Annotated in this window: 208 protein-coding genes, 4 tRNA genes and 2 pseudogenes (2 of these 214 cut by a window edge); 60 read left to right on the forward strand and 154 right to left on the reverse strand. The window is 72.8% G+C overall.

Annotated elements, in window-relative coordinates; translation table 11 throughout:
* Positions 1-1,212: the 3' portion of a DUF58 domain-containing protein gene (locus ACYVDA_RS09595; protein ID WP_460817672.1), read on the forward strand. 75 nt of this gene lie to the left of the window's left edge; 1,212 of the gene's 1,287 nt are visible here — the last part of the coding sequence; its start codon lies beyond the left edge, outside the window; its stop codon occupies positions 1,210-1,212.
* Between the two features lie 22 nt (positions 1,213-1,234).
* Here ACYVDA_RS09595 and ACYVDA_RS09600 read toward each other — a convergent pair whose 3' ends face one another.
* Positions 1,235-2,230: a stage II sporulation protein M gene (locus ACYVDA_RS09600; RefSeq protein ID WP_460817674.1), complete on the reverse strand. Its 996-nt coding sequence runs from the start codon at positions 2,228-2,230 to the stop codon at positions 1,235-1,237.
* 60 nt (positions 2,231-2,290) lie between these two features.
* On the opposite strand from ACYVDA_RS09600, the gene ACYVDA_RS09605 reads away from it, so the two are divergent.
* Complete coding sequence (locus ACYVDA_RS09605; RefSeq protein ID WP_460817676.1) at positions 2,291-3,118, forward strand: RDD family protein; 828 nt, start codon at positions 2,291-2,293, stop codon at positions 3,116-3,118.
* Positions 3,119-3,136: 18 nt separating this feature from the next.
* Here ACYVDA_RS09605 and ACYVDA_RS09610 read toward each other — a convergent pair whose 3' ends face one another.
* A complete protein-coding gene (locus tag ACYVDA_RS09610; RefSeq protein WP_460817679.1) occupies positions 3,137-4,456 on the reverse strand; it encodes an MFS transporter in 1,320 nt (439 codons plus the stop codon).
* Positions 4,457-4,592: 136 nt separating this feature from the next.
* Here ACYVDA_RS09610 and ACYVDA_RS09615 point away from each other — a divergent pair, with 136 nt between their 5' ends.
* Positions 4,593-5,018, forward strand: a complete 426-nt coding sequence (locus ACYVDA_RS09615) for a hypothetical protein (RefSeq protein ID WP_460817682.1) — start codon at positions 4,593-4,595, stop codon at positions 5,016-5,018.
* 21 nt (positions 5,019-5,039) lie between these two features.
* Here ACYVDA_RS09615 and trmB read toward each other — a convergent pair whose 3' ends face one another.
* From trmB to rpsL, 6 genes are all read right to left on the reverse strand, one after another.
* Positions 5,040-5,762: a tRNA (guanosine(46)-N7)-methyltransferase TrmB gene (gene trmB, locus ACYVDA_RS09620; RefSeq protein ID WP_460817684.1), complete on the reverse strand. Its 723-nt coding sequence runs from the start codon at positions 5,760-5,762 to the stop codon at positions 5,040-5,042.
* Positions 5,763-5,783: 21 nt separating this feature from the next.
* On the reverse strand, positions 5,784-8,609 hold the full coding sequence (locus tag ACYVDA_RS09625; protein WP_460817685.1) for a choice-of-anchor U domain-containing protein: 2,826 nt from the start codon (positions 8,607-8,609) through the stop codon (positions 5,784-5,786).
* Between the two features lie 194 nt (positions 8,610-8,803).
* The gene (gene tuf, locus ACYVDA_RS09630) at positions 8,804-9,997 is read right to left on the reverse strand and encodes an elongation factor Tu (RefSeq protein ID WP_460817687.1); all 1,194 of its coding nucleotides are present in this window, start codon (positions 9,995-9,997) and stop codon (positions 8,804-8,806) included.
* A 71-nt stretch (positions 9,998-10,068) separates the two neighbouring features.
* Positions 10,069-12,129: an elongation factor G gene (fusA, locus tag ACYVDA_RS09635; protein ID WP_460818152.1), complete on the reverse strand. Its 2,061-nt coding sequence runs from the start codon at positions 12,127-12,129 to the stop codon at positions 10,069-10,071.
* Positions 12,130-12,259: 130 nt separating this feature from the next.
* Positions 12,260-12,730: a 30S ribosomal protein S7 gene (gene rpsG, locus ACYVDA_RS09640; RefSeq protein WP_460817690.1), complete on the reverse strand. Its 471-nt coding sequence runs from the start codon at positions 12,728-12,730 to the stop codon at positions 12,260-12,262.
* The gene (gene rpsL, locus ACYVDA_RS09645) at positions 12,730-13,104 is read right to left on the reverse strand and encodes a 30S ribosomal protein S12 (protein ID WP_027860526.1); all 375 of its coding nucleotides are present in this window, start codon (positions 13,102-13,104) and stop codon (positions 12,730-12,732) included. The genes rpsG and rpsL overlap by 1 nt, the downstream gene beginning before the upstream one ends.
* Positions 13,105-13,338: 234 nt before the next feature.
* Here rpsL and ACYVDA_RS09650 point away from each other — a divergent pair, with 234 nt between their 5' ends.
* Positions 13,339-14,610: a uracil-xanthine permease family protein gene (locus tag ACYVDA_RS09650; protein ID WP_460817692.1), complete on the forward strand. Its 1,272-nt coding sequence runs from the start codon at positions 13,339-13,341 to the stop codon at positions 14,608-14,610.
* A gap of 204 nt (positions 14,611-14,814) precedes the next feature.
* Here ACYVDA_RS09650 and ACYVDA_RS09655 read toward each other — a convergent pair whose 3' ends face one another.
* From ACYVDA_RS09655 to ACYVDA_RS09670, 4 genes are all read right to left on the reverse strand, one after another.
* Positions 14,815-15,309 (reverse strand): NUDIX hydrolase, encoded by a 495-nt coding sequence (locus ACYVDA_RS09655; RefSeq protein ID WP_460817694.1) that lies wholly within the window; start codon positions 15,307-15,309, stop codon positions 14,815-14,817.
* Entirely contained in the window at positions 15,306-18,077 is a 2,772-nt protein-coding gene (locus tag ACYVDA_RS09660) for an FAD-binding and (Fe-S)-binding domain-containing protein (RefSeq protein ID WP_460817695.1), read from the reverse strand. Before ACYVDA_RS09660 ends, ACYVDA_RS09655 begins: the two co-directional genes overlap by 4 nt.
* A 128-nt stretch (positions 18,078-18,205) precedes the next feature.
* Complete coding sequence (locus tag ACYVDA_RS09665) at positions 18,206-19,471, reverse strand: hydroxyacid-oxoacid transhydrogenase (RefSeq protein WP_460817697.1); 1,266 nt, start codon at positions 19,469-19,471, stop codon at positions 18,206-18,208.
* 9 nt (positions 19,472-19,480) lie between these two features.
* Positions 19,481-20,431, reverse strand: a complete 951-nt coding sequence (locus ACYVDA_RS09670) for an NUDIX hydrolase (RefSeq protein ID WP_460817699.1) — start codon at positions 20,429-20,431, stop codon at positions 19,481-19,483.
* Positions 20,432-20,476: 45 nt separating this feature from the next.
* On the opposite strand from ACYVDA_RS09670, the gene ACYVDA_RS09675 reads away from it, so the two are divergent.
* Entirely contained in the window at positions 20,477-21,550 is a 1,074-nt protein-coding gene (locus tag ACYVDA_RS09675; RefSeq protein ID WP_460817702.1) for an acyltransferase family protein, read from the forward strand.
* Here the strand turns inward: ACYVDA_RS09675 and ACYVDA_RS09680 are convergent.
* From ACYVDA_RS09680 to ACYVDA_RS09800, 25 genes are all read right to left on the reverse strand, one after another.
* Positions 21,492-22,553: a lysophospholipid acyltransferase family protein gene (locus ACYVDA_RS09680; RefSeq protein ID WP_460817705.1), complete on the reverse strand. Its 1,062-nt coding sequence runs from the start codon at positions 22,551-22,553 to the stop codon at positions 21,492-21,494. The two genes, ACYVDA_RS09675 and ACYVDA_RS09680, sit on opposite strands and share 59 nt — an antisense overlap.
* A gap of 4 nt (positions 22,554-22,557) precedes the next feature.
* Positions 22,558-23,802, reverse strand: coding sequence for a geranylgeranyl reductase family protein (locus ACYVDA_RS09685; protein ID WP_460817707.1), 1,245 nt, complete (start codon positions 23,800-23,802; stop codon positions 22,558-22,560).
* A gap of 49 nt (positions 23,803-23,851) precedes the next feature.
* The gene (locus tag ACYVDA_RS09690) at positions 23,852-24,334 is read right to left on the reverse strand and encodes a hypothetical protein (RefSeq protein WP_460817710.1); all 483 of its coding nucleotides are present in this window, start codon (positions 24,332-24,334) and stop codon (positions 23,852-23,854) included.
* Positions 24,335-24,374: 40 nt separating this feature from the next.
* A complete protein-coding gene (locus ACYVDA_RS09695) occupies positions 24,375-24,980 on the reverse strand; it encodes a GrpB family protein (RefSeq protein WP_460817713.1) in 606 nt (201 codons plus the stop codon).
* Positions 24,981-25,080: 100 nt separating this feature from the next.
* The gene (locus ACYVDA_RS09700; RefSeq protein WP_460817715.1) at positions 25,081-28,965 is read right to left on the reverse strand and encodes a DNA-directed RNA polymerase subunit beta'; all 3,885 of its coding nucleotides are present in this window, start codon (positions 28,963-28,965) and stop codon (positions 25,081-25,083) included.
* Positions 28,966-29,061: 96 nt separating this feature from the next.
* Positions 29,062-32,583: a DNA-directed RNA polymerase subunit beta gene (rpoB, locus tag ACYVDA_RS09705; RefSeq protein ID WP_460817717.1), complete on the reverse strand. Its 3,522-nt coding sequence runs from the start codon at positions 32,581-32,583 to the stop codon at positions 29,062-29,064.
* A 192-nt stretch (positions 32,584-32,775) separates the two neighbouring features.
* On the reverse strand, positions 32,776-33,693 hold the full coding sequence (locus ACYVDA_RS09710; RefSeq protein WP_460817719.1) for a J domain-containing protein: 918 nt from the start codon (positions 33,691-33,693) through the stop codon (positions 32,776-32,778).
* 15 nt (positions 33,694-33,708) lie between these two features.
* Positions 33,709-34,257 (reverse strand): hypothetical protein, encoded by a 549-nt coding sequence (locus ACYVDA_RS09715; RefSeq protein ID WP_460817720.1) that lies wholly within the window; start codon positions 34,255-34,257, stop codon positions 33,709-33,711.
* 2 nt (positions 34,258-34,259) lie between these two features.
* Positions 34,260-35,537 carry an MCE family protein gene (locus ACYVDA_RS09720; protein WP_460817724.1) on the reverse strand — a complete coding sequence of 426 codons (1,278 nt, stop codon included), beginning with the start codon at positions 35,535-35,537 and terminating at the stop codon, positions 34,260-34,262.
* A complete protein-coding gene (locus ACYVDA_RS09725; RefSeq protein ID WP_460817727.1) occupies positions 35,534-37,081 on the reverse strand; it encodes an MCE family protein in 1,548 nt (515 codons plus the stop codon). Before ACYVDA_RS09725 ends, ACYVDA_RS09720 begins: the two co-directional genes overlap by 4 nt.
* Positions 37,078-38,295 carry an MCE family protein gene (locus ACYVDA_RS09730; protein WP_460817728.1) on the reverse strand — a complete coding sequence of 406 codons (1,218 nt, stop codon included), beginning with the start codon at positions 38,293-38,295 and terminating at the stop codon, positions 37,078-37,080. The genes ACYVDA_RS09725 and ACYVDA_RS09730 overlap by 4 nt, the downstream gene beginning before the upstream one ends.
* Positions 38,295-39,308, reverse strand: a complete 1,014-nt coding sequence (locus ACYVDA_RS09735) for an MCE family protein (protein WP_460817730.1) — start codon at positions 39,306-39,308, stop codon at positions 38,295-38,297. The genes ACYVDA_RS09730 and ACYVDA_RS09735 overlap by 1 nt, the downstream gene beginning before the upstream one ends.
* Positions 39,305-40,351 carry an MCE family protein gene (locus ACYVDA_RS09740; RefSeq protein ID WP_460817734.1) on the reverse strand — a complete coding sequence of 349 codons (1,047 nt, stop codon included), beginning with the start codon at positions 40,349-40,351 and terminating at the stop codon, positions 39,305-39,307. Before ACYVDA_RS09740 ends, ACYVDA_RS09735 begins: the two co-directional genes overlap by 4 nt.
* The gene (locus ACYVDA_RS09745; RefSeq protein WP_460817737.1) at positions 40,348-41,664 is read right to left on the reverse strand and encodes an MCE family protein; all 1,317 of its coding nucleotides are present in this window, start codon (positions 41,662-41,664) and stop codon (positions 40,348-40,350) included. The genes ACYVDA_RS09740 and ACYVDA_RS09745 overlap by 4 nt, the downstream gene beginning before the upstream one ends.
* A complete protein-coding gene (locus ACYVDA_RS09750; protein ID WP_460817740.1) occupies positions 41,661-42,488 on the reverse strand; it encodes an MlaE family ABC transporter permease in 828 nt (275 codons plus the stop codon). The genes ACYVDA_RS09745 and ACYVDA_RS09750 overlap by 4 nt, the downstream gene beginning before the upstream one ends.
* A 5-nt stretch (positions 42,489-42,493) precedes the next feature.
* The gene (locus ACYVDA_RS09755) at positions 42,494-43,279 is read right to left on the reverse strand and encodes an MlaE family ABC transporter permease (protein WP_460817744.1); all 786 of its coding nucleotides are present in this window, start codon (positions 43,277-43,279) and stop codon (positions 42,494-42,496) included.
* Between the two features lie 7 nt (positions 43,280-43,286).
* A complete protein-coding gene (locus ACYVDA_RS09760) occupies positions 43,287-44,240 on the reverse strand; it encodes an ABC transporter ATP-binding protein (protein ID WP_460817746.1) in 954 nt (317 codons plus the stop codon).
* 303 nt (positions 44,241-44,543) lie between these two features.
* Complete coding sequence (gene rplL, locus ACYVDA_RS09765) at positions 44,544-44,930, reverse strand: 50S ribosomal protein L7/L12 (RefSeq protein ID WP_460817749.1); 387 nt, start codon at positions 44,928-44,930, stop codon at positions 44,544-44,546.
* A gap of 48 nt (positions 44,931-44,978) precedes the next feature.
* Positions 44,979-45,644, reverse strand: coding sequence for a 50S ribosomal protein L10 (rplJ, locus tag ACYVDA_RS09770; RefSeq protein WP_460817752.1), 666 nt, complete (start codon positions 45,642-45,644; stop codon positions 44,979-44,981).
* Positions 45,645-45,939: 295 nt separating this feature from the next.
* Complete coding sequence (locus ACYVDA_RS09775) at positions 45,940-46,794, reverse strand: LolA-like protein (RefSeq protein ID WP_460817755.1); 855 nt, start codon at positions 46,792-46,794, stop codon at positions 45,940-45,942.
* 94 nt (positions 46,795-46,888) lie between these two features.
* The gene (rplA, locus tag ACYVDA_RS09780) at positions 46,889-47,602 is read right to left on the reverse strand and encodes a 50S ribosomal protein L1 (RefSeq protein ID WP_460817759.1); all 714 of its coding nucleotides are present in this window, start codon (positions 47,600-47,602) and stop codon (positions 46,889-46,891) included.
* 88 nt (positions 47,603-47,690) lie between these two features.
* Positions 47,691-48,122: a 50S ribosomal protein L11 gene (gene rplK, locus ACYVDA_RS09785; RefSeq protein WP_460817761.1), complete on the reverse strand. Its 432-nt coding sequence runs from the start codon at positions 48,120-48,122 to the stop codon at positions 47,691-47,693.
* Between the two features lie 91 nt (positions 48,123-48,213).
* Positions 48,214-49,071 (reverse strand): transcription termination/antitermination protein NusG, encoded by an 858-nt coding sequence (gene nusG / locus ACYVDA_RS09790; RefSeq protein ID WP_460817765.1) that lies wholly within the window; start codon positions 49,069-49,071, stop codon positions 48,214-48,216.
* Positions 49,072-49,158: 87 nt separating this feature from the next.
* Positions 49,159-49,380, reverse strand: coding sequence for a preprotein translocase subunit SecE (gene secE / locus ACYVDA_RS09795; RefSeq protein ID WP_460817767.1), 222 nt, complete (start codon positions 49,378-49,380; stop codon positions 49,159-49,161).
* A gap of 57 nt (positions 49,381-49,437) precedes the next feature.
* Positions 49,438-49,510 (reverse strand) — tRNA-Trp (locus tag ACYVDA_RS09800).
* A 138-nt stretch (positions 49,511-49,648) separates the two neighbouring features.
* On the opposite strand from ACYVDA_RS09800, the gene ACYVDA_RS09805 reads away from it, so the two are divergent.
* The 3 genes from ACYVDA_RS09805 to ACYVDA_RS09815 all read left to right on the forward strand — a co-directional run bounded on the left by ACYVDA_RS09805 (position 49,649) and on the right by ACYVDA_RS09815 (position 52,766).
* Entirely contained in the window at positions 49,649-50,953 is a 1,305-nt protein-coding gene (locus ACYVDA_RS09805; RefSeq protein ID WP_460817769.1) for an aminotransferase class I/II-fold pyridoxal phosphate-dependent enzyme, read from the forward strand.
* A 74-nt stretch (positions 50,954-51,027) separates the two neighbouring features.
* On the forward strand, positions 51,028-52,044 hold the full coding sequence (locus ACYVDA_RS09810; RefSeq protein ID WP_460818155.1) for an adenosine deaminase: 1,017 nt from the start codon (positions 51,028-51,030) through the stop codon (positions 52,042-52,044).
* A 5-nt stretch (positions 52,045-52,049) separates the two neighbouring features.
* Positions 52,050-52,766, forward strand: coding sequence for a DUF4190 domain-containing protein (locus ACYVDA_RS09815; protein ID WP_460817771.1), 717 nt, complete (start codon positions 52,050-52,052; stop codon positions 52,764-52,766).
* Between the two features lie 26 nt (positions 52,767-52,792).
* On the opposite strand, the gene ACYVDA_RS09820 is transcribed toward ACYVDA_RS09815, so the two are convergent.
* The 4 genes from ACYVDA_RS09820 to ACYVDA_RS09835 all read right to left on the reverse strand — a co-directional run bounded on the left by ACYVDA_RS09820 (position 52,793) and on the right by ACYVDA_RS09835 (position 54,339).
* Positions 52,793-53,848, reverse strand: a complete 1,056-nt coding sequence (locus tag ACYVDA_RS09820; RefSeq protein WP_460817773.1) for a UDP-N-acetylmuramate dehydrogenase — start codon at positions 53,846-53,848, stop codon at positions 52,793-52,795.
* 70 nt (positions 53,849-53,918) lie between these two features.
* On the reverse strand, positions 53,919-54,089 hold the full coding sequence (gene rpmG / locus ACYVDA_RS09825; protein ID WP_056536155.1) for a 50S ribosomal protein L33: 171 nt from the start codon (positions 54,087-54,089) through the stop codon (positions 53,919-53,921).
* A gap of 68 nt (positions 54,090-54,157) precedes the next feature.
* Positions 54,158-54,231 (reverse strand) — tRNA-Met (locus ACYVDA_RS09830).
* A 35-nt stretch (positions 54,232-54,266) separates the two neighbouring features.
* A tRNA-Thr gene (locus ACYVDA_RS09835) sits at positions 54,267-54,339 on the reverse strand.
* A gap of 120 nt (positions 54,340-54,459) precedes the next feature.
* Between ACYVDA_RS09835 and ACYVDA_RS09840 the strand changes: the two genes are divergently transcribed.
* Positions 54,460-55,278: a thioesterase family protein gene (locus tag ACYVDA_RS09840; protein WP_460817776.1), complete on the forward strand. Its 819-nt coding sequence runs from the start codon at positions 54,460-54,462 to the stop codon at positions 55,276-55,278.
* 39 nt (positions 55,279-55,317) lie between these two features.
* On the opposite strand, the gene ACYVDA_RS09845 is transcribed toward ACYVDA_RS09840, so the two are convergent.
* Both ACYVDA_RS09845 and ACYVDA_RS09850 read right to left on the reverse strand, forming a co-directional pair.
* Positions 55,318-56,238 carry an alpha/beta hydrolase gene (locus tag ACYVDA_RS09845; protein WP_460817778.1) on the reverse strand — a complete coding sequence of 307 codons (921 nt, stop codon included), beginning with the start codon at positions 56,236-56,238 and terminating at the stop codon, positions 55,318-55,320.
* Between the two features lie 2 nt (positions 56,239-56,240).
* Positions 56,241-57,656, reverse strand: coding sequence for an amidase (locus tag ACYVDA_RS09850; protein ID WP_460817780.1), 1,416 nt, complete (start codon positions 57,654-57,656; stop codon positions 56,241-56,243).
* Between the two features lie 157 nt (positions 57,657-57,813).
* Between ACYVDA_RS09850 and ACYVDA_RS09855 the strand changes: the two genes are divergently transcribed.
* A complete protein-coding gene (locus ACYVDA_RS09855; protein ID WP_460817781.1) occupies positions 57,814-59,706 on the forward strand; it encodes an MDR family MFS transporter in 1,893 nt (630 codons plus the stop codon).
* 33 nt (positions 59,707-59,739) lie between these two features.
* On the opposite strand, the gene ACYVDA_RS09860 is transcribed toward ACYVDA_RS09855, so the two are convergent.
* From ACYVDA_RS09860 to ACYVDA_RS09870, 3 genes are all read right to left on the reverse strand, one after another.
* A complete protein-coding gene (locus ACYVDA_RS09860; protein ID WP_460818157.1) occupies positions 59,740-60,261 on the reverse strand; it encodes a DNA-3-methyladenine glycosylase I in 522 nt (173 codons plus the stop codon).
* 103 nt (positions 60,262-60,364) lie between these two features.
* Positions 60,365-61,264, reverse strand: coding sequence for a homocysteine S-methyltransferase family protein (locus tag ACYVDA_RS09865; RefSeq protein WP_460817783.1), 900 nt, complete (start codon positions 61,262-61,264; stop codon positions 60,365-60,367).
* Between the two features lie 38 nt (positions 61,265-61,302).
* Positions 61,303-62,229 (reverse strand): pirin family protein, encoded by a 927-nt coding sequence (locus ACYVDA_RS09870; protein WP_460817785.1) that lies wholly within the window; start codon positions 62,227-62,229, stop codon positions 61,303-61,305.
* A 62-nt stretch (positions 62,230-62,291) separates the two neighbouring features.
* On the opposite strand from ACYVDA_RS09870, the gene ACYVDA_RS09875 reads away from it, so the two are divergent.
* On the forward strand, positions 62,292-64,310 hold the full coding sequence (locus tag ACYVDA_RS09875) for an alpha/beta hydrolase family protein (protein WP_460817787.1): 2,019 nt from the start codon (positions 62,292-62,294) through the stop codon (positions 64,308-64,310).
* 213 nt (positions 64,311-64,523) lie between these two features.
* Positions 64,524-65,369: a type 1 glutamine amidotransferase family protein gene (locus ACYVDA_RS09880; RefSeq protein ID WP_460817789.1), complete on the forward strand. Its 846-nt coding sequence runs from the start codon at positions 64,524-64,526 to the stop codon at positions 65,367-65,369.
* A gap of 227 nt (positions 65,370-65,596) precedes the next feature.
* Here the strand turns inward: ACYVDA_RS09880 and ACYVDA_RS09885 are convergent, their stop codons facing one another.
* The 4 genes from ACYVDA_RS09885 to ACYVDA_RS09900 form a co-directional block, all read right to left on the reverse strand.
* Positions 65,597-67,045 (reverse strand): DEAD/DEAH box helicase, encoded by a 1,449-nt coding sequence (locus ACYVDA_RS09885; protein WP_460817791.1) that lies wholly within the window; start codon positions 67,043-67,045, stop codon positions 65,597-65,599.
* A gap of 207 nt (positions 67,046-67,252) precedes the next feature.
* Entirely contained in the window at positions 67,253-68,674 is a 1,422-nt protein-coding gene (locus ACYVDA_RS09890) for a carboxyl transferase domain-containing protein (RefSeq protein ID WP_460817793.1), read from the reverse strand.
* On the reverse strand, positions 68,671-69,891 hold the full coding sequence (locus tag ACYVDA_RS09895; protein WP_460817795.1) for a CaiB/BaiF CoA transferase family protein: 1,221 nt from the start codon (positions 69,889-69,891) through the stop codon (positions 68,671-68,673). Before ACYVDA_RS09895 ends, ACYVDA_RS09890 begins: the two co-directional genes overlap by 4 nt.
* A gap of 5 nt (positions 69,892-69,896) precedes the next feature.
* On the reverse strand, positions 69,897-71,234 hold the full coding sequence (locus tag ACYVDA_RS09900) for an SLC13 family permease (protein ID WP_460817797.1): 1,338 nt from the start codon (positions 71,232-71,234) through the stop codon (positions 69,897-69,899).
* 107 nt (positions 71,235-71,341) lie between these two features.
* Here ACYVDA_RS09900 and ACYVDA_RS09905 point away from each other — a divergent pair, with 107 nt between their 5' ends.
* From ACYVDA_RS09905 to ACYVDA_RS09915, 3 genes are all read left to right on the forward strand, one after another.
* Positions 71,342-72,061: a FadR/GntR family transcriptional regulator gene (locus ACYVDA_RS09905; protein WP_460817799.1), complete on the forward strand. Its 720-nt coding sequence runs from the start codon at positions 71,342-71,344 to the stop codon at positions 72,059-72,061.
* A 58-nt stretch (positions 72,062-72,119) separates the two neighbouring features.
* A complete protein-coding gene (locus tag ACYVDA_RS09910) occupies positions 72,120-72,461 on the forward strand; it encodes a hypothetical protein (protein ID WP_460817801.1) in 342 nt (113 codons plus the stop codon).
* Positions 72,462-72,621: 160 nt separating this feature from the next.
* Complete coding sequence (locus ACYVDA_RS09915) at positions 72,622-72,987, forward strand: UBP-type zinc finger domain-containing protein (protein ID WP_460817803.1); 366 nt, start codon at positions 72,622-72,624, stop codon at positions 72,985-72,987.
* Between the two features lie 273 nt (positions 72,988-73,260).
* On the opposite strand, the gene ACYVDA_RS09920 is transcribed toward ACYVDA_RS09915, so the two are convergent.
* From ACYVDA_RS09920 to ACYVDA_RS09940, 5 genes are all read right to left on the reverse strand, one after another.
* The gene (locus tag ACYVDA_RS09920; RefSeq protein WP_460817805.1) at positions 73,261-74,037 is read right to left on the reverse strand and encodes a hypothetical protein; all 777 of its coding nucleotides are present in this window, start codon (positions 74,035-74,037) and stop codon (positions 73,261-73,263) included.
* A complete protein-coding gene (locus ACYVDA_RS09925; RefSeq protein WP_460817807.1) occupies positions 74,034-74,657 on the reverse strand; it encodes a DedA family protein in 624 nt (207 codons plus the stop codon). Before ACYVDA_RS09925 ends, ACYVDA_RS09920 begins: the two co-directional genes overlap by 4 nt.
* 82 nt (positions 74,658-74,739) lie before the next feature.
* A complete protein-coding gene (locus ACYVDA_RS09930; RefSeq protein WP_460817809.1) occupies positions 74,740-75,621 on the reverse strand; it encodes an ABC transporter permease in 882 nt (293 codons plus the stop codon).
* On the reverse strand, positions 75,608-76,606 hold the full coding sequence (locus tag ACYVDA_RS09935; protein WP_460817811.1) for an ABC transporter ATP-binding protein: 999 nt from the start codon (positions 76,604-76,606) through the stop codon (positions 75,608-75,610). The genes ACYVDA_RS09930 and ACYVDA_RS09935 overlap by 14 nt, the downstream gene beginning before the upstream one ends.
* Positions 76,603-77,832 (reverse strand): LolA family protein, encoded by a 1,230-nt coding sequence (locus tag ACYVDA_RS09940; protein ID WP_460817813.1) that lies wholly within the window; start codon positions 77,830-77,832, stop codon positions 76,603-76,605. Before ACYVDA_RS09940 ends, ACYVDA_RS09935 begins: the two co-directional genes overlap by 4 nt.
* Positions 77,833-77,914: 82 nt before the next feature.
* Between ACYVDA_RS09940 and ACYVDA_RS09945 the strand changes: the two genes are divergently transcribed.
* Complete coding sequence (locus ACYVDA_RS09945) at positions 77,915-78,571, forward strand: response regulator transcription factor (protein WP_460817815.1); 657 nt, start codon at positions 77,915-77,917, stop codon at positions 78,569-78,571.
* A complete protein-coding gene (locus ACYVDA_RS09950; RefSeq protein ID WP_460817817.1) occupies positions 78,568-79,941 on the forward strand; it encodes a sensor histidine kinase in 1,374 nt (457 codons plus the stop codon). The genes ACYVDA_RS09945 and ACYVDA_RS09950 overlap by 4 nt, the downstream gene beginning before the upstream one ends.
* Positions 79,942-79,959: 18 nt before the next feature.
* Here ACYVDA_RS09950 and ACYVDA_RS09955 read toward each other — a convergent pair whose 3' ends face one another.
* The 3 genes from ACYVDA_RS09955 to ACYVDA_RS09965 all read right to left on the reverse strand — a co-directional run bounded on the left by ACYVDA_RS09955 (position 79,960) and on the right by ACYVDA_RS09965 (position 81,530).
* The gene (locus ACYVDA_RS09955) at positions 79,960-80,187 is read right to left on the reverse strand and encodes a hypothetical protein (RefSeq protein WP_460818159.1); all 228 of its coding nucleotides are present in this window, start codon (positions 80,185-80,187) and stop codon (positions 79,960-79,962) included.
* A 70-nt stretch (positions 80,188-80,257) separates the two neighbouring features.
* Positions 80,258-81,118, reverse strand: coding sequence for a sigma-70 family RNA polymerase sigma factor (locus ACYVDA_RS09960; protein ID WP_460817819.1), 861 nt, complete (start codon positions 81,116-81,118; stop codon positions 80,258-80,260).
* A gap of 70 nt (positions 81,119-81,188) precedes the next feature.
* Positions 81,189-81,530, reverse strand: a complete 342-nt coding sequence (locus ACYVDA_RS09965; RefSeq protein ID WP_460817821.1) for a DUF1801 domain-containing protein — start codon at positions 81,528-81,530, stop codon at positions 81,189-81,191.
* 50 nt (positions 81,531-81,580) lie between these two features.
* Here ACYVDA_RS09965 and ACYVDA_RS09970 point away from each other — a divergent pair, with 50 nt between their 5' ends.
* Positions 81,581-82,117 (forward strand): SRPBCC domain-containing protein, encoded by a 537-nt coding sequence (locus ACYVDA_RS09970; protein WP_460817823.1) that lies wholly within the window; start codon positions 81,581-81,583, stop codon positions 82,115-82,117.
* 37 nt (positions 82,118-82,154) lie between these two features.
* Here the strand turns inward: ACYVDA_RS09970 and ACYVDA_RS09975 are convergent, their stop codons facing one another.
* From ACYVDA_RS09975 to ACYVDA_RS10000, 6 genes are all read right to left on the reverse strand, one after another.
* Positions 82,155-82,652, reverse strand: a complete 498-nt coding sequence (locus tag ACYVDA_RS09975) for a hypothetical protein (protein WP_460817824.1) — start codon at positions 82,650-82,652, stop codon at positions 82,155-82,157.
* Between the two features lie 69 nt (positions 82,653-82,721).
* Complete coding sequence (locus ACYVDA_RS09980) at positions 82,722-83,468, reverse strand: alpha/beta fold hydrolase (RefSeq protein ID WP_460817827.1); 747 nt, start codon at positions 83,466-83,468, stop codon at positions 82,722-82,724.
* 60 nt (positions 83,469-83,528) lie between these two features.
* Positions 83,529-84,539: an NAD-dependent epimerase/dehydratase family protein gene (locus tag ACYVDA_RS09985; RefSeq protein WP_460817829.1), complete on the reverse strand. Its 1,011-nt coding sequence runs from the start codon at positions 84,537-84,539 to the stop codon at positions 83,529-83,531.
* A 61-nt stretch (positions 84,540-84,600) separates the two neighbouring features.
* Positions 84,601-85,329, reverse strand: coding sequence for an EamA family transporter (locus ACYVDA_RS09990; protein ID WP_460817831.1), 729 nt, complete (start codon positions 85,327-85,329; stop codon positions 84,601-84,603).
* 125 nt (positions 85,330-85,454) lie between these two features.
* On the reverse strand, positions 85,455-86,015 hold the full coding sequence (locus tag ACYVDA_RS09995) for a dihydrofolate reductase family protein (protein WP_460817833.1): 561 nt from the start codon (positions 86,013-86,015) through the stop codon (positions 85,455-85,457).
* A 144-nt stretch (positions 86,016-86,159) separates the two neighbouring features.
* Positions 86,160-86,870: a zinc-binding dehydrogenase gene (locus ACYVDA_RS10000; RefSeq protein ID WP_460818160.1), complete on the reverse strand. Its 711-nt coding sequence runs from the start codon at positions 86,868-86,870 to the stop codon at positions 86,160-86,162.
* Between ACYVDA_RS10000 and ACYVDA_RS10005 the strand changes: the two genes are divergently transcribed.
* The gene (locus ACYVDA_RS10005) at positions 86,814-86,954 is read left to right on the forward strand and encodes a hypothetical protein (protein WP_460818179.1); all 141 of its coding nucleotides are present in this window, start codon (positions 86,814-86,816) and stop codon (positions 86,952-86,954) included. The genes ACYVDA_RS10000 and ACYVDA_RS10005 overlap by 57 nt on opposite strands.
* On the opposite strand, the gene ACYVDA_RS10010 is transcribed toward ACYVDA_RS10005, so the two are convergent.
* The gene (locus tag ACYVDA_RS10010) at positions 86,924-87,337 is read right to left on the reverse strand and encodes a DUF3054 domain-containing protein (protein ID WP_460817835.1); all 414 of its coding nucleotides are present in this window, start codon (positions 87,335-87,337) and stop codon (positions 86,924-86,926) included. The genes ACYVDA_RS10005 and ACYVDA_RS10010 overlap by 31 nt on opposite strands.
* A gap of 79 nt (positions 87,338-87,416) precedes the next feature.
* Between ACYVDA_RS10010 and ACYVDA_RS10015 the strand changes: the two genes are divergently transcribed.
* Complete coding sequence (locus ACYVDA_RS10015; RefSeq protein WP_460817837.1) at positions 87,417-88,298, forward strand: GNAT family N-acetyltransferase; 882 nt, start codon at positions 87,417-87,419, stop codon at positions 88,296-88,298.
* A gap of 10 nt (positions 88,299-88,308) precedes the next feature.
* A complete protein-coding gene (locus tag ACYVDA_RS10020; RefSeq protein ID WP_460817839.1) occupies positions 88,309-89,961 on the forward strand; it encodes an ABC-F family ATP-binding cassette domain-containing protein in 1,653 nt (550 codons plus the stop codon).
* A gap of 67 nt (positions 89,962-90,028) precedes the next feature.
* Here the strand turns inward: ACYVDA_RS10020 and ACYVDA_RS10025 are convergent, their stop codons facing one another.
* Positions 90,029-90,637 carry a MerR family transcriptional regulator gene (locus ACYVDA_RS10025; RefSeq protein WP_460817841.1) on the reverse strand — a complete coding sequence of 203 codons (609 nt, stop codon included), beginning with the start codon at positions 90,635-90,637 and terminating at the stop codon, positions 90,029-90,031.
* Between the two features lie 79 nt (positions 90,638-90,716).
* On the opposite strand from ACYVDA_RS10025, the gene ACYVDA_RS10030 reads away from it, so the two are divergent.
* The 4 genes from ACYVDA_RS10030 to ACYVDA_RS10045 all read left to right on the forward strand — a co-directional run bounded on the left by ACYVDA_RS10030 (position 90,717) and on the right by ACYVDA_RS10045 (position 92,974).
* A complete protein-coding gene (locus ACYVDA_RS10030) occupies positions 90,717-91,199 on the forward strand; it encodes a DUF4188 domain-containing protein (RefSeq protein ID WP_460817843.1) in 483 nt (160 codons plus the stop codon).
* A gap of 32 nt (positions 91,200-91,231) precedes the next feature.
* Positions 91,232-91,696, forward strand: a complete 465-nt coding sequence (locus tag ACYVDA_RS10035; protein WP_460817845.1) for an SRPBCC domain-containing protein — start codon at positions 91,232-91,234, stop codon at positions 91,694-91,696.
* Positions 91,697-91,785: 89 nt separating this feature from the next.
* Positions 91,786-92,526 carry an AAA family ATPase gene (locus ACYVDA_RS10040; RefSeq protein ID WP_460817847.1) on the forward strand — a complete coding sequence of 247 codons (741 nt, stop codon included), beginning with the start codon at positions 91,786-91,788 and terminating at the stop codon, positions 92,524-92,526.
* A 91-nt stretch (positions 92,527-92,617) separates the two neighbouring features.
* On the forward strand, positions 92,618-92,974 hold the full coding sequence (locus ACYVDA_RS10045) for a hypothetical protein (protein WP_460817849.1): 357 nt from the start codon (positions 92,618-92,620) through the stop codon (positions 92,972-92,974).
* A 19-nt stretch (positions 92,975-92,993) separates the two neighbouring features.
* On the opposite strand, the gene ACYVDA_RS10050 is transcribed toward ACYVDA_RS10045, so the two are convergent.
* Positions 92,994-94,481 carry an MFS transporter gene (locus tag ACYVDA_RS10050; RefSeq protein ID WP_460817851.1) on the reverse strand — a complete coding sequence of 496 codons (1,488 nt, stop codon included), beginning with the start codon at positions 94,479-94,481 and terminating at the stop codon, positions 92,994-92,996.
* A 61-nt stretch (positions 94,482-94,542) separates the two neighbouring features.
* On the opposite strand from ACYVDA_RS10050, the gene ACYVDA_RS10055 reads away from it, so the two are divergent.
* Positions 94,543-94,980, forward strand: coding sequence for a MarR family winged helix-turn-helix transcriptional regulator (locus ACYVDA_RS10055; protein WP_460817854.1), 438 nt, complete (start codon positions 94,543-94,545; stop codon positions 94,978-94,980).
* 15 nt (positions 94,981-94,995) lie between these two features.
* On the opposite strand, the gene ACYVDA_RS10060 is transcribed toward ACYVDA_RS10055, so the two are convergent.
* Positions 94,996-95,574: a TetR/AcrR family transcriptional regulator gene (locus ACYVDA_RS10060; RefSeq protein WP_460817856.1), complete on the reverse strand. Its 579-nt coding sequence runs from the start codon at positions 95,572-95,574 to the stop codon at positions 94,996-94,998.
* Positions 95,575-95,658: 84 nt separating this feature from the next.
* On the opposite strand from ACYVDA_RS10060, the gene ACYVDA_RS10065 reads away from it, so the two are divergent.
* The gene (locus ACYVDA_RS10065) at positions 95,659-96,540 is read left to right on the forward strand and encodes an SDR family oxidoreductase (protein WP_460817859.1); all 882 of its coding nucleotides are present in this window, start codon (positions 95,659-95,661) and stop codon (positions 96,538-96,540) included.
* Positions 96,541-96,643: 103 nt separating this feature from the next.
* On the opposite strand, the gene ACYVDA_RS10070 is transcribed toward ACYVDA_RS10065, so the two are convergent.
* The 5 genes from ACYVDA_RS10070 to ACYVDA_RS10090 form a co-directional block, all read right to left on the reverse strand.
* Positions 96,644-97,099 (reverse strand): globin domain-containing protein, encoded by a 456-nt coding sequence (locus ACYVDA_RS10070; RefSeq protein WP_460817861.1) that lies wholly within the window; start codon positions 97,097-97,099, stop codon positions 96,644-96,646.
* Between the two features lie 377 nt (positions 97,100-97,476).
* Complete coding sequence (locus tag ACYVDA_RS10075) at positions 97,477-99,966, reverse strand: S8 family peptidase (protein WP_460817863.1); 2,490 nt, start codon at positions 99,964-99,966, stop codon at positions 97,477-97,479.
* A complete protein-coding gene (locus ACYVDA_RS10080; protein WP_460817866.1) occupies positions 99,959-100,936 on the reverse strand; it encodes an AAA family ATPase in 978 nt (325 codons plus the stop codon). Before ACYVDA_RS10080 ends, ACYVDA_RS10075 begins: the two co-directional genes overlap by 8 nt.
* Before the next feature lie 171 nt (positions 100,937-101,107).
* The gene (locus tag ACYVDA_RS10085) at positions 101,108-101,875 is read right to left on the reverse strand and encodes an alpha/beta fold hydrolase (RefSeq protein ID WP_460818162.1); all 768 of its coding nucleotides are present in this window, start codon (positions 101,873-101,875) and stop codon (positions 101,108-101,110) included.
* A gap of 236 nt (positions 101,876-102,111) precedes the next feature.
* Positions 102,112-102,996: a helix-turn-helix domain-containing protein gene (locus ACYVDA_RS10090; protein ID WP_460817869.1), complete on the reverse strand. Its 885-nt coding sequence runs from the start codon at positions 102,994-102,996 to the stop codon at positions 102,112-102,114.
* Between the two features lie 162 nt (positions 102,997-103,158).
* On the opposite strand from ACYVDA_RS10090, the gene ACYVDA_RS10095 reads away from it, so the two are divergent.
* Both ACYVDA_RS10095 and ACYVDA_RS10100 read left to right on the forward strand, forming a co-directional pair.
* A complete protein-coding gene (locus ACYVDA_RS10095) occupies positions 103,159-104,037 on the forward strand; it encodes an SDR family oxidoreductase (protein WP_460817870.1) in 879 nt (292 codons plus the stop codon).
* Between the two features lie 10 nt (positions 104,038-104,047).
* Positions 104,048-104,323, forward strand: a pseudogene (locus ACYVDA_RS10100) (NAD(P)-binding domain-containing protein); the annotation flags it as partial.
* A gap of 219 nt (positions 104,324-104,542) precedes the next feature.
* On the opposite strand, the gene ACYVDA_RS10105 reads toward ACYVDA_RS10100, so the two are convergent.
* Positions 104,543-104,625: transfer RNA gene (locus tag ACYVDA_RS10105), tRNA-Tyr, on the reverse strand.
* Between the two features lie 91 nt (positions 104,626-104,716).
* Between ACYVDA_RS10105 and ACYVDA_RS10110 the strand changes: the two genes are divergently transcribed.
* Together ACYVDA_RS10110 and ACYVDA_RS10115 are read left to right on the forward strand one after the other, a co-directional pair.
* Positions 104,717-105,208 (forward strand): YajQ family cyclic di-GMP-binding protein, encoded by a 492-nt coding sequence (locus ACYVDA_RS10110; protein ID WP_460817872.1) that lies wholly within the window; start codon positions 104,717-104,719, stop codon positions 105,206-105,208.
* A gap of 13 nt (positions 105,209-105,221) precedes the next feature.
* Positions 105,222-108,089, forward strand: coding sequence for a DEAD/DEAH box helicase family protein (locus ACYVDA_RS10115; RefSeq protein WP_460817874.1), 2,868 nt, complete (start codon positions 105,222-105,224; stop codon positions 108,087-108,089).
* A gap of 145 nt (positions 108,090-108,234) precedes the next feature.
* Here ACYVDA_RS10115 and ACYVDA_RS10120 read toward each other — a convergent pair whose 3' ends face one another.
* The 4 genes from ACYVDA_RS10120 to ACYVDA_RS10135 are packed head-to-tail and all read right to left on the reverse strand — an operon-like array spanning position 108,235 to position 112,022.
* Positions 108,235-109,239 carry a sulfate/molybdate ABC transporter ATP-binding protein gene (locus ACYVDA_RS10120; protein ID WP_460817876.1) on the reverse strand — a complete coding sequence of 335 codons (1,005 nt, stop codon included), beginning with the start codon at positions 109,237-109,239 and terminating at the stop codon, positions 108,235-108,237.
* Positions 109,236-110,120 carry a sulfate ABC transporter permease gene (locus ACYVDA_RS10125; protein WP_460817879.1) on the reverse strand — a complete coding sequence of 295 codons (885 nt, stop codon included), beginning with the start codon at positions 110,118-110,120 and terminating at the stop codon, positions 109,236-109,238. The genes ACYVDA_RS10120 and ACYVDA_RS10125 overlap by 4 nt, the downstream gene beginning before the upstream one ends.
* Positions 110,110-110,976 carry a sulfate ABC transporter permease subunit CysT gene (cysT, locus tag ACYVDA_RS10130; RefSeq protein WP_460817880.1) on the reverse strand — a complete coding sequence of 289 codons (867 nt, stop codon included), beginning with the start codon at positions 110,974-110,976 and terminating at the stop codon, positions 110,110-110,112. Before cysT ends, ACYVDA_RS10125 begins: the two co-directional genes overlap by 11 nt.
* On the reverse strand, positions 110,973-112,022 hold the full coding sequence (locus tag ACYVDA_RS10135) for a sulfate ABC transporter substrate-binding protein (RefSeq protein ID WP_460817882.1): 1,050 nt from the start codon (positions 112,020-112,022) through the stop codon (positions 110,973-110,975). Before ACYVDA_RS10135 ends, cysT begins: the two co-directional genes overlap by 4 nt.
* A gap of 232 nt (positions 112,023-112,254) precedes the next feature.
* Between ACYVDA_RS10135 and ACYVDA_RS10140 the strand changes: the two genes are divergently transcribed.
* Positions 112,255-114,129, forward strand: coding sequence for a 2-oxoacid:acceptor oxidoreductase subunit alpha (locus ACYVDA_RS10140; protein WP_460817884.1), 1,875 nt, complete (start codon positions 112,255-112,257; stop codon positions 114,127-114,129).
* Positions 114,129-115,220 (forward strand): 2-oxoacid:ferredoxin oxidoreductase subunit beta, encoded by a 1,092-nt coding sequence (locus ACYVDA_RS10145; RefSeq protein WP_460817886.1) that lies wholly within the window; start codon positions 114,129-114,131, stop codon positions 115,218-115,220. Before ACYVDA_RS10140 ends, ACYVDA_RS10145 begins: the two co-directional genes overlap by 1 nt.
* Before the next feature lie 72 nt (positions 115,221-115,292).
* Here the strand turns inward: ACYVDA_RS10145 and ACYVDA_RS10150 are convergent, their stop codons facing one another.
* Positions 115,293-116,675: an NAD-dependent succinate-semialdehyde dehydrogenase gene (locus tag ACYVDA_RS10150; RefSeq protein WP_460817889.1), complete on the reverse strand. Its 1,383-nt coding sequence runs from the start codon at positions 116,673-116,675 to the stop codon at positions 115,293-115,295.
* A gap of 482 nt (positions 116,676-117,157) precedes the next feature.
* A complete protein-coding gene (locus ACYVDA_RS10155) occupies positions 117,158-117,622 on the reverse strand; it encodes an SRPBCC family protein (RefSeq protein WP_460817890.1) in 465 nt (154 codons plus the stop codon).
* A 69-nt stretch (positions 117,623-117,691) separates the two neighbouring features.
* Here ACYVDA_RS10155 and rarD point away from each other — a divergent pair, with 69 nt between their 5' ends.
* Entirely contained in the window at positions 117,692-118,603 is a 912-nt protein-coding gene (gene rarD, locus ACYVDA_RS10160) for an EamA family transporter RarD (protein ID WP_460817893.1), read from the forward strand.
* Positions 118,604-118,618: 15 nt separating this feature from the next.
* Here rarD and ACYVDA_RS10165 read toward each other — a convergent pair whose 3' ends face one another.
* The gene (locus tag ACYVDA_RS10165) at positions 118,619-119,371 is read right to left on the reverse strand and encodes an IclR family transcriptional regulator (protein ID WP_460817895.1); all 753 of its coding nucleotides are present in this window, start codon (positions 119,369-119,371) and stop codon (positions 118,619-118,621) included.
* 180 nt (positions 119,372-119,551) lie between these two features.
* On the opposite strand from ACYVDA_RS10165, the gene ACYVDA_RS10170 reads away from it, so the two are divergent.
* Genes ACYVDA_RS10170 through ACYVDA_RS10205 form a run of 8 tightly spaced genes read left to right on the forward strand, consistent with a single transcriptional unit; the run spans position 119,552 to position 128,348 of the window.
* On the forward strand, positions 119,552-121,117 hold the full coding sequence (locus ACYVDA_RS10170; protein WP_460817897.1) for an ABC transporter substrate-binding protein: 1,566 nt from the start codon (positions 119,552-119,554) through the stop codon (positions 121,115-121,117).
* A gap of 3 nt (positions 121,118-121,120) precedes the next feature.
* Positions 121,121-122,155: an ABC transporter permease gene (locus ACYVDA_RS10175; protein ID WP_460817900.1), complete on the forward strand. Its 1,035-nt coding sequence runs from the start codon at positions 121,121-121,123 to the stop codon at positions 122,153-122,155.
* A complete protein-coding gene (locus tag ACYVDA_RS10180) occupies positions 122,152-123,024 on the forward strand; it encodes an ABC transporter permease (protein WP_460817902.1) in 873 nt (290 codons plus the stop codon). Before ACYVDA_RS10175 ends, ACYVDA_RS10180 begins: the two co-directional genes overlap by 4 nt.
* Positions 123,025-124,833, forward strand: a complete 1,809-nt coding sequence (locus ACYVDA_RS10185) for an ABC transporter ATP-binding protein (RefSeq protein WP_460817904.1) — start codon at positions 123,025-123,027, stop codon at positions 124,831-124,833.
* Entirely contained in the window at positions 124,833-126,038 is a 1,206-nt protein-coding gene (locus ACYVDA_RS10190) for a serine hydrolase domain-containing protein (protein ID WP_460817908.1), read from the forward strand. The genes ACYVDA_RS10185 and ACYVDA_RS10190 overlap by 1 nt, the downstream gene beginning before the upstream one ends.
* Positions 126,035-126,937, forward strand: coding sequence for a beta-keto acid cleavage family enzyme (locus ACYVDA_RS10195; protein ID WP_460817911.1), 903 nt, complete (start codon positions 126,035-126,037; stop codon positions 126,935-126,937). Before ACYVDA_RS10190 ends, ACYVDA_RS10195 begins: the two co-directional genes overlap by 4 nt.
* Positions 126,934-127,881 (forward strand): 3-hydroxyacyl-CoA dehydrogenase NAD-binding domain-containing protein, encoded by a 948-nt coding sequence (locus ACYVDA_RS10200; RefSeq protein WP_460817914.1) that lies wholly within the window; start codon positions 126,934-126,936, stop codon positions 127,879-127,881. Before ACYVDA_RS10195 ends, ACYVDA_RS10200 begins: the two co-directional genes overlap by 4 nt.
* Positions 127,878-128,348 (forward strand): thioesterase family protein, encoded by a 471-nt coding sequence (locus tag ACYVDA_RS10205; RefSeq protein ID WP_460817916.1) that lies wholly within the window; start codon positions 127,878-127,880, stop codon positions 128,346-128,348. The genes ACYVDA_RS10200 and ACYVDA_RS10205 overlap by 4 nt, the downstream gene beginning before the upstream one ends.
* Positions 128,349-128,532: 184 nt before the next feature.
* Here the strand turns inward: ACYVDA_RS10205 and ACYVDA_RS10210 are convergent, their stop codons facing one another.
* From ACYVDA_RS10210 to ACYVDA_RS10290, 17 genes are all read right to left on the reverse strand, one after another.
* Positions 128,533-128,814 (reverse strand): DUF4190 domain-containing protein, encoded by a 282-nt coding sequence (locus ACYVDA_RS10210; protein ID WP_460817919.1) that lies wholly within the window; start codon positions 128,812-128,814, stop codon positions 128,533-128,535.
* A gap of 258 nt (positions 128,815-129,072) precedes the next feature.
* Entirely contained in the window at positions 129,073-130,002 is a 930-nt protein-coding gene (locus ACYVDA_RS10215; RefSeq protein WP_460818164.1) for a polyprenyl synthetase family protein, read from the reverse strand.
* A gap of 59 nt (positions 130,003-130,061) precedes the next feature.
* Positions 130,062-131,654, reverse strand: coding sequence for an NADH-quinone oxidoreductase subunit NuoN (nuoN, locus tag ACYVDA_RS10220; protein ID WP_460817921.1), 1,593 nt, complete (start codon positions 131,652-131,654; stop codon positions 130,062-130,064).
* Positions 131,651-133,180 carry an NADH-quinone oxidoreductase subunit M gene (locus tag ACYVDA_RS10225; RefSeq protein ID WP_460817923.1) on the reverse strand — a complete coding sequence of 510 codons (1,530 nt, stop codon included), beginning with the start codon at positions 133,178-133,180 and terminating at the stop codon, positions 131,651-131,653. Before ACYVDA_RS10225 ends, nuoN begins: the two co-directional genes overlap by 4 nt.
* Positions 133,181-133,265: 85 nt before the next feature.
* Positions 133,266-135,164, reverse strand: a complete 1,899-nt coding sequence (gene nuoL, locus ACYVDA_RS10230; RefSeq protein WP_460818167.1) for an NADH-quinone oxidoreductase subunit L — start codon at positions 135,162-135,164, stop codon at positions 133,266-133,268.
* Positions 135,165-135,228: 64 nt separating this feature from the next.
* A complete protein-coding gene (gene nuoK / locus ACYVDA_RS10235) occupies positions 135,229-135,528 on the reverse strand; it encodes an NADH-quinone oxidoreductase subunit NuoK (protein WP_460817925.1) in 300 nt (99 codons plus the stop codon).
* On the reverse strand, positions 135,525-136,316 hold the full coding sequence (locus ACYVDA_RS10240) for an NADH-quinone oxidoreductase subunit J (RefSeq protein ID WP_460817927.1): 792 nt from the start codon (positions 136,314-136,316) through the stop codon (positions 135,525-135,527). The genes nuoK and ACYVDA_RS10240 overlap by 4 nt, the downstream gene beginning before the upstream one ends.
* Positions 136,313-136,876 carry an NADH-quinone oxidoreductase subunit NuoI gene (gene nuoI, locus ACYVDA_RS10245; protein ID WP_460817929.1) on the reverse strand — a complete coding sequence of 188 codons (564 nt, stop codon included), beginning with the start codon at positions 136,874-136,876 and terminating at the stop codon, positions 136,313-136,315. Before nuoI ends, ACYVDA_RS10240 begins: the two co-directional genes overlap by 4 nt.
* Positions 136,876-138,135, reverse strand: coding sequence for an NADH-quinone oxidoreductase subunit NuoH (gene nuoH, locus ACYVDA_RS10250; protein WP_460817931.1), 1,260 nt, complete (start codon positions 138,133-138,135; stop codon positions 136,876-136,878). Before nuoH ends, nuoI begins: the two co-directional genes overlap by 1 nt.
* Complete coding sequence (locus ACYVDA_RS10255; RefSeq protein ID WP_460817933.1) at positions 138,132-140,603, reverse strand: NADH-quinone oxidoreductase subunit G; 2,472 nt, start codon at positions 140,601-140,603, stop codon at positions 138,132-138,134. The genes nuoH and ACYVDA_RS10255 overlap by 4 nt, the downstream gene beginning before the upstream one ends.
* A gap of 67 nt (positions 140,604-140,670) precedes the next feature.
* Complete coding sequence (nuoF, locus tag ACYVDA_RS10260; RefSeq protein ID WP_460817935.1) at positions 140,671-141,990, reverse strand: NADH-quinone oxidoreductase subunit NuoF; 1,320 nt, start codon at positions 141,988-141,990, stop codon at positions 140,671-140,673.
* The gene (nuoE, locus tag ACYVDA_RS10265; RefSeq protein WP_460817937.1) at positions 141,987-142,904 is read right to left on the reverse strand and encodes an NADH-quinone oxidoreductase subunit NuoE; all 918 of its coding nucleotides are present in this window, start codon (positions 142,902-142,904) and stop codon (positions 141,987-141,989) included. The genes nuoF and nuoE overlap by 4 nt, the downstream gene beginning before the upstream one ends.
* 67 nt (positions 142,905-142,971) lie before the next feature.
* Positions 142,972-144,318, reverse strand: a complete 1,347-nt coding sequence (locus ACYVDA_RS10270; protein ID WP_460817940.1) for an NADH-quinone oxidoreductase subunit D — start codon at positions 144,316-144,318, stop codon at positions 142,972-142,974.
* Entirely contained in the window at positions 144,318-145,052 is a 735-nt protein-coding gene (locus ACYVDA_RS10275) for an NADH-quinone oxidoreductase subunit C (protein WP_460817942.1), read from the reverse strand. The genes ACYVDA_RS10270 and ACYVDA_RS10275 overlap by 1 nt, the downstream gene beginning before the upstream one ends.
* Complete coding sequence (locus ACYVDA_RS10280) at positions 145,049-145,603, reverse strand: NuoB/complex I 20 kDa subunit family protein (RefSeq protein ID WP_460817944.1); 555 nt, start codon at positions 145,601-145,603, stop codon at positions 145,049-145,051. Before ACYVDA_RS10280 ends, ACYVDA_RS10275 begins: the two co-directional genes overlap by 4 nt.
* A 100-nt stretch (positions 145,604-145,703) precedes the next feature.
* On the reverse strand, positions 145,704-146,063 hold the full coding sequence (locus tag ACYVDA_RS10285) for an NADH-quinone oxidoreductase subunit A (RefSeq protein ID WP_460817946.1): 360 nt from the start codon (positions 146,061-146,063) through the stop codon (positions 145,704-145,706).
* A gap of 187 nt (positions 146,064-146,250) precedes the next feature.
* On the reverse strand, positions 146,251-146,946 hold the full coding sequence (locus tag ACYVDA_RS10290) for a demethylmenaquinone methyltransferase (protein ID WP_460817950.1): 696 nt from the start codon (positions 146,944-146,946) through the stop codon (positions 146,251-146,253).
* Positions 146,947-147,094: 148 nt separating this feature from the next.
* Between ACYVDA_RS10290 and ACYVDA_RS10295 the strand changes: the two genes are divergently transcribed.
* Positions 147,095-148,402 carry an isochorismate synthase gene (locus ACYVDA_RS10295; RefSeq protein WP_460817952.1) on the forward strand — a complete coding sequence of 436 codons (1,308 nt, stop codon included), beginning with the start codon at positions 147,095-147,097 and terminating at the stop codon, positions 148,400-148,402.
* Here ACYVDA_RS10295 and ACYVDA_RS10300 read toward each other — a convergent pair.
* The 6 genes from ACYVDA_RS10300 to ACYVDA_RS10325 all read right to left on the reverse strand — a co-directional run bounded on the left by ACYVDA_RS10300 (position 148,392) and on the right by ACYVDA_RS10325 (position 155,377).
* Positions 148,392-148,997, reverse strand: coding sequence for a hypothetical protein (locus ACYVDA_RS10300; RefSeq protein WP_460817954.1), 606 nt, complete (start codon positions 148,995-148,997; stop codon positions 148,392-148,394). The genes ACYVDA_RS10295 and ACYVDA_RS10300 overlap by 11 nt on opposite strands.
* 3 nt (positions 148,998-149,000) lie before the next feature.
* On the reverse strand, positions 149,001-149,636 hold the full coding sequence (locus ACYVDA_RS10305) for an MBL fold metallo-hydrolase (protein ID WP_460817956.1): 636 nt from the start codon (positions 149,634-149,636) through the stop codon (positions 149,001-149,003).
* Between the two features lie 58 nt (positions 149,637-149,694).
* The gene (locus ACYVDA_RS10310; RefSeq protein ID WP_460817958.1) at positions 149,695-151,581 is read right to left on the reverse strand and encodes a cation:proton antiporter domain-containing protein; all 1,887 of its coding nucleotides are present in this window, start codon (positions 151,579-151,581) and stop codon (positions 149,695-149,697) included.
* Between the two features lie 64 nt (positions 151,582-151,645).
* Positions 151,646-153,316, reverse strand: coding sequence for a 2-succinyl-5-enolpyruvyl-6-hydroxy-3-cyclohexene-1-carboxylic-acid synthase (menD, locus tag ACYVDA_RS10315; protein WP_460817961.1), 1,671 nt, complete (start codon positions 153,314-153,316; stop codon positions 151,646-151,648).
* Positions 153,313-154,338 carry an o-succinylbenzoate synthase gene (locus tag ACYVDA_RS10320; RefSeq protein ID WP_460817963.1) on the reverse strand — a complete coding sequence of 342 codons (1,026 nt, stop codon included), beginning with the start codon at positions 154,336-154,338 and terminating at the stop codon, positions 153,313-153,315. Before ACYVDA_RS10320 ends, menD begins: the two co-directional genes overlap by 4 nt.
* Positions 154,331-155,377 (reverse strand): AMP-binding protein, encoded by a 1,047-nt coding sequence (locus ACYVDA_RS10325; RefSeq protein ID WP_460817965.1) that lies wholly within the window; start codon positions 155,375-155,377, stop codon positions 154,331-154,333. Before ACYVDA_RS10325 ends, ACYVDA_RS10320 begins: the two co-directional genes overlap by 8 nt.
* Positions 155,378-155,434: 57 nt before the next feature.
* Between ACYVDA_RS10325 and ACYVDA_RS10330 the strand changes: the two genes are divergently transcribed.
* Complete coding sequence (locus tag ACYVDA_RS10330) at positions 155,435-156,328, forward strand: 1,4-dihydroxy-2-naphthoate polyprenyltransferase (RefSeq protein WP_460817967.1); 894 nt, start codon at positions 155,435-155,437, stop codon at positions 156,326-156,328.
* A 51-nt stretch (positions 156,329-156,379) separates the two neighbouring features.
* The gene (locus tag ACYVDA_RS10335) at positions 156,380-156,514 is read left to right on the forward strand and encodes a hypothetical protein (protein ID WP_460817969.1); all 135 of its coding nucleotides are present in this window, start codon (positions 156,380-156,382) and stop codon (positions 156,512-156,514) included.
* 43 nt (positions 156,515-156,557) lie between these two features.
* On the opposite strand, the gene ACYVDA_RS10340 is transcribed toward ACYVDA_RS10335, so the two are convergent.
* Positions 156,558-156,821 (reverse strand): DUF4229 domain-containing protein, encoded by a 264-nt coding sequence (locus ACYVDA_RS10340; protein WP_460817971.1) that lies wholly within the window; start codon positions 156,819-156,821, stop codon positions 156,558-156,560.
* A gap of 61 nt (positions 156,822-156,882) precedes the next feature.
* Between ACYVDA_RS10340 and ACYVDA_RS10345 the strand changes: the two genes are divergently transcribed.
* Positions 156,883-157,113, forward strand: coding sequence for a hypothetical protein (locus ACYVDA_RS10345; RefSeq protein WP_460817972.1), 231 nt, complete (start codon positions 156,883-156,885; stop codon positions 157,111-157,113).
* Positions 157,114-157,595: 482 nt separating this feature from the next.
* Here the strand turns inward: ACYVDA_RS10345 and ccsB are convergent, their stop codons facing one another.
* The 6 genes from ccsB to hemL all read right to left on the reverse strand — a co-directional run bounded on the left by ccsB (position 157,596) and on the right by hemL (position 163,863).
* Positions 157,596-158,657: a c-type cytochrome biogenesis protein CcsB gene (ccsB, locus tag ACYVDA_RS10350; protein WP_460817973.1), complete on the reverse strand. Its 1,062-nt coding sequence runs from the start codon at positions 158,655-158,657 to the stop codon at positions 157,596-157,598.
* Positions 158,654-160,417 (reverse strand): cytochrome c biogenesis protein ResB, encoded by a 1,764-nt coding sequence (resB, locus tag ACYVDA_RS10355; RefSeq protein WP_460817974.1) that lies wholly within the window; start codon positions 160,415-160,417, stop codon positions 158,654-158,656. The genes ccsB and resB overlap by 4 nt, the downstream gene beginning before the upstream one ends.
* Positions 160,417-161,130, reverse strand: a complete 714-nt coding sequence (locus tag ACYVDA_RS10360) for a cytochrome c biogenesis CcdA family protein (RefSeq protein WP_460818170.1) — start codon at positions 161,128-161,130, stop codon at positions 160,417-160,419. Before ACYVDA_RS10360 ends, resB begins: the two co-directional genes overlap by 1 nt.
* A gap of 74 nt (positions 161,131-161,204) precedes the next feature.
* Positions 161,205-161,780 carry a TlpA disulfide reductase family protein gene (locus ACYVDA_RS10365; RefSeq protein ID WP_460817975.1) on the reverse strand — a complete coding sequence of 192 codons (576 nt, stop codon included), beginning with the start codon at positions 161,778-161,780 and terminating at the stop codon, positions 161,205-161,207.
* Positions 161,781-161,782: 2 nt separating this feature from the next.
* The gene (locus ACYVDA_RS10370) at positions 161,783-162,448 is read right to left on the reverse strand and encodes a histidine phosphatase family protein (protein WP_460817976.1); all 666 of its coding nucleotides are present in this window, start codon (positions 162,446-162,448) and stop codon (positions 161,783-161,785) included.
* Positions 162,445-163,863, reverse strand: coding sequence for a glutamate-1-semialdehyde 2,1-aminomutase (gene hemL, locus ACYVDA_RS10375; RefSeq protein WP_460817978.1), 1,419 nt, complete (start codon positions 163,861-163,863; stop codon positions 162,445-162,447). Before hemL ends, ACYVDA_RS10370 begins: the two co-directional genes overlap by 4 nt.
* A gap of 301 nt (positions 163,864-164,164) precedes the next feature.
* On the opposite strand from hemL, the gene ACYVDA_RS10380 reads away from it, so the two are divergent.
* A complete protein-coding gene (locus tag ACYVDA_RS10380; RefSeq protein ID WP_460817981.1) occupies positions 164,165-165,412 on the forward strand; it encodes a lytic transglycosylase domain-containing protein in 1,248 nt (415 codons plus the stop codon).
* 70 nt (positions 165,413-165,482) lie between these two features.
* Here the strand turns inward: ACYVDA_RS10380 and hemB are convergent, their stop codons facing one another.
* From hemB to ACYVDA_RS10415, 7 genes are all read right to left on the reverse strand, one after another.
* Complete coding sequence (gene hemB / locus ACYVDA_RS10385) at positions 165,483-166,475, reverse strand: porphobilinogen synthase (protein WP_460817983.1); 993 nt, start codon at positions 166,473-166,475, stop codon at positions 165,483-165,485.
* Positions 166,472-168,166 carry a bifunctional uroporphyrinogen-III C-methyltransferase/uroporphyrinogen-III synthase gene (locus ACYVDA_RS10390; RefSeq protein ID WP_460817985.1) on the reverse strand — a complete coding sequence of 565 codons (1,695 nt, stop codon included), beginning with the start codon at positions 168,164-168,166 and terminating at the stop codon, positions 166,472-166,474. The genes hemB and ACYVDA_RS10390 overlap by 4 nt, the downstream gene beginning before the upstream one ends.
* On the reverse strand, positions 168,163-169,239 hold the full coding sequence (gene hemC, locus ACYVDA_RS10395; protein WP_460817986.1) for a hydroxymethylbilane synthase: 1,077 nt from the start codon (positions 169,237-169,239) through the stop codon (positions 168,163-168,165). The genes ACYVDA_RS10390 and hemC overlap by 4 nt, the downstream gene beginning before the upstream one ends.
* Entirely contained in the window at positions 169,236-170,537 is a 1,302-nt protein-coding gene (locus ACYVDA_RS10400; RefSeq protein WP_460817987.1) for a glutamyl-tRNA reductase, read from the reverse strand. The genes hemC and ACYVDA_RS10400 overlap by 4 nt, the downstream gene beginning before the upstream one ends.
* Positions 170,534-171,313: a redox-sensing transcriptional repressor Rex gene (locus ACYVDA_RS10405; RefSeq protein ID WP_460817989.1), complete on the reverse strand. Its 780-nt coding sequence runs from the start codon at positions 171,311-171,313 to the stop codon at positions 170,534-170,536. The genes ACYVDA_RS10400 and ACYVDA_RS10405 overlap by 4 nt, the downstream gene beginning before the upstream one ends.
* A 137-nt stretch (positions 171,314-171,450) precedes the next feature.
* Positions 171,451-171,735, reverse strand: a complete 285-nt coding sequence (locus ACYVDA_RS10410) for a glutaredoxin family protein (protein ID WP_460817991.1) — start codon at positions 171,733-171,735, stop codon at positions 171,451-171,453.
* An 11-nt stretch (positions 171,736-171,746) separates the two neighbouring features.
* Positions 171,747-173,327 carry a class I adenylate-forming enzyme family protein gene (locus ACYVDA_RS10415; RefSeq protein WP_460817993.1) on the reverse strand — a complete coding sequence of 527 codons (1,581 nt, stop codon included), beginning with the start codon at positions 173,325-173,327 and terminating at the stop codon, positions 171,747-171,749.
* 183 nt (positions 173,328-173,510) lie between these two features.
* Between ACYVDA_RS10415 and ACYVDA_RS10420 the strand changes: the two genes are divergently transcribed.
* The 3 genes from ACYVDA_RS10420 (at position 173,511) to ACYVDA_RS10430 (ending at position 177,006) form a co-directional block, all read left to right on the forward strand.
* On the forward strand, positions 173,511-174,404 hold the full coding sequence (locus ACYVDA_RS10420; RefSeq protein ID WP_460817995.1) for an HAD family hydrolase: 894 nt from the start codon (positions 173,511-173,513) through the stop codon (positions 174,402-174,404).
* Positions 174,405-174,731: 327 nt separating this feature from the next.
* The gene (locus ACYVDA_RS10425; protein WP_460817997.1) at positions 174,732-175,589 is read left to right on the forward strand and encodes a sigma-70 family RNA polymerase sigma factor; all 858 of its coding nucleotides are present in this window, start codon (positions 174,732-174,734) and stop codon (positions 175,587-175,589) included.
* A gap of 163 nt (positions 175,590-175,752) precedes the next feature.
* Complete coding sequence (locus tag ACYVDA_RS10430) at positions 175,753-177,006, forward strand: DUF5667 domain-containing protein (protein WP_460817998.1); 1,254 nt, start codon at positions 175,753-175,755, stop codon at positions 177,004-177,006.
* Positions 177,007-177,092: 86 nt separating this feature from the next.
* On the opposite strand, the gene ACYVDA_RS10435 is transcribed toward ACYVDA_RS10430, so the two are convergent.
* The 7 genes from ACYVDA_RS10435 to ACYVDA_RS10465 all read right to left on the reverse strand — a co-directional run bounded on the left by ACYVDA_RS10435 (position 177,093) and on the right by ACYVDA_RS10465 (position 182,991).
* On the reverse strand, positions 177,093-178,361 hold the full coding sequence (locus tag ACYVDA_RS10435; RefSeq protein WP_460818000.1) for a lysophospholipid acyltransferase family protein: 1,269 nt from the start codon (positions 178,359-178,361) through the stop codon (positions 177,093-177,095).
* On the reverse strand, positions 178,354-179,385 hold the full coding sequence (locus ACYVDA_RS10440; protein ID WP_460818002.1) for an NAD-dependent epimerase/dehydratase family protein: 1,032 nt from the start codon (positions 179,383-179,385) through the stop codon (positions 178,354-178,356). Before ACYVDA_RS10440 ends, ACYVDA_RS10435 begins: the two co-directional genes overlap by 8 nt.
* 24 nt (positions 179,386-179,409) lie before the next feature.
* Positions 179,410-179,511 (reverse strand): 30S ribosomal protein bS22, encoded by a 102-nt coding sequence (locus ACYVDA_RS10445; protein WP_008356322.1) that lies wholly within the window; start codon positions 179,509-179,511, stop codon positions 179,410-179,412.
* 117 nt (positions 179,512-179,628) lie between these two features.
* A complete protein-coding gene (locus tag ACYVDA_RS10450) occupies positions 179,629-179,823 on the reverse strand; it encodes a helix-turn-helix domain-containing protein (protein ID WP_460818005.1) in 195 nt (64 codons plus the stop codon).
* A gap of 185 nt (positions 179,824-180,008) precedes the next feature.
* Positions 180,009-181,196: an acetoin utilization protein AcuC gene (locus tag ACYVDA_RS10455; protein ID WP_460818011.1), complete on the reverse strand. Its 1,188-nt coding sequence runs from the start codon at positions 181,194-181,196 to the stop codon at positions 180,009-180,011.
* Between the two features lie 19 nt (positions 181,197-181,215).
* A complete protein-coding gene (gene proC, locus ACYVDA_RS10460; RefSeq protein WP_460818015.1) occupies positions 181,216-182,019 on the reverse strand; it encodes a pyrroline-5-carboxylate reductase in 804 nt (267 codons plus the stop codon).
* A 42-nt stretch (positions 182,020-182,061) separates the two neighbouring features.
* Positions 182,062-182,991, reverse strand: a complete 930-nt coding sequence (locus ACYVDA_RS10465) for a proline dehydrogenase family protein (protein WP_460818017.1) — start codon at positions 182,989-182,991, stop codon at positions 182,062-182,064.
* 79 nt (positions 182,992-183,070) lie between these two features.
* On the opposite strand from ACYVDA_RS10465, the gene ACYVDA_RS10470 reads away from it, so the two are divergent.
* Positions 183,071-184,006 carry an aldo/keto reductase gene (locus ACYVDA_RS10470; protein WP_460818021.1) on the forward strand — a complete coding sequence of 312 codons (936 nt, stop codon included), beginning with the start codon at positions 183,071-183,073 and terminating at the stop codon, positions 184,004-184,006.
* Positions 184,007-184,142: 136 nt separating this feature from the next.
* On the opposite strand, the gene ACYVDA_RS10475 is transcribed toward ACYVDA_RS10470, so the two are convergent.
* The 5 genes from ACYVDA_RS10475 to ACYVDA_RS10495 are packed head-to-tail and all read right to left on the reverse strand — an operon-like array spanning position 184,143 to position 189,149.
* The gene (locus ACYVDA_RS10475) at positions 184,143-185,849 is read right to left on the reverse strand and encodes a dihydroxyacetone kinase family protein (RefSeq protein WP_460818024.1); all 1,707 of its coding nucleotides are present in this window, start codon (positions 185,847-185,849) and stop codon (positions 184,143-184,145) included.
* A 44-nt stretch (positions 185,850-185,893) separates the two neighbouring features.
* A complete protein-coding gene (locus ACYVDA_RS10480; protein ID WP_460818026.1) occupies positions 185,894-186,631 on the reverse strand; it encodes an ABC transporter permease in 738 nt (245 codons plus the stop codon).
* A complete protein-coding gene (ccmA, locus tag ACYVDA_RS10485; RefSeq protein WP_460818028.1) occupies positions 186,628-187,350 on the reverse strand; it encodes a heme ABC exporter ATP-binding protein CcmA in 723 nt (240 codons plus the stop codon). The genes ACYVDA_RS10480 and ccmA overlap by 4 nt, the downstream gene beginning before the upstream one ends.
* Positions 187,351-187,408: 58 nt before the next feature.
* Positions 187,409-188,206, reverse strand: coding sequence for a sugar phosphate isomerase/epimerase family protein (locus tag ACYVDA_RS10490; protein WP_460818029.1), 798 nt, complete (start codon positions 188,204-188,206; stop codon positions 187,409-187,411).
* Between the two features lie 7 nt (positions 188,207-188,213).
* Positions 188,214-189,149: a Ppx/GppA phosphatase family protein gene (locus ACYVDA_RS10495; RefSeq protein ID WP_460818030.1), complete on the reverse strand. Its 936-nt coding sequence runs from the start codon at positions 189,147-189,149 to the stop codon at positions 188,214-188,216.
* 40 nt (positions 189,150-189,189) lie between these two features.
* Between ACYVDA_RS10495 and ACYVDA_RS10500 the strand changes: the two genes are divergently transcribed.
* The 3 genes from ACYVDA_RS10500 (at position 189,190) to ACYVDA_RS10510 (ending at position 191,430) form a co-directional block, all read left to right on the forward strand.
* Complete coding sequence (locus ACYVDA_RS10500) at positions 189,190-189,960, forward strand: hypothetical protein (protein ID WP_460818034.1); 771 nt, start codon at positions 189,190-189,192, stop codon at positions 189,958-189,960.
* Positions 189,961-190,048: 88 nt separating this feature from the next.
* Complete coding sequence (locus tag ACYVDA_RS10505; RefSeq protein ID WP_460818035.1) at positions 190,049-190,687, forward strand: VOC family protein; 639 nt, start codon at positions 190,049-190,051, stop codon at positions 190,685-190,687.
* A 140-nt stretch (positions 190,688-190,827) separates the two neighbouring features.
* Complete coding sequence (locus tag ACYVDA_RS10510) at positions 190,828-191,430, forward strand: class I SAM-dependent methyltransferase (RefSeq protein ID WP_460818037.1); 603 nt, start codon at positions 190,828-190,830, stop codon at positions 191,428-191,430.
* A 164-nt stretch (positions 191,431-191,594) separates the two neighbouring features.
* On the opposite strand, the gene ACYVDA_RS10515 is transcribed toward ACYVDA_RS10510, so the two are convergent.
* Complete coding sequence (locus tag ACYVDA_RS10515) at positions 191,595-192,665, reverse strand: LacI family DNA-binding transcriptional regulator (RefSeq protein WP_460818039.1); 1,071 nt, start codon at positions 192,663-192,665, stop codon at positions 191,595-191,597.
* Positions 192,666-192,793: 128 nt separating this feature from the next.
* Here ACYVDA_RS10515 and radA point away from each other — a divergent pair, with 128 nt between their 5' ends.
* Positions 192,794-194,206, forward strand: a complete 1,413-nt coding sequence (gene radA / locus ACYVDA_RS10520; RefSeq protein ID WP_460818041.1) for a DNA repair protein RadA — start codon at positions 192,794-192,796, stop codon at positions 194,204-194,206.
* A gap of 13 nt (positions 194,207-194,219) precedes the next feature.
* Positions 194,220-195,305, forward strand: coding sequence for a DNA integrity scanning diadenylate cyclase DisA (gene disA / locus ACYVDA_RS10525; RefSeq protein ID WP_460818043.1), 1,086 nt, complete (start codon positions 194,220-194,222; stop codon positions 195,303-195,305).
* Between the two features lie 56 nt (positions 195,306-195,361).
* On the opposite strand, the gene ACYVDA_RS10530 is transcribed toward disA, so the two are convergent.
* A complete protein-coding gene (locus tag ACYVDA_RS10530; RefSeq protein ID WP_460818047.1) occupies positions 195,362-196,153 on the reverse strand; it encodes a hypothetical protein in 792 nt (263 codons plus the stop codon).
* A gap of 107 nt (positions 196,154-196,260) precedes the next feature.
* Here ACYVDA_RS10530 and ACYVDA_RS10535 point away from each other — a divergent pair, with 107 nt between their 5' ends.
* Complete coding sequence (locus tag ACYVDA_RS10535; RefSeq protein ID WP_460818052.1) at positions 196,261-197,121, forward strand: HhH-GPD family protein; 861 nt, start codon at positions 196,261-196,263, stop codon at positions 197,119-197,121.
* A gap of 71 nt (positions 197,122-197,192) precedes the next feature.
* On the opposite strand, the gene ACYVDA_RS10540 is transcribed toward ACYVDA_RS10535, so the two are convergent.
* From ACYVDA_RS10540 to ACYVDA_RS10585, 10 genes are all read right to left on the reverse strand, one after another.
* Positions 197,193-199,748, reverse strand: a complete 2,556-nt coding sequence (locus ACYVDA_RS10540) for an ATP-dependent Clp protease ATP-binding subunit (RefSeq protein ID WP_460818054.1) — start codon at positions 199,746-199,748, stop codon at positions 197,193-197,195.
* 166 nt (positions 199,749-199,914) lie between these two features.
* The gene (locus tag ACYVDA_RS10545; RefSeq protein WP_460818057.1) at positions 199,915-200,562 is read right to left on the reverse strand and encodes a response regulator; all 648 of its coding nucleotides are present in this window, start codon (positions 200,560-200,562) and stop codon (positions 199,915-199,917) included.
* The gene (locus ACYVDA_RS10550) at positions 200,559-201,959 is read right to left on the reverse strand and encodes a sensor histidine kinase (RefSeq protein ID WP_460818059.1); all 1,401 of its coding nucleotides are present in this window, start codon (positions 201,957-201,959) and stop codon (positions 200,559-200,561) included. Before ACYVDA_RS10550 ends, ACYVDA_RS10545 begins: the two co-directional genes overlap by 4 nt.
* 154 nt (positions 201,960-202,113) lie before the next feature.
* Positions 202,114-202,809 (reverse strand): YqjF family protein, encoded by a 696-nt coding sequence (locus ACYVDA_RS10555; protein WP_460818061.1) that lies wholly within the window; start codon positions 202,807-202,809, stop codon positions 202,114-202,116.
* Positions 202,810-202,904: 95 nt separating this feature from the next.
* Positions 202,905-203,546: a flavin reductase family protein gene (locus ACYVDA_RS10560; protein ID WP_460818064.1), complete on the reverse strand. Its 642-nt coding sequence runs from the start codon at positions 203,544-203,546 to the stop codon at positions 202,905-202,907.
* A gap of 78 nt (positions 203,547-203,624) precedes the next feature.
* Positions 203,625-203,972 carry a histone-like nucleoid-structuring protein Lsr2 gene (locus ACYVDA_RS10565; RefSeq protein WP_460818066.1) on the reverse strand — a complete coding sequence of 116 codons (348 nt, stop codon included), beginning with the start codon at positions 203,970-203,972 and terminating at the stop codon, positions 203,625-203,627.
* Between the two features lie 88 nt (positions 203,973-204,060).
* Positions 204,061-205,530, reverse strand: coding sequence for a lysine--tRNA ligase (lysS, locus tag ACYVDA_RS10570; protein WP_460818172.1), 1,470 nt, complete (start codon positions 205,528-205,530; stop codon positions 204,061-204,063).
* A 98-nt stretch (positions 205,531-205,628) separates the two neighbouring features.
* Positions 205,629-206,414: a type III pantothenate kinase gene (locus ACYVDA_RS10575; RefSeq protein ID WP_460818069.1), complete on the reverse strand. Its 786-nt coding sequence runs from the start codon at positions 206,412-206,414 to the stop codon at positions 205,629-205,631.
* Positions 206,415-206,418: 4 nt separating this feature from the next.
* Positions 206,419-207,270 (reverse strand): pantoate--beta-alanine ligase, encoded by an 852-nt coding sequence (panC, locus tag ACYVDA_RS10580; protein WP_460818072.1) that lies wholly within the window; start codon positions 207,268-207,270, stop codon positions 206,419-206,421.
* Complete coding sequence (locus tag ACYVDA_RS10585) at positions 207,267-208,205, reverse strand: Rossmann-like and DUF2520 domain-containing protein (RefSeq protein WP_460818075.1); 939 nt, start codon at positions 208,203-208,205, stop codon at positions 207,267-207,269. The genes panC and ACYVDA_RS10585 overlap by 4 nt, the downstream gene beginning before the upstream one ends.
* Before the next feature lie 369 nt (positions 208,206-208,574).
* On the opposite strand from ACYVDA_RS10585, the gene ACYVDA_RS10590 reads away from it, so the two are divergent.
* A complete protein-coding gene (locus tag ACYVDA_RS10590) occupies positions 208,575-211,046 on the forward strand; it encodes a CDP-glycerol glycerophosphotransferase family protein (protein WP_460818078.1) in 2,472 nt (823 codons plus the stop codon).
* 19 nt (positions 211,047-211,065) lie between these two features.
* On the opposite strand, the gene ACYVDA_RS10595 is transcribed toward ACYVDA_RS10590, so the two are convergent.
* Together ACYVDA_RS10595 and ACYVDA_RS10600 are read right to left on the reverse strand one after the other, a co-directional pair.
* Positions 211,066-213,918, reverse strand: coding sequence for a CDP-glycerol glycerophosphotransferase family protein (locus tag ACYVDA_RS10595; RefSeq protein ID WP_460818081.1), 2,853 nt, complete (start codon positions 213,916-213,918; stop codon positions 211,066-211,068).
* Between the two features lie 45 nt (positions 213,919-213,963).
* Positions 213,964-214,638, reverse strand: coding sequence for a methyltransferase domain-containing protein (locus ACYVDA_RS10600; RefSeq protein ID WP_460818085.1), 675 nt, complete (start codon positions 214,636-214,638; stop codon positions 213,964-213,966).
* Between the two features lie 288 nt (positions 214,639-214,926).
* Here ACYVDA_RS10600 and ACYVDA_RS10605 point away from each other — a divergent pair, with 288 nt between their 5' ends.
* Positions 214,927-216,561: an endonuclease/exonuclease/phosphatase family protein gene (locus ACYVDA_RS10605; RefSeq protein WP_460818087.1), complete on the forward strand. Its 1,635-nt coding sequence runs from the start codon at positions 214,927-214,929 to the stop codon at positions 216,559-216,561.
* 73 nt (positions 216,562-216,634) lie between these two features.
* On the opposite strand, the gene ACYVDA_RS10610 is transcribed toward ACYVDA_RS10605, so the two are convergent.
* The 5 genes and pseudogenes from ACYVDA_RS10610 to ACYVDA_RS10630 all read right to left on the reverse strand — a co-directional run.
* On the reverse strand, positions 216,635-219,061 hold the full coding sequence (locus ACYVDA_RS10610) for a glycosyltransferase (RefSeq protein ID WP_460818091.1): 2,427 nt from the start codon (positions 219,059-219,061) through the stop codon (positions 216,635-216,637).
* A gap of 81 nt (positions 219,062-219,142) precedes the next feature.
* A complete protein-coding gene (locus tag ACYVDA_RS10615; RefSeq protein WP_460818093.1) occupies positions 219,143-220,090 on the reverse strand; it encodes a glycine betaine ABC transporter substrate-binding protein in 948 nt (315 codons plus the stop codon).
* 152 nt (positions 220,091-220,242) lie between these two features.
* Entirely contained in the window at positions 220,243-221,052 is an 810-nt protein-coding gene (locus ACYVDA_RS10620; protein ID WP_460818095.1) for an ABC transporter permease, read from the reverse strand.
* Positions 221,049-221,735, reverse strand: coding sequence for an ABC transporter permease (locus ACYVDA_RS10625; RefSeq protein WP_460818098.1), 687 nt, complete (start codon positions 221,733-221,735; stop codon positions 221,049-221,051). The genes ACYVDA_RS10620 and ACYVDA_RS10625 overlap by 4 nt, the downstream gene beginning before the upstream one ends.
* 385 nt (positions 221,736-222,120) lie before the next feature.
* Positions 222,121-222,843, reverse strand: a pseudogene (locus ACYVDA_RS10630) (ABC transporter ATP-binding protein); the annotation flags it as partial.
* A 193-nt stretch (positions 222,844-223,036) separates the two neighbouring features.
* Here ACYVDA_RS10630 and ACYVDA_RS10635 point away from each other — a divergent pair.
* Positions 223,037-224,494, forward strand: coding sequence for an aromatic amino acid lyase (locus tag ACYVDA_RS10635; protein WP_460818100.1), 1,458 nt, complete (start codon positions 223,037-223,039; stop codon positions 224,492-224,494).
* 29 nt (positions 224,495-224,523) lie between these two features.
* Here the strand turns inward: ACYVDA_RS10635 and ACYVDA_RS10640 are convergent, their stop codons facing one another.
* The 5 genes from ACYVDA_RS10640 to folE all read right to left on the reverse strand — a co-directional run.
* Entirely contained in the window at positions 224,524-225,111 is a 588-nt protein-coding gene (locus ACYVDA_RS10640; RefSeq protein WP_460818103.1) for a DUF3180 domain-containing protein, read from the reverse strand.
* A 37-nt stretch (positions 225,112-225,148) separates the two neighbouring features.
* Positions 225,149-225,718, reverse strand: a complete 570-nt coding sequence (gene folK, locus ACYVDA_RS10645) for a 2-amino-4-hydroxy-6-hydroxymethyldihydropteridine diphosphokinase (RefSeq protein WP_460818106.1) — start codon at positions 225,716-225,718, stop codon at positions 225,149-225,151.
* Entirely contained in the window at positions 225,719-226,138 is a 420-nt protein-coding gene (gene folB / locus ACYVDA_RS10650; RefSeq protein ID WP_460818110.1) for a dihydroneopterin aldolase, read from the reverse strand. It lies immediately after the preceding gene.
* Positions 226,139-226,405: 267 nt separating this feature from the next.
* A complete protein-coding gene (gene folP, locus ACYVDA_RS10655; RefSeq protein ID WP_460818175.1) occupies positions 226,406-227,215 on the reverse strand; it encodes a dihydropteroate synthase in 810 nt (269 codons plus the stop codon).
* Between the two features lie 80 nt (positions 227,216-227,295).
* Positions 227,296-227,608 carry the 3' portion of a GTP cyclohydrolase I FolE gene (folE, locus tag ACYVDA_RS10660; protein ID WP_460818177.1) on the reverse strand. 260 nt of this gene lie beyond the right edge of the window, so only the last 313 of its 573 coding nucleotides appear in the window; its start codon lies beyond the right edge, outside the window; the stop codon is at positions 227,296-227,298.

Below are 227,608 nucleotides of genomic sequence, written 5' to 3' on the forward strand. Positions count from 1 at the left end.
ACCGTCCTGCTCTGGGTCCTCCTGGTGCTGGTGCTCGTCGGTCTCGACGTCCTGCTCGCCCCGCGTCGCTCGACCCTCGACGTCGTGCGCCGTCCGGTCGGCCGGGTCCGTCAGGGTGACCCGGGGTCGACCGTCCTGGAGGTGGGGGCGACCCGGCGGGTGCGCGGCAGCCTGCGCGACGCCTGGCAGCCCTCGGCGGGCGCGACCGGGGAGCGGCACCGGCTGCACCTCGACGCCGGGAGCCGGCAGGAGCTGGTCACCCACCTGCGCCCGACTCGTCGTGGCGACCTGCGGACCGACCGGGTCACCGTGCTGCTCCTGGGCCCGCTCGGTCTCGCGGGACGCCAGGGAGCGCTCCGGGTGCCGGGGACGGTGCGCGTGCTGCCGGCGTTCCCGTCGGTGCGCCACCTGCCGAGCCGCCTGGCCCGGCTGCGGGAGCTCGACGGCCGCGCGGCGGTGCGGGTGCGGGGCCAGGGCACGGAGTTCGACTCGTTGCGGGAGTACGTCGGCGGCGACGACGTGCGCAGCGTGGACTGGCGCGCGAGCGCCCGCAGCCGGTCGGTCGTGGTGCGCACCTGGCAGCCCGAGCGCGACCGGCGGGTGGTGATCGTGCTCGACACCGGCCGCACCTCGGCCGGCCGGGTGGACGACGTGCCGCGGCTGGACTCCGCGATGGACGCCGCCCTCCTGCTCGCCACCCTGGCGGCTCGCGCCGGCGACCGGGTCTCGTTCGTGGCCGGCGACCTCACGGTCCGCACGCGGCTGCAGGGCAGTCACCGGCGCGACGTGGTCGGGGCCGTCCAGGAGGCCATGGCGGGCCTCCAGCCGGTCCTGGCCGAGACCAGCTGGCGCCGGCTCGTGGGAGCGGTGGACTCGCTCGGGCGTCAGCGGGCGCTGGTCGTGCTGCTGACCGCGCTCGAGCCCTCGGCCGTCCAGGCCGGCCTGCTGCCCCTGGTCCCCCCGCTCACCTCGCGCCACCGGGTCGTCCTGGCCTCGGTGCGCGACCCCGAGATCGACCGCCTGGCCCGGAGCCGCGACGACGCCCGGGCGACGTACGACGCCGCAGCGGCGGAGCAGGCTGCCGGGCAGCGCGACGCGACCGCCCGCCTCCTCGGCGCGCTCGGGGTCGGCGTGCTCGACGCCGACGCCGAGGACCTGCCCGTGCGGCTGGCCGACCACTACTTGTCGCTGAAGGCGCGCGGCCTGCTCTGAGCCCGCGTGCCTCCCGGGCCGCTCAGGCGGCGGTCGCGACCCGGTCCTCCAGCAGCGAGGCGTCGACGTCACCGGTCCAGCCGGCGCGCACGGCACGACCACCCAGGACGAAGACGTAGGCCAGGAAGACCAGCTCGACCAGGATCCCGACGCCGATCCGGGCCCAGGTCGGCAAGCCCGAGGGCGTCACGAACGCCTCGATCAGTCCCGAGACCAGCAGCACGACCGCCAGCCCCATCGCCACCCCTCCGGCCGAGCGGCCCTCGGCCGCCAGCGACTGCGCCCGCGAACGGGGACCGGGGGCCACCCACGACCAGAACAGCCGCAGCCCGACCCCGGCGGCCACGAACACGGCGGTCAGCTCGAGCAGGCCGTGGGGCAGGATCAGCCCGAAGAACAGCTCCCCGCGGCCGTGCCGGACCATGATCGAGCCGACCAGGGCGAGGTTGACCATGTTCTGGGCCAGCACGTAGATCACCGGCAGGCCCAACGCCCCGAGCGCGATGCAGAGCGCGGCCACCCAGGCGTTGTTGGTCCAGACCTGGGCGGCGAAGTGCGAGGCCGCCGACGCGGAGTAGTAGTCCGCGAAGTCGTGGGAGACCAGCGCGGAGACCTGGCGCGGGTCCAGCAGCGACTGCTCGACCTGCGGGTGCTCCACCAGCCACCACAGCGCCACGGCCGTCAGGGCGTAGCTGCCCAGCATCGCGCTCAGCCACCAGCGCCGGGTCCGGTGCAGGGCGGCCGGGAAGCGGCGCACGAAGAAGTCGGCCACCCCGCTCCAGGCGGGCGTGCGGGTGCCCGAGGCGCGCGTGCGCGCCCGCGCCAGGAGCGCGCTGAGGTAGGCCACGACCGAGGGGTCGGAGGCCCCGGACCGGATCACGCTGAGGTGGGTCGCGACCTCCTGGTAGAGGTCGACCAGCTCGTCGGCCTCCCGCCCGGAGGCGGGCGGGCGCCGGCTCAGCCGGTCGAGCCGGTCCCAAGTCGCCCGGTGCGCGTGCACGTAGGCGTCGAGGTCCATGCCCAGCAGCGTAGGGCGAACCCCGGTGCGGGCGACCGGGAACGACCTAGGCTGCTCGCGATGTCCACGCCACCGGGTGACCCGCACGCCGCGGCGCCGCTGTGGGACGAGCACGACCAGCTCGTCACCGGCGAGGCGGTCGCGCTCGAGCTGCCGGCGGCCTCCCTGGGCCTTCGCCTGGTCTCGGGGCTGATCGACCTGGCGGTCTCGTTCGGCGTGCTGCTCGCCGGCATCGTGGTGGGCTCGCTGGTCGCCCCCGACGACGCGCTGGCCGCCGTCGCGGCCGTCGTGACCGCGGCCGGGGCCCTGGTCCTCGGCCCGGCCGTGCTCGAGACGCTGACCCGCGGCCGCACCCTGGGCAAGCTCGCCACCGGGCTGCGCACCGTGCGCGACGACGCCGGTCCGATCTCCTTCCACCACGCCTTCGTGCGGCACCTGGTCGGGGTGGTGGAGATCTGGGTGCTCAGCGGCGTGCCCGCCCTGGTCACGGCCGTGGTCAACAGCCGCGGGAAGCGGCTCGGCGACCTGGTCGCCGGCACGTACGTCGTGCGCGACCGGTTCCGGCTCGAGCTGCCCTGGCCGGTGCAGATGCCACCCCACCTGGCCGCGTGGGCCGCGCACGCCGACCTCGCGCCCCTGCCCGACCCCCTGGCCCTGGCGGTGCGGCAGGTGCTGGCCCGCTCCGGCACCCTGTCTCCGCAGGCGCACCACGTGCTGCTGGACCGGATCGTGGGCGAGGTGTCGCGCCACGTGGCACCACCCCCGCCCGCCGGCACCCCACCCGAGGACTTCCTCGCCGCCGTGGCCGCCGAGCGCCGCGCCCGCGACGAGCGGCGGCTGTGGCGCGAGGCCGACCAGCGGTGGCGGCTGACCCAGCGGCTGGGCTGAGCCACCCGTGGAACCGGCTCAGATCTGCGCCGACTCCTCGCCGACGCCGGTCAGCGCGTGCTCGCGCTCGGGGTCGACCTTGCGCGGGATCGACAGGCACATCACCGACGCCAGCAGGCACAGTCCGCCGGCGGTCATCCAGGCCACGAAGTAGTCGCCGAGGCCCTGCCGCACCCACCCGGCGTACGACGCAGCGATGCCGGCGCCGACCATGTGCGAGGCGAACACCCAGCCGAAGACCACCCCGGAGCGCTCCAGCCCGAAGTGGATCCGGCACAGCGCGACGGTCGGCGGCACGGTCGCCACCCAGTCGAGGCCGTAGAACACGATGAACAGGAACAGGCTCGGCTGCACGTCGGGGCCCAGCAGGTTGGGCACCACCAGCAGCGAGAGCCCGCGCAGCAGGTAGTAGGCGAACAGCAGGTGGCGCGAGTCGACCCGGTCGGTCAGCCAGCCCGACGCGATCGTGCCGACGATGTCGAAGACCCCGATCAGCGCGAGCAGGGAGGCCGAGGTCGTCGCCGGCATGCCGTGGTCGTGGGCAGCGGGGATGAAGTGCGTGCCGATCAGCCCGTTGGTCGACCAGCCGCAGATCCAGAAGGTGAGGAACAGCGCCCCGAACGTCCAGCGCCGGCTGACCTGCCGCAGCGTGGTGAGCGCGACCCGCGCCGGCCCGGGGCCGTCGTGCGCGACCACCGGCTCGACGTACGCCGCGGGGGCGCCGTAGGGCCGCTCCCCCACGTCGCTGGGGCGGTCGCGCAGCACGAGCAGCACCACCGGGACGAGCAGGAGGGCGAACGCCGAGACCAGCCCGGCGGCCCAGCGCCACCCGGGGCCCTGGGCCAGCTGGGCGATCGCGGGCAGGAAGATCAGCTGGCCGGTGGAGCTGGCGGCCGAGAACAGGCCGGTGACGATGCCGCGGTGCCGGACGAACCAGCGGTTGGCCACGATCGCCCCGAAGACCAGGGCCATGGCGCCCGTGCCGACCCCGACCGGCAGGCCCCACAGCAGCCACAGCTGCCACGACGACGTCATCACCAGGGTCAGCCCGGAGCCGATCGCGACCATCGTGAGGGCGGCCGCCACCACCCGGCGCACGCCGAGGCGCTCCATCAGCGCGGCGGCGAACGGGGCGGTCAGGCCGTAGACCACCAGGTTCAGGGTCACCGCTCCCGACGTCGTCGCGCGCGACCAGCCGAACTCCGACTCCAGCGGCTCCAGGAGCGCACCGGTCGAGGAGCGGAACCCGGCGGCGGCGACGAGCGCGGCCATCGTCGCCCCCGCCACCCACCAGGCGCGGGAGCGCGTGCGCACCTCGGGCTCGACGGTCGCGGTCACCCGCTGATCCTAGGGACCACCGGCGGTCCCGGGCCGCCCGGACGCCTGCCGGACGACCCCCGGACCGGGCCACGGTGGCGGGCCCCGGCGTGGGACCCCCCTTGTCCGGGGGCCCGACCCGACCTAGCGTCGTGGGATGGACGGGACGGTCCTCATCGGCTTCGCGAAGGTCATCGGCATCTCCCTGGTGCCCGTGGCGCTGTTCGGCGCCGTGATCCACGGCCACGTCGTGGTGGACCGGGGCCGGGCGCTCGCGCGGCGGCTGCACCTCCTCGCCCCGCAGGCGCCGGCCACCCACGGCCCCCCGCTGGAGCGGCTGGCGGCCGACCTGCGCCGGCTGCGACCGCTCGCGTGCAGCCCCCGCCCCGGGGTGCCGATGGCGCGCCACCGCGGCACGGTCGCTGCCTACGACCTGGTCCTGGCCGACACGGCGCGGGCGCTGGCGGTGCCGACGCGGCTGCCCGAGCTGCCCGCGCTGGGCATCGACCGCGAGGCCGAGCGGCTCCGGCTCGAGCACGCCCTGGAGCAGGCCGGCCTGAGCTGGGAGACCGGCGGTCCCTAGCGGTGCGGCCCGGCTCCGCGCTCAGACCCGGCGGTAGGCCAGGTCGGTGATCGGCCGGTCGGCCGCCCGCCCCTTGCGCTCGAACTTCGTCATCGGCCGGTCCGACCAGCGCTCCACGACCCCACCCGCAAGCCCCGGCTCCGCGTCGAGGACGGCCTGCATGCGACCGGCGTACTCCTCCCAGTCGGTGGCCAGCCGCCACACCCCGCCCGGCCGCAGCCGGGTCGCCACGAGGGCGGCGAACTCGGCGGTCACGAGCCGCCGCTTGTGGTGCCGCTTCTTGGGCCACGGGTCGGGGAAGAAGGTCCACAGCTCCTCGACGCCGCCGGGGTCGAAGAGGTGCTCCAGGCACCACACGGCGTCGACGGCGAGCAGGCGCACGTTGTCGGCGCCGGCCTCGGCGACCAGGCCCAGCGTGTGCGCGATGCCGGGGCGCCAGACCTCCAGCGCCGCCACGTCGTACGCCGGGCGGGCCGCGGCCAGCGCGGCGGTGGCCTCCCCCACGCCCGAGCCGATCTCGACGATGATCGGCGCCTCGCGGCCGAAGAGCGCGGGCCAGCTGAAACCGGGCCGGTCCACCGCCTCCTCGGGCACCACCCAGGCCTCGTGGTGGGCGTCCCAGCTCTCCTGCTGCGACGGGGTGAACCGGGCGCTGCGGCGCGAGTAGGTCAGCACCTCCCGCATCCGCTGACCGTCTTCGTTGAACGTCTGGTGCGGGCGGGCGGGGGGAAGTCGCTCGGTCACCCGCAGGAGCCTAGGCGGCGCTCACCTGAGGCCGAGCACCACCACGTGGGTGGTGCCGTCGTCGAGGGCCACCGAGACCGTCTGGAGGTAGCCGGCCGCCACCCCCTTGGTGGACCAGTCGTAGCCCCACGCCCCCGGGGCGACCAGACGGTAGGACGACCCGGTGGACCCACCACCGTTGTTGACCGACTCGTTCACGGCCGCCTTCGTGGCGGCCCCCCGCACCGGCGTCGTCCACGGGGGGACCGACCTCGGGTACACCGGCTGACCGGCCGCGTTCCGCAGCGTGAACCGCACCGGGATCGTGTCGCCCGTCTTGAAGGTGCTCGTGGGCGAGCCGGGGGCGGTCGTCGGGTCGTTGATCGGCTGGGCGAACCCGTCGAACCTGTAGACGACCCGGTAGCTCGTGCTCGTCACCGCGGTGTTGCCCGCGCGGTCCGTGACGGCGGCGCGGACGGTGAAGGTCCCCACGCCGTTGCCCGGCCCGGTGCCGGTGGTGCTCACCGTGCACGCGGCCGCGAGGCCCGACGTGGCGTCGCTGGCCGCGCACGCGGGCGCCGGCCCCGCACCGAGGGTGTACGTGGCCTGCGAGACCCCGGACACCGCGATCGCCGGCTTGGTGGAGTCGATCTCGAGGCCCTCCACGCGGCCGGTCGCGCAGTTGCCCGCGCGGTCGCACACGCTGTCGGAGGTGACGGCGACGTCGTGGCCGTCGCTGCTCGACGTCGTGTCGGCCGGTGGGGCGGTCACACCGCTGCTCGCGGCGGCGCCGTCGTCGGCGACCCAGTGCACGGTGACCGGGCCGGTGTGCCAGCCCGCGGCGTTCGGCTGGGTCGTGGTCGAGCCGGTCACCACCGGTGCCGTCCGGTCGATCTCGATCCCCGTCACCGTGCCCGTCGCGCAGTTCCCCGCGGCGTCGCAGACCGGGGAGGAGGTCGCGGTCAGGTCGTCACCCTCGCCGGTGACGACGGTGTCCGGTGGCGCGCCGACGGTCCCCGGACCGTCGTCGCGGACGGTCCAGTGGATGGTGACGTCGCCCCGGTACCAGCCGTTCGCGTTGGGGTCGGTCGTCGCCGTCCCGGTCACGGTGGGCGGTGTGGTGTCGACCGGCGCGGGGACGGCGGCCGGACCCCCCGGGTCCACGATGACGCCGTTGGCGACGCCGTCCGCGTCGCCGGTGCCTCCGTCGGTCAGCCTGACGTCGAGGTGGTCGGCGGCGATCGTCACGCGGCCGGCCGGCAGGACCGACCAGGCCTGGCTGCTCAGGTCGTACTTGGCGTAGCCGTTCACCCCCGCCATGGAGGCCGGGTAGATCGAGACGGTCTGCGTCGAGCCGCTCGGCACCCCCGTCACGGTGTAGGAGACCAGCCCGGCCGGCAGGGACACCCCGTCTGGGAGCGGCGTGGAGAGCTCGTACGGCGTCAGGGTCGCCACCCCGACCAGGGCGGACCCCGCGGGCCCTGCCACGGTCAGGAACGTGCTGCCGGAGCCGGGCGGCTGGCCGAGAGCGGGCAGCGTCGCGACCTCCGGCTGGGTCGAGTCGGGTGTCCCGTCGAGGTTGCCGTCGCCGTGGTTCGGTCCGAGGTCCTCCACCGCGTCGGGGACACCGTCGGCGTCCGCACTCGTGCCTGGTGGGCCGTCCAGCAACGTCCCGGTGCCCACGACGTAGGTGTACTCGTCGCCCCCGGCCGACGGGGAGAACGAACGGCTCGTCACGTTCACCGGCTGGCCGCCGTCGGTGTACCCGACGGTCTGGACGACCTGGCACGACCACCCCGCTCCGAAGGGGAGGTGTCCGCCCTGGACCCCGATGCCCGTGGTCACCGTCGTGCTGGATCCGGCCTCGACCCGCGTGCACACCATGCTGTCCGCCGTCGTCTCCGACCCGTCGGGCATCTGCGCGTGCAGACGTGCCGGGGCGTAGTCGATCCGCGGGGTCACCGTCGCACCGTCGACGGCGTGGAAGTCGTGGACGAGGTACCGGACCCGGGAGAGGTCGGTGACGCCGAAGAGCGAGAGGTCACCGGTGCCGCTCGGGACGGTGGCCGAGAACGCCCCCGACGTCCCGTTCGTGCTCCCGGCCCACCCGTCCGAGGTCGTCATCGACAGGAACAGGCCGGGCCCGGACTCGTCGGGGAGCGGGAGCTCGCCGGAGATGGTGACCCGGTCGGGCACCGTCACCGTCTGGTCGCCCTCGAAGGCGGGGAAGTCGAGCACGCGCCTGAGGGAGGTGCTGCCGCTCGCGGCGGCGGTCGTGCCCGTCAGCGTGCACCCGGCGGCTGCGGGGTAGGCGGCCAGGGTGAAGTCGGAGGCCGGCGCGGCCGGCGGGACGTAGTCGTAACGCCACGTGGTCCACCGGGTGGTCGCGGTGAGGTCCTTCTGCGGACCCTGGCAGTCGATCGTCAGCGACTGCATGGTCGCAGGCTGACCGCCGCTGTCGACGAAGTGGAGCGTGGTGGTCGACGACGGGCGGGTCGCAGCTGAGACGGTCGTCGGTCCGGTGATCTGCCGCACCACCGTGTTGGCGTAGGAGACTCCGCCCTTGGCGCCGGACTGGGTGCTGTAGGTGACCGCGCCGCTGAAGCGGAACGAGAACTCGTAGGGCCCGGCCGGCAGGTTCATGACCGTTCCGTCGACCGCGTAGTTGTTCGACTGGAACCCGGTCGCCTTGCCGGTGTCGGTGTTCCTCGCGCCGATCGTGTAGCTGCCGATCGGCCCCTGGCCGACGTTCGGTGCGCGGACCACGACCCGGTAGAGCGTCTCCGCCTGCGCCGTGCCGGCCGGGACCAGACCGCCCAGGCACGCGAGCAGCACCACCACCGCTGAGCTGAGCACTCGGATCCGCATGCGCTTCTCCCCGCCTCGTGTGAGCCAGGTCACAGTAGGCCCGATCCGGGACCACGGCTGCGCCGCGCACCTGCCGGTCTAGTCGTCACGTCCTCGCGCCTGAGCCCCGGACCTGCGGTCCTGCCGCGGGGACGCAGAACGGCCCCGGACCGTGAGGTCCGGGGCCGTTCTGGTGGAACGCTAGATCAGGTCGATCACTTGGTGATCTTGGTGACCCGGCCGGCGCCGACGGTGCGGCCACCCTCGCGGATCGCGAAGCGGAGACCCTCCTCCATGGCGATCGGCTGGATCAGCTCGACGATCATGTCGGTGTTGTCGCCCGGCATGACCATCTCGCGACCCTCGGGAAGGGTCACGACGCCGGTCACGTCCGTGGTACGGAAGTAGAACTGCGGGCGGTAGTTGTTGAAGAACGGCGTGTGACGGCCGCCCTCCTCCTTCGACAGGATGTAGACCGACGCCTCGAAGTTCGTGTGCGGGGTCGTGGTGCCGGGCTTGATGACGACCATGCCGCGCTCGACGTCCTCGCGCTTGGTGCCGCGGAGCAGCAGCCCGACGTTCTCGCCGGCCTCGCCGGTGTCGAGCAGCTTGCGGAACATCTCGATGCCGGTGACCGTGGAGGACTGCTTGCCCTCACGGATGCCGATGATGTCGACGGTCTCGTTGACCTTGACGATGCCGCGCTCGATGCGACCGGTGATGACGGTGCCACGACCGGTGATCGTGAAGACGTCCTCGACGGGCATGAGGAAGGGCTTCTCGGTCTCGCGGACGGGCTGCGGGATGTACTCGTCCACCGCGTCCATGAGCTTGAGGATCGACTCGCCCCACTTCTCGTCGCCCTGGAGCGCCGGGAAGGCCGCGACCTGGACGACGGGGATGTCGTCGCCGTCGTACTCGTACTCGGAGAGGAGCTCGCGCACCTCCATCTCGACGAGCTCGATGAGCTCCTCGTCGTCGACCATGTCGCACTTGTTCAGCGCGACCACCAGGGCGGGGACGCCGACCTGGCGGGCGAGCAGCACGTGCTCGCGGGTCTGGGGCATCGGACCGTCGGTGGCGGCCACGACCAGGATCGCGCCGTCCATCTGCGCCGCACCCGTGATCATGTTCTTGATGTAGTCCGCGTGACCGGGGCAGTCGACGTGCGCGTAGTGACGGTTCTCGGTCTGGTACTCGACGTGCGCGATCGAGATGGTGATACCGCGCTGACGCTCCTCGGGGGCCTTGTCGATCTCGTCGAAGGCCGAGGCAGCGTTCAGGTCGGGGTACTTGTCGTGCAGCACCTTGGTGATCGCTGCGGTCAACGTCGTCTTGCCGTGGTCGATGTGACCGATGGTTCCGATGTTGACGTGCGGCTTGGTCCGCTCGAACTTCGCCTTAGCCACGGGGGCTCCTCCTGTTGTTGGTACTTGACTCGTGTGTGAACTGGTGTGTGGTGCCGAGGGTCGTGCGGACGCTACTCGCCGCGGACCTTCTTGACGATCTCGTCGGCGACGTTCTGGGGAACCTCGGCGTACGAGTCGAACTCCATGGAGTAGGACGCCTGACCAGAGGTCTTCGACCGCAGGTCACCAACGTACCCGAACATCTCGGACAGCGGCACGAGGGCGTCGACCACGCGGTCGCCCGAGCGCTCCGACATCGCGCGCACCTGGCCGCGACGGGAGTTGATGTCACCGATGACGTCACCCATGAAGGACTCGGGGGTGACGACCTCGACGGCGAACATCGGCTCGAGGAGGACGGGCTTGGCCATCCGGGCGGCCTCCTTGAAGGCCTGGTTGCCCGCGATCTTGAAGGCCAGCTCGGAGGAGTCGACGTCGTGGTAGGCGCCGTCCTCGAGCGTGAACTTCACGTCGACCATGGGGTAGCCGGCGAGCACGCCGAACTCCATGGCGTCCTGACCGCCCTGGTCCACCGAGGGGATGTACTCCTTGGGGACGCGACCGCCGCTGACGTTGTTGACGAACTCGTAGCCCGCGCCGTGACCGGTCTCGGGGTCGATGTTCGGCTCGAGGCTGATCTGCACCTTCGCGAACTGGCCCGACCCACCGGTCTGCTTCTTGTGGGTGTAGCCGTGCTTCTCGACCTTCTTGCGGATGGTCTCGCGGTAGGCGACCTGCGGCTTGCCGACGGTGGCCTCGACGCGGAACTCGCGCTTCATCCGGTCGACCAAGATCTCCAGGTGGAGCTCGCCCATGCCGGCGATGATGGTCTGGCCGGTCTCCTCGTCCGCCTTGACGGTGAACGTGGGGTCCTCGTCGGACAGGCGCTGGATCGCGGTGCCGAGCTTCTCCTGGTCGCCCTTGGTTTTGGGCTCGATGGCCACCTCGATCACGGGGGCGGGGAAGGTCATCGACTCGAGGATCACCGGGTTCTGCGGGTCGCACAGGGTGTGACCGGTCTTGGTGTCCTTCAGGCCCATGACGGCCACGATCTGGCCGGCGCCGACCGAGGCGATCTCCTCACGCTTGTTGGCGTGCATCTGGTAGACCTTGCCGATCCGCTCCTTGCGCCCGTTCACGGAGTTCAACACCGTGGTGCCGGCGGTGAGCTTGCCGGAGTAGACGCGGACGTAGATCAGCTTGCCCAGGTGCGGGTCGGTGGCGATCTTGTAGGCCAGGCCGGAGAACGGCTCGTCGTCGGACGGCTGCCGGACGATGACCTCCTCCTCGTCCTTGACCGAGTGACCCTGGATGCCGTCGATGTCGAGCGGCGAGGGCAGGAACTTGACGACCGCGTCGAGCAGGGGCTGGACGCCCTTGTTCTTGAACGCGGTGCCGCACAGGACCGGGTTGATCTTGTCGGCGAGCGTGGCGCGACGGATCGCGGCCTCGATCTCCTCGACGGTGAACTCACCCTCCTCGAGGAACTTCTCCATGATCGCGTCGTCCGCGTCGGAGAGGGTCTCGAGCAGCTTCTCGCGGTACTCCGCGGCCTGGTCGGCCAGCTCGGCCGGGATCTCCTCGACCTCGTAGTCCTCGCCCATCGTGGTCTCGCCGCGCCAGGTGAGGGCACGCATGCCGACCAGGTCGACGACACCGATGAAGTCGCCCTCGGCGCCGATCGGCAGCTGGAGGACGAGCGGGGTGGAGTTCAGGCGCTCGACCATCATGTCGACGCAGCGCCAGAAGTCGGCACCGGTGCGGTCCAGCTTGTTGACGAAGCACATGCGGGGCACCGAGTACTTGTTGGCCTGGCGCCACACCGTCATGGTCTGCGGCTCCACGCCGGCGACACCGTCGAACACCGCGACGGCGCCGTCGAGGACGCGCAGCGAGCGCTCGACCTCGGCGGTGAAGTCCACGTGCCCGGGGGTGTCGATGATGTTGATCTGGTGCTGCTTCCACCAGCAGGTCGTCGCGGCGGACGTGATGGTGATGCCGCGCTCCTGCTCCTGCTCCATCCAGTCCATGGTGGCAGCGCCCTCGTGGACCTCACCGATCTTGTACGTGATGCCCGTGTAGAACAGGATCCGCTCGGTGGTGGTGGTCTTGCCGGCGTCGATGTGCGCCATGATGCCGATGTTGCGGACCTTGTTGAGGTCAGTGGTGATGTCGACGGCCACGGTAGGTCTTCGATCCCCTCGGGTTAGTGGTGGTGGTGGGTGGTACGGCGCCCCGCACGCGGCGGAGCGCCGTACGGAGTCACCAGCGGTAGTGCGCGAAGGCCTTGTTGGACTCGGCCATCTTGTGGGTGTCCTCGCGCTTCTTCACAGCGGCGCCCAGGCCGTTGCTCGCGTCGAGGATCTCGTTCATCAGTCGCTCGGACATGGTCTTCTCGCGGCGGGCCGCGGAGTAGCCGACGAGCCAGCGCAGGGCCAGCGTCGTGCTCCGGTTGGGCTTGACCTCGATCGGGACCTGGTAGGTCGCACCGCCGACGCGGCGGGACTTGACCTCGATGGCCGGCTTCACGTTGTCCAGCGCACGCTTGAGCGTGATCACCGGGTCGGTGCCGGTCTTCTCGCGGGTGCCCTCGAGGGCGCCGTAGACGATGCGCTGGGCGACCTGCTTCTTGCCGTCCATGAGCACCTTGGAGACGAGCTGCGAGACCAGCTGGGACCCGTAGACGGGGTCCATGTCGATCGGCCGCTTCGGGGCGGGACCCTTGCGGGGCATTAGCTCTTCTCCTTCTTCGCGCCGTAGCGGCTGCGGGCCTGCTTGCGGTTCTTGACACCCTGGGTGTCGAGCGAGCCGCGGATGATCTTGTAGCGGACACCGGGGAGGTCCTTCACCCGGCCGCCGCGGACGAGCACGATGGAGTGCTCCTGGAGGTTGTGACCGACACCCGGGATGTAGGCGGTGACCTCGATGCCGCTCGACAGGCGCACGCGGGCGACCTTGCGGAGGGCAGAGTTCGGCTTCTTCGGGGTGGTGGTGTAGACGCGGGTGCAGACACCGCGGCGCTGGGGCGAACCCTTCAGGGCAGGCGTCTTGTTCTTCGACACCTTGTCCTGTCGGCCCTTGCGGACCAGCTGGTTGATCGTGGGCACCTGGTTGGTTCCCTTTCTTGTCGACTCTCAGTGCGCGGCGCTCTGCCGGGCACGGTGACGTGCGTTCGAGCGTGGTGCGTGGTGTGCGCTGCCCGACGGGCGCGCAGACAGGCCTGGATCACCCAGACACAAGGAACGAGATTACCGGCTGCTCCGGCAGGGGTCAAAACGAGCCACCACCACCCCGCGCGCCCGCTTGCACGCGGCCGCTCGGGAGGTGCGAGCATTCGCCCCATGCCCGTCCTGCCTGCCCTGACCTGGAAGCTCCACGGCGACGGGAGGACCGTCGCCGAGGGCGAGATCGTGCGCCCCGACGAGCGCCTGGCCTGGCCCGCCACCATCGGCCTCGGCCTCCAGCACGTCGTCGCGATGTTCGGCGCCACCTTCCTGGTGCCGCTGATCACCGGTTTCCCGCCCACCACCACGCTGTTCTTCTCCGGTGTCGGGACGCTGCTGTTCCTGGTCGTCACCCAGAACCGCCTGCCCAGCTACCTCGGGTCGTCCTTCGCGTTCCTGGCCCCGATCGCCGCGGCCAAGGCGTCGGCGGGCCCCGGCGGCGCGCTGTTCGGCATCGTGGTCGTGGGCGTCCTGCTCGCCCTGGTCGGCGCCCTGGTCCTCGTGACCGGCACGGGGTGGATCGACGTGCTGATGCCGCCGGTCGTGGCCGGCGCGATCGTCGCGCTGATCGGCCTCAACCTCGCCCCGGCCGCCAAGGCGAACTTCACCAAGGCCCCCTGGGTCGCGTTGATCACCCTCGCCGCGGTGCTGCTGTGGACGGTGGCCTTCCACGGCCTGCTCGCCCGGCTCTCGATCTTCTTCGGCGTGGCCGTCGGGTACGTCGCCGCCGTCGTCGCCGGCCAGGTCGACTTCTCCGGCGTCGGCATGGCCGCCTGGATCGGCCTCCCGGACTTCTCCTCTCCCACCGTGTCCTGGTCGGTGCTGCCCGCGTTCATCCCGGTGGTGCTGGTCCTGGTGGCCGAGAACGTCGGCCACGTGCGCAGCGTCGCCCAGCTGACCGACCCCGGTCTGAACCGGTCGACCGGCCGGGCGCTGCTCGCCGACGGCCTGGCCACGACCGTCGCGGGGCTCGGCGGCGGGTCGGGCACCACGACGTACGGCGAGAACATCGGGGTGATGGCCGCGACCAAGGTCTACTCGACCGCCGCCTACTGGGTCGCCGGCACCTTCGCGATCGTCCTCGGCTTCCTGCCCAAGGTCGGCGCCCTGGTCAACACCATCCCCCCGGGCGTCCTGGGCGGGGTCACGACCGCGCTCTACGGCCTGATCGGCGTCATCGGCGTCAAGATCTGGATCGACAACCGCGTGGACTTCTCCCGCCCGGTCAACCAGTTCACCGCCGCGACGGCGCTGGTCGTCGGCATCGCGGACTACACGATCTCTGCCGGCAGCCTGACCTTCAACGGCATCGCCCTGGGCACCGTCGCCGCCATCGTGGTCTTCCACGTCATGTCCGCCGTGGAGCGGGCCCGGGGCAGCAGGCCCTGACCTGGGCCCCGGAGACCCGGGCCACCGGACCCGCACCTCGCCGGACCCACACCTCGCCGGACCCACACCTCGCCGGACCCACACATTTGTGTAGCGGATGCAGCAGGAAGCGCCTCCGGATGCTGCAGTTGCTACACAAATGTGCGGCCACTGCACTGCCGCGGGTGACTCCCCACCCGCCGCTCGGGGCCGCCCGAGGGGGCGTCAGCCCGCAGCGGCGGCCTGGGCCTCGGCCTGCTCGGGGGTGAACCCGAAGGTCTCGACCACGGCGAGGGAGCCCGCGTGCCAGCGGGAGATCACGTGCTGCTCGTGCGGGACCGTGTCGGCCGGGAGGTCGCTCAGGGGCCACCAGCGCAGGGCCGCGGCCTTGTCGGGCTCCTGCAGGACCGGCTCGCCGACCCAGGTGCGGCAGGCGAAGAACCAGTCGACGCGCTCGTCGATGTCCCGACCGTTGGCGCCGGTGCGGTGCAGCGAGGTGAGCGGCTGCAGGTCGGACTCCGCGATCGCCACGCCGAGCTCCTCGCGGGCCTCGCGGACGGCGGCGGCCAGCACAGACTCCCCCGCCTCGACGTGGCCCGCGGCGGCGCAGGCCCACCGGTCGTCCATGTAGCCGGTGCCGCTGCGTCGCTGGAGCAGCACCTGGTCGTCGCGCACCAGCACGACGTACGCCGCGGGCACCACCTGGAACCGGTCGGTCACCGCGCGGACCGGGCCCCGCGCAGGAGCAGCTCGGCGAGGTGGAGCGCGGGTGTGCCGGCGAGGTCGTCGAGCTGGGTCCGGCAGGAGAACCCGTCGGCGAGCACGACGGCGTCGGGTCCGGCCGCACGGACGGCCGGCAGCAGGTCGTGCTCGGCCACGGCGACCGACACCTCGTAGTGCCCCTGCTCGACCCCGAAGTTGCCGGCCAGGCCGCAGCAGCCGCCGACGCGCTTCACGCTGGCCCCGGTCGAGGCCAGCAACGCGGCGTCGGTCTCCCACCCGATGACGGCGTGGTGGTGGCAGTGCGGCTGGGCCACGACCTCGACGCCGCTGAGGTCCGGTGGCGACCACAGGCCAGCGGCGGCCCGCTCGGCGAGCAGCTCGGCCAGCGACCGCACGCCTGCGGCCACCTCGGCCGCGCGCGGGTCGTCGACGAGCTGGACGGCGTCCTCGCGGATCGAGGCCAGGCAGCTGGGCTCGAGCGCGATCACGGGCGTGCCGCTGGCGACGTAGCCGTGCAGGGTCTCCACCGCCTTGCCCACGATCCTGCGGGCGGCGGTGAGCTGACCGGTGGTGATCCAGGTCAGTCCGCAGCACGCGGGGTCGGGGATCACGGCGGCGCGCAGACCCATGGTCTCGAACAGCTCGATCGCCGCCCGTCCGGTCGGGGCCGAGAAGCGGTCGGTGAAGGAGTCCGCCCAGATCCAGACGTCCACGTCGGTCGGGACCTCGGCGCCGCGCTGGCGCAGGGGCTGCTCGGAGAACGCGGGCAGGCTCCGACGCTGGTCGACGCCGGCCGCCGCCTTCGCAAGGCGGGCCGCCGTGCGGCTGCGCAGCACGGTGTTGGCCAGGCGGGGCGGGGTCATCCGCGCCCAGCGCGGCAGCTGGCCCAGGGCGAGGTGGGAGCGGGGACGACGCAGGAAGCCGCGCGCCCCGGCGTACTTCTGCGACAGGGCCTCGGACTTGTAGGTCGCCATGTCGATGCCGGTCGGGCAGTCGCTCGCGCAGCCCTTGCACGACAGGCACAGGTCGAGGGCGTCGGCCACGGCCGGGTCGCCGAAGCCGAGCACGCCGTTGGAGACGTCCTGGAGCACGTGGGCGCGGCCCCGGGTGGAGTCCTTCTCCTCCCGCGTGGCCAGGTACGACGGGCACATCACGCCCCCGCCGGCGGTGTTGTCGGCGACGCACTTGCCGACCCCGGTGCAGCGGTGCACCGCCCCGGAGAACGAGCCGGCGTCGTGGACCAGCTTCAGCGTCGTGCGGATCGGACGCTGCGCCGCGGCCAGACGGAGGTCGGAGTCGAACGGCGCGGGGTCGACCAGCACGCCGGGGTTGAGCAGGTCGGCGGGGTCCAGGATCCGCTTGGCCTGCTGCATCAGTGCGATCGCGGCCGGGGAGTACATCCGGTCCAGCAGCTCCGAGCGGGCGCGACCGTCGCCGTGCTCCCCCGACATCGACCCGCCGTACGACGCGACCAGGTCGGCGGCCTCCTCCACGAAGCTGCGGTAGGTGGCGCGGCCGGGGGCGCTGGCGAGCTCGAAGTCGATCCGCACGTGGACGCAGCCGTCGCCGAAGTGGCCGTAGGGCACCCCGTCGAGCCGGTGGCTCTTGAGCAGGTCGTCGAAGTCGCGCAGGTAGGCGCCGAGCTTCTCCGGCGGCACCGCGGTGTCCTCCCAGCCCGCCTGGGCGGGCCGGCTGAGCGACCGGGCGGCGAGCCCGGCGCCGTCCTCGCGGATCTTCCACAGCGCCAGCTGCTCGGCCGGGTCGGCCACCACGCGGTGCGGGACGCCGGCGTCGTCGGCGACCGCCTGCGCCGCGGCCGTCACCTCGGCCCGGGTGTCGCCGGTGACCTCGGCGAAGAGCCACCCGGCACCGACGGGCAGCTCGGGGTGGGAGCGCACCAGGCCGGCGATCCGCTGGTCGAGGCCCTCCAGGGCGACCAGGGGGTGCGTCAGCAGGGCGGGTACGGCGTCCGCCGCGTGGGCCATCGAGTCGTAACCGAGCACCGCCAGCGCTCGGGCCGGGGCGTCCTCGACCAGCCGGATCGTGGCGCCGAGCACGAGTCCGAGGGTGCCCTCGGTGCCGACCAGGAACCGGTCGAAGCGACGTCCGCGCTCGGGCAGCAGCTGCTCGAAGGAGTAGCCCGACACCTGGCGCCCGAAGCGCCCGAACTCCGTGCGGACGGTCCCGAGGTGCTCGTCCACCAGCGCGTCGAGCCCCGCGTGGCGACCGTCCTCGACCAGGGTCCCGTCGGCCAGCAGGATCGTCAGCGCCTCGACGTTGTCGACCGTGCGGCCGTAGCCCAGCGCGCGCGACCCGCAGGCGTTGTTGCCGATCATCCCGCCGATGGTGCAGCGGGTGTGGGTCGAGGGGTCCGGACCGAACCGCAGGCCGTGCGGCACCGCGAGCTTCTGCACGCTCGCGTGCACCGCTCCGGGCTCGACCCGCGCCGTGCGGGCCTCGACGTCGACGTCGAGCACCCGGTTGAGGTGGCGGGTGGTGTCCACGACGATGCCCGGCCCGATCGCGTTGCCCGCGATCGAGGTGCCGGCGCCGCGCATGGTCAGCGGCACCCCGGTCTCCCGGGCGACCGCCAGGACGGCGGCGATCTCGTCGGTGTGCCGGGGCCGTACGACGACCTGCGGGGCGACGCGGTAGATCCCGGCGTCGCTGGCGTAGAGCGTCCGCGCCAGCTGGGAGTCGTCGACGTCGGCGATCCCCTGGCCACGCAGCGCCTCGACGAGCGGGCGTACGACGTCGGTGGTCATGTCTCCTCCGGAGGGACGCTGGTCGAGCACGAGCGGGCGGCGGTCAGGCCTCCGCCATCGTCCCACCCGCTCCCAGGCCCACCGGAACCGCGTGGGCCGTCAGCGCCGACCCACCACTCCGCCTGGCCTCACCAGAGCTCGAGCGAGCTGCTCAGGATCCGGGCGAGGTCGTCCTCGGAGGCCTCGCGGGGGGCCGTGGCGAGCAGGCGCTGCTGCTTCAGGGTGCCCTCGACGAGGTCGGAGACGTCGCCCTCGTCGTAGCCCACCGCGCCGAGGCCGTTGGGGATGGTGATGTCGCGCATCAGATCGGCCAGCACCGAGGGCAGCGCGTCGGGCCCCTTCTCGTAGCCGTGACCGGGCGCGAGCAGCTCGGCGGCCTTGAGGTGGCGCTCGGGCGAGGCCTCGAAGGTCCACCGGAACGCCTCGGGCGCGGTGAGCGAGACGGCCATGCCGTGGGGCACCATCGCCTCGTCCTGCGGGTAGCCCTCGGGCCGGAAGTCCTTGACCCGGCCCGCGATCGGGTAGGCGTTGGCGTGCGGGATGTGGACGCCGGCGTTGCCGAAGCCGATCCCTGCGAAGGTCGCGGCCATCGCCATCTGGTGGCGCGCGTCGTCGTCCTCGCCGTGCAGGACGGCCTGGCGGAAGGAGTCCGACAGCAGCGACATGGCCTTCTCCGACCACATGTCCGACATCGGGTTGGAGCCGCAGTAGGGCACCCGCTCCGAGGCCTTCTTGCGGTCGAAGGACCGGTAGTCGCGGGCGGTGTAGCTCTCCAGGGCGTGGCACAGGATGTCCATGCCGGCGGCCGAGGTGACTCCGGCGGGCTGGGTGCGGGTCAGGGCCGGGTCGACCACGGCCAGCGTCGGGCGCAGGCGCGGGTGGCTGATGCCGGTCTTGACGTGCTGGGCCAGGACGTCGAGCACGCAGATCGTGGTCGACTCGGCGCCGGTGCCGGTCGTGGTGGGGACCGCGACGAGCGGCTTGAGGGCGTTCTTGGGCGCGCGGGCCCGGCCGACGGGGGCGTTGATGTAGTCCATCAGCTCGCCCTCGTTGCTGGTGAGCAGGTTGACGGCCTTGGCGGTGTCGATCGAGGACCCGCCCCCGACGGCGACGAAGGCGTCCCACGGGCCGGTGTCGCGGGCGTGGGCGATGGCCTGCTCCAGGCTCGCGTCGGTCGGCTCGACGTGGACGCCGTCGAAGACATGGGCCTCGATGCCGAACTCCGCCATCTGGTCGGCGACCCGCTGCGGGTGACCGGTCGCGGCGACGCCGGCGTCGGTGACGACCAGGACCCGCTTCACGTCGTACTGGCTGAGGTCGTAGCCGATCTCGTCGCTGGCCCCCTCGCCGAACTTCAGACCGGGGGCACCGTAAGTGAAGACCTGTTCGCTCATGTGACCAACCTAACGGGCGCCGCCGACACCATCCATGGCGAGTGCGGCTCGCACCACGGCCGAGACCGGCACGGCCCCGGACCCCGCGTCGGCCGCCGGCACCCAGGCGGCCTCGTCGGTCGTGCCCGAGGCGTCGACCACCCGCGGCTCCCCGCCCTCGACGGTCGCGGAGAACACCAGGGCGATCCCGTGGAAGTCCTCCTCGCGGCCGTTCGGGGCGGTGCCGGTGAAGTGCTCGTCGTGGACCCCGAGGAGCTCCCCGACGCGGGCCACCAGGCCGGTCTCCTCGGCCACCTCGCGCGTCGCCGCGGCGGCGGGTGGCTCGCCGTGCTCGACCCCACCGCCGGGCAGCGTCCAGGTCCCGGGGCGGGGACCCCGGGCGGAGTGGCGGGTCAGCAGGAGCTCCTCGCGGCCCTCGACCACCCGCCGCACCAGGGCGTACGCCGCGACCCGCTGCCGCTGCGCCGTCTCGTGGTGGGCCAGCGCCAGCCCCACCATCGGGACGGTCCGGACCGCGCCGGAGAGCACGTCGGCCACCGGCAGCCAGCGCGCGTCCACCGTCGAGCCGTCCACCTCGACGACCCGCGGCTCCGGGGCGTCGGCGGGCACCCACCCGTCGTACACCAGGCGCACGGAGTGCATGTCGGTGTCGGAGATGGTGGCGTGCTTGCGGGCGGAGTCGATCAGCAACGGCCGCCCGACGGTGACGTCGAGCCCGGTCTCCTCGTGGACCTCGCGCACGACCGCGTCGGCCGGGTGCTCGCCGAAGTCGATGCCACCCCCGGGCAGGGTCCAGGCCTCCACCTGGGAGAGGTACGGCGCGAGCCGCGACAGCAGGATGTGGTCGCCGCGCACCACCACGGCGTACGCCGCGACGCGCTGGCGCCGGGGCAGCTCGGCGGGCACGTCGGGGGTCGCGTCGGGGGTGGCGTCGGTCGACTGGTGAGGGGTCCCGGACATGAGTTCAAGTCTAGGGACGGAGCCGTCGCCGGTAGGTTGTCCACCGTGCGAGACGCCACCGCCTCCTCGTCCAGCGCCCCCACGAGCCCGCGGGCACCGCAGCCCGCGGCACCGGCCGCGACCCGGACCCGCGACCCCTGGTTCGACAACGCCAAGATGACCCTGGTGGTGCTGGTCGTCGTCGGCCACTCCTGGACGCTCGTGCCCTCCAGCGACGGGTTGCAGAGCTGGCTCTACGACTTCCTGTACTCCTGGCACATCCCGGCGTTCGTGATCGTCACCGGCTACCTCTCGAAGTCCTTCACGTGGACGCGGCCGCGGTTGGTGTCGCTGCTGACGACCGTCGCCCTGCCCTACGTCCTGTTCGAGGGCCTCTACGCGCTGTTCCGCCACGAGGTGGGCGGGGTGGAGTTCGCCCGGCTGTGGGCCAACCCGCACTGGCCGATGTGGTACCTCTCGGCCCTGTTCTTCTGGCGCCTGATGGTCCCGGTGCTGAACCGCGTCCCGGCCAAGGTGGTCGCGGCCGTGGCGATCAGCCTGGTGGCCGGCCTCTACGCCACCGACCTGTTCGACAACGCCCGCATCTTCGGGCTGCTACCGTTCTTCGTCCTCGGCCTGAAGATGCACGAGGGCCACTGGACGCTGCTGCGGTCGCGCCGGGCGCGGTGGTGGGGCGCGGGCGCGCTGCTGGTCCTGCTCGTCCTGGCCAGGTTCTCCGGCTCGTGGTTCGAGACCGAGTGGTTCTACTACCGCACGCGCTACGACGCGCTGGACCCCGACAACCTGCGGGCCCTGGTGATCCGGATGTCGCTGCTGCTCAGCGGGCTGGTCGGCGCGTTCGCGTTCTTCACGATCGTGCCGCGCGGGCGGTCCTGGTACGCCGCGCTGGGCTCGGCCACCCTCGTGGTCTACCTCTTCCACGGCTTCTTCGTCCTCGGCGCCGAGTTCGCCGGCTACCCCGGGTGGGCCGAGGACCACATGCCCTGGGCGCTGCTCCTGGTCACCGCGTGCGCCGTCCCCGTGGCCCTGCTGCTGGCCTGGCAGCCGGTCTCGAGCCGGCTCACCTGGGTGGTGGACCCGGTCGGTTCGGTACGTCGCCACCGGGCTGCCCGGGCCTGAGGTCCCCAGGGTCCCCCGGCTGCGGACGCGCCGGGTCGTAGGCGTCCTGGTCGGGCCCCCACGTGGGCAGCACGGCGTTGAACGGGATCTCGTCGAGGTGCACCGCCCGGTGCCGTCCGGGGGCGTGCCCGCCGAGGTGCGCCGGGTGCCAGGTGGCGACCTCGCCGGGGCGCGGCCGGTGGTGGGGCAGGCGCTGCAGCTGCTCCAGCAGCGCCGTCATCGCGTGGCCCAGGTCGCGAGTGCGCTCCACGACGTCGTCGTGCGGGCCGACGGCGATCGGGGTGCCGAACGCGAGGTCGGCGCGACGCCCGCGCGTCCAGTCCGCGGGCGGCTTGGGGTCGCCGACCGAGAGGAACCGCTGCGTGCCCCAGATCGCGACCGGCACGACCGGCAGCCCGGTCTCCCGGGCCAGGGCCACCAGCCCGGGCATGAGGGGACGCACGGTGTAGGAGTGGGAGATCCCCGCCTCGGGGAAGCCGCAGACCACCTCCCCCTCCGCCAGCAGCCGCCGCGCGCGGAGGTAGGCGTGCACCGGCACGTCACGGTCCACCGGCACGTGCTGCATCGCGTCCATCAGCCGGGGCAGCACGGGCACGTCCCAGATGTCGCCGCGCACCAGGAACCGCACCAGCCGGCCCCGCTCGACCGCCGCCTTCTCCACGAACACGAAGTCGGGGAAGGACGCGTGGTTGGCGGCCAGGATCGCCGGCCCCGACAGCGGCACCCGGTCGACCCCGGTCCACCGCACGTCGACCCGCAGGGCCCGCAGCAGGGTGCGCCCCACCCCGTTGGCGAGGCGGTAGGTCCGGTCCACGGGCGTCAACCTAGTGCCGAGGAGGCCCGTCCGGTCGCCGAGGAGGCCCGTCTGGTCGCTGAGGGGGCCCATCTGGCGGCCGCGGAGGCCCATCTGGTCGCCGAGGAGGCCCATCTGGCGGCCGAGGAGGCGCGTCTGGCGGCCGAGGAGGCCCGTCTGGTCGCCGAGGGGGCGCGTCCGGCGCCCCACCGGCTCAGCTGAACGGCGGTCGGGCGTCCAGGGCGACCGAGCGGCGCCCCGCCCAGCGCCAGACCCGCGCGGCCCGGTCGCTGTCCTCCTCGGTGACCAGGTTGCCCATCCAGCGCAGCGCCAGCGTCATCAGCCAGTCCGACCGCATCCCGGCCGGGCCCAGCGCCGGCAGCAGCCGCGGCACGGTCACCAGCCCGGCCAGCCGGCGCGCGATCGAGAACGGCTCGCCGTAGTGCGCGCGCAGCAGCGCCGGCCAGGCGGTCTCGAGGTCGGCGCCCTCGAGCAGCAGGTCGACCACCAGCCGACCCCCCTCGAGGCCGTAGTCGATGCCCTCGCCGTTGAGCGGGTTGACGCACCCCGCGGCGTCCCCGACCAGCGCCCAGTTGGGGCCGGCCACGTGCGACACCGCTCCGCCCATGGGCAGCAGCGCCGACGTGGGCGCCCGCAGGTCGCCGTCGAGGTCGAACTCCTCGCGACGCTGGTCGGCGTAGAACTGCATCAGCGGTCGCAGCGCGATGTTCGCGGGCCGCTTCTCGGTGGCCAGCGTGCCGACGCCGACGTTCACCTGACCGTCGCCCAGCGGGAAGATCCAGCCGTAGCCCGACAGGATCTCGCCCTCCTCACCACGCAGCTCGAGGTGGCTGGAGATCCACGGGTCGTCGCTGCGCCCGGAGTCGACGTACGAGCGCGCCGCCACGCCGTAGACGGTGTCGCGGTGCCACTCGCGCCCCAGCACCTTGCCCAGTGGCGAGCGGACGCCGTCGGCGACGACCAGGCGGTCGCAGGCGATCTCCAGGGTCTCCGCGCCGCGGCGGAACACCACGGCCGTCACGCGACCGCCCTCGCGGCGCACGTCGACCGCCTTGAGACCGTCGATCCCGTGGGCGCCGGCCTTGATCGCGGTGGTGCGCAGGTGGTCGTCGAGCTCGGTGCGCGCCACGGCCGAGCCGTACGCCGGCAGCGTGCCCTCCGGCCAGGGCAGCAGCAGCGTCTGGCCGAACCCGTGGGCGCGCAGCCCGAGGTTGACGGTGTGCGAGCGCACCCACTCCCCCAGGCCGAGCCGCTCCAGCTCGCCGATCGCGCGCGGGGTCAGGCCGTCGCCGCAGGTCTTGTCGCGCGGGAACGTGGCCATGTCGACGAGCACGACGTCGAGGCCGGCCCGGGCGGCCCAGGCCGCGGCCGCCGACCCGGCGGGCCCCGCACCCACCACCAGGACGTCGGTGCGCTCCGGGACAGGTGTCGTGGTCACGGGCACAGTCTGGCAAGCCCCTGGTCGGGACCCGCGGACGGGGACTCGATCAGCGTGCGAGCCGGCGCAGCCTCCAGGCGCCGTACGCCGCGGTGCCCACGCCGAGAGCCACCAGGAACCACCCGATCGGCCGATCCGCTGCTCGGCCGACGACGAGCACGGCGGCACCCGAGCCCACCACGACCAGCACGATCAGCGCGAGCACGCCCGCCGCCTTGCGACGCAGCACCGCGGGCGGCTGGGCCAACGCGCGCTCACGGACCCGCCGCCTGCGCTCCCGCTCGGCCCGGGGGTCACGGACGGTCCTGATGGCGGCTCGCAGCCCGACCACCGCCATGGCCAGGAGGCCGAGTCGGAAGGCCTCGGCGAGCACCACCGCGCCGCCGTGGTGGCCCCGGGCCAGGTAGACCGCCCCCGACACGGCCAGGACGCCCAGCCACAGGAACCCCACGACCGCCAGCGCGAGGTAGGCACGCGGGTACCGCAGCGGCCACCGGGTCCCCCACGGTTCCCGGGCCGGATCGACACTCACCCCCGCAACCTAGCCGGGGCTGCGCGCCGTGACCGTCCGGTCAGAGGAATCCCAGGTGGCGGAACGCCCGGTCGTAGATCTCGTGGACGACGGCCTCCTTGCGGGCGTTGTAGTCCATCGAGTGGCCCCCGACCGCCGTGGTGTCGGTCGAGGCCGCGCGCTTGGCCGCCTCGTAGAGCGCCCGCTCCTCGGGCACCTCGCGCAGACGGTCGCGGAAGATCCGGTGCCGCACCGGCTCGACCGCCTCGGGCCCGAACACGTGCACGTGGCAGGCCGGGTCCTCGGACCGCAGGCAGCGGTGCTCCTGCCACCAGGGCTCGCGCACGGTCAGCACGAAGCCGGCTCGCTCCAGGTCGGGCAGCCACGCCTCCTCGTCCGCGGGGTCGGCGACGATCAGGTCGAGGTCGATCACCGGCTTGGCCGCGAGGCCGGGCACGGAGGTGGACCCCACGTGCTCGACGCGCAGCGCCCGCTCGCCCAGGGCCCGCACGATCCGACGGCGCAGCCTCAGGAAGTGGTCGGGCCAGGCGGGGTCGGCGGGGACCACCTCGACGTCGGCGCGCGGCCCCGCCCCGTCGACGTACGGGCTGAGGCCCGGCGGGGGCGTGTCGGCGTGGTGGCGGGTGATCTCCTCGGGGGTCGGCACGCCCCTCACCCTAGGCAGGCACCGGTCGCCGATCGGCGCCCCCGGACGCACGACGGCCCCCGGTACGAGGTGCCGGGGGCCGTCGAGGTGGAGCGGTGGATCAGTTCTGGTAGGACCCGAAGTCGAAGTCGTCCAGAGCCACGGTCTGCGTCGCACCGGAGCCGAAGTAGTCGTCTCCGTAGTTGTCGTAGCCCGTGACGGCGTACGCCGCAGCGCGCGCCTCCTCGGTCGGCTCCACCCGGATGTTGCGGTACCGCTCGAGGCCGGTGCCCGCCGGGATCAGCTTGCCGATGATCACGTTCTCCTTCAGACCCAGCAGCGAGTCCGACTTGCCGTTGATGGCAGCGTCGGTGAGCACCCGGGTGGTCTCCTGGAAGGAGGCCGCCGAGAGCCACGACTCGGTCGCGAGCGACGCCTTGGTGATGCCCATCAGCACCGGACGACCCGAGGCGGGCTGGATGCCCTCGGAGACCGCGCGGCGGTTCTCCTCCTCGTAGCGCACCCGGTCGACGAGGTCGGACGGGAGCAGCTTGGTGTCACCGGACTCGATCACCGTCACGCGACGCAGCATCTGCCGCACGATGATCTCGATGTGCTTGTCGTGGATGGCCACGCCCTGGCTGCGGTAGACCCGCTGGACCTCGGCCACCAGGTGCTCCTGGGCCTTGCGGACACCCAGGATGCGCAGGACCTCCTGCGGGTCCGGCGTGCCCTGCGTGATCTGCTCACCGACCTCGATGTGGTCACCGTCGGCCACCAGCAGGCGCGAGCGCTTGCTGACGGGGTACTCGACGACCTCGGAACCGTCGTCGGGGGTGATCAGCACCTTGCGCGACTTGTCGGTGTCCTCGATCTCGACGCGACCGGCCGACTCCGAGATCGGAGCCTTGCCCTTGGGCTGGCGGGCCTCGAAGAGCTCGACCACGCGGGGCAGACCCTGCGTGATGTCGTCCGCGGAGGCCACACCACCGGTGTGGAAGGTGCGCATCGTCAGCTGCGTGCCGGGCTCACCGATGGACTGCGCGGCGATGATGCCGACCGCCTCACCGATGTCGACCAGCTTGCCGGTGGCCAGCGAGCGGCCGTAGCACTTGGCGCAGGTGCCGGTGCGGGCGTCGCAGGTCAGGACCGAACGGACCTTGACGTTCACGACGCCGGCGGCGACGAGCTCCTCGATCTTGACGTCGCCCAGGTCCTCACCGGCACCGGCGAGCACCTCCCCGGTCTCGGGGTGGACGATGTCGACCGCCGCGGCCCGGGCGTACGCCGAGGTCTCGGCGTTGTCGTCCTTGACCACGGTGCCGTCGTCGAGCTTGACGCCGATCACCTTGGGCATGCCGCGCTCGGTGCCGCAGTCGTCCTCGCGGATGATCACGTCCTGCGACACGTCGACCAGACGACGCGTGAGGTAGCCCGAGTCGGCGGTGCGCAGCGCGGTGTCGGCCAGACCCTTGCGAGCACCGTGGGTGGAGATGAAGTACTCCAGGACCGTCAGGCCCTCACGGAAGTTCGCCTTGATCGGGCGCGGGATGATCTCGCCCTTGGGGTTGGCCACCAGACCGCGCATGGCCGCGACCTGACGCATCTGCATCATGTTTCCGGACGCACCCGAGTCGACCATCATGTAGATCGGGTTCTTCTTGTCGAAGTTGGCCTCCATGGCCTTCGCGACCTCGTTGGAGGCCTGCGTCCAGATCTCGATGAGCTCCTGGCGACGCTCGTCGTCGGTGATCAGGCCGAGCTCGGCCTGCGACTGGACCTTGGCGGCCTTGGCGTCGTACTTGGCGAGGATCTCCGGCTTGTTGGCCGGGGTCACCACGTCCTCGATCGACACCGTCACGCCCGAGCGGGTCGCCCACACGAAGCCGGCGTCCTTGAGGGCGTCGAGGCTGTTGGCCACCTCGACCTTGGTGTAGCGCTCGGCCAGGTTGTTCACGATGCGGCCGAGCTCGCGCTTGCCCACGCCGTACTCGACGTACTCGTAGTTCCACGGGAGCGTCTCGTTGAACAGCGCGCGACCCAGGGTCGTGTCGAGCGTGATCGGCTGACCGGGCTCCCAGTCGTCGGGGAGCACGGTGCCGGCCGGGGGCACGACGCCGGTGAGGCGGATCTTGACCTTGGACTGGAGCTTGATCTCGCCCTTGTCCAGCGCCATCGTCGCCTCGCCGATCGAGCTGAACGCCCGACCCTCGCCGACCGCACCCTCGTCCGCACGGGTGAGGAAGAAGATGCCGATGATCATGTCCTGGGTCGGCATGGTCACGGGGCGACCGTCCGACGGCTTCAGGATGTTGTTCGTCGACAGCATCAGGATGCGGGCCTCGGCCTGCGCCTCCGCGGACAGCGGCAGGTGCACGGCCATCTGGTCACCGTCGAAGTCGGCGTTGAAGGCCGAGCACACGAGCGGGTGGATCTGGATGGCCTTGCCCTCGATCAGCTGCGGCTCGAAGGCCTGGATGCCGAGGCGGTGCAGCGTGGGTGCACGGTTCAGCAGCACCGGGTGCTCGGCGATGACCTCCTCGAGCACGTCCCAGACCTCGGGACGCACCGCGCGCTCGACCATTCGCTTGGCGGACTTGATGTTCTGCGCGTGGGAGAGGTCGACGAGGCGCTTCATCACGAAGGGCTTGAACAGCTCGATCGCCATGTACTTCGGCAGACCGCACTGGTGCAGCTTGAGCTGCGGGCCGGAGACGATGACCGAGCGGCCGGAGTAGTCGACGCGCTTGCCGAGCAGGTTCTGACGGAAACGACCCTGCTTGCCCTTGAGCATGTCGGACAGCGACTTCAGGGGCCGGTTGCCCGGGCCCGTCACGGGACGACCACGGCGGCCGTTGTCGAACAGCGAGTCGACGGCCTCCTGGAGCATCCGCTTCTCGTTGTTGACGATGATCTCGGGCGCGCCGAGGTCGAGCAGCCGCTTGAGGCGGTTGTTCCGGTTGATCACGCGGCGGTACAGGTCGTTCAGGTCCGAGGTCGCGAAGCGGCCACCGTCCAGCTGCACCATCGGGCGCAGGTCCGGGGGGATCACCGGGACGGCGTCGAGGACCATGCCCATGGGCGAGTTGCCGGTCTTGCGGAACGCGTCGACGACCTTGAGCCGCTTCAGCGCGCGGACCTTCTTCTGACCCTTGCCGGTGGCGATCGTCTCGCGGAGGTTCTCGACCTCCTGCGGGATGTCGAAGGTCTCCAGGCGCTTCTGGATCGCCGTGGCGCCCATGAAGCCCTCGAAGTACTTGCCGAACCAGTTCTTCATCTCGCGGTAGAGCATCTCGTCGCCCATGAGGTCCTGGACCTTGAGGTTCTTGAAGGTGTTCCACACCTCCTCGAGACGCGCGAGCTCGGCGTCGGAGCGCTTGCGCACCGCGGCCATCTCCCGCTCGGCACCGTCCTTGACCTTGCGCTTGGCATCGGCCTTGGCGCCCTCCTCCTCCAGCGAGGCGAGGTCGGTCTCGAGCTTGCGGGCCCGCTCCTCGATGGCGACGTCACGGCGGTTCTCCAGGCTCTTGCGCTGGAGGCCGATCTTGCCCTCGAGGTCGGACAGGTCGCGGTGACGCGCGTCCTCGTCCACCTTGGTGATCATGTACGCCGCGAAGTAGATGACCTTCTCGAGGTCCTTGGGCGCCAGGTCGAGCAGGTAGCCCAGCCGGCTCGGCACACCCTTGAAGTACCAGATGTGCGTGACCGGGGCGGCCAGCTCGATGTGGCCCATGCGCTCGCGGCGCACCTTGGACCGGGTCACCTCGACGCCGCAGCGCTCGCAGATGATGCCCTTGAAGCGCACGCGCTTGTACTTGCCGCAGTAGCACTCCCAGTCCCGGGTGGGACCGAAGATCTTCTCGCAGAAGAGACCGTCACGCTCGGGCTTGAGCGTGCGGTAGTTGATGGTTTCCGGCTTCTTGACCTCGCCGTGGCTCCAGCCGCGGATCTCGTCCGCGGTGGCCAGGCCGATCTTGAGCTGGTCGAAGAAATTTACGTCGAGCACTATGGCTGCTTTCCCTCGTGAGAAGAGTGGGTTGGATCGTGTGGGGGGTCAGGGGCGGGAGGCGGCGCACCGGTCGGGCGCGCCGCCTCCGACGCCTCAGACCTCTTCGACCGAGCTGGGCTCGCGACGGGACAGGTCGATGCCGAGCTCCTCGGCGGCGCGGAAGACGTCCTCCTCCGCGTCACGCATCTCGATCGCGGAGCCGTCCTGCGACAGCACCTCGACGTTGAGGCAGAGCGACTGCATCTCCTTGACGAGCACCTTGAACGACTCGGGGATGCCCGAGTCGGGGATGTTCTCGCCCTTCACGATCGCCTCGTAGACCTTGACGCGACCAGGCACGTCGTCGGACTTGATGGTCAGCAGCTCCTGCAGCGCGTAGGCGGCGCCGTACGCCTCCATCGCCCAGACCTCCATCTCGCCGAACCGCTGGCCACCGAACTGGGCCTTACCACCCAGGGGCTGCTGCGTGATCATCGAGTACGGGCCGGTCGAGCGCGCGTGGATCTTGTCGTCGACCAGGTGGTGGAGCTTGAGGATGTACATGTAACCCATCGCCACCGGCTCGGGGAACGGCTCACCGGAGCGGCCGTCGAACAGCTGCGCCTTGCCGTTCTCCCCGACGATGCGGACACCGTCGCGGTTGGGGATGCTCGAGCCCAGCAGACCGACGATCTCGTCCTCACGGGCACCGTCGAAGACCGGCGTCGCCACGTTGGTGTCGGCGTCGTTGGTGTCAGCGTGGATCTTGATGAGCCGCTGCTTCCACTCCGCGTCGTCCTTGTTCTCGTGGAGGTTCAGGTCCCAGCCCTGCTTGGCCAGCCAGCCCAGGTGCAGCTCGAGGATCTGGCCGATGTTCATCCGGCGCGGGACGCCCAGCGGGTTCAGGATCACGTCGACGGGGGTGCCGTCCTCGGCGAACGGCATGTCCTCGATCGGCAGGATCTTGGCGATGACGCCCTTGTTGCCGTGGCGACCGGCGAGCTTGTCGCCCACCGAGATCTTGCGCTTCTGCGCCACGTAGACGCGGACCAGCTGGTTCACGCCCGGGGGCAGCTCGTCGCCGTCCTCGCGGTTGAACTCGCGGACGCCGATGACCGTGCCGGACTCACCGTGGGGCACCTTCATCGAGGTGTCGCGCACCTCGCGCGCCTTCTCACCGAAGATCGCGCGGAGCAGGCGCTCCTCGGGGGTGAGCTCGGTCTCGCCCTTGGGCGTGACCTTGCCGACCAGGATGTCGCCCGTGGTGACCTCGGCGCCGACGCGGATGATCCCGCGCTCGTCGAGGTCGGCCAGCACGTCGTCGGAGACGTTCGGGATGTCCCGGGTGATCTCCTCGGGGCCGAGCTTGGTGTCGCGGGCGTCGACCTCGTGCTCCTCGATGTGGATCGAGGTCAGGACGTCCTCCTGCACGAGGCGCTGCGACAGGATGATCGCGTCCTCGTAGTTGTGACCCTGCCAGGGCATGAAGGCGACGAGCAGGTTGGTGCCCAGCGCCATCTCGCCCTCGTCGGTGCAGGGGCCGTCGGCGATCGGCGAGCCGACCTCGACGCGCTCACCCTCGGAGACCAGGGGACGCTGGTTGATGCAGGTGCCCTGGTTGGAGCGGGTGAACTTCAGCAGGCGGAAGTGCTTGTCGCCGCCCTCGTCGGTGAAGATGACGACCTCGTCGGCCGAGACCGACTTGACCACGCCGGCCACGTCCGTGGTCACGACGTCACCGGCGTCGACGGCGGCACGGAACTCCATGCCGGTGCCGACGAGCGGGGCGTCGCTCTTGATCAGCGGCACCGCCTGACGCTGCATGTTGGCGCCCATGAGCGCACGGTTGGCGTCGTCGTGCTCGAGGAACGGGATCAGCGCGGTCGCGACCGACACCATCTGCCGCGGCGAGACGTCCATGTACTCGACCTCGTCGCGCGGGATGTCGACGGCCTCACCACCACGGGTGCGGACCAGCACCCGCTCGTCGATCAGGTTGTCGTCGTCGTCGAGGCGGGCGTTGGCCTGCGCGATGACGCGCGACTCCTCCTCGTCGGCGGTCAGGTGGTGGATCTCGTTGGTGACCGAGCCGTTCTTGACCACCCGGTAGGGGGTCTCGATGAACCCGAACGGGTTGATCCGGCCGTAGGAGGCCAGCGACCCGATCAGGCCGATGTTCGGGCCCTCCGGGGTCTCGATCGGGCACATGCGGCCGTAGTGCGAGGGGTGCACGTCGCGGACGTCCATCTGCGCGCGGTCGCGGGAGATGCCGCCCGGGCCGAGCGCGGAGAGGCGACGCTTGTGGGTCAGACCGGCGATCGGGTTGGTCTGGTCCATGAACTGCGAGAGCTGCGAGGTGCCGAAGAACTCCTTCAGCGCCGCGACCACGGGACGGATGTTGATCAGGGACTGCGGCGTGATGGCCTCGACGTCCTGGGTCGTCATCCGCTCGCGCACCACGCGCTCCATCCGGGCCAGGCCGGTGCGGAGCTGGTTCTGGATGAGCTCGCCCACGGTCCGCATGCGGCGGTTGCCGAAGTGGTCGATGTCGTCGGCCCGGACCTCGACGGTCTCGTCGTGCAGGTCGAGGAGCTCGGTGCCGGCCTTGTCGACCAGGCGGTCCTTCTCGGCGTGCAGCTCGACGATGTAGCGGATCGTGGCCACGACGTCGTCGATGGTGAGCTGCTGGCTGTCGAACGCCTCGTGCGTGCCCAGCTTCTTGTTGATCTTGTAGCGACCGACCTTGGCCAGGTCGTAGCGCTTGGGGTTGAAGTAGTAGTTCTGCAGCAGCGTCTGGGCGGCCTCACGCGTCGGCGGCTCGCCGGGGCGCAGCTTGCGGTAGATGTCCAGCAGCGCGTCGTCCTGGCCCTCGGTGTGGTCCTTCTCCAGGGTCAGGGCGATCGACTCGTAGGTCTCGCCGGTCGCGGGGTCGGTGAACTCCTCGCGGATCTGCTCGTTGGTCCAGCCCAGGGCCTTGAGCAGCACGGTGACGTTCTGCTTGCGCTTGCGGTCCAGGCGTACGCCGACCATGTCGCGCTTGTCGATCTCGAACTCCAGCCAGGCACCGCGCGACGGGATCACCTTGGCGGTGAAGATGTCCTTGTCGGAGGTCTTGTCCGCGGAGCGCTCGAAGTAGACACCGGGCGAGCGCACCAGCTGGGAGACCACGACACGCTCGGTGCCGTTGATGATGAAGGTGCCCTTGCGGGTCATCATCGGGAAGTCGCCCATGAAGACGGTCTGACCCTTGATCTCACCGGTCTCGCCGTTGGTGAACTCGGCGGAGACGTAGAGCGGTCGGGAGTAGGTGAAGTCCTTCTCCTTGCACTCCTCCTCGGTGTACTTCGGGTCGAGGAAGACGGGGTTCTCGAACGAGAGCGACATCGTCTCGGAGAAGTCCTCGATCGGGGAGATCTCCTCGAAGATCTCGTGGAGACCCGACTTCTGGGAGACGTCCTCGCCGGCGGCCTGCCGCTCGGCGACGCGCGCTTCCCACTTCTCGTTCCCGATCAGCCAGTCGAAACTGTCGGTCTGCAGCGCGAGGAGCTGCGGGACCTCGAGGGGCTCGGCGATCTTGGCGAAGGAGGTGCGGCGGGGCATCTTGATGGAGCTGTTCTTGCTGCGCGAGGCGGCCAAGAGGGGTCCTTCCGGGACACGCGGTGTGGCGGCGCCGTCCGACCACAAACCAGCCACCGGGCAGGCAGGAAGCATTTGAGGGAGGGCGCAAAGAGTCAGGCTACAGCATGACGCATCACCCGGACAACCCCGGGTGCGGCCCGTCGACCTCGCGGTGGACGTTTCCGGAACAGTACCCCGTGACCCGCGTTCTCAGTAGCTCTTCAGGTCGTCGACGAGCCAGCGATTTCCCTGCTGCTTCATCGTCATCGAGACGCGGTTCTGGAAGATCTGGGGGTCCTGACCGGGCTTGGTGGAGAGCTGGTTGACGAAGACCAGCACCCGCGCGACGCCCGGCTGGACGTCGACGAGGCCCGAGCCGAGCACGGTCGAGGCGACCACGGTCTTGGACTGCACGGCTGCGCCCGGGCTGCCGTCCTTCTGCTTCTCCAGCAGGGCGAAGTTCGCGAGGTACTTCTTCTTGAACGACGGGGTCAGGTACGCCGACGCCCGGTCGCGGTCGGCAGGGAGCGTCTTGTAGTTGTAGGAGAGCATCGCCTTCGCGGCGCGCTCGGCGGCGGTCGGCGCCTCGTCGCGGGCGTCGGCCTCGCGCGCCTGGTCGCGCACCTGGTTCCCGAAGTGGACCGCCAGCACGACCGCGACCACGGCCAGCAGCGCCAGCACGACGGCCAGGGCGGCCTGCAGCACGCTCGGTCGACGCGACCGGGCCGGCCGAGCAGCGCGGACCCGCTCCTTCTTCCGAGGCGCGTCCTCCTCCGGGGAGGGGGTCGTGGAAGTCGACGTGGACTCCCCCGCCTCCGACCGTTGGTCGGCCTGCGGGGCGACGGCCGTCGAGGCGGCACCCGCGGTCACGGGGACTGCGGTCGTGGCCGCAGGCGCGGCGGGGCCCGACGTCGCGGGCTCCCCCGACGCGTCGAGCTCGGCGTCGTACTCGCGGCGACGATCGGGGTCCAGGAGGACGTCGGCGGCCTCGTTGAACATCCGGAACTGCCCGGAGCGGGCACCGGGCTCGAAGGTGTCGGTGGCGTGACGCCAGGCGGACTTGATCTCCTCGGGCGAGGCCTCGCGGCTCACACCGAGGACGTCGTACCAGGTGAGGTTGGTGGTCATGATGGTCTCCCGTGCCTAGTTGACCGGGTTGAAGTCGTCGACGAGCCAGCGTCCCTGGACCTTCACCACGTCCACCGTCCAGCGGTAGTGGTGCTCCACGTCGCCCTGGTTGGTGGTCACGCTCGCGTCGTGCACCACCAGGACGGTGGCGGAGTCGGCGTCGGCGTTGGCCACGCCGGTCAGCACCAGCTTGCCGGTGCCCTTGACCTTGGCCGCGGAGTAGGTCTGCTGCAGCACCTTGAAGGTCTGGTCGTTCTTGGCCTTGGCCTTGGTGGTCAGCAGCTGGTTCACGGACTTGATGTAGCCGTCGAAGTTGGACCCGTCGACCTTGTCCATCCGCAGCGCGAACTGCCCCGCCGTGGCGGCCGCACGCGACCGGTCCTGGTCCGAGACGTCCTGGTCGTGGGCCTGACGGCCCCACCAGGCGGCGAGTCCGGCGCCGGCCACCAGCACGAGCGCCAGCAGCGCCACCAGGGCCCACCACCAGGGGCTCGAGGTCCTGCTCGTCCCGGGGCGTCGAGCATCACCGGGGCCGTCGGCTCCGGCGGTGAGGTCCTGAGGCACTTCTACTCCTGGTCGGTGTCCACCGACGGCGAGAGCAGCAGGCTCTTCCAGGAGTCGGCACCGTAGAGCTGCTCCGCACCGCCGTCGTAGGCGATCTTGGCGCTGTTGTCCTGGTCGGCCCAGGACACCTTGCCGGTCTGGGAATCGTACGTCGCGACCGGAGCGCGGTAGTCGGCACCGACCCGGTTGGCCGGCGTCTTCTCAGCCCCACGGGGGTTCTTGCTGCCGTCCTTGCAGCCCACGTTGGTCGGCATCGGCCGCTCCGAGAGGTCCTTGGGGCTGCGCGGTGCGACGTAGCCGGCCTTGCAGATGGCACCGCTCTGCTGGAGGATCAGCCCGAACCTGGCGTTGTAGCTGTTCCCGGTCTTCTGGGCGACGGTGAAGCCTCCGGCCACGACGTACGGGTAGACGATCAGCAGCTGCCGGATGCCGTTGAGGTGCTTGACCACGATCTGGTTGGTGGTCACCAGGTTGTTGATCAGCTGGCCGAGGTTGACCCGGTTCTGCTGCAGGAAGCTGCGCAGCTGGTTGGCGGTCGCCGAGCCGTTGTCGATCAGCTTGCGCAGGTCGGCGTCGCTGCCGGCGAGCGTGCCGGTGAAGAGGGCGAGGTCGCGGGAGAAGCTGCGGATGTCCGAGCCCTTGTCGACCTGCGTCTGCAGCACCACGCGCGAGTCCCGGATCAGCGCGGAGGTGGTCGCGAAGTTGTCGTTGGCCGTGCGGATGAAGGAGTTCGAGGTGTCGATGATCTGACCCAGGCTCGGACCCGCGTCCTTGAACGCGGCCCCGGACTCGGCGACGACCGTGCGCAGGTCCGACTGCGGGACCGACCGGACGAAGGCGTCGAGGTTGGTCAGCAGCTCCTGCGGCGGCACCGGCGTGCGGGTCTCCGGCTGGGCGATCTTGGACCCGTCCTTGAGGAAGGGCCCGCCGTTCTTCTGGGGCTGGAGCTCGACGTACTGCTCGCCGACGGCCGACTTGTTGCCGACCACGGCGAGGGTGTCGCTGGGGATCTTGTCGTACTTGTTGTCGATGTCCAGGACGGCGTCGACGCCGTTCTTGGTCAGCTTCATGTCGCTGACCCGGCCGATGCCGACGCCGCGGTAGGTGACCTCGGCGCCGGTGAAGATGCCACCCGACTGGGCGAGCTCGGTGTTGACCGCGTAGGAGGTGTTCATGACCAGGCGGTCCAGCTTGGCGTAGCGAGCGCCCACGAAGGACACCCCGACCAGGGTCAGGATGACGAAGGCGATCAGCTGCTTCTTGGTGCGTGCGGTGATCATCGGACCGTTGCCACCCCCTGGAGGAGCATCGTCCCGATGCCCGGGTCGAGACCGTACTTGCTGAGCCCGAACGGGTCGATCGGCTCGGCCTTGAGCGTGCCGCCGGGGGCGGTGCGGGGAAGGGTGACACCGGTGCCGGCGAGACCGCCGCTACCGGAGGACCCAGAGCCAGAGCCGCCGGTCAGGGCGCCCCCGACCTTGCCCAGCGTCCCGTTGAGCAGCTGCTGGATCTGCTTGGCGCTGAGGATGTTCAGCGTGTCGAGCAGCTTGGTGACGTAGTCCTTGGTGATCAGGCCGGCAATGTCCTGCACGCTGGGTGCGCGGCAGTTCTGGACGGCGGCCTTGAGGAGCTGGTCGACCAGGTCGTCGTAGATGGCCTTCTTGAGCTTGGTGAGCTCGGGGCCGGTGATCAACGGGTTGTTGGGCAACGCGTCGGCAGCGTTCTGCGCCGCCTTGGTCAGGTTGTCCTTGGTGGTCTGCCGGATGGTGTCGAGCGTGTCGCAGACCGGGCCGGTGGGCAGCGTCGGCAGGTTGAGCAGGTCGAGGTTCAGGTTGACCGACAGGTTGGTGTAGTCGCCCATGTGGAGGTTGCGGGCGACCCGCGGGCTGCGGCCGACGGCCTCGTCGACGAACGGGTAGGTCAGGAAGACCTGGAAGGACTTCGCCAGGTTGTCGCCGGCCCGGGAGAAGCTCTGCAGCACCGGGTCGAGGTCCCGCAGGGTGTTGATCGTCGACTGCTTCGAGGCCTTGATGACCCGCACCCCGACACCGCTGAGGCGGGTCAGCGACTTCAGCAGCTTGACCAGGTCGGCGCGCTGGCGGTTGACCGAGGCCAGGGCCGCCGGGACGTCGTCGAGGGTGTTCTTGATCGTGGTGTCCTGCTTGCGCAGGTTCGCCGCGAGGCGATTGGTGTTGTCCAGGGCCAGCACGATGGAGGCCTTGTTCTTGTCCAGCTGCCCGATGAAGCTGCTCAGCTGGGTGATCAGCGAGCGGGCCTGGGTCTCGTTGCCGCTGAAGGCGTTGTTGAGCTCGGAGACGATCGTCTTGAGCTGGCCGACGCCGCCACCGTTGAGGAGCAGGGAGAGCGCACCCAGCACCTCCTCGACCTCCGGGTTCCGACCGCTGTTCTCCAGGCCGATCGTGTCGCCGTTGCCGAGCTTGGTCGAGCTGGGGTCCGACGGCTTCTCCAGCGAGACGAACTTCTCGCCCAGCAGCGAGGTCTGGCGGATCTGGGCCCGCGCGTTGTCGGGCAGGTCGATCCCGTGCGGGAGCGCGAGCGTCACGACGGCGACGTAGCCCTTGAGGTCGACCTTGGTGACCTTGCCGACCGAGACGTCGTTGACCTTGACCGTCGACTGCGGGACCAGGTCCAGCACGTCGCGGAACATCACCTTGACCGTGATCGGGTTGCTGCCGACCTTCGGACCGCCGGGGAGCGGCACGTCGTAGATCGAGCAGCCCGACAGCGTCAGCACCGACACCAGCAGACCGACCAGGCCGATCAGGGCACGCGTCGAACGTCGACGCACGGGACGGGCGCTCATCGCTGCACCTCCAGGAGTCCACCGAGGGATCGGTCGACGGGTTCGACGGTGCGGGGACCGGACGAGGTCGAGCCGGACAGGGCGGCAGCGCGGCCGTTGCCGGTCGGCAGCGACTTGCTGCCCAGGACGTCGGTCAGCGTCTTGTTGCCCAGGACGCTGGTCAGTGCCTTGCAGGCAGCGGTGTTCGGGCCCTGACCGGTCAGGGTGCAGAGCACGGCGGCCGGGTTCTGGCGCAGCTGGTTGAACAGCTCGCCGGTGTTGTCGCGGACGTCGAGCGTGCCGTTGTGGACGTTGCCGGCGAGGAACAGGTTGTTCAGGGCGCCGGGGGCCACGCGCAGGATCTCGTCGAGCTGGGTGCGGCGCTTGACCAGCGTCCCGGAGATCTTGTTCAGGCCCGAGATGTTGCGCGTCAGCGAGGACCGGTTGTCCTTGACGAACCGGCGGATCTCGACCATCGCGGTGGCCAGGTTCTTCAGCACCGCCGCGAGCTCCTGGCGCTCCCCCGCGAGCAGGTTGGCCCCGCTGGCCAGGGAGTCGTTGAAGTCACGGACCGTCTTGTCGTTGGTGGCCAGCGTGTTGGTGAAGTTCTCCACCTTGCTCAGGGAGCTGAACAGCGCGTCCTTGTTGTCGGCCAGCGTCTTCGTCAGGGCGCCGAAGTTCTTCAGCGTCTTGTTGATCTGCACGCCCTGGCCACCCAGGTTGCGGGCGGTCGAGTCGAGCAGCCGCGTGAGCGGACCGACCCCACCGGCGTCGACCTTGTTGGCCCCGTCGGGACCCAGCGCCTTGGTGAGCGTGTTGAGGCTGCCGAAGATCTGGTCGAGCTCCAGCGGCGTGGCCGTGCGGTCCATGCCGAGGGTCGTGCCCGACCGCATCACCTGGCCCCCGGTGTAGGCCGGGGTCAGCTGCACGAACCGGTCGCCCACGATCGAGGGCGAGATGATCACGGCCTTCGCGTCGGCCGGGACCTTGTACTGGGAGTCGAAGTGCAGCTTGACCCTCACCGAGGTGCCCGCCGGGGTCACGGTGTCGACCTTGCCCACGGGCACGCCGAGGATCTTGACGTCGGAGCCCTCGTAGAGGGAGACCGAGCGCGGGAAGTCGGCCGTGACCTGGGTCTGGCCCGACCCGGGCCAGAAGACAGCCAGGAGCGCACCCACCAGGGCGATGACGACCAGGACCCCGATGATCGGGTTGACCTTGCCCAGGCTCTTCATCAGTTCCCTCCCACGGCGGTCGGTGAGGTGCCGGGCAGCGAGGGCAGCTGCGTCAGCGCCGGGGTGGGCGGCAGGTTCGCGATGTAGGTGTCGAACCAGGGACCGGTGCCGAGGAGGTTGGCGAAGACCCGGTAGAAGGGGGCCATCAGGCGCAGGCTCTCGTCGAGGTTGTTCTGGTTCTTCAGCAGCACGTCGACGACGCCCTGCAGGTTGCGCAGGGCCGGCTTGAGGTCGCCGCGGGTCTGCCGGATCAGGGTGGTCAGCTCCAGGGAGAGCCGGTTGGTGGAGACCAGCAGCGTGTGCACCGCCTGGCGGCGGGCGACCAGCGCCCGGAGCAGGATGTCGCTGTTCTTCATCAGGTCGACCAGGTCCTTGTCGCGGTTCGCCAGCGTGCCGGAGACCGTGTTGAGGTTCTGGAGCAGCTCACCGATCTGCTGGTCGCGGCTGGCCACGGTCTGGGAGATCCGGGAGAGTCCGCGCAGCGTGCCCTGGAAGGCCACCGGGGTGTCCTTGGTCAGGGCGGCCAGCGTGTCGAAGGACTTCGCCAGCCGGGTGGTGTCGATCTTCTGGGCGCGGTCGGCCAGGCCCGAGAAGGCCTGCACCACGTCGTACGCCGACCGGGTGCGCGACTTGGGGATCATCGCGCCCTCCTTGAGCTGGCCCGGCCCCTTGGGGATCAGCGCGACGTAGTTGGCACCGAGCAGGGTCTTGACCTTGATCTGCGCGCCGGTCTGGTCACCGAACTTCGAGGGCGTGTCCACCTTGAAGGACACCACGACGCTGTTGCCCTTGAGCTCGATCCCGGACACCTTGCCGACGCGGACGCCGGCGATGCGGACCTCGTCGTTGGCCTTGAGGCCGCTCGCCTCGGAGAAGGCGGCCTGGTAGGTGGTGCCACCCCCGATCAGGGGCAGGTCGGAGGCCTTGAAGGCTGCGATGAGCAGCAACAGGATCACGGCGATGCTGATGGCACCGATCGGGACAGGGTTGCGCTCGCGGAAGGGGACGCTCATCCGAGGTTGCACCTCGCATCCTTGCCTAGCTTGCTGGTGTCGTACTCGATCAGCCCGAACGACTGGCCCGCGACCTTCACGTTGCCCTGGAACTGGCAGAGGTAGAAGTTGAAGAACGAGCCGTTGATGGCCGTCCGCCCGATCTTGGCGAGCTTGATGGGCAGCACCTGCATCGCCCGGTCGAGCTCACCGCGGTTCTTGTTCAGGTTGCCCGCCACCGAGCGCAGGCCCTTGACGTCGCGCACCAGGGAGGGACGGATGCCGACGGCGAGGTCGGAGGTCTGGTTGGCCAGTGCGGACACCGAGTCCAGCGAGCCGAGGATCGCGTCCTTGTCCTGGACCAGGCCCGCCATGAAGCGCTGGAACTGGGTGATCAGGGAGTTGAGCTGCTTGTCGCGGCCCGCGAGGGTGCCGAGCACGGCGTTGAGGTTGTCGATGACCTGACCGATGACCTGGTCGCGGTCGGCCAGGGTGTTGGTCAGCGACGCCGTGCTGGTCAGCAGCTGGGTGAAGTTGCCACCCTCGCCCTGGAAGACCTGGACGACCTCGGCCGAGAGCTTGTTGATGTCGGCCGGGGACAGCGCGGCGAACAGCGGCTTGAAGCCGTTGAACAGCACGGTCAGGTCCAGCGCCGGCTGGGTGCGGCTGAGCGGGATCGTGGCGTTCGCGGGCAGGGCCGTCAGGTCGCCGACGCCCTGCGTCAGGGACACGTAGCGCTGCCCCACCAGGTTGCGGTAGCGGATCGTGGCGGTCGAGCTGCGCGTCACGGTCGCCTTGTCGGCGACCGAGAAGGTCAGCTCGGCGTCGGTCCGGTTGACGATCTCGACCTTCTTGACGCTCCCCACCTTGACGCCGGCGATCCGGATGTCGTCGCCCTTGGTGACGCCGGTGGCGTCGGAGAAGACGGCCTTGTAGTCCCGGGTCGACTCGAACGACAGGTTCCCGATCAGGACCACGAGCACGCCGGTGGCCATCGAGGTCACCACGAGGAAGATCACCAGCTTGACGAAGTCGCCGCGGGTCTTCTTGTCCAGGATGCTCATCCGACGCTCACCTCCGTGCCGGCCAGGGCCGGGGCGTAGAGCAGCGAGGCGACGTCGGAGACCTGGTCGACCGGGATCCCCATCGAGGGGGCCAGCAGCGAGTTGATCATCGCCTTCTGCGACGCGGTGCCCGAGCTGCCGACGGTCAGGCCGGACTGGCGGCCGGTGGAGGCGCCACGGACGCCGAAGCCGGTCGCCGTCCGCTGGTTGTCACCCTTGCCGAGGCCGTTGGCGCCGTCGTTGATGTTCGGGAAGTTGCCGCCCCGCGGGTAGTACGGGATCGGCGGGCTGGGCAGCTTGGCGCAGTTCGGCCCGTTGTCCGCGCCGTAGACCGGCCGGTCGGCCGAGGTGTAGGAGCGCGGCTGCTGCGGGAGCAGCTGGAGGTTGATGTGGAAGATGAAGTCGCGGAACGTGTTGCCCAGGCGGGGGGCCTGCTTCACGATGCCCTCCAGCAGGCAGGGGTACTCCGGGGCGTAGCGCCGGAGCAGGGCCACGATCGGCTCGCTGAGCTGACCGAGCCGGATGATGTTGTTGCCGTTGTCGTTGAGGAACCCGGTCGTCGTGTCGGAGAACGCGGTCAGGTCCTTGAGGAAGGAGTTGAGCTTCTGCTCCTTCTCGCGCAACGTGTTGCCGGTCTTGGTCAGGTTGCGCAGCGTCGCCGCCAGCTGGGGCGTCACGTCGGCGTACGTCCCGGTGACCGAGGCGAGGAGCTTGATGTCCTGGATCAGCGCGGGCACCTGGGGGTTCATCCGCTTCAGGTAGCTGTCGAGGGTGACGATCGTCTGACCGATCTTCGCTCCCCGGCCCTCGAGGGCGTCGGCCAGCGCGGTGAGGGTGTAGTTCAGCTCGGCCGGCTGCACCGTGCGCAGCAGCGGGTAGAGGTCGTTGAGGACCGCCTCGACCTCGGTGGGGAGCTTGGTCTGACCGATCGAGTCGCCGGACTTCAGCGCCGTCGACGACGGCTGCGACGGGATGGTGAGCTCGACGTACTTCTCACCGAAGAGGGTCTTGGGCAGGATCGAGGCCGTCACGTTCTTCGGGATCTCGTTGATCTTGTCGGGCTGGAGCCCCAGCTTCAGGGTCGCGCCGCTGCCGGTCGAGGTGACCTTGGTGACCTGACCGACGATCATGCCGCGCACCTTGACGTCGGCCCGCGCCGGCAGCTGGAGACCGACGTTGTCGCTCTTGGCCGAGACGGTGTCGAAGCTGGTGAACTTCTGCCCGAAGGCGCCCGCGGTCGCCCAGACGGCCAGGGCCAGCAGGCCCAGGAAGACCGCGCCGAGGAAGCGGTGGTTCATGAGGTACTTGCTCATCCCGCCAACCTCACGCTCGTCGTGGACCCCCAGATGGACATGGACAGCAGCAGGTCGATGACGTTGACCGCCACGATCGAGGTGCGGACCGCGCGACCGACCGCGACGCCCACGCCGGCGGGGCCGCCGCTGGCGGTGTAGCCGTGGTAGCAGTGGATCAGGATCACGACCACCGAGAAGACCAGCACCTTGCCGAAGGACCAGAGCACGTCACCCGGAGGCAGGAACTGGTTGAAGTAGTGGTCGTAGGTGCCGGGACTCTGCCCGTAGTAGTTGATCACCGTCAGCCGGGTCGCGAAGTACGACGCGAGCAGCCCCACGACGTACAGCGGGACGATCGCGATCAGCCCGGCGACGATGCGGGTGGTGACCAGGTAGGGCATCGAGGGGATCGCCATCACCTCGAGGGCGTCGACCTCCTCCGAGATGCGCATGGCGCCCAGCTGGGCGGTGAAGCCGCAGCCGACGGTGGCGGCCAGGGCGATGCCCGCGACCAGGGGGGCGATCTCGCGGGTGTTGAAGTACGCCGACACAAAGCCGGAGAACGCCGCGGTGCCGATCTGGTTGAGCGCGGCGTAGCCGGACAGGCCCACCTGCGCACCGGTGAAGAAGGTCAGCGCCGTGATGACGCCGACCGTGCCCCCGATGACCGCGAGCGCACCCGAGCCGAGGGTGACCTCGGCCAGGAGACGCATGATCTCCTTGGGGTAGCGGGTCACCGACCGGGGCGTCACCCGGATCGCGCGCAGGTAGAAGGCGAGCTCCTCGCCCATCCGGTCCAGGCTGCCCAGAGGCTTCGCGTAGACCTGCTTGAGGTTCGGCATCGTCGTCACCCCGTCTTCGGCGGTATGAGCTGGAGGTAGATCGCACTCACCACGAGGTTGACCACGAACAGGAGCAGGAAGGTGATGACCACGGACTCGTTCACCGCGTCACCCACGCCCTTGGGACCGCCGCCGGCGTTGACACCCTTGTACGCCGCGACGACGGCCGCGATGAGCCCGAAGATCAGCGCCTTGATCAGGCCGACCCACAGGTCCGGCAGCTGGGCGAGCGCGGTGAAGCTGGCCAGGTAGGCGCCGGGCGTGCCGTCCTGGAGCACCACGTTGAACACGTAGCCGCCAGCCACGCCGACCACGGTGACCAGGCCGTTGAGGAACACCGAGACCAGCATGGCGGCCAGCACGCGGGGAACGACCAGGCGCTGGATCGGGTCGATCCCGAGCACCATCATGGCGTCGAGCTCCTCGCGGATCTTGCGGGCGCCGAGGTCGGCCGCGATGGCCGAGCCGCCGGCACCGGCGATCAGCAGTGCGGTGGCGATCGGCGCCGCCTGCTGGACGACCGCGAGGACCGAGGCCGATCCGGTGAAGGACTGCGCACCGAACTGGCGGATCAGGCTCCCGACCTGGAGCGCGATGACCGCGCCGAACGGGATCGAGACGAGCGCCGTGGGCACGATCGTGACCGAGGCGATGAACCACGCCTGCTGGATGAACTCGCGGGTCTGGAACGGCCTGCGGAACAGCTGGCGGACAGTGTCGAGGAAGAAGGCGAACAGCTTGCCGGCGGTGCCGATCGGCTGCAGGACCCTCTGCGCGGTGACTGAGGCCATCAGCCGCTCACGCCCCGGTCGTCATGGACATGTTCTGCTCGAACGACCCCGGGGGCGGCTCGATGCCGTTCTCCTTGCACCAGGCGCCGGGGGCGCGCTGGCTGCGGCGGGGCTGTCCGTTGGAGGGCTCGAGCTGCATCGGGATCGGCGGCAGCGGCGGCAGGTCCATGTCCTTCTCGGCCTCGAGCTCGTCGGCGTCCTTCTCCTCCGACATGCCGATCGGACCCACGACCTGGGCGTTGAGGAACTGACGGACGACCGGCTCCTCCGAGGACAGCAGCATCTCGCGGGGCCCGAACATGGCCAGGTGCTTGTGGTAGAGCAGGCCGATGTTGTCGGGCACCGTGCGCGCGGTGTTGATGTCGTGGGTGACGATCAGGAACGTGGCGTCGATCTGGGCGTTGAGGTCGACGATCAGCTGGTTCAGGAACGAGGTGCGGACCGGGTCGAGGCCGGAGTCGGGCTCGTCGAAGAGCACGATCTCGGGGTCGAGGACGAGGGCGCGGGCCAGGCCGGCGCGCTTGCGCATGCCGCCGGAGATCTCGCCGGGCAGCTTGGTCTCGGTGCCGATCAGACCGGTGAGGTCGAGCTTCTCCATCACGATCTTCTTGATGTCGGACTCGGACTTCTTGGTGTGCTCGCGCAGCGGGAAGGCGATGTTGTCGTAGAGGTTCATCGAGCCGAACATGGCGCCGTCCTGGAACAGCACCCCGAACAGCTTGCGGATCTCGTAGAGCTCCTTCTCGGGGCACGAGGCGATGTCGACACCCTCGATCACGACGCTGCCCCGGTCGGGCTTGAGCAGACCGATGATCGTCTTCAGGAGCACCGACTTGCCGGTGCCCGAGGGACCGAGCATCACGCAGATCTCGCCCGCGGGGACGGTCAACGTCACGTCGCCCCAGATGAGCTGCTTGCCGAAGCTCTTGGTCAGGTCCTTGATGTCGATCTCAACGCCCATGTGGCCCTCTCCCTCTGCTCCCTGTCACCCGCTGCCGCGCACCAGTCCGGTGGGGCGGCACGCGCGGCTCTCCCGGACCACGCGTACCAACGAGTAGCCAACGGCTAAGTTACGCACAGATGACACGGTTCGTGTCGGTGTTGATCAAGTCGTCTCAGGAAACACACGTGCACCTGTGGGTCCCGGCCGCGCGTGTAGGGGACCACACCAGGTGGGCAGACGACAACGGCCGCCCCGGACGAGATGTCCGGGGCGGCCGTCGGCCGGTGCGCGCTCACCCGAGGGCGGGCACGCACCTGGGGATCACTTCAGCGACACCTTGGCGCCGGCGCCCTCGAGGGACTCCTTGGCCTTCTCGGCGGCCTCCTTGTTGACCTTCTCCAGGACAGCCTTGGGGGCGGACTCCACGAGGTCCTTGGCCTCCTTCAGGCCGAGGCTCGTGAGGGCGCGCACCTCCTTGATGACGTTGATCTTCTTCTCGCCGGCGGACTCCAGGACGACGTCGAACTCGTCCTGCTCCTCCTCGGCCTCGGCAGCGCCGGCACCGGCGCCAGCGGCGGCGGCCACGGCGACGGGGGCGGCGGCGGTGACGCCGAAGGTCTCCTCGAACTGCTTCACGAACTCGCTGAGCTCCAGGAGGGTCATCTCCTTGAAAGCGTCGAGCAGCTCGTCGGTGCTGAGCTTCGCCATGGTGGCGTTCCTTTCAGTGGTGGTGCGGCTCTCGCCGCAACCGGGATGTCAGGCCTGGGTGCTCTCGGTGGCCTCGGTGGTCTCCTCGGACGCGGGCGCGTCGTCGGATGCAGCAGCCTCGGCCTCGGGGGCCTCCTCCGCTGCGGTGTCCTCGGCCGCGGCAGCCGGCGTACCGGCACCGCCCTTGAGGATCGTGGGGTCCTGCTGCGCCTTCTCCTCCAGGGCGCCGGCGAGCCGGGCGACCTGGGCGAGGGGGGCGTTGAACAGGTAGACGGCCTGGCTGAGGGAGGCGAGCATCGCGCCCGCCATCTTGCCCAGGAGGACCTCGCGGGACTCGAGATCGGCCAGCTTGGCGATCTCGGCAGCCGCCATCGGGGCACCGTCGACGAAACCGCCCTTGATCACGAGGGCGGGGTTGGCCTTGGCAAAGTCACGCAGACCCTTGGCCGCCTCGACCACGTCACCGCTGATGAACGCGATGGCGGTCGGGCCGTTGAGGAGGTCGTCGACGCCGTCGACACCCGCCTGCTTGGCAGCGATCTTGGTCAGCGTGTTCTTGACCACGGCATAGTGGGCGTTCTCGCCGAGAACCCGCCGCAGTTCCTGCAGCTGCTTCACGGTGAGACCGCGGTACTCGGTCAGCACAGCGCCCGAGGAGTCGTTGAACGAGTCGACGATCTCCGCGACGGCTGCTGCCTTGTCTGGCCGCGCCATGGGTCTCCTTCCAGCTGGTGCACAGTCGTGTGCTGGTCGTCGCGCAGGTTGCGCGGCTCCCGAGCCTGGGACCGGACGTGCAAGACGCCCTGGTGCAGGTGCACCCAGGGCGTCGGAGGAGGATCTCGTCTGTCTCGGTGTCACCTGCGCTGGTCGTCCGCATCGCTCTGCGGACCTTCGGGACGTCGATGCCTCGGGTGAACGAGACGTGACGGCCGGCCGGCGGTCTTCGGCTACAACCAGGAAGAGTACGGGGTGGGTCGGCGTCCGGCCAAATCGGCCGGGGCCGGGGGCCTCAGGAGCCGGTGGTCGCCGTCGCGCCGGGCACCCGCGTGGTCGTCTGCGAGGCGGGCGGGGCCTTGATCGTGACCGGCTTGCCGAAGTCGCGGAAGGTCGTCGTGGTGGTGACGGTGTTGGACGCCACGGTGACGACCCCGGTCTGCTTGCGGACCAGGTCCTGGTCGTCGACCCACATGTCGTAGGCGACCTGGGGCGGCAGCACCTTCGCGACCCGCGGGTCGGTGCCCAGCGCCTTGACCAGCGCGTCGCGCGGGACCACGACGCGGTAGTGGGTGGTGCTCACGCCGCCGACCTGCTCGGTGCCCTTCGCCGTCACCTTGGCGGCGGCGTCCATCGCCTTCAGGACGCGCCCGGGGTCCGCGGTCGCCCCCATGGACCCCAGCAGCGCACCGGGGCCGGTCTTGTCGGTCGGGTCGATCTCGAGGTACTTGGCGCCGAACTGCGGGGACTTGAGGTAGAGCTTCCCGCCGACCAGGATCGCCTCGGTCCTGCCGGCGCCGGCCACCTCCTGCGTCACGTGGGACGCGGGCGGCGAGGTGGACAGGTCGACCTCGCCCTGGCCGGTCGAGCGCTGGGCGCCGAACGCGACGGTGACGGCGAAGCGGGCCGTGCCCGCCTTCTTCAGGGCGTCGTAGACACGCGTCCCGAAGTCACCGGTCGAGAGTGCCCCCTGGGCCGAGGACGACGCCGACGACGACGCGCTGGCGGACTCCGACGCCGAGGGGCTCGAGGAGCTGCCCGACGAGGACGCACCGGAGGAGGAGCCTCCTGCGCCACTGCCGCACCCGGCCACGAGGCCGAGCGAGAGCACGGGAGCGGTGAGCAGGACGGTCAGGCGTGAGCGACGCACGGGGGTACCTCCGAGAACGGGACCGGGGCGGTCAGCCTAACGACTGACCGCCCCGGTGACCGGTGCATCGGTGGAACTGTGGTGCGGGTGCCGATCAGGCGTCGTCCTCGCCCGCGATGTTGCGCGTGCGGTTGGGGTCGACCTGGACGCCGGGGCCCATGGTCGAGGAGACGGTGACCTTGCGGATGTAGCGGCCCTTGGAGCTGGCCGGCTTGAGCCGCAGCACCTCCTCGAGGGCAGCCGCGTAGTTCTCCGCGAGCTGGGTCTCGTCGAAGGACGCCTTGCCGATGATGAAGTGCAGGTTGGCGTGGCGGTCGACGCGGAACTCGATCTTGCCCCCCTTGATGTCCGTCACGGCCTTGGCCACGTCGGGGGTGACCGTGCCGGTCTTCGGGTTGGGCATGAGACCACGGGGGCCCAGGACGCGGCCGAGGCGACCGACCTTGCCCATCATGTCCGGCGTCGCGACGACGGCGTCGAAGTCGAGCCAGCCGCCGTTGACCTTCTCGATCAGCTCGTCGCCACCGACGACGTCGGCGCCGGCCTCACGGGCGGCGTCGGCCTTGTCGCCGTTGGCGAACACCAGGACCTTGGCGGTCTTGCCGGTGCCGTGGGGCAGGTTGACGGTGCCACGCACCATCTGGTCGGCCTTGCGGGGGTCGACGCCCAGGCGCATGGCCACGTCGAGGGTCTCGTCGAACTTCTTCTTCGCACCACCCTTGGCGATCTTGATCGCCGCGAGCGGGGCGTGGAGCTCGTCCTGGTCGAAGGTCTCCGCGGTGGCGCGGTAGGTCTTGCTGCGCTGCATGTCTTTCCTCTGTTCCTTGCGAAAGTTGTGGTCCACGAGCCAGCGCGGCTCTGCCACGGGTGGGGTACGACGGGTCGTGCCGGGGCGGTCAGGCCTCGGTCGTGATGCCCATCGATCGGGCCGTGCCCTCGATGATCTTCATCGCGGCGTCGAGGTCACGGGCGTTGAGGTCGGGGAGCTTGGTCGTGGCGATCTCACGGACCTGGTCCTTGTTGAGCTTGCCGACCTTGTCCTTCTGCGGCACACCGGAGCCCTTGGCGACGCCGGCAGCCTTCTTGATCAGCTCGGCGGCCGGGGGCGTCTTGGTGATGAAGGTGAACGAGCGGTCCTCGTAGATGGTGATCTCGACGGGGATCACGTTGCCGCGCATGGGCTCTGTCTGGGCGTTGTAGGCCTTGCAGAACTCCATGATGTTCACGCCGTGCGGGCCGAGGGCCGTACCGACGGGGGGTGCCGGCGTCGCGGCACCGGCGTTGAGCTGCACCTTGACCAGGGCAGCGATCTTCTTCTTGGGAGGCATGGAGCGCGTCCTTCTCGGGTTGTTTCGTCGTGGTCTTCACGAGGCGGTCGGGTCACCGACCGGTCTCTGCCACCTGATGTTGCTGCTTCGCTCAGACCTTCTGGATCTGGGTGAAGCTCAGCTCGACCGGGGTCTCCCGGCCGAAGATCTCGACGAGGGCCTTGACCCTCTGCGCCTCGGCGTTGATCTCGGTGATCGTCGCGTGCAGCGTGGCGAACGGGCCGTCCACGACCATGACCGAGTCCGACACGTCGAAGTCGGAGACGGCGACCTGGGTGCGGGCCGCGGTGGCGGCGGGCACGGCGGTGCCGGAGCTCTGCGCGGCGGCCGCGGCGGCGGCGTCGGCCTCGGCCTGGACGGCGGGGGCGAGCATGTTCTCGACCTCGTCCAGGCTCAGCGGCACCGGCTGGTGGCTGTGGCCGACGAAGCCAGTCACCGAGGGCGTGTGCCGCACGGCCGACCAGGACTCGTCGGTGAGGTCCATGCGGACCAGGACGTAGCCGGGGAGCACGGTGCGCTTGACCAGCTTGCGCTGCCCGTTCTTGATCTCGGCGACCTCCTCGGTCGGCACGATGACCTCGTGGATCAGCTCCTCCATGTTGAGCGAGGTGATCCGGTTCTCCAGGTTGGCCTTCACCCGGTTCTCCATGCCGGAGTAGGTGTGCACCACGAACCAGTCGCCGACCTTCATCCGCAGCGCGGAGCGGAACTCCTCCATCGGGTCGGCGGGAGCGGCGTCGACGGGGGCGTCCTCGTCGAACTCCTCGGCGTCCTCGTCGACGGGCAGGTCGGACTCGCCGGCGGGCACCGGGGAGGTCATCGTCTGACCGGTCTCGGGGTCGGTGAGGACCTGGTCCTCGTCGACCGCCTGCTCCCCCTCGGTCGCGAACGTGGGGTCACCCAGGTTCGCGGTCGGGTCGGCGGGCTGCGGGGGGTACTGCTCAGACACGATTACTCCGTCATCTCGTTGCGCGGGGAGGAAGCTCTGGTGCGGGACCGTCCCACCTGTCTCGGGAGGTCCGTCGCGTGGTGGTGCCTAGCCTCCGAAGAGTGCGAACACGGCCTTGCCGAAGGCGAGGTCGAGCACGGAGACGTAGGCGATCATCACCAGCACGAAGGCCAGCACCACGATTAGGTAGGAGACCAGCTGCTGCTGCGTGGGCCACACGACCTTGCGCAGCTCGGCGATCACCTGGCGGTAGAACGTGACCGGGCTGGTGCGCTCGGACCTGTCCGAACGAACGGCCTTCTCCGACACGTGTCTCCCACCTTCGCGTTGCTGGACTTCGAGCGAGCTTCCTGCTGGACGATCTCGCAGGGCACGAGGGACTTGAACCCCCAACCTTCGGTTTTGGAGACCGATGCTCTGCCAGTTGAGCTAGTGCCCTACGGCGTACTCCGGGCAGGACGAGACCATGGCCGAAGACACCGAGGAATGAGTCTACGGGTCGGGCCTGCGCAAGTCGAACCGGCGCCCGGGAGGAGCGCGGACGCGCGCGTGGGAGGACTCTGCGACGATGGACCCCGTGACCCAGCACAGCTCCCGCGTCCAGCCCCCCGCCCTGCCCCTGGCCGACCGCACGCCGGAGGAGGTGGAGGCGTTCCTCGGCGAGCAGCGAGCGGCGTACGACGACCTCGTCTCGCGCGGTCTCACGCTCGACCTGACCCGTGGCAAGCCCTCCTCGGCCCAGCTCGACCTGGCGGAGGGGCTGCTCGCGCTCCCCCACGGCCACACCGACGCCCACGGCGTCGACACCCGCAACTACGGCGGGCTCGAGGGCCTGCGCGAGCTGCGCGAGATGTTCGCCGAGCTGCTCCACCTCGAGCCCGAGCAGCTCGTCGCCGGTGGCAACTCGAGCCTGGTGATGATGCGCGAGGTCCTCGTCGACCTGCTGCTCAAGGGCGGCGTCGACAGCGAGCGGCCCTGGGCGCAGGAGGAGAAGGTCACCTTCATCTGCCCCGTGCCCGGCTACGACCGCCACTTCACGCTGCTGGCGTGGCTGGGCATCGACACGGTCACCGTCCCGATGCACGACGACGGTCCCGACGTGGAGGCGGTCGCGGAGCTCGCCGCGTCGGACCCCAGCATCAAGGGCATGTGGCTGGTGCCGACCTACGCCAACCCGACGGGGTCGGTGTGCAGCCAGGAGGTGGCCGAGCGGCTGGCCTCGATGCCGACCGCCGCCCCCGACTTCAAGATCTTCTGGGACAACGCCTACGCGTTCCACCACCTGACCGCCGAGGAGGCCAAGAGCGCCGACGTGGTCTCCCTGGCCGCCGTCGCCGGTCACCCCCACCGCCCGATCGTGTTCGCCTCGACCTCCAAGATCACGCTGGCCGGCAGCGGCGTGGCGTTCCTGGGCGGATCGGTGGAGACGGTGCAGTGGTTCCTCAAGCACCTCGGCGCCGGCGCGATCGGCCCCGACAAGGTCAACCACCTGCGCCACGTGCAGTTCTTCGGCGGTGCCCAGGGCGTGCGCGACCACATGGTCAAGCACCGCGAGATCATCGCGCCGAAGTTCGACGAGGTGCAGCGCGTGCTCGACGAGCGTCTGGGCGGTCTCGGCGTGGCCACCTGGACGCGTCCGACCGGGGGCTACTTCGTCAGCCTCGACGTGCTGGACGGCACCGCCTCGCGCGTGATCGCCCTGGCCAAGGACGCCGGCATCGCGCTCACCCCGGCCGGCTCGGCCTTCCCCGGCAGCAACGACCCCCGCGACCGCAACATCCGGCTCGCCCCCACCTTCCCGGCCCTGGCCGAGGTGACCTCGGCCATGGAGGCCGTCACCACCTGCGTCCTGCTCGCCGCCGCCGAGAAGGTCCACGGCTGACGCCCGAGCGGAGCACCGCGGTGACCGGCCCTGCGAACCCCGACCACGACGAGGGCGCAGCCCGAGAGTCCCCGGTGCGGTTCCGGGAGCTCGAGGAGTTGCCGAAAGCGCACCTGCACCTGCATTTCACGGGCTCCATGCGCCACGCGACCCTGCTCGAGCTGGCCGAGCGCGACGGCCTCCGGCTGCCGGACGCACTGGTGCACGAGTGGCCGCCGCGGCTGTCGGCGGCCGACGAGAAGGGCTGGTTCCGGTTCCAGCGTCTCTACGACGTCGCGCGGTCGGTGCTGCGCACAGAGGACGACGTGCGCCGACTGGTGCGGGAGGCGGCCGAGGACGACCACCGCGAGGGCGGTCGCTGGCTGGAGATCCAGGTCGACCCCAGCGGCTACGCCGCCCGCTTCGGCGGCATCACCGAGTTCACCGACCTGGTGCTCGACGCCGTCCGCGACGCCTCGGCGCAGGTGGGCATCGGGATGGCGGTGGTGATCGCGGCCAACCGCACGCGGCACCCCCTGGACGCCCGCACGCTGGCCCGCCTCGCCGCGCAGTACGCCGACCGCGGGGTCGTCGGCTTCGGGCTGTCCAACGACGAGCGGCGTGGCACCACCTCCGACTTCGCCCCCGCCTTCCGGATCGCCGAGCGCGCCGGGCTGCTGCTGGCCCCCCACGGCGGTGAGCTCCTCGGCCCCGCCGCGGTGCGCTCCTGCGTCGAGGACCTGCACGCCGGGCGGCTCGGCCACGGGGTCCGGGTGGCCGAGGACCCCGCCCTGCTCGACGCGGTCGTGGAGCGCGGCATCGCCCTCGAGGTCTGCCCGGTGTCCAACGTGGCGCTCGGGGTCTACTCCGACCCCACGTCGGTGCCGCTGCCCGAGCTGATGGCGGCCGGCGCCACCATCGCCCTGGGCGCCGACGACCCGCTGCTGTTCGGGTCGCGGCTGGCCGGCCAGTACGCCACCATGCGCGCCGCGCACCACCTCGACGACGCCCAGCTGGCCGACCTGGCCCGCTCCTCGGTGCGGGCCTCGCGGGCCCCCGAGGCCGACAAGGTCCGGTGGGGCAGCGAGATCGACGCCTGGTTGGCAGACTGAGGGCCATGAGCAGCTTCCCGGGGGACGACTCCCAGCGACCGGACCAGCCCGAGCAACCCGGCCAGACCGGCCAGGCCGGCCAGCCGGGCGCCGACGCCCCGCACGGCGCTGACGGCGCCGAGCACACCCAGCCCCTCGGCTACTGGGAGCGCAAGGCCCTGGAGGAGCAGCAGGGGCAGCAGGGGCAGCAGGGGCAGTCGTACGGCCAGAGCCCGTACGACCAGGGCTCCTACGGCCAGACGCCGTACGGCCAGCCCTCCTACGAGCAGCCGTCCTACGGCCAGCCCTCCTACGGCCAGGCCTCCTACGGCCAGCCGGCCTACGGCTCGTCGCCCTACGGCCAGCCGGCCTACGGCTCGTCGCCCTACGGCCAGCCGGCGTACGGCGCGGGCGCACCGGCGACCTGGGGGGCGCCGCACCAGGACCACCCCCGGGCGACGCTCTCGCTCGTCCTGGGCATCGTGTCGCTGGCCGGGGCCGTCATGTGCCTCGTCCCGATCCTCGTCGCCCCGTTCGCGTGGTTCATCGGCGGGCGCACGGTCCGCGAGATCCGGGAGTCCCAGGGACGCTACGGCGGCGAGGGGCAGGCCCGCGCCGGCCAGGTGATGGGCATCGTCGGGACCGTCCTGCTGGTCCTGGGCGTGATCGCGGTGGTCATCCTGGTCGTCGTGGCGATCGCGTCGAGCGGCTCCACCTCGGGCGGCGACTACAGCAACGCCTGAGCGGTCGGGTCGGCTCAGCTCTCAGCTCAGAGCGAGCAGCCCACCAGGACCGGCTCGTTGACCAGCTCGATGCCGAACTCGCGGCGCACGCCGTCGCGCACCTCGCGGGCCAGCCGCAGCAGGTCGGCCGTCGTGGCGCCCCCGCGGTTGGTCAGGGCCAGGGTGTGCCGCGAGGAGAGCCGCACGCGCTCGTCGCCGTGGCCCTTGGCGAAGCCGGCGTGGTCGATCAGCCAGGCGGCGCTGGTCTTGGCCAGGCCGTCGCCCTGGGGCCACGCCGGGGCGCCGTCGGGCACCTGCTCGAGCGGGACGACCGGGTTGGTGAAGAACGACCCGGTGCTCCACGTGTCGTGGTCCGCGGCGTCGAGCACCATCGCCTTGCCCCGCCTGAGTCCCAGGACGGCCTCGCGGACGGCGGCGGCCGGGGCGCGGTCGCCGACCTCGACGCCCAGGGCGCGCGCCAGCTCGGCGTACTGCACGGGCGCGCCGAGGTCGCCCAGCCCGAGCTGGAAGGTCACCGAGAGCACGACGTGGCGCTCGGGGTCGGCCTTGAAGCGGCTGGTGCGGTAGGCGAAGCCGCAGTCGGCGGCGGCGTACGAACGCACCGCGGCCTCGCGGCGGTCCCAGGTGCGCACGCGCGCGATCGTCTGGGAGACCTCCTGGCCGTAGGCGCCGACGTTCTGGACCGGCGTCGCCCCCGTCGTGCCCGGGATGCCCGAGAGCGCCTCCAGGCCGACCCAGCCGCGCTCGACGGCGGTGGCCACCAGGGCGTCCCAGGGCTCTCCCGCCGCGACCTCGACGAAGGCGCCGCCACAGGTGTCGGTCTGCTCGGACACGCCCCGGGAGCGCACGACGACCACGCGACCGTCGAAGCCCTCGTCGGAAACCACGAGGTTGCTGCCGCCTCCGACCACCAGGACCGGCGTGCCGACCGCGTCGGCGCTGCGGACCGCCTCGACCAGGGAGGCCTCGTCGTGGGCCTCCACCAGCTCGCGGGCGGGACCCCCCAGGCGCAGCGTGGTCAGGTCGGCCAGGCGTGGGGAGCCGGTGGCACCGGGAGCGGTCAGGGGATCGGGCACGGTCACGACGCTAGTCCGGCAACGCAGAAGCGGCCCCGGCAGTGCCGGGGCCGCTCCGTGTCGGTGCTCGGTGCGCTCAGCGGGTCTCGCGGTGAGCGGTGTGGGTGCGGCAACGCGGGCAGAACTTCTTCAGCTCCATGCGGTCGGGGTCGTTGCGGCGGTTCTTCTTGGTGATGTAGTTGCGTTCCTTGCAGTCCACGCACGCCAAGGTGATCTTGGGGCGGACGTCAGAGCTCTTGCTGGCCACGTTCGTGCCTACTTCCTTGACTGCGGCTGTGCTGCCGGTTTGGTGCCGGGTGCCGTGCGGTGAATGAGTAGCGGGGGCGGGGCTCGATCCCGCGACCTCACGATTATGAGTCGTGCGCTCTAACCAGCTGAGCTACCCCGCCTCGAGCAACGACCCGTTCGAGCGAGTCATTCCCTGAGCCCCTTTACGGAATCGAACCGTAGACCTTCTCCTTACCATGGAGACGCTCTGCCGACTGAGCTAAAGGGGCCTGACCGAGGGCACCGACCGACCTGCCGGACGGGCGCCTGAGCCGTCGAGAAGAATACACACGGGCCTGCGGATGCCGAAATCGGCCCCCGGCTCGGCCCGAGGAGCCATCATCGAGCAGGTGACCGTGCCGACCGACGCCCCTGCTGGTGCCCTGCCCGGCTCCTACTACGAGCCCCTCGACGAGACCCGCTTCCGCGCCACCCACGCCACGTCGGGCCCCTGGAGCGAGCACGCCCAGCACGGCGGCCCGCCCGCGGCCCTCCTGGGCCGCGCCCTGGAGTCCGTCGACGAGGGCACCCCGCGGGTGATCGGTCGCTTCACGATGGACCTCCTGGGCCCGGTCCCCGTGGCGGACCTCACGGTCACCGCCACCGTCCTGCGGCCCGGCCGCACCGTGTCCCTGCGCCAGGCCGAGCTGAGCGACGACCGCGGACGGGTGCTGGCCCGGGCCCAGGCCTGGGCGTTCCCGGTCGGCGAGGGCCCGGGTCGGGTCGGCGACGCGGGACCCCTGGGGCACACCCACGCCGACGGACGGCTCGAGGAGCCGCCGTCCGCGTGGACGCGGGGCTACCTGGACTCCCTGGAGTGGCGCTGGGTCGAGGGTGCCGTCACGACCCCGGGTCCGGCGGTGGTGTGGATGCGGCCGCTGGTCCCGCTCGTCCCCGGCGAGACCATGACCCCGCTCCAGCGGCTGCTGACCTGCGTGGACTCCGCCAACGGCGCCGCCTCGGCCGTGGACCCGACGCGCTGGACCTTCCTCAACACCGAGCTGACGGTGCACCTGGTGCGTCCCCTGGTCGGCGAGTGGGTCTGCCTCTCCGCGCAGGCGCACCTCACCGAGGGCGCGGTCGGACTGACCGAGGCCGCGGTGCACGACGAGGAGGGCCTGGTGGCCCGCTCGGCCCAGGCGCTGCTGGTCACCCGCGCCCGCGGCTGAGGTCGTGGCGACGCTCCCGGGCTCAGCCGGGTCGGGCGCTCAGGCTGTGAGGTGCCGGGCGACGAAGCGCAGCTGGGCCGGGGCGACGCGGCGCCAGAAGTCCATGTCGTGCGCCCCCGGGGCGGGGCGGAACACCGGGCGGCTCCCGGCGGGGAAGCCCGCGACGTAGGTGCCGGTCGCGGCGCGGAACGGGTCGTCGTCGCCGCAGTCGATCCGCACCGGGATCCCGGCGAGGTCGCGCTGGTGACCCATGACGCTGAACTCGGCGTACTCCGCGGGGTCGCGGAACCCCGACGCCGACGCGTCCTCGCCCCGCACCCACAGGGCGGGGCTCGCGGCGGCGACGACCGCGCAGCGCTGCTCGGACAGGACGGCGCCGAGCCGGAGGGCGGCGTACCCGCCCATGGACCAGCCCAGCAGGCCGACGCGGTCGGTGCGCAGGCCCTGGCGACGCAGGAGCGGCAGGAGCTCGTCGAGCACCATCGCGCCCGCGTCCTCCCCGTCCGGGCGCCGGTGCCAGTAGCCGCGGCCCCCGTCGACCGAGGCGATCGCAAAGGGCGGCAGGCCCCGGCGCACGCCGTCGGCCAGGAAGCGGTCGAGGCCGAGGTGGTGCCCGAAGGACGTCGTGTGGTCTCCCCCCAGCCCGTGCAGCGACACCAGCACCGGGAGCGGCGCCGAGCCGTCCCGACCGGGGACGGCCGGCGGGTGCGCGACCGTCCAGCCCGTGCGCACCCCGCCCCGAGCCGCGGACACGAACGACCCCGAGACCAGGCGCCCGGGACGCACGTCGGGCACGCGCCCGGCCTCGCCGTCGAGACCCAGGACGTGGCCGAACCGGCGCCGCACGGCCCCGCGCCCGGGCAGCACGCCCTCCTCGACGCCGACCCCGGCGGCGCCCACGACCCCCACCACGCCGGCGGCACCGAGCAGCACGCCGCGACGGGACGGCCGGGCCGGCACCCTCAGTCCTGGATGCGTCGGAAGGGCCGGGCCGCCTCGACCTCGTAGGCCACCTCGAGCAGCCGGCGCTCGTGGCCCGGGCCCGCGCTGAGCTGGACCCCGACCGGCAGGCCGCGCGCGTCGAGCCCGGCGGGCAGCGAGACGGCCGGCTCGCCGGTGACGTTCTGCACCGGGGTGAAGGCCACCCAGGAGAGCAGCCGCTCGACGATCGTGTCGTAGTCCTGCGTGGGGCTGAGCCAGCCCAGCTCGGGGGTGGTCAGGGCCAGGACCGGGCTGAGGACGACGTCGTGGTCGGCGTACGTCGTGCGGGTGAGGCGGCGGGCCAGGCGCAGGCGGGTGATCGCCGCGGGGATCCGCCACGCGTGCCGGGCGGCGTACCGCGCGAGGCCCTGGGTCAGGTGGTCGTTGCGGCTGCGGTCGTAGTCGGGGCCGAACGTGCGCCGGCCCCCGCGGGTGATCGCCAGCGCCAGGAACGCCCAGTACAGGAGGAAGTCGTCGGCCAGGTGGGCCGGCGCCACGGGCTCGACCGGCTCGACGTGGTGGCCGAGGTCCTCCAGCAGCGCCGCGGTCGCCAGGGTGGCGGCGAGGGTCTCGGCGTCGACCTCCTGGCCGTTCACCGGCCGGGTGGCGAGCCCGACGCGCAGCCGGTGGCGGGCCGGGCCGGTGACGTCGCCGATCGGCGGCAGCTCCAGGTCGCGGTAGGCCCGCTCGGACTCGCGCAGGAAGGCCGCGGAGTCGCGCACCGACCGGGTCACCACGCCGTCGTGCACGATCCGCACGGGCATCTGACGGTTCATCGCGTCGCTGGGGGTGCGACCGCGGGTCGGCTTGAGGCCGACCAGCCCGTTGACCGCCGCCGGGATCCGGATCGAGCCACCCCCGTCGTTGGCGTGGGCGAGCGGCACGGCCCCGGCGGCCACGAGCACCGCGGCGCCGGCCGAGGAGGCTCCCGAGGAGTGGGTGGTCAGCCAGGGGTTGCGCACGGGCTCGTCGTCCATGAACTCCGCGGTGGCGCTGAAGCCGTACTCCGAGAGCCGGGTCTTGCCCAGCGGCGTGGTGCCGATCAGGCCCAGCACGCGGGCGACGTCGCCGTCGGCCCGGGCCGGACGGGCGGCGAACGCCCGGGTGCCGTGCTGGGTGGGCAGCCCGGACAGGTCGCTGTTGTCCTTGACGAAGGTGGGGACGCCCGCGAACCAGCCGTCGTGGTCGACGAGCGACTCCTGGCGCGCACGGTCGAAGCGCTGCGCCGCGACCGCCCCGAGCTCGGCGTCCACGCGCTCGGTGCGGGCCACCGCCGCGTCGACGACCTCGCGCCGGGACACCTGGCCCGACCGGATCCGCGCGACGAGGCCGACCGCGTCGTCCTCGCCCAGGGCGTCGTCGGAGAAGGCGTGCACACGGGCGCCAGGGGTGCTCATGCCGGACAACCTAGGTCCTGACAGGGGTCTGGTGTGAGGTGCGCCTCCCGATTTCGGGTGCCAGTGCTTGAGCCGTGCAACTAATCTGGTCAGGCTGGCCTCCCGAGGCCGGTGACGCCTCACCTCTCTCACGCCGCACGCGACCCAAGGAGCCCTCGTGGCCACCGCGACAGCACCCTCCCCCGACGTCTCGCCCGCGGGTTCGTCGACCCCCGACCTCGAGTCCGGGGAGTACACCCACAAGCAGATCCTGACGATCCTCTCGGGCCTGCTGCTCGGGATGTTCCTGGCCGCGCTCGACCAGTCGATCGTCGGCACCTCGATCCGCACCATCGCCGACGACCTCAACGGGCTCTCGGCGCAGGCGTGGGTCACGACGGCGTACCTGATCACCTCGACGATCACCACGCCGATCTACGGCAAGCTCGGCGACCTCTACGGCCGCAAGAAGCTGTTCCTCTTCGCGATCACGCTCTTCGTCCTGGGGTCGGCCGCGTGCTCGTTCGCCACCTCGATGCCGATGCTGGCCTCGCTGCGCGCCGTCCAGGGTCTCGGCGCGGGCGGCCTGTTCACGCTGGTGCTCGCGATCATCGGCGACATCGTCTCCCCGCGGGAGCGCGCGAAGTACACCGGCTACTTCATGTCGGTCTTCGCCACCTCCAGCGTGCTCGGCCCGGTCGCGGGCGGCCTGTTCGCCGGCCAGTCCTCGATCCTGGGCGTCACCGGCTGGCGCTGGGTCTTCCTGGTCAACGTCCCGATCGGCATCCTGGCCCTCTTCGTGGTCACCAAGAACCTGCACCTGCACCACGTGCGCCGCGAGGCCAAGATCGACTGGTGGGGCGCCTCGGCGCTGGTCGTCGCGCTGGTGCCCCTGCTGACCATCGCCGAGCAGGGCCGCAGCTGGGGCTGGACCTCGGGCCGCGCGATCCTCTGCTACGTCGTCGGCGCCGCCGGCGTCGCCGCGTTCCTGCTGGCCGAGAAGAAGATGGGCGACGCCGCCCTGATCCCGCTGCGGATCTTCAAGCTGCGGGCCGCCGCCGTCGTGATCGGCGGCAGCGTGATCGTCGGTGCCGCCATGTTCGGCGCGATCACGGTGATCCCGCAGTACATGCAGATCGTCCACGGCGCCTCGCCCACCGAGGCCGGCCTGATGATGCTGCCGATGGTCCTGGGCATGATGAGCGCCGGCATCGCGACCGGTCAGATCACCTCGCGGACCGGCAAGATCCGGCAGTTCCCGATCATCGGCTCGGCCATGGCCGGCGCCTCGATGATCGCACTGTCCTTCGTCGGCGCCGACACCAGCCTGCTCTGGGTGATGGTCGGGATGCTGTTCCTCGGCCTGGGCCTGGGCCAGTGCATGCAGCCGCTGACGATCATCGTCCAGAACGCCGTCCCGCCGCGCGAGATCGGCGTCGCCACCTCCTCGGCGACCTTCTTCCGCCAGCTCGGCGGCACGCTCGGTGTGGCGGTGTTCCTCTCCCTGCTGTTCAGCACCCTGGGTGACAACATCAAGAACGCCTTCACCGCGGCGGCCCAGCAGCCGGCGTTCGTCCAGGCCCTGAACGACCCGTCCAACGCGGCCCTGAAGTCCAGCCTGAGCAACGGCGGCGGGGTGCTGGCCAAGGTCCAGGACGACTCCTCGGTGATCGGCACCTTCCCCGACGTGCTGGCGCACCCGTTCAAGGTCGGCTTCGCCGACTCGATGAGCATGGTGCTGCTCTACGGCGGCATCGTGATGCTGCTGGCCTTCCTGATCCTGCTGATGCTGCCCGCGGTCGAGCTGCGGGCGACCTCGGCCAGCGCGGCGGCGCGCGCCGAGGTCAGGTCGGAGACCGAGGCCGGGGCCGAATCCGGCACCGGCACCGGGCTCTCCGCGACGGCCGACGCCGGCGCCGGGTCCCCCGGGGCCGTGCCGGCCGGAGCCGCGGGCGGGGCGCACCGCGCCCCCGTCGACACGGTGGTCAGCACCGACGAGGCGCCGGAGAACGGCGTCGGGCGGCACACGGCCGGCGGCCGGCACGCGGGTCCGGCGCAGCCCGAGGAGTGACGACCCGGGGGGCCGGGCGCCGCCGCTGACCTCTCAGCGGTGGTGGCCCGCACCCCGGCGGTGGCAGCCGAGCAGGTGGGTGTCGACCAGGCCGGTCGCCTCCATCAGGGCGTGCATGGTCGTGGGGCCGACGAAGGCGAAGCCCTCGCGCCGCAGCGCCCTGGACAGCGCGGTCGACTCGGGCGAGACCGTGGGCACCTCGGCGACGGTGCGCGGCCGCGGCCCCACCTCGGGGGCGTGACCGAGCACGAAGGCCTCGAGGCCCCCACGCTCGCGCAGCGCGATCGTGGCCAGCGCGTTGGTGCGCGTGGCCAAGATCTTGGCCCGGTTGCGCACGATGCCGGCGTCGGCCATCAGGCGCTCGACGTCACGGTCGTCCATCGCGGCCACCCGGTCCACGTCGAAGCCGTGGAAGACCTCGCGGAACCGCGGCCGCTTGTTCAGGATCGTGGCCCACGACAGGCCGGCCTGGAAACCCTCGAGGCTGAGCCGCTCGAACACGGCCTGCTCCCCGTGGACCCGCACGCCCCACTCGGTGTCGTGGTAGTCGCGCATGCGGCCCGGGGTCGCGGCCCACGGGCAGCGGCGCACCCCGTCCTCGCCGAGCACGCTCCCGTCGGGGCCGTCGGGACCGTCGGGGTCGCTCACGACGGCCGGCTCATCGCAGGGCGGTCGCCATCGCCTCGAGGTGGGCCGGGGTGGAGCCGCAGCAGGCGCCGACCAGGTCCACGCCGAGGTCGCGAAGCTCGGTGGCGTGACGGGCGAGGTCCTCGGGGGTGGCGTCGTACTCGAAGTGGTCGCCGACGACCTGGGGGAGGCCCGCGTTGGACTGGGCGACCAGCAGCAGGCCCTCGGGCCGCGCCTGGGCCATCTGGCCGGCGATGACCAGCATCTCGGCCGGGCCGCGACCGCAGTTGGCCCCCACCGCCGACGCCCCGGCCTCGGCCAGCTCGGCGACGGCCGTCGCGGGGGCGACGCCCATCATCGTGCGCAGGTTGGTGTCGAAGCTCATCGTGACCACGACCGGGAGGTCGGGCACGACCTCGCGGGCCGCGGCCAGCGCGGCCCGGGCCTCGCCCAGGTCGCTGAGCGTCTCGACGAGGACGAGGTCGATGCCGCCGTCGCGCAGGCCGCGGAGCTGCTCGGCGAAGATCGCCTGGGCGTCGGCCTCGGTCATGGTGCCGAGCGGCTCCAGCAGCTCGCCGGTCGGGCCCAGGCCACCGGCGACGAGCGCGCCGTGGGCGTCGGCGACCCCGCGGGCCAGCCGGGCCCCGGCCTCGTTGAGCTCGTGGACGCGGTTGCCGAGCCCGTGCATCTCCAGGCGCGGCCGGGTGCCGCCGAAGGTGTTGGTGGTCAGCACGCGGGCGCCGGCGGCGGCGTACGACTCGTGGGCGGAGGTGATGGCCTCGGGGCGCTCGACGTTCCACAGCTCGCCGGAGCCGCCGTCGTCGAGGCCCAGGTCCTGGAGCAGCGTGCCCATGCCGCCGTCGAGCAGCACGCTGCCGCCCTCGGCGCGGGACACGAGCTCGGTCAGGGCGGGGTGCGTCGGAGTGCTCACGTGCCGAGCCTAGGCCGTGGCGCCGACGGCCGTCGCGCTCACGGCCCCCGACTCACCAGACGTACGCCGGGCAGCACCGGTGCGTGCAACGGGTCGCGGGGGTCGTCGGCCGGCAGCTCGAACCGGTCGGCCTCGCCGGAGTCCAGCCGGGCCTCCCAGGCCCGACGGTGCTCGACGACCTCGTCGTGGGTGCGGCCGATGAAGTTCCACCACATCACGATGCGCTCGCCGAAGGGCGGCCCACCGAGGAGCAGCAGCCGCGCGGGCTCGTCGCACTCGAGCACGAGCCGGTCCCGGCCCGGCTCCAGGAAGCCCAGGTCGGCGCGCCCCAGGGGCTCGCCGTCGACCCGCACCGCGCCGGTGTCGACCAGCACGCCGAGCTCGAAGCCCGGGTCGACGGGCACCTCCAGCCGGGTGCCCGCGTCCAGCACGAGCTCGGCACCCAGCAGCGGCGAGAACGTGTGCACCGGCGAGGTCGAGCCCAGCAGCGACCCCAGGAACACCCGCGCCGCCCACCCCGGCCCGGTGACCGGCTCGGGCGCGTGGTGCTCGAAGGCCGGGGCGGTCTCGCGGTCGCCGTCGGGGAGCGCGAGCCAGAGCTGGGCGCCGTGGAGCGTGACGGTGGCGGGGGTGGAGTACTCGCTGTGGCTGATCCCCCGGCCCGCCGTCATCAGGTTGACCTCGCCGGGCCGGACGGTGGCGTGGTGACCGGCGGAGTCGCGGTGCTCGATCTCGCCCGAGAACAGCCAGCTCACCGTCTGCAGGCCGGTGTGGGGGTGGGGCGGGACGACCATCCCCTCGGCCGCTCCCCCGGCCCCGCCGGGCCCCGCCACGTCGTCGGGGCCGTAGTGGTCCACGAAGCACCACGCCCCGATCAGGGTGCGGCCGCGCTGGGGCAGGGTGCGGCGCACGGTCATGGCGCGGAGGCCACCGAGGGGCACGTCGCGGGGTGCGAGGACGTCCATCGGTCCAGCCTGCCACTCCCGCACCCACCGGGGCCGTGGGACCCGTGGTCCAGGATGGGCCCATGACGTCCGCGAACGCCCCCACGCCCCTCCCCCACGGCTCCTGGCCCTCGCCGGTCTCGGCGGCCGACCTGGTGGCCTCCGGGGGCACCTCGGCCGACCCCCGCTCCGACGGCGGGCTCGTGCACTGGCTGCGGACGGCGCCGGAGACCGGCGCCCGCGTCATCTTGTCGCTGCGCGAGGCTGACGGCTCGGTGCGCGACCTCTCCCCGGAGTGGATGTCGGTGCGGTCTCGCGTGCACGAGTACGGCGGCGGCGCGTGGACGGTCCGCGACGGCGTCGTGGTGGCGGTTGATCTCGTGACCCAGCAGCTGTGGCGCCTCGACGGCGAGCCGCGGCCGCTGTCGCCGACACCCGCGGAGGGGGAGGACGCCGCGGTGCGCTGGGCGGCGCCCGAGGTCGACGTCGCGCGCGGGGTCTGCTTCGTGGTCCGGGAGGACCACCGCGGCACCGACGTCGAGCCGGTCAACGAGATCGTGCGCGTGCCCCTCGACGGCCCCCCCGGGTTCGGCGAGGTGGTCGTGGCCGGGCGTCGGCGGGCGCTGCCCCGCCCCGACGCCGACGACGCGGGTGACCCCGCGCTGCCCGACTTCGTCAGCGACCCCGTGCTCTCCCCCGACGGCGCCCGGCTGGCGTGGGTGCAGTGGTCGCACCCCGCGATGCCCTGGGACGCCGCGAGCGTGGTCGTCGCCGACCTCGACGAGGCCGGCGACGCCGTGTCCGTGCGACGGGTCGGGGGCGGGCCGGGACAGACCGCGACCGAGCCGGTCTGGGTGGACGCCACCCGGCTGGCGTTCCTGGCCGACCCCGAGGGGTGGGCCGTCCCGCACGTCGTCGACGTCACCGGGTCCTCCGACCCCCTCGCCCTCGCCCCCACGGACTCCGAGTGGGGCCTGCCGGGCTGGATGTTCCGGACCCGCGCGATGGCGCTCGCCCCCGACGGTCGGCTCGTCGGCGTGCGCACCGTCGACGGTCTCCAGCGCCTGAGCACCGTCACGCCGTCGCTGCCCGGCGCGGTCACCGACCTCGACCTCCCGCTGCTGGCCGCGAGCGGGCTCGCCCCGCACGACGGCGGCCTGGTCCTCGACGCCGGGCTCCCCGACGTCGGGGCGGCCGCCTCCACGGTCGCCCTCGAGGGCTCCTCGGCCACGCTCGAGGTGCTCGCGGCGCGCGGGACCGTCCCCGACCCGGCGTACGTCGCCGCGGCGGAGGCCGTCAGCTGGACCGGTCACGCCGGGGACACGGCGTACGGCTTCCTGCACCGGCCGACCCACCCCGACGTCACCGGGCCCGAGGGCGAGCTGCCCCCGCTGGTGGTGATCGCCCACGGCGGTCCCACGTCGGCCACGAACGCGGTCCCGCGCACCTCGACGGCGTGGTTCACCTCGCGCGGGATCGCGGTGCTCGACGTCAACTACGCCGGCTCGACGGGCTACGGCCGGGCCTACCGCGAGCGGCTGACCGGCACGTGGGGGGTCGCCGACATCGAGGACGTGGTGGCCGGCGCACGGCACCTGGCCGAGACCGGGGTCGTGGACGGGGCGCGGCTCGGCGTACGGGGTGGGTCGGCGGGTGGCTTCGTGGTCTTCGCCGCGCTGGCCTTCCACGACGCGTTCAGCGCGGGCGTGAGCTACTTCGGCGTCTCGGACCTGTCGCTGCTGGCGCAGGAGACCCACAAGATGGAGTCGCGCTACCTCGACGGGCTGGTGGGCCCGTGGCCGGCGGCCCGCGAGATCTACGCGGCCCGCTCGCCGCTGCACCACGTCGAGGACATCACCGCCCCGCTGCTGCTGCTCCAGGGCGACGCCGACCGCGTGGTGCCGCCCTCGCAGGCCGAGGTGATGGAGCAGGGCCTGCGCGCCCTGGGCCGCCCGGTCGCGCTCGAGGTCTTCGCCGGCGAGGGCCACGGCTTCCGGGCTCCGGAGAACATCGTCCGCGCCGCCGAGGTCGAGCTGTCCTTCCTGGGCCAGGTCTGGGGCTTCACCCCTGCCGGCGACCTCCCCGAGGTCGACCTGGGCTGAGGCCGGCGCGCCGAGGAGGCTCGTCTGGCGCCCGAGGAGGCTGGTCTGGCGCCCGAGGAGGCTCGTCCGGCGCCCGAGGAGGCTGGTCTGGCGCCCGAGGAGGCTCGTCCGGCGCCCGAGGGGGCTGGTCTGGCGCCCGAGGGGGCTCGTCCGGGGGTCCGGTGGTCCCCCAGACCACCTGTGGTCGGCGGTCCCGCGCCCTAGGCTGCGGCCATGGCCCCACGCGCTGCCGACCGACCCGCCTCGCCCGCCCGCACCCGCCCCACCACGGCGGAGCTGGAGCCGGTCGACCGGCGTCCGAGCCTCCTGGTGCTGCCGCTGCGCCTGGCGAGGGCCGGGGTCACGATCACCCTGGCCGCGGGCACGTTCCTGGCCCCGGAGGGCGTCCTCCGCCGCCGAGGGGGGTACGCCGACCAGCTGGCCGCCCTGCTCGGCGAGGGCGGGATGATCGGCAAGCTGGACGCGATGACCCGCGACCCCCAGAGCCCGCTGGGACGGCTGGCCGAGCTCGCCGACGCCGCCGGCCCGGCCCGACCGCTCGGACGGGCCATCGCCCGCGGCGGGATCCTGGACCGCACGCTCGCCGAGGAGGGGCCGCTGGCCCGCCTGCTCAGCGAGGGCGGCGCGGCCGACCGGCTGCTCGAGCCCGGTGGTCCGCTCGACCGGCTGCTCGCCCCGGGCGGCGTGCTCGACCGGCTGCTGGTCGAGGACGGCCCGCTCGAACGACTGGTCGACGAGGGCGGCGCGCTCGACCGCGTGACCCGCGAGGGCGGTGTGCTCGACATCGTGCTCGCCGAGGGCGGCCTGCTGGACCGGCTGCTGAGCGAGGACGGGTTCGTGGACAAGCTGGTCGCCGACGGCGGCACGCTCGACCAGCTCGTCGCGCTCGGACCGATCCTCGAGGAGGTCCACCCGCGGCTCCTCGACCTCGTCGGGGTGATCCCCGAGCTGCGCGCCTCGATCGAGACCCTGGGCGAGTCCGTCGGCCCGCTGGGCGACCTGGCCAACCGGCTGCCCGGGCGTCGGCGTACGCCCTCCGCGGCGAAGGACGCCGGCTGAGGCGCTGAGCCACCGGCGTACGCACGCCGGACGAGCCTCCTCGGGGACTAGACGAGCCTCCTCGGCGTACACACGCGCCCCCTCGGCGTACACACGAGCCCCCTCGGCGTACACACGAGCCCCCTCGGCGTACACACGAGACCCTCGGCGGGGGCCCGGGGATGCGAGGACCCCCGGCGGCCTGGGGCCGACCGGGGGTCGTCGAGGTGGTGCGTGGGGCGCTGGGGTCAGCGGGAGCGGCGGCCGCCGCCGCTGAAGGAGGCGGCGCTGTGGCTGCCGCCCGAGCTCGCGGCGGGGGCGCCGGAGCGACGGCCGCGCGAGCGACCGGCACCGGCGGGCTTGCTACCGCCGTTGGACGAGCCGCCGGCCGACGAGCCACCACGGCCGCCACCACCGCTGCGACGACGGCCACCGCCACCGCCACCGTTCGACGAGCCGCCGGGGCGGCCGCCGTTCTGGACCGCGGGACGGTCGTCCTTGAGGCCACCCTCGACCAGGACGCGCTCGCCGGGCGCGAGCTGCTGGAGCATCGCGTGGCCGGGACCGGAGATCCGGGTCGTGGTGGGGTTGATCTTGGCGGCGCGGGTCAGGTCGCGGACGTCCTTGACCTGCGAGTCGGTCATCAGCGTGATGACCGTGCCGGCGGCACCGGCGCGGGCGGTGCGGCCCGAGCGGTGCAGGTAGGCCTTGTGCTCGGCCGGCGGGTCGGCGTGGATGACCAGCGCGACGTCGTCGACGTGGATGCCACGTGCGGCGATGTCGGTGGCGACCAGCGTCGTGGCGCGGCCGGAGTGGAAGGCCTCCATGTTGCGGGTGCGCGCGTTCTGGGCCAGGTTGCCGTGCAGCTCGATGGCGGGTACGCCGCGCTGGTTGAGCTGGCGGGCCAGGTTCTTCGCGCCGTGCTTGGTGCGGGTGAAGATCACCGTGCGGCCGGGGGCGCTGGTGAGGTCGACGAGCACCGGCACGCGCTGGTCGTGCTGCACGTGCAGCACGTGGTGGTCCATGGTCGACACCGGCGACTGCGCCGAGTCGGCCTCGTGGACGGCCGGGTCCACCAGGAACCGCTTGACCAGGACGTTGACGGCGCCGTCCAGCGTGGCGGAGAACAGCATCCGCTGGCCGCCGCGAGGGGTCTGGTCGAGCAGGCGACGCACGGCCGGGAGGAAGCCGAGGTCGGCCATGTGGTCGGCCTCGTCCAGGATCGTGATCTCGACGGCCGACAGGTCGGCGGCACGCTGCTGGATCAGGTCCTCGAGGCGACCGGGGCAGGCGATCAGGACGTCGACGCCGTTCTTGAGCGCGGCGACCTGCGGGCCCTGGCCCACGCCGCCGAAGACGGTGCGGGTGGTCAGGCCGGCGGACTTCGCCAGCGGCGCCAGCGCGGCGTCGATCTGGGCGACGAGCTCACGGGTGGGAGCCAGGATGAGGGCGCGCGGCTTCTTCGGCGTACGCCGGGCACCGGACTTCTCCAGGCGGGCCACGAGGGGCAGCAGGAAGGCCAGGGTCTTGCCGGAGCCGGTGCGGCCCCGGCCGAGCACGTCGCGACCCTTGAGGGAGTCGGGCAGCGTGGCGGCCTGGATCGGGGAGGGAGTGGTGATGCCGTCGCCCGCGATGATGGTCGCGAGGGACGAGGGCACACCGAGGTCGGTGAAGTCAGACAAGGGAGATTCGCTCACTGTGGGAAAAGTGTTCCGCACATAGCCGTAGTCGACGGGTTCGTCGAAGAAGTACGGGCGGCGTGGAGCACGAGCTGTGCTGCGACACGCATCAGGACCGGGCAGAACTGGACGATCCTTGTGCCACCAGACTAGGGCACCGGGGCCCGATCCCTCGCATCAACGGCCACGAACCGCCTGTGACCTGCGACTCCGCCCAGTCCCGACTCAGGCCCGACCGAGCTCGACCAGCGCGTGGGAGACCGCAGCCGTGACCGCCCGGGCCACGTCGGCCCGGTCGTCCTCCACCCGCTCCGGGACGACCTCGTGCACGATGCCGGCCCGCAGCAGCGAGGCCGCGTCGACGCCCTGGGCCGCCGCCATCTCGGCGGCGTGGTCGACGTCGCCGTGCCGGATCACGCTGGCGCCCTCGGGCGGCAGCGGGGAGAGCCACGCGTTGGCGGCCGCCAGCACCCGCCGGGCCGGCAGCAGCGCGAGCGCCCCTCCCCCGCAGCCCTGGCCGAGGATCACCGAGACGGTCGGGACGCTCAGCGTCACCAGGGCCGCGATGCAGCGGGCGATCTCGCCGGCCACCGCGCCCTCCTCGGCCGCCGGCGACAGCTCGGCGCCGGGGGTGTCCACGACGGTGACCAGCGGCAGCCGCAGCTCCTGCGCCAGCCGCATGCCGCGTCGCGCCTGGCGCAGCGCGGCCGGGCCCAGCGGGGTGGTCGCGGTCTGGCGCAGCCGGTCCTGGCCCACCAGCACGCACGGCTGCCCGTCGAGGCGGGTGAGGGCGATGATCACCGAGGCGTCGCGCTCGCCCTCCTCGGTCCCGCCCAGCGGGAGGGTGGCCTCGGCCAGCCGCAGCAGGTCGCGCACGCCGAGGCGCTGGTCGGACCGGGTCAGCCCGATCGACTCCCAGGCGGACGGGGTCTGCGCGGTGCCGGTCCGCAGCGGCAGCTCCGGCGCCGTGGGCGGGTCGACCAGCACCGCCAGGGTGCGGTCGACCAGCTCGGGCAGGTCCTCGGTCGCCACCACGGCGTCGATCACGCCGTGGGCCACCAGGTTCTCGGCCCGCTGGACCCCCTCGGGGAACGGCCGGCCCTCGAGCGCCTCGAAGACCTTGGGGCCCAGGAACCCGACCAGGGCACCCGGCTCGGCGACGGTCACGTGGCCCAGGGACCCCCACGAGGCGAACACCCCGCCGGTCGTGGGGTGGCGCAGGTGCACCAGGTAGGGCAGACCGGCCGCCCGGTGGTCCATCACCGCCCGGGAGATCTCGGCCATCTGCCAGAAGGCGGGCGTGCCCTCCTGCATCCGGGTGCCGCCCGACGCGGTGGTGGCGAGCAGGGGCAGCCCCTCGGCGGTGGCACGGCGTACGGCGTGCACGATGCGGCGGGCGGCGGCCATGCCGATCGACCCGCCCAGGAAGCGGAACTCGTTGACCACCACGGCGACGGGGCGACCGCGCACGAGCCCACGACCGGTCAGCACCGACTCGTCGGTCCCGGCCTTGGCCGCGGCCGCCTCGAGCTCGGCGCGGTAGGCGGGGTCGTGCCCGCTGGTGTCGACCGCCGCGTCCCAGGAGGTGAACGACCCGTCGTCGAGCACGAGGTCGACCAGCTCCTGGGCCCCCCAGCGACGGGTCACGGCCGCGGGTCCTCGCCGGGCGCCTCACCGGCCAGCCACGACCGCACGCCCCTGCCGTGCTGGTCCAGGGTGGGCGGGGCCCGGTGGTCGCGGCGGGTGACCTCGGTGCCGTCGGCGCCGAAGAAGCGCAGCGGCGGGCCGGGCAGGGTCAGCGGGCCGAGCACGTCGTGCTCGACGTCGACGAGCAGGCCCTGGCTGGCGACCTGGTCCCAGGCGTAGACCTCGTCGAGGCTGCGCACCTTGCCCGCGGGCACGCCGACCTCGGCCAGGCGCGCGAGCAGCGGCTCGGCGTCCCAGCCGGCGAAGGCCGCCTCGACGAACGCGATGGTCTCCTCCCGGTGCGCCACCCGCTCGGGGTTGCTGGCCAGGCCGGGGGTGGTGGCGTCGAGACCGAAGCCGTCGCACAGGCGGCGCCACAGGCCCTCGCTGCCCACCGAGATCTGCACGGCCCCGTCGCGGCAGTGGAACAGGCCGTAGGGGCAGATCGAGGGGTGGTGGTTGCCGGCCGCCCGGCCGACCTCGCCGGCGACGGTCCACCGGGTGCCCTGGAAGGCGTGCACCCCGACCGTCGCGGCGAGCAGGGAGGTCCGGACCACCGTGCCGCGGCCGGTGCGCTCGCGCTCGTGCAGGGCGGCGAGGACGCCGTACGCGCCGTACATCCCGGCGAGGAGGTCCGAGATCGGGACGCCGACCCGCTGGGGGTCCTCCGGCCCGGCGCCGGTCAGCGACATCAGGCCGGCCTCGCCCTGGGCGATCTGGTCGTAGCCCGCGCGACCGCCCTCCGGCCCGTCGTGGCCGAAGCCGGTGATCGAGAGCACGACCAGGCGCGGGTTGAGCTCCTGCAGCGAGGCGATCCCGAGGCCGAGCCGCTCCAGGACGCCGGTGCGGAAGTTCTCCACCAGCACGTCGGCGCGGGCCACCAGGCCGAGCAGCACGTCGCGGTCGTCCTCGGCCTTGAGGTCGAGGGTGATCGACTCCTTGTTGCGGTTGGCCGAGAGGAAGTACGTCGACTGGCGGTCGTCCTCGGGCCCCACGAAGGGCGGCCCCCACCCGCGGGTGTCGTCGCCGTGGCCGGGCGCCTCGACCTTGACCACGCGGGCGCCGAGGTCGCCCAGCATCATCGTGGCCTGCGGACCGGCCAGGGCCCGGGAGAGGTCGACGACGAGGACGTCGGCGAGAGGTCCGGTCGAGGGGAGGTCGGTCGTCGGTTCGTTCACGGGGTTCACCATCCCGGCAGCACGAGGGCTGCCCACACGAGGAGCGGTCCGACCAGGGTGACGAGCACGCCGTAGGTCAGGATCTGCTTGTAGTAGACGGACTCCTCGACCGTGTCGGGCCGGTTGGCCAGCATCAGCGCACCGTTGGTCGAGAAGGGACTCACGTCGACGATGGTGGACGACACCGCCAACGCCGCGACGAACAGGGCCGCGTTGATGCCGCCGTCGGAGATCAGCGGCACCGCGATCGGGATGATCACGGGCAGCAGCGCGGTGGAGGAGGCGAAGGCCGAGACCACGCCGCCGACGTAGCAGAGGATCAGCGCGCCGATCGCGGCCGCGCCCAGACCGGCGGCCCAGGTGCCGACGAACTCCGGCGCCTTGGCCGTGGTCAGCACGGTCGCGTAGGTGCTCACGCCGGCGACCAGGAGGACGGTCGGCCAGGCGATCTGCTTGACGGCCTCCTTGTGCTGGTTCGGGGCCAGCATGTTCAAGACGACGGCGGCGGTGATCGCCACGAAGCCGATGTTCTTGTCGAAGGCCAGCGAGATCACGGCCACCGCGACGAAGGCGACCAGCGTGAGCACCTGGTCGTGGCGCACGCCGGGGTCCGCGGTCCTCGTCCCCGTCGCGGTCGACGTGCCGTAGCCGCGCTGCGGGATGGTGGCCCCGCCGCGGTGCAGCTCCTCCGACATCTCGCCCGACAGCGTCGAGGGGTCCTCGTGCTCGAGCCGGCGGCTCATCAGCGACCGGCCCCCGAGGACCAGGAAGAGCACCAGCGCCAGGACGAAGTTGACGACCAGGCTGGTCAGGAAGACCGCGATCTCGCTGGAGGGCAGGCCCGCCCCCTCCATCACCGAGTTGGTGATGGTGCCGTAGATGCTGATCGGGGAGAAGCCACCGGCCTGGGCGCCGTGGACGACCATCATGCCCATCATCAGCGGGCTGATCCGGTAGCGACCGGCGAACCCCAGCGCGATCGGGCCGATGATCGCGCAGGCCGCCGGGCTGGCCGCGCCGATGGCGGTCAGCAGGGCGGTCACGAAGAACATCACCCACGGGATCAGGGCCACCCGCCCGCCCACGGCGCGGACCGCGCTGCGGACGATCAGGTCGACGGTGCCGTTGTTGCGCGCGATCGCGAACAGGTAGGTCACCCCGATCAGCGTCAGGATCAGGTCACCGCTGACGCCCCCCAGGATCGTCTTCTCGTCGAGGTCGAGCGCGTACATCCCGACCAGCCAGGCCGCGACGTACGCCAGCGCCCCCATGTTGATCGGCAGCAGCGTGCCGATGACGAACAACGCCACCAGCGCGAGGATCGCCACCCATTCGGCTCCCATGTCCCACGTCCCTTCCCGAGGAGGCCCGGCCCTGTGACTCGGCTCACCTTGTGGATCAGTGGCCTAGCCAATAGCCCAACAGGCCAGGTGTCAATAGAGTGGCCCTCATGACTTCCCCGTCCTCGGGTCGTGAGCTGCCGGCCCGGCTCACCCGCACGCGCCTCTACGAGCAGGTCGCGGAGCAGATCACCGCCTGGATCACCGACAACGGACTGGGTCCCGGCGACCGGATCCCCCCGGAGCGCGAGCTCGCCGCCCGGCTGGGCGTGAGTCGCGCGACGCTGAGCCAGGCCCTGGTGGCCCTCGAGGTGGTCGGCGTCGTCGCGGTCCGCCACGGCGACGGCACGATCGTGACCTCGACGGCCACCACCACGGGACGCATCGTGGAGTCCATCCGGGCCCACGCCGACCGGCTCCCGGAGATCATCGACACCCGCGACGCCCTGGAGACCAAGCTGGCGGCGCTGGCCGCCGCTCGCCGCACGACCGAGGACCTGGCGCGCATCGACGAGGCGCTCGAGGCGATGGCCGCCGACGTCGAGGCCGGGGGGCGCGGGGTCGAGGGGGACGAGCGCTTCCACGCCGCCGTCACCGCCGCCGCGCACTCGCCCCTGCTGGCGAGGTTGATGGCCGAGATCTCCGAGCTGGTGCGCGAGACCCGGCTCGAGTCGCTCTCCCAGCCCGAGCGTCCCCGGTCCTCCCTGGCGGGGCACCGGGTGATCGCCGAGCAGATCCGGGCCCGCGACCCCGCGGGCGCCTCGCAGGCGATGCACGCCCACGTGGTGATGGTCAGCGATGTCGCCCTGCTGAGGCCCTCGCAGGGTTAGGCTCACCCTCCGGTGCAGACAGGCGCCTTGCCCGTCGGGCCGGTCGAGAGGCTGCGTCATGACGGTTCTGCACGGATCACCCGCACCCACGAGCCCGGCGACCGGCCTGGGTGCTCTGCCGGCCCCCCGGTCGAGCGGCGCGACGAGCGTCAACGGCGGCCCGGCCTTCGCCCAGGCCCGCGTGCTGTGGACCCGGCTCGAGGAGGCCCGGGTGGCCCTGGCCGACCTCCGCTGCAGCAAGCCCAACACCCTGCACGACGCGCGGGCGCGGGTCGAGTGCCTCGAGGCGCTGCAGGCGTACGCCGACTGCCTGGTCGCCCAGAACCGGCCGGTGCCCTACGCGCTGCGCGACGAGCTGCGCCTGATGCGCCTGACCTGCGGGACCACCTCCGGCTGGTGACGCGGCCACCGGCGACGGCCACCGTCGGCCGCGCCGGGACCCCGTCCTGCCCGTCCTGCCCAGCCCGCGGGACGCCGGGCGATTGACCCGGCCTCCGCCGGGGTAACCGCAGGTGAGCCCCGGGGGACGGGGCACGCACGGAACAGGGACGGGGCACACCATGGTCACCGACGACACCATCGCCACGATCGACGTCACGGCACCGCCGAGCGGCACCGGGTGCGCCGACTGCGACGCCGCCCAGCCACCGGGGTGGTGGGTGCACCTGCGCCGCTGCGCCACCTGTGGGCACGTCGGGTGCTGCGACACCTCGCCGGACCAGCACGCGACGGCGCACGCGACGAGCACCGGCCACCAGGTGATCCGCAGCTTCGAGCCGGGCGAGGACTGGTTCTACGACTACGAGACCGGTCGCCCCTTCGACGGTCCCGAGCTCGTCGGGCCCGAGTCCCGACCCGTGGACCAGGACTCCCCGGGCCCCGCCGACCGGCTCCCGGAGGACTGGACCGAGCACCTGCACCGGTGACGGCCTGAGCGGTCGCCCCGGGGCGTTGCGACGCCCGAGGGCCCGGAGACCCGAAGTGCCCGCCACCCGGGGGGATGGGTGGCGGGCACAGGTCCAGGAAGGGGGCTCAGGCCTCCCTGGGGTGGCACGGCGTCAGACGCCGCGCCCGGCGGTCTCGGGTCCGCCAGGAGGACGACCGTGGGGGGACGTCCTCGAGATGGAACTCTGCTCCCGGCCCGCTGACAGCAGCCTGACGGTCGCCCGGCGACCTCGGGAACTTCTCGCTCCCGGCCGTCAGGCCGGCGCGCGACCGGGCTGATCGGGACGTCGGGCGAGCACGGCCCGGTGGTCCGAGCCGGTCGTGACCAGCCGTACGTCGCTCGCGCGGCCCGGGCCCAGGACGTCGTCGACCCGGCGCGGCCCGAGCGTGCCGGGGTGGTCCTTCCGCCCGTCCCAGGCCGAGGTCAGCCCCCGGAGCGCGAAGCCGTGCAGGTTGCTGTCCCCCACGACGTACGCCGTGTGGCCGCGCGCCGCGAGCCGGTCCACGAGCACCTGCAACCGCCGGGTCTCGCGCCGGTGCCGCTCGACCAGCCCGGGTCGGTCGTCGCGGTAGCGGCCGCCCCGCTGCACGCCGGAGACCAGGTGCTGGCTCACCAGCGCGACGGTCCGGGGCGTGGCGCGGTCCTGCCACAGCGACACCGTGGCGACCCGTCCGGGCTCCAGTGGCTGGGTGCCGCGGTCGGAGCGGGCGGGGAGGCTGAGCACCCACTGCCGGCAGCCCACCAGGAGGAAGCGATCGGCGCGGGCGCCCGTGACGCAACCGCCGACCAGCGGCGCGCACCAGACCCACCCGTGGTCGAGCCGACTCCCGCGCCACGGCACCGGCACCACCCGGCCGGTGCGTCGCAGCACCGTCGTCCGCGCGGGCGACCACTCCTGGAGCCCCACGAGGTCGGGCTCCTCCGCGAGCACGGCCGCCAGGGCCGTGGCCGCCGCCCCCCGGCCGAGGTCGCACTGCACGTTGGCCGTGGCGACCAGCGTGGAGGTCGGGCCGCCCCCGCCCGCGCTCACGAGGAGGCGCCGCCACCGTCCTGCGCGTGGGCGCGGCGCGACTTCACCACGTGCACCACGACGAGCACGACCAGCAGCCCGATCACGACGTAGCTGACGTCGGAGATGTAGGTGCTGATCACCGAGCCCAGGGCCCATCCCCCGAGCACGCAGGCCGAGGCCCAGACCAGGCCGCCCAGGACGTTGAAGACCAGGAACCGGCGGTAGTGCATCCTCGCCATGCCCGCGGCACCGGGCACCATCGCCCGCAGCAGCGCGGTGAAGCGGCCGACGAAGACGGCGACCGGCCCGCGGCGCCGCAGGAAGTCCTCGGCCTTCTGCCAGCGCTCCTGACCGACCTTGCGGCCCAGCCGGGTGTCCTGGATGCGCTCGCCGTACCGACGTCCGACGAGGTAGCCGACGCTGTCGCCGAGGATCGCCCCGGCGATCGCGAGCACCAGCACGACCACGAGGCTGGCGCCGCCACGACCGGCCAGGACCCCGCCGAAGACCACCGCGGCCTCGCCCGGCAGCACGAAGCCCAGGAGCACCGCCGCCTCGGCGAACGGGAAGCCGAACACGGCGACGTAGACCACCCACGCCGGCACGGACGACAGGAAGCTCTCGATCAGCCCGCTCACGGGGTGGACGCAGACGGGGTGGGGCGCATCACCCCATCCTGCCCGTCCCGCCTGACGGCCGGGTGACGACGAGCCGGACCGGTCAGCTGGTGACGTCCTTGACCCCGAAGCGCGCCCACGCGGCGAGCCAGAAGACGACGACGTAGGCCAGGGTCGAGTACAGACCCTGCGCCACCCCGCCCCACGCGATCGGGTCGCGCAGCAGGTCGCCGAAGGCCATCCAGTGGTGGGTGAGCAGGAACGGGTGGATCCAGGAGACCTGCGGGATCGAGTCGAGGATGAAGCTGGCCGTGCTGAACAGCACGGTGGTGATGGTCGCGGCGATCGGCTGCTCGGTCAGGGTCGAGACGAACAGCCCGACCGCGCCCAGGGCCGAGAGGCACAGCGCGAGGTACGCCGCGCTGGCCGCGATCCGCAGCAGGCCCTCGGCGAAGGAGATCTGGGTGCCCGAGAGCAGGGTCAGGTCGCCGCCGCCGAACAGCGCCAGCCCCACCAGCACGCCGGTGATCGCGACGGTGAAGGCGCCCGCGAAGGCGAACACCACGATCACGGCGTACTTCACCGCGAGCAGCCGGGCCCGCCGGACGGGCACGGTCAGCAGGTAGCGCAGCGTGCCGAGGTTGGCCTCGCCGGCCACCGCGTCGCCGGCGATGGTCGAGACCGCGAGCGGCAGGAACAGCCCGAGCTCGATGCCGAGGGCGGCCAGCGCGACGAAGAGGCCGTTCTGGGTGATGGAGTCGAAGAACTCGGGCCCGTCGCCACCGCGGCCGGGGCTCGAGACCTTGACCGCGAAGGCGATCAGGATCGGCACCAGCGCGAGCACCACCAGGGCGCCCTGGTTGCGGCGGCGGCGGAAGACCAGCCGCACCTCCGAGCGCAGGAACCGGGTCGAGACCCGCGCGGGCCGGTCGGCGGACCCGCTCGGAGCGGGCGTGGGACGGGCGGGGGCCTCAGCCGCTGACATCGAAACCACTTCCTGTGAGGGAGACGAACACGTCCTCCAGCGACGGCGTCTCGACCCGGAACCCGGTGACGGCCAGGCCGCGGTGCACGCATGCGGCGACCACCTCGGACGCGGCCACGTCGCCCAGCCGTCCGGTGGCCGTGCCGTCGGCGGTGGCGACCTCGGACAGGCCGAGCGCGCGCATCGCCTCGGCCGCGACCGCGGGTCGGTCGCAGTCGACGACGGCGAAGGGGGCCGCGTCGCCGCGGACCTCCGCGACCGTGCCCTGGCGGAGCAGGTGACCGGCGTGCATGACGCCGAGGTGGGTGCACATCTGCTCGACCTCGGAGAGCAGGTGGCTCGAGATCAGCACGGTGGTGCGCTCCGCGGCGACCGCCGCGACCAGCGAGCGGATCTCGCGGGTGCCCTGGGGGTCGAGGCCGTTGGTGGGCTCGTCGAGGACGAGCAGGTCGCGCGGGCGCATCAGCGCGCCGGCGATGGCCAGGCGCTGACGCATGCCCAGGGAGTAGGCGCGGTAGCGCTTGGACGCCGCCGGCAGCAGTCCGACCCGCTCCAGGGCCGCCTCGATCCGGGCCCGCGAGGTGCGGCCCGAGGTGGTGAGGTCGGCGGCGTCGAGCCGGGCCAGGTTGTCGCGACCCGACAGGTAGGGGTGGAACGCCGGCCCCTCGACCAGCGCGCCGACCCGGGAGAGCACGTCGCCGGACCGGGCCGGGACCGGCTCGCCCAGGACGTGGATGTCACCGGCGGTCGGGTTCACCAGCCCCAGCAGCATCCGGATCGTGGTGGTCTTGCCTGAGCCGTTGGGCCCCAGGAAGCCGTAGACGGCGCCGCGCGGCACCAGCAGGTCGATCCCGTCGACGGCCAGCTGGGTGCCGAAGCGCTTGGTCAGCCCGGAGGTCCGGACGGCGGGCGCCGGCGCGTCCGGTCCGAGCGGCTCGTCCCTCACCCCCGGGCTGTCGGCCACGGTCGACGCAGCAGCCGTCATCGGCGGGCCAGGGCGGCGTACAGCGTCTCGGGGGACACGGCACCGACGGCGACGCGGCCGTCGTCGCTGAGCACCGCCGAGAACAACGTGCCGCGCAGGACCCGGCCCGAGCCCCAGTCACCGCTGACCTTCGGCAGGGCGGCGAGGACGCCGGCCAGGCTGCTCGCGCTCCCGGAGCCGGACCTCTGCGACTCGCCCTGACCGGAGCCCTTGGCGTCACCGCGCGCGGCGCCGGACAGCATCCCGGCCACGGCCTGGGCCGGGACCTTGCCGACGACCACGGTGGCCCAGCCGGTGCCGCTGACGACCGGCTCGTCGGCCTTCGCCCCGGCCCGGGGCTTCTGCGGCGCGGACTTCTTCTCGGTGGTGCCGGGGGCCTTGGTCGTCACCTTGGTGCCGGGCGGCGGGTTGAAGGCGAAGACCGAGGCCGCCGGGGCGGTGGGGTCGAAGGAGGTGAAGCCGACCTGGAACGCCGGGTCGTTCGCGCCGCGGGCGAAGACCTGGACCCGCAGCGGCACGCGGGTGGCGCCGTCGACGGCGATCCGCACGGACCCGACCAGGGAGCCGGCCTGCTTGGGCTCCAGGACCAGCTCGTAGGCGCGTCGTCCGGCCACGGTGGCGGTGCCGTCGGTGGCGACCTTCGTGCTGGGCGTGAGGGCCTTCAGGGCCGACTCGGCCGCCTGCTGCGGGGTGACCGTGGTGTCGGCCGGCGTGCGCTGCGAGGTGCGGTGCGCGGGGAGGGTGTAGCGGGTGGCGGTCTTGGCCTTGCTGGACCAGACCCAGACGGTCCGCCCGTTGCGGACGACGTCGGACTCTCCGAGGGAGCCCATCAGGGAGACGCGGGACTTCTGCGTCCCCGAGGACCACACCCGCAGGGTGTGCGAGCCGGAGACCAGCGAGCTGAGGTCCGAGCTGCCGCTGCCGCCGCCGAGGCCGGGGAGGCTGGGCAGGCCCAGCTCGGCGTCCTGGACGACCGTGCCGGAGAGCCCACCGATCTGGGCCTTCTGCACGTCGACGAGCAGCTGGGCGGCCGTGCGGGGCGCGAGGCGCTCACCGGCACTGGCCTGGATCAGCCCGATCGCCGAGCCACCGCCGGCCAGGACGACGGCCACGGTCGCGGGCACCAGCCAGCGCACGAGCGGGCGGCGGCGCCCGGACGAGGTGGCGGTCGCGGAGGTCGAGGAGGACGACGGGGTGCTGCCGGGAGGGGTGGACGCGGTGCTCATGACCCCATCGTGCCTCGCGCCCCCTGTGGGGATGCTGAGAACCTGTGCGGCCGCTCAGCGGACCCGTGCCAGGGTGGGCGGCGTGCGCCTGCTGCTGGTCGAGGACGAGCCCCGGCTGGCGCGCGCCCTGGCCCGCGGCCTCGGGGACGACGGGTTCAGCGTGGTGGTGGCCTCCGACGGGGTCGACGGGCTGGAGTCGGCCCGGCACGGCGACTTCGACGTGGTGGTGCTCGACGTGATGCTGCCGCGACTGTCGGGGTACGACGTCGTCCGCACGCTGCGGGCCGAGGAGAACTGGGTCCCCGTGCTGATGCTCTCGGCCAAGGACGGCGAGCACGACCAGGCCGACGGCCTCGACCTCGGCGCCGACGACTACCTGACCAAGCCGTTCTCCTACGTCGTCCTGCTGGCCCACCTGCGCTCCCTGGTGCGGCGTACGCCGAGCCCGCGGCCGGCCGTCCTCGAGGCCGGCGACGTGCGCCTGGACCCCGCCACCCACGAGGTGACCGTCGCGGGCGAGGCGGTCGCGCTGACCCCGCGCGAGTTCGAGCTGCTCGAGCTCCTGCTGCGCCGGCCCGGAGTGGTCATCACCAAGACCGAGATCCTGGACCAGGTGTGGGACGACGCGGACCGCACCAGCCCCAACGTGGTCGAGGTCTACGTCGGCTACCTGCGGCGCAAGCTGGGTCGTCAGCTGGTCGAGACCGTCCGCGGGGTCGGCTACCGGTTGGCGACGTGAGCGGCGAGGGGGTCGGACCCTGGCGGCGCCTGACCCTGCGCGGGCGCCTGGTCGCACTCGGGACCGTCGGGGTCGCGGTCGCGCTGGCCCTGGGGTCCCTGGCGCTGTACGCCGTCCTGGGCGTGGCCGGCGCGCGTGCCCTCGACTCCTCGGCCGCGGCGACCGCCGACGACGTGGTCCAGCTGGTCCGCGACGGCCGGCTCCCCGAGCCGATCCCGGTGACCGGCAACCAGGTCGTGCAGGTGCTCGACGCGCGCGGACGGGTGGTCAGCGCCTCGACCAACGCCGACCGGCTCACCACGCTGCTCTCGGCGCGCGAGGTGGAGGAGGCGGTGGCCTCGCCGGTGACGGTGCCGGGGTCGCGGATCGGCACCAGCGGCACGCTGCGGGTCAGCGCCGTGCGGGTGACCGGGGCCTCCCCCGGCCGGACCGTCCTGGTCGCCCAGGCCGCCGACGACGTGGCGCACGCCCAGCACGTCCTCGGCGCGACGCTGCTGGCGACGTACCCGCTGCTGCTGCTGGTGCTCGCGCTGATCGCGTGGCGGGTCGTGGGGGCGGCCCTGCGACCGGTGGAGTCGCTGCGCGCCGCCGCCGACGAGATCTCCGGCGCCGGCGGGCGCGAGCGGCTCCCGGTGCCGCCCTCGCGCGACGAGCTCCGGGCGCTGGCGACGACGCTGAACTCCATGCTCGACCGGCTCACGGGGTCGCGCGAGCGGCAGCGCAGCTTCGTCGCCGACGCGGCCCACGAGCTGCGCAGCCCGCTGGCCTCGATGCGCACGCAGCTCGAGGTGGCCGAGCGCCGCGGGGAGGCTCCCGAGGTGGTCCCGGACCTGGTCGAGGAGGTGGCTCGGATGAGCCACCTGGTCGAGGACCTGCTGGTCCTGGCCCGGCTCGACGACCACGCCGGCGTCGTCGGTCCTGCGCCCACCTCGGTCGACCTGGCGGACCTGCTGGGCGGCGTGGTCTCCCGCTTCGAGCACGCCCGGGTGCCGGTGCTGCTCGACGCGGCCCCCGTCGCCGCGGTGCCGCTCGCACGCCCCGAGCACCTCGTCCGGGCCGTCGACAACCTGGTCACCAACGCGGTGCGCCACGCGACGTCGCGGGTCACCGTCCGCCTGGAGGCCGCACCCGGAGCCGGGGGCGTCTCGGTGAGCGTGCTCGACGACGGCCACGGCGTGCCCGCCGCCGACCGCGACCGCGTCTTCGAGCGCTTCACCCGGCTCGACGAGGCCCGGGACCGCGACGCCGGCGGCAGCGGCCTCGGCCTGGCGATCGCGCGCCAGCTCCTCGAGGGCCTCGGCGGATCGGTGGCGGTCGACGAGGCCCCCGGCGGCGGGGCCGCGTTCACGGTCCGGCTGCCGGCGGGCTGAGGTCGCTCCGGCGGCCGCTCAGTCCTCGGGCAGGGCCGCGAAGGACTCCTTCACGCCCTTGTACCAACCCATCGACTGCCTCGGGTGGCGCCAGCGGCCCTTCATGGCGTCGCGCGCCTCCTGGTGGGTCGCGTCGCCGGCCTTCTCGGCGTCCTTGAGGTGGCGGTCCTGAGCCTTGATCACGGCGTCCGCGCTGTCGCCGTGGTGGGCGAGGTCGCAGGGGCCGCCGAGGTCCTGGCAGGTCATGGTCTTCACGTGGTTCCTCCTGGTGGGTGTGCTCCCCTGGTGACGATCGGGTCGGGTCGGGTGTGACGCCTCAGCCGGGGACGCCGGCCCGTCGGCGTACGACGTGGGGCAGGAGGGTGGGGTCGGCCCGGAACGTGATCGCGTGGACGACCCCGTCGGTGACGGTGAAGTCGAAGACCACGCGCGCCTCCCCGCGGTGGAACCACGCCGACCCCGGTCGGCCCTCGACCAGCACGGGCAGGGCGGCCCTGGCGCTGCCGTCGAAGAAGGCGGCGACCGCGTCGCGGCCCTCGAGGCTGCCGGGCGTGCCGGCGGCGAGCGCCGCGGCGTCGGCACCGACGACGGCGTCGGGCGCGAGCAGCTCCAGCAGCCGGCGCAGGTCGCCGTCGCGGGCGGCCGCCATGAAGGCGTCGACCACCTCCCAGTCGGCCAGCCGGTCCTCCGACGCCGGCTGGGCCACCTTGGCGCGGGCCCGCGAGGCGAGCTTGCGCGCGGCCGCCGGGGTGGTGTCGAGCAGCTCGGCGATCGTGGGGAAGGCGAAGCCGAAGCTGTCGTGCAGCACGAACGCCACCCGTTCGCGCGGGCCCAGCCGGTCCAGGACGACGTGCAGCGCCAGGCCCACCGTGTCGGCCAGGACCACGTCGTCGGCCGGGTCCGGCCCGTGCCCGCCGGGGTCCACCTGGGCGACCGGCACCGGCGTACGGGCTCGGAGGCGGTCCAGGCAGAGCCGGGTGGTGACGGTCGTCAGCCAGGCCGGGAGGTTCTCCACGACCGCGTCGGTGCCGTGCAGGCGCAGCCACGCCTGCTGCACGACGTCCTCGGCCTCCGCGTGGTCGCCCAGGACCCGGGCGGCCAGGCCGACCAGCCGCGGGCGCTCGGCCTCGAACGCGTCGACCTGACCGGCCTGGTCGAGCTGCTCGGTCTCGTCCACGTCGTCTCCCCTCTCCCCGTTCACCCCACTCGACGTGCGGGGCGGCCGAGGTGTGACGCACCGGCCGGGATCAGGTCCGGTTGCGGCCCACCGCTGCCCGCACCAGCGCCACGAAGGCGTCCTCGTCGAGCTCGTCGGACTCGCGGAGGTCGACCGCGCGCCGGGTGCCGGCGTCCATGCTCGCGTTGAAGATGCCGGTCGGGTCCTCGACCGAGGCGCCCTGGGCGAAGGTGAGCTTGACCTTGTCCTTGTAGGTCTCGAGCGTGCAGACCAGCCCGTCGCAGGAGAACGTGGGGACGCCGTCGGGGTTGGTGGGTTTCCGCCACTTCCGCTCCTCGACCATGGCGTCGTCGGCGGACATGATCAGGGTGCGCAGCCGCTCGACCCGCGCGGTTCTCCAGTCCTCGCTCACGGCGGGGACCCTACTCGCCGCCGGACCACGACACCTCCGGAGAGGACGCCATGACCGACCACGCAGACGGGACAGACGGGACCGACCAGTCGCCACGCCTCCTGGGGGTGCTCCTCGACCGCGGCGGCTCCGGTGCCGTCCGTCTCGAGGACCGTGTGGCCGCCGACGTCGACGACGTCTGGCGCGCGCTGAGCGACCGCGAGCACCTGGCCGGCTGGCTGGGCACCGTCGAGGGCGACCTCCGGGCGGGCGGGGAGTTCCGCGGCCACTGGGCGGCCAGCGGGTGGGAGGGCACCTGCCGGCTCGACGCGTGCGAGCCGCAACGGCGGCTGCTGCTGCGCACCAGCTCCGAGGACCAGCCCGAGGGTGTCGTCGAGGTGACCCTGCTGCCCGACGGGGACCACACCACCGTCGTGCTCGAGGACCGCGGCATGCCGGTGACCGACCTCCCGGCGTACGCCGCGGGCGACCAGATCCACCTCGAGGACCTCGCCGCCCACCTCGCCGGGCAGGGCCGCTGCGACCCGCGAGCCCGGTTCGCCGAGCTGTTCCCGTCCTACCAGGGGCAGCCGGTGACCTCCGGCTGACGGCCGGCCCGAGCGGCTCGGGCAACCCGGGCGGCGGCTAGTCGGTGCACTGGCCCCACACGCCGGCGCGCCACCCGCCCGACGCGGTCCGCCACACCTCGGCCTGGGCGAGACGACCGCCCTGACGATCCAGCAGGTCGATCACGCGGACGGCCTCCTGGTCCCCCACCCCGACGTCGACACCCTGGTCCTGCGTGCGCACCGCCTCCACCTCGCCCCAGTCCGACGACGCCAGGACCGCGCGCTGCAGGGCCGGCCAGGAGCGCGCGTCCGCGACCACCTGGTAGCTGCTCACGCAGTCGCCGTCCGAGGACGTCTCCCCGACGGCCCCGCACCCGAGCAGGCCCGGGCCCAGCAGGGGGACGAGGAGCAGCTGGCGTGCACGCACGGTCCTGGGACGCGGCGGCCGGCCCGACGGTTCCACCCGCCCCCCGCCGAAGGCCAGCTGAGCGCCGGCGGCGACCCGAGCGACATGCAGCTCACCCAGGGCGGCGCCGACGCCCGCCTGGGCGGCGCCGGGGGTCGCGAGCTGCATGTCGCTCGGGTTCCCGGGGCGCGAGCACCCGCACCCGCACGGGGCTCGGAGGCTCGTCCCGCGCCTCGATCACGGCCACACGGTAGACGCACTCCACCCCAGCCCGAGGCCGAAGGAGTCGACGGCGTCGACCCAGGCTGCCGGCGCGTCGAGGTGCACGTGGTGGCCGGCCACCACCTCGGTCACGGCCGCACCGGGGAGGGTCCGGAGCAGGAGCGCCCGGTCGGGCTCGCCGAGGGCCGAGTAGCGCCCCGAGGCGGCCACCAACCCCACGGGGACCGGGCAGGCGGCGACCCGCGCCGGCAGGTCCCACGCGAGGTGGCGCGCGGCGAACGCCGCCACCCCCGACGCCGTCCCCAGTCGTCCCTCGACCACCGAGCGGGCGTCGCGACGGGTCCACGTCGGGTGGCCGTGGAGCAGCTCGGTGATCGCGGCGTGCGGGTCCTCCAGCGCCACGACGTCCTCGCGGGTCCGCTCCTCGGCGTCCTGCCGGGAGCGGCGGGTGCGGCCGGGCCCGGGCGGGTCCTCCAGCACCACCCCCACGGCGTACGCCGGGTGGCGAGCGGCGAGCTCCAGGGCCACCACCGCCCCCATCGAGTGCCCGACGACCAGGGCCGGTCCGCCCGGGTGCCGCTCGGCCACGTCGTCGGCCAGGTCGGCCACCGCACCGACCGCCCCCAGGGGTCGACCGCCGTGACCCGGCAGCGTCGCGCGCTCCACCTGCCAGCCGCGGGCCTCGAGCTCGGGCCCGACGCGCCACCAGGTGCCCGGCCCGGCCAGGAGGCCGTGCACGAGCAGCACGCGTGGTCGGGACACGACGGTGACGGTAGTGCCTCGCACGCGGCCCGCTGCCCGCCCGGACGGCCCTCCCCGCCCTCAGGCCTCGCGGTCGGGCAGCGTGGCCCGCAGGCAGTCGAGAGCACTGTGGCGCGGCGACCACCCGAGCTCGGTGCGCGCCTTGGAGGTGTCCATGATCGAGGGCTGGCTCAGGGCCTCCACCCACTGCGCCTGCGCGGGCAGGAACGGCAGCCGGGCGGCGAACCTGGCGGCCGCGGCCACCGGCGCGGCCGGGACGCGCACCGGACGGAGCCCGAGCTCGCGGACCACGTCGACACCGGTCACGACGTCGTCCGCGGCGATGTTGTAGGCGCCGGGCGGACCGGCCCCGACCACGCACAGCCGCAGCGCCTCCGCGACGTCGTCCTGGTGGATCAGCTGCACGGGCAGGTCTGCTGCGAGGACCGGCAGGGCCGGCAGCCGACGCAACCCGACGCCCAGGGCGCGCACGAGGGGCTGCAGCACCTCCGGCACGCCGCCCTTGCCCCCGACCGCGTCGGGCCCCAGGACGATCGGCGGCCGCAGCAGGTAGGTCGCCAGCTGCGGGTGCTCCTCGCCCTCCGCGGCCAGCAGGTGCTCGAGCTCGGCCTTCTCCTGGGCGTAGAACAGCCGGTCCGCGGGCCGCACCGGCCAGTCCTCCTCCATCCCGACCGGGTTGTCCCGGTGGAAGCCGTACGCCGCCACGGAGGAGGCGTAGACGAACCGGGACGCGCCCGCCTCGGCGGCCGCACGGAACACGTTGAGGGTGCCCTCGACGTTGATCGCGCGGGTGACCTGCTTGCTCCCGCCGATGATCAGGAAGGCCAGGTGGACCACGACGTCGACGCCCTCGAACGCCGCGGCCAGGGCCTCGGGATCGCGCACGTCGCCCTGGCGGTACTCCATCTTGGTCCAGCCGCGCGCGGCCGGGTCGAAGGGACGCCGGGCGATCCCGACCACGCGGGTGACCGCGTCGTCGGCCTCCAGGAGCCGGGCCAGGGCCAGCCCGAAGGTACCGGTCGGGCCGGTGACGGCGACGGTCAGTCCGCGGGGCTCGCTCGGCTCGCTCATCGGGACACCGTAGCGATCGCGCGCCTCCACCACGCGGCCCCGATCCTCCGCGGTCGTCGGCTCAGAGCGTGACCAGGACGACGCCCACGGCGACGAGCACGGTCGCGGCCACCCGCCACGGCCCGAACCGCTCGCCGAACACGACGGCCCCGATGACCGCGCCGACGATCACGCTGGTCTCGCGCAGCGCGGCGACGGGGGCGAGCGCGCCGCGCGTCTGGGCCCAGAGCACCAGCCCGTACGCCGCCAGCGACAGCACCCCGCCCAGCAGCCCCAGCACGAGGTGGGGCCGGACCTGGCCCCAGACCGCCCGTCCGCGCGTGAGCACGGCCACGACCGGCATCGCGGGTCCCTGCAGCAGGAACAGCCAGCCCGTGTACGCCGTGACCGACCCCGCGCCGCGCACCCCGACGCCGTCGAGGGTGGTGTACGCCGCGATGGTCACCCCCGTCAGCACGGCCGCGACCAGGGCCGGCCGAGCCGCTCGGGTCGGGACGCCCCCGACCAGGACCAGGCTGACGAGCCCGAGCGAGATCACCAGGACGCCGGCGACGCGGACCGGCGCGAGGTCCTCCCCCAGGAGGACGAACCCGGCGAGCGCGACCAGCCAGGGCGACGTCCCTCGTGCGACGGGGTAGACCTGCCCGAACTCCCCCAGCCGGTAGGACCGCATCAGGAACAGGTTGTAGGCGACGTGCAGCGCGACCGACCCGAGCAGGAACGGCCAGGCCGCGCGGTCGGGCAGCGGCGAGGCCAGCACCAGCGGCACCGACCCGAGCGTGACCGCCACCCCGATCAGTGCGAAGCCGACCAGCCGGTCGGTGATCGCGTGGGCCAGGGCGTTCCAGACCGCGTGCAGGACCGCGGCCAGCAGGACGGCGCCGACGACGGTCGGGCCGACGGAGGCGTGCGTGGTCAGCCCTCGTCGCCGACCGGCGCCCGGGGCGCCAGGGCCAGGTGCACGACGCCGTTGTCGTAGACGTCGGTGGCGATCACGTCGAGCCGGGCCCGCTCCTCGCCGAACAACTGGTCCCCGGACCCCAGGACGAGCGGGTAGACGAACAGGTGCAGCTCGTCGAGCAGCCCGTCGGCGATCAGACCGCGGACCAGGCGCCCGCTGCCGGAGACGTACGCCGCCCCGTCGCGGGAGTCCTTCCACTCGCGCAGGGCGACGGCGTCGTACGCCCCGAGGCGCGTGGTCGGCCCCCAGTCCTCGCCCGGCTCCTCCGCCCCGACGACGAACTTCTCGGTCTCGTTGAAGAAGGGCGCGCCGGGGTCCTGCTCGGGGGTGCGCTCGCGCCAGGCGGGCGCGAACATCTCGTAGGTCGTCCGGCCCAGCAGGATCGCGTCGGCGTCACCGGTCAGCGACCCGATCGTCTCGCCCATCGCCGGATCGAACCCCACCTCCATCGTCCAGCTGGGCGACTCGAAGACGCCGTCGAGAGAGATGAACTCGTGTGCGCGGATCGTGGCCATGCCTGGTGATCCTGCCACGTGACGTTTCCCCGGCTAGCCGGGGAAACGTCACCTCTTCGGCTGAACGTTCGGCCGACAAGGTCACCTTCTGCCCGACAACCTCCGGCCGTACGCCGACGTACGCCGGCCCGACCGGACCGCGCCTCAGCCGACCGCCACGACGGTCTTGCCACCCAGGGTGCCGGCGTCGGCGCGGGCGTGGACCACGGCGAGGTCGGCCAGCGGGACCCGGTCGGCCACCTCGACCCGCAGGTCCCCGGAGTCGACCAGGGCGACCAGGTGGGTGAGCTGGTCGGCGTCGCTGCGGACGAACACGTTCGCGCCGCGCACGCCCTCGACCGACGGCGGCTCGACCGCCACGACCGTGTTGACCAGGACGCCGCCGGGGCGCACGAGCCCGGCCAGCGCGGTCAATGTTGCGCTGTCCGTGGGCGCCAGGTCGAGGACCACGTCGACGGGCCCGGTCACGGCCTCGGGGAGGGAGGTGCTGGTGTGGTCGACGACCTCGTCGGCCCCGAGTCGCCGGACGCGGTCGGCGTGGCGGGGGCTCGCGGCGTCGATCAGCGGGACGCCCGAGGGGGCGGGCGCCAGCACGTCGGCCGGGGCGAGGACGAGCTCGGCGGCCACACCGTCCGGGGCCATCGACAGGAAGCCGACGACCTGCTGGCCGACCTCCACCGAGGTGACCCCGTCACCGAGGGCCGCGACCGTGCCCGCGACATCGGCGCCGGGCGTGTGGGGCAGCGAGACCGGGAAGGGGCCCTGGAGCCACCCGCCGCGGATGCCGGCGTTGACACCGTGCGACGCGAGGTCGACGTCTGGGACGTCGCCTGGCTCGGCGCGACGCTCGCTCAGCCGGGCCGCGACGACCCGGGCTGGGAGGCGATCTGCCTGCGGCTGCTCGACACCTACCTCGCGGGGTTGTCGGTCCCGACCTGAGACCGGGAGCCCGACCGCGCGCCCCGGCGGTCCACGAGGTCCGCGACCGCCCGCCAGCCCAACATCGTCACGGCCAGGAAGACCGCGGCCACGACCAGGAAGCCGACGGCGATCCCGCGCCCCGACACCACCCGCAGCACCATCCCCAGGACGTACGTCGTCGCCAGCACCGCGACACCCGCGGGCCGCACCGGGCGCACCGACCGGCCGCGGGCGAGCAGCACGGCGTGGGCGGCGAGGACGCCGACCGCGAACGGCCACACGATCAGGAGCACGACCCACTCCGACCTGCCCGCCTCGTGCGACCCCTTGCCGGCGACCGCGAAGACGAGCACGCAGACGAGGTCGAGGAGCAGCGGGAGGATCCAGGCGCGGCGGTTCACCTCCCCAGGGTCCCAGGCGCCGCCCACCCCGGTGGAAACCGGGTGCACCGGACGGGTCCGCGGGTGTGTGATGGCGCGCGTGGACCTCGAGCTGGCGACCCCGCGCGTCGAGGACCTGGCGGGTCTCCTCCGCGTCCTGGGCGGCTGGCAGCACGACGCCGCCCCGCTGCAGCTGCACCCCGGCGACCTGGGCTGGACCTGGCGGCACGGTGCCGCGGACACGGCCGCCGCGCTGCGCACCTGGAGCCGGGCGGGCCGGGTCGAGGCCCTTGCGTTCCTGGACGGTCCCGGGATCGTGCGGCTCACCACCTCGCCCGGCGCGGCCCGCGACGCGTCGCTCGGCGAGCGGGTCGTCGCGGACCTGGTCCGGCCCGACCGGGGGGTCGCGCCGGAGGGTGAGGTGGCGGTCGAGTCGCCCACCGGCTCCCTGGTCGTCGACCTGCTGCTCGAGGCGGGCTGGCGGGTCGGCGAGGCATGGACACCGCTGCGACACGACCTGGCCGACCCCGTGCCCGAGCCCGGCCTGCGGGTCGAGGTGGTCGGGCCGGCCGAGGTGGCGGCGTACGTCGGCGTGCACCGGTCGGCCTTCACCGGCTCGCGCCTGACCGAGCAGATGTGGGCGACGATGGCCGCCGGCCCGGCGTACGCCGACGCGCGGGCGCTGCTCGTCCACGACGACCGCGGCCGACCCGTGGCCGGGGTGACGGTCTGGTCGGCGGGGCCGGGTCGGCCCGGCCTGCTCGAGCCGATGGGCGTGCACGCCGACCACCGCGGGCACGGCCACGGTCGCGCGGCCTGCCTGGCGGCGGCCGCGGCACTGCGCGGGCTGGGCGCCACCCAGGCCCTGGTGTGCACGCCGAGCGCCAACGTCGGCGCGGTCGCGACGTACGCCGCGGCCGGCTTCGAGCGGCTGCCCGAGCGGTTCGACCGGGCCCGACCGACCCCGCCGCCCTCCACCTAGGATCACCCGCGTGAGCGCGCACCTGGTGACCAAGGGCCTCGCCGGCGGGCACGCCCACCGGGTGCTGTTCGAGGGGCTCGACCTGACCGTCGCCCCGGGCGAGGTCGTCGGGGTCGTCGGGGCCAACGGGGCCGGCAAGACCACCCTGCTGCGCATCCTGGCCGGCGACCTGGAGCCCCACGACGGCACCGTGGCGACGGCTCCCGGCGACGCGTTCGTCGGGTGGCTGCCGCAGGAGCACGAGCGGGTGGTCGGGGAGACGGTCGGCGGCTACGTGGCGCGACGCACGGGTGCCGCCGACGCGACCGAGGCCATGGAGGCCGCCGCGGGCGCGCTCGGCGAGGACGACCCGACGGGGTCGGCCGGCGACGAGTACGCCCGGAGCCTCGACCACTGGCTGGCCAGCGGCGCCCCGGACCTCGACGAGCGGCTGCCGCCGGTGCTCGCGGACCTGGGGCTCGACGTGGGGCCCGACGCCCTGATGACGTCGCTGTCCGGCGGCCAGGCCGCCCGCGCCGCGCTCGCCGCCCTCCTGCTGAGCCGCTTCGACGTCGTCCTGCTCGACGAGCCCACCAACGACCTCGACCTCGCCGGTCTGGAGCGCCTGGAGTCGTTCGTGCGCGGCCTGCGCGCGGGGGTCGTCCTGGTCTCCCACGACCGCGAGTTCCTCTCCCGGGTGGTGACGCGGATCGTCGAGCTCGACCTGGCCCAGCACCAGGTGAGCGTCTACGACGGCGGCTACGACGCGTTCCTGGAGGAGCGCGCGGTCGCCAAGCGGCACGCGCGCGAGGCCTACGAGGAGTACGCCGACAAGAAGGCCGACCTGGTCGGGCGGGCCCGCACGCAGCGCGAGTGGAGCTCCCAGGGCGTCCGCAACGCGATGAAGAAGTCGCCCGACAACGACAAGATCCGCCGCAAGGCCAGCGCCGAGTCCTCGGAGAAGCAGGCCCAGAAGGTGCGTCAGATGGAGTCGCGGATCGCCCGGATGGAGGAGGTCGAGGAGCCGCGCAAGGAGTGGGCGCTGCAGTTCACGATCGGCAGCGCACCGCGGTCCAGCTCGGTGGTCGCGACCCTCGACGCCGCCACGGCCGAGCTCGGCGACTTCACCTTCGGCCCGGCCTCGTTGCAGGTCAGCGCCCGCGAGCGGATCGGCGTCACCGGACCCAACGGTGCCGGCAAGACGACCCTGCTGCGGCTGCTGCTCGGGCGGCTCGCGCCCACGACCGGGCGGGCCAGCCTCGGCGCGTCGGTGGCCGTCGGTGAGATCGACCAGGCGCGCACGGGCCTGGCCGAGGACCTGCCGCTGGGCGACGCGTTCGAGGCCGTCCTGCCCGCGATGACCCCGGCCGACGTCCGCACCCTGCTGGCGAAGTTTGGCCTCAAGGCCGACCAGGTCACCAGCCTGGTCGGGCGCCTCTCCCCCGGCGAGCGCACCCGGGCGGCGATGGCGCTCCTGCAGGCCCGCGGGGTCAACCTGCTCGTCCTCGACGAGCCCACCAACCACCTCGACCTGCCCGCGATCGAGCAGCTCGAGGAGGCCCTGGAGTCCTACGACGGCGCCCTGCTGCTGGTCACCCACGACCGCCGGCTGCTCGACAGCGTCCGCCTCGACCAGCGGTGGCGCGTCGAGGACGGCCGGGTCGAGACGGCCCACGTGGGCTGAGCCCGGCGAGTGCCACACCGGGGTCGTCGGAAGGCCGCCCGGACGACGCTGGTGTGGCGCTCGAGGCTCAGGACCCGAGTGCCTCCGCGCTGACGACCTCCTGGGCCAGCCGGCGCAGGGTGGCCAGGAGCGGGTCGGTCATGGCGGTGCCGACGACCACGGTGTGCATCGCGGCGGCCGGGGTCGGGGCCCGCGCGGCGACGCGCACGTCGACGTCCGCGACCCCGCGCGCCGCCTCGGCGTACGCCGTCAGCTCGGCCGGGAGCAGCGCCACCCCCGCCGCCCGGGCGTCGGCCAGGGCCCGGGCCAGGGACCCGACCAGGGGGCTGTCGAGGGCCACGCGCCAGCCGAGGTCGTGCAGCCACTCGCCGACCTCCTCGGTGACCTCGCCGGGCTCGACCGGGGGCGGGAGCGCCGCGTGGGCGGTCCCGAGGAGCTCGTGCGGCGATCCGGGCGGGTCCTCCAGCGCGCCGACGACCGCACGGACGCCCGCGATGCCCAGACCACCGGACTCGACCAGCGCTCGCACCAGCCGGACCCGCTCGACGTGCGCCTCGTCGTACTCCGCCCGCGTGCGGCTCGTGCTGACGCCGGGCATCAGCAGGCCCTCGCGCAGGTAGTACTTCAGCGTCGGCAGCGCGACCCCGGTCGCCTCGGCCAGCTCGGAGATCCGCACATCCACCCCTTGACATCGGATAGTGACGCTACCCAAAGTAGGGAGTGTCAGATAGCCACACTATCCACTGGAGTCCCCGATGACCCGCATCCCCCGCGTCACCCACGCGTACGACGGCGACCTGGTCCTGTTCCTGATCGGCATGCGCATCCACCAGCCCTGGCGCGTGCGCACCGTCGGACGGGTCTTCACCGCCATGCCGAAGATGCTGGTCGAGCTGGAGCGGGACCGCGCGGCCGACGGCGACCTCGGCTACCTCGGGGGCCGCACGCTCCTCGACGGCCGCGGCCCGATGATCCTGCAGCACTGGCGCAGCACCGCGGACCTCTACCGCTTCGCCGCCGAGCCCGACCTGACCCACCGCCCGGCCTGGAAGGCGTTCTACGGGTGGGCCGCGAAGGCGCCCGAGGCAGTCACCATCTGGCACGAGACGTACGCCGTCCCCGCCGGCTCGCACGAGTCGGTCTATGCCGGCCCCGCCCGCTTCGGCCTGGCCGCCCTCGAGGGCGTCGTCCCCGTCGGGCAGCGCGGCGAGCGTGCCCGGGAGCGGATGGCGGGCTGACCCACCCGGACTCCAGCGGGGAGGATCGACCCATGAGCCACACCGACGTCGGGCGCCGGCACGTGGCCGCGCCCCGCGAGACGGTCTTCGCCGCCCTCCTCGACGCCGACGCGCGGGCGGCCTGGCTGCCGCCGACCGGGATGACCGGACGGATCTCGTGGTTCGACCCACGACCGGGCGGCGGCTACCGGATGACCCTGGCGTACGACGACCCCGCGACCCCCGGCAAGTCCGGCGACGGCACCGACGTCGTCGAGGTCCGGTTCACCGCCGTCGAGCGACCGTCCCGGGTCGTCGAGGAGGCCGACTTCGTCTCCGACGACCCGGCGTACGCCGGCACCATGACGATGACCTGGACCCTCGAGCCGGAGGGGCCGGGCACCCTGGTCACGATCACCGCGACCGACGTCCCGGACGGCATCGACAGCGCCGACCACGCCGTGGCGTTCGAGGCGACGCTGCGCCAGCTGGCCGCGCACGTCTCGCCGCGCCCCTGAGGCACCCCCGAGCCGTGCCGTACCCCGTCGTGCACGGCCGGCCGAGCAGGACCGGCCCCAGCCCCGGGACCAGCAGTAGCCTCGCCCGCATGAGCCCCGGTCCCTGGACGAGAGACACCCGGACGGTGCGCCGGGTGGAGGTCTCCGAGCACGCCGAGGTGACGTACGGCGAGTGGCCCACGACGATCCCGGCGGTCGAGCAGGTCCTGCGCGACGGGCTGGACCTGCCGGCCGGGGTGACCTTGCTGGTCGGCGAGAACGGCAGCGGCAAGTCGACCTTGGTCGAGGCGGTCGCGATGGCGTTCGGCCTGGCACCCGAGGGCGGCACGCCGTACAGCCAGGAGGGGACGCGCGAGACCGAGTCGCCGCTGCACCACTGGATCCGGCTGGAGCGACCCCTCGGTGCGTCCAAGTGGGGGTTCTTCCTGCGCGCGGAGACGATGCACGGCTACTTCACCCGCCACGAGTCCTTCCGGACCGAGCGCGACCCCCGGTTCCACGAGATGAGCCACGGCGAGGCGTTCCTGGAGGTGCTGCGCACCCGCTTCGACTCACCGGGGCTCTACTGCCTCGACGAGCCCGAGGCCGCCTTGTCCTTCAGCGCCCAGGTCGCCCTGGTCGCCACGCTCCACGACCTCGCCGGCTCCGGAGCCCAGGTGCTGTGCGCGACGCACTCGCCGATCCTCGCCGCCATGCCCGGCGCCCACCTGCTCGAGGTCGGCCCCTGGGGGATCCGGGAGACCCGGTGGGAGGACCTCGAGCTGGTCGCCCACTGGCGGGCCTACCTCGAGGCGCCGATGCGCTACCTGCGGCACGTGCTGGACGACTGAGCCCCCGACCGGCCGGCGCCGGGCGGCCCCGGGCGGCCAGGACGAGGTGATCGACCTCCGACCTGTCGGCGCGGTGAGGCACGATCGTCGCGTGCCCTCGATCCGACCGCCCCACTCCATCGTCCTGCTCGTGGGCCGCGAGGACTACACCCCGCCCACCTCGTTCGCGGGCGGCACGTGCACCGGCACGGTCGACTGCGTCGCGGTGGCCACGCTCAGCCCGGTCGACGGCCCGACGAGCGTGACGATCACCCCGGTCGCGAAGCCCGGCCTCGTGACGCTGGGCGAGTTCACGATCGAGTCCGAGGGCCAGGTCTCGGTGCGCGACGTCTTCCACCGCGACCACGACGCGATGGGCGTCGAGCCGGGCTACGTCGAGGTGCAGGTGCTCGGCAACGACGCCACCGAGCCGGACGAGGTGGTCTTCGTCGTGCGGCCCGGCGCCTGAACGGTCGGGCGCCTGGGTCCTAGGACCGGGTCGCGCCCGCGTCGCTGGTCGCCCGTCCCGGCACCGTCTCGAGGTCCTCGAGACCGGCGGCCGCGAGCATCCCCTCCTCGACCTCGAACGCGTCGAGGTCCGCGGAGCCGGCGGTCGACGCGGGTGACCCCGGGAGCACCCAGGCCACGACCGCGGTGAGGACGCCGAGCCCGGCGGCCACCAGCGCCGTCGCCTGGTACGACCCCTCGTCGGGGACGCCGCCGGCGCCGAACGCGCGCAGCAGCGTGATCGCCAGGCCGCTGCCGATGGCGAACCCGATGTAGCGCGAGACCTGGTAGAAGCCCATCGCGCTGCTGGTCTCCTCGGCCGGCACGGCGCCGACGATGAGCCCGGGCATGGCGGCGAAGGTGTAGCCGAGCCCGATGCCCAGCAGTCCGGTGGTGACGAAGACCTGCCAGAGGTGGGCGTGACCGAAGGCGAAGAACAGCGACGACGCCGAGACCATCAGCGCGCCGAACGGGATGACGGGGCGCAGCCCGATCCGGGCGCTGATCCACGGCAGCGTCCGGCTCACCGAGGCGCTCAGCACCGACAGCGGCAGCAGGGTCAGCCCGGCGACGAAGACCGACTCCCCCAGCCCGAAGTCGGGCAGCTGGACGAACTCGGTGATCACCACCATCGAGACGTACATGACCACGCCGAGCAGCAGTCCGCTCACGTTCGCGGTGAGCACCGGTCGGCGGCGCACGAGCCGGAGGTCGACGAGCGGGTCGGTGGTCCTCAGCTCGAGGAGCGCCCAGGCCACCAGGAGCACCAGCCCGGCCGCGATCATCCCGAGCACCCCGGGAGAGGCCCAGCCCCAGTCGGCGGCCTTGTCGAGCGCGACCAGGAGGAGCACCAGGCCGATCCCGATGATCCCCGCGCCGGGCAGGTCGAACGCGTGCGCGGCGCCCGTGTCCGCGGGCGCCGGCACCACGAGCCAGGCCAGGACGAGCGCCAGCGCGCTGACCCCCGTGCCCACCCAGTACGCCGCGGCGACGCCACCATGGTCGGCGATCAGCCCGGTGATCGGGTAGCCCAGGCCGACGCCCGCGGCCGCGACGACGGACAGGGTCGCGATCACCCGGCCGGAGCGCTCCACCGGCAGGTTCTCGCGCGCCGCCGCCATGGCCAGCGGCATCAGCGCGAGGCCGAACCCCTGGAAGGCGCGCCCGGCGATCAGCAGCGGGAGGCTGGTCGCGACCGCGGCCAGGACGCCGCCGAGCAGCACGGCCGCGAGGTTGAGCAGCAGGACCCGCTTGCGGTGCCGGCCGTCCCCCAGCCGACCGACCAGCGGTGACGCCACGGCGGCGACGAGCACGGTGGCCGTGAGCGCCCACTGCGCGTTGCCGACGCTGGTGTGCAGACGCTCGGCCAGGCGCGGGATCAGCGGGGCGCCGAGGCTGCTGACGATCGAGACGACCGCGCAGACGAAGACCAGGACGGGCACGAAGGCCTGTTCACGAAAGCGGGTCACCCGCGAAACTCTACAGATGTTCTGCACAGATCATCTGCCGAACTGTCTCTATGCTGGGCCGATGACCCCGTCACCGGAGCCCCAGGAGGGCTCGGCCGCGATCGCCGAGGACCTTCGCACGGTGGTCGCGCGCCTCGTACGCCGACTGCGGGCGGGCTACGCCGTCGCGCCCCACCAGTTCAGCGTGCTCAGCACCATCGAGCGCACCGGGCCGCAGACCGCGAGCCAGCTGGCGACGGCGGAGATCGTCCGCCCGCAGTCGATGGCCCACACCCTCCAGCAGCTGACCGAGGCGGGCTTCGTCACCCGGCGCCCCGATCCCGCCGACGGTCGCCAGACCCTGGTCGCCCTCAGCGACGCCGGCCGCCTCGCGATCGAGGAGCAGCGGCGCGAGACCACCGGGTGGCTCGCCGCGGCCATCGACCACGAGCTCGACGCCGAGGAGCGTCGCGCCCTCGCCACGGCCGTGACGCTGCTCGGGCGTCTCGTCGAGCGCTGACCCTCCCGCCGAGCGTCACCCCATCGAGGCGCTGGCGCTGCGGAGCTCCTCGAGGGCCGCGAGGGCGTACGGGGCGAGGTCGTCGCCCGGCGTGCGGTCTCCCTCGGACCACTCGGCGAAGCCGCGCTTGAAGGCGAGGACGCCCATCTCGGCGGCCAGGTGGGCGTGCGGGTCAGGCACGCCGCGGGCGATGAGGGCGTCGGTCATGGCCGAGGCGAGACCGACGTTCTTGAGCACCGCGCGCTCCTGCAGCTCGGTGCTGGCGGCGATCGCGGCGGAGATGCGGGGGCCGAGCTCACGGTTCGCCGGGCCCATCTCGGCCGAGGCGCGCTCGAGGCCGGCGGCGACGGCAGCGAGCGGCGTGGCGTCGGCCGGGGCGGCGGCGATGCCCTCGGCGAGCAGGCGACTGAGGGTCTCCTGGCCGGCGGCGAGCAGCTCGCGCTTGTCGGGGAAATGACGGAAGAAGGTGCTCTTGGTGATCCCCGCGCGCTCGGCGATCTGCGCGACGGTCGTCTCGTCGTACCCCTGGTCGGTGAACAGGTCCAGGCCCGCCAGCACGATCCGCTCGCGCGCCCCTGGTTCCCACCTCGCCATGCGGGACATCCTAGGTCATGGGACTCTTGTCCCATCACGGTGTACGGTGACGGGACAAGAGTCCCATCACCCCAGGAGCGCACCATGCACGTCTTCATCACCGGCGGCACCGGCCTGATCGGCACCGCCGTCGTGGCCGAGCTGCTCGCCCACGACCACACCGTCACGGCCCTCGCGCGCTCGGACGCCTCGGCCCGGGCCGTCACGGCCGCCGGCGCCACGCCCCTGCGCGGCAGCCTCGCCGACCTCGACACCATCAGGGCCGCGACCGAGCAGGCCGACGGCGTCGTCCACCTCGCGTTCGCCAACGACTTCAGCAGCCCCGAGGCGCTCGAGCAGGCCATCGCCGAGGAGACCGCCGCCCTGACGACGATGGGCGAGGCGCTGGTCGGCACCGAGCGGCCGCTGGTCACGGTCTCGGGCACGCCGTGGGTGCCGGGTCGGGCCTCGACCGAGGACGACCCGCTGCCGCTCGACGGCCCGGTCGGCGGACGGGGCCGCACGGTCGAGGCGATCCTCGCGCTGGCCGACCGCGGCGTGCGGTCCTCCGCGATCCGGCTCCCCCGCACCGTCCACCGCGACGGCGACGGCGGGTTCGCGGGGCTGCTGACCCAGCACGCCCGCACCACCGGCGTGGCCGGCTACCCCGGCGACGGCACCCAGCGCTGGCCGGCCGTGCACGCGCTCGACGTCGCCGTGCTCTTCCGGATCGCGCTGGAGTCGGCGCCGGCGGGCAGCGCCTGGCACGCCGTCGACGACGAGGGCGACGCCGTGCGCGACATCGCCGAGGTCATCGGGAGGCGCCTGGGACTGCCCGTCCAGGAGGTGCCCGCGGAGAGCTTCGGCCCGATCGGCCCGATCTTCGCCACCGACCAACCGTCGACCAGCGAGCACACCCGTGCGACGTCGGGCTGGGAGCCGACGCACCCCCGGCTGCTCGCCGACCTGGAGAACCTCCAGCCCTGACCGACCGCCCCACGGGGCGGCGGCCGGTCGGTCGTCGTCGGTCCCGACCGGCCGACGGCGGCCGAGGGGGACGAACCCGGGGTGGCGCAGCGAGGCCGGTGTCCTAGTACCCCTCGGCCGTCCCGTCCCAGCCCCACTGCGGCAGCACGAGGCCCTCGGGAACGTCGTCGGGCGACGCCCACCGGTGGTTCAGCATCGCGGTTCCCCAGGTGAACCAGGCGATCAGGGCAAAACGCAGGTCGGGATCGTCGGGGATGCTCACGTCGTCGAGCGCCCGCACGAAGGCCGCGACTGCGCGGCCGTCCATCTGCTCGTGCGGCCCGTTGCCGGTGTGCGTGCGCACGACCGAGGAGTAGTCGGCGACGTCGGAGGTGTAGGTCGCCGGTCCGCCGAGCTGCTCGGCGAAGTAGGCCGCCAGCCGCTCGGTGTGGTGCTCGTGCACCCCCGCGTGGAAGGCGTGGGACACGACCGGGTCGGCCATCACGCGCTCGTGCCAGGCCTCGGCCAGCGCCGAGCACGCTGCTCGACCACCCATCGCCTCGAAGATGGTCGGCCTCATGGCAGTCACCCTAGGACGGGATGGCCCTGCACTGAAGACCACCAACGAGGACACCCTCCCCGGGAACGCAAGAACCCGCAGGTCAGAGACCTGCGGGTCTTGGGTGGAAGCACAGTGGCAGGTGCAGGATTCGAACCTGCGTAGGCATAAGCCGACGGATTTACAGGGCGGTGGATGCAATGTGTTCACCTGGAACAGGACGGCTGCCGGCTCAACTTCCGTCGGAATTCCGCCCCAAGGCTTCGGAAGACATCACATTGGCCCGTGCCCGCTCAGCAGGCCAGCTCGATCAGGTGCTCACATACCGCCCCCCATTGTGGGGCCACTGGACGGTGGCGCACACCGCCCAGAATGGGGCAGGTCCGCACAGCTCGACGCTAGGGGGTCACTGCGACTCGAGCAGCGACCTGCTGCTGCACCTGGGCATAGACGTCGACGCTCAACTCGGGGGCAACCCACAGCGAAAGAACAACGCCGAAGTCGACGCGCTCGCCCTGCAGACCCCCAGCTTGCCCCTTGCAATTTACGGTCAACTCGAGGTCCGTACCCTGACCGACGCCCACCGCCGGCATGACTTCCCACTCGACGTGCTGAAGCGTCCCTCGCTTCGGCCTGTCGCCCACCGCACCGAGCGCCGTTCCGAGGTTGCTGAACCCCTTCGGCTTCGAGAACTCCAAGACGGCACGGCGATACTGGCGGTGCCTCCAGTTGATAGGAGACAGCCACGCGAGGGTCGCAGTTACGCGCTTGACTCCGCGCACCTGCAGCCCGTTGGGCAGGGGAAGCGCCAGCGTTCGCGACTCGTTCTCGCCTATGTTGCCCACGAACAGAATCGATGCTTCGTTCGGATCACACCCTTCAGCAAGGTGGCGGGCCAACATGCCGTAGCCGTGAGCGGCGTGCCTGAGGCCGTCGTGCACAAGAAGTTCCTCAGGCACCCGAGCGGTGTGCACCACCATCGCTTTGGTGGCGACGGCCAGTTCCGAGCGAGTCAAATCCCGCCCGGCGAGATCTAGAACTGTGTCGACCGCACGTGCAGCGGCACGCGACACCAGCGCGGCAGCTGGGCTGGTGCCGACGGTGAAGGCCTCGCCACCCTTAGCCGCAGCTACCTTGATGCCGGGTCCGAGTATCGACTGCTTCGCCGGGTGGATCACGGTGGCGTTGCCCGCCACCGGAAGCATGAAGCGTGAGCGCCCTCCCGGCGCGACGACATCCGGCTTGACGGATCGGTGATGGCCGGACCCCAGACCGCTCGTCGGGTTGACGATGAGCGCTCCATCAGCCGGGTCGAACTGGTAGGCGGTAACAGGTACGTCCCCGGCTCCATCGTCGTTCAGCGCGCCGACCGTAACGGCGTTGATCGCGTCGGCTGGAGCAAGAAGGCTCCTACGTGGGTTCGTCTCTGCCACGGCTGAGTTGATGGCCTCAGCGCGATCCGCGCCAGAGAGAGCGACCAACGCGTCCGTGCCATCCGGCATCGCCAAAGTGCCGTGATTGCCCGACGAAACGATGACAACAACGCCGTATCTCACGCTCAGCCAGTCAAGCGTCCTGGCCCACGAAGACACCACGCCGTCGAACGGCGCCGCAGGGTCCCCGACCGAAAGATTTACGATCACGACCGACGGAGCCGCAGCCTCAGTCGCGCCGTCACCCTCGAACAGTTCGCGGAAGACCCGCCTCATAAGGTCCGGTGCCAACGCCGCGTCGGGAAGTTCTTCCCAGTTCTCCGATGTGTCCCGCGCCGGAGTGAGAATAGGTCGAACCAGCACGGGACGTGCAGCAGGCGCTTCACCCCGCGCACGGTCGCCCCAGACGCACACCGAGGCCATGGCAGTGCCGTGTCGTCGAAGTTCGGTGTCCACGGCAGTGTCCGACGCGAGGTCGTCCGGATCCGTCACGATGACCCGACCGCTAAGCACCGGGTGGTTCGCGACGGGAACACCATCGAGGAGACACAGCACGGGCTCGCCGGTAGGAACGGGAGCAGCCCTGGAATCGTCGATGGAAACCTCGTCCGAGATGTCGTACGACTGGCCGCTGACCCGGAAGTACATGACGTGAGCCGACTTCACCGCCGCCACAGCGTCGTAGTCTCCCGAAGCGAGGCGCTGAAGTACTTCGAGCGGCACGGTGCACTTCATCCCGTGATAGCCCACCTCCGCGACCTGTGCGACAGAGATGACGCGCCCACCGGCACGCCCGATGAGAGCGGCGACGTCGGCTTCTGCTCGGTTCCGGGCAGCCTCGGCCTGCCGGTACCAGAGTTCGACCTCGACGGTGTGGTCGCCCGGCAGCATGCCTTCAAGGACTGCCGCGACGTCAGCCGCCCGCACACGGTCAACTGGCCCCCACGGGCGGACGTCCTTCATGTGCTCGAAAATCCGTCGCAGCGGGGCGTACCCCGTATCAACCTTGCCGGTGCTCTGCCATTTCCGCCACTGGCCGAGAACGCTGCTCTTCGCCTGCTCGCTCACGCACAGTGCGTGCAGGCAGCCGCCCACGGACAGATCCTTGTTCTTGGTGCGACGGGGAAAGTTGGGGTCAGGCTCATACTCACGCTCAGTCTCGGTGAGGATCTCCAACCCGGCGCGCACCGCTACGTCGCTGAGGTCCTCGCGCTCGTCAATGGCCTCGAACACCACCACCAACTGCGGCTCGCTTGCGCCCAGCGATTGAGCCAACGTCGCCTGCTCGTTGAAGGCGTTGTCGAGGTCGGTGAAGCGGGCGCCAAGACGCTGTCCTTGCGTCGCGCGCGTCGGTACATCGACCGTCGCGCTGCCGCCGGTGTTGGGCGTGAAGATGATTGGCGGCCCCACTTGGCCCCACAGCACGGGCCGCTCGATGGCGGTCCCGTCAGTCATCTGTGGTGGGATTCGCTCGATTCACCCAAACCTTCAGGAGCCGCTCGGTCACCGAGCTCGCGTCCGCGTCGAACCCGTCGAGAATCTGCCGCCGCTGCACGTCGGTGGCGAAGTCCTCCAGTTCGGCGTAACTCACGTCCTTCAGCCGGTCAGCGATGGTCCGCTCGGACTTCCCGAACTCCACGCCGGTCCTCGCAGCCCATGCGCGGAGCCACTCGACCTTGCCCTCGCGGGTCGCCTTGGGCAGAGACAGGCGAACCTGCATCCGTCGCCAAACTGCACGGTCAAGCAATTCCGCGTGGTTAGTAGCGGCCACGACGATAACGTGGCTCGGAAGGCGGTCCACCTGCAGTAGCAGCGAACTCACCACCCGCTTGATTTCACCAGTTTCGTGGGTGTCCCCGCGCTCCTTGGCCACCGCGTCGAACTCGTCGAAGAAGAGTACGCAGGGCCGGATGCGGACCGCGGAGAAGAGGGCGTCCAGGCGGCTCGCGGTCTCGCCGAGGAACGACCCGATGAGCGCCTCGTAGCGGACAGTGAGAAGCGGTACCGCTACCTCGGTCGCGATCGCCTCCGCGAGCGTCGTCTTACCTGTGCCGGGCGGCCCTTCGAGCAGGATGCGGTGGCGAGGCTCGACGCCGTGGCTGCGAAGAAGGTCGCGACGGTGGTGCTCCTCGATAACATCCGCGGTAGCTTGCCGCGCGGCGGAGGGAAGGACAAGGTCAGTCAGTCGTCTGGACGGCTCGGTCTCATGAAATAGGCCCAACGACTCCTGCGGCCGCGAGAGCGGCGATACCGACGAGCCCGGGCTCCTCCGACGAGTGAGGGCATCAGCCAACTGAGACGCAAGCACTCCGTGCTTTTTCGCGTTCTCCTCGGCGATGAGGGCCTCGGCGGCACGGCGGAACGCTAGGTCGTCTCCCCCAGCCCCGGACTGCACCAGCGCGAGGAGCAGGTCACCGCGCGCCATGGCTCATCCTCTCGTCGTTGGCACCACTTTCGCAGACGCATGGCAGCGGTGTAGTGGAGGCCCACTCTCGCGCGTCCTACGAGAGTTGGGACCAGCCTCTCACCGCGGACTGACACATGTCTGCAAATGCGCTCCCGCCTCGTGAACTGCTGCGTCATTCCGACGGGAGTCTCAGTCGGTGCTATCGAGGATTAGGCGGATGGCTTCGTGCGGGACGTCCCACTGCGGGAAATGACCGCACCGCTCGAACCAGTGCAGCACCGCGTCCGGGTACAGCTCGGTGGCACGTGCGGCCTGACGTGGGACTGTCACCAGGTCGCGACGACCCCAACCGATCGTGACCCGGCCGGGCACGGTGCCGGCCGGGGCGCCCTCTTGCTTGGGCCCCTTGGTCAGGGCGTCCAGCGCAGCGCCGGTCCCCGGAGAGTCGGCAAGCCCGCGTACGTCAGGCAGCACCGTGTCGCGGGAGAGCGCCCAGGGCCTCGCCGACAGCTGCGCCAGCAGCGCAGTTCTTCCTACAGGGCTCCCGAGCAGTACTGGCAGCCTGTCGCGCAGCGCCCGCACCAGGGCGATCGAGGGCCGCAGCGTGGCACCGAACACTGCGAGCTCGCGGTCGCTCCAGAAGCCGCCCGGGTCCAACGCGACGGTGTCACCGCCGACGCCCCGACGCGCGAGCTCAAGCACTATCCGACCGCCCATCGACTGGCCGACGGTCGAGACCCCGTCCAAGCCCTGCTCGCGGATGAAGTCCGCGACCGAGTCTGTCAGGGAGGCGATCGAGACCTCGCCGGCCGACGGCGGCGTCTCGCCGAAACCTGGCAGGTCGATGGCGATCACCTCACGGCTCTCGGCCAGTTGGTCGATGATCGGGGACCAAGATCGCCAGCCAGCACCTAGACCGTGCACCAGCAACAAGGGGGTGCCAGCCCCGCGGCGCACATGGTTCAACGTCATGTCGGCGACGCTATCTCGGCGTACCTCGCCGGAGCTTGCCTCACCACTGCCGATCCCCGGACGGTGACGCACGACCGCCCGGAGCGCACTCGGTCGGTCACTCCACCGCCAGTCGGACGCAGCCAATCGGATACCGGGCGCGCGTCGAGGTTGGGAGAGTGTTGCCGCGGCGGGGGAAAGACCGCGGCGTCGCGGAGGTGTAGCCGCCCGTCCGCGAGGTCCTAGGCGCCGCCGGCAAGGGCGTTTGTAGGGGTGTGTTCGGTGGCCCAGCTGGCGAGCAGGCGGAGGGCGTCGGCGGTAGAGGATCCGGGTTCGGCTGAGAACGCGATCAGCTGGAGTCCGCGTTCGGTGCTGACGTCGAGCGCCTCGAAGGAGAGGTCGAGGTCGCCGACCACGGGGTGGGTGACGGCCTTCGTGCCGGTGCGGTGCTCGCGCACGTCGTGGGAGCCCCAGAGCATGCCGAACACCTCGCTGCCGGTCGCGAGTTCGCCGATGAGGTTGCTCAGGTCGCGGTCTCGGGGCGTGCGCCCTGCCTCGGTGCGCAGCAGCGCCACGATCTGTTGTGCCGAGTCGTCCCAGTGGCGGTAGAAGCGGGGCGCGCGGGGGTCGAGGAAGAGGTAGCGCGCGAAGTTCGCGGGCGTGCGGCCGTCCTCGAACATCTCGGAGAACAGCGCCCGCCCGAGTGCGTTGATCCCGATGACGTCCATGCGGCCGTTCTGAACCAGGGCGGGGACGTCGTGCATCGCGTCGAGCAGCTGCTGGGTCCCCGACCGCAGCGTCTGGGTGCGGTGGCGGGGGTGACGACGGCTGGGTGCTGCGCCGTCGTTCGCGGCCCGCATGAGGTCGTGCAGGTGGTTGAGCTCGGCATCGTCCAGCTGTAGAGCTCTGGCGATGCCGTCGAGCACCGCCTCGGAGACGCCGGTGGCGTTTCCGCGCTCGAGTCGGACGTAGTACTCCACGCTCATGCCGGCGACCAGGGCGACCTCTTCGCGGCGCAGCCCGGCGACGCGACGCCGACCGCCGAAGTCGGGTAGCCCGACATCCGCCGGGGTGAGCCTGGCCCGTCTGGTGGTCAGGAACTCTCGGATGTCGTCCCGGATGTCCATGCCTCGACGGTAGGTCACAGCCCTTGCTGGTGGGAGGTACCGCCAGTGACCCTGTAGACGGGGACTCCCTCCACCTGTGAAGCCGCCGTTGACTGGTCGCTGTCGACAACGGCACCGCCTGGCCACCCGGGCCCGGCGGAAGAGGATGGAGGACGTATCCACATGGCTGACACCAAGGTCTGGTTCATCACCGGCGCAAGCCGAGGCATGGGCATCGACATCGCCCAGGCGGCGCTCACCGCAGGGCACCTCGTCGTGGCGACCGGCCGCGACCCGCAGCGCGTGACCGATGCCGTCGGGGCGCACGAGAGCCTGCTGGCACTTGCCCTGGACGTGACCGACCCCGCCGCACCTGCTGCGGCGGCCGCGGCCGCTGTCGAACGTTTCGGCCGGATCGACGTGCTGGTCAACAACGCCGGCAACTTCTACGCAGGGTTCTTCGAGACGCTCAGCGCAGACCAGGTGCGCGCCCAGATGGAGACGAACTTCTTCGGACCGCTCAACGTCACCCGAGCAGTGCTGCCCAAGATGCGCCGGCAGCGGTCGGGCCAGGTCATCACGATCACCTCGACCGCCGGTTTCGTCGGCGGCGGGTTCACCTCGGCGTACGCCGCCTCCAAGCACGCGCTGGAGGGATGGATGGAGTCGCTGGCACCAGAGGTCGCGCCGTTCGGCATCGAGACAATGTCGGTCGAGCCCGGCTTCTTCCGCACCGAGCTGCTGGTCGAAGGCTCCTCGACGCTGTGGCCCGAGATCGACATCGACGACTACACCGAGCAGACCCAGCAGACGATCGCGGCCTGGCGGCAGATGCACGGCACTCAGGTCGGCGACCCCGCCAAGCTCGGCGCGGCCTTGGTCACCCTGTCCGACAGCGGTGCCCTGCCCGGACGTTCATCGCCGGCGCTGACGCAGCCCAGGCCATCGAGCAGAAGCAGGCAGAAGTGCAGGAGCAGATCGACGCCCACCGCGAGCTCTCCGCCTCCCTGTCCCACGACGCCTGAGCGTCGACCCGACTCCCACATCATCGACCCCTCCTGATCGGAGACCCATGACCACCCCACTCGGCATCATTGGAGCCGGAGCCATCGGCGCGACTCTCGCGCGCCTCGCCATCGCCGCCGGCCTCGACGTCCTCATCGCCAACTCCCGCGGCCCCGAGACCCTTGCCGACCTCGTCGCCCAGCTCGGGCCGAACGCCCGCGCCGCCACCGCGCGGGAGGTTGCGAGCGAGGCCGACTTGGTCATCGCGGCGATCCCACTCAGCGCCCACACCGACCTCCCCGCCGATGCGCTGGCGGGCAAGGTCGTGCTCGACACAACCAACTACTACCCCCAGCGCGACGGGCACCTCCCAGCGCTCCACGACCAGGTCTCCACCGCGAGCGAGCTCGTGCAAGCACACCTGGCCGACTCCTTCATGGGTGAAGGCGGCTGTGGTGAGGCGGGGTGGCAGGTGGTGGGACACCTCACCGGGCGCCTCACCACTCTCGGGAACGCAAGAACCCGCAGGTCAGAGACCTGCGGGTCTTGGGTGGAAGCACTGTGGCAGGTGCAGGATTCGAACCTGCGTAGGCATAAGCCGACGGATTTACAGTCCGTTTCCATTGGCCACTCGGACAACCTGCCATGCAGCCCGACCACGTACTGTGGTGCGGCAGCGGAGCGAGAATAGCGCAGCACCGACCCACACACTAAATCGGATGGAGCTCACCCCCAGATGGCCGACTCGTCGTTCGACATCGTCAGCAAGCTCGACCACCAGGAGGTCGACAACGCCCTCTCCCAGGCAGCCCGCGAGATCTCCCAGCGGTTCGACTTCAAGGGCACCGGGGCCGAGATCAAGTGGTCCGGCGACCAGGCCATCGAGATCTCGGCGAGCGCCGAGGACCGCGCCACCGCGGTGCTCGACGTGTTCAAGGAGAAGCTGATCAAGCGCCAGCAGTCGCTGAAGATCCTCGACGCCGAGGAGCCGCGGCAGTCCGGGCGCGAGTCCAAGATCACCGTGGCGCTCAAGGAGGGCATCTCCTCGGAGGACGCCAAGAAGGTCGGCAAGCTGATCCGCGACGAGGGCCCCAAGGGCGTCAAGGTCCAGGTGCAGGGCGACGAGCTGCGGGTCAGCAGCAAGAAGCGCGACGACCTCCAGGCCGTCCAGCAGCTCGTGAAGTCGCAGGACTACGATTTCGCGGTTCAGTTCACCAACTATCGCTGAGGTCGTCCTCCCTGTGCTCCCACCCGTCGCGCCGTACGACGGACTGGCGCTCCCCTTCCCCCTGCGCCCCCACCAGACCGAGGCCCTCGACGCCGTCGAGCGCGCGATCGAGGGCGGCAGCACCCGGCTGTGGGTGACGATGCCGCCGGGGGCGGGCAAGACGTACGTCGGCACCGAGGTCGCGCGCCGGCTCGGGCGCCGGGTGCTGGTCCTCTCGCCCAACACCGCGATCACCGCGCAGTGGGCCCGCACCTGGGAGTCGTACGGCGGGGCGCCCGCGGGCAACCGTCGTGACCTGCGGCGCAGCTTCACCTCGTTGACCTACCAGGCACTCGCGGTCTTCGACGACGAGCGGGCCGAGGGTCGGGCCAGGACCGAGGAGGCCACCGACGACGGGTCCGAGGTCGCTCCCCGGGCCCGCACGCCCCACCTCGACCGGCTGCACGAGCACGGCCGCGAGCTGGTGGAGACGATGCGCGAGGCCGGGCCGCTGCTGCTGGTCCTCGACGAGTGCCACCACCTGATGGAGGTCTGGGGTGAGCTGCTGCGCGAGGTCCTCGACCAGCTCCCCGAGGCGATGGTGCTCGGGCTGACCGCGACCCCGCCGGCCTCGATGACGCAGGCGCAGGCCGACCTCGCGGGCGAGCTGTTCGGCCCGGTGATCTACGAGGCGCGGATCCCGGCGCTGGTCACGGCCGGCACCCTGGCGCCGTACGCCGAGCTCGCCTGGCTGGTCGAGCCGACCGCCGAGGAGTCGGCCTGGCTGGCCGAGCAGTCCGAGCGGTTCACCGCCCTGGTCGCCGACCTGTTCGCCCCGGACTTCGGCTCGACCCCGCTGCCGCAGTGGCTGACCGAGCGCTTCGCGGGCGAGCCGGCGACCGGCGACGAGCGCGCGACCGCCTGGGAGGAGCGGGCCGCCCGCGAGCCCGAGCTCACCGACGCCGTCCTGCGGCTGTCTCACGCCGGCCTGGTCGCCCTGCCCGCCGGGGCCGTCCTGCGCGAGCGGCACCGCACCGACCCGGTGGCGGAGGACTGGCGCCTGGTCGTCGACGACTGGCTGCGCGGGTGCATCCAGACCCGCAGCGAGCAGGAGGGCCCGCAGGCCACGGGCGACCGCGCAGTGCTGGAGTCCGTGCGCCGGACCCTGCCCTCGATCGGCTACGTCTGGACCCGCCACGGCATCCGGTCTGGCCGCGGCACCGTCGACCGGGTCACCGCCCGGTCGCGCTCCAAGGAGACGGCCGTCGCCGGGATCGCCGCCGCGGAGGGCGCCTCGCTCGGCGACCGGGCCCGCGTGCTGGTGCTCTGCGACCACGAGCGCGCCACCGCGACCACCCGACGCCGCCTCGGCGACGGCCCGGGTGAGGAGGCCTCCCTGGCCACCCCCGAGCCCGCCGGCTCGGCCCTCGGCGTGCTGGCCTCCCTGGTCACCGACCGCGAGTCCTCGCTGCTGCACCCGATGCTGGTCACCGGGCGCACCGTGGCGGGCGCCCGCTCCACCCTCGAGGCGTTCGTGGAGTGGCTGCGCCCGACCCACCCGATGGTCGCCGACAGCCTCCAGCTCGGCCCCCAGGACGGCGTCTGGACCCTGACCGGCCGCTGGACCCCCTCGGCCTGGGTCGACCACGTCACCCGCTACTTCGCCCAGGGCCGCACCCGCTGCCTGGTCGGCACCCGCGGGCTGCTCGGCGAGGGCTGGGACGCCCCGTGCGTCACCTCGCTGGTCGACCTCACCACGGTCACCACGCCCACCGCGGTCGTCCAGACCCGCGGGCGGGCCCTGCGCACCGACCCGGCGGACCCCGCCAAGGTCGCGCTGGTCTGGACGGTCGTCTGCGTGGCCGAGGGCCACGTGGCCGGCGCCAACGACTGGGACCGCTTCACCCGCAAGCACCACGGCTACTTCACCGTCGACGAGCGCGGCGAGGTCGTCGACGGCGTGGCCGGGGTCGACTCGACCTTCAGCGAGTACGCCCCGCCCCCGCGCGAGGACCACGACGCCATCGACGCCCGGATGCTCGTGCGCGCCGAGGACCGCGACGCCGTGCGCGAGCAGTGGCGCTCGCGCGGCACGGGCCAGGACGTGGTCGGTCACGTCCTGCGCGTGCGCCGGGCGGGCGCGACCCCGACGCCGCCCGCCGTCGACGCCGGCACCTCCGGGCTGACGTCGTGGAGGACCCAGTCGACCGTGCGGCCGGGCGCCGGCCTGGTCGGCGTACCCCTCGTGGCCTCCGTCGTCCTGGCCGCCGCCGTGCTGCTCGTCGGCCTGCCGCTGCCGGTCGGGATCGTGCTGGCCGTCCTGCTGCTGGCCCTCGGCGGCGTCGCCGCGCTCGCGCAGTGGGGGCGCGCGACCCTCACCGGCGCCAGCCGCCACCAGGTCGGGCTGGCCCACGTGGCCGCGGCCGTCGCCGACGGCCTCCACGCCGCCGGCCGCACCCCCGTCGGCTCGGACGCGCTCCGGATCGGGGTCACCCCCGACGGGCAGGAGTCCTTCGAGCTGACCGGCGCGGGCGAGCAGGGCTCGGCGACGTACGCCGCGGCGCTGGAGGAGGTCGTCTCCCCGATGGCGGCGCCGCGCTACGTCGTGCCCCGGATGCGCACCTCCGCCCCCGCTGGCTGGGAGGGCTGGAAGCGGGGCCTGCGCTCGCGCGGCCGCCACCGCCCCGACGGCGAGGTCTGGCACACCGTCCCGGCCGTCGTCGCCGACCACCGCCGCAACGCCGACGCGTACGCCGCCGCCTGGCACCCCTGGGTCGGCGGGTCGCAGGAGCCGGTCCAGGCCGTCTACGTCCACTCCCCCGAGGGCGCCGGCGTGCTGGCGACCCACCGGGGCGAGGACCCGTTCTCGGCGACCTGCGTCGTACGTCGCACCTGGAGCTGAGCCCGACCCGCCAGCTGTGCTCGAGCGTGCCGACGGGTCGGCGTGCGCCGGGAGGTTGTCAGCCGATCGGCAACGTTCTGGGGTGAACGTTCAGCCGAAGAGGTGACTGATCCCCGGTCAACCGGGGAAACGTCACCCCCAGCCCTCACACCGAGACGGGAGCCGCCACGGCGGAGCGGGGGGCGGCGACGGTGCGGGCACCCCGGGTGGGAGCGAGCCAGACGTCGGTGCCCTCCTCGAGGCCCAGGTGGCGCTGGGTGGCGCGGGTGACGAAGACCTCGACCTCGTCGTGGCCCTGGGCGTCGACCTCGACGGAGAGGCGCACCTCGAAGCCGACCCGCAGCACCCGGGTGATCACGCCGCGGGTGGCGTCGGGGGCGGCCTGCGGCGTGGTCAGCACCTCGATGTCGTGCGGGCGGACGAGCTGGCCGTGCAGGGTCGTGACCGGGCCCAGGAAGCTCATCACGAAGTCCGAGGCGGGCTCGTCGTAGAGCTGGTCGGGGGTGCCGACCTGCTCGATCCGGCCCTCGTTGATGACCACGATCTCGTCGGCGACCTCGAGGGCCTCCTCCTGGTCGTGGGTCACGAACACGGTCGTCACGTTGACCTCGTCGTGCAGGCGACGCAGCCACTCGCGCAGCTCCTTGCGCACCTTGGCGTCCAAGGCTCCGAAGGGCTCGTCGAGCAGCAGCACGGTCGGCTCGACCGCGAGCGCCCGGGCCAGGGCCATCCGCTGGCGCTGGCCGCCGGAGAGCTGCGAGGGCAGCCGGTGGGCGAACTGCGAGAGGTGCACCAGCTCCAGCAGCTCCTCGACGCGGCGGGCGGTCTCGTCCTTGGGCCGCTTGCGGATCTCCAGGCCGAACGCGACGTTCTTGGCCACGCTCATGTGCTTGAAGGCCGCGTAGTGCTGGAAGACGAAGCCCACGTTGCGCTTCTGCGGCGGCAGGTGCGTGGCCTCGCGGCCCTCGATGGTGACGGTGCCGGCGTCGGCGGTCTCGAGCCCGGCGATGATCCGCAGCAGCGTGGACTTGCCGCCGCCGCTGGGGCCGAGCAGCGCGGTCAGCTGGCCGGTGGGCAGGTCGACGGAGACGTCGTCGAGCGCGACGAAGTCACCGAACCTCTTGGTGACGCCGGAGACGTTGATGCTCACTGGTGGTCGTCCTTCGGGCGGAGGAGGGACACGATGACGAGGCACACCATCGCGATGAGGGCCAGCAGGGCGGCCAGGGCGTACGCCGTCTCCTGCTGGAAGTTCTGGTAGGCGGACTCGACCTCCTGGGAGGCCGTCATGGTCTGGCCGGCGATGTTGCCCGAGACGATCTTGACCGCCCCGAACTCACCGATCGAGCGGGCCAGCGCCAGCACGACGCCGTAGACCACGGCCCACTTGATCGCGGGCAGGGTGATCCGGCGGAAGGTCTGGCCCCAGCTGGCGCCGAGGCTGCGCGCGGCCTGCTCCTGGTCGTCGCCGATCTCCTCCAGCACCGGCACCACCTCGCGGATCACCAGCGGCAGGGCCACGAAGACGGTGGCCATGATCATGCCCTTGGAGCCGAAGATGATCTGGAACCCGGCGCCCTCGAGCGCGGGCCCGAACCAGCCGTCGCGGCCGTTGTAGACCAGCACCAGGGCCAGCCCGACCACGACCGGGGAGATCGACAGCGGCACGTCGAGCAGCGTCGAGAGGATCCGCTTGCCGGGGAAGTCGTAGCGCGTCAGCAGGATCGAGACGGTCAACCCGAAGACCAGGTTGATCAGCACCGCGAAGAACGTGACGTAGAGCGTCAGGTAGATCGCGTGACCGACCTCGGGGTCGCTGAGCGCGTCGAGCATGGCGCCGAGGCCGGGGGCGAGCGCGCGCTGGAAGACCAGGTACGTCGGCCAGGCGACCAGCATCACGACGTACGCCACGGCGACGACGCGCAGGGTCCAGCGCACGCCGGCGGGCTCGCGCACCGCCCGGGCCGGCGGGGTGGTGGGGGCCGACGCCGGCGGGGCCGGGGCCGGCTCGGTCAGGGTGTCAGCGGTCACGGCTGGCGAGCCTCCTCTGGAGGACGTCGAGGACGACGATCACGACCAGCGCCACCACGAGCAGGATGGCCGCGATGGCCGACGCCGCGGGGCGGTTGCCGTTCTCGAGGAACGAGTAGACCCGGTTGGAGGCCACCTCGGTGCGGCTGGGCAGGTTGCCCGAGAGCAGCACCAGCGAGCCGTACTCGCTGATCGCCCGGGCGAAGGCCAGCGCGGCGCCCGCGGCGATCGCCGGCACCAGGGACGGCAGGATCACCCGGCGGAAGGTGGTCAGCCGGGTGGCGCCCAGCGACGCCGCCGCCTCCTCCACGTCGCGCTCGAGGCTCTCCAGCACGGGCTGCACGGTGCGGACGACGAACGGCAGGGTGACGAAGGCCAGGGCGAGGAAGACCGCCCACCGGGTGTTGGCCACGTTGACGCCCAACGGGGACTTCGCGCCGTAGAGGGCCAGCAGGACGAGGCCGGCCACGATGGTCGGCAGGGCGAACGGGACGTCGATGACGATGTCGAGCAGCCGCCGGCCCCAGAACCGGTCGCGGACGAGCACCCAGGCCAGGAGGGTGCCCATGACGACGTTGAGGACGGTCACGCCGATCGACTCGAGCACGGTCAGGCGCAGCGCGGCCAGGGTCTGTCCCTCGGTGACGACGTCCCAGAAGCCGCCGGGCCCGAGCTCGGCGGCAGAGACGAGGACGGCGGCGAGCGGGATCAGGACCAGCAGGCTGAGCCAGATCGTGGAGACGCCGAGGCTGAGCGCGGACCCGGGACCCAGCGCCCGCAGGCCCCGGGCCCGACGCGCACGCGTCGGGGCCGGGGCCGGGGCCGGAGGCTTCACCGGGGAGGTGTCGAGGCTCATGACTTCCCGGAGGCGGCGATCAGCTTGGTCACGATGCCGGTCTTCTCGTCGAAGTACTTCTTGTTGGCCGAGGACCACCCGCCGAAGTCGGAGTCGATGGTCAGCAGCTTGCTCGGCGTCGGGAAGGGGTTCGACGGGTCGTTGGCGCCCTTGACGTCGACCTTGACGCTGCTGTCGAGGGGACGGAAGCCCTGCTCGGCGTAGTCGGTCTGGCCCTGGGCGCTCTGCTGGAAGGCCAGGAACGCCTTCGCGGCCCCGCTGGCCTTGTCGGTCAGCGCGGCGGGGTTCTGGATCAGCAGGGTCTGCGGCGGGACGATGTAGTCGAAGTCGGCGCCGGCCTGGCGGGCCTCGATGGCCTCGTTCTCGTAGGACAGCAGCACGTCGCCCGTGCCGCCCTCGAACGCGGTGGTGGCGTCCTTGCCGCTGCCCGGGAAGGCGGCCACGTTGGCCAGGAACTTCTTCAGGTAGGCCTGGGCCGCGGTCTCGTCGCCGCCCTGCGCCAGCACGTGCCCGTACGCCGCGAGGATGTTCCACTTCGCCGAGCCGGACGAGCCGGGGTTCGGCGTCACGATCTTGACGCCCGGCTTGACCAGGTCCTCCCAGGTCTTGATGCCCTTGGGGTTGCCCTTGCGGACCACGATCGAGACGACCGACTGGGTCAGGATCCCCTTGGTCGAGCCGCTCTTCCAGCTGCTCGGCACCAGCTTCGCGTCGACGAGCTTGGACACGTCGGGCTCGAGCGAGAGGTGCACCTCGTCGGCCTTGAGGCCCGCGATCACCGCGCGCGACTGGTCGCCCGAGGCGCCGTACGACTGCGAGAAGGTGACGCCCTTGCCGGCGGAGGTCTTCTGGAAGTCGGCGATGACCTGCTTGTTGGCGGTCTTCATGACCGAGAAGCCCACGACGTTGACCGAGCCCCCGCCGCTGCCGCTGCCGCCCGAGGCGCTGCTGCCCGAGGAGGCCGGGTCCGAGCACGCGGCGGTGGTGAGCAGGGCGGTGGCGAGGGCGGCTGCGCCGAACCACCGGACGGGGTTCTTGCGAGTCATGGTCGTGCCTTTCGTTCGTGTGGGCGTCACGCTCCTGGAGGGCGTTAAGCAAGTAAGTTACTACGCTTTAGTGAGCCCATCGAATTATGAGACACCAGTCCGCGTGTCGGACGCATCACGTGTGGTCGAGGTCGGGCGGATCGGCGGACTATCGTTGATCCTCGGTGTCCGCGCGCCCTCCCAGGGCTGTTCTCGCGCGGGCGCACGTCGAGGAGAGAGAAGGTCAGTGACCGTGGCCAAGCAGGTCAAGCAGCTCGATCGCGTGATCATCCGGTTCGCCGGCGACTCGGGTGACGGCATGCAGCTCACCGGGGACCGCTTCACCCAGGAGTCGGCGGCCTTCGGCAACGACCTGATGACGCTGCCGAACTTCCCGGCCGAGATCCGCGCGCCCCAGGGCACGCTGCCCGGTGTCTCGTCGTTCCAGGTGCACTTCGCCGACCACGACATCCTCACCGCGGGCGACGCCCCCGACGTGCTGGTCGCGATGAACCCGGCCGCCCTCAAGGCCAACCTCTCGGACATGAAGCCCGGCACCTCGGTCATCGTGGACAGCCACGACTTCTCCTCCCGCAACCTGATCAAGGCCGGGTACGCCGAGAACCCGCTCGAGGACGGTTCGCTCGCCGACCACGCGCTGACCGTGCTCGACCTGACCGGCATGACCGTCGAGGCGGTCAAGGAGTTCGGTCTCTCGCGCAAGGACGCGGGCCGCGCCAAGAACATGTTCGCCCTGGGTCTGCTCTCGTGGATGTACGGCCGTCCCGTCGAGACCACGCTGGACTTCTTGGAGAAGCGGTTCGCCAAGGTCCCCGACATCCGCGACGCCAACGTCACCGCGTTCCGCGCGGGCTGGAACTTCGGTGAGACCACCGAGGCGTTCGCGGTGCAGTACGAGATCAAGCCCGCCCCCATGAGCGCCGGCACCTACCGCAACATCACCGGCAACCTGGCGCTGGCCTACGGCCTGGTCGCCGGCGGCGTGCAGTCCGGGCTGAGCCTGTTCCTGGGCACCTACCCGATCACCCCGGCCTCCGACGTGCTCCACGAGCTGAGCAAGCACAAGCGGTTCGGCATCACCACGTTCCAGGCCGAGGACGAGATCGCCGGCATCGGCGCCGCCCTGGGTGCCTCCTTCGCCGGCCACCTCGGCGTCACCAGCACCTCCGGCCCCGGCGTCGCCCTGAAGTCCGAGACCATCGGCCTGGCCGTGATGACCGAGCTGCCCCTGGTCGTCGTGGACGTCCAGCGCGGCGGGCCCTCGACCGGCCTGCCGACCAAGACCGAGCAGGCCGACCTCCTCCAGGCGATGTTCGGGCGCAACGGCGAGGCCCCCGTGCCGATCGTCGCCCCGCAGTCGCCCGGCGACTGCTTCGACGCCGCCGTCGAGGCCGTGCGGATCGCGGTCACCTACCGCACCCCGGTGATGCTGCTCTCCGACGGCTACATCGCCAACGGCTCCGAGCCCTGGCGGATCCCCGAGCTCGACGAGCTCCCCACGATCGACCCCGACTTCGCCACCGGCCCCAACCACGAGTCGACGGACAAGGACGGCAACGTCACGGCCGACTTCTGGCCCTACCTGCGCGACGCCGACACCCTGGCCCGCCCGTGGGCGATCCCGGGCACGCCCGGCATCGAGCACCGCATCGGCGGGCTGGAGAAGGGTGACGGCCACGGCAACATCTCCTACGACCCGGCCAACCACGACTTCATGGTTCGCACGCGCCAGGCCAAGGTCGACCGGATCGCCGACTCGCTGCCCCCGCTCCAGGTCGACGACCCGAGCGGTCGGGCCAAGGTGCTCGTGCTCGGCTGGGGGTCGACGTACGGCCCGATCGGCGCGGCGTGCCGTCGCGTCCGCCAGGCCGGCCACGACGTCGCCCAGGTGCACCTGCGCCACCTCAACCCGTTCCCAAAGGACCTCGGCGAGATCGTCACCGGCTACGACAAGGTCATCATCCCGGAGATGAACCTCGGCCAGCTGTCGCTGCTGGTCCGCGCGAAGTACCTCGTCGACGCCGTCGGCTACAACCAGGTCCGAGGCCTGCCGCTCAAGGCCGCCGAGCTGGCCGAGGCGATCACCGAGCTGATCGAGGAGATCTGATGACCACCGCTGCACTCCCCTTCCCCGGCCTCCAGGGCGTCCCGACGCTCGAGGAGGGCCAGGCCCCGCTGACCGGCAAGGACTACACCTCCGACCAGGAGGTGCGCTGGTGCCCGGGCTGCGGCGACTACGCTGTGCTCAAGGCCGTGCAGTCCTTCCTGCCGGGTCTGGGCCTGCGCAGGGAGAACATCGTCTTCGTCTCGGGGATCGGCTGCTCCTCGCGGTTCCCCTACTACCTCGACACCTACGGCATGCACTCGATCCACGGCCGCGCGCCGGCGATCGCGACCGGCATCGCCACGGCCCGCGAGGACCTCTCGGTCTGGGTCGTGACCGGTGACGGCGACGCACTGTCGATCGGCGGCAACCACCTGATCCACACCATGCGCCGCAACGTGAACCTCAAGATCCTGCTGTTCAACAACCGGATCTACGGCCTCACCAAGGGGCAGTACTCCCCCACCTCCGAGCCCGGCAAGGTCACCAAGTCGACCCCGGCCGGGTCGGTGGACCACCCCTTCAACCCGGTCTCGCTCGCGCTCGGCGCCGAGGGCACCTTCGTGGCTCGGACCGTCGACTCCGACCGCAAGCACCTCACCTCGGTGCTCGCCGCGGCCGCCGCCCACCGCGGCACGGCGCTCGTGGAGATCTACCAGAACTGCCCGATCTTCAACGACGGCGCCTTCGACGCGATCAAGAGCCCCGACACCAAGGCCGACGCGATCATCCCGCTGATCCAGGGCGAGCCGATCCGCTTCGGCGCCACCGGCCCCGACGGCCGCGGCGTCAAGGGGATCGTGCGGTCGGCCTCCGGCGGCGTCGAGGTCGTCGAGGTGACCCCGGAGAACGAGTCCTCGCTGCTGGTCCACGACGCCCACCACGACGACCCGACCACGGCGTTCGCGCTGTCGCGTCTCACCGACGCCGGCGTCCTGCACCAGTCCCCGATCGGCATCTTCCGGTCGGTGGAGCGCTCGACGTACGACGACCAAGCGCGGGACCAGATCAGGACCGCCGCCTCCGCCCAGGACGACCCGGTCGCGGCGCTGGGCTCGCTCATCAACGGCGGCGACACCTGGACGGTCGTCTGACCCCGCACGCACCGAACGGGCCCGTTGCCTCCCACGTGGGAGGCACCGGGCCCGTTGCGTCGTCGGGCGGTGCTACTTCTTGGCGGCCGAGACCCGGACGAGCTTCTTGTTGACGAACTCGTCCATGCCCCAGGGGCCGAGCTCGCGGCCGAAGCCGGAGCGCTTGACCCCGCCGAAGGGCAGGCCCGGCATCGTGGTGCCGTGCTCGTTGACGAAGGCCATGCCGACCTCGAGCCGGTCGGCCACCTCGCGGGCCTTGTCCTCGTCGCTGCTCCACACCGAGCCCGAGAGCCCGAAGGACGAGGAGTTCGTCAGCTCGACGGCCTCGTCGGCGCCGGCGACCTTGTAGACCACACCGACCGGACCGAAGAGCTCCTCGCGGTAGGCGTCGTTGTCCGGGGTGACGTCGGCGAGCAGCGTGGGCTCAAAGAAGGCGCCGGGGCCGTCCACGCGCTTGCCGCCGGTGAGCACCGTGGCGCCCTGGTCGACGGCGCGGTCGACCTGCTCGGCCAGCGTCGAGGCGGCCGACTCCGAGGACAGCGGACCGAGCGCGGTCTTGGGGTCCATCGGGTCGCCGGGGGTCATCGAGGCGAAGGAGGCGGTGAGCTTCTCCACGAACTCCTCGTAGAGCGAGTCCACGACCACGAAGCGCTTGGCCGCGTTGCAGGCCTGGCCGGTGTTGGACATCCGGCCCCGCGTCGCGGACTTCACGGTCTCGTCGAGGTCGGAGGAGTCGAGCACGATGAAGGCGTCGGAGCCGCCGAGCTCGAGCACCACCTTCTTCAGGTTGCGACCCGCGATCTCGGCGACGGCCGCACCGGCCCGCTCGCTGCCGGTCAGGGAGACGCCGTGGATGCGCGGGTCGGCGATCATGTCGGCGACCTGGTCGTTGGTGGCGAAGATGTTGACGTAGGCGTCGCGGGGCAGGCCGGCGTCGTGGAAGATCTCCTCCATCAGCAGCGCCGACTGCGGGCAGCTCGGCGCGTGCTTGAGCAGCACGGTGTTGCCCAGCATCAGGTTGGGCGCGGCGAACCGGGCCACCTGGTAGTAGGGGAAGTTCCACGGCATGATCCCCAGCAGGGGACCGACCGGGAGCTTGCGGACGACGGTCTGGTCGGCGCCGGGGACGTCGAGCTCCTCGTCCTCGAGCAGGGCGGGGCCGTGGTCGGCGTACCACTGGTAGATCGCGGCGGAGAGCTGCACCTCGCCGACGGCCTGGCGCAGGGGCTTGCCCATCTCGAGCACGATCATCTTGGCGAGCTCGTCCTCGCGCTCGCCGTAGGCCTTGGCCACGGCGGTGAGGATGTCGGCCCGCTCGGCCGGCGTGGTGGTGCGCCAGCTCTCGAAGGCCGACTGGGTGCGGGTGAGTGCGTCCTGGACGCCGGCGGAGTCGAGGTCCTCGAACTCCTGGACGGTCTCGCCCGTGGACGGGTTGATGGTTGCGTACGTTGCCATGCCCCCTGTCTACTCCGCGTCCCTGGCGGCGGCCACCACCGGGAGTCCCGCTCCGGGCCCGCCGCCTCGCCGCGGAGGCCCACCCGGTCGCCGAGGAGGCCCATCTGGCGGCCGAGGAGGCCCATCTGGTGCCCCAGGAGGCCCATCTGGCGGCCGAGGAGGCGCGTCTGGTCGCCGAGGGGGCTGGTCTGGTGCCCGAGGAGGCTCGACTGGCGGATGGTCTCTGCTGACCGGAGCGACATGGAGTTCAGCCGTCTCCGCGGGGCACCCCACCTGGAACGGGAGCGCCGAGCGCCAACTGCATGTCGCTGGGGTTTCCTGAGGCACCGTCCGCACCAGATGAGCCGCCTCGGCGACCAGATGAGCCCCCTCGGGCGCCAAATGAGCCCCCTCGGGCGCCACGTGAGCCCCCTCGGGCGCCAGATGAGCCCCCTCGGGCGCCGGGTGAGCCTCCGCGGCGCCAGGTGAGGTTCCTGGGAGGGTCAGGCGGGGTGCTGCTCGGCGACGGCGCGGAGGCGGGCGAGGCCCTTGTCGAAGTCCTTGCCGACCAGCTTGTCGACCGGCACGACCCGGCCGAACACCCCCATCACGCCGGTCCGGGTGCCGCGCATCTCCCAGGTGACCTCGCTCCCGGTGCCGCTCGGGACGATCCGGAAGGTCACCTCGCTGGTGGACCGGAACGGCTTGAGGAACTCCAGGTGCACGCCGACGGTCTCGTCGGTCACCGAGGTGATCTCCATCGAGCCGGCGCCGGCCTTGCGGTTGCCCTGCCAGGCGTACGCCGCGCCGACGCCGCGGTCGGGACCGGAGTAGCGGCGCTCCAGCTCGGGGTCGACGCCCTCCCACGGGGACCACTGCGTCCAGGCGTGGAAGTCCTCGACGAGGTCGTGCACGCGAGCGGGCGGGGCGTCGACGGAGGTGCTGCGGGAGACCAGGTAGTCGGGCACGGCAGCAGGGTAGGACCGCGGGGCGCCCCACCGCGAGGGTCATGAGCGTCTGCGGCGTACGGTGCTGACATGGACGAGCAACGCCGCGGGCTGCTTCTGGGCGCCTCGGCGTACGCCATGTGGGGGCTGTTCCCGCTCTACTGGCCGCTGCTCAAGCCCGCCGGGGCGGTGGAGATCCTGGCCCACCGCGTGGTCTGGTCGATGGTGACCATGCTGGTGCTCACCGTCGTCCTGGGTCGCCTGAGCCACCTCCGCGCCATCGTGCGCACGCCGCGGACGCTCGCGCTGCTGAGCGTGGCCGCCGTCGTGATCGCCTTCAACTGGGGCGGCTTCATCTACGGCGTCAACGCGGGCCGCGTCGTGGAGGTCTCGCTCGGCTACTTCATCAACCCGCTGGTCACGGTGCTGCTGGGCGTGGTCGTCCTGGGCGAGCGCCTGCGCCGGCTGCAGTGGGCGGCCCTGGCGCTGGCGGCGGTGGCGGTCGTCGTGCTGACCGTCGACTACGGCCACCCGCCGTGGATCGCCTTCCTGCTGGCCTTCTCCTTCGGCAGCTACGGCCTGGCCAAGAAGCAGGCCGACGTCGGGGCGGTGGAGAGCCTCACCTTCGAGACCGTCGTCCTGCTCCCGCTCGCGCTGGGCTGGCTGGTCTTCCTGGGGGCCACGGGACGGGGCGGCTTCACCGCCCACGGCACGGGGCACGGCCTGCTCCTGGTGACGACCGGCCTGGTCACCGCGATCCCGCTGATCTGCTTCGGCGCGGCGGCCACCCGGGTCTCGATGACCACGATCGGGCTGCTGCAGTACCTCACCCCGACGCTGCAGTTCATCCTCGGTCTCGTGGTCTTCCACGAGGCGATGACCCCGGTGAAGTGGGTCGGGTTCGCCCTAGTGTGGGCGGCGCTGGTGCTGGTGACCACCGAGACGCTGCACCACCACCAGAGGGGCCGGTTGGCCCGGTCGGCGGAGTCCGTCGCGGCCTGATCGACACCCGGTGGACTAGACCGGCGGGGTCGTGGCGCGATCGCCGGAGAGCTCGGCGGCGGCCGTCCGGACCACCTCGCCGAGCTCGGGCAGGCGCTCCTCGGGGATGCGGTCGCGCGGGCCCCAGATGCTCAGCACCGCCAGCAGCCGACCCGCGTGGTCGAGCACCGGGGCCGCCACGCCCCAGGCCTGCTCGTCGAACTCGCCCCGGCACGCGGCCCAGCCCCGCTCCCGGGCCTGGTCGAGCTCGCGCCGCAGCGCCGCCAGGTCGGTGACCGTGGTGGCGGTGAAGACCTCGCGCCGGCGGGCCAAGAGCTCCGCGCGCTGGGCCGCCGACGACCACGCCAGGAGCACCTTGCCGGTCGAGGTCGCGTGCAGGCTGACCTCGCGTCCGGACCAGTTCGCGGCCACCGGTGAGGCGGGAACCACCTCGTCGGCGTACACCAGCGCGCCCTGGCGCAGCACGGCCAGGGAGGCCGTCTCCCCCGTGGAGGCGGCCAGCTGCTCGAGCGTCGCGTGGGCGTCACGGAGCACGGCGTCCAGGCCGGAGACCCGCACGATGTCGACCAGCCCGGCGCCGATCGTCCACTGGTTGGCGACCCGGTCGCAGGTGACCAGACCGTGGCTCTCCAGGGTCGACAGGAGCCGCCAGGCGGTCGCCCGGTTGAGGCCGCAGGCGTCCCCCAGGGCCACCGTCCCGGACCCCGCGCCCCCGCGCGCGCCCGCGACCGCGCGGAGCAGGTGGACGGCGCGGTCCACGGACTGCACGCGCCACGCCGGCGGCCCGACGGGCACGGATCCACCGGTCGACGGGGCTTCTACCGGAGGATCGGCCCGGGTCAAGGACTGGTTCACCCTCGACATCGTGCACTTGACGGCCGTTTCGAGCCAGTCCTAGGTTCGCATCACATCCGAGCTCGTTCGGATGACGAACCCTGGGGGCCCCACGTGACCGACCACTCCTACTCGCGCCGTGACGTCTTCCGCTTCAGCGGCCTCGCGGCCGCCGCCCTCGGCGGCGCCCAGCTCCTCGGTGCCTGCGGCTCCAGCTCCAGCCCGAGCGGTGCCGCGAGCAGCGGCCCCCAGAAGCGCGGCGGCATCCTCGTGCACGGCGCGACCGGCGGCAGCAGCAAGGACACCCTGGACGCGCACCGCCCGGTGACCGCCCCCGACATCGCCCGGGTGAGCAACCTCTTCGAGCCGCTGCTGTTCTGGGACAGCAGCTACCGCATCGCCCCGGCGTTGGCCGAGAGCGTCACGCCGTCCTCGGACGCCAAGACCTGGACGGTCAAGCTGCGCCAGGGCGTCACCTTCCACAACGGCAAGGCCCTGACCCCCGAGGACGTCCTCTTCACCCTCAAGCGGGTCGCCGACCCCAAGGCCCCCACCTCGGCGGGCGGCGCGCTGTCGAAGATCATCGACTTCAGCCAGACCAAGAAGGTCGACGCGAGCACCGTCGTGATCAAGCTCAAGACGGCCTACGCCCTGCTCGACTCGATCCTCGCGGAGTACACCTTCGGGATCGTGCCCGTCGGCTACGACCCGGCCAAGCCCGTCGGCACCGGGGCCTTCAAGTACAAGTCCTTCACCCCCGGCAAGAACAGCGTCTTCACCCGCTTCGACGGCTACTGGGGACAGAAGGCGTACGTCGACGAGCTGCACATCCAGGACTTCTCCGACCCCAACGCCCAGGTCAACGCCCTGCTGGCCGGCCAGGTCCAGACCATCGACAACCTGCCCTACAACCTCATCGACTCGGTCAAGAAGCAGGGCGGCAGCATCCTGGAGGCGACGACCGGCGCCTGGGTGCCGTTCACCATGCGGGTCGACTCCAAGCCGTTCTCCGACGTCCGCGTCCGTCAGGCGATGCGCCTGATCGTGGACCGTCAGCAGATGATCGACTCCGCGCTCAGCGGCTACGGCACGCTCGGCAACGACCTCTACGCCCCGTTCGACCCGGCGTTCGCCAAGGACCTGCCCCAGCGCAGGACCGACATCGCCCAGGCCAAGTCGCTGCTCAAGGCGGCCGGCCAGTCGAGCCTGCAGGTCGAGCTCTTCACCGGCGACGACATCGGCTCGGTCGCCCCGGCCTCGGCCAACCTCTTCGTGCAGCAGGCCAAGAAGGCCGGCGTGGACGTGCGGGTGACCAAGAAGAACCCGTTCTACGGCAACGACTACCTCTCCTACCCGTTCGCGCAGGACTTCTGGAACACCCGCAACTACCTGCCGCAGGCGGCCGTGTGCGCGCTGAAGTCGGGCACCTACAACGAGACCCACTTCAACGACCCGAAGTTCGCGGGCCTGATCAACTCCGCGCAGCAGGAGACCGACGAGGCGAAGCGGACCACGTTGATCCAGGACGCCCAGAAGATCGAGTACGACACCGGCGGCTACATCATCTGGGGCTTCCGCCGCCAGGTGGACGGGATCTCCTCCAAGGTGCAGGGCATCAAGCCCAGCCGCTACCTGCCGCTGGGGTCCTACAAGTTCCAGACGGCCTCGGTCTCGGCCTGAGTCGTGGCTGACGTCGCGGTCCTCCCCGAACCGCTCGCCGAGGTCGCCGCCCCCGCAGACCGGCACGGGGCGTCGGCCTGGGCGATGTGGCTGGCCCGGCGCCTCGGGCTGGCCGTGCTCACCCTGTGGCTGGTCTCGGTCCTGGTCTTCGTGGCCACCACCTCGCTCGGCGACCCCGTGCGGGCGATCCTGGGCAAGGACTACGGCGCCGACAAGGCCCGGGTGGCCGAGCTGACCGCCCAGCTCAACCTCGACGAGCCGCTGGTCACCCGCTACCTGCACTGGCTCGGCGGGCTGCTCACGGGCGACGCCGGTCAGTCCATCGCCAGCCAGCGGCCGGTGTGGGAGCTGATCAGCGACAACGTGGTCAACACGCTCGTGCTGGTGCTGCTGGCTGCGGTGGTGATGATCCCGGTGGCCTTCGGCATCGCGATGGTCTCGGCCAACTACCGGCGCCGTCGGCCCGACACGATCATCCAGACCGTGCTGCTCACGCTGGCCGGCCTGCCGGAGTTCGTGATCGGCATCCTGCTGGTGGCGCTGTTCTCCACGACGGTCCTCCACGTGCTCCCGGCCGTCACGATCTCCTCCCCCGGCGTACGCCCGTGGAGCCAGCCGTCGACGATGGTCCTCCCGGTCGCCACGCTGGTCCTCGCGGTGGCGCCGTACGTGTCCCGGATCGTGCGCTCGACGCTGCTGGAGGTCCTCGACAGCGACTACGTCGAGCTGGCCCGCCTCAAGGGCGTGCCCGAGCGGGTCGTGCTGCGGCGTCACGCGCTGCTCAACGCGGTCGTCCCCGGCATCCAGGTGATCGCGCTCCAGCTGGCCTGGCTGGCCGGCGGCGTCGTGATCGTGGAGTCGCTGTTCAACTACCCGGGCATCGGCTTCCAGCTCGTCGACTCGGTCCGCAACCACGACGTCACGATGGTCCAGGCGCTGAGCATGATCATCGCGGCCGTCTACGTCCTGGTGAACCTGGTGGCCGACCTGCTCTCGATCCTGCTCACCCCCCGCGCACGAACGGCGATCAGCTCGTGACCACCTCCTCCCCCGCGGCCCCCGCTGCCGCCTCGTCCGGACGCTCCGTCCCCTCGACCCTGCGCCAGGCGCTGGCGCAGAAGCGGCTGGTCTTCGGCCTGGTCCTGACCGTGGTCATCGTGCTGTTCGCCGTGCTCGGCCCCGTGCTGGCGCCGCACGGCGAGAACGAGGTCGTCGGCACCCCCTTCGGCACCCAGGGCCTGCTCGGCACCGACTACCTCGGTCAGGACGTCTGGTCCCGGCTGCTGTACGGCGGCCGCTCGATCCTGCTGATCGCCCTGCTGAGCACGGTGCTCGGCATGGTCGCCGGCATCGCGATCGGCGTCGTCGCGGCGTACGCCGGCGGCTGGTGGGACGAGGTCATCATGCGCCTCAACGACGTCACCCTGGCCTTCCCGCAGATCCTGCTCTCGCTGGTGGTCCTCACGGCCGTGAACCAGCCGCGGGCCTGGATGATCGTGGTCCTCGTCGGCATCTCCCACGCCCCGCGCGTGGCCCGGGTCGCCCGCGGCGTCGCGCTCGGCCTGGTCTCCCGCGACTTCGTCCACGCCGCGGAGGCCCTCGGCGAGCGCCGCTCGCGGGTGATCCTGGCCGAGGTGCTGCCGAACATGAACGCACCGCTGCTCGCCGAGGCGGGCCTGCGCCTGACCTACTCCATCACCGTGATCGCCGGCCTGGGCTTCCTCGGGTTCTCCACCGATCCCGGTGCGGCCAACTGGGGCGAGATGATCAACGAGAACCGGCTCGCCCTGTCCACCCAGACCTGGGCCGTCCTGGCGCCGGTGCTGGTGATCGGCCTGTTCTGCGTCGGCACCAACCTGATGGCCGACGGCGTCGCGCAGGTCTCGCAACGAGGAGGTGGGGAGTAGGTGTCGACCACCCACCCCGACAAGACGACCGGTGCCGGTGGCATCGCGATCGAGGACCTGCGGATCGGCCTCACCGGTCGCCCCGGGGTCGACGTCGTCGACGACATCGACCTGGTGCTGCACCCCGGCGAGGTCGTCGGGCTGGTCGGCGAGTCCGGCAGCGGCAAGACCACGGTCGGCACCTCGCTGCTGGGCTACACCCGCGCCGGCGCGCTGATCGAGCGCGGCCGGGTCGTGTACGCCGACCAGGACGTCCTCGGGCTGCCCTGGCAGCAGGTCCGCCAGCTGCGCGGCGAGGAGATCGCCTACGTCCCCCAGGACCCCGCCTCCGCGCTCAACCCCAGCATCCGGATCGGTCGCCAGATCGTGGAGCTGATGGAGCTGCGCGGGCTCGGCACGACCGAGAGCCGCCTCCAGGGCGCGCGCGACGGTCTGGCCGAGGTGGGCCTGCCCAACGACGACGAGTTCCTGCGCCGCTACGCCCACCAGCTCTCCGGCGGCCAGGTGCAGCGCGTGGCCCTGGCGATGGCCTTCCTGCCCCGCCCCAAGGTGCTGGTCCTCGACGAGCCCACCACCGGCCTCGACGTGACCACCCAGGGCATGGTCCTGGACACGATGAGCACGCTGTGCCGCACCCACGGCGTCGCCGCGCTCTACGTCACCCACGACCTCGCCGTGGTCGCCACGATCGCCGACCGGGTCGCGGTGATGTACGCCGGCCAGGTGGTCGAGCTCGGCGACAAGGCGACCATCTTCGCCAACCCCTCGCACCCCTACACCCGGGCGCTGCTCGACTCGATCCCGCACCTGTCCCAGGCCCGCGCGCTCGGCGGCATCCCGGGACGCACCCCGGCGCCCGGCAACCGACCGGGCGGGTGCCGCTTCCACGACCGCTGCGAGCACGCCCGCGCGGCCTGCGGGGAGCAGGAGCCCGAGCTGCGGCCCGTCGGCCCCGCGAGCGGCACCCACGCCGCCCGGTGCCTGCGGCTCGGCGAGATCGGCACCTGGGACATCTCCCGCGGCACCGTGCCGGACACCGACCCCGACAAGCCGCGCGACATCATCCTCGACATCGCCGGCCTCGACGTCTCCTACGGCCGCAAGCAGGTCGTCCACGACGTCACCTTCGACGTCGGGCGCGGCGAGGTGGTCGCCCTGGTCGGGGAGTCCGGCAGCGGCAAGACCACGATCTCGCGCTGCGTCGGCGGGCTCCACAAGGAGTGGACCGGCACCATCGACTTCGACGGCACCGCCCTGGGCCACGGCGCCCGCAAGCGCAGCGCGGCGGACCGCAAGCGGGTGCAGTACATCTTCCAGAACCCCTACCTGTCCCTGAACCCCCGCCTGACCATCGAGCAGATCGTCAAGCGCCCGATGGAGCTGTTCGGGATCGCCAAGGGCAAGGAGGCGACCGACCGGGTCGTGGAGCTGCTCGACCAGGTGGCCCTCGGCCCGGCGGTGCTGAAGTACCAGGCCAGCCGGCTCTCCGGCGGCGAGCGGCAGCGCGTCGCCATTGCCCGGGCGCTGGCCGCCGAGCCCGACCTGCTGGTCTGCGACGAGATCACCTCCGCGCTCGACGTGTCCGTGCAGGGCTCAATCGTGGCCCTGCTGGAGTCGCTGCGGGTCTCCCGCGGCATCAGCATGCTGTTCGTGACCCACAACCTCGCGCTGGTGCGCTCGATCGCCGACCGCGTCCAGATCCTCAACGGCGGTCGCGTCGTGGAGTCGGGCTCCGTGGTCGAGGTCATGGACTCACCGCGCGAGGAGTACACCCGCCGCCTGCTGGCCAACAGTCCGCGCATCGACTGATGCCCGAGCCCGACGACGTCGCCGAGCAGCCGGGCGCACGTCGCCCCGGGCTCGCCACGATGAGCTTCGTCGACCCCCACCTCGAGCCGGGGCGGGACCACGCCGACGTGCGCAGCACCCGTCCGGCCCCGCTCCCCCGCGCCCTGCGCCCGCTGGCGGCCGAGGTCCCCGGAGCGGGTCGCAGCCGCGACCTGGACGCCTGGGTGACCGAGACCCACTCGACCTCCCTGCTCGTCCTGGACGCTGCCGGGCCGCCGACGCTGGTCCACGAGTGGTACGCCGACGGCGTCGGCCCCTCCTCGCTGCTGCTCGGTGCCTCGATGACCAAGTCGGTGCTGGCCCACCTGGTCGGGGTGGCCGTCGGCGCCGGCGCGCTGTCCACCGACGACCTGGTGGTGGACCACGTGCCCGAGCTGGCCGGCACCGGCTGGGCCGCCTGCACGGTCGAGCACGTGCTGACCATGACGACCGGCACCGCCTGGGTCGAGGACCACCGCGACGCCGACGGCCCGGCCGCGCGGCTGGTGTCCTGCTTCTGGGGCGCGGGCGGGTCCTCGCGCGCGCTGCTGCTCGGCGTACGGCCTGGGGAGGCGGCCGGCACGCGGTGGGAGTACTCCACCGCCGACTCCCAGGTCCTCGACTGGGTGCGCGAGCGCGCGACGGGGACGACGTACGTCGAGGCCGCCGGCGACCTGTGGGCCGCGCTGGGCTGTGTGGCCGACGCCGTGGTCGCGGTCGACGCCGACGGGGTCGCCCTGGCCGGGGGCGGGCTCGCGGCCTGCGCCGAGGACTGGTTGCGGCTGGCCGCCCTCCAGCTGACCGGGCGCACGGGTGACCGCGCCATCCTCGCCCCCGCCTGGGTCGAGGCCTCCTCGACGCCGTCGCGACCCTGGCTGGAGCCCGGCCGCCTGCCCAGCACGATCACCACCCACGCCGGCTTCGGGCACCACTGGTGGCCGCTGGACGCGGCCGGCCGCCGGGTGACCTCCGACGGCAGCCGCGGCCAGCTCGGCTACGTCGACCGCGACCTGGGCGTGGCCGTCCTGAAGACCTCCCGCTGGCCGTACGACGACCCCTGGGTCGACCGCCAGATGCGCGACCTGTCCTACCTCGGGCTCCCCCTCGTGGCCGCCGCGGCCGCCGCGACCCGTCCCCCCACCCCGCCCGTCCACCCCGCGAATCCAGACCCCCAGGAGCAGTCGTGAGAGCCGCCATGAACCGCAAGCCGATCATCACCTGTGCGCTGACCGGGGCCGGCGACACCGCCGGCCGCTCCGAGCACGTGCCCGTCACGCCGGAGCAGATCGCCGAGTCCGGGATCGCCGCGGCCCGGGCCGGCGCGGCCGTGGTCCACGTCCACGTCCGCGACCCGCGGACCGGCCAGGGGTCGCGCGAGGTCGCGCTCTACCGCGAGGCCGTGGAGATCATCCGGGCCAGCGACGTCGACGTCATCGTCAACACCACCGCCGGCATGGGCGGCGACCTGGTCCTGGACCCCCACGACCCGACCACGTTCGTCGAGGGCACCGACCTGGTCAGCGGGCTCGAGCGGCTGGCCCACGTCGAGGAGCTGCTGCCCGACATCTGCACCCTGGACTGCGGCAGCCTCAACTTCGGCGAGGGCAGCCTCGTCTACGTCAGCACCCCCGACATGCTCCGCGAGGGCGCCAAGCGCATCCAGGAGCTGGGCGTGCGCTGCGAGATGGAGATCTTCGACACCGGCCACCTGTGGTTCGCCAAGGTCCTGGTCGAGGAGGGGCTGATCGACGCCCCGCCGCTGTTCCAGCTCTGCATGGACATCCCGTACGGCGCCCCGGCCGACCCCTCGCTGCTGGCCGCGATGGTCGCCCAGCTGCCCGAGGGCTCGGTGTGGGCCTCCTTCGCGCTGGGCCGGATGCAGATGCCCTGGGTGGCCCAGTCGGTGCTGCTTGGTGGTCACGTGCGCGTCGGGCTGGAGGACAACCTCTACCTGGCCAAGGGCGTCAAGGCGACCAACGCGCAGCTGGTCGAGCGGGCGCGCACCATCGTGGAGGGCATGGGCGCCGAGATCGCCACGCCCGACGAGGCCCGCGAGATCCTCGACCTGAAGCCGAGGACCGCATGACGTCCGTGCCCGTGGCCGTCGAGGACGTGCGCACGGTCTGCTGCGTCGGCGCCGGCGTGATCGGCGGTGGGTGGGCGGCGTACTTCCTGGCGCGGGGGTACGACGTCGTCGCCTGGGACCCCGCCCCCGACGCCGAGGACCGGCTGCGCCACCTGGTCGCCGCGGCCTGGCCGGCCCTGACCGAGCTGGGCCTGGCCCCCGGGGCCGACCCCGCGCGGCTGCGGGTCGAGGCCGACCTGGCGACCGCGCTGGCGCAGGCGCAGTTCGTGCAGGAGAGCGCGCCGGAGGACCTCGGGCTCAAGCGTCGGCTGCTGGCCGACATCGACGCGGCCGCGCCGGCCGGCGTCGTGGTCGCCTCCTCGACCTCGGGCTACGGCATGAGCGAGATGCAGACCGACTGCGCCACCCCGGACCGCACGGTCGTCGGCCACCCGTTCAACCCGCCGTACCTGATCCCGCTGGTCGAGGTCGTCGGCGGCACCGCCACGTCGGCCGAGGTGGTCGCCTGGACCAGCGACTTCTACCGCCACGTCGGCAAGTCGGTGATCACCATGGACCGCGAGGTCCCGGGCTTCATCGCCAACCGGCTCCAGGAGGCGCTGTGGCGCGAGGCGCTGCACATGGTCGCCGCCGGTGAGGCCACGGTCGAGCAGATCGACCTCTCGATCACCGACGGGCCCGGCCTGCGCTGGCCCGTCCAGGGCCCGATGATGACCTTCCACCTCGCCGGCGGCCAGGGCGGGATGGCGCACATGCTCGACCACTTCGGGCCCTCGCTGCAGTCGCCGTGGACCCGGCTGGTGGCGGCCGAGCTCACCCCGGAGCTGCGCGACGCCGTCGTCGACGGGTGCGACCGGGAGGCCGACGGCCGCAGCGTCGACGACCTCGTGGCCGAGCGCGACGCCGGGGTGATCGCCGTCCTGCGCGCCCTGGGGCGCGCGTGACCGACCTCCCGGGCGACCGGGCTCCGGCGGGCCCGCTGTGCACGTGGACCGAGGACGTCCGCGAGGAGTGGATCGACTACAACGGCCACCTCTCGGAGGCCTACTACGTCCTGGTGCTCGGGCACGCCACCGACGAGGTGATGGCCGCGGTCGGTCTGGGGCCGGCGTACCGCGACGCGACGGGGGGCTCGCTGTTCACCGTCGAGGCCCACGTCCGCTACCTCGAGCAGGTCTCGCGCGGCGAGCGCCTGGAGGTCCGCTCCTGGGTCGTCGGGGCCAACGCCAAGCTGCTGTGGATTTGGCACGAGCTGCACGCCGACGGCACCCTGCGCGCGACCGAGGAGGTCCTCGGCGTGCACGTCGTCGACGCGGCCACCGCGCCGTTCCCCGACGACGTGCGGGCGCGGGTCGAGGCGGCCCGCACCCACCCCGGCCCCCACACCTCCCGCGCCATCCACCTGCCCTGAGCAGCTCTGCCCTGGCCAGACCTGTGCTGAGCAGACCTGTGCTGAGCAGACCTGGGGTACACCGAGAGGGGGATCCGCGCACGCCCCAGGACGCCGAGAGGGGGATCCGCGCACAGCTCGTGTGCGCGGATCCCCCGGTCGACGCGTCCTGCCGTGCGCGGATCCCCCTGTCGGCGAGGTCTCCTTACGGGCTGGTGGTGCCGCTGCTGCTGAAGTTGAAGTTGATGACGCCGGTCACGACCAGGATCAGGTAGATGACGCCCCAGACGACCCCGATGATGCCCAGGATGAAGCCGGCGGTGGCCATCCCCCGGCCCGACTGCGCACCACCCGAGGCGTCGATCTCGCGCTGGGCCGAACGGCCCAGGACGATCGCCGGGATGCCGGCGAAGAAGCCGCAGCACACCAGGCCCAGGATGCCGAGGACCAACGCCCAGATCGCCTTCTTGTTGGTGCCCTGCGGCACGGCGCCGTAGCCGCCACCGCCGTACCCGCCCGGGCCCCCGTACCCGCCTCCGGGCGGAGGAGGTGGTGCCGACTCGTAGGATCCCCCGCCAGGCGGTGGCGTGCTTGCAGACATCGCCATCGTTCCTTCCTTCGTGCGGCCCACCCGTGCGGACCGCGGTGTGGGCGCGACCCTAGCGATCCCCGGCCCTGCGGGAGCACGTTTCGGGGCACACCGACCCGGCGAGCCGCTGACGGGTCCCCGTCACAGGCCGGGAGGTCAGGCGGAGCGGACGGCGACCACGTCGGCGAACGCCTCGAGCGCCGTGCGGGCGGGACCCTCGGGCAGGACCTTGAGCAGGCCCTTGGCCTCGGTGGCGAGGTCCACGACGTAGGCACGCGCCTCGGCCAACGAGGGGTGCGCCCGCAACAGCGTCAGCGCCTCGGCACGCAGGTCGTCGTCGGCCAGGTCGGCGTCGAGCAGCTCCAGCAGCCGAGCGTCGGCCGGGTCGGTGGAGCGACGCGCGATCAGCACCGGCAGCGTGGGCACGCCCTCGCGCAGGTCGGTGCCGGGGGTCTTGCCGGACTCCTCGGCCTGCGAGGCGATGTCGAGGATGTCGTCGGAGAGCTGGAAGGCCACGCCGACCTTCTCGCCGTACTCCGTCAGGGCCTCCTCCACGTCGCGCGGGGCGTGGGAGAAGCGCGCGCCGTAGCGCGCGGAGGTCGCGATCAGCGAGCCGGTCTTGCCGGCCACGACGCGCAGGTAGTGCTCGAGCGGGTCCTCGTCGTCGACGGGGCCCAGGGTCTCCAGGATCTGACCCTCGACCAGGCGGCTGAAGGTGCGTGCCTGGATCCGTACGGCGTCGTCCCCGAGCTCGGCGGTCAGCTCCGAGGACTTGGAGAACAGGAAGTCCCCGGTGAGGATCGCGACGTGGTTGTCCCACCGGGCGTTGGCCGAGTCGGTGCCGCGACGCATCTCGGCCTCGTCCATGACGTCGTCGTGGTAGAGCGAGGCCAGGTGGGTCAGCTCCACGACGCAGGCCGAGGTCAGCACGCCGTCGGCGTGCGGGTCACCGGTCTCCGCGGCGAGCAGCACCAGCAGCGGGCGGAACCGCCGACCGCCGGCCTCGAGGAGGTGGCTGGCGGCCTCGGTGACGAAGCGCGCCTCGCTGCGCACGTGGGTCCGCAGGGCCTCCTCCACCTCCTCCATGCGTGCACGGAGCCGCGACTCGAGATCGGCGTCGAGGATCGGCAGGGCCAAGCTGGTGGTCACCTGATGAATACTCCCACGCGCCCGAGCAGGTCGATCAGGGCGCCCGGCACGATGCCCAGGAGCAGGGTGGCGGCCACGCCGACGGCGATGACCGTGGAGGTCAGGGCGCTGGGCCGGGTGACGCTCGGACCGTCGCCCACGGGGTCGGCGAAGAACATCAGCACGATCACGCGGACGTAGAAGTACGCCGCCACGGCCGACATCAGCACGGCCACGACCACCACGGGCCAGGCCCCGACGTTGAGCGCCGCGGCGAACACGGCCCACTTGCCGGTGAAGCCGGACGTCAACGGGATCCCGGCCAGCGCCAGCAGCAGGAAGGCGAAGAGGCCGGCCACGAGGGGCGACTCCTTGCCCAGGCCCTGCCAGCGGCTCAGGTGGGTGGCCTCGCCGCCGCCGTCGCGCACCAGGGTCACCAGGGCGAAGGCCGCCAGCGTGGTGAACCCGTAGGTGGTCAGGTAGAACAGCACGGCGCTGACGCCGGTCAGGCTGCCGGTCGGCACGTCGACCAGCGAGCGGATGCCGAGGAAGCCGGTGAGGATGAACCCGGCGTGCGCGATCGAGGAGTAGGCCAGCAGGCGCTTGACGTCGGTCTGGGTCAGCGCGACGACCGAGCCCACGACCATGGTCAGGATGGCGACGACCCAGATCATCGGCAGCCACTCGCTGCGGTTGGCCCCGAAGGCGACGTAGAACAGCCGGAGCAGAGCGCCGAACGCCGCCACCTTGGTGCCGGCCGCCATGAACGCGGTGACCGCCGTGGGGGCGCCCTGGTAGACGTCGGGGGTCCAGGAGTGGAACGGCACGGCGCTGACCTTGAAGAGCAGGCCGACGGCCATCAGGCCGATGCCGCCGATGAGCAGGCCCTCGTTGGAGGAGCCGGCCGCCACCGCGTCGGCGATCTGGGCGAAGCCCATCGACCCGGCGTACCCGTAGACCAGGGCGACGCCGTAGACGAAGAAGCCGGAGCTGAACGCGCCGAGCAGGAAGTACTTCATCGCCGCCTCCTGGCTCAGCAGGCGCCGGCGCCGGGCCAGGCCGCAGAGCAGGTAGAGGGGCAGCGAGAGCACCTCGAGCGCGACGAACATCGTCAGCAGGTCGTTGGCGGCCGGGAACAGCATCATCCCGGCGACCGCGAACAGCATCAGCGGGAAGACCTCGGTGTGCTCCAGGCCCTTGGTGGAGGCCTCGCGCTCGGCCTCGGTGCCGGGCAGGGCGGCGGCCTGGCCGGCGAAGGGCAGCAGACCGCCCTCCAGCGCGCGCTCCGCGAAGAGCAGCGTCGAGAGCACGGCCAGCAGCAGGACCAGCAGCCAGCAGAAGATCGCCGGGCCGTCGACGGCCAGGGCACCCATCGCGGCGACCTTGCCGCGGCCCGGCGTGGCCGAGCCCGGGTGCAGCCGGGAGAAGACGACGACCGCGAGGGCGAAGGCGGCCACGAGGCCGACCAGGGTCAGGCCGACCTGGGCGACGTAGCGGACGCGCCGGGGGGCGACGGCCTCGACGAGCACACCGAGGAGGGCCACGCCGAGCACGACCAGGACCGGGGAGACGGTGAGGTACTCGATCGTGGGCGCTGTGAAGCCGTTCACTTGGCTGCCTCCCCTGTGGTGACGGACGGACGGGGGTCGGTGGTGCCGACCTGCGACATCGTGTGCTTGACGACCGGCTCGAAGACGGCGATCAGCGGCTTGGGGTAGAAGCCCAGGACCACGATCATCACCACCAGCGGCGCCAGCGCGGAGACCTCGCGCACCGACAGGTCGGGCATGCCGTGCACGCCCTCGCGGACCGGCCCGGTCATCGTGCGCTGGTACATCCACAGGATGTAGATCGCGGCCAGGACGATCCCCGGCACCGCGAACGCCGCGGCCCACGGCGAGTGCACGAAGGCACCGACCATGACGAGCAGCTCGGAGACGAACGGCGAGGTGCCCGGCAGCGAGAGCGAGGAGAGCCCGGCCACCAGGAAGAGCCCGGCCAGGACCGGTGCGACCTTCTCCACGCCGCCGTAGGCGCGGATCGAGGCCGTGCCGCGTCGCTTGACCAGGAAGCCGACGACCAGGAACAGCGCGGCGGTCGAGAGCCCGTGGTTGAACATGTAGAGGTTCGCGCCCGACAGGCCCTGGCTGTTCATCACGAAGATGCCCAGGACGATGAAGCCGAAGTGGCTCACCGAGGTGAACGCGATCAGCCGCATCATGTCGTCGGAGGCGATCGCCATCAGCGCGCCGTACAGGATGCTGATCACGGCCAGGGTGATCACCACCGGCGTGGCCCACCGCGAGGCCTCGGGGAACAGCTCGAGGCAGAACCGGATCATCCCGAAGGTGCCGATCTTGTCCAGCACGCTGACCAGCAGCACCGAGGTGCCGGGCGTCGCGTTCTGGGTGGTGTCGGGCAGCCAGGTGTGCACCGGGAACATCGGCGCCTTGATCGCGAAGGCGATGAAGAAGCCGACGAACATCCAGCGTCCCGCAGCGGTGCCGAAGTCGAGCTTGGCCAGGTCCGAGACGAGGTACGACGGCCCGCCGGCCGACGTGGCCGACTCGACGTAGAGCCCGATCACGGCGGGCAGCATGACCAGACCGCCGAGCAGCGAGAACAGCAGGAACTTGACCGCGGCCCGGACCCGGTCGGGTCCGCCGTGGCCCGCGACGAGGAAGTAGACCGGGAAGATCACGGCCTCGAAGAAGACGTAGAAGAGGAACACGTCGGTGGCGGCGAAGACGCCGACCGAGAGGCCCTCGAGAGCCAGCACCCAGGCGAAGAAGCCCTTGGCGCCGAAGCGGCCCGCGTCACCGTCGTTCCACGACGCCGCGACCACGACCGGGGTGAGGATCACCGTCAGCAGGACCAGGGAGAGCCCCAGCCCGTCGACGCCCAGCGCGTAGTGGGCCCCGAAGAGCTTGATCCACACGACGTCCTCGGTGAACTGCGTGCCGCCGCCGGGCTGGTAGCCCAGCGCGATGCCGATGCCGATCACCAGGGTGAGGAGCGAGACGCCCAGCGCGACCCACTTGGGGGCCGAGGACCCGGCCCGGGCGGGCATCAGGGTCAGCACCACGGCGCCGACGATCGGGACCAGGAGCAGGATGGTCAGCCAGGGGAGATTCATTTCGGGGCCCCCGCGGAATCGTGGGTGGAGCGAGCTCTGCGAGTGGAGCCCGCGCTCTGTCGAATTCGGTGGCGGTGGGGTGAATTCATCCGAGGTTCACCACCACGAGTGCGAGAAGGACGAGGGCGGCTCCGGCGAGGACCGAGAGCGCGTAGGACCGGACGAAGCCGTTCTGGAGCAGCCGCATCCGGCTGGACAGGCCGGTCAGCGCCGACCCGGTGCCGACGGCACCGCCGTCGACCAGGCCGGCGTCGAAGGTGGCCAGGTTGCCCAGGAAGCGGGTGCCGGGGGCGACGATGACCGCGTCGTTGAACGCGTCGCCGTACAGGTCGCGGCGACCGGCCCGGGTGAACACCGACACCTGGGTGGGCGCCTCCCGGGGGACATCGCGCTTCATGAAGAGGACCCACGCGACCCCGACCCCGATCGCCACGACGGCGACCGCGAGGACGCTCAGGGCGATCGCCGGCAGCGGCGGCTCCTCGTGCGGGGCCACCCCGGTGACCGGGGACAGGAAGGTCACGATCCAGTTGTTGAGCAGGAGCACCCCGCCCAGGACCGAGAGGGCGGCGAGCACCATCAGCGGCACGGTCATCACCTTGGGCGACTCGTGCGGGTGGACCCCGGGCTCCCAGCGCTCCTTGGTCAGGAACGTCATCAGCATCAGGCGGGTCATGTAGAAGCCGGTGACGCCGGCGCCCAGCAGCGCGCAGACGCCCAGGACCGGGTTCTGCGCGAGGGCGGTCTCGATGATCTTGTCCTTGGACCAGAACCCGGCGAACCCGGGGAAGCCGATGATGGCCAGGTAGCCCATCGCGAAGGTCATGAACGTGATCGGCATGGCCTTGCGCAGGGCGCCGTAGTGGCGCATGTTCACGTCGTCCTCGGTGCCGTGCATGACCGAGCCGGCGCCCAGGAACATGTTGGCCTTGAAGAAGCCGTGGGTCAGCAGGTGGAAGATCGCGAAGGCGTAGCCGGCGACCCCGAGGCCCGCGGCCAGGACCATGTAGCCGATCTGGCTCATCGTCGAGCCGGCCAGCGTCTTCTTGATGTCGTCCTTGGCGCAGCCGATCCAGGCGCCCATCAGCAGCGTGATGGTGCCGATGATGGAGACCACGAGGCGGGCGTCGGGGGTGTGCTCGAAGATGAACTGCGAGCGCACGATCAGGTAGACGCCGGCGGTGACCATGGTGGCGGCGTGGATCAGGGCCGAGACCGGGGTCGGACCCTCCATGGCGTCCAGCAGCCAGGTCTGCAGCGGGAACTGCGCCGACTTGCCGCAGGCGGCGAGGAGCAGCAGCAGGCCGATCGCGGTCATCACCCCGGGCGCCGCGTCGGCGGTCAGGGTGGAGACCTTGGCGAAGGAGGTGCTGCCGAAGGTGACCACGATCAGGCCGATCCCCAGCGCGAGGCCGATGTCGCCGACGCGGTTGATCACGAACGCCTTCTTGGCCGCCGCGGCCGCTGACGGCTTGTGCTGCCAGAACCCGATCAGCAGGTACGACGCCAGGCCGACTCCCTCCCAGCCGAGGAACACCCCGACGTAGTCCGAGGCCAGGACCAGCACGAGCATCGCGGCGACGAACAGGTTGAGGTAGGCGAAGAAGCGACGCCGCCGCTCGTCGTGCTCCATGTAGCCGATGGAGTAGACGTGGATCAGCGACCCGACGCCGGTGATCAGCAGCAGGAAGAGCGCGCTGAGCGGGTCGTAGAGGAGCCCGGCCTGGACCGACCAGGACCCGGTGGAGAACCACTGCCACAGGTCGACGCCGAGCTGCCGGTCCCCCGCGCCCCGCCCGAGCAGGCCCACGAAGAGCACCACCGAGCACACGAAGGAACCGACGACCGCGGCGGTCCCGAGCAGGTGGCCCCAGCGGTCGCTGCGGCGCCCGGCGAGCAGGAGCACGAGGGCCCCCAGCGCCGGGAGCGCGATCACGAGGACGAGCGGGACGGCGAGCGCGCCGGCGGCCGTGGGGTCGACCACCGGCACCTGGTGGCCCCCCTCGGTCGCGAGCGCGCTGAGTCCGGATGTGGTCACAGGGAGCCCCTCAGTACTTCAGCAGGCTGGCGTCGTCGACCGAGGCCGAGCGACGCGTACGGAAGATGGTCATGATGATCGCGAGCCCGACCACGACCTCGGCGGCCGCCACGACCATCACGAAGAACGCCGCCACCTGCCCGTCGAGGTTGCCGTTGGCGCGGGCGAAGGTGATCAGCGCCAGGTTGCTGGCGTTGAGCATCAGCTCCACGCACATGAACACCACGATGGCGTTGCGCCGGGTCAGGACCCCGATCGCCCCGATGGTGAACAAGATCGCGGACAGCACGATGAAGGGTGTGGTGCTCACCGTCCCGCACCCCCCTCGACCGAGTCGTCCCGCTCGGGGACGGTCTGGTCGCCGCCGCCGATGCGCTGCACCTGGGTGGCGCTGCCCGGGGAGCGGTTGACCGACCCGCGGGCCGCGAGCACGCGCGAGATGGAGCTCTCGGCCACGGAGCCGTCGGGCAGCAGGGCCGGGGTGTCGACCGAGTTGTGCCGGGCGAACACGCCGGGGGCCGGCAGCGGACCGAGGTGCGCGCCGGTGGCGGCGTACGCCTTCATCCGGTTGCGGGCCACGTCGGCCTGCGACAGCTTCGGGGTCAGCCGCTCGCGGTGGGCGAGCACCATCGCGCCGAGCGCGGCGGTGATCAGCAGCGCCGAGGTGATCTCGAAGGCGAAGACGTAGCGGGTGAAGAGCAGCTTGGCGATGGCCGGCACGTTGCCGCCGGCGTTGGCCTGGGTCAGCCCGGTGACCACACCGGTGCCGACCTGCGCGACCCCGAGGACGAGGGTGGCCCCGAAGAGCAGCCCGACCAGGACCGCGAACAGGCGCTGGCCGCGGATCGTCTCCACGATCGAGTCCGAGGCGTCGACCCCGACCAGCATCAGCACGAAGAGGAACAGCATCAAGATGGCGCCGGTGTAGACGATGATCTGCACCGCGAAGAGGAAGGGCGCGTCCTGCACGGCGTACAGCACGGCGAGGCTGATCATCACCACGGCCAGCAGCAGCGCGCAGTGGACGGCCTTGCGGGCGAACAGCACGCCCAGGGCGCAGGCCACCATCACCGGGGCCAGGAGCCAGAAGGCGATCATGCCGGGGCCTCCTCGTCACGACGCCGCAGCGTGCCGCGGTAGTAGTCGCCCTCGTCCGAGCCCAGCCGCATCGCGTGCGGCGGCTGCTCCATGCCGGGCAGCAGCGGCGCCAGCAGGTCGGACTTCTCGTAGATCAGGTCGGCGCGGTTGTTGTCGGCCAGCTCGTACTCGTTGGTCATCGTGAGCGCCCGGGTCGGGCACGCCTCGATGCACAGGCCGCACAGGATGCAGCGCAGGTAGTTGATCTGGTAGACGCGGCCGTAGCGCTCGCCGGGGCTGAAGCGCCCCGAGCCGTCCCCGGAGTCGTCGGGGCCGTCGACGTTGGAGGCGCCCTCGACGTAGATCGCGTCCGCGGGGCACGCCCACGCGCACAGCTCGCAGCCGATGCACTTCTCCAGGCCGTCGGGCCAGCGGTTGAGCTGGTGACGCCCGTGGAAGCGCGGGGCCGTGGGCTCCTTCTGCTCGGGGTACTGCTCGGTCACGACCTTGCGGAACATCGTCCGGAAGGTCACCCCGAACCCGGCGACCGGGTCCCAGAGCTGCTCCTTGAGCGACGCCATCAGCGTTCCTCCCTCACGGGCATGGGCGGCACGGGGTAGCCGCCGGCGAAGGCGTCGAAGGGCTCGTCGGCCTCGACGCCGTGGTCGGTCTCGTCCTTGTCGGGCACGAACAGCAGTGCGATCACCAGCACCGCGAGGACCGCGGCGACGCCGAAGAGCCACGGACGGCTGAAGCCGCCGCGCAGGTCGACGACGCGGATGGCGGCGACGGCCACGATCCACACCACCGAGGTCGGGATCAGCACCTTCCAGCCGAACGCCATGAACTGGTCGTAGCGCAGTCGGGGCAGCGAGCCCCGCAGCCAGATGAAGAAGAAGATGAAGGCCAGGACCTTGCCCATGAACCACAGGAACGGCCAGTAGCCGGAGTTGGCGCCGGCCCAGAAGCTGTCGATGAAGAACGGGGCGCGCCAGCCGCCGAGGAACAGCGTCGTGGCCAGCGCGGACACGGTCGCCATGTTGATGTACTCGGCGAGGAAGAACAGCGCGAACTTCAGCGAGGAGTACTCCGTGTGGAAGCCGCCGACCAGCTCGCCCTCGGCCTCGGGGAGGTCGAAGGGCGCACGGTTGGTCTCCCCCACCATCGCGATCACGTAGATCACGAAGGACGGGATGAGCGTGAAGACGTACCAGACGTCCTTCTGGGAGTTCACGATCTCCGAGGTCGACATCGAGCCGGCGTGCAGGAACACCGCGACCAGGGCCAGGCCCATCGCGACCTCGTAGGAGATCATCTGGGCGCTCGAGCGCAGCCCGCCCAGCAGGGAGTACGTCGACCCGCTGGACCAGCCGCCGAGCACGATGCCGTAGATGCCGATCGAGGCGATCGCCATCACGAAGATGACCGCGACGGGCATGTCGGTCAGCTGCAGGGGCGTGCGGATGTCGCTGAACGGGACCTTGACCACGGGGCCGAAGGGGATCACCGAGAAGGTCACGAACGCCGGGATCACCGCGATCACCGGGGCGATCACGAAGACGACCTTGTCGGCCGCCTTGGGGATGATGTCCTCCTTCAGCGCCAGCTTCACGCCGTCGGCCAGGCTCTGCAGCAGGCCGAAGGGACCGTGGCGGTTCGGGCCGATGCGGTGCTGCATCCGGGCCACGACCCGGCGCTCCCACCAGATGTTGAACAGGGTCAGCAGCACCAGGACCACGAAGATCAGCACGGCCTTGACGATGACCAGCCAGACCGGGTCCTTGCCGAAGTCCGACAGCGTCGTCGCGGTGTCCAGCGGCGCCAGGAGCGAGTGGCTCATCGGGTCCCTCCCACGATGGTGGTGATCGAGACCGAGCACCCGGCCGGGCCCACGAGGCGTCGTACCGGCAGGCCGGGCGCGCTGGCGGGGGCCCACACGGTCCCCGGCGCCAGGTCTCCCACGGCGATCGGCAGGTCGACCGAGCCCAGCGGACCGGCCAGCGTGACGGTGTCGCCGACGCGGGCGCCGAGGCGCTCCAGGGTCGCGGCCCCGACGTGCAGGACCGGTCGGCGGGCGGTCAGGCGCAGGTTGTCGTCGCCGTCCTGCATCCGGCCGTCGTCCAGGAGCTGCTTCCAGGAGGCGAGCACCAGCTCGTCGTCGTCCTCGCCGAGCTCGGTGCGGTGCGGCTGGTCGGCCACGACCGGGTCGCTGACCAGCGAGCGCTCGCCGTCCCACGGGCCGACCTGGCCCATCTCGTCCCAGACCTCGTCGGCGGTGCGGAAGCCCAGACCCTGGTGGAGCCCGGTGCCCATCTCCTCGGCGATGCCGGCCAGCACGCGCAGGTCGGGCAGGGCGCCGGCGCGGTGCAGGACCTGGCCGAAGTGGCGCACCCGTCCCTCCCAGTTGACGAACGTGCCCGAGCGCTCGGTCACGGCCGCGACGGGGAAGACCACGTCGGCGGCCCGGGTGACCTCGGACTCGCGCAGCTCCAGGGCCACGACGAAGCCGGCGGCGGCCACGGCCTCGCGGGCCAGGACCGGGTCGGGGAGGTCGTCGAGGTCGACGCCGCCGACCACGAGGCCGCCGAGCTCACCGGCGGCAGCCGCGGCGACGACGGCGTTGCCGTCGCGGCCGGGCAGCTCGGGCAGGTGCTCGACGCCCCAGGCGGTGGCCAGGTCGACGCGGGCGGAGGCGTCGGCGACCGGGCGGCCACCGGGCAGCAGGGTGGGCAGCGCGCCGGCCTCGACCGCGCCACGGTCACCGGCACGGCGCGGGATCCAGGCCACGCGGGCGCCGGTCGTGGCCGCCAGCCGGGCGACGGCGGCCAGGGCGCCGGGCACCGTGGCCAGGCGCTCGCCGACGAGCACCAGGCCGCCCGCGTCCAGGGCGACCGACCCGTCGTGGGCCAGCGCCTCAATCGCGGCGGTCTCGGCACCGGGGCGGGTGGGGATCAGCGTCCCGGACATCTTGTGCAGGCCGCGCGAGGTGAACGGTGCGATCGAGTAGATCGGCAGGTGCCGGCCCCGAGCCGCCTTGCGCAGGCGCAGGAACACGCTGCCGGCCTCGTCCTCGGGCTCGAACCCGACCAGGACCACCGAGCGGGCCGACTCCAGGTCGGCGTACGTCACGGCGCCGGTGTGGGGGCCGGTGAGCGCGACCGTGGCGGCCAGGAAGTCGGCCTCCTCGGCGGAGTGCGCGCGGGCCCGGAAGTCGACGTCGTTGGTGCCCAGCGCGACGCGGGCGAACTTGCCGTAGGCGTAGGCGTCCTCGGCGGTGAGGCGACCCCCGGTGAGCACCCCGACGCCGCCGGCCTCGCGGGCGGCGGCCAGGCCGCGGGCGGCGACCACGAAGGCCTCGGGCCAGCTGGCGGCGCGCAGCTCGCCGTCCTCACCCCGCACCATCGGGTAGGTCAGGCGGTCGGGACGCGTGGCGTAGGTGAAGCCGAAGCGGTCCTTGTCGGTGATCCACTCCTCGTTGACCTCCGGGTCGTCGCCGGCGAGGCGACGCATCACCTTGCCGCGACGGTGGTCCACGCGGATCGCCGAGCCGGACGCGTCGTGCTCGGTGACCGACGGGGTCGAGACCAGGTCGAACGGCCGCGAGCGGAAGCGGTACGCCGAGGAGGTGAGCGCGCCGACCGGGCAGATCTGGATGGTGTTGCCGGAGAAGTAGCTCTCGAACGGCTCCTTCTCGTAGATCCCGACCTGCTGGAGTGCGCCGCGCTCGACCAGCGCGATGAACGGGTCGCCGGCGATCTGCTCGGAGAAGCGGGTGCAGCGGGCGCAGAGCACGCAGCGCTCCCGGTCGAGCAGGACCTGGGCCGAGATGTTGATCGGCTTGGGGTAGAGCCGCTTGTGCTCGGTGAACCGGGTCTCGCCGCGGCCGTTGCTCATCGCCTGGTTCTGCAGGGGGCACTCGCCGCCCTTGTCGCAGACCGGGCAGTCCAGCGGGTGGTTGACCAGCAGCAGCTCCATCACACCCTGCTGGGCCTTGTCGGCGACCGGCGAGGTGGCCTGGGTGTTGACGACCATGCCGTCGGCCACGGTCAGGGTGCACGAGGCCTGCGGCTTGGGGATCGGGCGACCGTTGCCCCCGTCGGGGACGTCGACCAGGCACTGCCGGCACGCGCCGACCGGGGCCAGCAGCGGGTGGTCGCAGAACCGCGGGATCTGGACCCCGATGGTCTCGGCGGCCCGGATGACCAGGGTGTTCTTGGGCACCGACACCTCGACGCCGTCGATGGTCACGGTGACCTCGTCGGAGCGCACGGGAGCCTTCTGCTCGCTCTTCTCGGGGGCGGTCGTCATGCGGGGTCCCCTCGGAAGGGTGGGCGGGAGGAGCGGAGCGGGGGACGCCCGCCGTTCCGTGGGGTGCTCACGCCAGGGCCCCCTCGGTGGCGAAGACCGTGGAGGCCTCGCGGTCGAAGGGGCAGCCACCGTGGGTGAGGTGGGCGACGTACTCCTCGCGGAAGTGCTCCAGCGAGGAGGTGATCGGGCTGGTCGCACCGTCACCCAGCGCGCAGAAGGAGCGGCCGAGGATGTTGTCGCAGACGTCGTCGAGCAGGTCGAGGTCGGCCTCGGTGCCCTTGCCCTGCTCCAGGTTGGCCAGGGTCTGCACCAGCCACCAGGTGCCCTCGCGGCACGGGGTGCACTTGCCGCACGACTCGTGCTTGTAGAACTCCGTCCACCGCAGCACCGCGCGGACCACGCACGTGGTCTCGTCGAAGAGCTGGAGGGCGCGGGTGCCGAGCATGGACCCGACGCCGGCGACGCCCTCGAAGTCGAGGGGGACGTCGAGGTGCTCGGCGGTGAGCAGCGGGGTGCTCGAGCCGCCCGGGGTCCAGAACTTCAGCTCGTGGCCGTTGCGCATGCCGCCGGCCAGCTCGAGCAGCTCGCGCAGGGTGATCCCCAGCGGCGCCTCGAACTGACCCGGGTTGGTGACGTGGCCCGAGAGCGAGAAGATCCCGTAGCCCTTGGACTTCTCGGTGCCCATCGAGGCGAACCACTCCGCGCCCCGGTCGATGATGCTGGGCACCGAGGCGATCGACTCGACGTTGTTGATCACCGTGGGGCTGGCGTAGAGCCCGGCCACCGCGGGGAAGGGCGGACGCAGCCGCGGTTGCCCGCGACGACCCTCCAGGGAGTCCAGGAGGGCGGTCTCCTCACCGCAGATGTAGGCGCCGGCGCCCGCGTGGACGATGAGGTCCAGGGAGTAGCCGGTGCCGCCGATGTCCTCGCCGAGGTGCCCGGCCAGGTAGGCCTCCTGCACCGCGCGCTGGAGGCGACGGATGACGTGCAGGATCTCGCCGCGCACGTAGATGAAGGCGGTGTGGGCCCGGATCGCGTAGGCGCTGATGATCACGCCCTCCACGAGGGTGTGCGGGCTGGCCATCATCAGCGGGGTGTCCTTGCAGGTCCCCGGCTCGGACTCGTCGGCGTTGACGACGAGGTACTTGGGGTTGGGGTTGTCCTGCGGGATGAAGCTCCACTTCATGCCCGTGGGGAAGCCCGCCCCGCCGCGGCCGCGCAGGTTGGAGGCCTTGACGGCCTCCACCACCTCGGAGGGCTCCATGGCCAGGGCCTTGCGCAGGCCGTTGTAGCCGCCCTGCGCCTCGTAGGCGGCCAGGGTCCAGGACCGGTCGCTGCCCCAGTTGTCGGTCAGGACCGGCGTCAGGGTGTCGATGGGGGTGCTCACTTCTCGTCCCCTCCCGTGTTGTCGGGGTTGTCCTCGTGCTTGGCCTCGGCACCGGACTCCTCGACCGCGGAGTCGGACCTCGTCTGCTCGGACTCGGGGGCGCCAGCTGCCTTGCCCTCGGTCGTGGAACCCTGCGCCGCGTCGGCGCCCTGGTCCTTGTCGTCGCGGGCCTCGCGGGCCTGCTCGTCGCTGGGGGCGGTCCACCCGCGCTCGGCGGCGATCCGGCGGCCCACCAGCGAGGCGGGGCCCGCGGAGGGACCCTCGTCGGCCAGGTCGTCGGGGAAGCCGGCGAGCACGCGCTCGGCCTGGCGCCAGGTGACCAGGCGGGGGCCGCGGGTCGAGGCGCGCTCGACACCCGAGCGCAGGTCGTCGACCAGGTCGGTGGCCGAGGCCGGGGTCATGTTGTCCATGAACTCCCAGTTCACGGTCATCACCGGGGCGTAGTCGCACGCCGCGTTGCACTCGATGTGCTCGAGGGTGATGCTCCGCCGGCCCTCCTCGTGGGGGGTGGTCTCGTCGTTCCCGACGTCGAGGTGGTCCTTGAGCCGCTCGAAGATCTGGTCGCCGCCCATGACGGCGCACAGGGTGTTGGTGCAGACGCCGACGTGGAAGTCACCCACGGGACGGCGCTTGTACATCGTGTAGAAGGTCGCCACCCCGCTCACCTCGGCGGCACTGATGCCCAAGATGGCCGCGCACGCCTCGATGCCGCGGGCGGTGACGCGACCCTCGGCGCTCTGCACGAGGTGCAGCATCGGCAGCAGGCCCGAGCGGGCCTGGGGGTAGCGCGCGGCGACCTGCTCGAGCTCGGCGTACGTCGCGGGGTCCAGGGGCTCCTCGCGGGCCACCTGGGTCGTGGACGTGCCGGCCGCGGTCGTGTCGTCGTCGATCCCGGGGATCCGTCCCTCGCTCATCGGGGTCCCCTCACGGTTGTCGGCTGACGGAGCGAAGCGGGTGAAGTCGGGAACCGGGTGGGGTGGTTCATCGATCGACACCTCCCATCACGGGGTCGATCGAGGCGATGGCGACGATGACGTCGGCGACCTGGCCGCCCTCGCTCATCACCGACGTGGCCTGCAGGTTGACGAAGGACGGGTCGCGGAAGTGGACCCGGTAGGGGCGGGTGCCGCCGTCGGAGACCACGTGGGCGCCGAGCTCGCCGCGGGGTGACTCGACCGGCACGTAGGCCTGGCCCGGAGGGACGCGGAAGCCCTCGGTGACCAGCTTGAAGTGGTGGATCAGGGCCTCCATGGACTCGCCCATGATGTGCTTGATGTGGTCGAGCGAGTTGCCCATGCCGTCGCTGCCGATCGCCAGCTGGCTGGGCCAGGCGATCTTCTTGTCCGCGACCATGACGGGCGCGCCCTCGAGGCCGGCCAGGCGGTCGACGGCCTGCTCGACGATCTTGAGCGACTCCCACATCTCGTCCAGACGGATCCGGAAGCGGCCGTAGGCGTCCATGCTGTCGCGGGTCGGGACCTCGAAGTCGTAGTCCTGGTATCCCGAGTAGGGCTGCATCTTGCGCAGGTCCCAGGGGTAGCCGGTCGAGCGCAGCACCGGTCCGGTGATGCCCAGCGCCAGGCAGCCGGCGAGGTCGAGGTGGCCCACGCCCTGGAGGCGGGCCTTGAAGATCGGGTTGGCGTTGCAGAGGGCGGCGTACTCCGGCAGGCGCTTCTTCATCAGGGTGAGGAAGTCGCGGATCGCGTCCAGGCCGCCGGGAGGCATGTCCTGGGCGACGCCGCCGGGGCGGATGAACGCGTGGTTCATCCGCAGGCCGGTGATCAGCTCGAAGAGGTCGAGGACCAGCTCGCGCTCGCGGAAGCCGATCGTCATCACGGTCAGCGCGCCGATCTCCATGCCGCCGGTCGCGATCGCGACCAGGTGGGAGGAGATCCGGTTGAGCTCCATCAGGAGCACCCGCATGACCTGGGCCTTCTCGGGGACGTCGTCGACGATGTCGAGCAGGTGCTCGACGCCGAAGACGTAGGTCGCCTCGTTGAAGAACGGGGAGAGGTAGTCCATCCGGGTGCAGAAGGTGACGCCCTGCACCCAGGAGCGGAACTCCATGTTCTTCTCGATGCCGGTGTGCAGGTAGCCGATGCCGCAGCGGGCCTCGGTGACCGTCTCGCCCTCGAGCTCGAGGATCAGGCGGAGCACCCCGTGGGTCGAGGGGTGCTGGGGACCCATGTTGACCACGACCTTGTTGTCGTGCTCCTCCTCGATCCCGGCGGTGATGGAGTCCCAGTCCTGCCCGGTGACGGTGAAGACCCGCCCCTGGCTGGTCTCGGCCTCGCTGGCGGCGTACGGGTCCTGCTCGGTGGTGGCCATCAGTTGTAGCTCCTGCGCTGGTCGGGCGGCGGGACGGTGCCGCCCTTGTACTCCACGGGGATGCCGCCCAGCGGGTAGTCCTTGCGCTGGGGGTGGCCCGGCCAGTCGTCGGGCATCTGGATGCGGGTCAGGGAGGGGTGACCGTCGAAGATCACGCCGAAGAAGTCGAAGACCTCGCGCTCGTGCCAGTCGGCCGTCGGGTAGGTCGCCACGACGCTGGGGACGTGGGGATCGGCGTCGGGGGCGGTGACCTCGAGGCGGATCCGACGGTTGTGGGTCATCGAGAGCAGGTGGTAGACGACGTGCAGCTCGCGACCGCGGTCCTCGGGGTAGTGGACCCCGCTGACGCCCGAGCAGAGCTCGAAGCGGAGCCGCTCGTCGTCGCGCAGGTGGCGCACCGTCTCCACGAGGTCCTCGCGGCGCAGCTGGAAGGTGATCTCGCCGCGGTGGACCACGACCTGCTCGACGGCGCGGTCGAGGCCGGCCGTGCGGTGGACGTCGGCCAGGGCGGTGGCGACCTCGTCCATCCAGCCGCCGTACGGCGGGGCCGAGGGGGCCGGCATCTCGACCGGACGGGTCATCCGGCCGTAGCCGGAGGTGTCGCCGGTGCCGCGGACGCCGAACATGCCCTCGCGGCGCCCGATCCGCTCGCCGCCGGAGTCGGGGACGTTCTCGGGGGTGCGGTCGGTGGCGTCGACGTCGGTGCCGGGGCTCGCTGACGTGGAGTCGTTCACCTCATCAGGCCCTTCATCTGGCCGGTGGGCAGCGCCTGGAGGCCGGCGGTCTCCTGCTCCTCGATCTCCTTGAGCCGGTTCGGGCCGAGCTTGGTGGCCTGGACCTGGTCGTGGAGCTTGAGGATGGCGTCGATCAGCATCTCCGGGCGGGGCGGGCAGCCCGGGAGGTACATGTCGACGGGGACGATGTGGTCGACGCCCTGGACGACCGCGTAGTTGTTGAACATGCCGCCGGAGCTGGCGCACACGCCCATGGCCAGGACCCACTTGGGCTCGGCCATCTGGTCGTAGATCTGGCGCAGCACCGGGGCCATCTTCTGGCTCACCCGGCCCGCGACGATCATCAGGTCGGCCTGGCGCGGGCTGGCGCGGAAGACCTCCATGCCGAAGCGGGCCAGGTCGTACTTCGGCCCGCCGCTGGTCATCATCTCGATGGCGCAGCAGGCCAGGCCGAACGTGGCCGGCCAGAACGACGCCTTGCGCATGTAGCCGGCGACGCCCTCCACGGTGGTGAGCAGCACCCCGCTCGGCAGCTTCTCCTCGAGTCCCATCAGTGGTGTCCCCTCGTCGTGCGTCGCGCCGACCCGGCGAGGGTCGGTCCGCGGTCGTGCGTCGGCGCGGCGTGCGCCGCGCGCGGTTGGTCGCTCCCGGTCAGTCCCACTCGAGCCCACCGCGGCGCCACACGTACACGTAGGCGACGAAGACAGGGACGATGAACAGCACCATCTCGACCAGTCCGAAGAGCTCCATCTGGTCGAACGCCACGGCGATCGGGTAGAGGAACACGATCTCGATGTCGAAGACGATGAACATCATCGCGGTGATGTAGTAGCGGACCGGGAAGCGGCCGCCACCGACGGGCTGGGGGGTGGGCTCGATCCCGCACTCGTAGGAGTCGAGCTTGGCGCGGTTGTAGCGCTTGGGACCGGTGAGCGTGCTGACGGCGACGGAGAAGATCGCGAAACCGGCCGCCAGCACCATCAGCGCCAGGACAGGTGTGTAGAGCTGCATCGAACCTCCTCGAGAGCGCCGTGGTCGTGAACATGTGAATGCATTCACGAACTGTGACGCAAGCAGCATAGAGGTCTGCGTCACACCCCCGACACCCCCTCCCCGGGGTGGTCAGGTCCCGATCCGGTCACGGACCGAGGACTCGTCCGACAGACCCGGACAGACCGGACCCGCGTCGGCGGTGGGGTCAGGCGGGGTTGTACGCCCGGTGGAGCGCGACGATGCCGCCGGTGAGGTCGCGCCACTGGGCGCCGGTCCAGCCGGCCGCCTCGATCCGCGCGGCCAGGGCCGGCTGGTCGGGCCAGGCCCGGATCGACTCCGCGAGGTAGACGTAGGCGTCCGGGCTGGAGGAGACCGCGCGGGCCACCGGCGGCAGCGCCTTCATCAGGTACTCAAGGTAGACGGTGCGGAACGGCGACCACGTCGGGCTGCTGAACTCGCACACGACCAGCCGGCCGCCGGGGCGCACCACGCGGCTCATCTCGCGCAGGCCGGCGTCGGGGTCGACCACGTTGCGCAGGCCGAAGGAGATCGTCACCGCGTCGAAGGTGTCGTCGGCGAAGGGCAGCGCGGTCGCGTCGCCCGCGGTGAAGGGCAGGTGCGGCAGGGCGCGCTTGCCCACGGCCAGCATCCCGACGGAGAAGTCGCACGGGACCACCTCGGCCCCGCGGTCGCGGAACGGCTGGGACGACGTGCCCGTGCCGGCGGCCAGGTCGAGCACCCGCTCTCCCGGCTGCGGGTCCACGGCCTCGACGACCTGGTGGCGCCAGCGGCGGTCCTGGCCGAGCGAGAGCACGTCGTTGGTCAGGTCGTAGCGCTTCGCGACGGCGTCGAACATCGCCTGCACCTCGGCGGGCTGCTTGTCCAGGTCGGCGCGGGTCATCGGGTGATCACCCGCCCAGCCTAGGGCGACGGCGGGTGACGCCCGGGACCGCCTGGTCGGAGCCGGGCGACCCCGAGCAGGGACCGGGCACCGGACCGTCCGGGGTCGGGGCGCGGGCCCTGTCCGGGGCTCACGTAATCTCGGGAGCGTGAGCAGCCCCCGCGTCGAGGACGCGCCCGCCCGGCAGCTGCGGGCCCGCACCACCGAGCTGGTCACCGCCTCCCTGCCCGCCGCGCTGGTCGAGCTGCTCCCCGCGCAGGACCCGATGGCCTGGTTGCGCCGCGGCGAGGGCATCGTCGCCTGGGGCGTGGCGGCGCGTCGGCGTACGTCGGGGCCGGACCGGTTCGCCGACGCCAGCGACTGGTGGCGCGAGCTGGTCGCCGCCGCCGAGGTCCACGACGAGGTCGCGCTGCCCGGCACCGGCCTGGTCGCCCTGGGCAGCTTCGCCTTCGCCGACGAGCCCGGCGACAGCGTGCTGGTCGTCCCGCAGGTGGTCGTCGGCACCCGTGGCGGACGCAGCTGGGTGACGGTGGTCGAGGACCTCGCCACCGTCGACGCCACGGTGCCGCCGACCCTCCCCGACCTGCACGTCCAGGACGCCCCGCGACCGCCCCGCGGCGTCACCTTCGCCGACGGCGCGATCTCCGGCGCCGCGTGGGAGGTCGTCGTGGCCGACGCCGTCGCGCGGATCACCGCCGGCGAGCTGGAGAAGGTCGTCCTGGCCCGCGACCTCGTCGCCACCGCCGAGGAGGACGTCGACGTGCGCTGGCCGCTGCGGCGGCTCGCCGCGGAGTACGCGATGTGCTGGACCTTCCACGTCGACGGCCTCTTCGGCGCCACCCCCGAGATGCTGGTGCGGCGCGAGCGCGGCCTGGTCACCTCGCGCGTGCTGGCCGGCACCATCCGCCGCACCGGGGACGAGTCGCGCGACGCGGCCCTGGCCGGTCAGCTGGCGCGCTCCTCCAAGGACCTCGAGGAGCACGAGTACGCCGTCCGCTCGGTCGCCGAGGCTCTCGCGCCGTACTGCTCCTCGACCAACGTGCCCGAGGTGCCCTTCGTGCTGCACCTGCCCAACGTGATGCACCTGGCCACCGACGTCGCCGGCGTGGTCCACGACGGCCCGGAGGGTCGCCCCGAGGGTCAGGGGGCGACGGTCCTCGAGCTCGCCGCCGCGCTGCACCCCTCGGCGGCCGTCGGCGGCACCCCGACCAAGGTCGCGGTCGAGCTGATCGCCGAGATCGAGGGCATGGAGCGGGGCCGCTACGCCGGCCCGGTCGGTTGGATGGACGCCGCCGGCGACGGCGAGTTCGGCATCGCGCTGCGCTCGGCCGAGCTCTCCGGCCCGCAGGTCCGGCTCTTTGCGGGCTGCGGCGTGGTCGCCAGCTCCGACCCGGCCTCGGAGCTGGCCGAGGCGCAGGCGAAGTTCCTGCCCGTGCGCGACGCGATCACCGACTAGGGCGACCGGACCTCCGGGTCGACCCGGTCCCGGACGTGCGCAGCCCCGCCACCATCGGGGAGGGGTCGGGCGGACGGGGCGCGGGCACGGCCTCGTGCTGGCGCTCGCGGACCGCGAGCTTGATCTGCTGGAGGTTGTTGCGCAGCAGGTCCGAGACCAGCTCGTCCATCCGGGGGTCCTGGAGCATCCCGATCAGGACGCGCAGGGTGGTCTCGCTGACCTGGCCCACGATGGTGTCGTAGCCCGGGAGCCGGCCCACCACCCGCGACGAGGGGTCCTCGCGGACCTTCTCCGCGACCAGCGCGACCAGCTCGTCGTGGTTCTCGACCAGCGCCGCGGAGATGTTCTTGGTGTAGTGACCGGTCTGGATCACGTCGGCGACCTCGTCGAGGACCGCGATCGTGATCGGGCGCTTGACCAGGTCGACGGCCCACTCGCTGACCTTGTTGATCCGGCGGATCACGAAGGGCGCCCGCATCCCCCGGCGCACGAGCGCCCGGGTGAGCAGGGCCGCGAGCACGCAGACCACCACGAAGGCGGCCAGCGCCAGCAGCACCAGCTCGGTCACCGAGCGGCTGGCCAACCAGTCGAGCACGGCCTAGAGGTCCTGACCGGCGGCGAGACGCACGAAGGCCTGCTCGCGGGGCTCCAGGAACGCGCCGAGCAGGGAGTCGACCACCCCGAGACCGAGCTCGCTGTAGACCGCGTCGTGGATCGCCAGCGAGCGCGGGGCGGCGACGTCGCGGGCGAAGTCGATGCACTCCCCGATCTTCAGCCACGGGGCGCTGACCGGGAGCAGCAGCAGGTCGACCGACCGGTCGGGGACGGTGAGCGCGTCGCCGGGGTGGAAGACGACGGTGCCCTCCACCTCGAGCAGGAAGCCGGAGTTGTCGAGCCCGGGGAGCTCGGGGTGGATGACCGCGTGGCGCTCCCCCACGGCCTCGACGGGGACGCCGACGTCGCCGCGCTCCCCCGGCGCCAGGACGGTGGTGCGCTCGGCGAGGTCGGGGGCGTCCTCGCGCAGCCGGGCCGCGACCCCGGCCACGGTCAGGATCGGGGCGTCGGTGCGGCGCAGGCGCTCGACGTCGTAGTGGTCCGGGTGCTCGTGGGTCAGCAGCACCGCGGTGGCGCCGTCGACGGCCTCGGGGTCGGTGAAGCAGCCGGGGTCCAGGACCAGCACGTGGTCACCGGTCTCGACCCGCACGCAGGCGTGCCCGAACTTCGTCAGTCGCATGCGCGCCAGCCTAGTGAACCGCCCCGCGGGGCACCGGGTCCCCGGCCAGGTCGCGGCCTCAGCCGGTGAGCTGGTCCACGAAGCACCAGCGCCAGTCCTCGCCCGCCTCGGCCGAGCGCATCACCTCGTGGCCCGTCTCCTCGAAGTGGCGGCTGGCGTGGCGCTGGGGCGAGGAGTCGCAGCAGGCGATGTGCCCGCAGACCACGCACATCCGCAGGTGCACCCACGCGGTGCCCTCGCGCAGGCAGTCGCCGCACTCCTCGGGGGTGTCGGGCTCGACCGGGGCGCGCACCATCGCCAGGTGCTCGCAGCCGCCCTCGAAGGAGGAGGCGGCCCGGGCGTCGCGGATCTGCTCGCGGTCGCTGCTGCTGTGCTCGAGCATCGACTCCTCGACGTCGAGCATGGCCAGCACCTCGTCGATGACCTCGTGCGGCACGGTGCCGGTGCTGCGCACCTCCAGGACGCGGCCGCGCTCGGCGTCGATCATCATCCGGCGCCAGCGGTTGTAGGTCTCGCTGGGGTTCTCCTGCTGGTTGGGGCCGACCCGCTCCCAGGCGGCGAAGTCGCGGCGCCGCACCCGGTCGCGGATGGTCTCGGCGACGTCGTGGGGGTCGTCCTCCTCCAGCTCGTCGAGCTTGGCCAGCCCCGCGGCGGAGGCCTGGTGGAGCAGGTTGGCGCGGGCCAGCGCGTCGGCCCCGGGGTCCGGCGAGGGCACCTTGAGACGGCGCGCGAACCACGGCAGCGACAGGCCCTGGACGAAGAGCGTGGCGGCGGTGACGAAGAAGGCGACCAGCAGCAGGATGTCGTGGTACGGCGTGCTCGGCGGGATGACGAAGGCGGCGGCCAGGGTGACCACGCCGCGCATGCCGGCCCACCCCAGCAGGAACGTGTACGCCGCCGGGGGCTTGCCCGCCGAGCCGCTGCCCGGCCGGACCAGCAGGTAGCGGACCAGGAACACCCAGACCAGCCGGAGCACCACGACCGCGACCAGGGTGGCCACGCACACCGTCAGCACGGTCGCGACGCTCGCCTTCCCGCTGAAGGCGTCGGCGATGACCGTGCGGGCCTGGAGGCCGATCAGCAGGAACACCGCGCTCTCGAGGATGAACTGGATGCTGCTCCAGTTCAGCCGCATCGCGATCCGCGACTGGGCCGTCTGCAGCACCGCCGAGCGGTGACCGAGCAGCAGCCCGACCACGACGACCGCGACCACGCCCGAGGGGTGACCGGTGTGGTCGTGGCCGGTGGGGATCGCGATCTCCTCGGCCGTCACGTAGGCCGCGAACGGCGTCAGGAAGCCCAGCGCGCTGTCGATCGTGGTCTCGGTGGTGTGCTTGCGCACGAAGCCGATCACGACGTAGAAGGCGAGCCCGACCAGCACGCCACCCACCGCCGCCACCAGGAAGTCCCCGCCGACGACGGTCCAGGAGACGGTCACCGTGAGGGCGGCGATGGCGGTGTTCAGGGCCACCAGCGCGGTCGCGTCGTTGAGCAGCGACTCGCCCTCGAGGATCGTCACGATCCGCCGGGGCAGCCCGATCCGGCGCCCGATGCTGGTGGCGGCCACGGCGTCGGGGGGCGCGACGACAGCGCCGATCGCCAGGGCGGCGGGCCACCCGACGTCGGGCAGGAGCGCGTGGACCAGGACGCCGACGCCCAGGGTGGTCACGATGACCAGCCCCACCGAGAGCAGCAGGATCACCCGGCGGTTGGCGTTGAAGTCGACCAGGCTCGTCTGCAGCGCCGCGGCGTACAGCAGGGGCGGGAGGAGTCCGAAGAGGACCACCTCGGGCTGGAGCTGGACGTCGGGGACGAAGGGCAGGTAGGAGCCCAGGACCCCGGCCACGATCAGCAGCAGGGGTGAGGGCAGGTCGGTCTTCGAGGCGATCCCGGCCACGGCGACGACGACCACCACGATGCCGACGAGGGTGACGACGGTGTGCACCGGACCATTCTCCCCCGTCCCCGGCCCGGTGACGACCACGGGGAGGGGCGGTCGGGGCTCCCGCTCAGTGCGCCAGGGCGCGGATCGCCTCGTCGAGCTCGCGCCGGTCGTCGCGGCGCACGACCGCCTCCACGACCTCGATGCCGCCGTTGGGCGAGGACAGGGCGTGCTCCAGCTCGGCCCGGTCGTGGACCCGCCAGTGCGGGGTGCGGGTCGCGGCGCACAGCGCCCCCAGGTCGACCCCGTGCGGGGTGCCGAAGAGCTTCTCGAAGCTGGCCGCGTGGGCGGCACCGCCCTGCTCGAGGGTGGCGAAGATCGAGCCGCCGTCGTCGTTGGCCACCACGACGGTCAGGTCGGGCCGGGCCTCCTCGGGGCCGAGCACGAGGGCGGACGTGTCGTGCAGGAACGTCACGTCGCCGACGTACGCCGTCGCGCGGGTGCTCCGGTCGCGGGCCAGCGCCGCCCCGATCGCGGTCGAGAGAGTGCCGTCGATGCCGGCCAGCCCGCGGTTGGCCAGCACCATCCGGCGCTCGCCGACCGGGTGCGCCCCCGCCATCAGGTCCAGGTCGCGGATCGGGTTGGAGGCCCCCACGACCAGGAGGCCGCCGGGCGGGTTGGTGCGGTCGACCACCTGCGCGACGTCGTACGGCGTGAGACCGGGGCGCCGCGCCACGAAGGCGTCGATGCGCCCGGCCAGCTCGCGGTCGGCCGTGCGCCATTCCTCCAGCCAGGCGGGGTCGTCGGGCTCGGCGCGCACGGCGGCGTGCGCGGCCGCGACCGGGAAGGGTCGGGTCGGCCAGCGGCCGGCGGCGGGGACCGAGACCACCTCGACGTCGGCGCGCGCCAGCAGCCGGGCCACCGGGCGCGACAGGGTCGGGTGGCCGTGCACGACGACCCGCTCCACCCGCTCGCCCAGCGACGTGCCCAGCAGCAGCCGGTAGGTGCGGATCGCGTGGGTGCCCGTGCGCGACCCGCTGCTCGGCTCGGCCAGGAGCGGCCAGCCGGCCTCCTGGGCCAGCACCCGCGCGGGCGGTCCGGCGTCGTCGCCGGCGACCACCACCGTGCGCGGGCCGCTCGGCAGCAGGACGCCCTCGTCCTCGCGGCGCCACGGGTGCCGCCGGGGACCGTCGTCGCGGTCCGGGGTCGGGGTGGCGGTCGCGGACGCGCGGCTGCTCGCCCCGGACGGCACGAGCGGGTCGTCGAGCTGCACGTCGAGGTGCAGCGGGCCGGTCGCGCGTCCGCCACCGTCCGCGAGGCCCAGGGAGACAGTGGCGGCCTGCTCCAGGGCCGCGTCGTCGGGGCGGTCCAGGTCGACGAAGGCGGCCGCGTCGCCGAAGAGCCGGACCTGGTCGGTGGTCTGGTTGGCGCCGGTGCCGCGCAGCCGGGCGGGGCGGTCGGCGGTCACCGCGACCAGCGGCACCCCGGCGTGGGCGGCCTCGAGGACGGCCGGGTGCAGGTTGGCGGCCGCGGTCCCGGACGTCGTGACCACGGCGACCGGACGCCTCGAGGCCTTGGCCAGGCCGAGCGCGAGGAACGCGGCCGTGCGCTCGTCGATCCGGGTGTGCAGCCGCAGGCGGCCCTGCGCGGCGGCGTCGGCCAGGGCGAAGGACAGCGGCGCGTTGCGCGACCCGGGGCACAGCACCGCCTCGCTCATCCCCCGGGCGACCAGCCGGTCGACCAGCCAGGTGGCGAGCTCCTCGGCGGGGGCTGGGCCGGGCTCTGCGGTGGGGCTCACGACCGTCGATCCTGCCGTACGCCGTCGGGGCCGGCCAGGTCGCCCGCACGCGACGGGTCGAGCAGCGCCGCCACGTCCGCCAGCCGACGCGCCCAGTGCTCGACCCGGTCGGCCGGGGCGGCGAGCCGGGCCAGCCGCGCCGGGTCGACCTCGGGCCGCCGCACCGGGAGCCGCCCGTCGACCGGCAGCAGCGGCTCGGTCACCACGTCGTCGACCAGCAGCTGCACCGTGGCCAGGCCGCAGGCGTGGGGCAGCTCGGGCAGGGCCGCGGCCAGGGCGACCCCGGCCGCGATCCCGACGCTGGTCTCCACCGCGCTCGAGACCACCACCGGCAGGCCGATGTCCTCGGCGATCCGCAGGCAGGCCCGCACCCCGCCCAGCGGCTGCACCTTCAGGACCGCGATGTCGGCGGCCTCGAGGTCGCGCACGCGGTAGGGGTCCTCGGCGCGACGGATCGACTCGTCGGCCGCGACCGGCACCTCGACGCGGCGACGCAGGCGGGCGAGGTCCTCGACGTCGGCGCAGGGCTGCTCGACGTACTCCAGACCGCCGGCGGCGCGCTCCAGGACGGGGAGGCGTCGCCGGGCCTCCTCCAGCGTCCAGCCGCCGTTGACGTCGATGCGCACCAGCCCGCCCGGTCCTCCGGCGTCGAGCGCGTCCCGGACGGCCTCGAGGCGGGCCTCGTCCTCGCCGGGGTCCTGGCCGCGCTCGGCGACCTTGACCTTGGCGGTGCGGCACCCCGCCGAGGCCAGCACGATCTGCCGCGCCCGCTCGGGGTCGCAGGCGGGGACCGTGACGTTGACCGGGACGCTCGTGCGCACGGGGTCGGGCCAGCCCAGGTCGGCGGCCTCCCGGGCGCAGGCCAGCCAGGGCGCGGACGTGGGGTCGTCGTACTCCAGGAACGGGCTGAACTCCCCCCAGCCCGCGTCCCCGCGCAGCAGCACGCCCTCGCGGACGGTGATGCCGCGGAAGCGGGTGGCCAGCGGCACCGCGAACACCGAGGGACGCGACGGGTCAGCCACGGGCGGCCACCTCCTCGGCGGCCAGGCGGCGGATCGCGAGCCGGTCGGGCTTGCCGTTGGCCAACCGCGGCAGCTCGCGCAGCACCACCAGGCGCCGGGGCGCCCACGTCCGCGGCTCCACCAGGTCGCGCACGCCCGCCAGCGAGACCGGGTCGCGCGCCTCCACCACGGCGGTGACCAGCTCACCCCACTCCTCGTCGGGCACGCCCACCACCTCGACCTCCAGGACCGCGGCGTCGGCGGCGACGGCGGTGGCCACGGCCCGGGCCGGCACCTTGACGCCGCCGCTGATGATCACGTCGTCGGCGCGGCCCAGCACCCTGAGCCGGCCGTCGGCACCGAGCTCGCCGAGGTCGTCGGTGCGGAACCAGCCGTCGGTCATCACATCCGCCGTGCGCTCGGGCTCGTCCTCGTAGCCGGTGAACAGCACGGGCCCCCGCAGCTGCACCTCGCCGTCGTCGGCGATCCGGACCTCCACGTCGTCGAGGGGCCGACCGTCGTACACGCAGCCGCCGCAGGTCTCGCTCATGCCGTAGGTCTGCACCACCCGGAGGCCGCGCTCCTCGGCCTCCGCGCGCACCCGGGGGTCCAGCGGCCCGCCGCCGATCAGCACGGCGTCCAGGCGGGCGAGGTCCTCCCACCCGCCGGCGGACGGGTCGCCGCGCAGGAGGCGGAGGAGCTGCGTGGGCACCAGCGAGGCGTAGACCCGCTCCCCCGCGGCCGCGTCGGCGGTGCGGCCCCAGTCGCCGTCGTGGACGATCGGCTCGGTCCCGGCCAGGACGCTGCGGAACAGCACCTGCACCCCGGCGACGTACGTCGGGGGGAGGTTGAGCACCCACCGTCCCGGTCCCCCCAGGCGCGCGTGGGTGGCCCGGGCCGAGGCCCGCAGTGCGGCCCGCGAGAGCACCACGCGCTTGGGCGCCCCGGTCGAGCCGCTGGTGGCGATCACCAGCGGCTGCGGGTCGGGGGCCGCGTCCCACGCGCGCAGGAGGTCCAGGACGTCTGCGGCGGAGCCGGAGACGGGTCGCAGGCTGCTCACGCAGAGCACGCTAGCCCGATGCGCCGACGGCCCCCGACCGGCTGGCATGATCCGGCCATGGCCACCCCCGCCCAGTGGGTCGCGGGCGCGCGACCTCGCACGCTGCCCGCCGCCGTCGCCCCCGTCCTCGCCGGCACCGCCGTCGCGCTCTGGGAGCACCAGTCGGTGTGGTGGAAGGCGCTGCTGGCGCTGGCGGTCTCGCTGCTGCTCCAGGTGGGCGTCAACTACGCCAACGACTACTCCGACGGCATCCGCGGCACCGACGCCGACCGGGTCGGCCCGATGCGGCTGGTGGGCAGCGGCGCGGCGACCCCGTCGCAGGTCAAGCGGGCCGCGTTCGCGGCGCTCGGGGCCGCCGGTCTCGTCGGCCTCGTACTGGCCGCGACGACCGCCTGGTGGCTGGTCGGGGTCGGCCTGCTCTGCCTGCTGGCCGCGTGGTTCTACACCGGTGGCTCCAAGCCCTACGGCTACCTCGGCCTCGGCGAGGTGATGGTGTTCGTCTTCTTCGGGCTGGTCGCGGTGGTCGGGACGGCGTACGTCCAGACGGAGTCCTTCGAGCTCGCCGCCCTGTACGCCGCCGTCGGGGTCGGCGCCTACGCCTGCGCGATCCTGGTGGCCAACAACCTGCGCGACATCCCCACCGACGTCGAGGCCGGCAAGCGCACTCTCGCGGTCGTCCTCGGCGACCAGCGCACCCGGATCTTCTACGCCCTGCTGGTCGGCGTGGCCGTGGTCGCGCTGGTGGGCGTCGCGCTCGGCACCACCTGGTGGGTCCTGCTCGGCCTGGCCGCGGCGCCGGCCACCGTGCGCGGCCTCCGCCTGGTGCTGGGGCACGGTCTGGACGGCGCCCGCGGGCCCGCCCTGGTGCCCGTGCTGCAGCTGACGGGCGTGGCCGAGCTGCTCTACGCCGCCGGCATCCTGGTCGGCGTGGTCGTCGGCCTGCTGGGCTGACCCGGGTCGGCGTACGAAGGCCCCTCACCGGCCGGGTGGGAGGATGACGCCATGTGGCTCCTCGTCCTCGTCGTGATCATCGCCGGCTGCGCCCTGGCCTACCGCCACCGCGTGGCGCTGCTGGCCAAGGTGCTGGGTCAGTCCGAGACCCGGGTGCGCCGCCAGCTCAACCAGCGCAAGCGCTGACCTCGGCCCGCGGACCCGCTGGCCTCGTCCCGCGCGCCGCGCCCTAGTCGACGTCCTCGCGCGCCTTGCGCTCCTCGAACCGGGCCGTGGCGCGCTCGGCACGTGCCTGCACGACCTCGGCGAACCGGTTGCGGTAGGTCGCGAGGTACTTGAACGACAGCAGCGAGGACAGCACGATCGCGGCCAGGAAGGGCCACAGCAGCGCCCCGGTGTGGCCGAAGACCAGCAGGTACAGCCCGCCCAGCACGGCGTAGCAGAGCACGAAGAGCCCCAGCCGGAGCACGGTGTAGATCACGAACGGCTTCACCCCGCGACGATAGTGGCCCGCTCCACGAGGGCTCCAACCGGCCGCCGCCTATCCTGGCGGCATGTTCCGCTTCGTGGTCTTCCTGGCGCTCTTCGCGGCGGTGGTCTACGCGTTCTTCTGGCTGATCGAGCGACGCAACGGCGCCGGCGGTCCCGGTGACGGCCCCGGCGGTCCCGGCGGCGGTGGCTCCGGCCCCCGCGGCCCGATGGGCCCCGACGACGACGAGGACTTCCTCCGCGAGCTCGACCGCCGTCGCCGCCGCCCCCGCACCGAGCCCCCCGAGCCCACCTGACGTCGTACCGCCTGCCCGGCGGCTGACGGGGTCGGCTGACGGGGTCGGCTGCTCGGCTTGTAAATCGGGGTTGGAGACGCTCCACGAGGCGTGTGGCGGCCCGGGACCGTCCACGACCCTCGCCATGCCAGACCGTACGCCGACCCCGGGGTGAGGCCGAGACGTCGACGCGTCGAGCGCTGATGGACCGTCCGACCGCGTGGGCGTGCAGCTCAGAAGGGGTCCGCGCGGCCTGGACGGGTGCCGGTCCTCGCGTCGACCGGACTCCCGGTCCATCTGGGTCCGCGCTCGAGGCGGTCCGGCGTCGCGAGCAGCCACGTCGGCCCCGATGCGCGCCGCGGCGGCCAGCCCCCTGGGCCCGCCTCACAACAGCCACCTTGGACAGGCTCGTGGACGGTTCCGGGACGGCGTACGCCGTGTGGAGCGTCTCTAACTCCGATTCACAAGCGCGGACCCGGCCCCCCCGGCCCTGGCCCCCGGGGTCAGTTCAGGGTGCGGACGACGGCGGTGGGCTCGGGGGCGGCGTAGGAGTGCATGCTGCCGCTGCCGAAGAAGAAGTTGATGCCGATGAAGTTGAACCACAGGGTCAGCAGGCCGACGATCGCGACGACCGCGGCGGAGCGGCCCTTCCAGCCCGAGGTGGCGCGGGCGTGGAGGTACGCCGCGTAGACGACCCAGGTGATGAACGCCCAGACCTCCTTGGGGTCCCAACCCCAGTAGCGACCCCAGGCGTAGTGCGCCCAGATCGGCCCGGCGATGAGGGCCGCGAAGGTCCAGATCGGGAAGGCGAAGGCGTGGGTGCGGTAGGCCACCCGGTCGAGGACCTTGAGCTCGGGCAGGCGGGCCAGGTAGCCGCGCGAGGTGGCCGCGGGGTCGCCCGCGTGCTTCTCCTCCCACCGCGACTTGACCAGGTAGAGCGCCGAGGTCATCCCGCCCAGGGTGAAGGCACCGGTGGCGATGATCGCGGCGATCACGTGGATCACCAGCCACGGCGACTGCAGCGCGTCGCGCAGCGGCACGACCGGGGTGTAGAGCACCAGCACGTCGACCATCAGCACGACCACCACGAAGCTGGTGACCACGGGCGAGAGCCACGACAGGGAGTAGCGCTTGTAGAGCGCCAGGTAGCCCACGACGACGACCAGGGTGCCGGTCAGGGTGAACTCGTACATGTTGCCCCAGGGCACGCGCACCGGGTCGGCGGCCAGGCCGCGGCTCACGACCGCCATGAGCTGGAGCAGCGCCGCGACGCAGGTCAGGGCGACGCCGATGCGGCCCATCAGGGCCATCCGCTCCGAGGGCGCGTCGGGGTCCTCGTCGACCTCGGGTCGGGAGGGGGTGCCGACGTCGGCGCGGGAGGGGGCGCCGGCGGTCACCGGGACCCGCTCCTCGGACCGGGCCGCGACCGAGGAGCGGTCGACGGCGGGCTCCACCCGGCGCGCGGCGGCCCACTGGGCCAGGTGCGCCAGCACGGCGAGGAAGTAGACGACGCCGCAGGCCGCGACGGCCTGGTTGCTCAGCAGCTCGAACTGGTCGTGACTCACGTGGGCTCTCCGCGGGGGGTCGGGGCCGGTCCGGGGCCGTGGGGGCCGTCCGGGTCGGCGGAGGGGGCCGGGTCGGTGGGGGTGTCGGACCGGTCGGCGTCGGGGACCGGGGTCAGACCCAGGGACTCGACGATCTCGGCGAGCTCGCCGGTGAGGTCACCACCGGCGCTGCGGTCGAGACCGGCCACGTCCACGAGCGTACGCCCGCCCTCGCGACGCGCACGGACCCACAGCCGCCGGGGCCGGATGAACAGCGAGCCGAGCAGACCGGCCAGGGCCAGCACCACGCCCACCAGCGCGATCTTCTGGCCCGGGGTGTGGCTGACCTGCAGCTTCACGTAGCGGCTGACGCCGTCGAAGGTGACGCTCCCGAGCTTGTCGGGCAGCTGCTTGGTGGTGCCGAGCGACATGTCCAGCCGCAGCGGCTTGCCGTCGGGCTTGGTGAGGTTCTTCATGCCGCTCTTGTCCAGCGCGTAGACCGACTGCGGCTTGCCGTCGTCGAGACCGAGGTTGCCGGCGTACGCCAGCATCGACAGGGCGGGGTTCTTGTCGTCGGGGAAGGCCGAGAAGGGGCCGCTGGCGTTGGTGAAGGCGTACGTCGGGTAGAACTCGCCCTCGAGCCCGATCTGGGTGTGCTTCCCGCCGGGCTGGCTGGGGTCGGTCACCTTGACCACGCCGAAGGACCGGAAGCTGCTGTCCTCGGGCAGGAAGACCACCGGTCCCGAGAACGCGGTCGACCCGTCGCTGTTGCGCACCGTGATGTGCGGGGCGTACCCGTGGCTGAGCAGGAACACCTGGGTGTCGCCGACGGTCAGCGGGTGGTTGACCGAGATCTTCTGCCGCTCCGCCGGGGCGCTGGGCGAGGAGTGGTAGGTCAGGTCGGCGACGAACTCGTGCGCCATCCCCTGCTCGCGACCGGAGGTGATGAACTGCACGGTGAAGTCGTTGACGGTGAAGTCGAAGGGCTCCAGGGTGCGCGGCTGGAACAGCGAGCCCGCGCGGAAGTCGTCGTACTGGCTCAGGGTGTTGGCGAAGCCGTCCCCGGTCACCACGATGACCCCGCCCTTGTAGCCCCACAGCCCGCCGACCGCGAAGCCGACCAGCACGATCAGCACCGAGAGGTGGAAGAGCAGGTTGCCGGCCTCGCGCAGGTAGCCGCGCTCGGACGCGACGGAGTCGGGCGCGGAGCCCTCGTCGCGCGCCCGCACCCGGAAGCGGCGCTTGCGCAGCACGGCCCGGGCCCGCTCGAGGACCTCCTCGGGGGAGTCGGAGGTCTCCAGCCGCTGGTGGACCGGCAGCCGGTCGAGGCGGCGCGGGGCCCGCGGCGGAGCAGCGCGTACGCCGCGTGCGTAGACCCGCAGGCGGGGCACGATGCAGCCCACCAGCGAGACCATCAGCAGCAGGTAGATCGCGCTGAACCACACCGAGTCGTAGACCGAGAACAGGCCCAGCCGGTCGTAGATCGGGGTCAGCTGCGGGTGCTGCTCGCGCCACCGCGACGCGCGCACCGAGTCCACGGCCGTCTGCGGGATGACCGAGCCGGGCACGGCCGCCAGGGCGAGCAGGAAGAGCAGCAGCAGGGCCGTGCGCATCGAGGTCAGCTGGCGCCACGTCCAGCGCAGCAGCTCCAGCGGCCGCAGGGCCGGTGCCGCGTCGGAGGCGTCGCGCCCGTCGCGGCCGTCGGCCCGGGGACGGTCGCCGCCGGTCGGGTCCTCCGGCGACGGTTCGGCCTCGCGCGGGGGCCGCGTGCCGGTGGACATCAGATGACACCTGTCGTGAACTCGGGGAAGAACCAGGTCCGGACCCAGCCGACCGCGACGTCCCACCACCCGGTCACGAGCAGCAGACCGACGGCGATCAGCATCAGCCCGCCCAGCGCGGTGACCCAGCGCTGGTGGCGTCGCACCCAGCGGATCGTCCCCAGCATCCTCCGGTAGGCCAAGGCCGCGGCGATGAAGGGCAGTCCCAGGCCCAGGCAGTAGACGAAGGTCAGGAGGGCCCCGCGTCCGGCGCTGGCCTGGTTGGTCGCCAGGGAGATGACCGCGCCGAGGGTCGGCCCGATGCACGGGGTCCACCCCAGGCCGAACAGCACGCCCAGCAGCGGCGCGGCGGCCAGGCCGACGCTGGGGACCTTGTGCACGCGCACGTCGCGCTGGAGCCACGGCACCACGCCCAGGAAGACGATCCCGAGCAGGATCGTGAACGACCCCAGCACCACGGTGATCTCGCGCTGGTAGTCGAACAGCCACTTCCCCACGGCACCGAGCAGCACGCCGTAGGAGACGAAGACGAACGAGAAGCCGAGCACGAACAGCAGCGACCCGGTGAACATCCGGCCGCGCCTGGCGTCGGCCAGGTCGGCGCCCGAGAGGCCGGTGGCGTAGGAGAGGTAGCCGGGCAGCAGCGGCACCACGCACGGCGAGAAGAACGAGACCAGCCCGGCCAGCAGCGCCACCGGGATCGCGAGGACCATCGACCCGTCCAGCGCGGTGGACTGGAACCAGCCGCCGATCGAGAGGCCGACGAGCTCGCCGGTCACCCCGCCGATCACTTGGCCACGTCCTGCACCACGTCGACCAGCGTCTGCGTCGAGGGCAGCTCGCCCAGGATGCTGGCCGCGACCCGGCCCTGGCGGTCCAGGACCACGGTCGAGGGGATGGCGCTGGGGTTCAGCGTCCCGGCGAAGGCCAGCAGGTTGCGCCCCGAGGGGTCGTAGAGCGAGGGGTAGGGCACGCCGTAGCGGCGCTGGTAGGCCAGGCCCTGCTGCGGGCTGGCGTCCTTGGTGTCGATGCCCAGGAACACCACGCCCGAGGCGCTGAGCTGCTTCGCCGCGGCGGCCAGCTGCGGCGCCTCCTTGCGGCACGGCGGGCACCAGGAGCCCCAGACGTTGAGCACGACCACCTTCCCGGCGTACGCCGACAGGGAGATCCGCTTGCCCTCGAGGGTCGTGCCCGAGACCGCGCCGGGCGTCTTGCGCTCGGCCACGGGGAGCCGGGTCACGATGCCGGCGTTGTCGACGTACCCCTTGTCGCCGGTGCTCGGGGAGCTGCCGCAGCCGGCCAGCCCCAGGGCACCGGTCAGCAGCAGGCCCAGGGCCAGCAGGACGCGCAGGACAGGACGCACGATCAGGACCTGGCCTCGGCCTGACCGCCCGAGGAGAACGGCTTGTGGCGGTCGGCGACGGGGATCAGGTCGCCGGCGGGCTCGGAGAAGCTCACGGTGACCAGGCGGTCGTCGTCGAAGGTGAAGGAGGTGAGGCTGCACAGCGTGCACGAGCGCTTGCGCGGGTCGTGCAGGAAGCTGCGGCCCTCGGCGCGGAGCCGGGTGATCCAGATCGGCAGCTGGTGGGAGACGACCACGGCCTCGTGGCCCCGCGCGGCGTCGCGGGCGTCGGTCACCGCGGGCCACATCCGGGCCACGACGGCCTTGTAGGGCTCGCCCCACGACGGCTTGAAGGGGTTGCGCAGCAGCGGCCACACGTCGGGCCGCTTCAGGATCGACTCGCGCAGGTCGAAGGGGCGGCCCTCGAAGGCGTTGCCGGACTCGATCACGCGCTCGTCCAGCTGCACGCTCAGGCCACGGACCGCCGCCAGCGGCGAGGCGGTCTCCTGCGCCCGCTCCAGCGGGGAGGAGACCAGGTGCACGATGTCGCGGTCGCCGATGCGCTCCGCGACCCGGTCGGCCATGGCGCGGCCGCGCTCGGAGAGGTGGTAGCCGCTGGCGCGGCCGTAGAGGACACCCTGCGGGTTGTGCACTTCTCCGTGACGCAGCAGGTGGACGGTCGTCTTCACGAAGAGGTGCTCCCAGTGTCGGGGTCGGCGGGCGAGGGGGTGCTCAGGTGGGCGGCGGCGGCCTCGGCCGCGGCCGGCAGGGCGTCGAGCACGTGCTGGACCGCCCGGTCGTCGTGGGCCGCGGAGAGGAACCACGACTCGTAGGCGCTCGGCGGCAGGTAGACCCCCCGGGCGAGCAGCGCATGGAAGAAGGCGCGGTAGGCCCCGGTGTCCTGGCGGGAGGCCTCGGCGAAGTCGCGCACCGGCCCCTCGACGCCGAGGAAGACGCTGAACATGCTGCCCTGGTGCTGCACCGTGTGCGGCACGCCGGCCCGCGCCAGGGCCTCGCTCGCGGCACCGGAGAGGGTCCGCGCGGCGGCCTCGATGCCGGCGTACACCTCGTCGGTGGCCAGGCGCAGCGTGGCCAGCCCGGCCGTGGTCGCGACCGGGTTCCCCGAGAGCGTGCCGGCCTGGTAGACGGGGCCCTCCGGGGAGAGCATCGACATCACGTCGGCCCGACCCCCGAACGCCGCGGCCGGGAAGCCGCCGCCCATCACCTTGCCGAAGGTGACCAGGTCGGGGGTCCACCCCTCGACGGCGCCGTCGCGGCCCCACTGGCCGCTGCGCGAGACCCGGAAGCCGGTCATCACCTCGTCGGAGACGAACAGCGCACCGTGCTCGCGGCAGGTCCGCGCCAGGAACTCGTTGAAGCCGGGCTCCGGCGGGACCACGCCCATGTTGCCCGGGGAGGCCTCGGTGACCAGGCACGCGATCTCGGCGCCGCGCTCGGCGAAGAGCGCGCTCACCGCCGCGCGGTCGTTGAAGGGCAGCACCACGGTCGCCTCGGTCGACGCGGCCGGAACGCCGGGGGTGCCGGGCACGGCGTGGGTGGCGAGACCCGAGCCGGCCTCGGCCAGCAGCGAGTCGACGTGGCCGTGGTAGCAGCCGGCGAACTTCACCACGACGTCGCGACCGGTGAAGCCGCGCGCGAGCCGGATCGCCGACATCGTCGCCTCGGTGCCGGAGGAGACGAAGCGGACCTTCTCCACCGAGGTGCGCCCCACGATCTCCTCGGCGAGCTCGACCTCCGGCCGCGTCGGGGTGCCGTACGACGTCCCGCGGGCGACCGCCTCGAGCACCGCGGCCTGGACCTCGGGGTGGGCGTGCCCGAGCAGGAGCGGGCCCCACGAGCAGATCAGGTCGACGTACTCGTTGCCGTCGACGTCGGTCAGCCACGCACCGCGGCCCGACGCCATGAAGCGCGGGGTGCCGCCGACGGCGTTGAAGGCACGCACGGGGCTGTTGACCCCGCCGGGGGTCACCCGGTGGGCACGCTCGAACCAGTCGGCCGACGAAGCGGCGGACTGGGCAGCGGACGGGGCAGCCGAGGGGGCCGCGCTTCCCGGGCTGGAGGGGTCGGGCACGGAGGAGGACACGACCCCATTGTCGCCTGCCCACCACACGGGCGACGAACCCGCCCGTGGGACGCCCCTCCCGCAGTGCCTGAATTGTTGGTAAACCGTTCTCCAGGACGGTGAACAGTCGTAGCCTGCGCGGGAGCGTGCACGGCCGCGGCACCCGGATCGGGTCGACTTCCGCGCCCCGCACGTGCGACCGGTCGTGATGACGGTCACACTGGGGGTTTGGGCGTCACCCGCCACGGGCATCGTCGTTGGAGTGTTCGCTGCGCTCGGGAGGCGCGCATCACACTTTGTACTCACTGGGGAGAGAGCACGCATGAGCACCACGTCGTTGTCACGCAAGGCCAAGGCTGGCGCCCTGGTCCCGCTCGCGGTCCTGTCGGGGGTGTACACCGCCAGCCTGCTGAGCACGAGCGCCACGGCGGTCAACACCAGTGCCACCCCGCGCAACCTCCCGGACGGCACCACGGTGCCCACCAAGGCGATCGAGGCCCCGGCCAGCGTGCCGGTCCCCGGCCTCACCGCCCCGGCCGTCCCCCAGGGGGCCGCCGACGCCGTCGTGTCCGGCGCCTCCACCAACGGCATCCCGGCGCCGGCCCTGTCGGCCTACCAGCGCGCGGCGCAGATCATCGACGCCGCCGACAAGTCGTGCAACATCCCGTGGGAGCTGATCGCGGCGATCGGCCGCGTCGAGAGCGACCACGGCCGCTACAACGGCAACACGATCGACAGCAAGGGTTTCAGCCGCCCCGGCATCTACGGGATCCCGCTCAACGGCAAGAACGGCACCCAGGCCATCCGCGACACCGACGGCGGCCAGCTCGACAAGGACCCGGTCTTCGACCGCGCGGTCGGGCCGATGCAGTTCATCCCCTCCACCTGGCAGGTCGTCAAAGTCGACGCCGACGGCGACGGTCAGCGCAACCCCCAGGACATGAACGACGCGGCCCTGGCGACCGCCGTCTACCTCTGCTCCGGCACCGACAACCTCGGCACCCGCAAGGGCCAGGAGGCGTCGGTCCTGCGCTACAACCACAGCCAGGACTACGTGAACCTCGTGCTGCGGATCATGGAGGCCTACTCCTCCGGCGACTACAGCGCCGTCCCCTCGGGCACCCAGGGCGGCACGTCGTTCTCCACCGGCGGCTACTCCACGGCCATCTCGCGCTCCTACCAGCAGGCCGCCGCGGCCCAGAAGGCCCGCGCCAAGGCCGCCAAGGCCCGTCAGCAGCGCGGCTCGGGTTCCGGCTCCTCGTCGAGCGGCGTGACCGGCGGCACGAGCGGCGGCTCGGTCCCCTCGTCGGCGCCGACCTCGTCCTCCCCCACCGGCGGCTCGGTGGGCGGGACCGTGGGTGGTGTCACCAAGAAGGCGGGCGACGCCGTCACCAAGACCGGCGGTGCCGTCGGTGGCACGATCGACAAGGCCGGCAGCAGCAGCGGGACCGGCACCGTCACTGCCCCGGTCAGCAAGACCGTCAAGTGCCTGACCCAGGTGGGCGGCAAGACGGTCGCGACGCTCAACCCGCTTCAGCTCGTCGACTTCAACAAGTGCATGGCGAGCTGACCCGAAGCCCGGACGCAACAAGACCCCCGGCCGGTGGCCGGGGGTCTTGTCGTCTCGTGAGCGGTACGCCTCAGGCGCGGAGCAGGGCCGCGGCGTCCATCGCCCAGTAGGACAGGATCACGTCGGCTCCGGCACGGCGGATCGAGGTCAGGACCTCCATCATCGCGGTGTCGCGGTCGATCCAGCCCTGGGCGGCGGCGGCCTCGACCATGGAGTACTCCCCCGAGATGTTGTACGCCGCCACCGGCACGTCGACGTCCTCGCGCACGGCGCGGATCACGTCGAGGTAGGCCAGGGCCGGCTTGACCATCACCAGGTCGGCGCCCTCGGCGACGTCCAGGCGGGCCTCGCGGACGCCCTCGCGCACGTTGGGCGGGTCCTGCTGGTAGGTCTTGCGGTCACCGGTGAGCGAGGAGTTCGCCGCCTCGCGGAAGGGGCCGTAGAACGCGGAGGCGTACTTCGCGGAGTAGGCCAGGATGCCCACGCCACCGTGCTCCTCGGCGTCCAGCGCACGGCGGATCACCCCGACCTGGCCGTCCATCATGCCGCTGGGGGCGACCAGGTCGACGCCCGCGGCCGCGTGCGCCAGCGCCATCTGGCCGTAGATCTCCAGCGTGCGGTCGTTGTCGACCCACCCGTCGGGGTCCAGCACGCCGCAGTGGCCGTGGTCGGTGAACTCGTCGAGGCACAGGTCGGACATCACGCTGAGCCCGTCGCCCACCTCGGCCACCACGTCGGTGATGGCCACGTTGAGGATCCCCAGGGGGTCCAGGGCGCCGGAGCCGACCGCGTCCTTGGTCTCGGGCAGGCCGAACAGCATCACCCCGCCCAGCCCGGCCTCGGCCGCCTCCGCGGCCGCGCGCTTGAGCGAGTCACGGCTGTGCTGCACGACGCCGGGCATGCTCGAGATCTCGCGCGGCTCGTCCAGGCCCTCGGCCACGAAGAGGGGCAGCACCAGCTGGGAGGGCCGCAGCGCGGTCTCCGCCACCATCCGCCTCAGCGCCGCGGTGCGACGCAGGCGGCGGGGGCGGACGACCGGGAAGCCGGGCTCGGCCGGGCTCACGTCGAGCTGGCCCGACGACGGCTGGCCGGACGGCGCTCCGACGGCTTGGTGACCGGCTGGCCGGACTCCACCAGGGAGGCCCGGCGCGCGGCGCCGAAGTCGGCCAGCGCGTCGGAGAGGTCCTCCACCGAGGGGTTCGGGGCCATCACGTCGACCCGCAGGCCGTGCTCCTCGGCGGTCTTGGCCGTGGCCGGCCCGATCACCGCGATGATCGTCGAGGCGTGCGGCTTGCCGGCGATGCCGACCAGGTTGCGCACCGTCGAGGACGAGGTGAAGACCACGGCGTCGAACTTGCCGGTCTTGATCGCCTCGCGCACCGGCGCCGGCGGCGGGGCCGCCCGCACGGTCCGGTAGGCCGTGACGTCGTCGACCTCCCAGCCCAGGTCGACCAGGCCCGCCACGAGGGTCTCGGTGGCGATGTCGGCGCGGGGCAGGAAGACCCGGTTGATGGGGTCCAGGAGGTCGTCGTACGGCGGCCAGTCCTCGACCAGGCCACGGGCCGACTGCTCACCGGTCGGCACGAGGTCGGCGTTGAGGCCCCACTCTCGCAGGGTCGCGGAGGTCTTCTCCCCGACGGCCGCGATCTTGAGGCCGGAGAAGGCACGGGCGTCGAGGCCGTACTCCTCGAACTTCTCGCGCACCGCGCGCACCGCGTTGACCGAGGTGAACGCGATCCACTCGTAGCGGCCCTCGACCAGGCCGCGCACGGCCTTGTCCATCTGCTGGGGGTTGCGGGGGGGCTCCACCGAGATGGTGGGCACCTCCTCGGAGATCGCGCCGAAGCCGCGCAGGCGCGAGGACAGCGTGCCGGCCTGCTCCTTGGTGCGCGGCACCAGGACGCGCCAGCCGAACAGCGGCTTGGTCTCGAACCACGAGAGCGTCTCGCGCAGGTCGACGACCGCGCCGACCACGACCACGGCGGGCGGCGTGACACCGGCCGAGCGGGCGGCGGCGCCGACCTCGCCCAGCGTCGAGACCAGGGTCTCCTGGGTCGTCAGCGTGCCGGTGCTGGTCATCGCGACCGGGGTGCTGGCCGGGCGGCCCGCGGCGACGAGCTCGGCGGCGATCTCGTCGATCAGGCCGACCGCGGAGAGGAGCACGAGCGTCTCGTGACCGGCGTACGCCGACCAGTCGACCTTGCCGTCGCGACAGCTCACGACCGCGACCTCGCGGTGGTTCTTGGTGGTCAGCGGGATGCCGGCGTACGCCGGGACGGCGTTGACCGAGGACACGCCGGGGACGATCTCGAAGCCGACGCCGGCCTTGGCGCAGGCCTGGGCCTCCTCGGGCCCGGAGGCGTAGAGGAACGGGTCGCCGGCCATCAGCCGCACGACGCGCTTGCCGGTCTTGGCCTGCTTGACCACCACCTTGGCGCGGGCGGCGTGGGTCAGCGGCTGGCCGTCCTCGCCGAAGCCGCCGTCCACGAGGAGCGGCCCGGGGACCTCGGTCTCGACCTCGGTCTCGCCCTCCACCGCCTCGACGGGCTCGGGCAGGCCGAGGACGCGCCGCACGAGGCCGGCGTGGCCGGGGACCTCGGTGACGACGATGTCGGCCTCGCGCAGGAGCTCGACGGCGCGCACCGTCAGCAGACCGGGGTCACCCGGGCCGCTGCCGACGAAGGACACCCACCGGACGGGACGCGGAGCGGTGCCCGTGCTCGCAGGAGTGCTGGTCGTGTTCTGGTTGGTCACAATCGCCTTCTTGCTGCTTCGGGGGCTGACTCTGTGGTGCTGGTGGTGCTCGTGCTGGGGGTGGTGCCGGGGAGCGGCGGGAGGCCGTCGCGGGGGTCGCCGAGCAGGTCGGAGGCCCCCTCGGCGATCATCTCGGCGGCCAGGGCGCGGCCGAGGGCCTCAGGGTCCTCGAGGGGCCCGCTGGCGGAGCGGCGCACGGACAGGGCGCCGTCGAGGGACAGGGCGACGGCCCGGATCCAGAGCTCCTCGCCGTCCTCGCCCTCGGCCACCTCGGCCAGGGCGCCGACGGGCGCGGAGCAGCCGGCCTCGAGCTCGGCCAGGACGACGCGCTCGGCCACGACGCACGCGCGGGTGCGGCGGTCGTCGAGCGCGTCGCGGACGGCCTCGAGGACCGGGTCACCGGTGCGGCACTCGACCGCCAGGGCGCCCTGGCCCGGGGCGGGCAGGACCTGGAGCGGGTCGAGCACCTCGGTGGCGTGGTCGGCGCGGCCCAGGCGGGCCAGGCCGGCGCGGGCGAGGAGGACGGCGTCGAGGGCGTCGGGCTGCTCCGGCGTACGCCGTCCGACCCTGGCGATGCGCGAGTCGACGTTGCCGCGCACGCCGACCAGCTCCACGCCGAGGCCGAGGGCCAGGACCTGGGCGACCCGACGCGGCGAGCCGGTGCCGACGCGCGACCCGACGGGCAGCTCGCCCAGGGTCAGGCCGTCGCGGGCGACGACCACGTCGCGCGGGTCCTCGCGGGTGGGCACGGCCGCCAGGCTGATCCCCTCGGCGGGGGTCGTGGGCAGGTCCTTGAGCGAGTGCACGGCGACGTCGACCTCGCCGCGCAGCAGCGCGTCGCGCAGGGCGCTCACGAAGACGCCGGTGCCGCCCATCTGGGCCAGCGGGGCCGAGGAGACGTCGCCCTCGGTGCGGATCAGGACCAGCTCGGTCGGGCGCCCCGTCGCCGCGGTCAGCGCGTCGGCGACCAGGCCGCTCTGGGTGCGGGCGAGCAGGGACGCGCGGGTGCCGACCCGGATCGGGGCGTCGGCGTCGTGCCCGGTCCCGGTGCTCTGCAGCGTGGGTGTGGTCACGAGACGCCCTCCACCCGGGTCACGGCCTGCACGGCCTCGGGGTCGAGCGCGAACAGCTCGGCCAGCGCCGCGGCGTAGGACACCGCGCCCGACTCGTTGGCCAGCTGCTTGACCCGCACGGTGGGCTGGTGGAGCAGCTTCTCGGCGACCCGGCGGATGGTCTTCTCGACCTCGGCGCGGCTGGCGTCGTCGAGCTGCGGCAGCCGGCTCCCCAGGCGGGCGAGCTCGGCGTCGACGACCCCGGTGGCCATCGTGCGCAGGGCCACGACGGTGGGGGTGACGCTCTGGCTGCGGCGGGCGGTGAGGAACGCGGCCAGCTCCTGGCTCACGATCGTGCGCACGCCCTCGACGTCGGCGCCCCCGGGGGCGTCCTCGAGCTCGGCGGCCAGGGTGTCCAGCGCGACGAGGTGGACGCCGTCGAGGTCACCGACCGCGGGGTCGACGTCGCGGGGCAGGGCCAGGTCCACGATCGCGAGCGGCGCGGGGTCGGCGCGCAGGGCGCGACGCGCGGCGATCTGCTCGGGGCCGATCAGGGTCGCGGCGGACCCGGTGCACGAGACGAGGACGTCGACGGGGCCGACGTGGTCGGCCAGGTCCTCCAGCGCGATCGCGTGGGCGCCGTGCTGGGCGGCGAGGCGCTGGGCGCGCTCGGGGGTGCGGTTGGCCACGGTGATCGAGGCGGCGCCCGCCCGGTGGGCCGTGGCGACGGTCAGCCCGGCCATCGAGCCGGCCCCGACGACCAGCACGTGCTTGCCCGCCATCGGACCGACGTGGTCAGCGGCGCGGTCCAGGGCGGCCGAGACCAGGCTGGGGGCGACCCGGTCGATGTCGGTCTCGGCGTGGGAGCGCTTGCCGACCCGCAGGGCCTGCTGGAACAGGACGTTGAGGGCCGGACCGACGGTGCCCTGCTCCTGGCCCACGCGCAGGGCCTCGCGGGTCTGCCCCAGGATCTGGGCCTCCCCGAGCACCATCGAGTCCAGCCCGGCCGCGACGTGGAACAGGTGGGAGACGGCGCCGTCGTCGTAGTGCACGTAGAGGTGCTCCAGGACGTCCTCGGGCGCGTCGCCCAGCCGCTCGCCGAGCATCCGCGAGATCGCCTCGACGCTGCCGTGGAAGCGGTCGACGTCGGCGTACACCTCGGTGCGGTTGCAGGTGGAGACCACGGTCGCCTCGGTGACGTGGTCGACGTCGGTCACCTGGCGGATCAGCTTGGTCACGCCGTCGGCGTCGAGCGCGACGCGCTCCAGCACCGGGACGGGCGCGGTCTTGTGGGAGATCCCCACGACCAGGACGCTCATCGGGCACCTCCCAGGCCGGCTGCGGGCTCGAGGGCCTCGTCCGAGGGGTCCGGGAGGTCGGTCGGTACGGCGTCGGCCGGCACGGCGTCGCTCGGCAGGGCGGGCACCAGGGCGGCCACGTCGTCGCCGGAGGACTTGCGCTGCTCGTGGTAGGCCAGGATCTGCAGCTCGCTGGACAGGTCGACCGGGCGCACGTCGACGCCCTCGGGGACGATCAGGATCGTCGGTGCGAAGTTCAAGATGCTGCGGATGCCGACCGCGACCATCCGGTCGGCCACCGACTGGGCCGCCACGGCGGGCGTCGCGATCACGCCGATGCCGACCCCGTGCTCGGCCACGACCTCCTCGAGGTCGTCGAAGCCGCGCACCTCGACCCCGGCCACGACCTGGCCCTGACGCGCCGGGTCGGCGTCGAGGAGGGCCACGGTGCGGAAGCCGCGGGAGGAGAAACCGGAGTAGTTGGCCAGGGCGTGCCCCAGGTTGCCGATCCCGACCACGACCACGGGCCAGTCCTGGGTCAGGCCGATCTCGCGGGAGATCTGGTAGCGCAGGTAGGAGACGTCGTAGCCCACGCCCCGGGTGCCGTAGGAGCCGAGGTGGGAGAGGTCCTTGCGCAGCTTGGCGGAGTTGACGCCGGCCGCGGTCGCCAGCTCCAGGCTCGAGCACGTCGTCGTGCCGGCCTCGGCCATGGTGTTGAGGGCCCGGAGGTAGACCGGGAGACGGGCGACCGTCGCCTCGGGGATGCGGGCACTGCTCACTGTTCTGACACTCTCCACAGGTGGACAACCTTCGTCACTGTAGGAGTTTGTGAACTCGCGAACAAATGCGTGTGGACCCGGGGCTAGCACATGTGGGATGTCTCACGACACCGGGGGCATCCCCCGGCCGTCGGGGCGCCCGTGCACGAGGGCGGTCAGGGGGCGGGGCGCTCCAGCGCGCGACGCAGCCGGGCCTCGTCCACCCGCCAGAAGTCGTGCTGGCGACCGTCCACCATCGTGACCGGGATCTGCTCGCCGTAGGCCCGCACCAGCTCCTCCGAGGTGGTCACGTCGACCTCGTCGAAGGCCTCGCCGGTGGCGGCGCAGACCCGCTCCACCACGGCCCGGGCGTCGTCGCACAGGTGGCAGCCGGGGCGGGAGTACAGCCTGATGCGGGGGGTCGCCCCCTGCTGGTCCTCGCGGTCCTCGTGGTCCGTCATCGCCGCGACGCCTAGGCCAGCTCGTCGAGGGCGCGACGACGCTCGGCCGCCCGCAGGCGACCCTTCTGCACCTTGCCCGTGGCGGTGCGCGGCAGCTCCTCGACCACGTGGACCACCGAGGGCTGCTTGAAGCCGGCGAGCCGCTGCGCGCAGTGACGGCGTACGACGTCGGGGAGCGCGTCGCTGGACCCGGCGGCCGTCGGGCGCACGAACGCGACCACGGCCTCGCCGGTCTCGAGGTCCTCGATGCCCACCACGGCGACCTCGGCGACCTCGGAGAGCTCGGCGATCACGTGCTCGACCTCGATGGGGTAGACGTTGAAGCCCGACACGACCACGACGTCCTTGACCCGGTCGACCAGGAACAGGTCGCCGTCGGGGTCCAGGAAGCCGACGTCGCCGGTGCGCCACCAGCCCTCGGGGTCGGGGCCCTCCTGCCCGTCGGGCCAGTAGCCGGAGAACAGGTTGGCTCCGCGGACCTCGATCTCGCCCGGGTCGCCGTCGGCGGGGGCGCGACCGGACTCGTCGCGCACGCGGACCTCGACCCCGGGCAGGGGGCGACCCACCGAGCGGCGGTCGGGGTCGGCGCTGCCCATGGTGCTGGTGACCACGGGCGCGGCCTCGGTCAGGCCGTAGCCCTGGTGGACCGCGACGGTGGTGCGGGCCGTGAAGGCGTCGCGCACCTCGGGCGACAGCGGCGCGGACCCGCTCAGGACCAGCCGCACGGGGCCGAGGTGGTCCTCGAGCCCGGCCACGCGGAGCCAGTAGGCCACGACGACCGGGGCCACGGGCACCACCGAGACGGCCTCGTCCTCGATGATGTCCAGCGAGCCCTCGGGCTCGAAGTGGTCCACGAGCACCAGCCGGGCGTGCTGGCGCACGACCTGGCCCAGGACGGCGTTGAGGCCGTAGACGTGGGCCAGCGGCATGATGCCGAGCACGACGTCCTGGCCCGTCATGAGCGGCGGGCGGACCGCGGCGATCTGCTCGGTGTTGGCCAGCAGCGCGCGGTGGGTCAGCATCGCGCCGCGCGGGCGGCCCGAGGTGCCGCTGGTGTAGAGCAGGACCGCCAGGGCCTCGGGATCCGGGCGCACGGGGCCGGGACGCCCCTCGGCGGCGACCAGGTGGTCCCAGCTGCGCTCGCCGGGCTCCAGGGTGGTGCCGACGGTCACGACCCGCGGCTGGGCGGAGCGTCCGCGACCGGAGGCCTCCAGGGCCTCCCCGAGACCGCGCACCGCGGCGCGCACGGCCGAGACGGTCGCCCCGTCGGTGAGCACCATCCGGGCGCCGGAGTCGGCCAGGACGCGGATCAGCTCACCGGTGGGGCTGCGGGGGCTGACGGGCACGACGACCAGTCCGGCCCGCAGCGCGCCGTAGTAGGCGGCCACGAACTCGATGGAGTTGCCGGTCGCCAGCACGACGCGGTAGCCGGCCACCATCCCGGCCTCGCCCAGCCCCCGCACCACGCGCTCGGCCAGGTCGTCGAGGGCACGCCAGGTCACCGTCCGGCCGGTGGCGGCCTCCGAGAGGGCGATCCGGTCCGGCTCCTCGCGCGCCGCCCGGCTGAGCAGCTCCGCGACGTTGGACTCCACGCGGGGATCCTCCCACACCGGCACCGCCCGGCCGGTCCACCAGGTCGGCCCACCAGGTCGATCCACCCCGTCGATCCGGCCGTCGATCCAGCCGGCCGACCCGGCGCACCTCCTCGCCGCCGTCACGACCGACGGACCGCGGATCCCGGCCGACCCTCGCCGCCTACCCCTACCCTGGTCCGCGTGACCCCACCGCCACCCGGCCCGTCCGGCTCCCGGCCGCCCAACCTGCGCCGGCGCTCGCAGCTGGCCGGCGAGGCGGCGGCCGCGATCGCCGAGGTGGAGAGCGCGCTGGCGATCGACCCCGACCTGCGCGCCGCGGCGTTCTTCGACGTGGACAACACGATCATGCAGGGCGCCTCGATCTTCCACCTCGCCCGCGGCCTGCACCGCCGCGAGTTCTTCACCACCCGCGACATCCTGGACGCCGCGTGGAAGCAGGCCTACTTCCGCGTCGTCGGCGTCGAGGACCCCGAGCACGTCGCCGAGGCCCGCAGCTCGGCGCTCTCCTTCATCGCCGGGCACACGGTCCAAGAGCTGGAGTCCCTCGGCGAGGAGATCTTCGACGAGTCGATGGCCCACCGGATCTGGCCCGGCACCCGCGCGCTGGCCCAGCTGCACCTCGACCAGGGCCAGCGGGTGTGGTTGGTGACCGCCGCCCCGATCGAGATCGCCACGATCATCGCCCGACGCCTCGGGCTCACCGGGGCGCTGGGCACCGTGGCCGAGCACGAGGGCGGCGTCTACACCGGGCGTCTGGTCGGGGAGATGCTGCACGGCTCGGCCAAGGCGGTCGCGGTGCGCGAGCTCGCCGACCGCTTCGGGCTCGACCTGGCGGCCTGCTCGGCGTACTCCGACTCCTACAACGACCTGCCGATGCTCAACGAGGTCGGCGACCCGTGCGCCATCAACCCCGACGCGCGGCTGCGCGAGCACGCCAAGGCGCAGGGCTGGCGGATCCGCGACTACCGCACCGGCCGCAAGGCCGCCCGGGCCGGCGCGATGGCGGCCGCGCTGGCCGGGGCCGTCGCCGGCTCCATCGCGGCGGGCGCCGCGATCCGTCGCAAGGTCGGCTGACCCGCCCGTCGACCGACCCGCTGGTCGCGGCGCGGCCGCGTGGCGGGATCCCGCCATCTCCGCCCGTCACGGGCGTGACCTGCGCCTTTCGTGGGAACCCGGACGGTCCGGAAGCGCGCAAGCGTGCCCGGACGGCGCCGGGTCGTGGGACGGTGACCGGGTCCGGCGATCACCTCCAGCCCCGCCCGTCCCGGTGTGCCCATCGGTTCCGGGGGGAGGTGTCGGGCGGGGCGCCGGGACGGTTCACAGGGAGCGGACCGGCACGTAGGGTCGAACGACGTTCAACAACAGGGAGGTCGGCTCCGGCCGGCCGATGGGGAGCGCACGGTGAACGAGCAGGCGGGGAGGGGTCCGGGAGGCGTCGACAGCGCCCTCGGCCTGCTGCGCCTGCGTCGCGCCGTGCTCGACGCGCTCCGGCCACCGGCCCGGCCCGAGACCCGACCGGCGCTCGTCGGGGTGCCCTGGCTGCTCAGCCAGAGCAGCCCGGCCGACCCGGGGACCCGCACCGGCCCGTCGGGGTCGGGGAGCCCCGGCAGCCCTGGCGGCTCGGGCGGCTCGAGTGCTCCTGACGGCTCGGGCGACCCGGGGCGCGAGGACGACTCGGCGTACGCCGCCTCGTCGCTGGAGGACCGCGCCGAGGGCCAGCGGCTGATCGCGCTCGTGGAGCTGGCGCGGGGCGGTGACGCGGAGGCCTTCGGGCTGCTCTACGACCACTACCAGCCGCAGGTCTACCGGTTCCTCTACTACCGCCTCGGCTCGGTGCACCTCGCCGAGGACCTCACCGGCGACACCTTCTTCCGCGCCCTGCGCTCGATGAGCACCTTCCGCTGGCAGGGCAAGGACTTCGGCGCCTGGCTGATGACCATCGCGCGCAACTTGACCATGGACCACTACAAGGCCGGGCGCACCCGGCTGGAGTCCACCACCGAGGACCTCACCGACCTCGACACGACCTCCGAGGGTCCCGAGGAGGCCGTCCTGGCCTCGCTGACCAACGAGGCCCTGCTGACCGCCCTGGGCGAGCTGCCGACCGAGCAGCGCGACTGCCTGGTGATGCGGTTCCTCCAGGGGATGTCCATCGCCGAGACCGCTGACGTGCTCGAGCGCAGCCCCGGCGCGGTCAAGCAGCTGCAGCTGCGCGGCGTGCGCAACCTGGCCAAGCTGCTGCCCGAGGGGGTGCGGTGATGCGTCCGTCTTCCCACCCTGCGAGACGATTCGCGCCGTTGGACGGACGCGCCATAACCCCCGCCTCGAACCGGTCGTTGGCCCGGGTGTCACGTTGCACGCCGACCAGCGCCTCTCGGGCTGAGCGACACGGCACGACCCCCCAGAGCTCAGGGACTCCCGCATGACACCACCCTTCGCGCACCGCACGGCCGACGAGTTCCAGCGCGCTCTCGAGGGCCGCCCCTCCCCCGCGCGCCGCGGCACGGCCGGGATGCAGGAGCTGCTCGAGGTGGTCGATGCCCTCCACCGCGTCCCCGAGGTCGAGCCCCGCCCCGAGTTCGTCTCCGACCTGCGCTCCCGCCTGCTGACCGCCGCCGAGACCGACCTGGTGCCGGCGCCGCGCGTGCTCCGCCCGGTCGACCGCACCCCTGCCCCCCGACCCGCCGTCGCCACCCCGCGCCGCCGCCCGGTCCGCCTGGGCACCGCCGTGGCCGCGCTGGCCGTCATCGCCGGCACCGCGGGCACCGCCGCCGCCGCGTCGAGCGCCTTGCCCGGCGACTCCCTCTACCCGGTCAAGCGCGGCATCGAGGACGTCCGCACCGCCGTGCAGGTCGACGACGCCGGCACCGGCCGCTCCCTGCTGGAGGAGGCCGCCTCGCGCCTGGACGAGGCCCGGGCGCTCCAGGGCTCCGGGGCCGACCCGCTGCTCGTGGCCGGCGCGGTCGCCGACTTCCGCACCGCCGCCGGCGACGGGGCCGCCCACCTCTTCCGGGCGTACGCCGACGGAGGAGACCGCGGCGACGTCACGGCCGTGCGCACCTTCGTGAGCACCCACATGGGACAGATATCGACGATGTCGCAGACCGGCGACCGCACCGTGGACGACCTCCTCCTGGAGGCGGCCGACACGCTCGCCACCCTGGACCAGCAGGCCCACGCGCTGTGCGCCTCCTGCGGACCCACCCGGGTCGCCCAGGTCCCGATCACCCTCGCCTCCGCCTCGGGGGTGACGATCAACAACCTGCTCGCCCGGCCCGTCGCGCAGGCCTCCGCCGACCTGGCCCAGCAGGTGCAGCAGGCCAAGGCCGCCCGAGCGGCACGCGCCCAGCAGGAGCTCGACCGCCGGCTCCGTGCCGGCGCCGCGGACGCCGAGAAGGCCGCCGCCGGCGTCGACCCGGCCACGCCCGCCCCCACGACCCCGGTCCCGGAGCCGGACGGCGGCCAGGTCACCAGCACCCTCACCCCGGGCGGCGGCCTGGTGCCCAGCGTCACCGGCAAGGCCGGCACGGCCGTCAAGGGCCTCGTGCGCGGCGTCACCGGCACGGTCGGCAAGGCCACCAAGACCGGCACCCCGCTCGACCCCGCCCTGGGCGGGCTCACCGACACCGTCGACGGTGTCGCCGACGGCCTCTCCACGACCCTCGGCGGTCACTGACCCGTCGGGTCCCCCGGACCTGACCGGGACCTCGGGGTCCCGCACCGGCTCGCCACCGGACCCAGGCCCGGCCCGGCCCAGGCGGCTCAGCCGAAGACCGAGCCCCGCTTGATCAGCAGCGAGTAGAGGGTCTGCTGGATCGACTCGCGCACCTGGTCGGTGACGTTGAAGACCAGCATCGGGTCGTCGGCCGAGCCGTCCTCGTAGGTGTCGGTGCGGATCGGCTCACCGAACTCGATCAGCCACTTCGAGGGCAGCGGCACCAGGCCCAGCGGACCGAGCAGCGGGAACAGCGGCGTGATCGGGATGTAGGGGATGCCGAGCAGCCGGGCCAGCGAGGGGATGTTGCCCACGAGGGGGTAGATCTCCTCGGCCCCGACGACCGAGGTCGGCACGATCGGGACCCCGGTGCGCAGGGCGGCCGAGACGAAGCCGCCGCGGCCGAAGCGCTGGAGCTTGTAGCGCTCGCTGAACGGCTTCCCGATGCCCTTGAAACCCTCGGGCCACACCCCGACGAGCTCGCCGTCGCGCAGCATCCGCTCGGCGTCGTCGTTGCAGGCCAGGGTGGCGCCGCCCTTGCGGGCGAGGTCGCCGACCAGCGGCAGCTTGAAGACCAGGTCGGCCCCCAGTGGACGCAGGAAGCGGTCGGTGTGGTCGTGGATGGTCACCGCGGTCATCAGGCCGTCGAGGGGCACCGTGCCGGAGTGGTTCGACACGATCAAGGCTCCCCCGGTGCGCGGGACGTTCTCCGCGCCGATCACCTCGATCCGGAACCACTTCTCGGCCAGCGGACGCACCGCGGCCAGCAGGAAGCGCTCGGTGACCTCGCGGTCGAAGCCGTAGTCGTCCACCGCGAAGTCACCGGTGAGCCGGCGGCGCAGGAAGGCCAGGAACTCCGCCAGGCGGGGCTCCCAGCTCTCGCCGAAGACCTCCTTGGCGGCGGAGGTGAAGGCACCGAGCCACTCCAGGGGCGGGATGCCGGGGCCCTGCTGGCGGTGCTCGGCGGTCACCGGCGGGCGCGTGCGTCCGCGGCGCGGTGCCACGGCCCGTCCGGCCCGGTCGTCGCCGGCGGTCGCGCCGTCGGGAGAGCCCTCCGGACCCGTGGCCCCGGTCGACCCGGTCCCGGTCGCGGTGCGGCCGGTCGGGACGGGGCCGTCGGGCGCGGCCTCGCCACGGGGCGGGGCGATCCGCTCCGCGGGGGCCTCAGGCTCGTCGCGGTCGGAGCGCTCGCGGGCGCGTGGCGACGGGATGCTGGTGGGGGCCAGGTCGCGGCTGGGGGCCGACGGCTTGTCCTTGCCCGACCCACGGCCGGGTCGTCCCCGGGTGCCGATCGGGATGATCTCGGCGTCACCCACGTGCGCCACCTCCCCTGGTCAGGGCTCCGAGCACGGCGGCCTCACCGGCGCGCACCCGCTCGGGCGACAGCAGGCCGGCGTCGAGGGACGCGGCGAAGTCGTCGAGGGCCTGCACGGTGGTGAAGGTCGGCTCGAAGCCGAGCATCGAACGCATCCGGGTCGTGTCGAGCCCCCGGCCGTAGGTCAGGAACGCGACCTGCTCGGGGGAGAAGTCCGCGGTGCGGCTGCCTCCGACGACCGAGCCGAACCCGGGGACGGCGAACGCCGGCAGCGGCAGCGAGGGACGGCCGAGGCGGCGCAGGGCCTGGGCCAGGGTGATCACCCCGTCGCCGGCGACGTTGTAGGTGCCGGCCACGTCCTGCAGGGTCGCGTGCTGGAGCACGTCGAGGGCGTCCTGCTCGTGCAGGAACTGCAGGCGCGGGTTGCGGCCCAGGACGGTGGGCACCACGGGCAGCCGGAAGTAGCCGGTCATCCCCGAGACGATCCGGGGGCCGATCACGTTGGCGATGCGCAGCGTGGTGACCGCGACGTCGGGACGACGACGCGCGAACCCGCGGGTGTAGGACTCCACCTCGACGACGTCCTTGGTGAAGCCACCCCCGGCCAGCCGCTTGGCGACCATGCCCTCGGTGAACATCGCCGGGTCGCGGTGGCTCGCGCCGTAGAACGCGGCGCTCGACTTCAGCACCAGACGGCGTACGTCGGGGGACTGCTGGCACGCGGCCAGCAGCTGCATCGTCCCGATGACGTTGAGCTCCTTGACCGAGGTCCGTCCACCGGCGGCGGCCTGCGTGGCCGCGACGCTGGTGTGGACGACGGTGTCCACCCGCTCCCGGACGATCACCTTGGCGATCACCGGGTTGCGGATGTCGGCGCGCACGAAGTCGGCGCGCCCCAGGTCACCCCGCGGCGGGGTCACGTCGACCCCGATCACGCGCTCGATCCCCGGCGCCCCGGAGAGCTGCGCCGCGAAGCGACGCCCGAGATCGCCGGCGACGCCGGTGACGAGAACGACCTGACCCATGCGAGACGGCGTCGGGGCCGAGTCCTACTTGCCGAGCTTGCGACGCTGGACGCGCGTCTTCTTCAGCAGCTTGCGGTGCTTCTTCTTCGCCATCCGCTTGCGGCGCTTCTTGATGACAGAACCCACGTCGTACCTATCCGTGATGCCGGTGTGTGCCGGGGAAGGTCAGGCAGACACGACCCCGCTCAGTCGGCCCACCCTAACCGGCCACCCGTGACACCAGCCAATCGGGACGTCCGCTGGTCAGCCGGCGTTGAAGAAGCTCGACCTGAGGTACTCGTTGACGTCGTCCTCGCTCACCCGGAAGGAGCGCCCGACCCGCACCGCGGGGAGCTCCCCGTTGTGGACCAGTCGGTAGACCGTCATCTTGGACACGCGCATGACCGAGGCGACCTCGGCAACGGTGAGGAACTTCACCTCGGAGATGTCTCCAGGCATGTTCGTCGGCATTGGGCACCAGCTCTCTGTCACACGTCCCTCGACTTCGCGCCGACGACCCCACGTGTGCTGGACCGAATATAGGACCCGTGTGACCCGTGTGCCACAGATTCGTCAAAGTGATTCGTGTGACTCGGCGTGTCGGGTTGCGCGAGGCGACCACAGGGCTCCGGACCGGGGTCGTCCTAGAGGTCGAAGGGGTCCAGCCCGTTGTCGGGGAACACGGCGTCGCGGGTGGCCTGCACGGCCCGGTCGAGCCAGGTGTCGGGGTCGTACCCCTCCGACCAGGGCTTGTACGCCGTGCTGCGGCCGTCGGTCATCCGGGACGGGGCGCGCACGCCGAGACGCTCGGCGACCTCCTCGCGCCAGTCGGCCGGCGTCTCCTGCTCGGGGTCCAGCGGGGTCCCCCCCACCGCGGCGAGCAGGTGCGTCCACGCGCGCGGCACGACGTCGACCACGGCGTACCCGCCGCCGCCGAAGGCCACCCACTTGCCGTCCGCGACCTCGTGGGCCAGGTCGTGCAGGGCAAGGTACGTCGCCCGCTGCCCGTCGACGCTGAGGGCCAGGTGGGCCAGGGGGTCGTCGCGGTGGGTGTCGCAGCCCTGCTGGGTCACCAGGACGTCGGGGGCGAACTCGCGCAGCAGCGGCGGCACGACCGCGTGGAAGGCGCGCAGCCAGCCGGCGTCGGCGGTGCCCGGCGGCAGCGCCACGTTGACCGCGCTGCCGACCGCCTCCGGCCCGCCACTGTCGGCGGGGAAGCCGGTGCCGGGGAAGAGCATCTGGCCGGTCTCGTGCAGCGAGATCGTCAGCACCCGCGGGTCGTCGTAGAAGATCTTCTCGACGCCGTCGCCGTGGTGGACGTCGCAGTCGACGTAGGCCACCCGCTGCGCGCCGTGCGAGAGCAGCCAGCGGATCGCGACCGCGACGTCGTTGTAGACGCAGAAGCCGCTGACCCGGTCGGGCATCGCGTGGTGCAGCCCGCCGGCGATGTTGGCGGCGTGGTCCACCTCGCCGGTCCACACCTGGCGCGCGGCCTCGATGCTGGCGCCCACCACGTGGCGGGCCGCCTCGTGCATGCGGGCGAAGGTGGGGTTGTCGTCGCTGCCCAGCCCCACGGCGAGGTTCGACCGGCCCGGCTCGCGGCTGGTCGCCATCACCGCCTCGATCAGGGCGGGGTCGTGGACGGTGACGAGGTCGTCCTCGGTCGCGTCGGGCGCGGCCACGGTGCGGATGCGGTCGAGCACGCCCGCCTGGCGGGCCAGGGAGACGGTCAGGTCCACCCGCACCGGCGACATCGGGTGCGTGGGCCCGAAGTCGTAGGCGGTGAGCGTCTCGTCGTACACCAGGGCGGCGCGGCAGGGCTCACCGTTCATGGCCGGAGGCTACCGCGCGTCAGTCGTCGCTGGCCGCGAGCGCGACCGAGCGGTCGCGGGCGGCCTCCATGGCGGTGATGAAGGCGGCGCGGACCTTGTGGTCCTCCAGCTGCCGGATCGCCGCCGCGGTCGTGCCGCCCGGGGAGGTGACGCGCTCGCGCAGGACCGTCGGGTGCTCGCCGGTCTCGCGCAGCAGCTTGGCCGAGCCGACCACGGTCTGCACCACGAGCTCGGTGGCGGTGGTGCGGGGCAGGCCCAGGTGCACGCCCGCCTCGATCATCGACTCCACCACGAAGAAGAGGTACGCCGGCCCGGAGCCCGAGATCGCCGTGACCGCGTCCTGCTGCTTCTCCGCGATCCGCAGCACCCGACCGGTCACCGCCAGCATCTGCTCGACGGTGACCAGGTGCTCCTCGGTGGCGTGCCGACCGCCCGAGACCGCCGCCATCCCCTCGTCGACCAGCGCCGGGGTGTTGGGCATGACCCGCACGACGGCGACGCCCTCGGGCAGCAGCGCCTCCATCGAGGCGGTGGTGATGCCGGCCGCCAGGCTCACGACCAGCTGGCCGACCGAGACGTGCGGGGCGATCTCGGCCAGCACGTCGCGCATGTCCTGGGGCTTGACCACCAGCACGACGGTGTCGGCGCCGTCGACGGCCTCGGTGTTGGGGACCGCGCGGACGGCGTACCGCTCGGTGAGCTCGGCGGCGCGCTCGGGCCGCTTCTCCCCCACCAGCAGGTCGTCGGGCGCGTGACCGCCCCGGAGCAGGCCGGAGAGCAGGGCCTCGCCCATCACCCCGGCACCGATGATCGCGGTCGTCATGGGGGGTGCCTCTCGTGCGGCGGACGGGGTGGGTCGGGGGGGTTACTTCTGGGAGATCAGCGAGCGCAGGAAGAACGTCAGGTTGGCGGGTCGCTCGGCCAGGCGGCGCATCAGGTAGCCGTACCACTGGTCGCCGTAGGGCAGGTAGACGCGGACCTTCTCACCGGCGTCGGCGAGGCGCTTCTGCTCCTCGGTGCGGATGCCGAAGAGCATCTGGAACTCGTAGGTCCCCGGCATCCGACCGTTGCGGGTGGCCAGCGCCGAGGCGATCCGGACCAGGCGCGGGTCGTGCGTGGCGATCATCGGGTAGCCCTCGCCGGCCATCAGGACCTTCAGGCAGCGCACGTAGGACTTGTCGACCTCGTGCCGGTCCTGGAAGGCCACCTCCTCCGGCTCGTTGTAGGCGCCCTTGCACAGCCGCACCCGGCTGCCCTCGTGGGCCAGGGCCCGACAGTCGTCCTCGGTGCGGTGCAGGTAGGCCTGCACGACCGCGCCCGTCTCCGGGAAGTCCTTGCGCAGCTCGCGCAGGGCCTCCAGGGTGCGGTCGGTGGTGGTGTGGTCCTCCATGTCGAGGGTGACCGTGGTCCCGGCGTTGCGGGCGGCGCGGCAGATCCGGCGGGCGTTCTCCAGGGCCAGGTCGTGACCGATCCCGGGCAGCGCCTGGCCGATGGCCGAGAGCTTCACGCTGACCTCGGCGCGACGCCCGAGACCGGCGGCGACGAGGCGCTCCAGCAGGTCGAGGTACGCCGAGACGGTCGCCTCGGCCTGGGCCTCGTCGAGGGTGTCCTCGCCCAGGAAGTCCAGGGTCACCTCGAGCCCGTCCTCGACCAGGGCGGCGGTCGCGGTGACGGCGTCGGCGTTGTGCTCACCGGGGACGTAGCGGTTGACCACGCTGCTGCTCACCGGCAGGCGCGTGACCACTCCCTTGACGTGCTGGCTGCGAGCGAGCACCAGGAGCGCTTGTCGGATCAACGGTTCCTCCCCGGGGACGACGGTCCCGACACCGTACTCGCGCCGCGGCAGCCCGCACGACGGGGGCAGGATGGGCCCCATGACTGCTGAGCTGGGACTGGGGACGGCCGCCCTGGGACGACCGGAGTACCTCAACCTGGGCCACGGGCGCGCGCTCGGCGACCGGTACGACGTGGAGGAGCTGCGGGCCCACGCGGTCGAGGTGCTCGAGGCGGCCTGGGCCTCCGGCGTGCGGCACGTCGACGCGGCGCGGTCCTACGGCGCCGGCGAGGAGTTCGTGGGCGGGTGGCTGGCCGCCCACCCGGGCCGCCGCGAGGAGTGCCGCGTCGGGTCGAAGTGGGGCTACACCTACGTCGCCGACTTCGCGCGCGGCGCGACCACCCACGAGGTGAAGGACCACACGAGTGCGACCTTCGCGCGCCAGTGGCCCGAGACGCTGGCCGCGCTGGGCGGGCCGCCGGACCTCTACCTGGTGCACAGCCTGACCTCCGACAGCCCCGTGCTGGGCGACCCCGGGCTGCTGGACCGGCTCCGCGAGCTGGCCGCCACCGGCGTACGGGTCGGGCTGTCGACGAGCGGGCCCGACCAGGCCGACGTCGTCCGGGCCGCGGCGGCGCTGCCGGACTCCCCCTTCACCACCGTCCAGTCGACCTGGAACCTCCTCGAGCCCTCCGTCGCGGCGGCCCTGGAGGAGGTCCACGACGCCGGGTGGTTCGTGGTGGTCAAGGAGGCGGTGGCCAACGGGCGCCTGACCCCGGCCGCCGACGACGTGCCGACCGACCTGGCGGCCGTGGCCGACGAGCTCGGCGTGGGCCCGGACACCGTGGCCCTCGCGGCGGCCCTGGCCCGGCCCTGGGTCGACGTGGTGCTCTCCGGGGCCTCCTCGCGCGACCAGCTGGTGTCCAACCTGGCCGCCCGCGACGTCGTCGACGAGGTCGCCCTGGTGGACCTCGGCGGGCTCGCCGAGGACCCGGGCTCCTACTGGAGCCACCGCAGCGGCCTCGCCTGGACCTGACCCGCGGCCTCGCCCGAGGGGGTCCGGTTTCCCAGGTGATGAGCCCGAACTGCCTCTCTGCACACGACGCGTCGTGGGCAGAGAGGCAGTTTCCCGGATGAAGAGCTCCGAGCCGTACGCCGCTCCCGCCGCCCGCTCAGGTCAGGGCGGACCGCACGGCGTCGGCCCACACCACGACGGCGTGGGCGCCGGGGTCCGGGGTGCCCTTGGCGCGGTCGCCCAGGTAGCTCGAGCGGCCCACCTTGGCGACCCGGTCGGTGGTCGAGGCCGTCCCCTCGCGGGCGGCGTCGACGCCCGAGCCGAGCGCGGCGCCGGGGTCCTCGCCCGACCCCAGCCGCTCGACCAGGGTGTCGGCGAGCGGGACCAGGGCGTCGAGCATGGTGCGGTCACCGACCTGGGCGCCCCCCACCTCGGCGATCCCCTCGGCGCCGGCGCGCAGGGCCTCGGCCCAGGTCGCGGGGTCGGTCGCGTCGCCGTCCTCGACGACGGCCGCGGCCCGCATCAGCAGGATGGAGTAGAGCGGTCCCGAGGTCCCGCCGATCGCCCGGCGCACGGTCGCCGACGCGGCGCGCAGCGCGCCCGCGGGATCGGCCGGGTAGCCCCCGACCTCGTCCTCGACCGCACGGGCGCCGCGCTCCAGACCGGTGCCGAGGTCGCCGTCGCCGACCTCGCCGTCCATCCGGGTCAGCTCCGGCTCGGCCTCGCGCAGCGCCGCGCACGCCGCCAGCAGCCCGCGCCGCAGGGCGCCGTCGGCCAGCCCGTCACCCGCGGTCTCCTGGTCCCCCGACGTCGCGGCGGCGTCGGCCGGCACCTCCCGCTGGGTGCTCACCCGTCCCCGGTGCGCGGCCGGCCACGCCGAGGTGGTGGTCGGGGCGTCCAGCAGCTCGACCAGGTCGTCGTCGAGGGCCAGCACCGAGACCGAGCAGCCGGGCATGTCCAGCGCGGTGAGGAAGGTGCCGACCCACAGCCGCTCGACCTCGGCCCCGCGCTCGCGCAGGGCCGCGAGCGTGCCGCGGGCGACGACGTCGAGCTCGCTGGGCGGGGTCGTCCCCAGGTTGTTCACGAGCACGCCGACCCGCTGGCCGCTCGCCAGGGAGAGGTCGTCGGCGACCGCGGCCACCAGGCGCCCGGCCACCTCGTCGGCGCCCACGAGCGCGCCTCGCTCGACGCCGGACTCGCCGTGGATGCCGAGCCCCCACTCGACCTCGTCCTCGCCCAGCTCGAAGCCGGGTCGGCCCACGGCCGGGACGGTGCAGGCCCCCAGCGCCACGCCCATCGACCGGACCGCGGCGGCGACGGAGCGGGCCACCTCGGCGACGGCGGCGAGGTCCTCGCCCCGGGCCGCCGCGGCGCCGGCCGCCTTGTGCACCAGCACCGTGCCGGCGATGCCGCGGCGACCGGCGTGCTCGCCCTCGGCGGAGAGCGCCACGTCGTCGCCGACGACCACCATCTCGACGTCGATCCCCTCGGCCCGCACGATCTCGGCCGCCAGCCCGAAGTTGAGCCGGTCACCGGTGTAGTTCTTCACGATCAGCAGGACCCCCGCCTCGCCGCCGACGGCCCGGACCGCGGCGAGCACGGCGTCGGTCGAGGGCGAGGTGAACACGTCGCCGACGACGGCACCGGTGAGCATGCCCGCGCCGACGTACCCGCCGTGGGCCGGCTCGTGACCCGCGCCCCCGCCCGACACGATCGCCACCTCGCCGCGCGCGGCGACCTCGGCGTGGTCGGCCCGCAGGACCACCGTCTGGCCCTCGAGGAGCACCAGCCCCGGGTCGGCGTCGACCAGGCCCTCCAGCATCTGCGGCACGACGTCGGCGACGGAGTTGATCAGCTTCTTCATGCGCTCGACCCTAGCCACGCGCCGCGACCCCGACGAGGGCTCGTTCAGGAGGTGCGGCGACGCAGGGTGAGGGCGCCGAGCACCAGCCCCGCCACGACGTACGCCGACACCACGGCGACGTCGTGCCACACCGGTCCGGTGGCCGCCGAGGTCGCCACCTGCTGCATCGCGTCGACCGCGAACGACAGCGGCAGCACGTCGGAGACCTGGGCCAGCACGGCGGGCAGCTGGTCGCGGGGCACGAACAGCCCGCACAGCAGGATCTGGGGCACGACCAGCACGGGCATGAACTGGACCGCCTGGAACTCCGTGCGCGCGAAGGCCGAGACCAGCAGCCCCAGGGCCGTGCCGAGCACGGCGTCGACGACGGCGACCACGAGCAGCAGCCACGCCGGCCCGACCACGTCCAGGCCGAGGAGCCCGAGGCACACGCCGACGGCGAGGGCCGACTGCACCGCCGCCACCAGCCCGAAGGCCAGGGCGTAGCCCAGCAGCAGGTCGGCGCGCCCCACCGGCATCGCCAGCAGCCGCTCCAGCGTCCCCGAGGTGCGCTCGCGCAGGGTGGTCACCGAGGTCACCAGGAACATCACGATGAAGGGGATCAGCGCGAGCAGCGCGGGCCCCAGCCGGTCGAAGCCGGACCCCGGGGTCCGGCTGAACATCCACCACAGCAGGGCGACCACCGCGCAGGGCAGCACCAGCAGCATCGCCACGGTCCGGTGGTCGCGACGCAGCTGGGTCAGCACCCGCCCGGCCACGGCCAGCGTGGTCCCGGGCCTCACGGTCGCTCCTCGCGCACCAGCCGCAGGAAGGCCTCCTCCACGTCGTGCGCCCCGGTGCGCCGGAGCAGGTCGGCCGGGGTGTCGTCGGCGACCAGGCGCCCCTCGCGCAGCAGCAGGAGCCGGTCGCAGCGGGTGGCCTCGTCCATCACGTGGCTCGAGACCAGCACCGCCGCGCCCGCCCGGGCCAGGGCGTGGAAGGTGGCCCACAGGTCCGCCCGCAGCACCGGGTCGAGCCCGACCGTGGGTTCGTCGAGCACCAGCAGCTCGGGATCGGCCAGCAGCGCGACCCCGAGCGAGACCCGCGACCGCTCCCCGCCGGAGAGCCGGCCGACCAGGTCGTGGGCGTGGGCGGCGAGGCCGACGGCGCCGAGCACGTCGGTGACCCGTCCGGCCGGGACGCGCAGCACGCGGGCGAAGAAGCGCAGGTTCTCGGTGACGGTGAGGTCGTCGTACACGCTCGGCTGCTGGGTGACGTAGCCGATCCGCCCGCGCAGCGACGCCGTCCCGGCGGGCCGCCCGAGCACCTCGACCGTGCCCCCGGTGGTGCGCTGCACCCCCACCAGCACCCGCATCAGGGTGGTCTTGCCGCAGCCCGAGGGACCCAGCAGGCCGACCACCTCCCCGGCCCGCAGGGTGAGGTCCAGGCCGTGCAGGACCTCCCGGTCCCCGCGCCGCACGACCAGGCCCCGGACCGCGACAGCGTCCGCCGTGGTCGACATGGAGCGATCCTGGCCCCGGTCGCACCCGCCGTCGAGGGCCCGAGGTCCCGGACGGCGGCTAGGGGGTGACCCCGGGGGCCGCGAAGTGCAGCTTGGAGAAGGCGAGCGACTCCAGCAGGTCGACCTCGCGCTGCTCGCGGTCACCGGCCTTGCGGGTGTTGATCTCGGCCACGACGTGGCCCTCGAAGCCGGTCGCCGCGAGGTGCTCGAGGAACTCCCCGCACGGCTGGTTGCCGCGTCCGGGCACGAGGTGCTCGTCCTTGGCCGAGCCGGAGCCGTCGGTCATGTGCACGTGGCGCAGCCGGTCCCCGAGGCGGCGGGCCATCGCGACCGGGTCGGACTGCGCGGTGGCGGCGTGGGAGAGGTCGATCGTGGTGTTGGCGTAGGGCTCGGCCGAGGGGTCCCACCCGGGGCCGTAGACCTCGAGCTCGCGGCGGGAGGTGGCGCGCCAGGGGTACATGTTCTCGACCGCGAAGGCGATGCCCGTGCGCCGCTCCAGGTCGGCGATGCCCTCGACGAAACCGGTGGCGTAGTCGCGCTGCCACCGGAACGGCGGGTGCACCACGACCACGTCGGCGTCCAGCGCGAGGGCCATCTCGGCGCTGCGCTCGAGCTTGGCCCACGGGTCGCTGCCCCACACCCGCTGGGTGATCAGCAGGCACGGCGCGTGCACGGCGCAGACCGGCACCTGGTGGTAGTCGCGCAGCTTGCGGACCTTCTCCACGCTCTGGCTGACCACGTCGATCCCGACCATCACCTCGACGGCGTCGTAGCCCAGGCGCTCGGCGTAGTCGAAGGCGTGGGTGGTGTTCTCGGGGTAGACCGAGGCCGTGGAGAGGGCGAAGACGGGGGCCACGCGCGCCTCAGGCCCGCGCGTCGAGACGGTCGAGCTGGTGCAGGATGACGCCCTCGCGCAGCGCCCACGGGCAGATCTCGAGGGCCTCGAGGTCGAAGACGTCCAGCACGGCGGAGGCCACCAGGGCCCCGGCCAGCACCTGGTGGGCGCGGCCGGAGGAGACCCCGGGCAGGTGGGCGACCTCGTCGCGGTCCATGGCGATCAGCTTCGGGATCCACTGCTCGAGCTCGCGGGCCGGGAGCACACGGCGTACGAACAGGCCCTCCGAGGACGGCGCGGCGCCGCAGATGCGGGCCAGGGAGCGGAAGGTCTTGGAGGTGGCGACGGCGTGGTCGGGCGTCCCGCCGCGCAGCAGGGAGCCGGCGTCGCGGGCGACCTCGAGGCGGATCTCCTTGCGCAGCCGGCGCAGCTCCTTCTCCCCGGGGTGGCCGTGGGCGAAGTGCTCGCGGGCCAGCCGGCCGGCGCCCAGCGGCACCGACCACGCGACGTCGGGCACCTCGGTGTCACCGCCCGCGAGCTCCAGCGACCCGCCGCCGATGTCGAAGACGGCCAGACGGCCGGAGGACCACCCGAACCAGCGGCGTACGGCGAGGAACGTCAGCCGGGCCTCGTCCTCGCCGGGCAGGACCCGGATCTCGACGCCGGTCTCGGCCTCGACGTGGGCCAGCACCGCGTCGCTGTTGACGGCGTCGCGGACGGCGGAGGTGGCGAAGGAGTAGATCTCCTCGCACCCCTTGTCCTCGGCCAGCGCGAGGGCGGAGGACACGAAGGCGGTCAGCGCGGCGACCCCCGCGGGGGTGACCGCCCCGTCGCCGTCGAGGTGCTCGGCCAGCCGCAGCGGCTCCTTGTAGGAGGACGCCGGCAGCGGCGCCGCCCCGGCGTAGGCGTCGACCACCAGGAGGTGGCCGGTGTTGGAGCCGATGTCGAGCACACCGAGGCGCATGGGGCGAGGCTACCGGGCCCGACCGCATAGGCTTCCCGGCGTGCCCGAGGTCGATCTCGTCTTCCCCCGCGCCTACGTCGAGTTCGCGGACCCCGCGGACGGCGACCAGGTGTTCCGCTGCGACCTGACCTGGCTCACCTCGAGCTGGACGTGCATCTTCGGCCAGGGCTGCGCCGGCATCTACGCCGACGCCCCCGAGTCGGGCTGCTGCACCCTGGGCGCCCACTTCTCCGACTCCGACGACGAGGAGCGGGTGGCGGGCTGGGTCGCCGAGCTCGGCGAGGACCGCTGGCAGCACCGCGGGTCGGCGCTCGGCGACGACGGGCAGGTGACCCGCGAGGGCTGGGTCGAGACCGACGACGAGGGCGAGCGCAAGACCCGCGTCGTCGACGGCGCCTGCGTCTTCCACAACTCCCGCGACTTCGCCGGCGGCTACGGCTGCGCACTGCACGCGCTGGCGCTGGACCGCGACGTGCACTTCGTCGAGACCAAGCCCGACGTGTGCTGGCAGCTGCCGATCCGCCGCACCTTCCGCGACGTCGAGCGGCCCGACGGCACGACCTACCTCGAGGTCGGCATCGGGGAGTACGACCGGCGCGGCTGGGGCGCCGGCGGCCACGACCTGGACTGGTACTGCTCGGGCAACACCGAGGCCCACGTCGGCACCGAGCCGGTCTTCGTGAGCAACGCCGTCGAGCTGGTCGCGCTGATGGGCCGCCCGGCGTACGACGTGCTGGTGGAGGCGTGCGACGCCCACGTGCGGTCGCGCTCGGCCCTGACGCTGCACCCCGCCTCGCCGACCCGGCCCTGATCCGGGCTCCACGGACGGAGGCGTCCCGATCCGTGGTCCTTGCGACCCCCGGTGTCAAGAGTCGGAACCGGTCGGGTCAGAATCAGTTATGCGCCTCGACCACATCGTCTTCGCCGCAGGCCCGGGGGGGCTCGCAGGAACGACGGAACGTCTCTCGGCCCTGTTGGGCGAGGAGTTCGTCACCGGTGGTGTCCACCCCCGCTTCGGCACACGCAACTCGATCCTCCCGCTCGCGGGAGGCATGTACCTGGAGGTCGTCGAGGTCCTCGACCACCCGGCCTCCGACAAGGCCCCGTTCGGCCAGGCCGTCCGTGCTCGCTCCGAGCTTGGCGGCGGATGGCTGGGCTGGGTCGTCGCCGTGGACGACATCGCCCCGCACGAGCAGCGCCTCGGTCGCGAGTCGGTCAGCGGCAACCGCCACCGTCCCGACGGCGTCGAGCTGCGCTGGCGCCAGCTGGGGGTCAAGGGCCTGCAGGCCGACCCGCAGCTGCCGTTCTACGTGCAGTGGGAGACCGACCCGGCCAACCACCCCAGCACCGGGGCCACCGGCCAGGTCAGCCTCGGCTGCCTGGAGATCGCCGGCGACCCCGCGCGCGTCTCGGAGTGGCTGGGCCAGCCGGTCGACGAGCCGCTCGAGGACGTGAAGGTCGAGTGGGTCGCCCCCAACGGCACCCCCGGCATCAACGCCGCCAAGTTCAAGACCCCCCTCGGCGAGGTCCGGCTCTGAGCTCGACGGCCCCCTCTCCCGGGGCCGACGGGGACCCCCGCACGGGTCCCGACCTGGCCGCGGGGGCGCTGCCCAGCCCGAACATCTGGTACTCCCCCGAGGTCTACGAGATCGAGAACCGCGGCGTCGACCGCGCGGGGGTGATCACCGACCTGCTCCGGCGCCTCGGCGGCTGGGAGGATCGTGACGTCCTCGACGTCGGCTGCGGCACCGGCTTCCACCTCCCCCTGCTCGCCGACGGCGCCCGGTCGGTGACCGGCGTGGAGCCGCACGGCGACCTGGTCGCCGTCGCACGGCGCCGGACGCGGCGGCTCCCGCACGTGGAGGTCCGCCACGGCTCCGCCACCGACCTGCCCCTGCCCGAGGCGTCGGTGGACGTGGTGCACGCGCGCTGGGCCTACTTCTTCGGTCCCGGCTGCGAGCCGGGCCTGGCCGAGCTCGACCGCGTGGTGCGCCCGGGCGGGCGGGCGTTCGTCATCGACAACGACCCCACCCGCTCCACCTTCGGCTCGTGGTTCCGGCGCGGCTACCCCCGCCACGACCCGGTCGCCGTGGCGGCGTTCTGGGACGCCCGCGGCTGGGAGCGCCACCCCCTCGACATCGCCTGGACCTTCGACTCCCGCGAGGACCTCGAGGCCGTCGTGCGCATCGAGCTCCCCGACGCCGTCGCCGAGGAGGTCCTGCTCGAGCACGAGGGCTCGTCGGTCGACTACGCGATCAACGTCTGGACCCGGGGGTTCTGAAGCGCGGCTCGGTCGGTGCGTGGTCGGCGGTGGTCGGGCGTGTCGTGGGGGGCGGGCCCACACATTTGTGTAGGAGAGTGCCCTGATCGGGCGTCCTCCTGGTCACTCGGCTACACAAATGTGTGGGTCCTGCGACCGGGCGTGTCGCGACACCTGCGCCGGGGTCAGGTCCAGTCGCGGCGGCTGGAGCGGCGTACGACGAGGGCGGGCTGGAGCATCTGGCCGCGCTCCTCGATCGGCTTGTGGGCCAGGACGCGGTGCAGGATCCGGACGACCTCGACCGCCACCTGCTCGAGCGGCTGCCGCACCGAGGTCAGGCCCGGCCACACCACCTGGGCCGGCAGCGAGTCGTCGAAGCCGACCACCCCGATGTCGCGCCCCGGGCGCAGGCCGCGCTCGGCGCAGGCGTGCAGCACCCCGAGGCCCAGGGTGTCGCTGGCGCAGGCGAAGGCGGTGATGGTCGTGTCCTCCAGGACGTGGTGGGCGGCCATCCGGGCGGCGTCGACGTTGTCGGCGACGCGTACGCCGAGCCCCATCGGGTCGCGGCCCGACGCCCGCAGCGCCTCCTCCCAGCCGCTGCGCCGGTCCTGCCCGATCCGCGAGGAGCGCTCCCAGCCGAGCCAGGCGACCCGGTCGTGGCCCTGCTCGAGGAGGTGCTCGGTGGCGATCCGGCCACCGTGGGCGCCGTCGACGTCGACCCAGGCGTGGTCGGCGTGCGGGTCGTCCCAGGGCCGACCGAAGGCGACGAACGGCGCGCCGCGGTCCTGGAGGAAGCCGGCCTGCGGCGTCCCGGCGTAGGTGTCGGTCACGACGAAGGCGTCCACGGCGGTCGAGCGCAGGAGGTCGTCGTAGCCGTCCAGCGGGTCCTCCTCCTCCCCCGAGAACAGCAGCACGTGGTGACCGGTGCGGGAGGACTCCTCGGTCAGGCTGTGCAGGAAGCGGTCCATCAGCGCGTTGCTGGTGCCCTCGTGGGCCTGCTCGAAGCGCAGCCCGATCAGGTGGGACGAGCGCGTGCGCAGCTGGCGCGCGGCCCGGTTGGGCGAGTAGCCGAGCCGGTCGATCACCTCCTGCACCCGGGTGAGGGTCTCGGGACGCAGCAGCTCGGGGTTGTTGAGCGCGTTGGAGACCGTCTGGCGCGAGACCCCCGCCTCGTCGGCGACCGTGGCCAGCGTGGGCGGCACGGTCGGCCGCAGCCGGTCCCGGACCGGGTCGGGGCGGTTGGACGGCTGGCTCATCGTGCTCCCAGGAAGGCGTGCGATGGATCGTTCCAAGGCTAGGTCATCACACCGCCTCCCCGAGGCGGCGACGGGGTCGTCGGTGTCGGGCCCGGGTTGTGTCAGACCCCTCGCCTACGGTGCTGGTCATGGCCTCACGACCCGCAGCCAAGCCCCCCCGCCCGAGCTACCACTGCTCCGAGTGCGGCTGGGAGGCCGCCAAGTGGGTGGGGCGCTGCGGTGAGTGCCAGGCCTGGGGCACCGTGGTGGAGAAGTCCGCGCCCCGCAGCCGGGTCCAGGCCGGTCCGGTGACCACGCCTGCGCGCCCCATCGGCGAGGTCCCGATCGAGGACTCCCAGTCGCGCAGCAGCGGCGTGCCCGAGCTCGACCGGGTGCTCGGCGGGGGCCTGGTGCCCGGCGCCGCCATCCTGCTGGCCGGGGAGCCCGGGGTCGGCAAGTCCACGCTGCTGCTGGAGGTGGCCGCCCAGACCGCCCGGCTGCGCCACCGCGTCCTCTACGTCACGGGCGAGGAGTCGGCCGCCCAGGTGCGCATGCGCGCCGACCGCACGGGCGGGATCTTCCCCGAGCTCTACCTCGCCGCCGAGACCGACCTCGGGGCCCTGCTGGGCCACGTCGAGGAGGTCAAGCCGACGCTGCTCGTCGTCGACTCCATCCAGACCATCAGCGCCGGCGACGTCGACGGCGTGCCGGGCGGGGTCACCCAGGTCAAGGAGGTCTCCGCCGCGCTGATCCGGATGGCCAAGCTGCGCAACATCACCCTGGTGATCATCGGCCACGTCACCAAGGACGGCTCGATCGCCGGGCCGCGCGTCCTGGAGCACCTGGTCGACGTGGTCCTGCACTTCGAGGGCGAGCGCACCTCGCGGCTGCGGATGGTGCGTGCGGTCAAGAACCGGTTCGGCCCGGTCGACGAGGTCGGCTGCTTCGACCTGTCCGCCGAGGGCATCGTCGCGATCACCGACCCCTCGGGGCTGTTCCTCGACGCCCGGCACTCCCCCGTCCCCGGCACCTGCGTGGCCGTGCACATGGAGGGTCACCGGCCGCTGCTCAGCGAGGTGCAGGCGCTGGTCACCCACTCCGCCTCCGAGCGGCCCCGCCGCACCACCTCCGGCGTCGACTCCTCCCGGGTGGCCCTGATCCTCGCGGTCCTCCAGCAGCACGCGGGCATCCGGCTGCACCAGCACGACGTGTTCGTCTCCAGCGTCGGGGGCGCCCGCCTGACCGAGCCGAGCAACGACACCGCCATCGCCCTGGCGATCGCCTCGGCGCACCTGGGGCGTCCGCTGGCCCGCAACGTCGTGGCCATCGGCGAGCTGGGGCTGTCGGGGGAGCTGCGGCGGGTGCGGGACCTCGGCGTACGCCTGGCCGAGGCCGGCCGGATGGGGTTCCGCTCCGCGGTGGTGCCGGCCGAGAGCACCGCGAGCGCCGGCAGCAGCCGCGTCCTGGACGGCATGCGGGTGCTCGACGTCGACCACGTGGGCCGCGCCCTGAGCGCCCTGGGCCTGGGGCAGGACGAGAGTCCGCGACTGGGTCTGTCCTAGATAGACTCCGCGCGTGGCTTCCCCTGAGCGTGCCGAAGACGCGACCCGCCTGCGCACGACCCTGGCGCGGATCGCCCCCGGCACGAGCCTGCGCGACGGTCTCGAGCGGATCCTGCGCGGCCGCACCGGCGCCCTGATCGTGCTCGGCCACGACAAGGAGGTCGAGGGCATCGTCACCGGCGGGTTCCTGCTCGACGTGCCCTTCTCCGCCACCGCCCTGCGCGAGCTGGCCAAGATGGACGGCGGCATCGTCCTGGACCGCGACATCTCGCGCATCCACCGGGCCAACGTGCACCTGATGCCCGACCACACCATCCCCTCGGAGGAGACCGGCACCCGGCACCGCACCGCCGACCGGGTGGCCAAGCAGACCGGGGCACCGGTCATCTCGGTGTCGCAGTCGATGCAGATCATCGCGATCTACGTCGGCTCGATCCGCTACGTCCTCGAGGACTCCGGCTCGATCCTGGCGCGCGCCAACCAGGCCCTGGCCACGCTCGAGCGCTACAAGGTGCGGCTCGACGAGGTCTCCAGCACGCTCTCCGCGCTGGAGATCGAGGACCTGGTGACCGTGCGCGACGTCGCCGTCGTCGCCCAGCGCCTGGAGATGGTCAGCCGGATCGCCCGCGAGATCGACGACTACGTCAACGAGCTCGGCACCGACGGCCGGCTGCTCTCGCTCCAGCTCGAGGAGCTGGTCACCGGGGTCGACGCCGAGCGGGCGCTGGTGGTCCGCGACTACCAGGCCGGCGGACGCCGCGACCACCCGGCCGAGGAGATCCTGGCCGACCTCGAGGGGCTGCTGCCGACCGAGCTGGTCGACATCGGGTCCGTGGCCCGGGCGCTCGGGCTGGGCCAGGGCGAGCTGCTGGACGGCGCGGTCACCCCGCGCGGTCACCGCCTGCTGGCCAAGGTCCCCCGCCTGCCCTCGACGGTGGTCGACCGCCTGGTCGAGCACTTCGAGACGCTCCAGAAGCTGCTCTCGGCCAGCGTGGAGGACCTCCAGATGGTCGACGGCGTCGGCGAGCTGCGGGCCCGCAGCGTCCGCGAGGGGCTGTCCCGGCTGGCGGAGTCCAGCATCCTCGAGCGCTACGTCTGACGCAGCCCGTCCACCAACTGCGCGGACGCAACACCGACCCTCGGGTCGGCGGGCGGTCAGCCGTGCTTGCTGGCGGTGGCGCTCGGGGAGGGTGCCGAGGAACCCCGTCCGGCGCGGGCCGAGGGGCTGGCCTTCGGGGTCGGGGTGGGCGTCTGGGTGACCCGGCGCGCCGGGGCGCGGGTGACCTGGAACTGCCGGTCGGTCGGCGTGGACCCGAAGGCCGCCGCGACCACGTGGTAGAAGCCCGGGAGCGCCCAGTCGGGCGAGCTCGAGCAGTCGGAGTCCGAGCGGCGACCGCTCCACCGGACCGGGACGGTGGTCGCCACGCCGCTGCGGACCACCACCTCCTTGGTCGGGACGGCCTGGGGGCAGTCCTGGCTGGACCAGATCCGGTCGCTGCCCGAGGTGATCTTGACGACCACGGTCGAGGAGGACACCTTGAAGGTGCAGGCGGGCTGGGTCCCCTGCAGCTGCAGGTCGATCGTGCTCCGCACGCCCGCCCACGCCTGGGGGATGGACGGGGTGACCGTGACCTCGTCGTCGGTGCACGGACCGCTGGGGGCCACGAGGGGCACCGCCGAGCCGGTGGCCGTGGCCGTCGCCGTGGCGGTGCCGGTCGGCGTACCGGGCGTGGCCACCGCGGTGGGACCCACCGGGGACGAGGACGAGGGCTTCGCCGCGGCCTTGGCCGCCGCGTCCGTCGCCGTGGCGGAGGTGTCCGCGCCGCCGCCGCCGAGCAGCTTGCCGATCCCGAGCACCAGGAGCAGGGCCACGAGGACCACCAGCCCACGACGGACCCAGTAGACCCGCTGCGGCAGTCGGCCTCGAGGAGTCGTCGGCGCGCCCATGAGGTCACGCTACGGCGGGCGCCGGGTCGATCGACGTTCCCACGCCGAGGCCCGGGGTCGTGACCGCTGGGGTGGGATGGGGTGCGGTGGGGTTGGATGGGGGCGAGATGAGCCAGCTGCACTCCCCCGTCCTGAGGTGGTACGCCGAGCACGCCCGCGACCTGCCCTGGCGGCGCCCCGAGGCCACGCCGTGGTCGGTGATGGTCTCGGAGTTCATGCTGCAGCAGACGCCGGTCGCCCGGGTCCTGCCGGTCCACGCCGCCTGGCTGGAGACCTGGCCGACGCCCGGCGCGCTCGCCGACGCCCCGAGCGGCGAGGCCGTGCGCGCCTGGGGCCGGCTGGGCTACCCCCGGCGGGCCCTGCGCCTGCACGCCGCCGCGACCGCGATCGTCGACCGCCACGGGGGCGAGGTGCCCTCGGACCACGCCGAGCTGCTCGCGCTGCCCGGGGTGGGCGACTACACCGCCAGCGCGATCGCCTCCTTCGCCTTCGGCCGGCGCCACGTCGTGCTGGACACCAACGTGCGCCGGGTGTTCGCGCGCGCGGTCGCGGGGGTGGAGTTCCCCGGCGCGTCGGTGACCAGGGCCGAGCGCGTGCTGGCCGAGGACCTCGTGCCCGAGGAGGATCCGGCCACCTGGGCGGTCGCGGTGATGGAGCTGGGCGCGCTGGTCTGCCGGGCCCAGGACCCGGTCTGCTCGGCCTGCCCGATCGCGACGTCGTGCGCCTGGGTCCAGGCCGGCCGACCGGCGTACGACGGACCGCCGCGGCGCGGCCAGGCCTGGGCCGGCACGGACCGGATGGTGCGCGGCCGGCTGCTCGCGGTCCTGCGCGACCACGAGGGAAGCGTGGCCCGCGAGCGGCTCGAGCAGGCCTGGGAGGAGCCGGTCCAGCGCGAGCGCGCCCTGGCCAGCCTCCTGGTCGACGGCCTGGTCGTGGAGGTCGACGGCCGGTTCGCCCTCCCCGGCTGACACCACTCCCCTGCGTACGCCGAACGGCCCACCCGGTCTCCCGGGTGGGCCGTTCGTGTCGAGCAGGTGGGTCAGTCGACCTTGGGGACGTCGACGGGACCGTCGCTGTCGTCGGGACCCTCACCGGGCACCGGGCCGCCGACGTGCTCGAGCGGCGGGGAGTCCGGGAGCGGGGAGCCCTTGGAGCTGCCCTCGAAGGTGAATGTCGCCTCCTTGCCCTCGCCCTCGACGCCGACCAGCACGATCTGGCCGGGGCCGACCTCGCCGAACAGCATCTTCTCGGCCAGCACGTCCTCGATCTCGCGCTGGATCGTGCGGCGCAGCGGACGGGCACCGAGGACCGGGTCGAACCCGCGGGTGGCGAGCAGGTCCTTGGCGGGCTGGGTGAGCTCCAGCGACATGTCGCGGTCCTTCATCCGCAGCTCCACCGAGGCGACCATGTTGTCGACCATCGCGATGATCTGGTCCTTGGTCAGCGGCGGGAACACGATGATCTCGTCCACGCGGTTGAGGAACTCGGGCCGGAAGTGCTGCTTGAGCTCCTCGGAGACCTTGTTCTTCATCCGGTCGTAGGTGCCCTCGTCGCCCGACTGGTTGAAGCCCAGGCTGACGCCCTTGGAGATGTCGCGGGTGCCGAGGTTCGTGGTCATGATGATCACGGTGTTCTTGAAGTCCACGACCCGACCCTGGGAGTCGGTCAGGCGACCCTCCTCCAGGATCTGCAGCAGGCTGTTGAAGATGTCGGGGTGGGCCTTCTCGACCTCGTCGAACAGCACGACCGAGAACGGCTTGCGCCGCACCTTCTCGGTCAGCTGGCCGCCCTCTTCGTAGCCGACGTAGCCGGGGGGCGAGCCGAAGAGCCGCGAGACGGTGTGCTTCTCGCTGAACTCCGACATGTCGAGCTGGATCAGGGAGTCCTCGTCGCCGAAGAGGAACTCGGCGAGCGTCTTGGACAGCCAGGTCTTCCCGACGCCCGAGGGCCCGGCGAAGATGAACGACCCACCGGGGCGCTTGGGGTCCTTGAGGCCGGCACGCGTGCGTCGGATCGCCCGGCTGAGCGCCTTGACGGCCTCGTCCTGGCCGATGACGCGCTTGTGCAGCTCGTCCTCCATCTTGAGCAGTCGCGTGGACTCCTCCTCCGACAGCTTGACGATCGGGATGCCGGTGGCGACGGCGAGGACCTCGGCGATGAGCTCCTCGTCGACCTCCGCGACGACGTCCATGTCGCCGGCGCGCCACTGCTTCTCGCGCTCGCCCTTGGCCAGGATGAGCTGCTTCTCCTCGTCACGCAGGCGGGCGGCGGCCTCGAAGTCCTGCCCGTCGATCGCCCCCTCCTTGCGCTTGCGCACCTCGCCGATCTTGTCGTCGAACTCGCGCAGGTCCGGCGGCGCGGTCATCCGGCGGATCCGCAACCGGGAACCGGCCTCGTCGATGAGGTCGATCGCCTTGTCGGGCAGGAAGCGGTCGGAGATGTAGCGGTCGGCCAGGGTCGCCGCCGAGACCAGCGCCTCGTCGGTGATCGTGACGCGGTGGTGGGCCTCGTAGCGGTCGCGCAGACCCTTGAGCATCTCGATGGTGTTGGCGATCGAGGGCTCGTTGACCTGGATCGGCTGGAAGCGGCGCTCGAGGGCGGCGTCCTTCTCCAGGTGCTTGCGGTACTCGTCGAGCGTGGTGGCACCGATGGTCTGGAGCTCACCGCGGGCCAGCATCGGCTTGAGGATGCTGGCGGCGTCGATCGCGCCCTCGGCCGCGCCGGCCCCGACGAGGGTGTGGATCTCGTCGATGAACAGCACGATGTCGCCGCGGGTGCGGATCTCCTTGAGGACCTTCTTCAGCCGCTCCTCGAAGTCACCGCGGTAGCGGGAGCCGGCGACCAGCGCACCCAGGTCGAGGGTGTAGATCTGCTTGTCCTTGAGCGTCTCGGGGACGTCGCCCTTGACGATGTCCTGGGCCAGGCCCTCGACGATCGTGGTCTTGCCGACGCCGGGCTCGCCGATCAGCACGGGGTTGTTCTTCGTGCGCCGCGACAGGATCTGCATGACGCGCTCGATCTCCTGCGCACGTCCGATGACCGGGTCGAGCTTACCCTCCTTGGCCGCCTGGGTCAGGTTGCGGCCGAACTGGTCGAGCACGAGCGAGGACGACGGCGCGGCCTCCGGCGCGGTGCCGGCGGTCTGCTGCTCCTTGCCCTGGTAGCCCGACAGCAGCTGGATGACCTGCTGGCGCACGCGGTTGAGGTCGGCGCCCAGCTTGTGCAGGACCTGGGCGGCGACGCCCTCGCCCTCGCGGATCAGGCCGAGCAGGATGTGCTCGGTGCCGATGTAGTTGTGGCCCAGCTGCAGCGCCTCGCGCAGGCTCAGCTCCAGGACCTTCTTGGCACGGGGGGTGAAGGGGATGTGGCCGCTCGGGGCCTGCTGGCCCTGGCCGATGATCTCCTCGACCTGGGCGCGCACGGCCTCCAGGGAGACGCCGAGGCTCTCCAGGGCCTTGGCGGCGATCCCGTCGCCCTCGTGGATCAGGCCGAGCAGGATGTGCTCGGTGCCGATGTAGTTGTGCGAGAGCATGCGGGCCTCTTCTTGGGCCAGCACGACGACTCGTCGGGCTCGGTCGGTGAACCGCTCGAACATGGGCTACTCCTCGGGGAACTCTCGCAGGGTCGACCAGTGCGACCCGCACGGCCTATCAAACCCTCCTGGCAGCCTACGTGTTCCGGTGCAACCGAGGTGATCGCTGACAGCGAACAGCAGCCCGTTCGTGACCCGCGGCCCGCCGGTGACGCCTCACCGACCGGTCTCAGCCCCCGGGCTGCACCAGCCCGTGCTCGTAGGCCCAGACCACCGCCTGGATCCGGTCGCGCAGGCCGAGCTTGCGCAGCACCTCCGCGACGTGGGACTTCACCGTCTCGGTCGCCACCACCAGCTCGGCGGCGATCTCGGCGTTCGAGCGGCCGCGGGCCAGGCCCATCAGCACGTCGCGCTCGCGCGGGCTCAGCGGGGCCAGGTCGGCCGGCGACCTCGCGGTCCCCCGCGCCGCGAAGTCGTCCACCAGCCGCCGGGTCACCGCCGGGCCGAGGAGCATCGCCCCCTCGGCCACCAGCCGCACGCCCTCCACCAGCCGCTCGGCCGTGACGTCCTTGAGCAGGAACCCGCTGGCGCCGGCACGGATGGCCTCGTAGACGTAGGAGTCGAGGTCGAAGGTGGTCAGCACCAGCACCCGGGTGGGCAGCTCGGCGGTCAGGACGCGGGTGGCCTCGATCCCGTCCAGCCGCGGCATCCGCACGTCGACCAGCGCCAGGTCCGGGGCCGTGCGCCGGGCCAGGTCGACCAGGGCCTGCCCGTCCGGGGCCGTCCCCACCACCTCGATCCCCGGCTGGGCGTCGAGCAGGGCGGCGAAGCCCGCGCAGATGACCGGCTGGTCGTCGGCGACGACGACCCGGGTCACCGGCGGTCCCCGTCGGCCAGGGGCAGCGTGGCCTCGACCACGAAGCCGCCGTCGCGCGGCCCGGCCACCAGGCGGCCGCCCAGCGCCTCCACCCGCTCCCGCATCCCGACCAGGCCGTGGCCGACGTCCCTGGTGCCCGCGGCCGAGCCCGGGGCCCGCCCCTCCTGCGGCAGGACGGCCGTCGGCGGCACCGCCGAGGCGGGGCGGGCGGGCAGGCCGACGAGAGGTGCGGTCTCCTCGGGCGTCGCCGACGACGCGGGGGCCGCGGCGGGCCCGGCGGCGGGAGGTCCGGCCGACGCGACCGAGACCACGGCGAGGTGCGCCGTGCGCTCGAGCCGGACGGTCACGGGCACCCCCGGCGCGTGCTTGCGGGCGTTGGTCAGGCCCTCCTGGACCACCCGGTAGGCGACGTACCCCACGGTCGGACCCACCTCGGACCGCACGTCACCGACGAGGTCCACCGGCTGCCCGGAGGACGACGAGCGCTCCACCAGCCCCGCGATGTCGCCCCAGGACGGCTGCGGGAGCCGGGCCCCGTCGACGCTGCGGCCCAGGATGCCGAGGACCCCGCGCAGCTCGTCGAGCGCCCGGCGGGCGTCGGCCGCGATCTCGGCCAGCACCGAGCGGGCCTCGGCGCCCAGCCCCGGGTGGGTGTACGGCGCGGTCTCGGCGCGCACCGCGATCAGCGAGACGTGGTGCGCCACCACGTCGTGGAGGTCCCGGGCGAGGCGGGCCCGCTCGGCGGTGACCTCGGACTGCTGCTCGACCGCGGAGGCCCGGTCGACCAGACCCGCCATCGCGTGCTCGCGGCGCTGCGCCAGACCGATCTGCCGACGCGCGGCCAGGGTGAGCCAGAGCAGCCCGCACAGGACGACCGCCCACCCCACGGCGACCGCACCGCGACCGGCCAGGACCGCGGTCTCGAACGGCCCCACGGGACCGGTCAGCACCATCTGCCGGACCAGCCCGACCACCAGGGAGAGCAGCGCGACGCCGGTGGCCAGCACGCCCGCCACGGGCCGGCGCCAGGAGCCGGCGATCGACACCCCGGCGAGCAGCACCAGCACCGCGGTCGGCGACGGGTCACCGAGCAGCACCACGGGCACCAGGGCGGCTCCGGCCACCACGAGCGCGAGCCACGGCACCCGCAGGGCGAGCAGGACCACCCCGGCCGCGCCGAGGGCGACCGCCAGGCCCACCAGGGGCGCCAGCCGCACGAGGGGTGACTGGAGGATCGAGGCCAGCCCCAGCTCGTCCGCGACCTGCGCCGCGGCCCCCAGCATCCCGCGGGACCCGAGCACGACCACCAGGGTCACGGCCGCGGCGGCCGCCGACGCGGCGCGCCAGGAGGCGGGGGGCTGCTCGTCCGTCGGCTCGAGGGCCTGTCGTGTGTCCACGGGACGATCCTGCTGGCGACGGGCACCGCTCCACCACCCCCGCGCGAGCGGACCCACCTCCCCCGTGCGGGGGACGAGCGGTCCACGAGGCGGGGACGGGCCGGGTCGGGTGGAGTCAGCCGGGGCCGGTCGGGCCGGGTGGGGTCAGGCAGGATCAGGCGGGGGCCGGTGGGGCCGGGTGGAGCCGGGGCGGCCCGAACTGGGTGCGCACGCCGGGCGACCACAGCACCGACTCGGGCGGGCCGTCGGCGATCCCGGGGAACCCGGCAGCGGCGAGCAGGCCGTCCTCGCACGCGATCAGCTGGGCGGAGCGCAGCGGCCAGGGCTCGTGGGTGTTGGGGATCCACAGCGGCCGGCGGCCGAGCCGGTGGTGCATCCCGAAGCGGGCGGTGAGGAAGACCGAGAGCGGGTCGCGCACCTCCTCCTCCCCCCGGCGTACGACGAACCGGGTGCCGGCCCCACGCGAGGGCGGGGCCAGCCGCGTCGAGGTGTAGCCGAGTCGCCCCTGCGCCCGGTCGATCGCGATCCTCGACCACCGGTAGCGCACGCCGACCGGGTCGGCGGCGGCGACCAGCGCCAGCCGCTCGGTCTCCAGCGAGCGGAACACCACGCCCCGCCGACCCTCGTCGTCGGTGGAGTAGAGCCGCACGTTGATCTCCCCGAACGTCCCGAAGAACGGGATCGGGTGCCCCAGCCCGAAGCCGGCGTCGCGCATCTCGAAGCCGATCAGGCCGATCCAGCTGGAGCCGTCGAAGACGTCCGGACGGGCGCCGGGGGGCATCCAGGGCTCGACCAGCTCCGGTGCGACGCGCCAGTGCAGGAACAGCAGGTCGGCCCAGACCTGGTCCATGACCACCGGCCCCTGGAAGCGGGGCGCCCGGTCCCGGACGGGCCCGGCAGCACCGTCGCGGTCGTCGCCCGGCTGCGCGGGCGGCGTGCTCGCGCTCAGAGCACGTCCTCGGGTTTCTCGGGCCGGGTGACGTGGAAGACCTCCGGGGGCCGACCCCACTCGTCGCGCCCGAGCCGGGAGACGGGTCGCAGGTGCTCGATCATCGGGTGGTCGCCGTCGAGGGCGTCGCTGCGCACCGAGATCGCGGTGACCAGGCCGAAGACGACGAAGGCGTGGCCGACCTCGACGATCCGCTCGAGGCGGCACTCGATCGACGCGGGCGAGGCGGCGACCCGCTCGGGGGCGACGGTGGCCGAGGGCTCCGTGGCGATGCCGAGCAGCCGCGCCTCGTCGTCGCCGTGCTCGAAGGGAGCGCTGGAGTCGTTGACCTGCTGGAAGAGGTCCTCGGAGGTCACGCTGACCACGAACTCGCCGGTCTGCTCGATGTTGGTGACCGTGTCCTTGTGCCCCAGGGAGCTGAACAAGATCACCGGCGGCTTTCCGCTGGCGACGGTGAAGAACGAGTGCGGGGCGAGGTTTCCGCGCCCCTGGGAATCCACCGTGGAGACCCACGCGATGGGCCGCGGGACGACCAGGGAGTTCAACAGCTTGTAGGCGTTGACGTCGTCGTCGGTGGGGTCGAAGACGGTCCGCTCGAATGCGGCGGGACCAGGGCCGGGGGAAGGCGTGTCGGGCATGGCCAGAAGCCTAGGACCCCCGCCCAGCCCGTGCGGGCCAGGACGGGGGTCCCGAGGTGGTGCGCAGTCGTGGGGGCGTCAGTGCGCGGCGGCGTACGCCTCGCGGACCTCGGCGGAGACGCGGCCCCGCTCGGGGACCTCGAAGCCGTTGTCACGGGCCCAGGCGCGGACCTCGGCCGCGGCGGGGCCGTTCGTGGTGCTCGCGCTGGAGCGGGGGGCGGAGGACCCGCCGGAGCGACGACCGCGGCCACCGGCCACGGGGCGGGCGTGGGCGACGTACGGCGCCAGGGCGTCGCGCAGGGCCGCCGCGTTGGCGTCGTTGAGGTCGATGGCGTACTCCTTGCCGTCGAGCCCGAAGGTCACCGTCTCCTCAGCATCGGTCTGGTCGATGTCGTCGATGAGAACGATGTTGACTTTCTGTGCCATTGCTTTTGCCGTCCTTTTCCAATGAATGCACCTCGGGGGTAGGCGCACGGGCGACGTTAACAGACCACTATGTGGATGAGAAAGAAATTCACTCGCGTCGCAGCAATGGGAAGAGAATCGTCTCTCGAATTCCCGCACCGGTGAGCAGCATCACCAACCGGTCGACACCCATTCCCATTCCACCGGCGGGCGGCATGCCGTATTCCATGGCCTTGAGGAAAACCTCGTCGAGCTCCATCGCCTCGGGGTCGCCGGCCGCGGCGAGCAGCGACTGGGCGGTGAGGCGCTCGCGCTGCACGACCGGGTCGTTGAGCTCGGAGTACGCCGGCGCCAGCTCGACGCCGTTGATGATCAGGTCCCACGCCTCGTTGAGCCCCGGCGCCGAGCGGTGGGCCTTGGCCAGCGGCTTGACGGCCGCCGGGTAGTCCATCACGAAGGTCGGGTCGATCAGGTCGTCCTCGCAGAGCTGCTCGTAGAGCTCGACGACGATCTCCTCCGCGCCCCACGCGGGCTGCAGCTCCACCTCGCGGGCGGCGGCGTGGCGGCGCAGGGTCTCGGCGTCGGTGTCGACGGTGACGTCCTCGCCCAGGGCCTCGGAGACCAGGTCGAGGATCGAGGCCTGCCGCCAGGGCGCCTCGAGGTCGATCTCGCGGCCGCCGCGTCCGGGGACCACCGTGCGACCGACGGCACGGGCGGCGTCGAGGACCAGGTCGCGGGTGAGCTCCATCATGGTGAACTGGTCGCCGTAGGCCTCGTAGGCCTCCAGCATCGAGAACTCCGCCGCGTGGGTGGAGTCGAGCCCCTCGTTGCGGAAGGTGCGGCCGATCTCGAAGACGCGGTCGACGCCGCCGATCATGGCGCGCTTGAGGTCCAGCTCCAGCGCGATCCGCAGCAGCATGTCCTGGTCGAGGGCGTTGAGGTGGGTGCGGAACGGCCGGGCCGCGGCACCGCCGTTGGTGAGCTGGAGGATCGGGGTCTCGACCTCGACGTACTCCCGCGCGTGCAGGGTCTCGCGCAGGCTGCGCAGCACGGTGGCCTTGGTGCGGACCATGTCGCGGGCCTCGGGCCGGATCATCATGTCGACGTAGCGCAACCGGATGCGGGCCTCGTCCGACAGCGGCCGGTGCTCGTTGGGCAGCGGGCGCAGCGTCTTGGCCGCCAGCTGCCAGGCGGTCGCCGCGACGCTGAGCTCGCCGCGGCGGCTGGTGACGACCTCGCCCTGGACCGCGAGCAGGTCGCCGATGTCGACGGAGGCCTTGAACTCCGCCAGCGGCTCCTCCCCCACCTCTGCCAGGCTGAGCATCACCTGGATCTCGGCGCCGTCGCCCTCGCGCAGGCGGGCGAAGCAGAGCTTGCCGGTGTTGCGCTGAAAGATCACCCGGCCGGTGATGGCGACCAGGTCGCCGGTGCGGGTGTCGGGCTCGAGCTCACCGGCCTCGAGGCGGGCGTCGTACGCCGATCGGATGGACCGGATGGTGCGGTCGCGCTCGACGGTCACGGGGTAGGGCTCGACCCCGGCGTCGAGCAGCCGCCGGCGCTTGTCCAGGCGCACCTGCATCTGCTCGGGCAGGTCGTCGGTCGGCTCGGGGGAGGGCGCGTCGCTCACCGGGCAAGGTTAGAGGCGCGCGGGCCCGGCCGTCGCCACGGGTGCGGGCCTCAGGTGTTGCGGGCGAAGACCAGCTCGAGGCCGCGCAGCGTCAGCCAGGGCTGGTGGTCGGTCAGGCTGCGGCACTCGGCCACCACGATCGGCGCCAGGCCGCCGGTGGCGACGACGTGGACGTCCTCCACCGGCACGTCCAGCTCCTCGACCATCCGGGCGACGATCCCGTCGACCTGACTGGCGAACCCGAAGACCACCCCCGAGCGCAGCGCCTCGACGGTGTTCTTGGCGATCACCCGCCGCGGGCGCAGCAGCTCGACCTGGCGCAGCTGGGCGCCGCGACGTCCGAGCGCCTCCAGCGAGATGTCGATGCCCGGGGCGATCGCGCCGCCGACGTACTCCCCCCGCGGGCTGACGACGTCGAAGGTCGTCGCGGTGCCGAAGTCCACCACGATGCAGGGGCCGTCGTAGAAGCTCGCCGCGGCCAGCGCGTTGACCACGCGGTCGGCCCCGACCTCGCGCGGGTCGTCCATCAGCACCGGCACGCCCGTGCGCACCCCCGGCTCCACGACGACGTGCGGCACGGTCCCGAACCGGCGCACGAGCATGTCGCGCCAGGCGTGCAGGACCGTCGGCACGGTCGCGCACAGGGAGACCCCCTTCACGTCGTCGCCGCTGCCGAGGGCGACGCTCTCGCGCAGCAGGCCGCCGACCAGCACCCCCCACTCGTCCGGCGTGCGCCGCTCGTCGGTGGCCACGCGCCAGTGGTCGAGCACCTCGCCGTCCTCGAGCAGGCCCAGCACCGTGTGGGAGTTGCCGATGTCGACGCACAGCAGGGCCACGGCGCTACGCCCCCAGGGTCAGGGCCGTGTTGTCGATCAGGCGGGTGCTGCCGACCCGGGCGGCGACCAGGAGCCGCGCCTCGCCGGCGGTGGGGACGGGCCCGAGGTCGGCACCGGTCAGCTCGAGGTAGTCCAGGTCCACGCCGTCGGCCCGGCGCAGCTCGTCGCGGGCCGCGGCCAGCGCGGCCTCCGCGCCCGCGGGCGCCGCCTGCTGCGCGGCCACCAGCGCGCGGTGCAGCGCCACGGCCCGCCGACGCTGCTCGGGGTCGAGGAAGCGGTTGCGGCTCGACAGCGCGAGGCCGTCGTCCTCCCGGACGGTCTCGGCGCCGACCACGTCGATCCCCAGGCACAGGTCCTCGACCATCCGGCGCACCAGCGCGAGCTGCTGGTAGTCCTTCTGGCCGAACACCGCCACGTCGGGCCGCACCAGCCCGAACAGCTTGGCCACGACCGTGAGCACCCCGCGGAAGTGGGTCGGGCGGCTGGCGCCCTCGAGCACCGTCCCCAGCGGACCCGGCTCGACGGTCACCTGCGGGTCGCCGCCGGGGTAGACCTCCTCGACCGAGGGCACCAGGACCACGTCGACGCCGTGGGTCTCGCAGACCTCGAGGTCGGCCTCCAGCGTGCGCGGGTAGCGGTCGAGGTCCTCCCCGGGGGCGAACTGCATCGGGTTGACGAAGATCGAGACCACGAGCGGGGCCTCGGGGCCGATCCGCTCGCGCGCCGTGGTGACCAGCGAGGCGTGCCCGGCGTGCAGGGCCCCCATGGTGGGGACCAGCCCGACGGGGCCGGGCCGCTCGGCCAGCGCCCGGCGCAGGTCCGCACGGGTGGGGACGACCAGGGGCCGCTCGCTCACCGGCGTCCGCCGCGGGCCGACCGCCCGGGACGCGGCGAGGGCAGGGACGAGGGCGCTACCGTGCGGGCACGGTCCACCGCGGCCGTCAGCACCCGCCGCAGGGAGGTGGCCCGGATCGGGAGCAGCCGACCCCCGAGGACGGCCCGGTCGGCGGTGGCCTCGGCCATCGCGACGTAGGTGGGCAGGATCGTCGGGGCGTGCTCGGCGATCTCGGCGAGGTGCGCCTGGACGGTGCGGACGTCCCCGCGCACGATGGGGCCGGTCAGGGCGGCGTCGCCCTGGGCGAGCGCGTTGTCCAGGGCGGCCGAGAGCAGCGGTCGCAGGGTCGCGGCCGGGTCCTGGGACCCCGAGGCGACCAGCAGGTCCATGGCCTGGCTGACCAGGGTGACCAGGTGGTTCGCGCCGTGGGCGAGGCCGGCGTGGTAGAGCGTGCGCTTGTCCTCGGGGACCCACAGCGGCACACCGTGGAGGTCGGCGACCAGGCCCTCGGCGTACGCCGTCTCGGCCGGGCCCGCGGTCACGCCGAAGACGCAGCCCGAGAGCCGGTCGAGGTCGATCGCGGTGCCGGTGAAGGTCATCGCGGGGTGCATCGCGACCGGGCGCGCGCCGACGCGGGCCGCGGCCGCCAGGACGGCGAGCCCGTGACGGCCCGAGGTGTGGCACACGACCTGACCCTCCCGGATCGCGCCGGCACCGACGAACGTCGTGACGACGTTCTCGAGCATGTCGTCGGGGACGGTCAGCAGCAGCAGGTCGCAGCTGCGCGCGACGTCGGTCGGCTTGGCGAGCGGGACGCCCGGGAGCAGGTCGGCGGCGCGGTCGCGGGAGGCCTGCGACTCACCCGCCGCCGACACGATCTCGTGCCCCGCGGCGCGCAGCGCGGCGGACAGGACGGCACCGACACGGCCGGCACCGACAACTCCGATTCGAGCCATCGAACTCATCGCCCTTCGTTCCAGTCCCTGACGGGTACCGGACTACTTGGTGACTGGCTCAGCGAGCGTACGCCGACCCGCGCGGCCGCGGAACGCGAACGAGCAGTGGGCCCCGTCACACGTCACGCCGCGCCCCGCACCCGACCGAGACACGTCCGGGCAGGTCCGAAGGCACTCCCGGGGCGCTCCCGGGGCGCGCGAGAGACCGCGCCGGCGCGACCGGGGCACTATCTTGTGCCTACTGCCGAGCGCTCGACCCTGACCAGAGGACGTGAACACCAAGTGAACAGGCCCGCCTTGCCGGCCCCCCCCAGGACCCTGCGGCAGAGGGCGGCGGTCAGGACCCGTGTCCGGGCCCGGGTCGAGAAGGTGCGCCGGCGCCGGGAGCGCAAGCGCGAGCAGCAGAGCATGGAGTGGTACCGCGCGGCGCTGGACCTGCCCGTGGAGCCCGGCACCGTCTTCTACGAGGCCTTCCACGGCAACGGCGTGCTCGACAACCCCGAGGCGCTGTTCCGCCACCTGCTGGCCCGCGCCGACATGCAGCACCTGACCCACGTCTGGTCCCTGGACACGCTGTCGCGCCACAAGGTCGTGCAGCGCGAGTTCGCGGCCCACCCGCGCGTGCGGTTCGTGGCCCACGGCTCGCGCGGACACGAGCACGCCCTGGCCACCGCCGGCTACCTGGTCAACAACTCCACGTGGCCCCAGCGCTTCGTCAAGCGCGAGGGCCAGACCTACCTCAACACCTGGCACGGCGTCCCGCTCAAGCACATGGGCATGGACATGCGGCGGGGCGGCGTCGAGTCGCGCAACGTCACCCGCAACTTCCTGCACGCCGACTACCTGCTCTCGGCGAACCCCTACATGACCGACGTGATGTACCGGAAGGCCTACCGCCTCCAGGGGGTCTTCGAGGGTGCCGTGATCGAGGAGGGCCAGCCCCGCCTCGACGTCCAGCACGCCGCCGACGCCGACCGGGCCGAGGCGCGCCGGTCGCTGGCGAGCAAGGGCCTGGCGCTCGACGAGCGCCCGGTGGTGCTCCTGGCCCCCACGTGGCGCGGCCGGGCCTTCGCCGAGGCCGTCAACGACCTGAACCTGCTGCGCACCACCGTCGACACGCTGCGCGAGCAGCTCGGCGCGGGCGTCCAGGTGCTGCTCAAGACCCACCAGTCGGTCCACGAGATGGCCCGGGGCGGCCTCGCCCCCGACTTCCCCCTGGTCGACAACAGCATCCCGACCAACCTCCTGCTCGGCGTCACCGACGTGCTGATCACCGACTACTCGAGCATCTTCTTCGACTTCCTGGCCACCGAGCGGCCCGTGGTGTTCCACAGCCACGACCTCGCGACGTACGCCGAGCGGCGCGGGCTCTACCTCACCCCCGAGGAGCTGCCCGGGCCGGTCTGCGGCGACCTCGACCAGCTCGTGACCGAGGTGCGCGACGCGCTCGCCCGGACCGGCACCTCGGAGCGCAGCCGCGAGGCCGCCGAGCGGTTCGCCCCCCACGACGACGGCCGGGTGTGCGAGCGCGTCGTGGCGCTGGTCTTCGAGGGGGCCGAGGAGTCGGCGTACCGCGTGCACCGCGACTTCGGCACCCAGAAGGAGAAGCTGCTCATCTACCTGGGCGGCATGAAGTCCAACGGGATCATGTCATCGGCGCACAACCTGCTGCGCCACCTGGACCACGACCGGTTCGACGTGACCGCCTACTGGTGGTTCAGCCGCGGGCGCATCCGCAGCCGCAACGCCCAGCTGGTCGACCCCCGCGTGCGGGTGCTGCCCCGCGCGGCGACGTACGTCGGCACCAAGCACGAGGTCGAGCGCGAGCGGTTCCGGCTGCTCAACGAGGGGATGAGCACCACCCTGTCGGAGGAGCACCTGACCTTCTGGCGGCGCGAGTACAAGCGGATGTTCGGCGACGCCACCTTCGACTACCTGGTCGACTTCAGCGGCTACGGCTGCTTCTCTCCGTTCCTGTTCACCGGCGCCCCGAACGACCCGATCACCAGCATCTGGCTGCACAACGACATGCGCTCGGACCACCAGCGCGAGACCGCGGGCGTGCGCCACCTCGAGAGCCGCCTGGGCTCGGTCTTCACCACCTACCGCCACATGGACCGGCTGGTCTCGGTCTCCCCGAGCCTCGACGAGCTCAACAAGCAGCACCTCGCCGACTACGCCGCGCCCGAGAAGTTCACCCACGCGATGAACACCATCGACGGCGAGCGCATCCTCGAGCTGGCCGACCAGGACCCGGACGTCGCCGTGGGCCGGGGCGAGATGCCGCCCGAGGACTTCTTCTCCGACGCCACCACCGTGTTCGTCTCGGTCGGCCGCCTCTCCCCGGAGAAGAACCAGGCCCGGATGATCGAGGCCTTCGCCCGGGTGCACGCCCGGCAGCCGCAGGTCCGGCTGCTGGTGCTCGGCGGGGGCGGGCTCGAGGACGAGCTGCGCGAGCTGGTCGACCGGCTGGGTCTCCACGACGTCGTGCACCTCGCCGGCCAGGTCGACAACCCGTTCCCGTTCATGCGGCGCTCCGACTGCTTCGTGCTCTCGAGCAACTACGAGGGTCAGCCGATGGTCATCCTCGAGGCCCGCGTGCTCGGCATGCCCGTGCTCACGACGGACTTCGACACCGTGCACGACTCCATGCCGGCCGGCGCCGGGCTGGTCGTCCGCCGTGACGTCGGCGCGCTGGCCGAGGGCCTGGAGGCGTTCCTGGCCGGCGACGTGCCCGCGAGCACCCTGGACGTCGAGCACTACAACGTGGCGTGCGTGCGGCAGTTCGAGGCCGCGATCACCTCGCGCGACGCCGCCCCCGCGGAGGAGCCCGAGGCCTGATCCGCCCCGGGCGGGCGACTCACCAGCCCAGCAGGTCGACCAGCCGGTCGACGACGCGGGCCGAGGCGCCCCCGTCGTCGAGCGGGCAGAAGGCCGCGCGGAAGTCGGCCCGGGCCTGCGCGTCGGCGTCGCCGGGGCGGGCGAGGGCGGCCAGGACGCCCGGGGTGTCGCGCACCACCGGACCGGGCGCCCGCTCCGCGATGTCGAAGTACGTCCCGGGGTGGACGTCGCGGTAGGTCTCGAGGTCGGGGACCAGCAGGACGATCGGCCGCCCGGTCAGGCAGAAGTCGAACATCACCGAGGAGTAGTCGGTGACCAGGGCGTCGGCCGCGCACAGCAGGTCGGCCGCGTCGGGGTAGCGGGTGACGTCCACGACCCGGCCCTCGTGGCGCAGGTCGCGCTGGCGGCTGGCGTTGTAGTGGCCGCGCACCAGCAGGGTCGTCCCCGGGGACCCCTCCAGGAACGCCGCCACGTCGAGGTGGACCGGCTTGGCCACCCGGTGGCCGGCGTTGTCGCGCCACGTCGGCGCGTAGAGCACCACCCTCTCCTCCGACGTCAGCCCGAGCTCGGCCCGCACCCGGGCGCCGACGGCGTCGCGGTGGGGCCCGAGCAGCACGTCGTTGCGTGGCTGGCCCGCCTCCAGCAGCGTCCCGCCGAACCGGAAGGCGGAGCGGAAGACCGGGGAGCACCAGGGGCTCGGTGAGACCAGCAGGTCCCAGCCCGCGGCCTGGGAGGCGACCACCTCGCGGTGGCGCCAGGTGGCGAGGTCGCCGGGGCCGCGGTCCTCGCCGATGCGCTTGAGCGGCACGCCGTGCCAGGTCTGCACGTGGACCATCCCGGGGCGCTTGCGCCACCAGTCCGGCGCCGAGGCGTTGCTGACGTACGCCGCGGCACCGGCCAGCACCTTGAACATCTCCGGAGTACGCCGCGGCACCGCGCGCGTCCCCTCCGGCACCCGCACCGAGGGGTCGTCGACGAGCCAGACCAGGTCGGCGTCGAGGTCGCGCCGGGCCAGCTCGCGCCCCACCGCCAGGGGGTTGTCGGCCACCGAGCGTCCGGCGAAGGACTCCAGGACCACCGTGCGCCGCAGCGCCTCGACCGACCGCGGCGTCCACACGTTCATCCGCAGGCGCCGGCTGCGCGCCGAGTCGTCGCGCAGCGCCACCGGCGGCCCGACCACCAGCGCGCCCGGCGCCGGGTGCAGGGCCAGGCGCTCGCCGACCCACTCGGTCCCGGGCTCGGCCAGGTCGGCGGCCCAGGCCACCGCGAGGGTGTCGAGCGTCCCGCGCGCCCGCGCCTCCACGGCGTACCTCCCGGCGGGCAGGAGCACGTCGTGGGAGAACAGCGGCGTGGTCAGGCCCACGGTGACCGAGAAGGACCCGTCGTCGCCCGGGGCCACCGGCGCCCAGCCGGTCTCGACCACGGGCCCCACCAGGCGCACCTCGAGCGGCGCATCGCGCACGGGACCCCGGCCCACCAGGCGGAGCTCCTCGGGCGCCAGGTCGGCTCCGGTCAGGACGACGTCGGCCGCGGGCGTCGGCGCGGGCAGCCCGAGGGTTCGGCTGAGGCCGTGCAGCGAGACGGTCACGCGACGCCCGCCCGGGGGGACGTCGCCCAGCCGACCGGCGGCCACCGTGGCCTCGAAGCCGCAGTCGGCGTGGTCCTCGTGCTCCCGCGCGGCCCACACGTCCGCGGACGGGTCGGGACGGGGCGTCACGGTGAGGGCGACGCCGTCGACCTCGACGCGGGGCAGCCGGTCGGGCGCCTCGGGGACGGCGGTGACCAGGGCGTTGCCGCGCAGGCGCCAGGTCCCGTCGTCCTCGCGCGGCTCCAGCAGCCGCACCTGGAGCCGGCGGTCGGCGCGCTCGAGCCGGCGCCACTCCTCGGGGACCGCGTCGAGCCAGCCCCCGGCCCCGACGACGACCCCGTCGTGGTGCGGCAGGCCCCGCGGGTGCTGCAGCAGGAAGGACGCCGCAGCCCGGACGTCGGCCAGGGTGCCGTCGGCGGCGACCCGGGCGCGCAGGCGGCTCTCGACCGTGAGGTCCGCCCTGGCGCCGGGCTCGCCCAGGTGGCCGACCAGCACCCCGGCCAGGCGCGCGACCTCGGGCAGGGCCGTGGCCCGGCCGGCGAGGGCGTCGGTGACGACGTCGCCGAGGACACCGCCGACCAGCGCCGCGGCGTGCGGCGTCCGCAGCTCCGCGGGCAGTCCGGCCGAGGCCGCCTCGACCCCGCGGCAGGCGGCCGCGCACCGGTCGGGTCGGTGCCGCCGCCGCTCCTCCACCGGGAGGTCGACGTCGCCGGACTCCTCGGTGACCACCACGACCTCGGTCGAGACCACGACGGTCCCGGCGCCCAGCAGCGCCCGGGTCCCGGCCAGGGCGGGTCCGTCCCAGGGCACGGGGGCCGTCGCGGCCGCCCGCCAGGCCGACCCGCTCACGACCAGGCCGCGGAGGTCCACCAGCGCCAGCACCCCGGGGTGCTGGCGTGGGTCGACGCTCCCACCGGGGCCGCCGGCCGCGCCGGGAGGGGTGCGGCGCAGCACCACGCCGGCGGCCCGGTGCGCCACGGCGCCCCGGCCGGCCTCGGCGCCGGCGGCCCGCAGCTGGCGCACGAGACCGGCCAGCGCGTCGAGCTGGAGCTCGTCCTCGGGCTCGACGAAGACGACCGGGCCCTCGACGCCGTCGGGCACCTCGATCGTCGCGGCCGGGCTGAGGACGCACCTACCGACGCCGGCGGCGGTGCGGCGTCGGCGTACGTCGTCCTGGGCCGGGTCGCCGGTCGACCTCAGCACGACGGTCAGGTCGCCCAGGGGGTTGCCGGGGCGTGGGAGGCGCTCGGCCAGGGACCGGCGCCAGCGGGACAGGGCGCTCACCGGCAGCGGCCGGACGGGCGTCGGTGCGGTGTCACCGACGTGGGCTCAGGCGTCCGGGGCGGCGGCCTTCGCGCGCCGACCGTGCAGGCGCGTGCCCTTGGGCCGGGGAACCCGCGAGAGGTCTCCGATGTTGTTGGCGTGGCGCAGGACGACGTAGCGCGTGATCCGGCGACCGATCGACCGGCGCCAGTGGGGCTTGCGCATGACCGCGAGGGTGTCGCCCCAGTAGTGGTCCTCGGTGATCGAGGAGTAGACGAAGCGCTGCCCGTCGGGGCCGGTCTCGGGCCAGTCGGTCGAGACGCCCAGCAGCTCCATCTGCGCCCAGGCCGCGAGCGCCCGCATGCCGTCGGGGTAGTAGCGGAAGCAGTCGTACGTCGAGTGGTGGTGACCGCGCGAGGGCACCGTCATCATGAACCGGCCGCCGGGCCGCAGCACCCGGGCGATCTCCAGGATGGAGGCCTGCGGGAACGGGATGTGCTCGAAGACCTGGCCCGAGATCACGATGTCCTGCGACGCCGTGGGCAGCGGGATCCGGTAGGGCTCGGTCATCACGATGTCGACGTTCGCCCCGCCCTGGATGTCGATCCCGGTGTAGGTGATGTCGTAGCCCTCGAACAGCTCGTGGTGGTTCAGCTTCTGGCCCTTGTTGATGAAGGAACCGAAGTCCAGGACGTCGTAGTGGCGGTCCTTCCTCATCTGCCGCGAGACGGCTCGACCCATGAGGTTCAACGCATTCTGGTGCACGGTGACGTCCTTCGAGGTGCTGTCCGATGGGCCACCGACACTAACCCGCCGTTCCTGTCATCTGGCGGAACGGACCCGCGCGCGTGCCGTCTCGCGAGAGGGTGTCCGCGCCGCCCCGGGTGGGGGGTGACGTCGAACGGCTAGCACGGCCCCGGGAGTATCGGGGCCAGGCCCGCCGGATCCGTCAAGAAAAGTCCCCCATTCCGGCTAAATGCGACATATGGTGATCTCACCCCGTCCCAGCGTCGCCCCCCAGGAGTCCCGGTGCCTCTCTCCCGTCGAACCAAGGTCGCGGCCTGCGCCGTCCTCGGCCTGGCCGTCCCCCTGGTCACCCTGGCCGCTCCCGCCCAGGCGGCGTACCGCCGGACCGCCAACCTCCAGGTCGTCGCCCCGGGCGTCGGCAGCGTGAAGCTGGACTGGGCCGACGTGGCCGGCGCCCCGGGCTACCGGGTGCGCTACTCGACCTCGCGGACCATGGCCGCCTCCCGCGCCGCCTGGTTCGCCGCGAGCACCGGGACCGTCACCGGCCTCGCCCCGGGCCGGACCTACTACTTCACCAGCGCCGTCGCCCGGCCGACGGGCCGCGCGCTCGGTGCGTACGTCGGCACGCCGTACCCCTCGGCGGTGCCGCTCTACGCCACCCCGTCCTCGCTGCGCTCGACCGCCCGTGACACCACCTCGGTCAAGCTCGCGTGGGGCGCCGTCAGCGGAGCCCCCGGCTACCGGCTGCGCTGGTCGACCGCCTCCGACATGTCCAACGCCGCGACCGGCTGGTTCCCCAGCGCGGCCGCAGCGGTGACCGGTCTGCGGTCGGGCGTCGGCTACCACTTCACCGTGGCCGTCGCCCGCAGCGCCGGCGCCGACCTCGGTGCCCGCACCTCCGCCCCGGTCACCGTCGCCACCACGAAGCCGGTCCCCGCACCGACGCCCACGCCCACGCCCGCACCGGTGCAGGTGCCCACCCGCGGCAGCTTCGACCTGCACGCGGCCTCCTTCAACATCAGCACGGTCAACGCCGACGCGAAGGACTCACCGCACGACCCGTGGTCGGTGCGCAAGGCCGTGGTCGCGAGCCAGATCCTGGGCCAGTCGCCCAGCAACGAGACCAGCCCGTCCGCCGACGTCGTCGCCCTCCAGGAGGCCTCCCAGTCGCGGACCAACGGCACCCTGACCCAGTTCCAGGACCTCCTGGCCTCCCTGAACGCGCTCAAGTCGGGGAGCGAGCGATACCTGGGGGTCCCGGGCAGCTCGCAGGCCACCCACATCGCCTACAACGACACCGACGTGGCCCTCGTGACCAGCGGGGTGCTGACCTGGGCCGACCAGGAGACGGTCGTCGACCCGATCCGGTCGATGCCGTGGGCGATCTTCCAGATCCGCTCCACCGGGGCCAAGTTCTTCTTCGCCAGCGCGCACCTGGAGACCGCCAGCGAGCCGATCCGCCGCGCGCAGTGGGGCGAGCTGCTCGCCAAGGTGCCCGGCCTGTCGCAGGGTCTGCCGGTCGTCTTCGGCGGCGACTTCAACTCGCCCCGCGGCGGGGTCTCCCAGTGCCCGACCCCGGCCAACCCCACCGCCAGCGCGATGCTGCCCCTGATGAAGCCCGCGGGCTTCGGGGACACCCTGGGCCAGCAGTCCTGCGGGAAGTACCTGATCAGCACCGGCCGGGCGCAGTCGGTGGTCAACGGCAACATCAACTCGGTGAACTCCTGGCACCGCGCCCTCAACCACTACACCAACACCGACTGGATCGGGCAGATGGTCGACTACCTCTTCGCCAGCAACAACCTGGTGGTCAAGCGCTGGGAGCAGGTCGTCGACCAGCAGAACTACACCTTCCAGGGCATCATGCCCTCGGACCACAACATGCTGCGGGCGACCATCACGATCCCGGCGGCCTGAGCAGGGTCCCTCCCCGACGACCTGACCCGTCCGACCCCATGGGGTCGGGCGGGTCAGCCGTCTCCGGAGCCGCTCAGGCGGGATCGACCAGGACGCGCTCGACCACGGCGGTCGCGTCGCCGTCGTCCCCCACCACGTGCACCAGCTGGGCGTCGCGATCCGGGAGCCACGCGGGCGCGGCGTGGTCCAGGACGACGTGGCCCGCGCGGGCCAGCACGTCGTACCACTCCCAGCTGTGGACGAGCGCCGACTCGCACCCCGCCGGGGTCGCGACGGAGGCGTCGGCCACCCCCCAGACGAGTCGCAGACCGTCGGGCGCGCGTCCGACCAGCTCCGCGAGCACCGCCCCCACCCCTCCGGACGGGGCCTCGCCCGCACCGCGCTGGAGGTAGACCACGTGCGGGTCTCCGTCGCCCTCGTCCGCGCGCAGCCTCGACCGGAGCCGGTGCTGGGCCCAGGCGCCGGCCTCGTCGTCGCCCAGGTCGGGGTCGAGGTGCACCAGCAGCCCGCCGCGGGGGCCGCCCCACAGGCTGGTCCGCCGCAGGGCGTCCAGCTCCGAGCGCGGCAGGTCGTCGACCACGGCGTCGCCCAGCGAGACCATCAGCTCGGTGCCGTCGCTGCGCACGACGAGCCGGTAGGTGCCGCTCGGCGCCGGAGTGGGGTGCGGCTCTCCCTCGGCCGTGGTGACCAGGTCGAGGTCCCAGGTCCCCTCCCCCCGGCGTACGCCGACCACGCGGTGCCCCACGGCCCGGCCCTCGACGCCCTCGAGCAGCACCTCGGCGCCGGCCGGCGGGTCCACCTCGAGGACCACCCGACCGGGCTCGAGGTCGACGCCGCCGACCAGCAGGCCCGCCGGGTGGCGCGAGACGTCGGTCGGGGCCGCCGTGACCCGCAGGACCAGGACGCCGTCGGTGTCCTGCTCGAAGGCGAAGCGGCGTCCGTCGGCCACGACGGGGCGGGCGGCGGAGCCGTGCGGGTCCAGGGCGGCGAGGAGGGCCGACCGGCGCACGCCCTGGTGGGCGAGCTCCACCCGCACCCGCCAGTCGCCGACGGCCAGGTGCTCCAGACCGACCTCGCAGCGGAGCACCCCGCGGTCGTGGCGCTGGTGGGTCTCCCCCGCCCAGCGCGTGACAGCCGGGTCCGCAGACAGGTCGACGGGCACCTCGAGGGTGCCCGCGGCCGGCGGGCCCTCCCACCAGGTCTGGGCCTCGGGGGCGGGCGCGGCCCCGGGCTCGTCGTCGGGCACGCCGAGCAGGGCGGCCCAGAGCTCGACCTGCACGGCGTCGTCGTGGACCCGGGCCCGCACCAGCTCGACGCGCAGCGGGGTCTCCTGGCCGCCCAGCCGGGTCATGCCGACGGGCAGGTCGAGCCCGTCGAGCCCGTCGAGGTCGGCCAGCACCGCGTGCACCTGCCCGTCCTCGACCCGGGTCGGGAGCCGGCCGGCCAGGTCGTCGACCTGGGTCAGGAACGAGGCGAGCTCCTCGCCACGGTCCTGCCCGGCCAGCCACGCCGCGACCCGGTCCTCGACGGGGACCTCCGCCAGCAGGTCGCCGGCGGCCTCGACGAGCTCGGCGGCGTGCCGGGAGAGCAGTCCCCACGTGTCCGCGGTCGCCTCGTCGGCGCGGCGCAGCAGCGGGGGCAGGTCGCGCGCCAGCGCCCCGCAGGCCCGTTGGCGTCGGGCGTCGTCGAGGTCGACGCTCTCGAGCAGCGCCAGGGCCGAGCGGTCCTGGGCGACCCGGGCCGAGACCAGCTCCTCGTAGGAGGTGACCGGCTGGTCGACGGGTTCGTGGCCGTGGGGGTGGCGGTGCTCGCGCAGGGTCGTGGCGGTGACGTCGCGGTGCCCATGGACCATCAGGGCCACGGCCGCCGTCTGGCCATCGGGCTCGGCGTCGTCGACCAGCCGGGCCCACGAGTCCCGCGGGACGAGCAGGCGGCCCAGCAGCGGGGTGCGGGCCCAGCCCCCCTCGGTGGGCGGCGGGTCGTCGACCAGTCCCCCGAGCGCCACGGCACCCCCGGCCGCGTGGCCCACGTGGCCCGAGCGGTCGTCGTGGGCCGCGTCGCCGACCGCGGCGAGGAGAGCGGCCACGGCTCCCGGCAGGAGCAGCTGCCCGCTGCTGAGGTGGAGCAGCCAGCGTCCGCGCGCGGCAACGGCCCCGAAGCGACGGGCGGCCGCCCAGTCCTCGCCGAGCATGGGGGCCACCCGGACGCGCTGGTCGGCGGCCTCCGCGGCCTCGGCCAGGTGCCCGAGGTGGTCCTGCATCGCGACCACGACGACCTCGGTGCCCGGGGCGTCCTGGTCCAGCGCCGAGTCCAGGGTGCGCGCGGCGACGGCCAGCTCCCCGTGCAGGAGCACCACGACGCTGACCGCGGGGTGGCGGGTCCGGGCCCGGCGCAGCGACTCACGGGAACGGCGGCGTACGCCCTGCCCCAGGTCGGTGAGCGCGTCGGTGGGGAGCAGGTCGACGACCCGGCGGAAGCGGTCGCGCGGGTCTGGGGTCATACCTCGGCATCATGCCGCACCCCCCGACACGCACGACGCGCACCGGGCCACGGGCCCGGTGCGCGTCGAGGAGTAGGCGGGTCAGCCCTTCTTGGCCAGGTCCGCGATCGACTTCAGCTTGTACTTCTGGGCGGTCTGCTTGGTCACGACCACCGCGTCGCTGTCCTGCGCCTGGGAGGTCTTGAGCGCCACCAGGTTGGCGGGCAGGGCCTTGGCGAGCGCCGCGGCGACGTCGGTGGGGCTGGTCGCGGTGGCGTTCTTGTCCAGGTAGGTCAGGATCGTGCCGGAGTACTCCGGGAACAGGTCCAGCGACCCGGACTTCAGCGCCGGGTAGTACTTCTCCCGGCTGCCGATGTTGAGCTTGGTCGAGACCGTCGCGCCCTGCGCCTCGAGCGCCTTGGCGTAGATGTCGGCCAGGATCACGTTCTCGGGGAAGTTGGCCGACCCCACGGTCAGGGTGGTGCCCGAGGCGGAGGTCCCGCTCGCGTCCAGGCCGTTGGACTTCAGCCAGGCGGCGGCGACCGCGGCCGGGTCCTTCTTGTCGTTGGCGACCTGGCCGATGAGCTGGCCCAGGCCCGAGGTGGTCAGCTTGGCCGAGATGCCGTTGAGCACCTGCTTGACGCCGTCGCTGGCCTTGGCCTTGTTGATGATCGGGACGACGTTCTGCGCCGCGAAGTTGCTCTTGGGGTCCGAGAGGATGACGAACCCGTTGGCCTTGATGGCCGGGTCGGTGGTGAACAGGTCCACCGCGTCGACCTGGCCGCGCTTGAGGGCGTTGACGGTGACGGGGCCACCGGTGTCGGTGACGGTGTACTTGCCGAACGTGACCCCGTAGTTCTTCTCCAGGCCGGGGATGCCGTCGGTGCGGGTCTTGAACTCCGGCGGACCGCCGAAGATCATCTGGCTGGCGACGGTGCTGCCGCCGCCACCGCCGCTGCCGGACGAGGACGACGAGCTGCTGCCGCACGCGGACAGACCCATCGTGAGGGCGGTCGCGAGCGAGGCGACGGCGATGAGCTTGGTCTTCATGGCTTCTCTCCTGGGTGGGCTGTTCTGGACGTGTCTACCGTCCGGCGCCGACAGGTCGGGACCGGGTCCGCTGGGCGGACGAGGATGCGGGTGGGGTGCGGTGGGGTTCGGGGGCTGGACGCGCTGGACGGGTCTTCTCGGACGTCGACGTCTCACCGCCCCTCGGCCGTGAGCTCCTCGACGAGCACGCCGGAGCGCGCGTCGCCCTCGGAGCCGGCCTCGGACGCACCCGTGGTCGGGCCGCCCGAGCGGGAGCCGGTGTCGCGGCGGGTGCGCCCGGAGACACCCCGCGAGACGGTCGCGCGCTGGAGCAGCGCGAGCAGCAGGTCGGCGGCCAGCGCCAGCGCGGCGACCAGCAGGCCCCCGCTGATCATCTGCGGGTAGTCCTTCTGCGCGAGGCCGTCGTAGATGAAGCGACCCAGCCCGCCCAGGGTGACGTACGACGCGATGGTCGCCGTCGCGATCACCTGGAGCGTCGCGGACCGGAAGCCCGAGAAGATCAGGGGCAGCGCGTTGGGCAGCTCGACCCGGGTCAGCACCTGCGGCCCGGTCATCCCCATCCCGAAGGCCGCGTCGCGCACGGCCGGGGACACGTTCTGGACGCCGGCGAAGGTGTTGGCCAGGATCGGGGGGATCGCGAGCAGCACCAGCACGATCTCGGTGGGGATCAGGTAGCCGGCGTTGGTGCGCCCGTAGAAGTGCGGGGCGATCACCACCACCAGCAGCACCAGCACGCCCACCGTCGGCAGCGCGCGCACGGCGTTGGCGACCGTGATCAGCCAGGTCGCCCGCCCGGTGTGCCCGATCCACAGGCCCAGGGGCAGCGCGATCACCAGGGCGATCGCCAGCGCGATCAGGCAGAACCCGACGTGGGCGCCGAGCTGGCCCCAGATGCCGGTGTCGAAGTTGGTGCTGCGCCAGTGGGCCGGGTCGGTCAGCCAGCCGAAGGTGTCGCCGATCATCGGGCCACCGCCCGACGCCAGGGGGTGAGCAGGCGCGCGACCAGCAGCACGAACGCGTCCAGGACCAGCGCCAGCAGCACGCACAGCAGGATGCCGAGCACGATCGGCGGGTAGTAGGGCTGGTCGACCGAGAGCGTGAATCCCTGGTCGAAGAGCCGGCCCAGGTTGTCCATCCCGATCGTGCCGGCGACGGCCACGATGCTCACGTTGGCCACGATCGCGACCCGCAGCCCGGCGGTGATGACCGGCACCGCGATCGGCAGCTCCACGGAGAAGAACCGCCCGACCGGCGTGTAGCCGATCGCGGTCGCCGCCTGGAGCGTCTCCGAGGACACCGACCCCAGGCCGTCGGCGACCACCCGGACCAGCAGGGCGGTGGAGTAGACGCTGAGGGCGATGGGGACCTGGAGCGGGCTCAGCACGTCGAGGCCGAGCAGCGGCGGGATCAGCACGAACAGTGCGATCGAAGGGATCGTGTAGAGCAGGCCGGTGATCGACATCATCGGCGGGTAGACCCAGGAGTAGCGGCTGGCCAGCCAGCCCAGCGGGAGCGCCAACAGCAGCCCGACGACGACCGGCACGACCGAGAGCCAGGTGTGGTCCCACAGCCAGCCCAGGTCCTGGGCCCGGTGGTCCAGGAAGTAGCCCCAGAACCACAGCGGGGAGGAGCTGGAGGAGTCCACCTCAGGCCTCCTTCTCCACCGGGGCCGCCGCACTCTCCGCGGGCTCCCGCTCGATCAGGTCCAGGACCTGGCGGGCGGTGACCGAGCCGAGCAGGCGACCCTCGTCGTCGACGACCACGCCGCGGCGCGACGGCGAGGACAGGCAGGCGTCCAGGGCTGCCCGGAGGCTGCCGCCCTGGGTGGCCAGCGTCCCGCCGCGCAGCAGCTCGTCCTCGCTGACCGTGTCGGCCCGGCCGTGCCCGTCGACCCAGCCCTGGGGACGACGCTCGCCGTCGAGGGCCAGCACCAGTCCCTGGTCGCGCGGCACCGGGTCGCCGACGGTGACGGTGCGCTCGGTCGCCACGGGCAGCGAGTCGCCGCCGGTGAAGCCCAGCGCCCGGTAGCCGCGGTCGCGGCCGACGAACTCGGCCACGAACGCGTCGACGGGGCGCGAGAGCAGCTCGTGCGGCGGCGCCAGCTGGGCCAGGGTGCCCCCGACCCGCAGGACCGCCACCTGGTCGCCGAGCTTGATCGCCTCGTCGATGTCGTGGGTGACGAACACGATCGTCTTGCCCAGATCGCCCTGGAGGCGCAGGAACTCCTCCTGGAGCTGCTCGCGCACCACGGGGTCCACGGCCGAGAACGGCTCGTCCATCAGCATCACCGGCGGGTCGGCGGCCAGCGCCCGGGCGACCCCGACGCGCTGCTGCTGCCCCCCGGAGAGCTGGGCGGGGTAGCGCTTGGCGAAGGCGGGGTCGAGCCCGACGCGCTCGAGCAGCTCCAGCGCCCGCGAGCGCGCCTCGCGCTTGTCGGTGCCGAGCAGGAACGGGACGGTCGCCACGTTGTCCACGATCGTGCGGTGCGGGAAGAGACCGGCGTGCTGGATGACGTAGCCGATCCGGCGGCGCAGCTCGTGGGTCGGCATGCTCGCGGTGTCGGTGTCGTCCATCCAGACCGTGCCCGCGCTGGGCTCGATCATCCGGTTGATCATCCGCAGCGAGGTGGTCTTGCCGCAGCCCGAGGGGCCCACCAGGACGGTGATCTGGCCGGTGGGGGCCTCGAGGTCGAGCTCGTCGACGGCCACGGTGCCGTCGGGGTAGCGCTTGGTGGCGCGGTCGAAGCGGATCACGGGGAGCTCTCTCCTGCAGGACGGCCTGACCAGAGCCCGTACGGCGGCTCAGGTGCGGGAGCGTGACCCGCACCGGATGAGAATATGACACGTAAGTCAATGAGCCCGGATGCTTTGCGCCCCGGCGGGCCGGGCAGCCCGTCCTGCGCACCCCGTCGGAGGACCCCCGAACGACCCTGAGGAGGTGGCGCGCGTGACGCTCGTCGACGGTTCCGGCCTGACCCTGGACCAGATCGTGGCGGTGGCGCGCCAGGGCGCCCCGGTGCGCCTCGACCCGTCGGCGCGGGAGCGGGTCACCGCCTCCCGGGCGTACGCCGACGAGATCGCCGCGCGCCGACCCGTCTACGGCCGCTCGACCGGGGTGGGCGCCAACCGCGAGGTGGTCCTGCCCGACCCGGCCTCCCAGGCCCGCCAGCTGCTGCGCTCCCACGCGACCAGCTCGGGCGAGCGCCGCTCGGCCCCCCGGGTGCGCGCCATGCTCGCGATCCGCCTCAACCAGCTCGCCGCCGACGGCAACGGCATCGACCCCCGCGTCCTGGACGCCCTGGTCGACATGATCAACCTCGGGGCCCTGCCGCCCGTGCGCGAGGGCGGCAGCGTCGGCACCGCCGACCTCGCGGCGCTGGCCACGACCGCGCTGGTGCTCGCCGGGGAGCGGCCCAGCGAGCCGCCCGTGCGCACCACGGTCGGCTTCGGCGCCGGGGACGCCCTGACCTTCATGTCCAGCAACGCCGCCGTCCTGGCCGACGCCGCGCTGGCCGTCGCGGACCTCGACCGCCTGGCCCGCAGCTCGCTGGTGATCGCGGCGATGGCCTTCGCCGCCGCCCGCGGCAACGTGGAGGCGTTCTCGCCGGCCGTGGAGGTCGCCACGCCGTTCGCCGGGGCCCGCTGGGTCTGCAGCACGCTGCGGGCCCTGACCGACCCGGGCGAGGACGCCGAGCCGCCGGCCCGGATCCAGGACCCCTTCGGGCTGCGCACGCTCCCGCAGGTGCACGGCGCGCTCAGCGACCGGATCGCCTTCGCCGAGCAGGTCGTGGTGGCGATGACCAACGCGCCCTCGGAGAACCCGATCGTCTCGGCCACCCTCGGGGTGGCCCACCACGGGGCCTTCCACGCCACCTACCTGGTGCAGTCGCTCGACGCCCTGGTCCTGGCGCTGGCCCAGTCGGCGCAGCTCAGCCTGGCCCGGCTCACGATGCTCGCCGAGCCGGCGTACACCGGCATGCACCCGTTCCTGGGGGACGGCACCCCGGCCGCCTCGGGGGTGATGATCGTCGAGTACAGCGCCGCCTCGGCCCTGGCCGAGCTCCGCGCGCTGGCGACCCCGGCGGGCACCCAGGTCGTCACGCTGTCGCGCGGCGTCGAGGAGGACGCGTCCTTCGCCACGCTCGCGGCCCAGCAGGCGCTCGGCGCGGTCTCGCGCTACCGGGCGGTGCTGGCCGGCGAGCTGGTCGCGGCCCTGCGGTGCCTGCGGATGCAGGACCGCCACCCCCCGGCCCTGCTGCCGGTGCTGGCCTACCTCGACGAGCGGGACGGCGGCGTCCCCGACATGCACGACCGCGACCTCACCTCCGACCTGCTGCTGGCCGAGGACCTCGTCGACCACCTGGCCGACCACGCCGACGCCGTACGCCGTCCCGCTGGCCCCTGAGACCGGCCGACCGCGGCCTCACGCAGGTCCTAGGAGCGGTCCCCCGGGACCCGGCAGGCGCGCTCGAGCAGCAGGGCCGCGCCGAGCAGCAGGGCCGAGCCGACGGCGGCCGCGCCGGCATGGAGCAGCCGGCTCTCGGCCGACGGGTCGCTCAGCCCGAGCTGGGCCAGGGCGTAGCCGGAGTACCCGCCGAGCAGCAGCGCCCCCACCAGCGAGCAGGCCTGGGCCAGCGCGAGCCGGTTGACGGCCTGGTGGTGGGCCAGCGCGAACCGCTCGCGGCGCACCGTGCGCCGGGTCGTCCACGCGGTGACGCCGACGGCGGCGGCCAGGAACAGAATCAGCCCGATGGTGCCCCAGCCGATGCGGGGCTCGACGACGCCCGCGCGCAGGGCCAGGGGCCGCAGCGCCCACCCGCCGACGAGTCCGACGAGCAGCAGCACCACCAGGGTGCGGTGGCCCGTCGGGCCGACGCGACCGCCGTCCGGACCGCCGGGGCCCTCGGGACCGTCGCCCGGGCCGTCGCCGGGACCGTCGGAGGGCCGGTCGGAACGGTCGACGCGGGCAGCGGCGTCGACGGACGGGCGTGCGCCGGACCGGCGCTGACCGGGCGTCCTCATCGTGCTGGTCCTCCTGCCGGTGCCGTCGAGGCCGGGGTCAGCCGATCTCGAGCTCGATGTCGTCGCGGCGGGTGATCCCGTCGCGGCCCACCTGCTCGAGGAGCTCGGCGACGGACCCGACCCCGGGGATCTCGGCGTCGTCCTCGACGTCGTGCCAGGGGGCGAGGACGAAGGCGCGCTGACCGGCGCGCGGGTGCGGCAGGACCAGGTCGGGCTCGTCGGCCCGACGGTCGCCGAGCACGATCAGGTCGACGTCGAGGGTGCGCGGGGAGTTCTGCTCGCCCCCGCGCTCACGGCCGTACGCCGACTCCACGGCCAGGGCGCGCTCGAGCAGCGTGCGCGCCGACAGCGTGGTGTCGAACAGGACGACCGCGTTGAGGAACTGGCGCGACCCCTCGGGCGAGTCGACGGGGTCGGTCTCGTAGACCGGGGAGACCGACGTCAGCCAGACCTCGGGGGTCTCCCCCAGCGAGGACACCGCGCCCTGGAGGTTGCTGCGACGCTCGCCCAGGTTGGACCCGATGGCGATGACGCCGCGTCGGATCGGGTGCATCTCGCCGGTCAGGCTGTCGGCGTCGACGATGTTCGGGTTCGGGGACTCGGTCACTTATCGGCTCCGGTTGATGGTCAGGGCGACGTCGGTGAACGTCGCCTGGATCGGGGCGTGCGGCTTGTGCACGGTGACTTCGACGTCACCGACCCGCGGGTCGTGCAAGCAGGTGTCGGCGATGCGCTGGGCCAGGGTCTCGATGAGGTCGACGGGGTCGTGGGCCACGGCCGCCACCACCTGGTCGACGAGCGCACCGTAGTCCACGGTGTCGGCCAGGTCGTCGCTCGCGGCGGCCCCGGAGGTGTCCAGCCCGAGGACCAGGTCGATCACGAAGTCCTGGCCGTCGCGGCGCTCGAAGTCGAAGACCCCGTGGTGACCCCGCACCGTGAGCCCGCGGACGGCGAGCCGGTCGGGCCGGGCCGTGCGGCTCGGGCCGTCCGTGCGGCCCGCGATGGCAGGGGTGTCGGAGAGGGTCATGGTGCGTCCGACCCTACCGGCGTCGCTGTGCCCCCGGCACCGGGACCGCCCACGGCCCCGCCCCCCACCCCGCCGAGGGGGCCCACCTGGCCGCCGAGGAGGCCCACCTGGCGGCCGAGGAGGCGCGTGTGGTCGCCGAGGAGGCTCGTCTGGCGACCGAGGGGCCCACGCAGGACCGGCCGGCGAGGGGCCGGGGCGGGCGCGGGCAGCGGCGGAGCGGCATGTAGATCGGGTTGGGCTCCCGGGCTGGGTCCCCGCTTGGTCGTCTCAGGGGGCGGTGGGGCCGAGGTCGAGCCAGCGGGTGACGACCCGGATCGCGTCCAGGCTGCCGCGGATCTCGTGGACGCGCACGGCCCAGACGCCCTGGACGGCGGCGATCGTGGTGAGCGCGACGTTGGCGGCCTCGCGGTCGAGCACGGGCCGCGGGGAGCCGTCGGGGCCGGCCAGCAGCTGCCCGAGGAAGGACTTGCGGCTGGACCCGACCAGCACGGGCACGCCGAGGCTCTCCAGCTCCGGCAGCCGCTGGAGCAGCTCCCAGTTGTGCTCCGCGGTCTTGGCGAAGCCGAGCCCCGGGTCGGCGACCAGGCGGTCCGGGTCGACGCCGGCCGCGACGGCGTCCTCGAGCCGTCGGGCCAGCTCGTCACGGACCTCGACCAGCACGTCGTCGTACGCCGCGTGGTGCTGCATCTCGATCGAGTGCGCCCGCCAGTGCATCGCGACGTACGCCGACCCGTGCTCGGCCACGACCCGGAGCACGTCGGGGTCGGCGAGCCCGCCCGAGACGTCGTTGACCAGCACGGCGCCGGCCTCGAGCGCGGCGGCGGCGACCTCGTGGCGCATCGTGTCGACCGAGACCGCGACGCCCTCCTGGGCCAGGGCCCGGATCACCGGGACGACGCGGCCGAGCTCCTGGGCCACCAGCGGCCGGGTCGCCCCGGGACGGGTGGACTCACCCCCGATGTCGACCACGTCGGCGCCCTGGGACCGCAGCGCCAGCCCGTGCCGGATGGCCGCCTCGGTGGTGGCGTGCTGACCGCCGTCGGAGAAGGAGTCGGGGGTGACGTTGACGATCCCCATCACCAGCGGCCGGTCGAGGACCGGCAGCCCCGCCGCCCAGGCTCCGGGGTCGGCGGGTCCCGAGGGGCCTGCCGGGCCGGTCATCGCGAGGCGTTGATCAGCGACATCGCCTCGGCGCGCGTGGCGGGCTGGTGCATCATCCCGCGCACGGCGGAGGTGATCGTGCGGGCGCCGGCCTTGCGCACCCCGCGCATGGTCATGCACAGGTGCTCGGCCTCGATGACGACGATCACGCCGCGGGGCTCGAGGATCCGCACCACCGCGTCGGCCACCTGGGTGGTGAGCCGCTCCTGCACCTGGGGGCGCTTGGCGAAGACGTCGACGACCCGGGCCAGCTTCGACAGCCCGGTGATCTTGCCGTCCGTGCTGGGGATGTAGCCGACGTGGGCGACC

The organism is Nocardioides korecus (genome assembly GCF_054778395.1).

Bases quoted from the DNA above. Each gene is read 5' to 3' on its own strand.
- ACYVDA_RS10335 (WP_460817969.1), top strand. From the start codon at position 156,380: ATGTGGCTCCTCGTCCTCGTCGTGATCATCGCCGGCTGCGCCCTGGCC.
- ACYVDA_RS10200 (WP_460817914.1), top strand. From the start codon at position 126,934: ATGACGTCCGTGCCCGTGGCCGTCGAGGACGTGCGCACGGTCTGCTGC.
- ACYVDA_RS10255 (WP_460817933.1), bottom strand. From the start codon at position 140,603: ATGACGACCGCCCCCGAGAAGAGCGAGCAGAAGGCTCCCGTGCGCTCC.
- ACYVDA_RS10090 (WP_460817869.1), bottom strand. From the start codon at position 102,996: ATGGACATCCGGGACGACATCCGAGAGTTCCTGACCACCAGACGGGCC.
- ACYVDA_RS09875 (WP_460817787.1), top strand. From the start codon at position 62,292: ATGACGTCCGCGAACGCCCCCACGCCCCTCCCCCACGGCTCCTGGCCC.
- ACYVDA_RS10440 (WP_460818002.1), bottom strand. From the start codon at position 179,385: ATGGGTCAGGTCGTTCTCGTCACCGGCGTCGCCGGCGATCTCGGGCGT.
- ACYVDA_RS10560 (WP_460818064.1), bottom strand. From the start codon at position 203,546: ATGCCCGACACGCCTTCCCCCGGCCCTGGTCCCGCCGCATTCGAGCGG.
- ACYVDA_RS09905 (WP_460817799.1), top strand. From the start codon at position 71,342: ATGACTTCCCCGTCCTCGGGTCGTGAGCTGCCGGCCCGGCTCACCCGC.
- ACYVDA_RS09760 (WP_460817746.1), bottom strand. From the start codon at position 44,240: ATGGGCGTTGAGATCGACATCAAGGACCTGACCAAGAGCTTCGGCAAG.
- ACYVDA_RS10055 (WP_460817854.1), top strand. From the start codon at position 94,543: ATGACCCCGTCACCGGAGCCCCAGGAGGGCTCGGCCGCGATCGCCGAG.
- ACYVDA_RS10585 (WP_460818075.1), bottom strand. From the start codon at position 208,205: ATGGCTCGAATCGGAGTTGTCGGTGCCGGCCGTGTCGGTGCCGTCCTG.
- ACYVDA_RS10070 (WP_460817861.1), bottom strand. From the start codon at position 97,099: ATGAGGCCGACCATCTTCGAGGCGATGGGTGGTCGAGCAGCGTGCTCG.
- nuoH (WP_460817931.1), bottom strand. From the start codon at position 138,135: ATGAGCCACTCGCTCCTGGCGCCGCTGGACACCGCGACGACGCTGTCG.
- ACYVDA_RS10290 (WP_460817950.1), bottom strand. From the start codon at position 146,946: ATGACCCGCGCCGACCTGGACAAGCAGCCCGCCGAGGTGCAGGCGATG.
- cysT (WP_460817880.1), bottom strand. From the start codon at position 110,976: ATGAGCCTCGACACCTCCCCGGTGAAGCCTCCGGCCCCGGCCCCGGCC.
- ACYVDA_RS09995 (WP_460817833.1), bottom strand. From the start codon at position 86,015: ATGGCCACGATCCGCGCACACGAGTTCATCTCTCTCGACGGCGTCTTC.
- ACYVDA_RS09755 (WP_460817744.1), bottom strand. From the start codon at position 43,279: ATGGCCTCAGTCACCGCGCAGAGGGTCCTGCAGCCGATCGGCACCGCC.
- ACYVDA_RS10060 (WP_460817856.1), bottom strand. From the start codon at position 95,574: ATGGCGAGGTGGGAACCAGGGGCGCGCGAGCGGATCGTGCTGGCGGGC.
- ACYVDA_RS10620 (WP_460818095.1), bottom strand. From the start codon at position 221,052: ATGATCGGCGACACCTTCGGCTGGCTGACCGACCCGGCCCACTGGCGC.
- ACYVDA_RS10430 (WP_460817998.1), top strand. From the start codon at position 175,753: ATGACACCACCCTTCGCGCACCGCACGGCCGACGAGTTCCAGCGCGCT.
- ACYVDA_RS10515 (WP_460818039.1), bottom strand. From the start codon at position 192,665: ATGAGCCAGCCGTCCAACCGCCCCGACCCGGTCCGGGACCGGCTGCGG.
- ACYVDA_RS10535 (WP_460818052.1), top strand. From the start codon at position 196,261: ATGAGCCAGCTGCACTCCCCCGTCCTGAGGTGGTACGCCGAGCACGCC.
- ACYVDA_RS09670 (WP_460817699.1), bottom strand. From the start codon at position 20,431: ATGTCCGGGACCCCTCACCAGTCGACCGACGCCACCCCCGACGCGACC.
- ACYVDA_RS10035 (WP_460817845.1), top strand. From the start codon at position 91,232: ATGAGCCACACCGACGTCGGGCGCCGGCACGTGGCCGCGCCCCGCGAG.
- ACYVDA_RS10540 (WP_460818054.1), bottom strand. From the start codon at position 199,748: ATGTTCGAGCGGTTCACCGACCGAGCCCGACGAGTCGTCGTGCTGGCC.
- ACYVDA_RS09750 (WP_460817740.1), bottom strand. From the start codon at position 42,488: ATGCCGAACCTCAAGCAGGTCTACGCGAAGCCTCTGGGCAGCCTGGAC.
- rplJ (WP_460817752.1), bottom strand. From the start codon at position 45,644: ATGGCGCGGCCAGACAAGGCAGCAGCCGTCGCGGAGATCGTCGACTCG.
- ACYVDA_RS09940 (WP_460817813.1), bottom strand. From the start codon at position 77,832: ATGAGCACCGCGTCCACCCCTCCCGGCAGCACCCCGTCGTCCTCCTCG.
- nuoI (WP_460817929.1), bottom strand. From the start codon at position 136,876: ATGGCGTCGCTCAAGGAGCAGCTCTGGGACCCGGTCGCCGGGTTCGGG.
- ACYVDA_RS09745 (WP_460817737.1), bottom strand. From the start codon at position 41,664: ATGAGCAAGTACCTCATGAACCACCGCTTCCTCGGCGCGGTCTTCCTG.
- ACYVDA_RS10280 (WP_460817944.1), bottom strand. From the start codon at position 145,603: ATGGGACTCGAGGAGAAGCTGCCGAGCGGGGTGCTGCTCACCACCGTG.
- ACYVDA_RS09935 (WP_460817811.1), bottom strand. From the start codon at position 76,606: ATGACGGCTGCTGCGTCGACCGTGGCCGACAGCCCGGGGGTGAGGGAC.
- ACYVDA_RS09880 (WP_460817789.1), top strand. From the start codon at position 64,524: ATGGCCCCACGCGCTGCCGACCGACCCGCCTCGCCCGCCCGCACCCGC.
- ccmA (WP_460818028.1), bottom strand. From the start codon at position 187,350: ATGTCGACCACGGCGGACGCTGTCGCGGTCCGGGGCCTGGTCGTGCGG.
- ACYVDA_RS10075 (WP_460817863.1), bottom strand. From the start codon at position 99,966: ATGACTGACGGGACCGCCATCGAGCGGCCCGTGCTGTGGGGCCAAGTG.
- ACYVDA_RS10225 (WP_460817923.1), bottom strand. From the start codon at position 133,180: ATGAATCTCCCCTGGCTGACCATCCTGCTCCTGGTCCCGATCGTCGGC.
- ACYVDA_RS10040 (WP_460817847.1), top strand. From the start codon at position 91,786: ATGAGCCCCGGTCCCTGGACGAGAGACACCCGGACGGTGCGCCGGGTG.
- ACYVDA_RS09615 (WP_460817682.1), top strand. From the start codon at position 4,593: ATGGACGGGACGGTCCTCATCGGCTTCGCGAAGGTCATCGGCATCTCC.
- ACYVDA_RS10600 (WP_460818085.1), bottom strand. From the start codon at position 214,638: ATGGGTCGAGCCGTCTCGCGGCAGATGAGGAAGGACCGCCACTACGAC.
- ACYVDA_RS10065 (WP_460817859.1), top strand. From the start codon at position 95,659: ATGCACGTCTTCATCACCGGCGGCACCGGCCTGATCGGCACCGCCGTC.
- ACYVDA_RS09900 (WP_460817797.1), bottom strand. From the start codon at position 71,234: ATGGGAGCCGAATGGGTGGCGATCCTCGCGCTGGTGGCGTTGTTCGTC.
- ACYVDA_RS09625 (WP_460817685.1), bottom strand. From the start codon at position 8,609: ATGCGGATCCGAGTGCTCAGCTCAGCGGTGGTGGTGCTGCTCGCGTGC.
- ACYVDA_RS10330 (WP_460817967.1), top strand. From the start codon at position 155,435: ATGGCCACCCCCGCCCAGTGGGTCGCGGGCGCGCGACCTCGCACGCTG.
- ACYVDA_RS09955 (WP_460818159.1), bottom strand. From the start codon at position 80,187: ATGACCTGCCAGGACCTCGGCGGCCCCTGCGACCTCGCCCACCACGGC.
- ACYVDA_RS09725 (WP_460817727.1), bottom strand. From the start codon at position 37,081: ATGAGCGCCCGTCCCGTGCGTCGACGTTCGACGCGTGCCCTGATCGGC.
- radA (WP_460818041.1), top strand. From the start codon at position 192,794: ATGGCCTCACGACCCGCAGCCAAGCCCCCCCGCCCGAGCTACCACTGC.
- ACYVDA_RS10565 (WP_460818066.1), bottom strand. From the start codon at position 203,972: ATGGCACAGAAAGTCAACATCGTTCTCATCGACGACATCGACCAGACC.
- ACYVDA_RS10095 (WP_460817870.1), top strand. From the start codon at position 103,159: ATGGCTGACACCAAGGTCTGGTTCATCACCGGCGCAAGCCGAGGCATG.
- ACYVDA_RS10145 (WP_460817886.1), top strand. From the start codon at position 114,129: ATGACCACCGCTGCACTCCCCTTCCCCGGCCTCCAGGGCGTCCCGACG.
- ACYVDA_RS09650 (WP_460817692.1), top strand. From the start codon at position 13,339: ATGCCCGTCCTGCCTGCCCTGACCTGGAAGCTCCACGGCGACGGGAGG.
- ACYVDA_RS10475 (WP_460818024.1), bottom strand. From the start codon at position 185,849: ATGAAGAAGCTGATCAACTCCGTCGCCGACGTCGTGCCGCAGATGCTG.
- ACYVDA_RS09860 (WP_460818157.1), bottom strand. From the start codon at position 60,261: ATGCGCGACTACCACGACACCGAGTGGGGCGTGCGGGTCCACGGGGAG.
- ACYVDA_RS10610 (WP_460818091.1), bottom strand. From the start codon at position 219,061: ATGACCCCAGACCCGCGCGACCGCTTCCGCCGGGTCGTCGACCTGCTC.
- ACYVDA_RS10240 (WP_460817927.1), bottom strand. From the start codon at position 136,316: ATGATCGCCTTCTGGCTCCTGGCCCCGGTGATGGTGGCCTGCGCCCTG.
- ACYVDA_RS10030 (WP_460817843.1), top strand. From the start codon at position 90,717: ATGACCCGCATCCCCCGCGTCACCCACGCGTACGACGGCGACCTGGTC.
- ACYVDA_RS10135 (WP_460817882.1), bottom strand. From the start codon at position 112,022: ATGACTCGCAAGAACCCCGTCCGGTGGTTCGGCGCAGCCGCCCTCGCC.
- ACYVDA_RS10110 (WP_460817872.1), top strand. From the start codon at position 104,717: ATGGCCGACTCGTCGTTCGACATCGTCAGCAAGCTCGACCACCAGGAG.
- ACYVDA_RS10400 (WP_460817987.1), bottom strand. From the start codon at position 170,537: ATGAGCGTCCTGGTCGTGGGGATCTCCCACAAGACCGCGCCCGTCCCG.
- rplK (WP_460817761.1), bottom strand. From the start codon at position 48,122: ATGCCTCCCAAGAAGAAGATCGCTGCCCTGGTCAAGGTGCAGCTCAAC.
- ACYVDA_RS09910 (WP_460817801.1), top strand. From the start codon at position 72,120: ATGACGGTTCTGCACGGATCACCCGCACCCACGAGCCCGGCGACCGGC.
- fusA (WP_460818152.1), bottom strand. From the start codon at position 12,129: ATGGCGCACATCGACGCCGGCAAGACCACCACCACCGAGCGGATCCTG.
- ACYVDA_RS09600 (WP_460817674.1), bottom strand. From the start codon at position 2,230: ATGGACCTCGACGCCTACGTGCACGCGCACCGGGCGACTTGGGACCGG.
- ACYVDA_RS09740 (WP_460817734.1), bottom strand. From the start codon at position 40,351: ATGAGCATCCTGGACAAGAAGACCCGCGGCGACTTCGTCAAGCTGGTG.
- ACYVDA_RS09915 (WP_460817803.1), top strand. From the start codon at position 72,622: ATGGTCACCGACGACACCATCGCCACGATCGACGTCACGGCACCGCCG.
- ACYVDA_RS10305 (WP_460817956.1), bottom strand. From the start codon at position 149,636: ATGCGACTGACGAAGTTCGGGCACGCCTGCGTGCGGGTCGAGACCGGT.
- ACYVDA_RS09870 (WP_460817785.1), bottom strand. From the start codon at position 62,229: ATGGACGTCCTCGCACCCCGCGACGTGCCCCTCGGTGGCCTCCGCGCC.
- ACYVDA_RS09815 (WP_460817771.1), top strand. From the start codon at position 52,050: ATGAGCAGCTTCCCGGGGGACGACTCCCAGCGACCGGACCAGCCCGAG.
- rpsG (WP_460817690.1), bottom strand. From the start codon at position 12,730: ATGCCCCGCAAGGGTCCCGCCCCGAAGCGGCCGATCGACATGGACCCC.
- ACYVDA_RS10495 (WP_460818030.1), bottom strand. From the start codon at position 189,149: ATGCGCCTCGGTGTGCTCGACATCGGCTCCAACACCGGCCACCTCCTG.
- ACYVDA_RS09975 (WP_460817824.1), bottom strand. From the start codon at position 82,652: ATGCAGCTCGCGACCCCCGGCGCCGCCCAGGCGGGCGTCGGCGCCGCC.
- ACYVDA_RS10215 (WP_460818164.1), bottom strand. From the start codon at position 130,002: ATGGAGGAGGTGGAGGAGGCCCTGCGGACCCACGTGCGCAGCGAGGCG.
- ACYVDA_RS10345 (WP_460817972.1), top strand. From the start codon at position 156,883: ATGTTCCGCTTCGTGGTCTTCCTGGCGCTCTTCGCGGCGGTGGTCTAC.
- ACYVDA_RS10410 (WP_460817991.1), bottom strand. From the start codon at position 171,735: ATGACGGACCACGAGGACCGCGAGGACCAGCAGGGGGCGACCCCCCGC.
- ACYVDA_RS10615 (WP_460818093.1), bottom strand. From the start codon at position 220,090: ATGAAGACCAAGCTCATCGCCGTCGCCTCGCTCGCGACCGCCCTCACG.
- ACYVDA_RS09730 (WP_460817728.1), bottom strand. From the start codon at position 38,295: ATGAAGAGCCTGGGCAAGGTCAACCCGATCATCGGGGTCCTGGTCGTC.
- ACYVDA_RS10470 (WP_460818021.1), top strand. From the start codon at position 183,071: ATGACTGCTGAGCTGGGACTGGGGACGGCCGCCCTGGGACGACCGGAG.
- ACYVDA_RS09850 (WP_460817780.1), bottom strand. From the start codon at position 57,656: ATGAGCACCCCTGGCGCCCGTGTGCACGCCTTCTCCGACGACGCCCTG.
- ACYVDA_RS10450 (WP_460818005.1), bottom strand. From the start codon at position 179,823: ATGCCTGGAGACATCTCCGAGGTGAAGTTCCTCACCGTTGCCGAGGTC.
- ACYVDA_RS10455 (WP_460818011.1), bottom strand. From the start codon at position 181,196: ATGAACGGTGAGCCCTGCCGCGCCGCCCTGGTGTACGACGAGACGCTC.
- ACYVDA_RS09660 (WP_460817695.1), bottom strand. From the start codon at position 18,077: ATGACCACCGACGTCGTACGCCCGCTCGTCGAGGCGCTGCGTGGCCAG.
- ACYVDA_RS09720 (WP_460817724.1), bottom strand. From the start codon at position 35,537: ATGATCACCGCACGCACCAAGAAGCAGCTGATCGCCTTCGTCATCCTG.
- folB (WP_460818110.1), bottom strand. From the start codon at position 226,138: ATGACCCTCTCCGACACCCCTGCCATCGCGGGCCGCACGGACGGCCCG.
- ACYVDA_RS09735 (WP_460817730.1), bottom strand. From the start codon at position 39,308: ATGAGCGTCCCCTTCCGCGAGCGCAACCCTGTCCCGATCGGTGCCATC.
- ACYVDA_RS10360 (WP_460818170.1), bottom strand. From the start codon at position 161,130: ATGGTCCTCGCGATCCCGGTGGCGCTGCTGGCCGGGCTGGTCTCGTTC.
- ACYVDA_RS10530 (WP_460818047.1), bottom strand. From the start codon at position 196,153: ATGGGCGCGCCGACGACTCCTCGAGGCCGACTGCCGCAGCGGGTCTAC.
- ACYVDA_RS10190 (WP_460817908.1), top strand. From the start codon at position 124,833: ATGCCCGAGCCCGACGACGTCGCCGAGCAGCCGGGCGCACGTCGCCCC.
- ACYVDA_RS10505 (WP_460818035.1), top strand. From the start codon at position 190,049: ATGCGCCTCGACCACATCGTCTTCGCCGCAGGCCCGGGGGGGCTCGCA.
- proC (WP_460818015.1), bottom strand. From the start codon at position 182,019: ATGACGACCGCGATCATCGGTGCCGGGGTGATGGGCGAGGCCCTGCTC.
- rarD (WP_460817893.1), top strand. From the start codon at position 117,692: ATGGACGAGCAACGCCGCGGGCTGCTTCTGGGCGCCTCGGCGTACGCC.
- rplL (WP_460817749.1), bottom strand. From the start codon at position 44,930: ATGGCGAAGCTCAGCACCGACGAGCTGCTCGACGCTTTCAAGGAGATG.
- lysS (WP_460818172.1), bottom strand. From the start codon at position 205,530: ATGCAGGTGCGCCTGGACAAGCGCCGGCGGCTGCTCGACGCCGGGGTC.
- ACYVDA_RS10285 (WP_460817946.1), bottom strand. From the start codon at position 146,063: ATGCAGCTCTACACACCTGTCCTGGCGCTGATGGTGCTGGCGGCCGGT.
- ACYVDA_RS09970 (WP_460817823.1), top strand. From the start codon at position 81,581: ATGACCGACCACGCAGACGGGACAGACGGGACCGACCAGTCGCCACGC.
- nuoE (WP_460817937.1), bottom strand. From the start codon at position 142,904: ATGAGCGAGGGACGGATCCCCGGGATCGACGACGACACGACCGCGGCC.
- folP (WP_460818175.1), bottom strand. From the start codon at position 227,215: ATGGGGATCGTCAACGTCACCCCCGACTCCTTCTCCGACGGCGGTCAG.
- ACYVDA_RS09710 (WP_460817719.1), bottom strand. From the start codon at position 33,693: ATGACCACCAACCTCACCTGGTACGACGTCCTCGGTGTGAGCCGCGAG.
- resB (WP_460817974.1), bottom strand. From the start codon at position 160,417: ATGTCCACCGGCACGCGGCCCCCGCGCGAGGCCGAACCGTCGCCGGAG.
- ACYVDA_RS10150 (WP_460817889.1), bottom strand. From the start codon at position 116,675: ATGGCAACGTACGCAACCATCAACCCGTCCACGGGCGAGACCGTCCAG.
- ACYVDA_RS09605 (WP_460817676.1), top strand. From the start codon at position 2,291: ATGTCCACGCCACCGGGTGACCCGCACGCCGCGGCGCCGCTGTGGGAC.
- ACYVDA_RS10555 (WP_460818061.1), bottom strand. From the start codon at position 202,809: ATGGACCAGGTCTGGGCCGACCTGCTGTTCCTGCACTGGCGCGTCGCA.
- ACYVDA_RS10640 (WP_460818103.1), bottom strand. From the start codon at position 225,111: ATGAGGACGCCCGGTCAGCGCCGGTCCGGCGCACGCCCGTCCGTCGAC.
- ACYVDA_RS09930 (WP_460817809.1), bottom strand. From the start codon at position 75,621: ATGTCAGCGGCTGAGGCCCCCGCCCGTCCCACGCCCGCTCCGAGCGGG.
- ACYVDA_RS10270 (WP_460817940.1), bottom strand. From the start codon at position 144,318: ATGGCCACCACCGAGCAGGACCCGTACGCCGCCAGCGAGGCCGAGACC.
- ACYVDA_RS09985 (WP_460817829.1), bottom strand. From the start codon at position 84,539: ATGAGCGAGCCGAGCGAGCCCCGCGGACTGACCGTCGCCGTCACCGGC.
- ACYVDA_RS10380 (WP_460817981.1), top strand. From the start codon at position 164,165: ATGAGCACCACGTCGTTGTCACGCAAGGCCAAGGCTGGCGCCCTGGTC.
- ACYVDA_RS10080 (WP_460817866.1), bottom strand. From the start codon at position 100,936: ATGGCGCGCGGTGACCTGCTCCTCGCGCTGGTGCAGTCCGGGGCTGGG.
- ACYVDA_RS09665 (WP_460817697.1), bottom strand. From the start codon at position 19,471: ATGAGCGAACAGGTCTTCACTTACGGTGCCCCCGGTCTGAAGTTCGGC.
- rplA (WP_460817759.1), bottom strand. From the start codon at position 47,602: ATGCAGCGCAGCAAGACCTACCGCGCCACCGCGGAGACCTTCGACCAG.